Source organism: Achromobacter sp. HZ01 (assembly GCF_003267925.1).
Lineage (GTDB): Bacteria > Pseudomonadota > Gammaproteobacteria > Burkholderiales > Burkholderiaceae_B > Achromobacter > Achromobacter pulmonis_A.
In genome coordinates this window covers 438,606-668,203 of record NZ_LWKV01000002.1, presented here as the reverse complement: position 1 = coordinate 668,203, position 229,598 = coordinate 438,606, and the positions used below count along the sequence as shown (strand labels likewise).

The window sequence follows — 229,598 nt, the reverse complement described above, 5'->3', positions numbered from 1 at the left end:
ATCGAAGCCATCCATGATCACGTACATCATCACGCCGAACAGGATGATGACGGCCCATACCAGTGCAAGGTCGATGCCCATGGTCTCAGACTCCCGAATGCGAGTGTTGCGCGGGCTCGACGCCCGCCAGGGTGGAGGCGGCCGACAGCGGCCGCGACGGCTGGCGCGGCTCGCCCGGGCCGCCGGACAGCGGCGCGTGCCCGGGGGCGGGGCCGGGGCCCATGCGGATCAGCCGGAGCATGTACGAGACGCCGGCGCCGAACACCAGCAGGTACACCGCCACGAACAGCGCCAGGGTCAGCGTCAGCTCGCCCAGCCCGTGCGGCGTGGCCGCGTCGGCGGTGCGCATCACGCCGTACACCACCCAGGGCTGGCGGCCGATCTCGGTTACGTACCAGCCGGCCAGGATGGCGATCAGCCCGGACGGTCCCATCCACAGCGCGAAGCGCTGCAGCCCGCGCGATTCGTAGAGGCGGCCGCGCCAGCGCGACCACAGCGCCCAGCCGGCCAGCGCGATCATCAGCATGCCCAGCCCCGCCATGACGCGGAACGACCAGAACACGGCCGTGGCGTTGGGCCGGTCCTCGGGCGGATACGACTTCAGGCCGGGGAACTGGCCGTCCCAGCTATGCGTGAGGATCAGGCTGCCCAGGCGCGGGACGTTCAGCGCGTAGCGGGTTTCCTCGCGCGCCATGTCGGGAATGCCGAACAGCGTCAGCGGCACGCCGGCGCCCGGCTCGTTCTCCCAATGGCCCTCGATCGCGGCGATCTTGGCCGGCTGGTGTTCCAGCGTGTTCAGTCCGTGCAGGTCGCCCACCACGGCCTGCAGCGGCGCCACCAGCAGCAGCATGCCCATCGCCATCGCGTACATCTTCTTCACGGCCGGGCTGCGGTCGCCGCGCAGCAGGTGCCAGGCGCCGGAGGCGCCCACCATGAGCGCGGTGGCCAGGAAAGCCGCGATGCCCATGTGCGCCAGGCGGTAGGGAAACGAGGGGTTGAAAATCACCGCCAGCCAGTCCGTGGGCACCACGCGCCCATCCAGGATTTCGTAGCCGGCGGGCGTCTGCATCCAGCTGTTGGAGGCCAGAATCCAGGTGGCCGAGACCAGCGTGCCCAGCGCCACCATGACGGTCGAGAAGAAATGCAGCCCCGGTCCCACGCGCGACCACCCGAACAGCATCACGCCCAGGAAGCCGGCCTCCAGGAAGAAGGCGGTCAGCACCTCATAGGCCAGCAGCGGGCCGGTCACGCTGCCGGCGAAGTCGGAGAAAAAGCTCCAGTTGGTGCCGAACTGGTAGGCCATCACCAGGCCGGAGACCACGCCCATGCCGAAGTTGACGGCGAAGATCTTGGTCCAGAAGTGGTAGAGGTCACGGTAGACCGTGTTGCGCGTGCGCAGCCACAGCCCTTCCAGCACCGCGAGGTAGCTGGCCAGCCCGATGGTGATGGCGGGGAAGATGATGTGAAACGAGATGGTGAAGCCGAACTGTATTCGGGCTAGCAATAGCGCGTCGCTGTCCATGGCGGTGTTCCTGACGGGTGTTTCCTACGCCAGAACAGTAGATCCCGCAGCAAAATCAGTACAGATTCAATATCTATTAAAAAAAGCGTATCAGTTTAATGGGATGAGCGGGTTTTCCGCAGTCTTCATAGGGAAAACCGGCTTGGACGCAAATATGTCCTGCGCTTCCAAGTTACAAAAAAAGCAGCACAGCAGGCCGGCCTGCGCCGCCTGCTGCGCGCGTCGGCGGCGCACACTTTTCGCACGTTCATCCGGCCCCGCTTCTTGACGCCAAGGGCGTCATAGTGTCCTATCCAGACTGGACCGGTTGCAGCCGGTGACAATTAATGCGGCGGGGCGATATGCCTACTTCGGGAATGACTGACGGCGCACCGTCCTGGCGCTATCTGCCGGTGGCGCTGGCCCTGGTGGTCCCCCTCCTGGTCTGCGTCGGATGGACCTGGCTGTACGCGAACAGTACGCAACGCCAGGACGCGGCGACCGCGGCGCGCATCGTGCGCGTGCAGGTCGAGCGCATTCTGGCCCAGTCGCGCGAGATGCTGGACCGCGTGGCGGAGCTGGCGACCGGGCCGTGTCCCGAACGGCTGGCCGAGCTGCAGCGCTGGGGCACGCTCAATCCGTATTTCCGTTCGCTGGCGCTGGTGCGCGACGGCCTGGTTTACTGTTCGTCGGCGCTGGGCGAGGTCGACGCCTCGGTCGACGATTTCAGCCGATGGCCCGTGCTGGAGTCGTCCGAAGGCAGGCCGCATACGGTCGCCGGCACGCCGCTGGCGCCCGAGCGTTCCGCGGTCCTGTTCAGCAAGGTCCGGCCGGACGGCTATGGCGGCATCGTCGAGGTGGACGGGCGCTATCTGCAGGACCTGCTCAATGCCGTGGCCAGCGCCGACGACCTGCAACTCAAGCTCGTCATCGGCAGCGGCGATCCGATAAGCAGCGATTCCTGGGCGCGTGTGGCGAGTTCGGCCATGCCGCTGTACCGCGAAACCGTCAGCGCGCCCAGCGGCGCGTCGATCGGCATCAGCGTCAGGGTGCCGCCCGACGCGTTGGCGCGGGCATGGACGCAATGCATGCTGACCTACCTGCCGGTGGCGTTGCTGGCCAGCGTGCTGCTCGGGCTGGGCGCCTACCGGCTGCAGGCCAGCCGGCGCTCGTTCAGGGAGCAGCTGCGCCGCGCCATGCGGGCCGGCGAGTTCCACGTGTACTACCAGCCGGTGTACGGCCAGGCCAGCGACCGCTGCGAAGGCGTGGAGGCGTTGATGCGCTGGGACTGCCCCGGGGTCGGACCGGTGCGTCCGGACATTTTCATCGCGGCGGCCGAGGCCGAGGGCATGATCGTCGAACTGACCCGGCATCTGCTGACGCTGGTCGAGCGCGACGTGGGCGCCTGGAGCATGCCGCCGGGCTTTCACGTCGGCGTGAACCTCGCGGCCGAGCACGTGTCCAGCGACCAGCTGCTGTCCGACATCCGGGCCTTCGTCGCCAGCATCGCGGCGGGCCGTCCGCAGGTCGTGCTGGAGATCACGGAGCGCAGCCTGATCGCGGACGACAACGGCCAGGCGCGGCGCAACATCGACGCCTTGCGCGCCGAGGGCGTGCTGGTCGCCATCGACGATTTCGGCACGGGGCACTGTTCGTTTTCGTACCTGCAGCGATTTCCGGTCGATTACCTGAAGATCGACAAGGGCTTCGTGCAGGCCATCGGGCCGGCCGGCGAAGAGGCGCCGATCCTGGACGCGATCATCGCGCTGGCCCACCGGCTGGGGCTGGCGGTCGTGGCCGAAGGCGTGGAGACCCAGCTGCAGTTCGATTACCTGAAGGCGCGCGGGGTCACGTTCCTGCAGGGGTATTTTCTGGCGCGTCCCATGTCGGCGACGGAGTTCGCGCGCTGGTACGCCGGCCAGCAGGCGTGACCCTGCCGGGCCTCAGGCCGGCTTGGCGCCGGGCGCGGCCTTGGCGAAGAACAGGTCGGTGATGGCCTGGCTGTCCAGCGGCTCGCCGCTGATGGCGCGCGTCAGCAGTTCCGCGCCCAGCAGCTGCACCGAGAACACCAGGTCGGGCTGCACGCGGCGGATCTTCTCCAGGTGCTTGCTGGTGTTGACCAGCGCCACCGTCTTGGCGCCCGAGTCGCCGGTGGCTTCTTTCGCGGCCAGCACGATGAACGCGTTCTCCGCGTCGTCGTCGCGCAGCGCCAGCACGTAGCGCGCCCGCGCCACGCCCGCGCTGCGCAGTACTTCCACGCTGGAGGGATCGCCTTCGATCAGGTCGGTGGCGGCCGGGTATTCCTGCGCCACGCCGGTCGGCACGATGACGGTGACTTCGTCGCCGCGGCGGCGCAGGCCGTCGTAGACGCTGAGCGCCAGGGGCGTCGCGCCCGCGATGATGATGTGGTTCTTGCGCATGGCGGTGGAAAACCTGCCTTTGACCAGCCGTTTCAGATTGCCGCCGATCACCGGCCCGGCGATCGCGCTGATGGAGGTGGCGAAAATGGTGATGCCCAGGATGATAATCGACGCGGTGAACAGCCGCGCGGTGCCGGTGTGCGGCGTAATGTCGCCATAGCCCACCGTGGACATGGACACGATGGAGAAATAGAAGGCCGTTCCGGTGTCCTCGATCGGCGGATTGAATTCCTGGCCCAGGTAGAGCGCGCCGAAGACCGCGTAGATCAGCAGCGACAGCATGCTGACCGCCGCGAACAGCGAGCCCGCCGTGACGCTGGCGCGGTCGAAGCGCCGCCAGTAGACGATCAGCGCGATGACCAGCACCAGCGTGTAGACGCCCAGCGCGGCGCGGCCGTGATCGCCCAGTATGGCGAAGGTGCCGGTGCCGACCAGCAGCACCAGCGAAAACGCCCAGGCGATGCGGGCCTTGAGGATCAGCCCCAGCGCGATGACCTGCAGTCCCACCCCCAGCACCAGGCGCGGGATTTCCAGCAGGCCGACGACCTTCATCATGTCCTGCCAGTTGTCCAGGGCCAGCCAGAACGAGTAGTCGCGGGCGCGCACTTCGCGCAGCACCGGATGCATGAAGGCGTAGCCGTCCAGCGCCACCAGGATGGCCAGGCACCAGTTGGGGGGAAACAGCGCCAGCACCTTGCGGACGCGGTGCTTGAGAGAAGAGGGCATGATGGGCATGGAGGAATCCTTAGTCGGCATTTTAGGGCGGCCGCCGGCGTCTGGCCGTCCATGCCGGCGCTATATCAAATAAGTATTGAACGCTATCAACAAAGAATTACTGGAAACGGGCGCAAGGTCCTAAACTCGCTTGCATCTCGTGGCGGCCGCAACGCGGCTCGCGCGGGGACTAGAGACCCCGCAAGAGTCCACGGCCCAGGCCGTGCATGAGGTGTGTTTGAGGCACGAATGTTGGAATCGCGTGTGCCGGGTAGTAGACATCAGTGCCGGCTGATGACTCCAGGTTCACGTGTTGTTTTAGCGCGGCGTCTTGGCTCTTCGGGGCCGCGCCGCGTTTTTTTCGCCCCGGCCCTATACGCAGGCGTTTTCCGTCGCGTCGCGCCAGTCTCCCGCCGCCGTCTCCGGCCGGCCCGCTTCCCCGGCGTTGTCTCCCGAATCCGAATCGAACCGGATGTTCGCCGCGAACATATAGCCCCAGCCGTGCACGGTGCGAATCGGCAGCACCATTTGCCGGGCGGCCGCCTTGCGGCGCAGCCGGCTGATCATCACGTCCACGAAACGGCGCCGCGCCATGCCGGCGCCGGCCTCGTCCGGTTCGTCGGCCAGGAAGGCGTCGCGGCTGACCTTGCGGTCGGGCGCGTGCACCAGCCGCGAGAGAAAGTCGCGCTCGCCGGTGGTCAGGCCCAGCAGCTGCCCGGCCGGGCTGATCAGGGTCCAGCCCTTGTTGGCCAGGCGCCAGGTTTCCTGGCCTGGCTCGGGCGGCTGCGCGGCGGGCGCGGCGCCGGCGTTTTCGTGGGCGCTGTAGCGGCGCACCAGCGCCTGCAGCGCCGCCGCCAGTTCCAGCCCGCTGACGTCGGCCGGCAGGCAGGCGTCGGCGCCGCACAGCAGGGTGCGGATGCGGCTTTCGGCATCGGGAAATGCGGAAATGGCGACGATGCCCAGGCCGCTGTCGGCCGCGCGCAGCCGCACGGCGGCGTTCTGGATGTCGGGCAGCGGCGCTTCCAGCACGATGAGGGGGCTGGGGCGGTCGAAGTACCGCCTGTAGACCTCTGCCAGGTCGTGGCAGCGGCAGACGCTGAAACCCAGGTGGCTCAGGGCCTCGGCGAGTCTGGCATGTCTGGCGTCGTTATGGCCGAGAAAAATGACATCCAGCGTGTTGTTCATCAATGCTTCCAGGACGCCGCCGTCCGGCGTTGTTGTTTGAAGGGGCGCGCGGCTCCGCCACGTCCGTGTTTCATTTGAACACGAGCGTGTTTTTTTGTGAAGATAAGTTTCTATGGTTTCCGGGAGTAACCTGACGCCGATCCGCGCCTGGCCGGAAACGCTTGAAATACTGTTTGTTTTGAAAATCCGGCCGCCGGCATATTAAGTATTGCCGATACATTATTTTCTATTTTTGATACATCGCCGGCCTAAACTGGCGCGCCGACGCATGCCGGCATGGTCCTGCGCCGGCGCGTCCGTCTCGAACTAAGTCGATGATGGGTATGGTTTTTTTGCCGGACGGGGAGGCCCGCCGACGCCGGGAGCGGAGCCTGGCCGCGGGCCATCGGCGCGGCGCCGCGATTTGCGGATTAGCCCCGGAATTGGTGCGCAATCCGGTTATTTGCTGCCGGTATCCGGGTGCTTTAATCGAAAATATAAATTCATATTAATAATGGCCCAGGTCGATCGATTGGACACGTTTAGCCATCGTCTGCGCAACGCGAGAATGCTCCAGGGGTGGACACAAAAGGACTTGGCGGCCGCCAGCAAGCTGTCGCAAAGCGCCATCGGCAACTATGAAAGCGGGCATCGCCTGCAGCCGTCGAGCGACGCGCTCATCAAGCTGACCCGCGCGCTGCGCGTCAATCCCATGTGGCTGAGCGCCGGAGAGGGGCCGATGCTGAGTCCGGAGCCGGGCGAGGCGGCGCCCGCCGCCTGGCCCTTCGAGACCGTGTCATACGCTTCCTACAACCGCCTGAGCCCGCAGGAAAAGCGCCAGATCGAGCTGGTGCTGGCGGCCTACATCAAGGCGCGCGGCGAATAGAACCCAACGGCCGGGCCGCCGCGGGGCGCCGCCGCGCGTCCGCGGCCGGCGCCGGCGCGTCGGGCTCGCCGGCATTGGTCCGCAGGCGGTTGCGCAGGCGTTCGACCGGATCGGCGATCAGCGCGTTGAGCAGCGCCGAGAACGCGATGCAGCTGGTGATGACCACGATCGCGAACAGCATGGGCTGGTGCACGTCGATCTCGTCGAACAGCCAGTCCAGGATCATGATCACCAGCGCATGGCAGATGTAGACCGGATAGCTCAGTTCGCCGATCGCCCGGTCCAGCCGGTAGCGCGACTGGAACAGGAACGCCGCCGGCAGCAGCGCGGCGAACAGCAGCACCGCCAGGCCGTCGCGCACGGTCGGATTGACGCCGATGGAAAAGTGCAGCAGACAGTACGCGAACAGTACCGCCGTGCCCAGCTCGGGCAGGCGCGCGGCCTTCACGGTCCAGGCCTTGTAGCGCGGCAGCAGCACCTGGTGCGACAGCGAGCCGATGAGAAACAGCGCCAGTTCGGTGGGAAAGAAGCGGTAGGTCCAGGGGTCGCCCAGGCCGATGCCGGTGGCGATCAGCACGCCGCGCAGCGCCAGCGAGGCCGCCAGCAGCGTCAGCAGGCGGCGCGGCGACGCCAGTATGAAGGGCGCGACCAGGTAGAAGCTCATTTCCACGCCCAGGGTCCAGGCCTGCGGCACCAGCAGCCCCTGGTACAGCGGCACCTCGCTGTTGGCGAAGCTGCCGGTGAAGGCCAGCGCCGAGTCCTTGATGCCGAAGAACATCAGCCAGTCCTGGCCCAGGATGAAAATATTGGAAAGCACCAGGAACAGTTCCGCGCTCGAAGGCAGGGCTTCATAGAACTGGAAAAACTCGCCGCCGCTCAGCGCATGGGCCGCCAGCGTCATGGCGGCCACGCCCAGGTAGATCGGAAACAGCCGCAGGAAGCGATTGGCGTAGAACTTGCCGACGGCGCCCTGGTAGTGGTCGGTGGCCGTCAGCACGTAGGAAATCAGAAAGCCCGAGATCACGTAGAACAGCTGCACCGCCAGCCGGCCGCCGACCAGATGGTCGGCCTTGCCGCCGCCCAGGTGGTCCAGCACCACGGATAATGCCAACAAGGTTCTCAAGAAGCCCATCGCCGTGTCCCCTGGAATGTTGTCTGGCCCTGCGGCCCGTTCCGCACAGCCTGGAGCTGCCAGGCCCCGCCGGAGGGAGACCCTTTACGGATTCTGCGCGCGCGCCACCCGCCCCGCCATGCGGCATACGATGCATCCGGCCGCGCCATCGGAGCGATGGCCGCAAGACGGGCGATGGTGCATTCGGCTTCGGCTGTTGGGCGGATGGGGCGGCGGGCGGTTACAGTTAGGGGTAGTCAATTTCTGGGAGCCCAGTTCATGTCTATCTTGATGTCTACGCGTAGCCGGCTGCTGTATCTGGGCCTGGTTGCGGCATTGGCGGGCTGCGCCGGCAACACCGGCGGCGCGCGGCCGCAGGGCGCGGCCGCGGCCAACGCCGCCAGCAGCGCCGATTCGCTGGCGCAGACCAGCTGGGAACTGGTGCGCTGGACCGAGCGGGGCGGCGCGCTGCGCGACATCCCGCACGGCGACAACGGCGAACCCGTGCGCCTGACCTTCCTGGCGCAGGGCAAGCAGTACCGCGTCAACGGCTTTTCGGGCTGCAACCGCTACATGGGCACGTACAAGCTGCAGGGCGGCAAGCTCTACATCGACGCGCCCGCCAGCACCCGCATGGCCTGCCTCACGCCCGAGCGCGCGCGCCTGGAGGCCGATTACCTGCGCGGCCTGGGCGCCATCGACACCTTCACCCTGGACAGCGGCGGCGCGCCGCGCCACCTGACCTTCAACCTGCGCGGCGGCGACGTGCTGGAGTTCGCGCGGCGCCAGGACCCGCCCACGCCGTAAGAGAACCGCATGCCGTATTCCGTTTCCCTGCGCCGGCTGGCGCCCTGCCTGCTGCTGGCGGGCCTCGCGGCCTGCTCGTCGACGCCCGAGCGCGCCGTCGGCGGGCAGGACCCGCGCTTCCAGCCGGCCGCGGCTTCCGACATGCTGGCGCAGACCGGCTGGGAGCTGGCGCGCTGGACCCGTCCGGGCGGCGCGCTGCGCCCGGTGCCGCATGCGTCCACGCGTTCGCGGCCGCTGACGGTCAGCTTCTTCCATGAGCGCGGCGCGCCGCGCATGGCGGGCTACGCCGGCTGCAACCAGTACAGCGCTTCCTACACGGTCGCCAACGGCCTGCTGATCGTGCGCGACCGGCCCGTGGCCACCGAGATGGCCTGCGCGCCCGACAGCATGAAGCTGGAGCAGGATTTCCTGGCGGGCATGACGCGCATCACCGCCAGCTCGCTGGACAACGTCAACAATCCGCAGCGCATGACCTGGGTGCTGAGCTCCGGCGACACGCTGGACTTCGGCCGCCGCACCGATCCCATCGCCGGCGGCCAGCAGGGGCCGACCAAGCTGGTCTACGTGAACTCGCAGCGCGTGCCATGCAGCGCCGGCGCGGGCCGCGCCATGTGCTACCAGGTGCGCGACAGCGCCGCGCAGCCCTGGCAGCTCTGGTATGGCGACATCACCGGCTTTCGCTTCCAGCCGGGCATCCGCTACCGCCTGCGCGTGGTCGAGGTGCGCGACCCGAATCCGCCGGCCGATGCGTCGTCGGTGCGCTGGGTGCTGGACGCCGTGGTCGAGCAGGAGATCGTGCCGCGCTGAAGCGGGCCGGCGGCCAGCGATTACTATTACGGGTTTCGCCGACCGCCTTTGCCCGCTTTTCCATGACTTCCGTCGTCAATATCGCCGCCTACAAGTTCGTCACCCTCGACCGCCTGCCCGAGCTGCGCCAGCGCCTGCTGGACGCCGCCGTCCAGGCGCAGCTCAAGGGCACGATCCTGCTGGCCGAAGAGGGCATCAACCTGTTTCTGGCCGGCTCGGCCGACGGCATCGACGGATTCCTGCGCCTCTTGCGGGCCGACGCAAGCTTCGCCGACCTGGAAGTGAAGTTCAGCCGCAGCGCCTCGGTGCCGTTTCGCAAGATGCTGGTGAAGATCAAGCGCGAGATCATCCGCATGAACCATCCGGCCATCCGCCCCGAGGCGGGGCGCGCGCCCGGCGTGGACGCGCATACGCTGGCGCGCTGGCTGGAGCAGGGGGTGGACGATGCGGGGCGGCCGGTGGTCATGCTCGACACCCGCAATGCCTTCGAGGTGGATGAAGGCACGTTCAAAAACGCCATCGACTGGCGCATCGAGCGGTTCACGCAGTTTCCCGCCGCCGTGCAGGCGCATCGCGCCGAGCTCGAAGGCAAGACCGTGGTCAGCTTCTGCACCGGCGGCATCCGCTGCGAAAAAGCGGCCATCTACATGGCCGAGGCCGGCATCGAGCACGTCTATCAGCTCGACGGCGGCATTCTGAAGTATTTCGAGGAAACCGGCGGCCCGGGCTACCAGGGCAATTGCTTCGTCTTCGACGAACGCATCGCCCTGGACCCGGCGCTCGCGCCCTCGGCTTAGCGCACCCGCATGCCCGGCTTGGCGCCGGGGAACGGTTCCAGCACGTAGATGCCGGCGTCGACCGACTCGTCGGCGTGGCTGGCGGCCAGCACCATGCCTTCCGAGACGCCGAATTTCATCTTGCGCGGGGCCAGGTTGGCCACCATGACGGTCAGCTTGCCGATCAGGTCCTCGGGCTGGTAGGCCGACTTGATGCCGGAGAACACGTTGCGGTGGCGGCCTTCGCCCACGTCCAGCGTCAGGCGCAGCAGCTTGGTCGAGCCTTCCACGTGCTCGCAGTTGACGATCTGCGCGATGCGCAGGTCGACGCGGGCGAAATCGTCGATGGAGATGGTCTCGGCGATGGGCTCGCCGCCAGGTACCACGGCGGGGGCGGCGGGCGGCTCGAACAGGTCTTCCAGCATCTGCGGCTCGACGCGCTGCATCAGGTGCTTGAACGGCGCCACGCGCTGCGGCAGCACCGAGGCGTCGGCCCAGGTGAACGGGGCCTGCGCGCCGAACAGCTCCAGCGCCACGCGCTCGGCCAGGGCCGGCAGCACCGGCGCCAGCATCACCGACAGGGCCTTGAAGCCCGCCAGCGAGCGCGAGCAGATGTCCTGCAGCGCGGCCTTGCGTTCGTCGTCGGCGGTGGCGATGCCCTTGGCCAGCACCCAGGGCTGCGCGGTGTCGAACGCCTGGTTGATGCGGTCGGCGTAGGCCATGATCTCGCGGATCGCGCGGTTGTATTCGCGGGCCTCGAACGCGGCGCGGATGGATTCCGCCTGCTCGGCGTACTCCGCGGCCAGCGCCGCGGTGTCGCCGCTGTAGGCCAGCACGCCGTCGAAGTGCTTGGTGATGAAGCTGGCGGCGCGGCTGGCGATGTTGACGTACTTGCCGACCAGGTCGCTGTTGACGCGCGCGATGAAGTCGTCGGGGTTGAAGTCCACGTCTTCGACGCGCGCGTTGAGCTTGGCGGCGATGTAGTAGCGCATCCACTCGGCGTTCATGCCGAGTTCGAGGTAGCGCAGCGGCGAGATGCCGGTGCCGCGGCTCTTGGACATTTTTTCGCCGCTGACGGTGATGAAGCCGTGCACGTTGACCGCGTCCGGCGTCTTGCGGCCGGCGAACTTGAGCATCGCGGGCCAGAACAGCGCGTGGAAGTAGACGATGTCCTTGCCGATGAAGTGGACCTGCTCGGTGTTGCCCGCCGGATCGAGCAGGGCGTCGAAGTCCAGGCCCTTGAGCGCGCAGTACGACTTCAGCGAGGCCAGGTAGCCCACCGGCGCGTCCAGCCAGACGTAGAAGTACTTGCCCGGCGCGTCCGGGATCTCGATGCCGAAGTACGGCGCGTCGCGCGAGATGTCCCAGTCGCCCAGCTTGGCCTCGCCGTCGTCGGCGCCCAGCCATTCGCGCGTCTTGGCCAGCATTTCGGGCTGCAGGTGCTTGCCGCCGGCGGCGTTCGAGCCGGTGGTCCATTCCTGCAGGAACTCGACGCAGCGCGGATCGGACAGCTTGAAGAAGAAGTGGTCGGAAGACTTCAGCACCGGCGTGGCGCCGGTCAGCGCCGAGTACGGCGCGATCAGGTCGGTGGGCGCGTAGACCGCGCCGCAGACCTCGCAGGAGTCGCCGTACTGGTCCTTGGCGTGGCACTTGGGGCATTCGCCCTTGATGTAGCGGTCGGCCAGGAACATGCCCTTGACCGGATCGTAGAACTGCTCGATGGAGCGGGTCTCGATCAGGTCCTGGGCCTTGAGCGCGCGGTAGATGTCGTGCGAGAGCGCGACGTTCTCGGCCGAGTCGGTGGAATGCCAGTGGTCGAAACGGATGTGAAAGCCGTTCAGGTACTGGGGGCGTTCGGCGGCGTAGCGGGCCACCAGCGCCTGCGGCGTGATGCCTTCCTTTTCCGCCTTCAGCATGATGGGCGCGCCGTGCGCGTCATCCGCACCCACGAAGTGCACCGTGTGGCCCGCCATTCGCATCGAACGAACCCAGATATCGGCCTGGATGTACTCCATGATGTGGCCGATGTGGAAAGATCCGTTGGCGTAGGGCAGCGCAGTGGTGACGAAAAGGGTGCGAGACATGGTTGTCGATAGAGGTTGAGGGGAAAAAGGGGTTGGCCGGCCATTTTAGGGCAACGGCGCAGACTTGCCCCGGACGGGCGGCCCAATGGCGCGATCCGCCCGCCGCGCAAGGCGGTCCGGGCGGACATCGGGTGTCGGGGGGAGGTAAGGCCGGCGCTACGGGCGCGGCGTTACGAAAACACAACATGCCCGCGCGCGGTTTGCGCCGCGGGCATCGGGAACCGCGCCGTCAGCGGATCTCGCGGGCTTCGACGTCGATCACGTCGCCGCGCGGCTGCGTGGCGAACGGGGCGGCGGCCGACTGGAACGGGCCGGGGCGGGCGCCCTGGCGCTGGCTCCAGTAGGCGCGCACGCCGAACGGCTTGCCACGCACCTTGGCGACCACGTACAGGATCGCCACGGCGATCGCCGTGGAAAGCATGAAGACCAGCGCCATCGCCATGCCGATCAAGGCCAGGGCGGCGAACAGTACGGCACGAAAGAAGCGGATAAGTGTGTTGGTCATGAAGTTCGGACGGAAAACGCAGCGAAAGGTTCCCGGGTATCCGCTATCCTTTAGGGGATGGCGGCCCGCACAAGCCGTGCTGTCTACGGAACCACAGTGATATGAGTATAACGATAGAACACATCCGCGCCGCGCTGCGCGCCGCGCAAGACCCGAATACCGGTCTGGATCTGGGCGTTTCTGTAAAAGATCGTGACATTCAACTGGACGGCGGGCGTGTCGCCGTGGCGCTGGAACTGGGCTATCCCGCCGACGCCGCCACCCTCGAACAGGTGCGCGGCATTGCGCAAGCCGCGCTGGCCGGCGCCGGCGCGCCCGACGCCCAGGTCTCGGTGACCTGGAAGGTCGCGGCGCACGCGGTGCAGAAGACGCTCAAGCCCCTGCCCAACGTACGCAACATTATTGCGGTGGCCTCAGGCAAGGGCGGCGTGGGCAAGAGCACCACGGCGGTGAACCTGGCGCTGGCCCTGGCCGCCGAAGGCGCCAAGGTCGGGCTGCTGGACGCCGATATCTACGGCCCCAGCGTGCCGACCATGCTGGGCGTCTCGGGACGCCCCGAGAGCCGCGACAACAAGACCATGGAGCCGCTGGTCAGCCACGGCGTGCAGGCCAACTCCATCGGCTTCCTGATCGACGCCGATTCGCCCGCCATCTGGCGCGGCCCGATGGTGACGCAGGCGCTCGAACAACTGTTGCGCCAGACCAACTGGCGCGATCTGGACTACCTGATCGTGGACATGCCGCCGGGCACGGGCGACGTGGCCCTGACGCTGGCGCAGAAGGTGCCGGTGGTGGGCGCCGTCATCGTCACCACGCCGCAGGACGTGGCGCTGGCCGACGCGCGCAAGGGCCTGCGCATGTTCCAGAAGGTCGACGTGCCCATCTTGGGCGTGGTCGAGAACATGGCCATCCACATCTGCTCGCAGTGCGGGCACGCCGAGCACATCTTCGGCGCGGGCGGCGGCCAGCGCATGGCCGAGCAGTTCGAGACGCCGTGGCTGGGCAGCCTGCCGCTGACCCTGGCGATCCGCGAGCAGACCGACGCCGGCACGCCCACCGTGGTGTCCGACGCAGACAGCGAAGCCGCGGGGCTGTACCGCGCCATCGCCAGGAAGCTGGCGGCCGGCGTGGCCGCGCTTCCCCGCGATATGGCCGGCAAGTTCCCGTCCATCGTCGTGCAGCAACCGACCTGAAGCATGCGGTGGGCAGCGCGCGCCTTCTTGGCAGGATGTTGTGTGATGGCGGGCGAGGCGCTGGCCAAGCGCCCGGAGATCATCGTGGACCCGGGCGGCGTGCCGCCGGCCGCGCTGCAGGCCATCACCGAGGCGGTCGACGCCATCGCGCGCCTGGCCGAAGACCAGGACGGCGGTGAAATCAACCGGCTGCGCCGGCGCGCGCGCGACGCGACGCTGGCGGCGCTGGCCACCCAGGGCTATTTCTCGCCCACGGTGACGCTGGAAGCGGGCACCGATATCGGCGGCGAAACCTGGGACATCGGCATCGTCTCGGGCAAGCGCACGACCGTCGGTTCCGTGGACCTGAAATTCACCGGCCGCATCACGCGTCCGGAGTACGCCGACCGCGTGCGCAAGCTGCGCGACGACTGGCAGCTGAAGGTCGGCCAGCCGTTCATCAACAGCGACTGGAACAAGGCCAAGGCCACGCTGCTGGATTCGGTGTCCACGCGCGATTTCCTGCTGGCGCGCATGACCGCCTCCGAGGCCGAGATCCAGGCCGACGAGGCCACGGCGGCGCTGCGGGTCACGATAGACAGCGGGCCGCAGGTGCGCATGGGCGAACTCACCGTCCTGGGCTTGAAGCGCGTGCCGGAAAAACTGATCGACCGCTACGTGCGTTACTCGGAAGGCTCGGCCTACGACCAGGACCGGCTCGACCAATGGCAGCAGGACCTGCAGTCCACCGCGTTTTTTCGCGGCGCCTTCGTGTCGTTGCAGCAGCCTGGCGACGAGAGCGCCCAGCCCACCGATCCCGTCTCGGACCGGGCCCGCGCGCCGGGGGCGGCCGACGCCGCGACCTCGGCGCCGGCGGGCGACCCGACCGTGTCCGGCGCCGTGCCGCCGCCGCCCGCCAAGTACGATTCCGACGGCGACGTGACCCTGCCGGTGCAGGTGCGCGTGGTCGAGGCGCCGCCCAAGCGGCTGTCGGTCTCGGTGGGCGTGGACGATACGGCCGGCGCCAGGCTGGAGAGCCTGTACCGCCAGAACGTGGTGTTCGGCCAGCCGGTCACCATGGAGACCGGCTTCGGCGTGGACCGCCTGCGCCAGCGCGCCTACCTGGACATCTTCATGCCGCCCACCGAGCGCGGCTACAAGGACTCCATCGGCCTGCTGGCCGACCACTCCGACATCGAGGGCCTGGACGTGACGCGCTACGCGCTGGGCGCGACGCGCACGCAGCTGCGCAAGGGTGCCGGCGACAGCCGGGTCGAATACGAAACCCGCTGGGGCATGCTGCTGGCGCACGACCGCGTCAAGATCGACGGCGGCGACGAATACACGCTGCCCACGCTGACCGGCACGGCCGAGTGGCTGCGCCGCGACGTGGACAACAAATACGATCCGCGCGAAGGCAACCTGATCGCGGTGGGCGGCGGCGTCGGCGTCACGCTCGACACCGGCGAGCCCTACACCCGCCTGCGGCTGCGGGCGCAGAAGTGGTGGCCGATAGGCAAGCGCGACGTGCTCACGGTGCGCGGCGAGGTCGGCCGCCTGTGGGCCAAGAGCGACGTGCAGGTGCCCGACGACTTCGGTTTCCGCACCGGCGGCGCGCGCTCGATCCGCGGCTACAAGTACCAGAGCATCGGCGTGAAGCGCGACGACGCGATCGTGGGCGCGCCCACGCTGCTGGTCGGCAGCATCGAGTACGACCACTACTTCAATGAGCGCTGGGGCATGGGCGTGTTCGTGGACGCGGGCGACGCCGCCGAATCCTTCGGCGACATGTCGCTGGCGCTGGGCTACGGGGTCGGCGCGCGCGTGCGCACGCCGGCCGGCCCCTTGTTCCTGGACGTCGCCTACGGCCAGCGCGAGCGCGACCTGCGCCTGCATTTTTCCCTGGGGATTGCGTTTTGAAGCGCTTGCGCAAGTTTCTGCGGCATGTGCTGGTGTGGTGGCTGCCGGGCCTGGCGATGCTGGCCGTGCTGGCCGGCGGCTTCGTATTCTGGCTGGCCGGCTCGCAGAACGGCACGCGGCTGCTGCTGACCACGGCCGCGCAGCAATTGAACGGCCAGGCGCTGGACGTGAACGGTTCGCTGCTGCGGGGCCTGACGGTGGGCCGGCTGGAGCTGGATTTCGACGGCACGCACATCGGCATCGATGGCCTGAGCCTGAACGTGCATTGGCGCGCGCTGGGCGACCGGCGGCTGCACGTGCGCGAGATCGCGGCCGAATCGGTGCAGGTGGCGCTGACCTCCACGCCCGAAACGCCCGCGGAGGCCGGCGACGACGCGCCGTTCACGCTGCCCGAACTGCCGGTGGACATCGCCGTCGACCGGGTGGCGCTGGGCGCCTTCGAACTGCGGCAGGACGGCGAGCCGCTGCCGGTGACGCTGGGCGGCCTGGAAGCCACGTTCGCCGCCGGGCGCACCGGCGGCGCGCAGCTGCGCATCGCGAGCCTGCAAGTCGGCCACGAGGTTGGCACGGCCGACCTGAGCGGCCAGGCCGATCTCCAGGCGCTGGCCGACCCCTGGCCGTTCACCGCGCGGCTGGACGTCACGGCGCACGGCGCCGGCCCCGATTCTCCGCTGTGCGAGCCGGAAAGGCTGCGCGACCGGTATCAACCCAAAAAGCCCCCCGTGTCCGCCAGGCAGGCCCGGGAACAGGCCGCGATCCGCGCCGCGACCCAGGCCCCGGGGGCGCCGCCGCCGGCGCTGGGCGAGGGCGCGCCGTCCTGTCAGGTCTTGCTGCGCGCGGATGCCGCCGGTTCTCTGGACGGCATCCAGGCCAAGCTCGACGGTTCGGGCTCCGGCCTGGTGCTGGACGTGGTCGCCGACCTGGCGCCGCGCACGGCCCTGGTGCTGCGCAGCGCCCGTGCCAACATGGCGCTGCCGGACAAGTCCGCGCTGGCCGCGCAGTTCGACCTGCAGCCGGGGCAGGGGCGCGACCGCCTGACCGGTTCGCTCAGCGCCCAGCGCCTGGACCTGACGCCGTGGCTGGGCGAGGCCATTCCCCCGGCGCTGCTGAGCCTGCGCGCCGACGTGCAGGCCGAGATCGAAAACCTGAGCCAGCTGCGCCACGCCGGCGTGGACCTGCGCTTCGAGGAAGGCAGCCGCTGGAACCGCCAGGCCCTGGCCGGCGCGCTCAAGGCCCAGGTGGACGTGACCGGCTCCGGCGCGCCCGCCGAGGCCTCCGGCGCCGCGGCCGATCCCCTGGCCGGCCTGCGCATCCACGGCCTGGACGTGGACCTGAAGCTGGGGCGCAACCGCGTGCGCGCCAGCGGCGAGCTGGGCGCGGCCGACAGCGCGCTGGCGCTGGACGTCCAGGCGCCGCAGCTCGATGCTTTCTGGCCGGACGTGCCCGGCGGCGCGGAGCTCAAAGGCAAGCTGAGCGGAACGGCGGCCGCGCACCGCGGCGATCTCACCGCCAGCTACACGCCCGCCAAGCCGCGCCCCAAGCAGCTGGGCGCGTCCAAGGCCCAGGCCAGCGTCACGTTCACGGGCGGCTGGGGGCTGGGGCGCCAGGGCGAGGCCGACGCCGCCCTGACCGGCTGGCGCGGCGAGTTCTCGCGCCTGAGCGCCGATACCGCCGGCTTCACGGTGACGGTGGACCGGCCGGTCGCCGTCGCCTATCTGCCGGCGGCCGTTGCGCCGCAGTGGCAATGGCGGGTCGGCCAGACCGCGCTCAGCCTGACCCTGCCGGGCAAGGAACGCCTGACGCTGGCGCACAAGGGCTCGCGCGGCGGCGGCAAGCGCTGGGAGACGGCCGGGCAGGCCGACAATCTGGTCATCACCGCCGCCATGGCGCGCCAGGTGGCCGCCGCGCTCGATCCCGAGGCCGCGGCGCGGCTGGGCAAGCGCCCGGGGCGCGTGAACGCCATGATTCCCGAGGGCCAGCGCCGCATCGCGCTGGACGCGTTGTGGGACCTGAAGTTCGACGGCCGGCTGGCCGGCGCCGCGCGGCTGTCGCGCCGCGAAGGCGACCTGCTGATCCCGGGCGATCCGCCCACGCCGCTGGGCCTGCGCACGCTGGTGCTGGACCTGAACGCCACGCCCATCTCGGCCAACGCCAGCCGGCTGGACGCCAAGCTCAACGTGGTCACGGAGAAGATGGGCGTGGTCAGCGGCACCGGCAGCGCGGTGCTGCTGGTCGACGCCAAGGGCGGCATGGCGCTGGACGCGCGCCAGCCGCTGCGCGCCAAGCTCGACGCCGACATCGCCGACCTGGGCTGGCTCGGCCTGTTCGTGGGCGACACGATGGAAGTCGGCGGCACGCTCAAGGCCAACCTGGAGGCGCAGGGCACGCTGGCCGGCAAATGGAGCGCCAGCGGCAATATCCGCGGCGACAAGCTGCGGGTGGTGCGGATCGACGACGGCGTGCGCCTGATCGACGGCACGCTGGCCGCGCGCGTGAACGGCGACACGCTGGTGCTCGACAGCCTGCGCTTTCCGGCCTCGCTGCGGGTCATGCCGGCGGAATGGCGGACCAAGGAATGGATCACCACCAACCCCGGCGCCAAGGATGGCTACGCCGAGGCCAAGGGGCAATGGAACTTCATCGACGGCGGCGGCAACGTGCGCCTGACCCTGTACCGGTTCCCGGCGCTGCAGCGCTCGGACCGCTACGCCATGGTGTCGGGCACCATCGACCTGAAGGCGGCCATGCCGCGCCTGGAGATCGTGGGCGACCTGAAGGCCGACGCCGGCTGGTTCAGCCTGGAGATCCTGCAGGGCGTGCCGTCGCTGGACGATGACGTCAAGGTGCGCCGCGCCGGCGACGACCCCAACACGGTGTCCACCCCGCTGCAGACCAGCATGGACCTCAAGTTCGACATGGGGCCGCGCTTCTACATCACCGGCATGGGGCTGGACGCCGGCCTGCTGGGCGCCATCCAGATCCGGCTCAACGAGGGCCGGCTGACCGGCTGGGGCCAGCTGCGCACGCGCGGCGGCGGCATCGAGGCCTATGGCCAGAAGCTGCGCCTGAGCCGCGGCACGCTCACGTTCCAGGGGCGGCTGGACAATCCGCTGCTGGATATCGAGGCCCTGCGCACCGGCGAGCAGGTCGAGGCCGGCGTGAAGGTGGTGGGCACCGCCCAGCGCCCGCGCATCGATCTGGTGTCCTATCCGGACGTCAGCGACGTCGAGAAGCTGTCCTGGCTGCTGCTGGGCCGCGGCCCCGACGAAAGCGGCGGCGACGCCGCGCTGCTGATGTCGGTGGGCACGGCGCTGCTGGGCGGCGGGCAGCCGTTCTACAAGCAGTTCGGGCTGGACGACGTCAGCATCCGCACCGGCAACATCGGCAGTTCGGGCAGCCTGCTGCCCGACCGCACCGTGGCCGGCGAAGTCAACCGCGACAGCGACAGCCAGCTGGCCACGCAATTCCTGGTGGCCAGCAAGTCCTTCGCCAACGGCATCACGCTCAGCGTCGAGCAGGCGCTGGCCGGCAGCGACACCGTCGGGCGGGCCAGCTACCGCCTGGCGCGCGGCCTGTCGCTGGACCTGAAAGGCGGCTCGGTCAACGGCATCGAACTGGTGTACCGGACCTTCTTCGGCAACTGAGGGGGACGGCGCCGTTCCCCCGCCTCGGGCGGGGGCCGTCCGCTCGGGATAAAATGACGGCCATTCCATCCCCTAGCACCATTGCCACCATGAGCATCAAAAGCGACCGCTGGATCCGCCGCCAGGCCGAAGCCGGCATGATCGAACCCTTCGAGCCGGGGCAGGTCCGCACGGCCAATGGCGGGCGCATCGTCAGCTACGGCACCAGCAGCTACGGCTACGACGTGCGTTGCGCCGACGAGTTCAAGATCTTCACCAACATCAATTCCACCATCGTCGATCCCAAGAATTTCGACGAAGGCTCGTTCGTGGATTTCAAGGGCGATGTCTGCATCATCCCGCCCAATTCGTTCGCGCTGGCGCGCACCGTCGAGTACTTCCGCATCCCGCGCAGCGTCCTGACGGTCTGCCTGGGCAAGAGCACCTATGCGCGCTGCGGCATCATCGTCAACGTCACGCCGCTGGAACCCGAATGGGAAGGCCACGTGACGCTGGAGTTCTCCAACACCACGCCGCTGCCGGCCAAGATCTACGCCGGCGAAGGCTGCGCGCAGATGCTGTTCCTGGAAAGCGACGAGATCTGCGAAACCTCGTACCGCGACCGCGGCGGCAAGTACCAGGGCCAGCGCGGCGTGACGCTGCCGCGCACCTGATGCCTCAGCCGGCCGGCGCGGGCGCCGGCCGCAGGTAATCGATATCCCATTCGCCTTCGCCGGTCTGGACGAATCCATGCCGGCGGTAGAAGCGGTTCGAGTCGCTGCCGCGCAGCGCGCCCACGCGCACCGGCAGCCCGAGGCGGTCGGCCTCGTCCAGTATCCGCCGCAGCACCTGGCCGCCCAGGCCCTGGCCCGAGGCGTCGGGCCGCAGGTACAGATGGTCCAGGCGCAGGCCGTCGCCGTCCGGGCGCAGCGCATAAAACCCCACCCGTTGCCCGTCCAGCTCGATGGACCAGGTATGTTCCGGCCGGAACGTGGCGCGCAGGCGCGAGCGCGCGCGCTGCGGGTCGAAGCGCCCCAGGCGCTCCAGGCTGGGCCGCATGGCCTCGATGCGCAGCGCCAGCAGGGCTTCGAAATCGGCTTCGCCGACCGGCTCGTAGCGCAGCGCCGGCCGCGCCAGCGCGTCATAGCCCTGTCCCAGGAACTGCAGGATGCAGATGCCGTGCCCGTACGGATCGCTCAGGTGCGCGATGCGGCCCCAGTCATGCGACACCGCGGGGTCTTCCAGCCGCGCGCCGGCCGCGACGGCGCGCTCGACCGCGAGATCGGCGTCGTCCACCACCACGTCCAGATGCACCGGCGTCCAGTGCCGCGCATAGTCGCGCGGCTGGCGCGTGGCGCCCGCGGCGGGCGTGCCGGCGGCTTTTTCGAGCAGGTAGATGGGCGCTTCGGCGCCGCGCATTTCGGCCACCTTGGAGCCCAGCCTGCGTTGCAGCCGCAGCCCGAAGGCGCGGCGGTAGAAATCGATGGCGGGTTCCAGCTCGGGCACGTCGATATTGACGAGGATACGCATGGGAGTCGCTTCTGTGGTTGTCGGGGGCGCTCAGCGGGCCGGCAGCGCCAGCGTCATCAGGGTTTCGTCGTAGTAGCGGCCGTCCACGCACAGGGCCTCGCGCTCGCGCCCGTATTCGACGAAGCCCAGGCCGAGATACAACGCGGCCGCGGCGGCGTTGTTGGAGGTCACGCTCAATTGCACGTGGCGGATGCCGCGCATGGTCGCGGCGTGCGCGATGGCGGCCTGCATCAGCAGCCGCGCCAGGCCGCGGCCGCGGCGCTCGGGCGCGACGTAGACGCTCCAGATGTGCGCTTTGTGGCGCATCTTCAGCTTGCCCTGCCGCGACACCCCCACGATGCCCGCCAGCGCCGGTCCGTCGAACGCGCCGAACATCGCGCCGTCGTTGGCCGGCGCGATCCAGGCGCGTATGTCTTCCAGTGTCAGGGTGTGTTCCTCTTCGTAACTCGATCCGAACGATTCGGGCGTTTCGACCAGCGCGTCCAGGCGCAATTGGCGCAGGGCCGCGGCATCGGCGGGAACCAGGCGACGGACCAGGGGAGGGGACATAGAGAGTGTTGGGAATAGGTAACGTTTTGAGGGCGTTTGGGGCAGTATAGAGGGTCGGGTTGCCTATAATGGGTTCAATGCCGCTTGCGGTTTTCACAAAGGAGCCATCGATGTTCGGTTTCCTCAAGATAAACCAGGACGCCAAGCGCAACGAAGTCCAGGAAGAATTCGTAGCGCGCGTGGCGGATGCCGCGCAGGACTTTGTCCAAGCCGCCGGCCAGACCGGCGCAGTGCTGGACTACTCACCATCCAGCGTGCACGCGCTCGATGAAGCGCTGGAGGCCGCCCACCTGGGCAACCTGCCTCTTACCCCCATGCAGACCGTCGGCGCCGCCGCCTACCTCTACGAGGTCGGACGCCGCGCGCACGGCGGCCTGTACGAAGTGTGCGACGACGAGGACCCGGTGGTGCTGGTCTGCGGCGAACCCGGAACCGAAGTCTGCTTCGGCGCGATCGCCAAGGTCGAACGCCGCATCCGCTACGGCGCCGCCGAAGCGATTCCGCCTTATTTCGAGCAATTCATGGCGGCGCTGCAGGCGGGCGAGGCCCGCACCATCCGTTAGCAGCCGGCGGGCGGCGCATTGACAGCGCCGCCGGTTTTCCAGACACTGGATCGGCCCACGCCTGGCCTCAGCTCCTACCAGGTCGCCTGCATCGCTGCCCGAACGCGATGCGCCACCAGGAGACTGACATGCCCCCACCGCCCGCCCGCATCCTCGTCACCGGCGCCGCCGGCCATCTCGGCCGCAAGGCCCTGGCCATCCTGGCGCGCCAGCCCTGGTGCGCGCAGCTGACCGGCATCGACGTGCAGGTCGACGCCGGCGCGTTCGATCCGGCGCTGCGCGAGCGCCTGACGCTGGTCGCGGCCGACCTGGAGCGTCCCGACCCGGCCTGGACCCGCCATTTCGCCGACGTGGACGCCGTGGTGCACCTGGCGGCCCGCCACTCCACGCCCGACGCCAGCTGGGAAGAGGCGCTGGCGTCCTACGGCATGACCCTGAACGTGCTGACGGCCGCCGCCACGCACGGCGCGCGGCGGCTGTTTTTCTCCTCGTCCAACCACGTCATGGGCGGCTACAAGGACGAGCCGCTGGCCGCCTCGATGGGGCCGGGCAGGCTCACGGTGCGCTGCGAACCGGCGCCGGGCACGCGCTGGTTCGACGGCGAACGCGAAGTGCATGCGCTGGCCTACGCCACCTCGAAGGAGATGGGCGAGCGCCTGTGCCGCGCGTGCTCGGCCATGACCGGCGGCCGCCTGTCCACCGTGGCCGCGCGCATCGGCTGGATCCTGCCGGGCGACAACGATCCGCGCGACATGACGTATTCCGGCGTGGCCCACCGGCGCGCGCCCGACCCGCAGGCGCTGGACGAGCCCGCCCGCCGCGCCCTGGCGTGGTTCCACGACATGTGGCTGTCCAACGGCGATTTCGAACGCCTGCTGGTCGCCGCCCTGACCGCGGACGCCTCGGGCTGGCCCGACGGCAGCGTCATCGTCAACGGGGTGTCGGCCAACCAGGGCAGCGCCTGGGACGTGGAGGACGGGCGCGCGACCATCGGCTACGCGCCGCGCGACGACGTGCGGCGGCGCCTGCGGGGCTGAGCAGGGGCGTTCGGGCCGGCGCGGCCGGGGCGGGTTTTAGCGTGATCACAACGGCGTTCGGGGTATTTCGGGATTTCCCTTAGGTCTGCAGGAAAAACCGCCCTACAATTCGCCCATTCCCGCCGCCCCGGCGGGTGCTCGCGCCGTCTGTCATCAGGCGGATTTTTACCAGCTGTACATTCGTGTCGCCGTACGCGACCGATTCCGCCTTGCCCCCAGGAGCGCCCGCATGAAATTCCGCTTCCCCATCTTCATCATCGACGAGGACTACCGTTCCGAGAACGCGTCCGGCCTGGGCATCCGCGCCCTTTCCGCCGCGATCGAGGCCGAGGGCGTCGAGGTGATCGGGGTGACCAGTTATGGCGATCTGAGTTCCTTTGCCCAGCAGCAGAGCCGCGCCAGCGCCTTCATCCTGTCGATCGACGACGAGGAATTCGACGAGGACTCGCCCGAGGACGTGGCCAGCGCGATCAAGAACCTGCGCGCCTTCATCGGCGAGCTGCGCTTCCGCAACGCCGACATCCCCATCTACCTGTACGGCGAGACCCGCACCTCGGAGCACATTCCGAACGACATCCTGCGCGAGCTGCACGGCTTCATCCACATGTTCGAGGACACCCCCGAATTCGTGGCGCGCCACATCATCCGCGAAGCGCGCAGCTACGTCGACGGCCTGCCGCCGCCGTTCTTCCGCGAACTGGTCAAGTACGCGCAGGACGGCTCGTACTCGTGGCACTGCCCCGGCCACTCCGGCGGCGTGGCCTTCCTGAAAAGCCCGGTCGGCCAGATGTTCCACCAGTTCTTCGGCGAGAACATGCTGCGCGCCGACGTCTGCAACGCGGTCGACGAACTGGGCCAGCTGCTGGACCACACCGGTCCCGTGGCCGAATCCGAACTGAACGCGGCGCGCATCTTCCACGCCGACCACTGCTTCTTCGTGACCAACGGCACCTCCACCTCCAACAAGGTGGTGTGGCACGCCAACGTCGCCGCCGGCGACGTGGTGGTGGTGGACCGCAACTGCCACAAGTCCATCCTGCACGCCATCACGATGACGGGCGCGATCCCGGTGTTCCTGCGCCCCACGCGCAACCACCTGGGCATCATCGGCCCGATCCCGCTGGAAGAATTCCACCCGGACAACATCCGCAAGAAGATCGAGGCCAACCCCTTCGCGCGCGAGGCGGTGAACAAGAACCCGCGCATCCTGACGCTGACGCAGAGCACCTACGACGGCGTCATCTACAACGTCGAAATGATCAAGAAGCAGCTCGGCAGCTACGTCGACACGCTGCACTTCGACGAGGCCTGGCTGCCGCATGCGTCCTTCCACGAGTTCTACCAGGACATGCACGCCATCGGCCAGGACCGCCCGCGCAGCCAGGACGCGATGGTGTTCGCCACGCACTCCACGCACAAGCTGCTGGCCGGCATCTCGCAGGCCTCTCAGATCATCGTGCAGGAATCCGAGACCCGCAAGCTGGACCGCAACGTCTTCAACGAAGCCTACCTGATGCACACGTCCACCTCGCCGCAGTACGCGATCATCGCGTCCTGCGACGTGGCCGCGGCCATGATGGAGCCGCCGGGCGGCACCGCGCTGGTCGAGGAAAGCATCCGCGAGGCCATGGACTTCCGCCGCGCCATGCGCAAGGTGGAATCCGAGTTCGGCAAGAACGACTGGTGGTTCAAGGTCTGGGGCCCGAACCGCCTGGTGTCCGAAGGCATCGGCAACCGCGACGAATGGATCCTGGAGTCCAACGACCACTGGCACGGCTTCGGCGACCTGGCCGAAGGCTTCAACATGCTGGACCCGATCAAGGCCACGGTCATCACCCCGGGCCTGGACATGTCCGGCAGCTTCGGCGAAACCGGCATCCCGGCCGCCCTGGTCTCCAAGTACCTGACCGAGCACGGCGTGGTGGTCGAGAAGACCGGCCTGTATTCGTTCTTCATCCTGTTCACCATCGGCATCACCAAGGGCCGCTGGAACACGCTGCTGACCGCCCTGCAGCAGTTCAAGGACGACTACGACCGCAATCAGCCGCTGTGGCGCATCCTGCCGGAATTCTGCCGCGACCATCGCCGCTACGAGCGCATGGGCCTGCGCGACCTGTGCCAGCAGATCCACGAGGCCTACCGCGAGCGCGACGTGGCCCGCCTGACCACCGAGATGTACCTGAGCGATATGGTTCCGGCGCTCAAGCCCTCGGACGCGTTCGCCCGCATGGCGCACCGCGAGGTCGAGCGCGTCGAGATCGACAAGCTGGAAGGCCGCGTCACCGGCGTGCTGCTGACGCCGTACCCGCCGGGCATCCCGCTGCTGATCCCGGGCGAGCGCTTCAACCGCACCATCGTCCAGTACCTGCAGTTCGCGCGCGAGTTCAACGAACGCTTCCCCGGCTTCGAGACCTACATCCACGGCCTGGCCGACGAAGTGGGCGAGGACGGCGAGAAGCGCTACTACGTCGACTGCCTGAAGGAAGAGTGACGGGTCGCGCGTGTCGATGTTCGATGTAGCCGTGATCGGCGCCGGCGCCGCCGGCATGATGTGCGCAGCGGTGGCCGGCCAGCGCGGCCTGCGCGTGGTGCTGGTCGACCACGCGCAGCGCCTGGCCGAAAAAATCCGCATCTCCGGCGGCGGACGCTGCAACTTCACCAACATCGGCGCCGGGCCGGCCAACTTCCTGTCCGAGAACCCGCATTTCTGCCGCTCGGCCCTGGCGGGCTACACGCCGCAGGACTTCCTGGCGCTGCTCAAGCGTCACCGCATCGCCTGGCACGAGAAGCACCGCGGCCAGCTGTTCTGCGACGATTCCAGCGAATCCATCATCGACATGCTGCGCGCCGAATGCGACGCCGGCTCGGTGCAGTGGCGCATGAACTGTCCGGTGGCCGAGATCGGCCACGGCGAACAGGGCTACACGCTGCACACCGGCCAGGGAACGATCCGCGCGGCCAAGCTGGTGGTGGCCACCGGCGGCATGGCGATTCCGCAGCTGGGCGCCACCGACTTCGGCCTGAAGATCGCGCGCCAGTTCGGCCTGAAAGTGGTCGAGCCGCGGCCCGCCCTGGTGCCGCTGACCTTCGATGCCGCGCAATGGCAGCCGCTGTCGGAGTTGTCCGGCGTGGCGCTGGAAGTCGGCCTGCACACGGGGCAGGGCAAGGCGCGCGGCGAATTCCTGGAAGACCTGCTGTTCACCCATCGCGGCCTGTCGGGGCCGGCCATCCTGCAGATATCCAGTTTCTGGAAGCCGGGCGAACCCATCGTGGTGGACCTGGCGCCGGGCCGCGACCTGGCCGCGGAGCTGCTGGCCTCGAAGTCCGGCAACCGCCAGCAGCTGCACACCGTGCTGGGCGGGCTGTGGCCCAAGCGCCTGGCCGACCGCTGGCTGCACCTGGCCGAGCAGGCCGGCAAGCCCGGGCTGGCGGCGCTGCGCCTGGCCGACGCGCCCGACAAGACCCTGCGCGCGCTGGCCCAGGACATCCACCAATGGACGCTGGTGCCCAGCGGCACGGCCGGCTACAAGAAGGCCGAAGTCATGCGCGGCGGCGTGGACACGCGCGGCCTGGACCAGAAATCCATGCAGGCCAAGGCCGTGCCCGGCCTTTATTTCATCGGCGAAACCGTGGACGTCACGGGCTGGCTGGGCGGCTACAACTTCCAGTGGGCCTGGGCCTCGGGCGTGGCCTGCGGGCGCGCGCTGTAGGGCGGCGGCGCCGATAGCGCGCGGCTATGGCCGGGATGGAAATATCGGCGTTGCGACGTTAAATAAAAATAAATATCATTTGTATTTCAAGGATTGAGTTCGCCCGTCCTATTTTGGGCGCGGCACCCACGGAGATACACATGGCCTACACACTGCCCCCCTTGCCGTACGCCTACGACGCGCTGGAGCCGCACATCGACGCGATGACGATGGAGATCCACTACAGCAAGCATCACCAGACCTACGTCAACAGCCTGAACGCCGCGCTGGAAGGGGCGGGCATCGCCGCCGACGAGCCGGTCGAAGCGCTGGTGGCGCGCCTGGAGCAGCTGCCCGAGGCCGTGCGCGGCGCGGTGCGCAACCACGGCGGCGGCCACGCCAACCACAGCCTGTTCTGGGCCGTGATGTCGCCGGCCGGCGGCGGCGCGCCCGACGGCGCGCTGGCCGCCGCCATCGCGTCCGAGCTGGGCGGCATGGACGCGTTCCGCGAGGCGTTCACCAAGGCCGCGCTGACCCGTTTCGGCAGCGGCTGGGCCTGGCTCTCGGTCACGCCCGAGGGCCGGCTGACGGTCGAGAGCAGCGCCAACCAGGACAGCCCGCTGATGCACGGCAATACGCCCATCCTGGGGCTGGACGTCTGGGAGCATGCCTATTACCTGAAGTACCAGAACCGCAGGCCGGAATACATCGCGGCCTTCTACAATGTCGTCAACTGGCCTGAAGTGGCGCGCCGCTACGCCGCGGCGCAGCGCTGAACGCGACTCTCTGAAGGAGGGCAGCGCCGTATGAATACCTTCAGCCGCCATCGTGTGCGGCCCGCCGCCACCAGCATCAGCGTCTGGACGCTGGCCGTGCTGGTTTCCTGCCTGGCCCTGCACCAGTTGTGGGCGTACCTGGACGTGCGCGCGCCGCACGTGGCCGACGCCCTGCTGGGCGGGCTGGTGGCGGCCGCCGCGACGGCGCTAGGCACCGTGCCCATCCTGTTCGCCCGCAGCATCCCGCAGAAACTGCAGGACAGCATGTTCGGCTTCGGCGCCGGCGTGATGCTGGCGGCCAGCGCCTTCTCGCTGGTGGCGCCCGGCATCGCCGCGGCGCGCGGGCTGGGCTACGGCCCCTGGGGGGCGGGGCTTACGGTGGCGGGCGCCGTGCTGCTGGGGGCCGCGGTGCTGCTGCTCATGGACCGCACGCTGCCGCACGAGCATTTCATCAAGGGACGCGAAGGCATCGAGGCGCACCGGCTGCGCCGCACCTGGCTGTTCGTGTTCGCCATCACGCTGCACAACCTGCCCGAAGGCCTGGCCATCGGCGTGGGCTACGCCGGCAACGATCCCTTGCGCGGCACCGCGCTGGCCACCGGCATCGCGATCCAGGACATCCCCGAGGGGCTGGTGGTGGCCGTGGCGCTGCTGGCCGCGGGCTATCCGCGGGCCTTCGCGGCGGCGCTGGGCATGCTGTCGGGCATGGTCGAGCCCCTGGGCGCGGTGCTGGGCGCGGCCGTGGTCGGCTGGTCGGCGCCGATGCTGCCCTGGGGCCTGGGCTTCGCCGCCGGCGCCATGCTGTTCGTCATCAGCCACGAGATCATCCCCGAGTCGCACCGCAAGGGGCACGAGGTCTACGCCACCTGCGGGCTGATGCTGGGCTTCGTGCTGATGATGCTGCTGGATACCGCGTTGGGTTAGCACGGGCCGCGGTTCCCATTCCCTGCCGATGGCTTTCGTTGTATGCTTTCGCCGCTGTCACGCATGTTGCGGGAGAGAGCGGCCTGTCCATCCGGCCGCCGCCGAAGGCGCAATTCGCCCGGAATCGCTCAGGTAACCCATACCGCCCATGCTTGCCCCGTCCCGGTTTATCACCGCGTGGACACGGCAAAACAGTACTCTGGAGAGACCTGGCGCCGCCCCTGAAACAAGGGACATGTCGAGCAGCCCAGGCGCCGAAGGTGCAAACCCGCCTAGCGGGGCAACTCTCAGGCAAAAGGACAGAGGGGCGGAAGATTCAGCCGTAGTGCAGGGCGCAGCCCGCCTGGCACCACCGGCATTCCGTAACCCTGGCAACCAAGCCGCCCCGGAGTTTCCGCGCATGTCCGCAACCCTCAAACGCACCCCGCTAGCCGAAGAACACGTCGCCGCCGGCGCCCGAATGGTCGATTTCGGCGGCTGGGACATGCCGCTGGCCTACGGCTCGCAACTGGAAGAGCACCACGCCGTGCGCCAGGACGCGGGCATGTTCGACGTCTCGCACATGCTGAACGTGGACATCGCCGGCCCGGACGCGTTCGCCTTCCTGCAGCGCCTGGTCGCCAACGACGTGGCCAAGCTGACCGTGCCCGGCAAGGCGCTGTACAGCTGCATGCTGAACCCGCAGGGCGGCGTGATCGACGATCTCATCATCTATTTCTTCGCTGCCGACGAATGGCGTGTGGTGGTCAACGCCGGCACCGCCGACAAGGACATCGCCTGGATGCAGCGCGTCAAGCAGGCCGGCGGTTTCGACGTGGCCATCACGGCCCGCCGCGACCTCGCCATGGTGGCCGTGCAGGGCCCCAACGCCCGCGCCAAGGTGTGGGCCGCGCGCCCGGCCTGGCAGGCCGCCACCGAGCCGCTGACCCCGTTCGTGGCCGCCGTGGTCGGCGACGACACGCTGGTGGCCCGCACCGGCTACACCGGCGAGGACGGCTTCGAAATCGTGCTGCCCGCCACCGAAGTGGTGCAGCTGTGGCGCGACCTGGCCGCCCAGGGCGTGCGTCCCTGCGGCCTGGGCGCGCGCGATACGCTGCGCCTGGAAGCCGGCATGAACCTCTACGGCCAGGACATGGACGAACTGATCCAGCCGAACCAGGCCGGCCTGACCTGGACGGTGTCGCTGAAGGACGCCGAGCGCCGCTTCATCGGCCGCGAGGCGCTGGAACAGTTCGCCACCCCGGCCGCCTTCCTCGGCCTGAAGCTGCAGGAACGCGGTGTCATGCGCGCGCACATGGCCGTGCGCACCAAGGACGGCATGGGCGAGCTGACCAGCGGCACCATGTCGCCCACGCTGGGCGTGTCCATCGGTTTCGCCCGCCTGCCGCAGAGCGTCAAGCCCGGCGACACGGTCGAGGTCGATATCCGCGGCAAATGGGTGCCCGCCCTGGCCTGCAAATTGCCCTTCGTGCGTAACGGCAAGGCCGTCGAACACTCGTAAACTCGAAGCTTCGCGCGGGACGCCATGGCCGCCCGCGCGAGGCGCGCAACACCATTCATCTACCCGTATTCCCAGGAGCTCCCATGAGTCTGCCCACCGATCGCAAGTACACCGAGTCCCATGAATGGGTCAAAGCCGAGGGCGACGTGTTCGTCGTCGGCATCACCGATACCGCCCAGGACCAGCTGGGCGACCTGGTTTTCGTCGGCGACGTGAAGGTCGGCGCCCAGCTGAAGGCCGGCGAGACCGCCGGCGTGGTCGAGTCGGTCAAGGCCGCCTCCGACATCTACGCGCCCGTGGCCGGCGAAATCGTCGCGTTCAACGAAGAACTCGAAAACAACCCCAACCTGATCAACGAATCCGCCTTCACCGCCTGGATCTTCAAGATCAAGCCGGTCAACGCCGCCGACGCCGACAAGCTGCTGGACGCCGCCGGCTACGAAGCCGTCGCCAACGGCTAAGCCGGTTCTTGCGCGGGAGGTCCGTCCGCCCGCGCAAGCCGCCATCGCGTCCGTCCCCGCCATCCCGAGATCTCCCCCCATGTCGCGCGCCCTAGACACCCATACCGACTTCATTCCCCGCCACATCGGCCCTTCCGACGCCGACCAGGCCGCCATGCTCGCCGTCATCGGCAGCCCCAGCCTGGACGCCCTGATCGACGAAGTCGTGCCGCCCAAGATCCGCAGCCAGGCCCCGCTGGCGCTGCCGCAGTCGCGCAGCGAAACCGACGTGCTGGCCGAGCTCAAGCAGATCGCCGGCCGCAACCAGGTCTACCGCAGCTACATCGGCCAGGGGTACTACGGCACCCATACGCCCAACGTGGTGCTGCGCAACATCCTCGAGAATCCCGCCTGGTACACGGCCTACACGCCGTACCAGCCCGAAATCTCGCAGGGCCGCCTCGAAGCCCTGCTGAACTACCAGACCATGGTCGCCGACCTGACCGGGCTGGACATCTCCAACGCCTCGCTGCTGGACGAAGGCACGGCCGCGGCCGAAGCCATGACCCTGGCGCGCCGCAGCGCCAAGTCCAAGAGCCAGGTGTTCTTCGTCTCGCGCCATGTGCACCCCCAGACCCTCGAAGTCGTGCGCACGCGCGCCGAGGGCCTGGACATCGAACTGGCCGTGGGCGACGAGGCCGAAGGCCTGCCCGAGTGCTTCGGCGTGCTGCTGCAGTACCCGCACAGCACCGGCTCGGTGGCCGACTACCGCAAACTGGCCGAGGCCGCGCACGCGCAGGGCGCGATCGTGGCCGTGGCCACCGACCTGCTGGCGCTGGCCCTGCTGGTCGCGCCGGGCGAGTGGGGCGCGGACATCGCCATCGGTTCGGCCCAGCGCTTCGGCGTGCCGTTCGGCTTCGGCGGCCCGCATGCCGGCTTCATGGCCTGCAAGGACGCCTTCAAGCGCAACATGGCCGGCCGCCTGGTCGGCGTGTCCAAGGACGCGCAGGGCAACCCGGCGATGCGCCTGGCGCTGCAGACGCGCGAACAGCACATTCGCCGCGAGAAAGCCACTTCCAACATCTGCACCGCGCAGGTGCTGCTGGCCGTGATGGCCGGCATGTACGCCGTCTGGCACGGCCCGGCCGGCATCCGCCGCATCGCCGAGCGCGTGCAGCGCAGCACCGCCATCCTGCGCGCCGAGCTCGTCAAGCTGGGCGTGAAGGTCGCCAACGATACCTTCTTCGACACGCTGCTGCTCGAAACCGGCGCGGCCACGCCCGCCATCGTGACGGCGGCCGACTGCGCCCGCATCAACCTGCGCCGCGTCGACGGCGCGCGCCTGGCCGTGTCGCTGGATGAAACCGTGACCGCCGCCGACCTGCAGGCGCTGGTCAACGTCTTCGCCGCCGGCCTGCAGCGCGACGACGTCGAACTCGACCTCGACGCGCTGGACGCGGCCGCCGCCGGCGGCATCCCGACCGGCCTGGCGCGCGAAAGCGCGATCCTGGCGCATCCGGTGTTCTCCAGCGTGCAGTCCGAGACCGACATGCTGCGCTATCTGCGCAAGCTGGCCGACAAGGACCTGGCCCTGGACCGCACCATGATCCCGCTGGGTTCGTGCACCATGAAGCTCAACGCCACGGCCGAGATGATCCCCATCACCTGGCCCGAATTCGCGCTGATCCATCCATTCGCGCCGGCCGAGCAGAGCAAGGGTTACGTCGACCTGATCGACCGCCTGTCGGCCGCGCTGTGCGAAATCACCGGCTACGACAACATCAGCCTGCAGCCGAACTCCGGCGCGCAGGGCGAATACGCCGGCCTGCTGGCGATCCGCGGCTACCACCAGGCCAACGGCCAGCACCAGCGCAACATCTGCCTGATCCCGGCCTCGGCGCACGGCACCAACCCCGCCTCGGCCCAGCTGGCCGGCATGGATGTGGTGGTGGTGGCCTCGGACGCCAACGGCAACGTGGACCTGGCCGACCTGCGCGCCAAGATCGCCCAGGTGGGCGACAAGCTGGCCGCGCTGATGATCACCTATCCGTCGACCCACGGCGTGTTCGAGGAAGCCGTCACCGAAATCTGCGACCTGGTGCACCAGGCCGGCGGCCAGGTCTACCTGGACGGCGCCAACATGAACGCCATGGTCGGCGTGGCCAAGCCGGGCAAGTTCGGTTCCGACGTGTCGCACCTGAACCTGCACAAGACCTTCTGCATCCCGCACGGCGGCGGCGGCCCGGGCGTGGGTCCGGTGGCGGTGCGCGCGCACCTGGCGCCGTACCTGCCGGGCGTGGTCAACGAGCAGGGCAAGCTGTCGGGCGACGCCAAGGTCGGCCCGGTCTCGGCCGCGCCCTTCGGCTCGGCCGGCATTCTGCCCATCCCCTACGTGTACATCGCGCTGATGGGCGCCGACGGCCTGCGCCGCGCCACCGAAGTGGCCATCCTGAACGCCAACTACATCGCCACGCGCCTGCGCGACCACTACCCGGTGCTGTACGCGGGCCGCGACGGCCGCGTCGCGCACGAGTGCATCCTGGACGTGCGTCCGCTCAAGGAAACCAGCGGCATCAGCGCCGAGGACATCGCCAAGCGCCTGATGGACTACGGCTTCCATGCGCCGACCATGAGCTTCCCGGTCGCCGGCACGCTGATGGTCGAGCCGACCGAATCGGAAGGCCGCGCCGAGCTGGACCGCTTCATCGACGCCATGATCTCGATCCGCGAGGAAATCGCCCAGATCGAGCGCGGCGAACGCGACCGCGAGGACAACGTCCTGAAGAACGCGCCGCACACCGCGCAGATGCTGCTGGCCGAAGAATGGCTGCACGACTACCCGCGCCAGCAGGCCGCCTATCCGGTGGCGTCGCTGCGCGAGGCGAAGTACTGGCCGCCGGTGGCGCGCGTGGACAACGCCTACGGCGACCGTAATCTGGTGTGCGCCTGCTTGCCGGTCGAGGCCTACGCGTAACCCGCCCGCCGGCGCACGCCGGCAAAAAAAATCCCCCATCGCAAAACGATGGGGGATTTTCTGTTCTTGACGCGCTGGCTTAGCGCGCCGGCGTCGCCTCGATGGTGGCGGAGAAATCCTCCACGATGCTGAAGTAGGTGTTCAGCATGATCTGCAGGTTCTCCTTGCCGATGCCGCCTTCGGCGTTCATGTCCATCTGCAGCACGGCCTGGTTCTTGTCGTCCAGGTAGGCGCGGGTCCAGCGGTATTGCTGGTTCCAGGCGTTGATGGCCTTGAGCGAGACCGGCTTCTTGCTGCGGAAGGTCGCGGTGGCGACCAGGTCCTGGCACTGTTCGGTGAAGTCGTTGCACAGAAGCTGCATGCGCAGGTCGCTGGCGCCCGTCTGGGCCGGGTCGATGATCAGCACCGGGCCTTCTTCGCCGTCTTCCTTGCGGGTCGAGTACGCCATGTCGGTCAGCATGGCGTTGACGGTGTCGAGGTCGAAGTCCTGCATCAGCTCGGCCGGGCTGGCCGTCGCGGCGGGCTCCAGCTCGCCGCCCAGCGTCGGGTCTTCTGGCTCGCCTTCCTCGTCCATGCCATTCATGCCGGCGGCGCCCAGCAGGCCGGCGAACAGTTCCTCGGCCGGGATCTTGGTGCCGTTGAGGTCGCCCATGCCGTCGGCGAAGGTGAACTTGCCGATGATGTTGTCGCCGTCGTTCTTGCCGACGTTGAGCATTTCGGCCATGCCGGACACCGAGCGCATCTGCTCGTCGGCCTGGCCGCCGGCGGCGACTTCGTCCAGCCCTTCCTGCTTGATGGCGTACTGCACCATCAGGTCGCGCACCATGGGCTTGGAGATGACCAGCGTGGCGTCGATCTTCTTGATGGCCTGGACCGCGATTTCCTGCGGCGTCAGGTTCTTCACGTCCTTCGGGTTGGCCAGGTCCAGCGCGAAGGTCAGCTTGCTTTCGCCCTTGGCGGTCTTCCAGCTGATCGGGTCGATGCTGAAGGAGGGGTTGCCGCTGAGCAGCTTGCCGGCGTTGTCCAGCAGCACGTCGAACTGCTCGTCCTGCAGGCCCTCGTCGCTGGCGCCCATCATGACCTGGCGCAGGATCTGGTTATAGGTGTCCGACAGCTGCTTGACGGCCGGGCCGTCCAGCTTGGCCAGCCGGATGACGGCCTGGCCATTGCCCAGCGCCACGTCGTTGAGCACGATGTCGCCGGTCTGGTAGGTGGCCTCGGCGCTCAGGGTCTTGTCGTCCTCGGCCAGCTTGACGCCGTAGCCCAGGTTGTCGAGCGAGACCTTGACGTCTTCGTCGGGCCTGGCGATGTCGAGGCGCTTGACCTTGAGGCTGGAGTCGCCGATGGACAGGCCGAACTTGCCCATGCGGCTGTCGATGTCCATGGTCAGGCCGGCGACCGTCATCTTGATCGGATCGTCGGACTTCTCGCCGTCGACCGACAGCTTTTCCATCAGCGCATGGGCGGTGACGGCCTGCAGCTTGCGGTCGAAGGTGCCGTTGATGGTCATGCCGCTGAACTCGGCCTTGGTGCCTTCGTGCTCGACCTGCACCGGCGCGATCCGGGCGCTGGAGGTGGCCTGGCCGCCGAAGCTGATGATGGCGTCGCCGGCCACCGGCGTCACGTTCTTGGTCAGCTCGAACAGTTCCTTGAGGTTGTCCGTCTTGGCCACTTCGGTGCGCACGAAGGCCAGCTTGGGCGCGATCGCGCCCTGCGCCACGGCGCTCTTGGGGAAGGGGCCGTGCTCGATGGCGGTGTCGAATTCGACCATGCCTTCGGGCATGTCGGAATCCTTGTCGCTCTTGACGAAGGACAGGCCGTAGCGCGCCTGGGTCGAGAACAGGCCGCGCTCGTACTTCAGTTGGTCGATGCGCAGGCCGAACAGCGGCGTGATCTTGGCCAGCTTTTCATTGGCCTCGGCCAGATGACGCTGCGAGCTTTCTTCGATGCGCTTGCCGGTGTACCACGTGGCGCCTACCCAGCTTCCCGCTCCCACTATGACCACGCCGAGGGTGATCGCTACGCTCTTTTTCATCGTTCTGCTTATATCGTTGATTATCTAGTTGTATTCATCGGCCTGTCAGGCCCGCGGCGAGTATACCGAGGCGGCAGGGCGGCCGAGCGCGCGTGCAGTTACAGAAGATTTCAAAATGAAAGCCGGCGCTGGGCGCCGGCCTTTCAAGCGCGAGCTCGGGGGGCTACAGCGGGTCCAGCGGATAGATCGGACGGCGCACGTTCTTGAATTCGAGTTCGCCGTAATCCGAGGTCGTGACGCCCACGCCGGTGCATTCGATGACGGCCGTGGCCATGTCGGAGAAGCCCGCGCGCCAGTGCACGCGGCTCTTGAGCACCACGTAGCGCTTTTGCAGCGGGTCGATGCCGGCCGACAGCAGGCAGTTGACGTCGAAGGGTTCCTGGTGGCGCGACACCACCACGATCTCGACGCGGCCGGTGTCGATCACCACGGTCAGGCCGGTGTCGTTGCGCACGCCGCGGTACATGGGGCCGCGGTTCAGATAGACGCCGTCGAACACCAGCTTGACCCGGCCGGTGACCGCCAGCGGTTCGCTGGGCTGCTTGATGGCGGGCATGGCCATCTTGCCGCCCAGTTGCAGCGTGACGTTGCTGCCGACGCCGGCGGCGGCCGCCTGCTGCGCGGCCTGCGGATCGCAGATCGCGTAGAAGACGACGTTGTCCAGCTCCTGGCGCAGCACTTCGGCCAGCACCGCGGTGGTGTCCATGGTGCCGCCCGAGCCGGTGTTGTCGTAATGGTCCAGCAGCACCACCGGGCCTTGTTCGATGGCCTTGGCGCGGGCGATGGTGGGCGCCAGCGGCTCGGGATGGAACACCCAGTCGGCGCGCCCGGCCCAGGCGCGTTCGAGCAGCTCGTCGCGGTGGCGTTCGGCTTCGTCCAGCTTGCCGTCGGTACAGACCACGGCGCTCAGGCCGGCCTGCGCGATGTCGGCGTGCGGAAAGCCGACGAAGACCGAGGCGGCCAGCACGCCGGCGGCTTCCAGCTCCTTGCAGCGCGCCTGCAGCGGCTGGTTGGGCGCGGCATGGGTGCCCTGGCGCATGATGTGCGGCAGCATGGGCTTGTTGGCCCAGGCCATGACGGGCTTGATCTCGCCTTTCAGGGTGCGCGCGATCACGTCGGCGGCGCGCACGCCGGCCTCGCGGATGTCCACGTGCGGATAGGTATGGAAGCCGCTGACGACCGTGGCGTTGCGCACGATGTCGTCATAGATGTTGGCATGCATGTCCAGCGTGACGCCCACCGGCGTGACCGGATCGATCTCGCGCAGCCGGCGCAGCAGGTCGCCCTCGGCGTCCTCCACGCCCTGCGCGACCATGGCGCCGTGCAGGTCCAGCAGGATCGCGTCGAAACCGCCGCGCGCCACTTCGTCCAGCACCAGCCGGCACAGCTGCTCGTGCGTCTGCGCGCTGGCCGGGCCGCTGGGCCAGGATTCCGCCGCCACCGGCACCACGATTTCGGCGCCTTCGCGGCGCGCCACTTCGATATAGCCGCCCAGGCCGCTGTCGGTGTTCTCGTAGGCCTTGATGGCGCGCTCGCCGGCCAGGATTTCGGGATTGCCGCGGAAGAAGCGTTCAAGCGGGGTGGGCACGGGCGAGAACGTGTTCGTCTCGTGCTTGATCATTGCCAAAAGCCAGCGCATGGGGATTCCTGTCGGGTTGGGGGGAAAGAATCAGGCCTCGGGCGGCTGCGGCCAGGGGTGCTGCGCCGGGCGCATCCGTTCCCAGGCGCGCGCCATGCGCAGCACGCCCAGGTCGTCGAAGCGCGGGCCGGCGATCTGCAGGCCGATGGGCAGGCCGGCGCGGGTGTAGCCGCAATTGACCGAGGCCGCGGGCTGTTCGCTCATGTTGTAGGGCAGGGTGAAGCCGATGTGATGCATGGTGGTGGCGACCTCGTTGGTGGGCGAGGGCCATTCGGCGTTGTAGGCCACCACCGGCGCCACGGGCGAGATCACGTAGTCGTACGGCGCGCAGGCCGCGACGGTGCGCGCGCGCACGTTGAGGGTCTCGTAGTAGCTGCGGAACACGGCTTCGCCGGACTGGCCGCCGCCGCTTTCGGCCCAGGCGCGGATGAAAGGCAGGATGCGGGCGCGGCGTTCCTCGGGCAGCGCCGCCAGGTCCAGCGCCGAACGGGTGCGCCAGAAGCGGTCCACGCCGTCCAGCATGTCTGGGGTCATCCAGGGCTGCATGGGCGTGACGATGGCGCCGGCGGCCTCGAAGGCGTGCGCCGCGGCCTGCACCGCGTCGAGGATTTCGGGGTCCACCGGCAGGCCGCAGCCCGCATCCAGCAGCAGGCCGATGCGCAGGCCGCGCAGGTCGCGCTCCAGGTCGAGCCAGTCGAAGGCCTGGTAGGGCAGGCTCATGTGGTCGCGCGCGTCGGGCTGCGACAGCACGCCCATCATGAGCGCGGCGTCGGCGACCGTGCGGGTCATGGGGCCGGCGCAGCGGCCCATGAACGGCGGGTCGATGGGAATGCGGCCCAGGCTGGGCTTGAGCGTGGCGACGCCGCACCATGCCGCCGGCAGCCGCACCGAGCCGCCGATGTCGGTGCCGACGTGCAGCGGGCCATAGCCGGCCGCCGCCGCCGCGCCCGCGCCGGCGCTGGAGCCGCCCGGGTTCTTGGACAGGTCCCAGGGGTTGCGCGTCAGTTCGTGGAAGCTGGACAGCCCCGAGGACAGCATGCCGTAGTCGGGCATGGTGGTCTTGCCCAGCAGCACGGCGCCGGCCTCGCGCATGCGCGCGGCCGGCGGCGCGTCGGCGGCCGCCGGCGTCAGGTCGGTGGCCGCCGTGCCCAGCGGCACCGGCACGCCGCGGGTGGCGATGTTTTCCTTGATCGTGGACGGCACGCCGTCCAGCGAGTAGCCGCCGGCCGACAGCGGCTGGCCCTTCATCCAGCGGGCTTCGGACGCGCGCGCCGCCTCCAGCGCGGCGTCGGGGTCCAGCGCATAGGTGGCTTTCAGGCGCGGCTCCCAGCGCCCGATGTGCTCGAGCACGGAGCGCGTGGCCTCGACGGGCGACAGGGTCTTGTCGCGATAGGCCTGGATAAGCTCGACGGCGGACAGTTCATGCGGTTGCGGCATTTCGGTTCCTGTAGCGTATCAATGCGTCATGGCGCGGGCGCCATGCCGGCCGACAGCGGCCGGAAATTGCGGAAGTCCCAGTCTCGTCCGGGCGCCGCGTCGATCAGGGCGCGGGTGTATTCGTGGCGCGGTTCGGTCAGCACGGTTTCGGCCGTGCCGGTCTCCACCACCTTGCCGCGCTGCATCACCATGATGGTGTCGCAGATCTGCGCGGCCACGCGCAGGTCGTGGGTGATGAACAGCACGCCCACGCCGGTGCGCTGGCGCACCTGCTCCAGCAGCTCCAGCACCTGGGCCTGCACCGACACGTCCAGCGCCGACACGGCCTCGTCGGCCACCAGGATTTCCGGGTCCATGACCAGCGCGCGCGCGATGCAGATGCGCTGGCGCTGCCCGCCCGAGAACTGGTGCGGATAGCGCCGCATCGCGTCCGGGCTCAGGCCCACCACGGCCAGGGTCTCGCCGGCGCGCTTGAGGGCCTGTTCGCGCGGCACGCCGAAATTGAGCAGGCCCTCGATGATGGACTCGCCGATGGTGCGGCGCGGGTTGAGCGAACGGTAGGGGTCCTGGAACACGATCTGGATGCGGCGGCGCACCGGTCGCAGCGCCGCGCCCGACAGGGTGCTGAGGTCTTCGCCGCCCATCATCATGTGGCCGGCGCTGGGCTCGATCAGGCGCACGATGCAGCGCGCCACCGTGGACTTGCCCGAGCCGGATTCGCCCACGATGCCCAGGATCTCGCCCTTGCGCAGCGTCAGGTTGACGTCGGCGGCGGCGACGATGTCGCGCGCGGACTTGCGCGACAGCAGCGCGCGCTTGCCGCCGTAGGTGCGGCCCAGGCCCTTGACGTGCAGCACCGGCATGCCGGAGGGGGCCTCGCGGCGCGCCGGCACCAGGCTGGGCACCGACGACACCAGGCGCCGCGTGTAGGACTGCTTGGGCTCGGCCAGGATCTCGTGGCGCGTGCCGCTTTCGACCAGGTCGCCGCGGTTCATGACGACGATGCGGTCGGAGATCTCGGCCACCACGCCGAAGTCGTGGGTGATGAACAGCACGGCCGTGCGGTGCTTGACCTGCAGCTCCTTGATGAGCGCCAGGATCTGCTTCTGGGTGGTGACGTCCAGCGCGGTGGTGGGCTCGTCGGCGATCAGCAGCTTGGGCTCCAGGATCAGCGCCATGGCGATGACGATGCGCTGGCGCTGGCCGCCCGACAGCTGGTGCGGATAGGAGTCGTAGATGCGCTCCACGTCCGGCAGGTGCACCGACTGGAACATCTCCAGCACCTTGGCGCGGCGCTCGGCGGCCGACATGTTCTTGCGGTGCAGGCGCAGCACCTCGTCGACCTGCTTGCCGACCGTGTGCACCGGGTTGAGCGCGGTCATGGGTTCCTGGAACACCATGGCCATGCGGGTGGCGCGCATTTCGCGCAGGCGGCGCTGGGTGGCGCCGACCACGTCTTCGCCCTCGACCCGGATCGAACCGGCGCTGACGGCCAGCACGCCCGGCGGCAGCAGGCCCATGACGGCCAGCGACGTGACCGATTTGCCGGAGCCGGATTCGCCGACGACGCACACCGTTTCGCCGGCGTGCACGTCCAGGCTGAGGTTGCGCACCACGCGGTTGCCGGCGCCGGCGACTTCCACCGACAGGTTGCGGATGGCCAGCACGGCGGACGAGGTGTCGCCCGCGGGGGGAGTGGGGGTATAGGTCATCGGCATCAGATCCTGCGCACCATTTTCGGGTCCAGCGCGTCGCGCAAGGCGTCTCCCAGGATGTTCACGCTGAGCACGGTCAGCGACAGGAACAGCCCGGGAAACAGAATCAGCCCGGGCAGCATGCGGAAATACATGCGGCCTTCGGACATGATGTTGCCCCACGAGGCGATCTCCGGCGGGATGCCCGCGCCCAGGAAGCTGAGGATGGCCTCGGTCAGCATCGCGGAGGCGAAGACGTAGGTGCCCTGCACGGTCAGCGGCGCGATGGTGCTGGGCACCATGTGGCGCCACAGCAGCAGCGGCAGCGGCGTGCCCAGGGCCAGCGCGGCCTCGACGTAGGGCTCGCCGCGCACCGTCAGGATCTGGCCGCGCACCAGCCGCACCACGCGCGGGATTTCCGGGATGGTGATGGCCACCAGCACGGTGGCCAGGCTGGCGCCCGTGACCGACACCAGGGCGATCGCCAGCAGGATGCCGGGGATGGCCATGATGGCGTCCATGGTGCGCATGATGATCCCGTCGAGCGAGCGGAACCAGCCGGCGATCACGCCGATGACCAGCCCGATCGCGACGCTGACCACCGCCGCGCCCAGGCCCGCGATGAGCGAGACGCGCGCGCCGTAGGCCACGCGCGACCAGACGTCGCGGCCGAAGGCGTCGGTGCCGAACAGGTAGTCGGTGAAGGGCTGCTTCAGGCGCGCGCCCGGATTGATCAGCGTGGGATCGACCGTGCCCAGCAGCGGGGCGAACAGCGCGATGACGACGATGGCGGCCAGCACCGCCAGCGCCAGCATGACGGGCCAGCTTCTGAGGCCCTGGCGGATCTGCCGCCAGGCCGTGGTCTGAGGATTGCCGCCGCCGGGCAGGTCGGCGACGTCGGTTGGCGTTTGCATGGTTCGGACCCCTACCTAGTATCTGATGCGCGGGTCGAACACCGTGTAGGCGCAATCGACAACCAGATTGATGAACACGTAGACGAACGCGAAGAACAGCGTCAGGCCCTGGATGACCGGATAGTCGCGCGCGAGCACGGCCTCCACCACCAGCCGGCCCAGGCCGGGGATGTTGAACACCGATTCGGTCACGACCACGCCGCTGATCAGCAGCGCGATGCCCAGGCCCACCACCGTGGCGATGGGCACGGCCGCGTTGCGCAGCGCGTGTCCCAGCAGCACGCCGGTCTCGCCCAGGCCCTTGGAGCGGGCCGTGCGGATGAAGTCCTCGCCCATCACTTCGATCACGCTGGTGCGCGTGATGCGCGCGATCAGCGCCACGTAGACCGTGGACAGCGCCAGCGACGGCAGGATCAGCCGGTGCAGGTACGGCCAGAAGCCCTTGGCCAGCGGCGTATAGCCCTGCACGTTGAACCAGCCCAGCTTGATGGCGAACAGCCAGATCAGCAGGTAGCCGGTGACGAACACCGGTACGGAAAAGCCCAGCACCGAGAAGCCCATCACCGCGCGGTCCAGCAGCCGGCCCTGGCGCCAGGCCGCGAGTATGCCCAGCGGAATGGCGACGATCAGCGTGAAGACGAGGGTCAGCACCGCCAGGCTGAGCGAAGGCTCCAGGCGCTGGCCGATGAGCTTGGTGACCGGCACGCCGGACATGAGCGAGGTGCCCAGGTCGCCCTGCAGCAGCCTGCCGCCCCAGAGAAAGAACTGTTTTGCGACCGGCTGGTCCAGGCCCATCGTCTGCCGTATCTGCTCGATACGTTCAGGCGTGGCGCCGTCGCCGGCCATGATGATGGCCGGGTCCCCCGGGCTGAAGCGCAATATCGCGAAGACCACCACCGCGACCATCACCAGAACGGGGATGGTCGCGAGGAGCCGGCGCGAGACGAATGCCAGCATGTAATACCCCTTCAACAACGCTGCCCGTCAAGGGGCTTTCTTGACGTTCCAGAACGCGAACACCGGCGCGTGCACCAGGCCCGAGAGCTTGGCCGAATACACCGTGGGCACGGACATCTGGCCCAGCGGCACGTACAGGCCCTCGTCGATGCCGATGCGCTGCACTTCGTCGGCGATCTTCTTCTGCTCGGCCGGATCGGAGGTCAGCGCCATCTTGGTGCGCAGTTCCTCGATCTTGGGGAAGTCGGGCCAGCCGAACCAGGCGTTGTCGCCGTTGGCGGCGGCCGGGGCCGAGCGCACCGGGTCCATTACGTCGGTGGCGTACCAGTTGGTGTTGTGGATGTTCCAGCCGCCTTCGGCGGGCGCGGCCTTGGAGGCGCGGCGCGTGGCCACGCTCTGCCAGTCCATCGCCGCCAGGTTGACGTTGAAGCCGGCCTTGCGCAGAGCCTGGGCCATCACCACGGGCTGGGCCGACAGCGTGCCCACGTCGGTGGCGTGCATCAGCAGCACCGGCGTGTTGTCGTAGCCCGCTTCCTTCAGCAGGGCCTTGGCCTTCTCGATGTTGGACGGCACCACCATGTCCTTGCCGATGTCGCTTTCCAGCGGCGTGCCGCAGCCCCACAGCGAAGCGCAGGTCTTCCAGTACTTGGGATTGCCCACCAGCGCCTTCATCACGTCTTCCTGGCCGATGGCGTACATGGCGGCCTGGCGGATCTTCTTGTTGTTGAACGGCGGGTACTTGAAGTTGAAGCGGTACATCGTGAAGTAGCCGACCGGGCTGAGGGATTCTTCCTTCAGGTCGGGGTTGCCTTCGATCATCGGCAGCAGGTCGTAGGGGAACTGCTCGACGAAATCGATTTCACCGCCCAGCAGCGCGTTGGCGGTGGTCAGGGCGTCGGGCATGACGTCCCATTCGACCTTGTCGACGTTGACCACCTTGCCGCCGGCCAGGCCGCTGGCGGGTTCCTTGCGCGGCACGTAGTCGGTGTTCTTGGCGTAGACGGTCTTCACGCCCGGCTTGAACTCGACGACCTTGAACGGACCCGAGCCGGTCATGTCGGTGATGGGCTGGCCGATGGCCAGGTCGGCGATGCGCTTGGGCATCATGAAGGGCGCGGTGCCGGTGGGCTTGGACAGGGCGCGCAGCGCCAGGTCGGTGGGCTCCTTCATGACGATGCGGAAGGTCTTGTCGTCGACCACCTCGATCTTGTCGGTGAACTTCATCAGCGTGCGGCCCATGCCGTCGCCGGCGGCCCAGCGCTTGATCGAGGCCACGCAGTCCTCGGAGGTCACGGGCTTGCCGTCATGCCATTTCTGGCCGTCGCGCAGCGTCATGGTGTAGGTCTTGCCGTCGGGCGAGACCTCCCATTTTTCGAGCATCTGGGGCTGGATCTTGTTGTCGGCGTCGGTCGCCAGCAGGGTGTCGTAGATCATGTAGCCATGCCACGTCGTGATGTACGCGGTGGTGGCGTGCGGATCGGTCAGGCGCAGCGGCGAGTGCATTACCGTTTTGATCACGGTCTCGGCATAGGCGCCGTGAGCCGCCATGAGGGTTGCGCCGGCCAGCGCGGCGGCTCGGACGAACTTCAGCATGAATCTTCCCCTTGATGCGTCAATGAGCGGCGCTCTCGCGCCGCTGCGTCGTTGATCCGCCCCGCGAGAGGCGGCGTGCGAGGTTCAGGCGGTAGCGGGCCGGCCCGCGAAGACCGGTCCGCAAGGCGCCATTCTGATGCCCGGACGCAACCGTGTCCACGGTTGTTTCGCGGCGTCCATCAGCATGGAGCCGGGCGCTGCGCACACCAGTATCGTCTGCGCGATGGAAGTGAAATCCGCGCGGAAGTGCGCGGAGCTCTTGACCACCAGGATCGCCGCACGCCGCGGTTCCACGCCCGCGAAACGGAACATTTCCTGGTCCGCCATCTGCACCTTGTTGGAGGCGACGACGATGCGTACGCCGCCGATGCGCAGACAGGCGCTGGGGCCCAGGTCCATGTGGAATCCGCGGTAGAACGCGCCGTGCGTATCGAAGCGCCCATCCGAAGTTTTCTCGACTATGAATTCGGTGTCCAGCGGTTCGTCCTCGGGTATTCCCGAGTGTCCACCCAATGCAATCCGGATCTTCTTCCCGACGCCCGCGCGGTGCGCGGCCAGCGCGGCGGCCGGATCGACGATCAGGCCGATGGCGGCGTCGCGCGCGTCGTGCCGGATCAGCGCGCGCAGCAGCCCGGTGGTGTCCGAGCTGCCGCCGGCGCCGGGGTTGTCCTGCGCGTCGGCGATGACCACCGGTTTGGCGGCCTCGCGCGCGATGCGCATGGCTTCCTGCACGGCTTCGTCCGGCGTGTAGAGGCGCCCGCCGAAATCGCGTTCCGCGTTGAGCACGGCGCGCGTCATCTCGTCGGCCGCGGCGTCGGCCTCGGCCTGGGTCTGGCCATAGGCCCACACCGTCGGCGCGCATTCGGGAAAGTCGGCCGCCGGAAAGCCGGTGGCGAACGAAAGGCTGAGCGCGCCGCGCGCCTCGATCTCGCCCACCAGCTGGTACAGGCTGCGCGAGGGCTCGATGTCGGTCGATTGCCAGCACAGCGAAATCAGGTAGGGCAGCGAGCGCAGCGCCGCGCAGGGCCGCGGCTCGCCGGCCAGGCGGCGCGCCAGCAACTGCGCGGCGCGCTGCCCGGTCTCGGCCATGTCGACGTGGGGATAAGTGCGATAGCACACCAGCGCGTCCGCGTGGCGCACCATGGCGCGCGTCACGTTGGCGTGCAGGTCCAGGCTGGCCACCACCGGCACGTCCGGTCCCACCAGCTCGCGCACGCGCCTGAGCAGCTCGCCTTCGCCGTCGTCCAGGTGCTCGGTGACCATCGCGCCGTGCAGGTCCAGATAGACCCCGTCCAGCGGCCCCGCCTGCGACAGCCCCTGCAGGATCATGGCGCTGATGCGCTCGAACGCATCCTTGGTGACCGGCCCCGACGGACTGGCCGCCGCCCAGGTCGTCGGCACCAGCACATGCCCGCCCATCGCCTCGATGAACCCGGCCACCGGTATGTTGGCCCCCGCCACCGCCTGGAACATCGCCGCCCCGCTGACCAGCTTCGGCCAGCCGCCGCCCTTCTCGGCAAAGTCCTCCCACGCCGCGCGCGAAGGCGCGAACGTATTCGTCTCATGCTGAAAACCGCCGATCCCGATACGCATCAAAATCCCCCAGTCTCCAAACGCAGGAAGGCGCGGGAATTACCCGCGCCTCCCTGCGAACCCCTACACAAAAAGCAAACCGCCCCAAACCACCAGGCCCTCCCCAAGCCGGGTCGCGCGGATCCGGCTCCGCCGGTCCGCAGCGACGCCCCCCCGGGGGGGAAGCGCGTAAGCGCTTCGGGGGGGGGGACCATCACTTGGCTACAGGCATCGTGAATTCAGCGCCCTTGGAAATACTGTCCGGCCAGCGCTGCATCACGCTCTTGTAGCGCGTATAGAAGCGGATGCCTTCCTCGCCGTAGGCGTGGTGGTCGCCGAACAGCGAGCGCTTCCAGCCGCCGAAGGAATGCCAGGCCATGGGCACCGGGATCGGCACGTTGATGCCGACCATGCCGACCTTGATCTGGCGGGCGAAGGCGCGCGCCACGCCGCCGTCGGACGTGAAGCAGGCCACGCCGTTGCCGAACTCGTGGGCGTTGATCAGGTCCACCGCGGTGGCGAAGTCCGGCACGCGCACGATGCACAGCACCGGCCCGAAGATCTCTTCGCGGTAGATGTTCATGGCGGGCTTGACGTTGTCGAACAGCGTGCCGCCCAGGAAAAAGCCCTTCTCGTTGCCGGCCACCTTCAGGTCGCGGCCGTCGACCACCAGGTCGGCGCCGGCGGCGATGCCGTCCTCGATATAGCCCAGCACCTTGCCGCGGTGCTGCGCCGTCACCAGCGGGCCCATTTCGGCGTCGGCCTGCATGCCGTCCTTGACCACCAGCGCCTTGACGCGCGGCGTCAGGCGTTCGACCAGCTCGTCGGCCACGTCGCCCACGGCCACCGCCACCGAGATGGCCATGCAGCGTTCGCCGGCCGAGCCGTAGGCCGCGCCCATCAGCGCGTCGGTGACCTGGTCGAGGTCGGCGTCGGGCATGACCACGAGGTGGTTCTTGGCCCCGCCCAGCGCCTGCACGCGCTTGCCGCGGCGCGTGCCTTCGGCGTAGATGTATTCGGCGATGGGCGTGGAGCCGACGAAGGACAGGGCCTCGACGTCGGGGTGCGCGATGAGCGCGTCCACCGCCTGCTTGTCGCCCTGCACCACGTTGAACACGCCGGGAGGCAGGCCGGCCTCGGTCAGCAGTTCGGCCAGGCGCAGCGAGGCCGACGGGTCGCGTTCGGAAGGCTTGAGCACGAAGGTGTTGCCGCAGGCGATGGCCACCGGGAACATCCAGCACGGCACCATCATGGGAAAGTTGAACGGCGTGATGCCGGCCACCACGCCGAGCGACTGGCGCATGCTCCAGTTGTCGATGCCGCCGCCGATCTGGTCGGTGTACTGGCCCTTGAGCAGCTGCGGAATGCCGCAGGCGAACTCCACGATCTCGATGCCGCGGGTGACTTCGCCCTTGGCGTCGGAGAACACCTTGCCGTGCTCGCGCGTGATGAGTTCGGCCAGTTCGTCCTGGTGCTGGTCGAGCAGCGCCTTGAAATTGAACAGGATGCGGGCGCGCTTGAGCGCCGGGGTTTCGGACCAGGCCGGGAAGGCCGCGCGGGCGGCGGCCACGGCCAGCGCCACGTCCTCGTTGGAGGCCAGCGGGATGGAAGAAGTGACCTCGCCGGTGGCGGGGTTGAAGCCGTCGGCGTAGCGGCTGCTGCTGCCGTCGTAACGCTGGCCGTTGATGAAATGGGGAATCGTCTTCATGGGTGCAAAGCTCAAGGCGGGAAACGGATGAAAAGCGGGGCGGCCGTCCGCCCCGCGCGGCTTAGGCCACTTCCTTCAGGACCTTGCCGATCTGCTCGAAGATCTGGCCGATCTGGGCCTCGTCGATGATCAGCGGGGGCGAGACGGCGATGATGTCGCCGGTGTAGCGCACCATCAGGCCGCTGTCGAAGCAGCGCTGGAACACTTCGGCGGCGCGGGCGCCCGGGGCGCCGTCGCGCGGCGCCAGCTCGACCCCGGCCACCAGGCCCAGGTTGCGCACGTCGATCACGTGGGGCGCGCCCTTGAGCGAATGCGCGGCCTCCTGGAAGGCGCCGGACAGCTTGCGCGCGCGGGCGAACAGGTCCTCGCGGCGGTACACGTCCAGGGTGGCCAGGATGGCGGCGGCGGCCAACGGGTGCGCCGAATACGTATAGCCGTGGAAGAACTCGATGCCGCCGGCCGGGCCGTTGACGATGGCGTCATGCACCTCGCGCTTGACGGCGACGGCGCCGGCGGGCACCGAGGCGTTGCTCACGCCCTTGGCCATGGCGATGAGGTCGGGTTTCACGCCGAAGTACTCGGAGGCGGTGGCTGCACCCAGGCGGCCGTAGGCGGTGATGACCTCGTCGAAAATCAGCAGGATGCCGTGCTTGGCGGTGATTTCGCGCAGCTTTTCCAGGTAGCCCTTGGGCGGGATCAGCACGCCGGTCGAGCCTGCCATGGGTTCGACGATCACGGCGGCGATGGTGGAGGCGTCGTGCAGCGCGATGATGCGCTCCAGCTCGTCGGCCAGGTGGGCGCCCCAGGCGGGCTGGCCCTGGGAGTAGGCGTTCTGCTCCAGGTTGTGGGTGTGGGGCAGGTGGTCCACGGCCGGCAGCAGCGCGCCGGAGAAGGTCTTGCGGTTGGCCGAGATGCCGCCGACCGAGATGCCGCCGAAGCCCACGCCGTGGTAGCCGCGCTCGCGGCCGATCAAACGGGTGCGCTGGCCGTCGCCGCGGGCGCGGTGGTAGGCCAGCGCGATCTTCAGGCAGGTGTCGACCGATTCCGAGCCCGAGTTGGTGAAGAACACGCGGTCCAGGCCCTCGGGCATCAGGCCGGCGACGGCGGTGGCGGCTTCGAAGGCCAGCGGGTGGCCGAGCTGGAAGCCCGGCGCGTAGTCCATCGTGGCAGCCTGGCTGGCGATGGCCGCGACGATTTCCTCGCGGCCGTGGCCGGCGTTCACGCACCACAGGCCGGCGGTGCCGTCCAGCACCTGGCGCCCGTCGGCCGAGGTGTAGTACATGCCCTTGGCCTTGGCCAGCAGGCGCGGCTGCGCCTTGAACTGTTTGTTGGCGGTGAAGGGCATCCAGAGATGGGACAGGTCGGGCAGGGCGGGGGCGTTCATGGCGGCTCCTGAAATAGGTGGACGCCGGGCCGGCGCGGCGATCGCGCAGCCAGCGGCATGCAGACGATTCTGGTGCGTACGCCGGGGAATGCAAATATACGATCCGCGCAATTGCCGCTAACTGTATAGTTATAAACGGCACAACTGTACAGTTATCTCCGTGATCGATTTCCAGCCCATCCGCGCCCGCGGCCAGGCCCCGAGCCTGGTCGAACAATTGGCGGCCGCCATCCTGCAAGGCATCGAGGCGCAGACGCTGCGCCCGGGCATGGCGCTGCCTTCGGTGCGCGAGTGCGCGCGCCAGTACGGCGTCAGCACGTTCACCGTGGCCAGCGCCTACAGCCGGCTGGTGTCGCAGGGCTGGCTGGCGGCCCGCCCGGGCGCCGGCTACCGCGTCGCCACGCCCGACGCGCCGGCCCGTCCGGCCCGGGCCCCGGCATGGGAGCCGCCGCGGCTGAACGCAGCCTGGCTGCTGTCGGACATCTTCGCCGACCACTCCATCCCCATCAAATCCGGCTGCGGCTGGCTGCCCGGCGAATGGCTGAACGAGGAAGGGCTGCACCTGGCCCTGCGCCACATGGGCCGGGTGCCGGCCATGCGCATCGCGAACTACGGCCACCCCTACGGCTACGCGCCGCTGCGCGACACCATCGCCGCCAGCCTGGGCGCGCAGGGCATGGAGGTCGAGGCCTCGCAGGTGGTGCTGACCCAGGGCGTGACCCACGGGCTGGACATGGTGATACGCACGCTGCTGCGTCCGGGCGACACCGTGCTGGTGGAGCAGCCGGCCTACGCCAACCTGCTGCAGATGCTGCGGCTGGCGGGGCTGCGCGCGGTGGCCGTGCCGCGCACGCTGGACGGCCTGGACTGCGAGGCGCTGGACGCCGCCGTGGCGCGCCACCGGCCGCGCGCGCTGTTCATCAATACCGTGCTGCAGAATCCGTCGGGCGCCAGCATCGGCATGGCCAACGCCTTCCGCATCCTGCAGGCGGCCGAGCGCCACGGGCTATGGGTGATCGAGGACGACATCTCGCGCGAACTGGCGCCCGGCGTGACGCCCATGCTGGCCGCGCTGGACGGGGCGCGCCGGGTGGTCTACCTGGGCGGCTATTCCAAGGTCATCAGCCCGTCGGTGCGGGTGGGCTACGTGGTCGCGCACCGCGACCTGGCGCGCGACATCGCGCGCACCAAGATGGCGGTGGGACTGACCTCGCCGGAAATCATGGAACGCATCGTGCACCAGGTCATCCGCGAAGGGCGCTACCGCGCCCACATCGCCCGCACCCGCGAACGCCTGGCCGAGGCCCACGCAAGCGTGGCGCAGCTGATGGCGCAGCACGGCTTCGAGGTCTACGGACGGCCGCAGGGCGGCCTGTTCCTGTGGGCGCGGCCGGGCGGGCAATGGCGCGAACGCGGCGCCAGCGGCCTGGCCGAACTGGCGCTCAAGGACGGCATCTGGCTGGCGCCGGGGTCCTACTTCGAGGTGGACGAGGCCGATACCCCGTGGATACGGTTCAACGTGGCGTATTCGGACGCGCCCGAGTTGTGGCGGTTCATGCGGAATACGGGGGCGTGGGACGGGTGACCCTAAGCGGCGCGCTCGTACGTGACGAAATCGTATTCGTAGCCGTTTTCGGCCGGCTGCGGGGCGCGCGCGGTTTCCTTCCACTGGAAGGCCGGCAGCAGCGGGAAGAAGGCGTCGCCCTCGACCTGGGCGTGGACTTCGGTGGCCAGCACGCGCTGCGCCAGCGGCAGGGCCTGCGCGTAGATCTGGGCGCCGCCGATGACGTAGGCCTGCGCCGCGTCGCCGCAGGCTTCGATGGCGGCCTGCAGCGTGGCGACCACGATGGCGCCCTCGGCGCGCAGGTCGGGATTGCGGCTGATCACGATGTTGCTGCGGCCGGGCAGGGGGCGGCCCAGCGAGTCCCAGGTCTTGCGGCCCATGATGATGGGATGGCCCAGGGTGCTGCGCTTGAAGTGCGCCAGGTCGCCCGGCAGTTTCCAGGGCAGGGCGTTGTCGCGGCCGATGGCGCGATTGGTGGAATAGGCGACGATCAGGGTGAGGCTGGCGGACATGGGAAGACGGGTTCGGATGGATGCCCTAGCGTAGCAAATTCCACTAGTCGGCGGCGTGCTCCAGGAAATCCTCGGCCGGCATGGGCTTGCCCAGCAGAAAGCCTTGCAGCGAATCGCAGCCCAGCCCGGTCAGGAAGTTCTGCTGCGCGGCCGTTTCCACGCCCTCGGCCACGATGCGCAGGTTGAGCTGCTGGGCCAGGGCGACGATGGCCGACACGATGGCCGCGTCCTCGTCGTCGTTCTCCAGCTGGTTGACGAAGCCGCGGTCGATCTTCAGTTCGGTCGCCGGCAGCCGCTTCAGGTAGAGCAGGCTGGAATAGCCCGTGCCGAAATCGTCGATGGAAATCGCCACGCCCAGCGCCGACAGGCGTTTGAGCACGGCCAGGCTGGCCTCGGCGTCGCGCATGGCGGTGGATTCGGTCACTTCCAGCGTCAGGCAGGCCGGCGGCACGCCGTGCCGCTGCAGAGCCGCGCGCACCGTCTCGACCAGGCCGGCATGGGCGAACTGCAGGGCCGAGATGTTGACGGCGATGCTCCAGTGGCGCTGGCCGGCGTCGATCCAGGCGCGCATCTGGCGGCAGGCCTCGTCGATGACCCATTCGCCGATGGGCAGGATCAGGCCGGTCTTTTCCGCGATGGGGATGAACTGGTCCGGACCGACCAGCCCGCGCGTGGGGTGGTTCCAGCGCAGCAGCGCCTCGGCGCCGACCAGCGGACCGGACGGGGCCTGGTACTTGGGCTGGTAGTGCAGCACGAACTGGTTGCGCTCCAGGGCCATGCGCAGGTCGTGCAGCAGTTCGATCTGCTGGTGGGCGTCGGCGTTCATGGACGGCTCGAAGAAGCTGTAGCCGGTGCCGCCCAGGCGCTTGGCGTGGTACATCGCGGCGTCGGCGTTGGTCAGGAGCGCGTGGATGTCCTCGCCGTCGTTCGGATAGATGGCGATGCCGACGCTGGAGGTCACCAGCACTTCGTGCCCGTAGACCGTGACCGGGCGCGCGATGGCGTCGATCAGGCGGTCGGCCACGTTGGCGGCGTCGGTGGGTTCGACCACTTCGCTGAGCACGATGAATTCGTCGCCGCCCAGCCGCGCCACGGTGTCCTGCGTGCGCAGCGTCTGGCGGATGCGCTGGGCCAGGTCGATCAGCAGCGCGTCGCCCGTGTGGTGGCCATAGGCGTCGTTGACCGCCTTGAAGCCGTCCAGGTCGAAGAACAGCACCGCGAAATAGCCCTTGCGCCGGCTGGCGCTTTCCATGGCCTGCTCCAGTCGGTCTTCCAGCAGGATGCGGTTGGGCAGCTTGGTCAGCGTGTCGTGCAGCGCCAGCTGCACCAGTTCCTCGTTGGCCTCGGCCAGCGACGAGGCCAGCGCCGAGGTGCGCTCTTCCATCCGGTTGTCCAGCACCGCGACCAGCAGCGCGATGACCAGCACGCTCAGGGTCACCGCGGTCACGGCGATGGCCAGCCAGCCGGCCGAGATGCCGCTGTTGGCGGCCATGCAGATGCTGCCTTCGGGAAAACCGGCGGCGGCCATGCCGGTGTAGTGCATGCCCACGATGGCGATGCCCATGACCACGGCCGCCAGCGGGCGCGACCACAGCATCCGCGGCCCGCCGTGGCGCAGCCGGTACGTGATCCACAGCGCGGCGCCGGAGGCGCCCACCGCGATCAGGATGGACAGCGCGAACCATTTCGCGTCGTAGATAATGCCCGGCGTCATGCGCATCGCGGCCATGCCGAGGTAGTGCATCGCCGCGATGCCGGCGCCCATCAGCAGCGCGCCGGCCGCCAGCCGGCGGCCGGGCAGCTCGTCGCGGCTCACGGTGCGCAGCGCGAACGCCGAGCAGCCGATCGCGATGGCCAGCGACAGCAGCGTCAGCGGCAGGTCGTAGCCCATCGGGATCGGCAGGCTGAACGCCAGCATGCCGATGAAATGCATGGACCAGATACCCACGCCCATCGCGAAGGCCCCGCCCGCCAGCCAGTAGCGGGCCGCCGGCTGGCCGCAGGCGGCCCGCACCCGGTTGGCCATTCCCAACGCCGTATACGAAGCCAGGATGGCGACTCCCAGGGATACGAGGACGAGCGAAGGGTTATACGTTCCAACGAGCATGTGTGGGTCCTGTCCTTAGCGCATACAGCGGCCGCGCGGGCTTCAACTCAAATCAATTGGTAGTCAATGGTTGCAATTCGATCGCAGGCTGGCCCTGGCTGCCGTTCGGGCGCTGCGCGTGTTCTCAGGTCGGGATAGGGAAGACGGCCGGGCCAGGCCGGCGGCAGGCGCCGCCGGGCGGCGGGTCAGGGCTGGTCAGGGTTGGACGCGCAAGGGCGCTGGCGCGCGTCCATGGCCAAGGGTTGGGTTATACCGAAATCGCGCTGCCAGATGCTCACCAATCCTCACCTGCGCCCGGCGCGGCGACGGGCTACACGGCCATGGCCGCGGTTAGGGGAGCATGGTGGCGGTAGCCGGCCAGGGAAAAGTCGCCCGGCTCCACTTTTTCCAGCCATTCGGGTTCGTAGCGCCCGGTGACCGCGAAGTCGGGGATGCGGTCCGACAGCACCAGCCGCGGCGCTTCGTAAGGCTCGCGCGTGAGCTGCTCGCGCAGCATGGGCAGGTGGTTTTCGTAGATGTGGGCGTCGCCGATGAAGTACGAGAACCAGCGCGGCGTGTAGCCGGTCAGCCGGCCGACCAGGTGCAGCAGGGCCGCGCCTTCGGTCAGGTTGAACGGCGTGCCCAGGCCCACGTCGTTGGACCGGATGTACAGGCACAGCGAGATCTCGCGGGTGGTCGCGTTCGGCAGGAACTGGTAGAGCAGGTGGCAGGGCGGCAGCGCCATTTCCTCGATCTGCGCCCAGTTCCAGCCGTGGAACAGGATGCGGCGGTCGCCCGGGCGCTCGTGGATGGTGTCCAGGCATTGCCGCAGCTGGTCCACCGCCTTGTACAGCAGCACCTTGGGCCGGCCGTCCTCGTTCAGGTCGGCCACCTTGGCGTAGCCGCGCGCCAGCGCGTCGGCGATCTGGCTGTCCCGGGCTGCGTCCAGCACCTTGTAGGCGGGCCACTGGCGCCATTGCACGCCGTACACCGGGCCCAGGTCGTCGGGGCCTTCGCGGTACGGGTTGGCCAGCCACTGGCTGTTTTCGTTGGCGTTCTGGTCCCAGACCTTGCAGCCCAGCTCGCGGAATTCGGCGGCGCTGCGCGAGGCGCGCAGGAAGCCCACCATTTCGCCGATGGCGGACTTGAACGCCAGTTTCTTGGTGGTGACCGCCGGAAAGCCCTGCTGCAGGTCGAAGCGCAGCGCGGCGCCCGGCATGCTGAGGGTGCGGATTCCGGTGCGGTTTTCCTGCCACGCGCCGGTGTCCAGGATGGTTTGAACGAGGTCCAGGTATTGTTTCATGGCGGGACGCAGACTGGCCGCCGCGATCGGATCGCGGCGGCGAGGATGAAGATGGGCAATATCGGGATTACACCACGGGGGCGTGGTTCAGGCGGCGGCGGGGGCTTCGTGGGTGTCGACGATGTCGACCGAGAAGGTCAGGGCGGCCGTTTTTTCCAGCATGGCCGAGGCCGAGCAGTATTTCTCGTGCGACAGCTGCACCGCGCGCTCGACGGCCGCGCGCGGCAGGTTGCGGCCGGTGACCGTGAAGGCGAAGTGGATGCGCGTGAACACCTTGGGATCGGCGTCGGCGCGCTCGGCCTGCAGCTTGACGCTGCAGCCGGTGACGGCATGACGGCCGCGCTTGAGGATCAGCACCACGTCGTAGGCGGTGCAGCCGCCGGTGCCGGCCAGCAGCATTTCCATCGGGCGGGGCGCCAGGTTGTGGCCGCCGCCGTCCACCGCGCCGTCCATCACGGTCACGTGGCCGCTGCCGGTGCTGGCGGTAAAGAGCATGCCGTTGGGGCCGCCCCAGTCGATCGTGCATTCCATGTTGTCGAGTCCTTGAGCTTGAGCGCAGTCAATGGTCGATGATACCTGTTGCGTACAATTTGAGGCATGAGAGCCCCGCCCCGCATCAGGGGCAGGGGCGCCTGCCTTGCCTAGGAGTCGCCTATGTCCACCGCCCTGTCCAGAACCGGCCCTGCCTTCCTGCGCCGCACCAACCCGCTGGACGCCTTCCTGGCCGAAGCCGACCGCGCGCTGCGGGTGCTGAGCGGCAGCGCCACCGCCGGGCGGTCCTATCCCGCCACCGCCGAGGAAGCGCCGCAGGCCCTGTCGGCCCAGGAAAAACGCCATGCGGCCGGGCTGATGCGGGTGAACCACGTGGGCGAGGTGTGCGCCCAGGCGCTGTACCGCGGCCAGGCCTCGGTGTGCCGCGAGCCGGCGCCGCGCGAGCTGCTGCTCAACGCCGCCGCCGAGGAGGTGGACCACCTGGTCTGGTGCAACCAGCGCCTGACCGAGCTGGGCAGCCGTCCCAGCCTGCTCAATCCGTTCTGGTACGCCGGCTCGTTCGCGCTCGGCGTGCTGGCCAGCTATGCCGGCGTGCCGCGCAACCTGGGTTTCATGGCCGAGACCGAGAAACAGGTCGAGGCGCATCTCGACGGCCATCTGCGCACCTTGCCGGTGCAGGACGAGCGCTCGCGCCAGATTGTCCAGAAGATGAAGGACGACGAGGCGCAGCACCGCGCCAGCGCCGAACAGGCCGGGGGCGTGCCCCTGCCGCTGCCCGCGCGGGCCGCCATGAAAGCCATGTCCAAGGTGATGACCAGCACGGCCTACTGGATCTGAAGCGAGGGCGCTTCGGCGCCTGCTGCGAAATGTTGCGATGCGCAAAAAAGCAATAAAACAGTGCGCGACGCACTATTCCGGTGCAAAAGCTAGGGCGGGATTACCCGATGCGATCTAGGGTTAATCCGAAACGGGTTTACCCATTCAGCAAAAACCCTTTTTCCGGTAAGATCATTGTCTGGCGCGGCTTTCCAGGGGGAGGGCCGAGGCCATGAGGCAAAAACGCAACGAAAAAAAGATTCGTGGCGGCAGATCAAAAAAAATCTTGCATCGCACAAAAAGCTTCGGTACTATTCATACATCGGATGTTGAAACGCAGTCGGCGCGGTGCAAAACCCCGACAGCGCAGCGAGCGGAAAGCCAGCTCCCAACATGCCAAGGTTGTCTCCTCCACCCTCCTCCTTTGGTGGATTTAGCCCGAGATCTCACGATCTCGGGCTTTTTTTTTGCCTGCGCAAGCTCCGTCCCCAGTTTATTCACCCAACCGCCGGGGCTTCGCGTTTTCCCTTGGATATTTCGGGTACACGCGGGCGGAAAGTTCTACAATCATCTGCATGAAATCCGTATTTTGGCGCGTCCGGGCGCTGGGCGTTACGTTCTGTGCCGGGGAATTGCACTTCCTTATTCCTCCCATATATGGGCGTTACACCTGCCTCCGATAATGGCGGGCCTGTCTCGATAGACCAACCAAAGGTGATGCTTTGACCTGGCTGTACATTTGCGTGGTCGCATTCATGGTGGGGGGACTCATCGTGGCGTCGGAGCGCTGGCATGGCGCTTTTACTGGCGACAGCGACCTCAACAAGCCTCAGGCCAACCATTCGCGGGCCACGCCCCGCGTGGGCGGCCTCGCGGTGCTGGCCGGCACGCTGGCCGGACTGCTGGTGCTCGGCCCCAGCAACATGACGCTGACCTGGCTGTGGCCCGCGCTGTTCGTCGCGGCGCTGCCGGTTTTCGTGGCCGGGCTGCTCGAGGACATCACCAAGGACATCGGCGCCAGCAAGCGCCTGCTGGCCGCGTTCCTGTCGGCCGCGATTGCGTGGTGGCTGCTGGGCGGCGTCAGCCGCGTGGGCATGGCCCCGGTGGATTACGTGCTCTCGTTCTGGCCGGTGTCGCTGCTGTTCACCATGTTCGCGGTGGGCGGCTGTACCCATGCGCTGAATATCGTCGACGGCATGAACGGCCTGGCCGGCATGGTCGCCACGCTGATGGCGGTTTCCATCAGCCTGGTGGCGCTGCAGGTCGGCGACGTGCCCATCTTCCTGGTGGCCGCGGCCCTGGCTTCGGCCACGCTGGGCTTCCTGGTCTGGAATTTCCCGTTCGGGCGCGTGTTCCTGGGCGACGGCGGCGCGTACTTCCTGGGCTTCATGCTGGCCGAGCTGGCCGTGCTGCTGGTGGTGCGCAACCCGTCGGTGTCGCCGTTCTACGCCCTGGCCGTGCTGTTCTACCCCGTATTCGAAACCGGCTTCTCGATCTGGCGCCGCCGCTTCAAGCGCGGCGTGCCGGTGGACCAGCCGGACGCGCTGCACCTGCACCAGCTGGTGTTCCGCCGCCTGGTCCGCGTGACGTTCAGCCGCGGCCGCCGCCATGCCGTGCCGGCGCTGTGCAACGCGCTGGCGTCGCCCTACATGTGGGTGCTGGCCCTGATCGGCCTGGTGCCGGCCACCATCTGGTGGGACAACGCCTGGGCGCTCGGCGCCAGCCTGGTGGTGTTCGCCAGCGTCTATATCTGGCTCTACGCGCGCCTCGTGTCCTGGCGCCGCCCCGGCTGGCTGCTGCTGCCGTCGGTCCTGCGGACCACCGATTAGCGTGGAGCGCCCCGGCGGCGGCCGCCGCCGGGCCAGGTTTATCTATCACCCGACCATATTTAAGATGCCGTAATCGTTCTACGGTGAAGGGAGAGTTATGTTGCAAATCCAGGATGTGAAGCTCGCGGTCGTCGGCCTGGGCTATGTGGGCCTGCCGCTGGCGGTGGAGTTCGGCAAGAAGCGCCCGGTCATCGGCTTCGATATCAATGCGCGCCGCATCGACGCGCTGAAGGCCGGCCACGACCATACGCTGGAAGTCAGCGACGCCGAACTGGCCGAAGCGGCCCAGCTGAGCTATACCGCCGACCGCGCGGAACTGGGCAAGGCCAACGTGTTCATCGTGACCGTGCCGACTCCCATCGACGAATACAAGCAGCCCGACCTGACGCCGCTGGTCAAGGCCAGCGAGACCATCGGCGCGGTGCTCAAGCGCGGCGACATCGTCATCTACGAATCCACCGTCTATCCGGGCGCCACCGAAGAAGACTGCGTGCCGGTGCTGGAGCGCGTCTCGGGCCTGAAGTTCAACGTCGATTTCTACGCCGGCTACAGCCCCGAGCGCATCAACCCGGGCGACAAGGAACACCGCGTCAACACGATCAAGAAGGTCACCTCCGGCTCCACGCCCGAAGTGGCCGAGCTGGTCGACCAGCTGTACCGCGAGATCATCACCGCCGGCACGCATAAGGCTTCCAGCATCCGCGTGGCCGAGGCCGCCAAGGTCATCGAGAACACGCAGCGCGACGTGAACATCGCGCTGATCAACGAGCTGGCCCTGATCTTCAACAAGATGGGCATCGACACCGAAGCCGTGCTGCAGGCCGCCGGCACCAAGTGGAACTTCCTGCCGTTCCGTCCGGGCCTGGTGGGCGGCCACTGCATCGGCGTGGACCCGTACTACCTGACCCACAAGGCGCAGTCCATCGGCTACCACCCCGAGATCATCCTGGCGGGCCGCCGCCTGAACGACTCGATGGGCAGCTATGTGGTGTCGCAGCTGGTCAAGGCCATGACCAAGCGCCGCATCCACGTGCAGGGCGCGCGCGTGCTGGTGATGGGCCTGGCCTTCAAGGAAAACTGCCCCGACCTGCGCAACACCCGCGTGGTCGACATCGTCAAGGAACTGGGCGACTACAACGTGGACGTGGACGTCTACGATCCCTGGGTCGACCCCGAAGAGGCGGTGCACGAATATGGCCTGACGCCGGTGGCGCAGCCCGAGCAAGGCAAGTACGACGCCGTGATCCTGGCGGTGGCGCACAACCAGTTCAAGGCGCTGGGCGCCGAGGGCATCCGCAAGCTGGGCAAGCCGCAGCACATCCTGTACGACCTGAAGTACGTGCTGTCGCCCGCCGACTCCGACCTGCGTCTCTGAGGATTGCCCATGACCACCCGTTTCGACACCATCAAGCAAGAACTGGCGGCCGCGCCGCGCAAGTGGCTGGTGACCGGCTGCGCCGGCTTCATCGGCTCGAACCTGCTGGAAACCCTGCTGAAGCTGGACCAGACCGTGACCGGCCTGGACAACTTCGCCACCGGCCACCAGCGCAACCTGGACGAGGTGCGCGCCTCGGTCAGCCCCGAGCAATGGGCGCGCTTCACCTTCATCGAAGGCGACATCCGCGACCTGGAAGCCTGCCGCCGCGCCGCGCAGGGCGTGGACTTCGTGCTGCACCAGGCGGCGCTGGGCTCGGTGCCGCGCTCGCTGAAGGACCCGATCACCACCAACGAGGTGAACATCGGCGGCTTCCTGAACATGCTGGTCGCGGCGCGCGACGCCGAGGTCAAGTCCTTCGTGTACGCGGCCTCCAGCTCCACCTACGGAGACCATCCCGCGCTGCCCAAGGTCGAGGAGAACATCGGCAATCCGCTGTCGCCGTACGCCGTGACCAAGTACGTCAACGAGCTGTACGCCGACGTGTTCGCCCGCTCCTACGGCTTCGAGAGCGTGGGCCTGCGCTACTTCAACGTGTTCGGCAAGCGCCAGGACCCGGACGGCGCCTACGCCGCGGTGATCCCCAAGTGGACCGCCGCCATGATCAAGGGCGACGACGTCACCATCAACGGCGACGGCGAGACCAGCCGCGACTTCTGCTTCGTGGACAACGCGGTGCAGGCCAACATCCTGGCGGCGATGGCGCCGGCCGAAGGCCGCAACCAGGTCTACAACGTGGCCGTCAGCGGCCGCAGCACCCTGAACCAGCTGTTCGGCTTCCTGGCGCAGGCGCTGGGCAAGCAGGGCGTGGACTACGCCAAGCAGCCGGTGTATGCGGATTTCCGCGCCGGCGACGTGCGCCATTCGCAGGCCGACGTCAGCAAGGCCGGCCGCCTGCTGGGCTACGCGCCCACGCACACGGTGCTGCAGGGCCTGGAAGTGGCCATGCCCTGGTACACGCAATTCCTGCGTTGATTTGAAAGCACTAGCCAGAAAACTCGGCAACATCCACCCGGACCACCTGCGCATATTCAAGGGCGCGTTCCGGGTGGCGGTGTTTCTGCTGTTGGGCAAGGCCGCCGGCGCCGTCAAGGAGATGGCGGTGGCGTACCGCTACGGCGTCAGCGACGCCGTGGACGCCTATCAATTCACCATGACGATGGCCACCTGGCTGCCCGTGACCATCGTGGGCGTGCTGTCGGTGGTGCTGATCCCGGTGCTGGTGCGGCTGCGCCGCGCCGAGGAAACCGAAAGACGCCTGTTCATCGGCGAGCTGCAAGGCTGGGTCGCCGCGGCCGGCGTGGCGCTGGCGCTGCTGACCTGGTTCGCCTGGCCGCAGGTGCTGGGCATGCTGGGCCAGGGCCTGTCGGCCCAGGTCCGCGAGATGACCGGCGAGCTGCTGGCGGCCTTCGCCCCGGTGGCGGCGCTGTTGCTCGTCGCCGGCATCAGCGCCGCCCGTCTGCGCGCGCAGGAGCGCCACGTCAACACTTTGCTCGACAGCGTGCCTGCCGTGGCCACCCTGGCCTGGGTCATGCTGGCGGCCAGCGCCGACGGCGTGGGGCCGCTGCTGTGGGGCACGCTGGTGGGCTACGCCATCCAGACCGTCTGGCTGGCCTGGCTGGCCGCGCGCGCCGACGGCGGTTTCTGGGGCGCGCCGCGCCTGTCGCTGCGTTCGCCGCACTGGCCGGAGCTGATGAGCGCGGCCGGCGTGATGCTGATCGGCCAGGTGGCCATGAGCTTCGTCGGCCCGCTGGACCAGTACGCCGCCGCCAACCTCGGCGCCAACGCCAACGCCACGCTGGGCTACGCCAGCCGGCTGCTGTCGCTGCTCCTGGGCATAGGCGCGGTATCGGTGGGACGCGCGGCGCTGCCCGTGCTGGCCGACGTGCAGGCGCGCGGCGATACCGGCCGCGCGCGCGTCATGGCCCTGAAATGGTCCGTGCTGATGGTGGCCGCCGGCGGCGGCGCGGTAGTGCTGGGCTGGGTGCTGGCGCCGTGGGGCGTGTCGGTGCTGTTCGAGCGCGGCGCCTTCACGGCCGAGAACACCCAGGCCGTGGCGCACGTGCTGCGCTGGGGGCTCCTGCAACTGCCGTTCTATTTCGGCGTGCTGATCCTGGTGCAGTTGCTGGCCAGCCAGAACCGCTACCGCATCATGTCGGCCATCGCCGTGGGCAACTTCCTGCTCAAGGCGGCGCTGAATCCGTTGCTGGCGGCCCGCATGGGCGCGGCCGGCATCATGCTGGCCACCAGCCTCATGTACCTGCTGTCCTTCGCCTGCTACCTGCTGGTGGCGCTGCGCAAGGCCGAAACCAAGGAGGCCGATTGAATGTCCGAGACTGATTCCGGCCGGCCCCTGCGCGTCCTGCTGTTCATCCATTCGCTGGGCGGCGGCGGGGCCGAGCGGGTCGCCGCCGACCTGAGCGCGCACTGGGCCGAGATGGGCCGCGAGGTCATGGTGGTGACCCAGGCCGGCGCCGCGGGCGACGTCTATGCGCTGCATCCCAAGGTGCGCCGCGAGGTGCTGGACACCGCGGGCGAGGGCGGCGGACTGCGTGGGATCTGGAGCAACGTGCAGCGCGTGCGCGCGCTGCGCCGCGTGGTCCGGTCGTTTCGGCCCGACATCGTGCTGGGCATGATGACCACGGCCTCGGTGCTGTCGGTGCTGGCCTGCGCCGGCCTGTCGTGCCGGGTGATCGCGACCGAGCACACGCATCCGCCGTCGCAGACCCTGTCGGGCTTCTGGCAGCGCCTGCGGCGCCTGACCTATCCGCGCGCCGCGCGCGTGGTGGCGCTGACCCGCGGCACCGCGGACTGGCTGGACCGGCATGTGCCGGGCTGCCGGCTGGCCGTCATCCCCAATCCGGTGCATTTCCCGCTGCCGCGCGCGGAACCCGTGCTGGCGCCGGTTGCCGGCGCGGGCCGCAAGCGCCTGCTGGCCGTGGGCCGGCTGCATGCCGACAAGGGTTTCGACCTGCTGATCCAGGCCTATGCCCGGCTGGCGTCCTCGCATCCCGGATGGGATCTGGTTATCCTGGGCGAGGGCGACGAGCGGCGCGCGCTGGAGGCGCAGGTGCGCGAAGCCGGATTACAGGAGCGCGTCTTCATGCCGGGACGCGCGGGCAATGTGGGCGACTGGTACGAAAGCGCCGACCTGTACGTGCTGACCTCGCGCTTCGAGGGCCTGTCCAACACCCTGCTCGAATCCATGGCCAGCGGCCTGGCCGCCGTCGCCTTCGATTGCGACACCGGCCCGCGCGAAATCGTGCGCGACGGGGTGGACGGCGTGCTGGTGCGGCCCAACGGCGACGTGCCCGCGCTGGTGGCGGCGCTGGATGCGCTCATGCGCGACGACGCCGGGCGCGCCCGCATGGCGCAGGCGGCGATCGATGTGCGCGAGCGGTTTTCGGCCGCGCGCGTGCTGCAGAAATGGCAAGAACTTTTTGACGGCGTGCGTGCGCCGGGCCGCTAGGGTCCGGGCGCGTCATGCCGTTGCTACGGTGACCACGAGAACAACATCATGTGTGGAATAGTCGGTATCTGGGGCCCCATCGGGAACAAGGCGCAAGTGCTGGCGGAAAGCTGCCGCCGCATCCGCCACCGCGGGCCCGACAGCAATGGCTTCTGGGAAGATCCCGAGGCCGAGCTGGCGCTGGCGCACGTGCGCCTGGCGATCCTGGACCTGACCGAAGCGGGCCACCAGCCCATGACCTCGGCCTGCGGCCGCTACGTCATGGTGTTCAACGGCGAGATCTACAACCACCTGGACATCCGCAAGCAGCTGGAGCAATCGGCGCTGGCGCCGTCCTGGCGCGGCCATTCCGACACCGAGACCCTGCTGGCGGGCTTCACCGCGCTGGGCATCGAGGCCACCTTGCAGGCCGCGGTGGGCATGTTCGCCATTGCGCTGTGGGACCGCGCCTCGCGCAAGCTGGTGCTGGCGCGCGACCGCATGGGCGAAAAGCCCCTGTACTACGGCTATTCGGGCGCGGAACTGGTGTTCGCCTCCGAACTCAAGGGCCTGATGCCGATCCCCGGCTTCGGCGGCGAACTGAACCGCAATGCCCTGGCCTCGTTCATGCGCCACAACTACATCCCGGCGCCGCAATCGATCTTCCAGGGCATCGCCAAGCTGCCGCCGGGCACCTGGGTCGAATTCACCGCCGACGACACCCGCAGCCGCCGCATGCCGCAGCCGCGCGTGTACTGGTCGGCGCGCGAGGCGGCCGACGTCGCCGCGCAGTCGCCACTGTCGTTCGACAACGACGCGCAGGCCGCGCAGGCGCTCGAAGGCGTGCTGTCCAAGGCGGTGGGCGGCCAGATGCTGGCCGACGTGAGCCTGGGCGCGTTCCTGTCGGGCGGCATCGATTCGTCCACCATCGTCGCGCTGATGCAGGCGCAGAGCTCGCAGCCGGTGCGCACCTTCGCCATCGGCTTTCATGAGAAAGGCTACGACGAGGCGCAGCACGCCAAGGCCGTGGCCGCGCACCTCGGCACCGACCACACCGAGCTGTACGTGACGGCGGAGGACGCGCTGGCCGTGGTGCCCACGCTGGCCGACATGTACGACGAACCGTTCGCGGATTCCTCGCAGATCCCGACGTCGCTGGTCACGCGCATGGCGCGCCAGCACGTCACGGTGGCGCTGTCGGGCGATGGCGGCGACGAGCTGTTCGGCGGCTATTCGCGTTATTTCCGCGTGAACAACTGGTGGCAGAAGTGCGAGCGCGTGCCCGCGGTGCTGCGCAAGCCCGCCGGCGCGCTGCTGAGCGCCTCGGCGCTGCTGCCCGGGCGCGGCGCCTGGCGCGGCAAGGTCGGCAAGCTGGGCGAGCTGCTGCGCGCCGACACGCGCGGCGAGTTCTACCGCCATTTCGTTTCGTACTGGGCCGACCCGTCCAGCGTGGTCAAGGGCGGCGTGGAGCCGGTGTCGGAATTCGCGCGCGCCATGCAGGGCTCGACCTTCGAATCCATGATGAAGCTGGACACGGTCACCTACCTGCCCGACGACATCCTGGTCAAGGTGGACCGCGCCGCGATGGCCGTCAGCCTGGAGACGCGCGTGCCGCTGATCGACCATCGCGTCTACGAATTCGCCTGGAGCCTGCCGCACCACTACAAGGTGCGCGGCGCCACCGGCAAATGGCTGCTGCGCCAGGTCCTGTACCGCCACGTTCCGCAGGCGCTGGTCGACCGGCCCAAGCGCGGCTTCGCCGTGCCGCTGGCCGCGTGGCTGCGCGGCCCCTTGCGCGAATGGGCCGACACGCTGCTGGACCCGGCGCGCCTGCGCCAGGAAGGCTGGTTCGAGCCCGAGCCCATTCTGCGCAAGTGGCGCGAACACACCTCGGGCCATCGCAACTGGGACAGCCATCTGTGGGGCGTGCTGATGATGCAGGCCTGGCTGGACCGCTATCGCAACGGCAGGAACCAGGGAGGATCGGTTGGGAGTCTTTGACGCATGAAAATACTGATGCTGGTCAGCTCCATGCACGCCGGCGGCGCCGAGCGCGTCGCCGCGACGCTGGTCAACGCCTGGGCCGAGCGGGGCGACAGCGTCACGCTGACGCCGACCTTCTCCTCCAAGGGCAGCTGCTTCTATCCGCTGTCGGACAAGGTGAAACTGGCCTGGCTGGCGGACCTGGCGGGCACGCGCGCCGGGGGCGCCAAGGCCGCGTTCGCGCGCCTGCTGGCGCTGCGCCGGCATATCCGCGACACCCGGCCGGACGTCGTGGTTTCATTCCTGACCAACGTCAACGTGGCCGCCATCCTGGCCACGCGCGGCCTGGGTGTGCCGCTCATCGTCTGCGAGCGCACCAATCCCGTGGCCGAAACCACCACCGGCAAGGTGTGGCGCAGGCTGCGCCGCCTGCTGTATCCGCGCGCCGACATGGTGACGGTGCAGGCCGAAGACACCGCGGGTCCGTTCGCGCGCCAGGTGCCCGGCATCAAGCGCCTGGCGGTCATTCCCAATCCCTTGCCCGCGCCGCTGCTGGACGCGCCGCTGGTGCGCCAGCGCGAAGCCGGCCCGCGCGAACTGCTGGCGATGGGACGGCTGGTGAGCGACAAGCAGTTCGACCTGCTGATCGACGTCTATGCGCAGCTGGCGCCCGATTTCCCGGACTGGAACCTGCGCATCTGGGGCGAGGGGCCGGAGCGCGGCGCCTTGGAAGAACGCGTCGCCCGCCTGGGCCTGCAGTCGCGCGTCAGCCTGCCCGGCCGCACCGAGGCGCCGTGGGAGGAACTGGCGCGCGGACAGGCCTTCGTGCTGAGTTCGCTGGTCGAGGGCTTTCCCAACGTGCTGCTGGAAGCCATGTCGCTGGGCCTGCCCTGCGTGGCGTTCGACTGCCCCAGCGGTCCGCGCGAAATGACGCGCGACGGCCAGGACGCGCTGCTGGTGCCGGCCGGCGACCGCGATGCGCTGCGTGAAGCGCTGCGCCGGATCATGAGCGATGCCGGGCTGCGCGAGCAGCTGGGCCTGCGCGCCTCGGCCGCGGTGCGCCAGCGCTACGCGCTCGCCAACGTGCTGGCGCATTGGGACGAGCTGTTCGACGCGGTCAGGGAGGGGCGATGAGCGCCCGCAAGCTGCGCGTCATGCACGTGATCACCGGCCTGGGGCAGGGCGGCGCGGAGTCCGTGCTGCTGCGCCTGGCCACCTGTCCGGAGGCGGCGGTGGAGCACACCGTGGTCTCGCTCACCGATGAAGGCATATACGGCGAGCGCCTGCGCGCCGCCGGCGTGGCCGTGCATGCGCTGGGCATGAAGCGCGGGCGGGTCAGCCTGGGCGGTTTTCTCGCCCTGCGCGCGCTGATCGCGCGCACGCGTCCGGACGCGGTGCAGACCTGGATGTACCACGCCGACCTGATCGGCGGCCTGGCCGCGCGCCTGGCCGGCGTGCGCGCCATCGCCTGGGGCATCCGCAACTCGGGCGAGCACCTGGAGCGCAGCAGCCGCTCGGCGCGGCTGGTGCTGCGCGCCTGCGCGCTGCTGTCGGGCTGGGTGCCCCGGGCCATCGTGTGCGCCGCCCAGAAAGCGGCCGAGCGCCACGCCGACAAAGGCTACCGGCGCGACCGGCTGGTGGTCGTCTCCAACGGCTACGACCTGTCGCGTTATACGCCCGACGAGGCCGCGCGCGCCCGCGTGCGCGCGCAATGGGGGCTGGCCGACGACGCGCCGGTGATCGGCTGCGTGGCGCGCTGGGACCCGCTCAAGGATCACGCCAACCTGCTGCGCGCCATCGCCGCGCTGGTGCGCGACGGCCGCGACGGCGGCCTGCGCTGCGTGCTGATCGGCCGTGGCATGGCGGCCGACAACCCCGAGCTGGGCGCTTTGATAGACCGGCTCGGGCTGCGCGAGCGGCTGGTGCTGGCCGGCCCCAGCGACGACGTGCCCGCGGCCATGAACGGTCTGGATCTGCACGTGCTGTCGAGCTGCGCCGAAGGATTTCCCAACGTGGTCGCCGAGGCCATGGCCTGCGGCGTCTATTGCGTGGTGACCGACGTCGGCGACGCGGCCTATATCGTCGGCGACACCGGCGTGGTGGTGCCGCCCGAGCAGCCCGAGGCGCTGGCGCGCGGCATCGAGACCGCGCTGCGCGAGGTGGCCGCGCGCGGCCGCGAGCGCGCCGGCCAGCCGGCCCGCGCCCGGGTGCTGGAACGGTTCGATCTCGCCCGCATGGTGCAAAGCTACATCGCCGTATGGCGCCGCATTTCTGGAGTGCAAGAATGAGCGCGCCGCGCCGCCTGCTGTTCGTCGTCAACAATCCGGCCTTCTTCATGTCGCATCGCGTGCCGGTGGCGCTGGCGGCGCAGCGCGCCGGCTACGAGATCCACGTCGCCACCATGGACGGCCCGGCCGTGGCCGAGATCGAGGCGCTGGGCATGACGCACCACGCCATTCCCATGACGCGCAGCGGCAAGCACCCCTTGCAGGAGCTGGGCACGCTGCTGGCGCTGGTGCGCCTGTTCCGCCGCCTGCGTCCGGACATCGTGCACCTGGTCACCATCAAGCCGGTGCTCTACGGCGGCATCGCCGCGCGCCTGACCCGCGTGCCGGGCATGGTCGCGGCGATCTCGGGGCTGGGCTTCGTGTTCCTGTCCAATTCGCTCAAGATGCGGCTGGTGCGCGCCGTGGTGGCGCGCCTGTACCGGCTGGCGCTGGGCCATCCGAACAGCCGCGTGATCTTCCAGAACGCCAGCGACCGCGACCTGCTCAAGTCGCTGGGCGCGGTGCGCGACGGCCAGGTGGTGCTGATCCGCGGCGCGGGCGTGGACCTGCAGGCCTACCGCGCCGTGCCCGAGCCGCCGGCCCCGCCCGTGGTCGTGACGATGGTGGCGCGCCTGCTGCGCGACAAGGGCGTGCAGGAATTCGTGCAGGCGGCGCGGCTGCTGCGCGAGCGCGGCGTGCCGGTGACGATGCAGCTGGTGGGGGGCGTGGACGCCGGCAATCCGACGTCCGCCACCCCCGAAGAGGTGCAGGCCTGGGAGCGCGAAGGCTGCGTGCGCGCGCTGGGCGAACGCAGCGACGTGGCCGGGCTGTACGCGGCCTCGCACATCGCCGTGCTGCCCTCGTACCGCGAGGGGCTGCCCAAGTCCCTGCTGGAAGCCGCGGCCTGCGGGCGCGCGGTGGTGACCACCGACGTGCCGGGCTGCCGCGACGCCATCGAGCCGGGCGAGACCGGCGTGCTGGTGCCGGTGCGCGACGCCCGGGGGCTGGCCGACGCCATTGCCCGCCTGGCCGGCGACGCGGCGCTGCGCCAGTCCATGGGCGCGGCGGGCAGGGCGCTGGCCGAACGCGAATTCGATATCGAGCGGGTCGCCCGCATCCACGTCGGCATCTACGACGCGCTGGGCGGCTGAGGCCTTTGCCGCCTCAGTGGCGGCGCGCGATGGCGTCGATCCAGTAGCGGGTGGAAGGGTCCTGCTCGATCGCCTGCGGCGCGTCCAGCTCGTGCATGATGCCCTTGGCCAGGACCTTGCCGAACTCGACCCCCCACTGATCGAAGGGATTGATGCCCCAGATCACGCCCTGCGTGAACACCTTGTGCTCGTACAGGGCCAGCAGCGCGCCCAGCGTGTAGGCCTCCAGGCGCGGCAGCACGATGAGCGACGACGGGCGCCCGCCCGGATGCACGCGATGGCGCGCCAGGCGCCGCGCGCGCGCCGGGTCGCGCTCGGTCGCCGGGGTTTCGGCCAGCGCTTCCTCGTAGGTCTTGCCGCGCAGCAGCGCCGAGCGCTGCGCCAGGCAGTTGGCGATCAGCAGTTCGTGATGCCGCGCATAGGCGTGGGCGGGCTGCTCGCACAGGATGAAATCGACCGGCGCGCCGGCGGTGTCCTGGTGCAGCCATTGGAAGAACGTGTGCTGGCAGTCGGTGCCCGGCATGCCCCACACGGCCGGGCCGGTGGGCACGCCGGCGGGGCTGCCGTCGGCGGTGGCGACCTTGCCCAGCGATTCCATTTCCAGCTGCTGGGCCCAGGGCACCAGGTGGTAGAGGCGCGAGTCGTACGGCGCGATCACCAGCGAGTCGTAGCCCAGCACGCTGCGATTGACCACGCCGGCCAACGCCAGCTGCACCGGCGCGTTTTCCTCGATGGGCGCGTTGCGGAAATGCTCGTCCATGGCGGCCGCGCCGGCCAGCAACTGTTCGAACACATCGTTGCCCAGCGCCAGCGCTATCGGCAGGCCGATGGCCGACCACAGCGAATAGCGTCCGCCCACCCAGTCCCAGATCTGGAAGATGTGGTCGGGCAGGATGCCGAGGTTGAGCGCGGCCTCGACGTTGGCCGTGATGGCCACGACCTGCCGGATGGGATCGGCCACGCCGGCGTCGCGCAGCCAGTTCATCGCCACTTCGGCGTTGGCCAGCGGTTCGGTGGTGGTGAACGACTTGGACGCGACGATGACCAGGGTGTCATGCGGGTCCAGGTGGCTCATGGCTTCGGCGACCGAATGCGAGTCCACGTTGGAGGCGAAGCGCACCTCGCGGCGCACCCCGCCGTGGCGCAAGGCCCGCGTCACCATGCGGGGGCCCCAGTCGCTGCCGCCTATGCCCAGGTGCAGCACACAGCCGTAGCGGTCGGCGGCGTCGGCCTTGCGCACGAATTCGCGCATGCGTTCGCGCTCGGCCAGCACGGCCTTGGCCACCATGGCCGGCGGCTCGGCGGCGCGCAGCGCGGTATGCCAGGCGGCGCGTTCTTCGGTCCAGTTGGCGTTGCCGCCGTCGAACAGGCGCGCGCGCGCGGCCTCGAAGCCCTGCTGCGCCAGCAGCGCGGCCTCGGCCTGCTGCAGCGCCGGCGAATAGGCCTGCGCGCTGAGGTCCAGGCGCAGCCCCGGGGCGCTGAACACCCGCAGCTGTTCCCCCCTTTTCGGGGCGGCACGGGTTGCGGCGATGAACTGTTGCCACGCAGGGCTGTGGGATAACGACATAAGCAGTCTAGAAAGGCAGATGGGCTTGCGGCGCGAGCTTGCTCAATTCGCGGCGGAAGTCGGCTTGGATGCGTTGCAGCGCCTCGGCCGTCTGCGCTTCGAACCGCAGCACGACGACCGGCGTGGTGTTCGACGGACGCGCCAGGCCGAAACCGTCCGGATACTCGGCGCGCACGCCGTCGATGGTGATGACGCGCTTGGCGCCCGGGAACTGGCCCTGGTCCTGCAGCGCCTGGACCAGTGCGAAAGGCTGTCCTTCTTCCATTTCGAGCTTGAGCTCGGGCGTGGAGACGTCCTGGGGCAGGGCTTCCAGCATGGCGCAGGGATCGGCGGCGCGCGACACGATCTCCAGCAGGCGCGCGCCGGTGTAGAGCCCGTCGTCGAAGCCGTACCAGCGTTCCTTGAAGAAGATGTGGCCGCTCATTTCGCCGGCCAGCGGCGCGCCGGTTTCGGCCAGCTTGGCCTTGACCAGCGAATGGCCGGTCTTCCACATGAGCGGCACGCCGCCGGCCGCCTCGACCGACAGGCCGACGTGGCGGCTGCACTTCACGTCGTAGATGATGGTGGCGCCGGGATTGCGTTCCAGCACGTCGCGCGCGAACAGCACCAGCTGGCGGTCGGGCCAGACGATCTGGCCGGACTTGGTGACCACGCCCAGGCGGTCGCCGTCGCCGTCGAAGGCCAGGCCCAGTTCACAGTCGGTCTCGGCCACGCACTTGATCAGGTCCTGCAGGTTCTTGGGTTCGGCCGGGTCGGGGTGGTGGTTGGGGAAGTTGCCGTCGACCTCGCAGAACAGCTCGGTGACCTCGCAGCCCAGCGCGCGGAACAGCGCCGGCGCGACCGCGCCGGCCACGCCGTTGCCGCAGTCGATGGCGATCTTCATGGGGCGGGCGAGCTTGACGCCCGAGGCCACGCGCGCGACGTAGGCGGCCACCAGGTCGAGCTGGCGGCGCGTGCCGGGGCGCGCGGCGGGCGCGGCCGCGCCGGCGTTCATGCTGGCCGCCAGCGCCTGCACGTCTTCGCCGTACAGGGCGCGTCCGCCCATCATCATCTTGAAGCCGTTGTACTTGGGCGGATTGTGGCTGCCGGTGATGGCCACGCCCGAGCCGGTCTGCATGACGTTGGCGGCGAAATACACCAGCGGCGTGGGCACCATGCCGATATCCAGCGTATCCACGCCGCCTTCCAGCATGCCTTCCTGCAGCGCCACCGACAGCATTTCGCTGCTCAGGCGGCCGTCGCGGCCGACGACCAGGGTCTGCACGCCTTGCTCGCGGGCGCGCGCGGCCAGCGCCGCGCCCAGCGCGCGGGCGAAGCCGGCGTCGATCAGGTCCGGCACGGTGCCGCGGATGTCATAGGCTTTGAAGACGGCGGCGGGAAATTGCGTGTTGTTGCCCACGGCGATTCCTTTCATAGGGTTACAGCGCAAAGTCTCAATGGGTTAATGGTAAACCCGTATAGCAAGATGCGCTTGGCGACTGGCCAGGGCGAATTATCCCCCATTGGAGGTCGGCCTTCATCGGACGAATGCCGTAGGGCGTTTGCCCCCGGTTCGTCCGGGGCGGAAATTGCCGGACGCCCGAAGGTGATACGCTTGCTATGCAAGCAGAAAGACCGGGAGGGGCCATGGCTGCCAAAGTTTCTACTGTCATGTCATCGGGAGGCGCCAGCAGCCGGCGGGGCCCTCCCACGGATCAGGCCGGGCCGGCCCCCGGCCGCGAGCGCCGCCTCGACGTCCACGTCTACATCGCCGATTCGGGTGCCCTGGCCACGGGCCGCGCCTGGGAGCGCTGCGTCTGGCGCGAGGCCCGCGTCCTGATCGCCGAGTGCCCCGCGCCGCACCTGCCCGTGTCGGTCGAGAACGCCTTGCGCGCGGTCGCCGCCGACGTGGCGCGCGACCGCGGCTGGCAGGGCATGGGCACGGTGGCTTTCGCGCTGGACGACCGCAGCGGCGTGTTCCGCGTGATCGACGCCGAAGCCCGGGCGCATGCCGGCGCGGCGGTCGCGGACTGCGAGCCGGTCGCCGCCCACGCGCTGGAAGTGCGCATCGACGGCTGCGTCGACCGGCGCCTTCCGTGCACGCGGCTGCTGGTCTGCGGGGCGACCCGCGGCGAGGCCCTGCGCCGCGCCTACCGCGCCCTGTCCGAGATGCCCGGCCCCGCGGGCGTGGACCGCGCCTTTCTGATGAACCGCATCGCCTCGCGCGCCTTCTGCTCCGGTCTCACGGGCACGCGGCTGGACCAGGCGGTAGGCTAGGTCGCGCGGCGCGTCAGCCCCTACAATAGTTCGCAGATTTCCGTATCCCGCGACCGGCGGACCGTGCCGGCGCATTCCATTCATGCGGCGCGTATGACTTTGCTAAGCGATCTACAGTCCCTGCTGGGCCCTGCCCACGTCCTGACCGGCGCCGACGCCGATTCCTACGTGCTGGACTGGCGCCGCCGCTACAAGGGCGCGGCGCTGGCGGTGATCCGCCCGGGTTCCACCGGGGAAGTGGCGGCGGCGGTGAAGCTGTGCGCCAGGCATGGCGTGCCGCTGGTGCCGCAGGGCGGCAATACCGGGCTGTGCGGCGGCGCCACGCCCGACGCCTCCGGCACGGGCATCGTCCTTTCCACCGCCCGCCTGACCGCCGTGCGCGCGCTGGACACCGACAACGACACCATCACCGTGGAGGCCGGCTGCGTGCTGCAGGCCGTGCAAGAGGCCGCGGCCGCGGCCGACCGGCTGTTTCCGCTGAGCCTGGCCGCCGAAGGCAGCTGCACCATCGGGGGCAATCTCGCCACCAACGCCGGCGGCACGCAGGTGCTGCGCTACGGCAACACGCGCGAGCTCACGCTGGGCCTGGAAGTCGTGACGCCGGACGGCGAGATCTGGAACGGCCTGCGCGGCCTGCGCAAGGACAACACCGGCTACGACCTGCGCGACCTGTACATCGGCAGCGAGGGCACGCTGGGCATCATCACCGCGGCCACGCTCAAGCTGTATCCCCGGCCGGTGGCCTCGTGCACCGCGCTGCTGACGCTGGACACCCTAGACGGCGCCGTGGAGCTGCTGTCGCGCGCCCGCGCCGGCTTCGGCGCCGCGCTGACCGGCTTCGAGCTCATGAGCGGCGCCTGCCTGCAGGCGGTGGTGCGCCTGTTCCCGCAGCAGCGCCTGCCGTTCGAGGGCGATTCCGCGGCCTCGCCGTGGTTCGCCCTGCTCGAACTGTCCGACAGCGAAAGCGAGGCGCATGCGCGCGAACGCTTCGAAGCGGTGCTGGGCGCGGCCATCGAGGACGGGCTGGTCAAGGACGCGGCCATTGCCGCCAACGTGGCGCAGAGCAGGGCGCTGTGGCACCTGCGCGAAAGCATTCCGCTGGCCGAGGCCGAACTGGGCAAGTCGGTCAAGCACGACGTGTCCATCCCCATCTCCGCCATCGCCGGCTTCGTGCACAAGACCAACGGCCTGCTGCAGGCGCGCTTTCCCGGCGTGCGCCATGTGGTCTTCGGCCACCTGGGCGACGGCAACCTGCACTACAACGTGGCCCATGCGCCGGGCCAGACCGAAGCCGAACTGCTGGCCCTGCAGGGCGAGATCTACGAGGTGGTGCACGACAGCGTGCACGCCCACCACGGTTCGATCAGCGCCGAGCACGGCGTGGGCCAGCTCAAGCGCGACGAGCTGCCCCGCTACAAGAGCCCGGTGGAGCTGGCCCTGATGCGCAGGATCAAGCAGGCGCTGGACCCGCAGGGCCTCATGAATCCAGGCAAGGTCCTGCAGGCCTAGAAGAGAACCCCGACCATGGCAGCCAGTCCCGCAGCGGGCGCGAATTGCAGAGTCCTGATCGTCGAGGACGACCCCGTCATCGCCGGCAATCTGTACACCTTCCTGGAAGCCCGAGGCTTTCTGCCGGACACGGCCTATTCCGGGCCGGCGGCGCTGCAGCGGCTGGCGGAACAGCGTTTCGACGCGCTGATCCTGGACATCGGCCTGCCCGGCATGGACGGCAACGCCGTGCTGCACACGCTGCGCAACGAGCGGCGCCTGGCCCTGCCGGTGCTGATGCTGACCGCGCGCGACAGCCTGGAAGACAAGCTGGCCGGCTTCTCGCACGGCGCCGACGACTACCTCACCAAGCCCTTCGCGCTGCTGGAGGTCGAGGCGCGCCTGCTTGCGCTGATCCAGCGCGCCCAGGGCTCGACCGTGGATTCGGTGCGCACCTTCGGCCCGCTGCAATACGACACCCGCAGCCGCGAGGTGTCGGTCCATGGCCAGCCGGTGCATCTGACGCGCAAGGCTGGCCTCATCATCGAAGCATTGCTGCGCGATCCGGGCAGGGTGGTCTCGCGCGAGGAACTGGAATCGGTGCTGTGGGGCAACGAGCCGCCGTCCTCCGACGCGCTGCGCAGCCAGGTGCACCTGCTGCGCCGGGCGCTGGCCGACGCGGGCTTCGACGGCATCGAGACCATACACGGCACCGGCTGGCGCCTGTCGCTGGACAACGGGGCGGCGCCATGACGCCGGCCGCCGGCGGCACCCTGACCCAGCGGGTGGTATGGGCGCTGACCGGCACGGTGGCGCTGTTCGTGACCGCGCTGGCGCTGCTGGCCTACCTGACCTTCGACCAGATGGAAGACGATCTGGTCAACGACATCCTCAACACCGAAATGGACCGGCTGGTCCAGCATGCGCGGGTCAGCGACGGCTTTCTGCCGCGCACGGGCGTGCGCGAGCTGGGCGGCGCCATGCGCGCCTGGATGAGCGTGGACGGCAACCGCCCCGAAGGCATTCCCGAGGAAATCCTGGCGCTGGACAGCGGCCTGCACCTGATCGAGCCCGGCCCCTACACCTGGCACGTCATGGTGGCCGACACCGGCCGCGGCAAGGTCTACCTGCTGTACGACGCCACCGACAACGAAGAGCGGGTCCACGACTTCGGCCTGATCGTGCTGGGGGTGGGCGCCATCTGCGTGGTGGGCGCCTATGCGCTGTCGCGGCGCGTGGCCGCGGTCGCGGTCAGCCCGCTGCTGGACCTGACCGACCGGCTGGCGACCTGGGCGCCGGGCGCGCCCGACATGGCCGTCACGCGCGACGACGAGGCCGGCCGCCTGATCGAGGCCTTCAACCGGGTGCAGAACCAGGTCGACCGCTCCATCGCCCGCGAGCGCGAATTCGCCGGCAACCTGAGCCACGAAGTGCGCACGCCGCTGGCCGCGATCCGCTCGGACAGCGAGCTGATGCTGCTGACCCAGACGCTGACCCCGGACCAGCGCGAGCGCCTGGCGCGCGTGGTGAACAACGTGGACGACGTCATCGTCAGCCTGGAAAGCGCCCGCGCGATGGCGCGCGACCAGCTGCGCGAGCCGGAGCCCGTGGACCTGGCCGCCTGCATGGAGGACGCCTGGCGCGGCTACGAGGCCCAGGCGGCGCAGGCCGGGCTGCGGTTCGACAACCGGATCGCGGCCGGGCACGTCCGCACGCTGGACCGCTACGCGCTGCTGACGGTGCTGCGCAACCTGGTGCGCAACGCGATGGAGCATGCCGCGCCGGCCACGCTGACCGCGCGCCTGGCCGACGACGGCGGGCTGGAATTGGCCGACGACGGCAAGGGCATCGCCGCCGACGACCTGCCGTTCCTGTTCCGCCGCTACTACAGCGGCCGCATGCGGGATGCGGGCGGGGGCGCGGCCGAGGAGACGGCGCGCGGGCTGGGCCTGGCGATCGCCAAGCGCGTCTGTGACATGCAGGGCTGGTCGCTCGGCGTCGAGTCCGCCCGCGAGGGCCAGGCGCGCGGCACCCGCTTCATGTTGCGCTTCGAGGACACCGGCGAGGGCGAGGGGGCCGCGCAGCCCCGAATTTGACGAAATTTCGACTTTCGGCGGCTTACGCTTTTCGTTTGCCCGAAGCTCCTTCCGTCCTCGACCATGCCGCCCCTGACGTTGCCCGCGCTGCGCGCGCCGACGGCCGCCTCATACCTGTTTACCCACGTCATCGCCGTGACGCTGGCGCTGGCCGGCCTGGCCTGGTGGGCCAACGCCTCGGGGCTGGACCTGCGCATCGCCGCCGCGCTGTTCGATCCGGCGCTGGACGACTTCCCGCTGCGCGCCAACCGCTGGCTGGAACTGATCGGGCACCGCATGGTGCTGGCGCTGCCGATCGGCGTGGCGCTGGCCGCGGTGGCGGTCGCGGCGGCCAGCTACCGTATCCCCGCATGGCGGCGCTGGCGCGCGCCGGCGCTGGCCGTGGCCGCCACCTGCCTGGCGGGGCAGATGCTGGTGCAGGCGCTCAAGCACCACACCACGCTGCCGCGTCCCTACGACCTGGACACGCTGGGCGGCTACACCCCCTATCCGCAGCACTGGTGGACCTGGGCCCGCGCCAAGGCCGGCGGCGCGCTGCCCAGCGGCCATGCGGGCGCGGGCTATTCGATGCTGGTGCTGTATTTCGCCGGCTGGTCGCTGGGCCGGCCGGCCCTGCGCTGGTGGGGGCTGGCCGTCGGCATCGCCGCCGGGCTGGGGTTTTCCGCGGTGCGCATCCTGCAGGGCGCCCATTTCCTGAGCCAGACGCTCTGGTCGGCGGCGCTGCTGTGGCTGCTGGCGGCGCTGTTCTTCTATCCGCTGATCGTGGGCGGCCGTGGCGGCGGCCAGGCTTGACCTCGGTTGTCGTACAACTATTTCCCCGACCGTATAATCGACAGGCGCGGTTTTTTCAGCGCCTCGCGTTGCGCAACCGCTTCCGGATTCCTCTGATGAACGCTCCCGTCGAACCTCCCGTCCTGCCGCGGCGCCGCCCGCGCAACCTGGCCCAGGGCCTGGTCGAAAGCATCGGGCAGCGCATCCGCGGCGGCCAGATCCGGCCGGGCGACAAGCTGCCGACCGAAGCCGAAATCATGCGCGAATTCGGCGTCAGCCGCACCGTGGTGCGCGAAGCTCTGTCGCGGCTCCAGGCCTCGGGCCTGGTCGAGACCCATCATGGCGTGGGCACATACGCGCTGGAGCCCAGCGGCGGCGGCGATTTCCGGGTGGACCCGGCCGACATCGCCACCGTGCGCGACGTGCTGGTGCTGCTGGAATTGCGCATCTGCCTGGAAAGCGAGGCCGCCAGCCTGGCCGCGCTGCGGCGCAGCGACGCCCAGCTGCAGGAGATGCGGCGCGCGCTCGATGCGTTCAAGGGCGCGCTCGACGGCGGCGGCGACACGGTCACGCCGGATTTCCAGTTCCACCTGCTGATCGCGCAGGCCACCGACAACCGCTACTTCGCCGACCTCATGTCCCACCTGGGGGCGGCCATCATCCCGCGCACCCGCATCAATTCGGCGAAATTCGCGCACGAGGACCGGGCTGCCTACCTGGCGCGGGTGAACCTCGAGCACGAGGACATCTACAACGCCGTCCTGCGCCAGGACGCCGAAGGCGCGCGCGCGGCGATGCGCACGCACCTGAGCAACAGCCGCGAACGGTTGCGGCGCGCGCAGTAGGGCGGCGCCAAACCGCGTTAATCTTGCCCGTCTTCTTTTTTCGACCACGAGGCCGCATGGTGCTGCTCGGCATATCAATCAAGTTCGTTTTCATCGGGCAGGCTCTCCAGGGCCGGGAGGCGGTTGCATGCGCCGCCTGACGCTACGTTTCATCATTGCCATCCTGGCGCTGCTGACGCTGTCGCGCCTGGGCCTGGCCTTCTGGATGTGGGACCGGGTGCAGGCCGCCGGCGGACTCGGTCCCCTGCTGCTGGGCGGCCTGCGCATCGACGTGTGCCTGATGTCCATGGTGATCGCGCTGCCCGCGGTGCTGTCGCCCTGGTTCGGGCACCGGCCGCTGGCCGCGCGCATCACGGCCTGGTGGTTCCGCGTCTGGTGGATGCTGTATGTGCTGCTGGAAGTCTCCACGCCGCAGTTCATCGCCGAATACGACACGCGGCCGAACCGGCTGTACTTCATCTACCTGCTCAACCCGAAGGAAGTCGGGTCCATGCTTTGGCAGGGCTACAAGGGCGTGCTGTTCACCGCGCTGGTGGTGCTGGTGCTGGCCGCGTGGATCGCGGTCAGGCTGTTCCCGACCCGCGCCCGCGATCCTTTCATGGCGTGGTGGAAGCGGCCGCTGGCTTCGTTCGTGATCCTGGCGCTGGTGTTCCTGGGCGCGCGCGGCACGCTGGAGCACCGGCCGATCAACCCCGCCAAGGTCGCGTTCAGCTCCGACGCGATGGTCAACGCGCTGGCGCTGAATTCGCTTTACAGCGTGTTCGACGCCGCCTACCGCATGCGCGACGAACGCTCGTCGGCCGCCATGTATCCCAGGATGCCGGTCGACGAAATGAACGCCATCGTGCGCGAGAAGGCCGGCATGGCCGGCGCGCCGCTGGACCCGCGCTATCCCAGCCTGCACGAACAAAAGGCCACGGTGCGCCGCGACAAGCCCCTGAACGTGGTCATCATCCTGCAGGAAAGCCTGGGCGCGCAGTACGTGGGCAGCCTGGGCGGGCGCGACCTGACGCCGAACCTCGACCGGCTGGGCAAGGAGGGCTGGATGTTCCACCGCGCCTACGCCACCGGCACGCGCTCGGTGCGCGGGATCGAGGCGGTGACCACGGGCTTTCCGCCCAGCGTGGCCGACGCGGTGGTGAAGCTGCCGCGTTCGCAGACCGGCTTCTTCACGCTGGCGCAGCTGCTGGGCAAGCACGGCTACCGCTCGCGCTTCGTGTACGGCGGCGAATCGCACTTCGACAACATGCGCGCCTTCTTCCTGGGCAACGGCTTCGATGAAATCGTGGACCGCTCCAAGTTCGTGGACCCGGTGTTCGAAGGCTCGTGGGGCGCGTCCGACGAAGACATGTTCAACCAGGTCGACCGCCTGCTGCGCGCCGACGGCGACAAGCCGGTGTTCACGCTGGCGTTCTCGGTCACCAACCACTCGCCCTGGGAATACCCCGCCGGGCGCATCACGCCGGTGGGCGATCCCGCCACGGTGGACAACACGGTGCGCTACGCGGACTGGGCGCTGGGGCAGTTCTTCGACAAGGCCAGGCAGGCGCCGTACTGGAACAACACCGTGTTTCTGGTGATCGCCGATCACGATTCGCGCGTCTATGGCTCGATTCCGGTGCCGGTGCGGCATTTCCAGATCCCGGCGCTGATCCTGGGGGCGGGCATCGCGCCGCGCCAGGACCAGCGCCTGGTCAGCCAGATCGACATGGCGCCCACGCTGCTCTCGCTGATCGGGCTGGACAACGTCAACCCGATGCTGGGGGCGGACCTGACGCAGCGCGATCCGAACCGGGCCATCATGCAGTACGCGGACAACTTCGGTTACCTCCAGGGCGACAAGCTGCTGGTGCTGGAGCCGTCCAAGTCGCCCAAGGAATTCCGCTACGAGGCCGCGCCGGTGGGCCGCGACGAGGTCTACGAGCCGGTGCTGCCGGCGGACCCGCAGCTCACGCGGGAAGCCCTGGCGCACGCGCTGTGGGCCAGCTGGGCCTATCGCGAAGAGAAATACCGTCTGCCCTGAGGCCAGGCCGGCCGGGACGGGGCGCTGCCCCATGCCGGCCGGCTTGATCGCGCGCAAGCCGTTTTTCGCGCGCCGGCCGCACACTGGCGTCCATGCATATTCCAGACCATTCCTCAGCGGACCGCTCCGCGGACCCGGCCCGCGCGGCCGATCTCGCCGACGCGCTGCCGCGGCGCACGTCCCGGCGCCGTCCCTTGCCCGTGCCGCGCGGCCGGCTGGCCTGGCTGACCGGCGTGGTCAGCGTGGCGCTGCTGGCCGCCAGCACGCTGTTCTGGTGCCTGCTGCTGTTTCCGGTGGCGCTGCTCAAGCTGCTGCTGCCGTTCGCCGCGGTCAGGCGGCTGGTCGATCCGGTGCTCAACGCCATCGCCACCGCCTGGGTGTCGTGCAACGCGGGCTGGCTGGCCTGGATACAGCACGCGCCCTGGGACGTGCGCGGCAACGCCGGGCTGCGCTACGCCGACTGGTACTTGGTCAATTGCAACCACCAGTCCTGGGTCGACATCTTCGTCCTGCAGCGCACGCTGAACCGGCGCATTCCGCTTCTGAAGTTCTTTCTCAAGCAGCAGCTGATCTACGTGCCGGTGATCGGGCTGGCGTGGTGGGCGCTGGATTTTCCGTTCATGAAGCGCCACGGCAAGGCCGAACTACGCCGCAATCCGGCGCTGGGGCGCGAGGACCAGGAAGCCGCGAGGCGCGCCTGCGCCAAGTTTTCGCTGGTGCCGACCAGCGTGATGGTATTTGCCGAAGGCACGCGCTTCAGCGAAGCCAAGCGCGTCGCGCAGTCCTCGCCGTACCGCCATCTGCTCAAGCCCAAGGCGGGCGGGCTGGCGGTGGCGCTGAACGCCATGGGCGCGCGCTTCCGCTCGATGATAGACGCCACCATCGTTTATCCCGAGGGCATACCCAGCTTCTGGGATTTCGCCTGCGGCCGCGCGGGCCCCGTGGCCGTGCGCATGAGGCAGCTGCCGGTGCCGCCGGCCTTCTGCGAGGCCGACTATTCCCGCGACAAGGCCTTTCGCGCCACCTTCCACCATTGGCTGGGGGAGCAGTGGCAGGCCAAGGACGACGAGATCGAGCGGCTGATGGCGCGCCGCCCCGACTGAGCGCGCGCGCCGCCGCCTTCGATTACATGCGCGCCGGCAGCACGGTGCCCGAGCTTTCGCCAAAGCCGATGCGCGGATAGCCCGCCTTCACGCATTCGGCGCGGATGATGATCTGGTCGCCGTCCTGCAGGAAGGTGCGCTTTTCGCCCCAGGGCAGCTCGATCGGCGTCTTGCCGCCGTTGCTCAGCTCCAGCAGCGAACCGGCCTCGGACGGCTGCGGACCCGACAGGGTGCCCGTGCCCAGCAGGTCGCCCGGCTGCAGGTTGCAGCCGTTGACCGTGTGGTGCGTGACCAGCTGCGCCACGTTCCAGTAGGCGTCGCGGAAGTTGCTGCTCGACAGTTCGGCGGGCGGCAGTTGTTCGGCGCGCGACTTGTCGGTGGCCATCAGCACGTGCATCTGCACGTCGAAAGCGCCCTTGGCGCGGTTGGCGTCGGACGACAGGTAGGGCAGCGGCTGCGGTTCGGACGGGCCGCGCACCCATTGGGTGCGGAACGGCTCCAGCGCTTCCATGGTGACGACCCAGGGCGAAATCGTGGAGGCGAAATTCTTGGACAGGAAGGGCCCCAGCGGCTGGTATTCCCAGGCCTGGATGTCGCGCGCCGACCAGTCGTTCAGGATGCACAGGCCGAACACGTGCGATTCGGCGTCGGCCAGGCCGATACGCTCGCCCTGGGGATTGCCGGTGCCCACGAAGATGCCCAGCTCCAGCTCGTAGTCCAGGCGGGCGCAGGGGCCGAACTGCGGCGTTTCGCCTTCGTTGGCCGGGCGGGTCTGGCCGACCGGGCGCGGGAACTTCTGGTCCACGCCGATGCTGGAGGCGCGGCCGTGGTAGCCGATGGGCACCCACTTGTAGTTCGGCAGCAGGGGATTGTCGGGGCGGAACTGCTTGCCCACCGCGGTGGCGTGGTGCACCGAGATGTAGAAGTCGGTGTAGTCGCCGATGCGCGCCGGCGTGGCGTATTCCGCGTCGGCCTGGGCCACCAGCAGCGGCTCGACGGTGGCGCGCAGCGCCGCGCCTTCGCGCAGCGCGCGCGACAGCGCCAGGCGCAGCGCGCTCCAGTGGGCCTGGCCCAGCGCCATCAGCCCGTTCAGGCTGTCGCAGGCGCAGGCGGCCAGCGCTTGCGCGGCCTGGCCTTCGAAGGGCTGCTTGGCGGCCAGCGCCGACAGGTCCAGGATCTGGTCGCCGATGGCGACGCCCACGCGGAACGGCTCGGCCGAGCCCTTGCGGCGGAACGACGCGTAGGGCAGGTTCTGCACCGGGAAATCCGAGACGCCCGTGTTGGCGCTGGCGACCCAGCTCTTCAAGGACGGGTCGTGGGTTTCATTGATGGGGGTAGTCATGGCTGCGTGTCTCTCTGTGTAGTGATGGGGTGGCCGTGGCCGGACAAATGCCAAACGGCGATGCGCTTGCGCGCATCGCCGCATACGGGGAAAACCGGAGCTTTCCCGTCACGCCTTGCTGGGGTCGAAGTGCTTGGCCAGGCCCTGCCAGCAGCGGTAATAGTCGCCCTGCAATTCTACCGAGGCCAGCGCCTGTTCCGTCGGGCGGATCACGCGGCGCGTCTCGAACATGAACGCCATCGTGTCGCGGATGTAGTGCGCCTTGCCGGTGTCGGCGTGCGAGGCCTTCTCGAAGGTTTCCGCGTCCGGCCCGTGGCCGCTCATGCAATTGTGCAGGCTGGCGCCGCCGGGGGCGAAGCCGTCGGCCTTGGCGTCGTAGACGCCCTGGATCAGGCCCATGAATTCGCTGGCGACGTTGCGGTGGAACCAGGGCGGACGGAAGGTGTTCTCCATGGCCAGGATGCGCGGCGGGAAGATCGCGAAGTCCATGTTGGCCGTGCCCGGGGTGTCCGAGGGCGCGGTCAGCACCGTGAAGATCGACGGGTCCGGATGGTCGTAGCTGATCGAGCCGATGGTGTTGAAGTTGCGCAGGTCGTACTTGTACGGCGCATGCGTGCCGTGCCAGGCCACCACGTTCAGGGGCGAATGGTCGATGGCGGCGCGCCAGAAGCCGCCGGTGAACTTGGCGATCAGCTCGAAATCGCCTTCCACGTCCTCGTACCAGGCCACCGGCGTCTTGAAGTCGCGCGAATTGGCCAGGCAGTTCGAACCGATGGGGCCCAGTTCGGGCAGGCGCAGCGCCGCGCCGAAGTTCTCCAGCATGTAGCCGCGCGCCGAGCCGTCCAGCAGTTCGACGCGGAAGCGCACGCCGCGCGGGATGACCGCGATTTCCAGCGGCTCCAGGTCGATCAGGCCGAGTTCCGTGGCCAGGCGCAGGCGGCCCTGCTGCGGCACCAGCAGCAGCTCGCCGTCGGCGTCGTAGAAATAGCGGCCCTGCATAGAGCGGTTGGCCGCGTACAGGTGAATGCCCACGCCGCCCTTTTCGTCGGGGCCGCCGTTGCCGCCCCAGGTCTTGATGCCTTCCAGGAAGTCGGTGGGGGCTTCGGGAATGGGCATCGGGCTCCAGCGCAGCTGGTTCGGCGTCACCGGACCGTGGCCGAAGGCGCTGAGCCAGCCCGCGGCGCCGGCGTAGGGCTCGAAGGGTTTGTGCTGCGCGCCAGGACGGATGCGGTAGAGCCAGGAGCGGCGGTTCTCGCTGCGCGGCGCGGTGAAGGCGGTGCCCGACAGCTGCTCGGCGTACAGGCCGTAAGGGCATTGCTGGGGCGAATTGCGGCCCAGCGGCAGCGCGCCGGGCAGGGCCTCGGTGGCGCAATCGTTGCCGAAGCCGGTCTGGTATTGCAGTTCCATTGAATCCTCCTGGGCGGCGGCGCGGTGCATGGCCGCGCGGCCTGTTTCAGAGACAAGCCCCGCGGCGCGGCCGAGGGGCGATACCTTATTGTCGGAAAAAAACCCTCTTGCGGCTACGGGAATGTAAAAATAGAGACTATAAATTTTGTGAATAACAGGAACCCTCATGGCCGAGCTGCGCGACGTCGATCTGAACCTGCTGCTGCTGTTCCAGCACCTGCTGGAGGACCGCAACCTGTCGGCCGTGGCGCGCCGCATGGACCTGTCGCAGCCGGCGGTCAGCAACGGCCTGCGGCGCCTGCGCGAAGCCTTTGGCGACGATCTGTTCGTGCGCACCGGACAGGGCATGCTGCCCACGCCGCGCGCGCAGCGCCTGGCCGGGCCGGTCAGCGAGGCGCTGACCGTGCTGTCGCAGGCGCTGCGCGACCAGGAAGTGTTCGACGCCGCCACCAGCACGCGCCGCTTCCGGGTCGCGATGACGGACGTGGGCGAGATCCATTTCATGCCCAGGCTGATGGAGGTCTGCGTGCAGGTCGCGCCGCACGTGCGCATCGATTCGGTGCGCGTGCAGGGCCCGGACCTGCCGCGCGAAATGGAATCCGGCCGCGTCGACCTGGCCATCGGCGCCTTCGACGAAATGGGCGCCGGCACGCTGCAGCGCATGCTGTTTCGCCAGGGCTACGCCACGCTGTTCCGCCAGGCGCACCCGACCGCGCACGCCGGCATGGGCATCAAGGCGTTCCGCGCCGAGCGCCACCTGATCGTCTCGCGCGCCGCGCCCTATGGGCAGGTCAACCAGTCCATGGAGCGCGCGGGCGTGGACCTGGCCGAGCATTTCAGCGTCCCGCACTTCTCCGCGGTGCCGTACATCGTCAGCGCCACCGACCTGCTGGCCACCGTGCCCGAAAAACTCGCCGCCAGCGCCGCGCCGCCTTTCGGGTTGCGCTTCATGACGCCGCCGATAAAAGTGCCCGCGCTGCAGACCAATATGTACTGGCAGCGCAGGGTGGACCGGGACAGCGGGAACCAGTGGCTGAGGGGGGTGATCGTGGATACGTTCGCGGTGGGGCGGTGAGGGGGGTGTCTCTTGCCACGAAAGGCGGCGGCTGGCGCCGCCTGATGGGTTTCGCGCGTTCGATGATTGGGTTCTTGGCTATGGATTCTCGCGCTGCACCCATCCTACGGGGCGACGGATGCGCGGGCGTGTTGTAGCGCTTCGCGCAGCACGGCCATGTCGCCCAGGTGGTTGGCCAGCAGCAGGATCAGCGCGGCGTTCAGTTCCTGGCTTTGCTCGTTGCTGAGGTCGCGGTGCGTGTCGATCAGCGCTTCGTAGAAGTCGTCCGGCGCGGGCAGGTTGGTTTCGGTAATCAGCATGATGTGTGGCCCCAGGAGTTCAGGCGCGGCCGGTGGCGCGGTTGACGGCCGCGGCGATGGCGGCGGCATCGAAGGCGCGCCAGCGCGCCGCGATGTGCTGGTCGGGTCGGATCAGGTAGGCGGTGCCGGGCTGCGCGTCGTAGCGCTGGCCCAGGCAACCCTCGCGGTCGATCACCGCCGGCAGCTCGCCGGGCAGCGCCGACAGGTCGCATTGCGGGCCGGCCACCAGCACGGCCTTGACCGGCACCGGCGCCAGGCGCAGCGCCTGCAGGGCCTGCAGCGTGTCGCGGCCGGGCAGGGCGTCGCCGCAGAAGAGCGCCAGCACGAACTCGCCGTCCAGTTGTCCCAGCCACCAGTCCGGCGCGCCGCGCGACTCGATCGGCGCGTCCAGCGCCACCGCGCCCGGCACCATGCGGCCGGAGAAGGCGTCGGCGTCCGGCGTGTTCAGCGGCGAGCCGGCGTACGTGGCCGGCAGCGACAGGCGGCCGCTGTTGACCAGCGAGCGCGCGAAGGGATGGGTCTTGGCCAGGTTCAGCACCGCGTTGCGGAAGCTGCGGCTGACGTCGCTCTTGGGCGTGATGAAATCGGTGGCGCGCGAGGAGTTCAGGATGTTCTCGTCGGCGGCGTATTCGCGTTCGACGGCGTAGCTGTCGATCAGCGTTTCGGGCGCCCGGCCGGCCAGCACCAGCTTCAGCTTCCACGCCAGGTTTTCCGCGTCCTGCACGCCGCTGTTGGCGCCGCGCGCGCCGAACGGCGAAACGCGGTGCGCCGAGTCGCCGGCGAACACGATGCGGCCGTGGCGGAACTTGTCCATGCGCTCACAGGCGAAGGTGTAGACGCTGACCCATTCCAGCTCGAAACCCGTGTCCGGGCCGAGCAGGGCGCGGATGCGCGGCAGCACGTTCTCCGGCTTGACGGCCTCGACCGGGTCGGCGTTCCAGCCCAGCTGGAAGTCGATGCGCCAGACGTTGTCGGGCTGGCGGTGCAGCAGCACGGACTGGTTGGGATGGAAGGGCGGGTCGAACCAGAACCAGCGTTCGGTCGGGAAGTCGGCCTGCATCTTGACGTCGGCGATCAGGAAGCGGTCGCGGAAGATGCGGCCGTGGCTTTCCTGGCCGATCAGCTTGCGCACCGGCGAACGCGCGCCGTCGCAGGCCACCAGCCAGTCCGCGTGCAGCCGGTAGGCGCCGTCGGGCGTCTCCACGCTCAGCGTCACGCCGTCCTCGCCGTGCTCCACGGCCACGACCTTGTTTTTCCAGCGCAGCTCGATGTTCGGTTCCTGGCTCGCCTGCTCGTACAGATAGCCTTCGGCGTAATACTGCTGCAGGTTGATGAAGGCCGGGCGGCGGTGGCCGGGTTCGGGCAGCAGGTCGAAGCGCCAGACTTCCTGCTCGCGGAAGAAGACCTTGCCCACGTTCCACGACACGCCTTTGTCCATCATGCGCTGGCCCACGCCCAGGCGGTCCCAGATCTCCAGCGTGCGCTTGGAAAAACAGATGGCGCGCGAGCCGGTGGACAGGCGGTAGTCGTCGTCCAGCAGCACCACGCGCACGCCCTGGCGGGCCAGGTCCAGCGCCGTGGTCAGCCCGACCGGGCCGGCGCCCACGATGACGACCCGGTGCCGCGCCAATTCGCTGGCTTCCTGGTCGGCGTGCTTTTCATAGGCGAACTCCATCGCCTGGAAATCGATGTCTCCCACGGTTGTCTCCTGTGTGGGTCGTTTTGCTTTTATGCGCGGCATCGGCGCGCCGCGCTGCGGCGCGCTGTACCGGTTCCTGCGATGGCGGGGCCGCGGCTCGCGGCCCGCGGGCTCAGCCCTCCAGCTGCGCCCACATCTCCAGGTCGCGCTTGTCGGTCCAGATGCGCGGATCGTTGTAGCCGGTGGCCTCGTCGTAGGCGCGCGACACGTCGAACGGCATGCAGTGGTCGAAGATCACCCAGTCGCTGTAGCGCGGCTTCATGAAGTCGTAGACCTCGCGGTAGATCGTCTTCAGGTCCTTGCCCTCGGCCACGCCGCGGTTGACCGCGCCGTACAGGTCGGTCAGGAAGGCGCGCGTGCCGGCCAGGCCCTGGCGGACCTCGGTGGCGTTCTTCAGCGCCGGGCCGCGGCCGGGCACCATCTTTTCGGCCTCGAAGCCGGCCAGCGTGTCCAGCGTGGTCGGCCAGTCGCGGAAATAGGCGTCGCCGCAGTAGGGCGTGGACTGGTATTCGACCAGGTCGCCGGCGAACAGGATCTTCTGCTCGGGCAGCCAGGCAATGGTGTCGCCCTTGGTGTGGCCGCGGCCCACCTGCAGCAGCTTGACTTCCAGATTGCCCAGGTTGACGGTCATTTCGCCCTTGAACGTCATGGTCGGCCAGACCAGGCCGGGCGGAATCGATTCGGCGTTGCGGAACAGGCGCGGGAAGCGGCCGATCTCGCTGGCCTTGTCCTGCTCGCCGCGCTCGGCGATCAGGTCGTAGGTGTCGCGGCTGGCCAGGATTTCCTGGGCGTTGTAGGCCGACGCGCCGAACACGCGCACCGCGTGGTAGTGCGACAGCAGGATGTACTTGATGGGCTTGTCGGTGACTTCGCGGATGCGGCGGATCACGTCCTGGGCCATGACCGGCGTGGCCTGGGTGTCGACCACCATGACGGCCTCGTCGCCGATGATCACGCCCGTGTTGGGGTCGCCTTCGGCGGTGTAGGCATAGGCGTTGTCGGACAGTTTTTCGAACGAGACGACCTTGTCTGCCAGGTCGGCGTGCGAGGCGAATTGCTTGCTCATGGAGGCTCCTTCCGCTTTTATAGGAATAGGGGTGTGGAAGGAATATAGCCCGGCGTTAGTGTTTGTGCAATACGTTTGCTATAAACAAATATCCCTGTTTTTACAGGGATTTCCCGTGGATTGCGTGGCGGCGCCGGCTCAGTTTCTCTGGCATTTCGGACAGTAGTACGTGGCGCGCTGGCCCTGCACGAAGCGCCGGATCGGCGTGGCGCAGACCCGGCACGGCTGGCCCTCGCGTTCGTAGACCGCGGCGTGGATCTGGAAGTAGGCGCCCGGCTCGCCGGTGGCCCCGACATAGTCGCGCAGCGTGCTGCCGCCCGAGGTCAGGGCGTCGGCCAGGGTGGCGCGCACCATGTCGGCCAGCCGCTCGCAGCGGGCCGCCGACAGCTTGTTGGCCGGCGTCTTGGGGTTGATGCGGGCGCGGAACAGGCTTTCCGACGCATAGATATTGCCCACGCCCACCACCGCCATGCCGGCCAGCAGCACCTGCTTGACGGCCGCGCCGTGGTTCTTGAAGTGGCGGTGCAGCCAGGCGCCGTCGAAACGCGGATCGAAGGGTTCGATGCCCAGCTTGGCCAGCAGCGGATGGGCTTCGATGGGGCCGTCGGCCTGCGGATGCCACAGCACCGCGCCGAAGCGCCGCGGATCGTGCAGCCGCAGCACCGCCTGGTCGAAAACCCACTCGACGTGGTCGTGCTTGCGCAGGAATTCCCCCGGGGGCACGCTGCGCAGCGACCCCGACATGCCCAGATGCACTATCTGGGTGCCATGCTCGAAGCGCAGCAGCAGATACTTGCCGCGGCGCGCGCATTCCAGCACCGCGCGCCCGCCGACCAGCGCCGGCAAATCGGGCGGTATCGGCCAGCGCATGCGGGATTCATGGATGACCAGCCGCTGCAGGGTGCGGCCGGTGATGACGGCGTCGATTCCCCGACGCGTGGTTTCGACTTCAGGCAGTTCCGGCATGAGCCAGTGTAAGATCATCAATTGCGTGTACGAAGATTGTGCCATCAACCGGACGGGCCGCGTGAAGTCGTCTTTCAAACCAATGAACCTCGGGATTGCCGCGCTGGCCGTTGCGCTGGCAGCAATACTGACCCCGCCGGCGCAGGCCGCCGACAGCCGGACCCGCGATGCGACCGGCCCCCGCATGGCGCCCCAGAGCCGTCAGCCTGAAACCGAGGTGATCCGCCTGCGTCCAGGCCAGTTACCCTATGTATCGCTGACCGCCGACATCTTTTATCGCGTGCTGGCCTCCGAGATCGCCGCGCAGCGCGGCATGTACGGTTCGGCGGCCGCCACCATGCTGTCCCTGGCCCGAGACACCAGTGATCCGCGCCTGGCGCGCCGCGCCCTGGAGTTCCAGCTCGCCGGCGGCAACCTGCCCGGCGCGCTTGAAGCCGCGCGGGTCTGGGCGCGCCTGTCGCCCAACGACGTGGAGGCCAGTTCGACCGAGCTGGCGCTGGCCGCGGCCAACGGCCAGACCAAAGGCCTGTCGCAGGCGCTGCGCAACCGCATCGACGCCTCGCGCGACAAGACCGCCGCCATCGGGCAGGCCCTGGCCGTGCTCAGCCGCCTCAACGACCGCCGCCTGGCCCTGCGCATCCTCGACGAATCCTTCAGCGACAGCGTGCGCAAGCTGCCCGCCGCGCACCTGGCGCTGGCCGACGTGGCCTCCGCCGCCGGCGACTACCCGCGCGCCGCCCAGGAGGCGCGCGCCGCGCTGGCCGGCGAGCCCCGCTCCGAGGCGGCCGCGCTGCGCGTGCTGGAATACGGCGCCAAGATCGATCCGCAGCGCGCGCAGGCCGAGGCCCGCGCCTACATCGCCCGCAATCCCAACGCCCGCAAGGTGCGCCTGATGCTGGCCGGCCAACTGGCCGACGGCGGCGACTACAACGGCGCGCTGGCCGAACTGCAGGCCATGTCGCGCCGCGCCCCGGAAGATTTCGACCTGCTCTTCATGCAGGCCCAGCTCGCCTACAAGGCCGGCCAGCTGCCGCAGGCCAAATCGCTGCTGCAGCAGTACCTGGACGTGCAGAACCAGCGCCAGCGCGCCACCGTGCCGGGCGCCACCGACGCCGGCGCGGCCGCCGCCGACGCCCACGTGCTGCTGGCCCGCATCGCCGAGGACCAGGGCCAGTACGACGACGCCATCGCCGAACTCGGCCGCATCGACGATCCGACCCTGCGCTATTCCGTGCGCATGCGCCAGGCGGTGCTGCGCGCCAAGAGCGGCAACGTCGACGGCGCGCTCTCCATGATCGACGCCGCCGGCCCCCAGGACGACGAGGAACGCACGCTGGGCGTGCTGACCAAGGCCCAGATCCTGCGCGACGCCGATCGCGTATCGCAGGCCGTCTCGGTGCTCGAAGAGGCCGACCAGGCCATGCCGGACACGGTCGAGATCAAATACGAACTGGCCATGCTCTACGAGCGCCAGAACCGCCTCGCCGACCTGGAGCGCATGCTGCGCCAGGTCATCGCGCTGGACCCCGACCACGCGCACGCCTACAACGCGCTGGGCTACACGCTGGCCGACCACAACCAGCGCCTGTCCGAGGCCCTGGACCTGATCACCCAGGCGCTGGAGCTGGCGCCCAACGATCCTTTCATCCTGGACAGCATGGGCTGGGTCAAGTACCGGATGGGCGACTCCACCGCCGCCGCCGACTACCTGCGCCGCGCCTACAGCGTGCGTCCCGAGGCCGATATCGCGGCCCACCTGGCCGAAGTGCTCTGGAGCCAGGGCAAGCGCGACCAGGCCGTGGAACTGCTGCGCGCCGCCAAGCAGAAGGACCCGAAGAACAAGACCGTCCAGGACGTGATCAAGCGCCTGGGGGTCGGGTTGTGACGCCGGCGATCCTGCATGCGCGCCGGGCCGCGGCGCTGTTGCGCTGGGCCTTGATGGCGCTGCTGGCGGCCCTGCTTGCCGCCTGCACCACGCCCAAGCCCATCGAAGGCGCCGGCGCCGACGCGTTTTCCCGCGTCGGCCGTTTCGCGCTCACGGTCAACGAGGCCGGCGGCCAGCAGAACGCGGTGCAGGGCGGTTTCTCGTGGTCCGACGACGGCCGCCGCTACGTGCTCGACCTGACCAATCCGCTGGGCTCCACCGAAGCCCGCGTCGAAGGCCGCCCCGGCGCGGCCACACTCACCAAGGCCGACGGCACGCGCTACGTGGCCGACAATCCCGACGGCCTGGCCGCGGAAGTCCTGGGCAGCAGCGTGCCGGTGTCGGGCCTGCGCGATTGGCTGCGCGGCAAGCTGGCCGCGCAACCGCAGGCCTCCGACGTCACCAGCGACGAGCTGGGCCGCCCCGTGGCCTTCGAACAGGGCGGCTGGCGCGCGCGCCTGTCGCGCTACGACGCGCTCGGCCCGCAACTGCTGGTCCTGGAACGCCAGGAGCCGGGCCGCCGCATCATGCTGCGGCTGGTCGTCAACCAATCCTCGTAGGGGCCGACGGCCCCGTTTCGCCGTGACGCTTTACGACGTACCCGCACCCGCCAAGCTCAATCTGTTCCTGCATGTCGTGGGCCGGCGGGCCGACGGCTATCACCTGCTGCAGACCGTCTTCCGCTTCATCGACCTGTGCGATACGCTGCATTTCGACGTGCGCGCAGACGGCGTCATCAGCCGCGCCGCGGACCTGCCCGGCGTGCCGCCGGAACAGGACCTGACCCTGCGCGCCGCGCATGCGCTGCAACGGGCGACCGGCACCCGCATGGGCGCGCAGATCGCGCTGGAGAAGCGCATACCGCAAGGCGGCGGCCTGGGCGGCGGTTCGAGCGACGCCGCCAGCGTGCTGATCGCGCTGAACCGCCTGTGGAACACGGGCCTGTCGCGCGAGGAACTGATGAAGCTGGCCTTGCCGCTGGGCGCCGACGTGCCGGTCTTCGTGTTCGGCCAGTCCGCGTTCGCGCAGGGCGTGGGCGACGAACTCAGCGCCGTCGAACTGCCGGAACGCGCCTATCTGGTGGCGCAGCCGGACGCCAGCGTGCCGACCGCTGAAATTTTTTCCGCACCGGATTTGACAAGAGATTCTTCTTACATCACAATAGCGGACTTTCTTGCTTCGCCAACGTTCTGCTTCGGCAGGAACGATTTGGAGCAGGTGGTCTACCGCCTTTACCCAGAAGTGCTTGGGGCGTCGCGGTGGCTTGCTGAACAGCTGAAGCCTCAGGGCATCGCGGTTCGCATGTCGGGATCTGGCGCGTGTTTATACGCCGAGTTTTCCGAACTACCGCAGGCCGTTTTGGCGAAAACAGAAATTACCGCTATAATGCGCGGCGCTGATAAAAAAATCAGTCAAACGCATCCACGGTTTCGGTTAGTGCAGGCATGTACTGGATTAGCTGAACATCCGTTGCGGAATTGGATTGCAAGATAGTTGGGGAGTCGCCAAGCTGGTTAAGGCACCGGATTTTGATTCCGGCATGCGAAGGTTCGAATCCTTCCTCCCCAGCCAACCGAATACATAACAAAGCTGTTGAACAAGCCCGTAAGACACTGGCCCTGGTTCAGCAGCTTTTTTATTTTCCGGATCGGCTGGTGTTCCATATCACCCCGCATCACTCGTCAGTGTCTTAAACGACCATCGCATCATCCATCATGGCAAACGATAGCTTCATGATTTTCACGGGCACCGCCAATACGCGGCTGGCCGTGGACGTAGTCAACCATCTCGATATGTCCCTGGGCAAGATGACCGTCGGTCGCTTCTCGGACGGCGAGGTGATGGTCGAGATCAACGAGAACGTGCGCGGCAAGGACGTCTTCGTCCTGCAGCCCACCTGTGCCCCTACCAATGACAACCTGATGGAAATCATGGTGATGGTCGATGCGCTGCGCCGCGCTTCCGCCGGCCGCATCACCGCCGCGATTCCCTATTTCGGCTATGCCCGCCAGGACCGCCGCCCGCGCTCGGCGCGCGTGGCCATCTCGGCCAAGGTCGTGGCCAACATGCTGCAAGTGGCCGGCGTCGACCGCGTGCTGACCATGGACCTGCACGCCGACCAGATCCAGGGCTTCTTCGACATCCCCGTGGACAACATCTACGCGGGCCCGATCCTGCTGGGCGACATCTGGCGCCGCAACTTCTCGAACCTGGTCGTCGTGTCCCCGGACATCGGCGGCGTGGTGCGGGCCCGCGCGCTGGCCAAGCAGCTCGAAGCCGACCTGGCCATCATCGACAAGCGCCGTCCGCGCGCCAACGTGTCCGAAGTGATGAACATCATCGGTGAAGTCGACGGCCGCACCTGCATCATCATGGACGACATGGTCGACACCGCCGGCACGCTGTGCAAGGCGGCCCAGGCCCTGAAGGACCGCGGCGCCGGCGCCGTCTACGCCTATTGCACGCACCCCGTGCTGTCGGGCGGCGCCATCGACCGCATCGAAGCGTCGGAACTGGACGAACTGGTCGTCACCGACACCATCCCGCTGTCCGAACAAGGCCAGGCCAGCGGCAAGATCCGCCAGCTGTCGTGCGCCGCGCTGCTGGGCGAGACCATCCTGCGCATTTCCAACGCGGAATCGGTCAGCTCGCTGTTCGTCGACTAAGCACCCCTTTTTTGCGTCTTGCTGGTCGCGGCAAGACGCAATCGACACGGCGCGCGTTTTGCGCGCCGTGAATTTAACGGCGAAGCCTCTTCGCCATTTATTGTTTTTGGAGTTTTCCATGAAATTCAATGCCACTGCGCGTAGCGTCCAGGGTTCGAGTGCGAGCCGCCGCCTGCGCCGCGCGGGCCGCGTTCCCGCCATCGTTTATGGCGGTACGGCTGCCCCGCTGAACATCGAACTCGACCACAACGAGATCTACCACGCCCTGCGCAAGGAAGAATTCCACGCGTCGATCCTGCAAATGGCGCTGGAAGGCGCGGCCAAGGAAGAACAAGTCCTGCTGCGTTCGGTTCAATGGCACGCCTACAAGCCGCAAGTCCTGCACGTGGACTTCCAGCGCGTGGACGCCAACCAGGCCCTGCACACCAAGGTCCCGTTCCACTTCATCAACGCTGAAGTCTCGCCGGCCGTGAAGCTGGGCGGCGCCATCGTCAGCCACGTCCTGACCGAACTGGAAGTGACCTGCCTGCCGGCCGCGCTGCCCCAGTTCATCGAAGTCGACCTGAAGGACCTGCTGCCCGGCGCGTCGGTCCACCTGGCCGACATCAAGCTGCCCAAGGGCGTGACCTACGTCGCCCACGGCGGCGACGCCAACCCGCTGATCGCCTCGGCCGTGGTCAAGGCCGGCGGCGCTGCCGCTGCCGAAGAAGGCGGCGAAGCCGAAGCCCCGGCCGCCTAAGCCCGCCGCGGGCCCACAGGCCCGCAGCCGGTTTGCGTGCGAAACCCTGCGTGTGCATTTGCATGCGCAGGGTTTTTTGGTTTAAACACCCCCATCATGTCTACTCCCATACGCCTCATCGTGGGATTGGGTAATCCCGGTCCCGAATACGAAACCACCCGGCACAACGCCGGCTTCTGGCTCGCCGACCATCTGGCGGACGATCTGCGCGCGAGCTTCGCGCTGGAGAAGTCCTTCTTCGGCATGGTGGCCAAGGCCAGGCTGGGCGCCGACAACGTGCTGCTGCTCAAGCCCAACACCTACATGAACCGCTCCGGCCAGGCCGTGGGCGCGCTGGCCCGCTTCTACAAGCTGACGCCGGAACAGGTGCTGGTGCTGCACGACGAACTCGACCTCATGCCCGGCCAGGTGAAACTGAAGCAGGGAGGCGGCCACGCCGGCCACAACGGCCTGAAAGACATCCAGGCCGCGCTGGGCAGCCCCAATTTCTGGCGCCTGCGCATCGGCATCGGCCATCCGCGCACGCTCGGCCTGGCGCAGCAGGTCGCGGACTTCGTCCTGCATCCTCCGCGCCGCGAAGAACAGACACAGATCGAAGCCGTCATCGACCGCTGCCGCGCCGTGGTGCCGGCCATGCTGGCCGGCGACTTCCCGCTGGCCACGCGCCAGCTTCACAGCGGCAACGACGCCTGATGGCCCGCTCTGGCGCGCTGCGCGCAAAAAGCATGCGCTTTCGCAGCGAAGTCGCGGACTTCTGGCGCTTCCTGCGCCATCCGCAGCCGGTGTCGCGCCTGCCCGGGCGCGCGGCGGCCAGCGGGCTGGCGGCGGACTGGCTGCCTGGCATCACGCCCGGCAGGCTGCTGGCCTGGGCCGCGCTGCTGTGGGCCGTGAACCTCTTCGCGCTGGGGCCGCTGGCCGTCACGGCGGCCGGCCTGGGCGGCGTGACCCATCGCCTCGACCCGGCCAACATCCCCTGGCTCACCGCCATCCTGTGGGCGCCGCTGGTCGAGGAAATGCTGTTCCGCTACGGCCTGCGCCGCCCGAAACAGGCCTTGTGGCTGGTTCCCGCCATGCTGCCCGTCGTGCTGTGGGGCCCCAAGGTCTGGACCGGCCTCTTGTGCGCCGCCTTCCTGATCCTGGCGGCCTGGAGCCTGCGGCGCCGGCCCGGGCTGATCGCGGGCTGGGACACCACCTGGCGGCGCTACTACCTGAAGCACTTCGGCCTGGTGTTCCACCTGGTCGCGCTGAGCTTCGCGGCCGTGCACCTGACCAACTTCGTCTACGCCAAGACGCCGTACTGGCTGCTGCCCCTGCTGGTGCTGCCGCAATGGCTGACCGGCCTGGTGCTGGGCTGGATGCGCGTGCGCCGCGGCATCGGCGCGGCCATCCTGCTGCACTCGGTCTTCAATGCCGGCCCCATTTTGATGATCTGGCTCATCATGCGCTGGCTCCCGGCGGCGGCAAGCTGACGGGGTAAACTAGAACGTTAACGATCAATACCGTACTCACACAGGATTCCCATGGCTCTGCAATGCGGCATCGTCGGCCTGCCCAACGTCGGCAAATCGACACTCTTCAACGCTCTGACCCGCGCCGGCATCGCCGCCGAGAACTACCCGTTCTGCACCATCGAGCCCAACGTCGGCGTGGTGGAAGTGCCGGATCCGCGCCTGCAGAAGCTGGCTGAAATCGTCAAGCCCGAGCGCATCCTGTCGGCCACCGTCGAATTCGTCGACATCGCCGGCCTGGTCGCCGGCGCCAGCAAGGGCGAAGGCCTGGGCAACCAGTTCCTCTCGCACATCCGCGAAACCGACGCCATCGTCAATGTCGTGCGCTGCTTCGAAGATCCCAACGTGATCCACGTCGCCGGCAAGGTCGACCCCATCGCCGACATCGAAGTCATCGAAACCGAACTGGCCCTGGCCGACCTGCAGACCGCCGAAAAGGCCCTGCAGCGCCACCAGAAGACCGCCCGCTCCGGCGACAAGGAATCGCAGCGCATCGTCGCCGTGCTGGAAAAGTGCGTGGCCCAGCTGAACGAAGCCAAGCCCATCCGCGCGCTCGACCTGTCCACCGAAGAAAAGGCCGACATCGCCCAGCTCTGCTTCATCACCGCCAAGCGCGCCATGTACGTGGGCAACGTCGCCGACGACGGCTTCGAGAACAATCCGCTGCTCGACCGCCTTACCGAATTCGCCGCCGCGCGCAACGCGCCCGTGGTCGCCATCTGCGCCGCCATCGAGTCCGAAATCGTCGACCTCGACGACGCCGATCGCCAGGCCTTCCTGTCCGACATGGGCATGGAAGAACCGGGCCTGAACCGCCTCATCCGCGCCGCCTTCAAGCTGCTGGGCCTGCAAACCTACTTCACCGCCGGCGTGAAGGAAGTGCGCGCCTGGACCGTGCCGATCGGCGCCACCGCGCCCCAGGCCGCCGGCGTCATCCACACGGACTTCGAACGCGGCTTCATCCGCGCCCAGACGATTTCGTATGAGGATTACATCGCCTACAAGGGCGAGCAGGGCGCCAAGGAAGCGGGCAAGATGCGCGCGGAAGGCAAGGAATACATCGTCCAGGATGGGGATGTGATGAATTTCTTGTTTAACGTCTGACCGAATCCCCAACGCAGACGTTGCGGGCCAGGACCTCAACGGAAACCACCGTTTCCCTACCCCCCATCCGAAGCCCGCAACTCTTCAAACAACCAATCCTTGAATCGCACGATCTTCTCCGAACGGCGCTCGTTGATCCGTTGCGAGAAAAAATGCGTTTCACGCAGAATCCGCTCGAACTCGTTGCGGCCGGCCTCGACCAGTTCGCCGCGGGCCAGTTCGCGTTCGGCGAAGCGGGTCGTCTCCAGGATGACGCCCATGCCGTCCACCGCCGCGGATACCGACAATGCGCCGCGGTCGAAGGACGGCCGGTTGCGCTGCGGCAGGTTCAGTCCGTTCAGTGAAAACCAGTCGTGCCAGCTGACCTGGCTCAAGGATGAATCGATGAGCGGCAGTTCGGTCATGAGCTGCCGCCAGTTGCGCCTGCGGCCCTTGAGCGAGGGCGCGCACATCGGCACGATGGTCTCGCATCCCAGGGGCGTGATTTCGATGCCGGGACGCTGCAGCGCCACGCCATAAGAGATTGCGATATCCAGCTCGCGGGCCTGCGTCAGGTCCATGGGTTCGGCGCCGCTGGACAGGCGGATCGTGATGTCGGGGTTGTCGGTCATGAAGCCCGGCAGGCGCGGCCCCAGCCATTTCACCGCGAGGCTGGGGGCGCAATAGACGGAAAGAACCTGGCCGCTGGGCGCCAGGCTGACCTCCGCGCAACAGGCTTCCAGAGCGTCCATGATGCGCGTCAGGCTCTGAAGCAGGCGATGCCCTTCGGGCGTCGGTTCGACGCGCCGGTGGCTGCGCCTGAACAGGGATGTGCCGAAGTTTTCTTCCAGCTCACGTATCTGGTGGCTGATTGCCGAGGGCGTCAGATGCAGTTCGTGCGCCGCGAGGGTGAAGCTCTCCAGCCGGGCGGCGGCTTCGAACGCGCGCAGCAGGACGAAGTTCGGGATTTTTCTCATAGGGCCTTTGGCGGCAGCCGGATTTTCATGTGAATGCCATTCATCCAAACGTGAACATCTATCGGTTGTCATCATGTTAGCGCTGATCGAACATTCTGAGGTCCGGCGACGGATGGGCGCGCCCATCTTGTGCGCCGCATCGGGTTTACTTCAGAAGAGGATTCATCATGTCAGCCATACCAGACCGCGCCATGCCGCCTCGATCCAGCCAGCCGCTGCTGGCCGATGGCCGTGTTTCGATTTACCAGCCCGAGCAGCAGGGGCTGATCTACCCTGAGCTGCCCTCGTTCTCCAGCGCGGCCGAAGAGCGGCTGCATCTCAAGCAGCGGCTGGTGGCGGCGTGCCGCGCGTTCGCGCTGGAGGGCTTCGATTACGGTTTCGCCGGCCACCTGACGGTGCGCGATCCCGAGCATCCGGAGCTGTACTGGACCAATCCCATGTGCGTGCATTTCAGCCAGGTGAAGGTGTCGAACCTGATCCTGGCCGACCACAAGGGCAAGGTCGTGGAGGGCAGGCACGCCATCAACCGGGCCGGCTTCGTGCTGCATGCCGCCGTGCACGAGGCGCATCCGGACATCGTGGCGATGTGCCACGCGCATACCGTATATGGAACCGCCTTCGCGGCGCTGGGCCGGCCGCTGGAACCCATATCCCAGGATGCCGCGGCGTTCTTCGAGGACCACGTGGTCATCAAGAGCGAGGCGGGCCAGGTTGCGGTGGAAGAGCGCGCCGGACTGGCGGTCTGCGACTGGTTCAAGGGCGTGAAAGCGGCCATCCATCAGAACCACGGCTTGTTGACGGCCAGCCGGCACAGCATCGAATCGGCCGCGTTCTGGTTCATTGCGCTGGAGCGGTGCTGCCGCCAGCAGCTGTTGGTCGAGGCGACGGGCATCAAGCCGGCGCTGGTCAGCGCAGAACGTTCGCGCTACAGCCGGGAGCACGTGGGCTCCGAATACATCGGCTGGCTGCACTTCCAGCCGATTTACGACCATCTGGCGCTATCCCAGCCCGACATGTTCGACTGAGCAAGGCCGCGGTCGGACGCCGGCGCGGCGCTCGTTCGCGCCGGTTCAAAAAGAATACTTGGAGACAACCTATGTACAGCGATATCGCTGGGCCCAGCCTCGCCCGTACCGATGACGAAGGCGCGACCTATTCCAAGGTTGCGTGGCGGCTGCTTCCGTTTCTGTTCCTATGCTATGTCTGCGCGTATCTCGATCGAATCAACGTCAGCTTCGCCAAGCTGCAGATGTCGAGCGATCTGGGTTTCAGCGACGCCGTCTATGGATTGGGCGCGGGGATTTTTTTCGTCGGCTATCTGCTGTTCGAGGTGCCGAGCAACATCATCCTGTTGAAGGTCGGCGCGCGGCGCTGGATCGCGCGCATCATGGTCACGTGGGGCATTATTTCCGCCGGGATGATGTTCGTGTCGGGGCCGGTCAGCTTTTATATCCTGCGCTTCCTGCTGGGCGTGGCGGAGGCGGGTTTCATTCCCGCGATCCTGCTGTACCTGACCTACTGGTTCCCGAACAAGCGCCGCAGCAAGGTGACGGCCCTGTTCCTTACCGGTATTCCGATGTCCGGCGTCATCGGCGGGCCGTTGTCGGGATGGATCATGCACCGGTTCGATGGCGCGGCCGGCTGGGCCGGCTGGCAGTGGCTGTTCCTGCTGGAAGGATTGCCCACGCTGCTGGTCGGGGCGATGGCGTGGTTCTATCTGGACGACAAGGTCGCCGATGCGAAGTGGCTCACCGAGGCCGAGAAGGCGCGCATCCAGCGCGACCTGGCGGCCGAACAGCAGGGCCAGCATCTGCATTCGATCCGCGACGGGCTGACCAATCCCAAGGTGCTGCTGCTGAGCTGTCTCTACTTTTTCTTCACGATGGGGCTGTACGGCATCAGCTTCTGGCTGCCCAGCCTGGTGAAGGCCAGCGGCGTGACGGACAACTTCGACGTCGGACTGCTGTCGGCCGTGCCTTATCTGGCGGCCACGATAGGCATGATTCTGTTCAGCCGGAGTTCCGATGCGACGGGCGAGCGGCGCTGGCATTTGTTTGCGGCGGGCGGGCTTGCCGCGATCGGCCTGTACGGCAGCGTGGTGTACGCCCATAACACGACCTTCGCGCTGATCGCCCTGACGATAGGCACGGTCGGCGTGATGGCCTCGATTTCGCAGTTCTGGGTGTTGCCGCCGGCCATCCTGAGCGGCGGGGCGGCCGCGGCCGGCATCGCGCTGGTCAATTCGGTGGGCAGCGTCTCGGGTGTGGTCAGCCCTTACCTGATCGGCTGGGCGCAGACCGCGACCGCCAGCACCGGCGCGGGCGTGCTTGCCCTGGTGGCCTGCCTGGTGTTCGGCAGCCTGCTGGTGTTCGCGGTGCCGGCCAAGCTGGTGAACGTGCGCCGCTCAGCGTAGCGGCGACAGGCCTGGGCGGGCTCGCGCTTCCGGTTCCGGACTTTGCGCAAAGAGCTCGTCCAGTTTGGCGAGCAGGTTGGAGCGGGCGAGTTCGATATGCCGGTCGCTGAGCTGGACTGCGCGCGCCGCGTCGCCCTGGCCGATGGCCTGCGCGATCGCGGCATGTTCGTCCCAGATCGTGTCGCGGTGCGGCGATACCCGGTGCACGGCGCCCATGACGCGGCGCAGATGCACCCAGTAGTGGTCGGCGCTTTGCGCGATCAGCGGGTTGCCGGAGGCGGCATAAATGGCGGAGTGAAACGCCAGGTCCGTGTCGATGATGGCTTTCAGGTCCTGTTTCAGGACCGCGCGGCGGCCGGCCTCGATCAGTTCGGGATCCAGTTGCCAGCGGGCCTCGGCGGCCAGCCGGACCGCCAGGGCGTCCAGGGCGCCGCGGACCTGGTAGAGGTGGCCGACCCATTCGGGCTTCAGTTGCGCGACTTGCACGCCCCGGCCCGGCGCGTCTTCGATGAAGCCGTCTTTCTTGAGCAGCAGCAGCGCCTGCAGCACGGGCGAGCGCGACACATGGAGCTGGTCGGCGATTTCTTCCTGGGTGATCCGCTGGCCCGGGCCGATGGAGCCGTCCGTGATGGCGTCGAGCAGCACACGGTAGACGGTATCGACGAAATCGGTTCGCGACGGGATTTTCTCGAGGGGCAGGCGCATGGGGGCGATTCTACCTTGCAAGGGGTGGCTGAAACGGCAGTGGGCCGGGCGCGGACGCGGCCGCCGGTTTACATCCGGACACCGCGGCGCAGGGAAAACCCTGGATCTGCCATACCGCAATTTACTATATTCTTCGAATACCGAACTCTGAATACAGAGTTCAGAGTTCAAAAATAATGCGCATTTCCGCGCTTTTCCAGAGAGACATCAAATGAGCCCCAAGATCCAGGAACAGTTTGGCCGCGACCCTCACACCAGCGCGGGCGGGACGACAGAGAAGAAGCTGGTCCCTTTCGGCGGGTACTACACCAACAGGATCCCGGGGCATGATCCGGAGCTGACCGAAGTGGGGCCGGGCACGCCGGCCGGCGAGTACCTGCGCCGCTTCTGGCATCCGATCTGCATGTCGATGGAGCTGACCGACACGCCGCGCTTCCTGAAGATCATGGGCGAGGAACTGGTGGCGTTCCGCGACGGCAGCGGCCGCATCGGGGTGCTGCATGCGCATTGCGTGCATCGCGGCGCTTCGCTGGAATACGGCAAGATCGAACAGCACGGCATTTCCTGCTGCTATCACGGCATGGTCTTCGACGTGGACGGAACCTGTCTGCGCGTGCCGTTCCCGGAAGGCGAGGAGGAAGAGGGCGAGCGCTATCGCTGCTCGATCAGGCAGGGCGCCTACAAGGCCTTCGAGCGCAATGGCCTGGTCTTCGCCTACATGGGCCCGCCCGAACAGGAACCGCCGTTTCCGCAGTGGGAAGGCGACTTCACCGTCGCCGAGGGCGACGAACTGGTGCCCTACAGCAATTTCCAGCACTGCAACTGGCTGCAGGTCCAGGACAACGCGGCCGACAACTATCACACCATGGCGCTGCACGCGAAACGTCAGGTCACCGGCGAACACTATCAGGGCACCACGTTCGACGAAGTGGGCGCGGCGACGATGGAAGTGCCGCCCGACATGCAGTTCGTGCCCGTGCACGGCGGCCGCGGCCTGGCCTGCGCGGGCGCGCGCCGGGCCGACGACGGCCATATGCACATCCGCGTGCAGCACCAGGTGCTGCCCAACTTCAGCCTGCACGCCTACACCTCGGAAGACGGCAAGAAGAAAAAGCTGTTCAGCCGCTTCCACATGATCCGCTGGACCGTTCCCGTCGACGACCACAACAGCAAGATGATCGGCTGGCGCGTGATGGGGCCGGGTATCGACACGCGCGGCATCGGCGACAAGAGCCTGGTCGGCTACGAGACGATCGACTTTCTGGAAGGGCAGGTGGCGATGCGCCGCCCCGAGCGGTTCGGCAAATACAAGCTGGAGGACATGCCGCCCATTCCCTCGGATCACCGCGCCCGGGAAAACTACAAGGACGCCCAGTACGCGCCGGGCGACTACGAGGCGATCATCAGCCAGCGGCCCATCGCGATCCACGCGCTGGAGAACCCCACGAAGTTCGATGCGGGCCTGTATGTGTTCCGCAAGCTGCTGCGCGATGCGATCCGGGGATCCAACCCCAATGCCGGTCCCGAGCAATTCGCCCAATGGCTGCGCGAGTGCGCGGGGCATCCCAACAGCTATTGCTCGGGCAATGTGTTCGACCTGCCCGTGGGACGCACGACGCAGGAGGAAGTGACGCTGCGCCGCCACCTGGCCCGCCAGGTGGTGCAGATCCTGACCGAAGCCGACGGCATGAAGGGCGATGAACGGGCCGGCTTCGTCATGCAGAAAATGGAGGCATTGCAGCAGGACGTACTCGCGCGGAGGCAGGCGTGAACGCGCCGCTGCCGCAAGGCGTGGTGATGGACGGCCGCGCCGGGACGGAGCTGCTGCAATTGCGGGTCCGCGGAATACGGATGCAGGCCGAAGGCATCCACGCCTTCGAGCTGGTCCACCCCGAAGGCCTGCCGCTGCCGGCGGTGGAGGCGGGCGCGCACGTCGACGTGCACCTGGCCGGGGGACTGATGCGTTCCTATTCCCTGGCCGGCGATCCGCAGGACAGGTCGCGCTGGATTCTGGGCGTGCTGCGCGAACCCAAAGGGCGCGGCGGGTCGCGGGCCATGCATGAATCGCTGCGGGTCGGGGACCTGCTGCCCGTGGGAATGCCGCGCAATGCGTTTGCGCTGGCGCCGGATTCCGGTCACGCCATCCTGCTGGCCGGCGGGATAGGCGTGACGCCGCTCAAGGCCATGGCGCACGTGCTGGCCCGGGCCGGGCGGTCGTTCGAGTTCCACTATTGCGCGCGCACCGCGCAGCACGCGGCCTTCGTCGACGAGCTGCGCCAACTGGTTCCCGAGCGCGCGCTGCACCTGCATTTCGATGGCGGCGACTTCACGCGCGGATTGGACATCAAGGCCCTGCTGGCGCATCCCGGCGCAGGCCACCACGTCTATTACTGCGGCCCCGGCGGTTTCATGCAGGCATGCGCCGACGCGACGCAGCATTGGCCGCCCGGCACGGTGCATAGCGAACACTTCAAGGCGCCCGAGCGTCCCGCGTCCGAGGCGCCGCCCAGCGGCGGCTTCGAAGTCAGGCTGGCCAGGGCCGGCATTTCCGTGATGGTCGAGCCGGACCAGACGATCGTGCGCGCCATCGAACTGGCCGGCCACCGCGTGCCGACTTCATGCCTGTCCGGCTTGTGCGGCGCCTGCAAGGTCGAGTACCTGGAAGGGGAAGTCGACCACAGGGACTACATCCTGAGCGACGAGGAAAAAAGCCACTGCCTCACCGTCTGCTGCTCGCGCGCGACGAGTTCGCGCCTGGTGCTGGACCTGTAGCGGGATCGGCGCAGCAGCCCGGCGCGTGGCCGTCACTCGATGGCGCTTCTGTGCCGGGCCGCGATCTTGATCGCCTTGTTCGCATCCGCGGCCACCTTTTCGTAGTACGCGCGGGTCGGCGAAAAAACGGGCAGCACTTTGCGTTCGTCGAAGTTCTTGACCGAATCGTTGACCAGCTTGATCTGCACGTACCTGGCCTTGGCGTTCTGCACTTCCAGAGTGGCCCAGTTGCGGCAATCCATGAAGCCGGCGGAAAAGTTCGCGGTCCTGGTGGAGCCGGCCGGCACGCCGCCCTTGGATTGGTAGTAGCCATGGACGCGGCAATGCCGGTCCGAGGTCTGTTCGTCGTTGATGAACAGCCACGCGTCCCAGTCGGCCGATGCGATGTTGTAGCGGCTGGCGTTGGCCACTTCGTAGCTGAAGTTGACTTCGGAGAAGAGCGACCGGTCGGTTTTCAGGTCCAGGGCTTTGGCGGTGACTTTCGCGAGCTCGGCTTCGGCCTGCTGCACCAGTTTTTCTTCCTTGGCGAACCTGTCGGCGTTGTGCGTGATGGCGGCCTGGGCGTTGGCCGCCTCCTGGGTCTTGCCGCGGATGTATTCCTCGCTTTCGCCGACGATGACGGAACGCGGCGTGAGGCCGGGATATTTTTCGGCGAGCTGTTCCAGGCTGAAGCCGTTGGCCACCCAGCTGCCGACGGCCCAGTTGTACGCGTCCTGCTGCGCAGCCGTCATGTCGGGCCAGGCCTTGTCCAGCGATGCGCGGTAGGCCTGCGCGTTCTGCGTGGACAGCCGCAGGTCCACGCCTTTGTCGCATCCGGCAAGTGACGCGACGATTCCGAGCAACAGCAGTCCGCGGCAGGCTTTCAACATGTTTCTATTCTCGATTATTCGTAACGGGCGTTAATGTACCCCCAATCCTAGTAATCTGGGACGGCCTGCGAATCGAATAAGAGGAGACTGCAATGAGTCATGTATACGTCGTCGGCGTGGGCATGGTCCCTTTCGCCAAGCCCGGCCGGCATGCGCCTTACCACGAGATGGCGGCGCAGGCGGCGCGCGCCGCGCTGACGGATGCGGGGCTTGCCTATGAGCAGGTGCAGCAGGCCTATGTGGGCTACGTCTATGGCGATTCCACGGCGGGGCAGCGGGCCTTGTACGAAGTCGGCATGAGCGGCATCCCGGTCTTCAACGTGAACAACAACTGCTCCACCGGCTCCACGGCGCTGTTCCTGGCGCGCCAGGCGGTGGCCGGCGGCGCGGCGGACTGCGCGCTGGCCCTGGGTTTCGAGCATATGAATCCCGGCGCGCTGGGCACGGTGTTCCAGGACAGGCCGAGTCCGTTCGAGCGCTTCGACGCGGCCACCCAGGAACTGGTCGGCCAGGACGGGATTCCGTTCGCCTTGCGTTATTTCGGCGGCGCGGGCAAGGCGCACATGGACCAGTACGGCACCAGCATGTCGACTTTCGCGAAAATCCGCGCCAAGGCCAGCCGGCACGCCGCCAATAATCCGATGGCCTTGTTCCGCACCGTCGTGACGGAGGAAGAGGTGATGGCAGCGCCTGTCTTGTGGCCTGGCGTGATGACGAGGCTGATGGCGTGCCCGCCGACCTGCGGCGCGGCCGCCGCCGTCGTGTGCTCCGGGGAATACGCGCGGCGGCACGGGCTGGACCGCAGCGTGCGCATCCGGGCGCAGGCCATGACCACCGACCGGGCCGTCACCTTCGAGGCCCGCGACATGCGCGAGGTGGTGGGCTTCAGCATGGCGAAAGAGGCGGCGGACCGCGTGTACGAAGCCGCCGGCGTCGGCCCGCAGGATATCGACGTGGTCGAGCTGCACGACTGTTTCGCGCACAACGAGCTGGTGAGCTACGAGGCGCTGGGCCTGTGCGGCCTGGGCGAGGCCGAGAAGTTCGTCGTGGACGGCGACAACACCTATGGCGGCAGGGTCGTCACGAATCCCTCGGGCGGCCTGCTGTCGAAGGGGCATCCGCTGGGGGCGACGGGCCTGGCGCAATGCGCCGAGCTGGTCCAGCAACTGCGCCAGACCGCCGACGCCCGCCAGGCGCCCGACGCGCGGCTGGCGCTGCAGCACAACCTGGGGCTGGGCGGGGCCTGCGTGGTGACCTTGTACGAGAGGGCCTGAATTGCGGACCAGGCGTTGCCGCTGCGGCGAATCTGTCCATAATCACCGCATGAACAGCGGCGATTTTCCGCATATCTGGCAAGCCCCCGACTGGCTGTCGTGGCGCTACGACCTGGCCACCCCCCCATACCCGCCCGGCTTCAAGTCATAACTGACCCAGTCCGTCGCCCGCGCCACGCCGTCGTAAAGCCGCCGGGCGTCGTGGTTGTCGCGCGCGGTGATCCAGCGCAGCAGCGGCCAGCCGCGGGCGTGCGCGATGGACGCCACCGCGGCGATCAGGCCTCGGCCGATGCCCAGGCCACGGTGCCCGGCGGCGACGTACAAGTCGTCCAGGTACCCCGCGTCGCGCCCCAGCAGCGGCTTGGGGAAGGGGCGGTAGTGCGCAAGCCCCACCAGTTCGCCGCTGGCGGTTTCGGCGACGACGCCTTCCTCGGGATGTTCGGGGCGCATCAGCCATGACCAGGTGCGCCGCAGCGCCGCGTCGTCGATGTCCACTTCGTAGAACGCGGCGTAGCGGCGGTAGAGCGCCGCCCATTGGGCCTCGTCGCCCGGGTCGAGATTCCGGATAGTGATTGCGTCGGCATTCATGTCGATATCCTTGTGTTCACCACGCGGCCGGCAGCGGCGCCGGCCCGGGGTGCGAGGGGAAATGCGGCAGCACGTCCTCGGCCAGTTCCTGGATGACTTCGGCCGCGGGCCGTTGCGAGAACTGGATGCCGAGCGCGGCATGGTTGACGCCCGCGGCCTGCCAGGCGTGCAGCAGGTCGATGAGGCCTTTGCGTCCGGTGCGCAGCACGTAGCCGCCCTGCAGCGGCGTGCGCGGGTGGTCGGGGTCGTCGGCCAGGTCCAGCCATTCGTTGGTCATGTGCGGCCGGAAGCCGCCGTCGGCGATGCGCTGGCGCCAGGCGCGGATCTTGTTGGCCAGGCGCTGCGGGCCTTCGGGGGTGTGGGTGGCGTCGGGGTAGGTCAGCCAGCCGTCCGCATGTTCGGCGATCCAGGCCGGCGATTGGCCGCTGGCGCCGGTGACGATCAGGGGGATCGCGCCGGCGGCGGGCTGCGGCAGCAGCGCGGCGCGCTGGAACCGGCCCAGCGGCGAATCCACCGCCAGCAGGCCGGGCCGCATGAGCTGGCGGAAGTAGGCCACCGCCTGCGCGAAGCGCTCGGCGCGTTCGCCATGTTCCAGCCCATACGCGGGAAACTCGATGGGACGGTCGCCCGAAGCGATGCCCAGCACCAGGCGGCCGCCCGACAGCCGGTCGAGCGAGGCCGCGGCCTTGGCCAGGTCGATGGGATGGCGCAGCGTGAAGATGGCGCTGCCCGTGGCCAGCGCGATGCTGCGGGTGCGCGCCGCCAGAAAGCCCAGGTAGGTGAAGGGATCGAAGAGTTGGCCGGCGTCGCCGAAGGCGGGGTCGAACAGCGGCACGTCGCGCACCCAGACGGCGGCGAAGCCGCGCCGGTCGATCTCGGCCACCAGGTCGGCCTGCCCGGCCAAGGCCTGCATGTCGCCGGCATAGAAGCGCAGCGGCAGGAACACGCCCAGCGTGAGCCGTTCGGGCGCGAACATGCGGCGGTAGCCGGGATGCGACTGGAACGCGGCGTGCGAGGCGCCCGCCGCGGATAGCGGATTATCCATGTGGCGTCCGCTCCTTCAGGCGTCGGTCGCCGGCGCCGGCAGCGTGATGCCGCGGGCTACGGCGGGCCGGGCCGCGATGCGTTCGTGCCAGGCGCTCAGGTGGCGGTGGCGGCTGAAGTCGAACTCGATGATGCGGGCGATGTGGCTCCAGCCGAAGTGGGCGATGTCGGCGATGGAGTAGTCGTCGCCGGCGAGGTAGGGATGCTCGGCTAGCCGGCGGTCGAGCACGCCGAATACGTCTTCCGTCAGCCGCCGGTAGCGTTCGATGGCGGCGGGGATGGGGGCGTCGGCGAAGCGCTCGAAATGCACGCGCTGGCCGATGATGGGGCCGACGCTGGACGCATGGAATTGCAGCCACTTGATGGCTTCCCAGCGCGCGGCGGCGGACGCGGGCAGCAGGCGGCCGGCCTTTTCGGCCAGGTAGAGCAGGATCGCGGCGGACTCGAACAGGGTGACGCCGGTTTCGTCGTCGGTGATGACCGGGATGCGGCCATGCGGGTTGAGCGCCAGGAACTCGGGGCTGCGGTGCTCGCCGGCCCCGATGCGGACGTGGTGCAGGCGGTAGGGCAGCGCCAGTTCCTCGAGGGCGATCGTGGCCTTGAAGCCGTTGGGGGAGCTATCGGTGTAGAGATCGATCATGGCGGGTCCGTTCAGGGGCCGAGGGTTCTTTCTGCAAGAAGCTCGGCTAAACTCGGAGGCATTTCCTGGTGGAAATTCTGAACGTGGAATGCCGGGAAATAAAACGATTTGATCTGCATGCTGTATTTAGCTAGGCTAAATCATGAATCCTGTTTTTCCGCTTCTGGCGCTGCGCGCTTTCACCGAGGTCGGCCGCCACGGCAGCATCAAGCGGGCCGCCGCCGCGCTGGGGGTGACGTCGGGCGCCGTCAGCCAGCAGGTCCGGCTGCTGGAAGAGCGGGTCGGGTTGCCCCTGTTCACGCGCGGCCGGCAAAGCATGGCCTTGACCGAGGCCGGGGCGCGCGTGCATCCCGGCCTGCTGACGGCGTTCGACCAGATCGAATCGGCGCTGCGCACGCTGGAGGCCGCTCGCGCGCGCAAGACGCTTACCGTCAGCACCATGGCCTCGTTCGCCGCGTCGTGGCTGGTGCCGCGGCTGGGGCGCTTCACCAGCCGGCATCCGGATATCGAGGTCCGCGTGGAGGCCGTGGCCGATCTGGTCGATCTGCATCGGGACCGGGTCGACATCGCGATCCGCCACGGCCTGGGCAGCTATCCCGGCCTGCAGTCGCGGCCGCTGATGGCGCCGGTGCTGCTGCCGGTGGCCAGTCCGGCGCTGCTGGCCGACGGGCCGCCGATACGCGAGCCGGCCGACTGCCTGGCCTATCCGCTATTGCAGGACGGCTGCCGCGCGGACTGGGGCTTGTGGCTGGCCGCGCACGGCGTGGCCGCGGACCCGCGCGCCGAGCGCGGCACGGCGTTCGGCGAGGACTATCTGCTGATCCGCGCGGCGGCGGCAGGCCAGGGGCTGGCGCTGGTGCCGCAGGCATATGCGCGCGAGGAGATCGCCGCCGGGCGGCTGGCGCTGGCGCTGGACCGGCCGTGGCCGGCGCGCTTCGCGTATTACGTGGTGATGCTGCCGGATGTCGCGCGGCGTCCGGAAGCGGCGGCGTTCGCGGCCTGGCTTGAGGAAGAGGCGCAGCAGCCGGCCTGAGCCGCGATGCCTGTTCAGCGCTGCGCGGGCTTGTCGGCCGCGGCGCGCAGGAAGTTCTGTTCCAGCTGGCTCAGGACGCGGTTGAGCGCGTCGATGTCGGCCGTGGACAGGCCCTTGAGGGATTCTTCGAAGAAGGCCGCGCGCTTGGGCAGGGCGGCGTCCACCACCGCCTGGCCCGCCGCGGTGAGGCTGGCGTTGGTCAGGCGGTTGTCCTGCGGGTCCACGGCGCGCGAGATCCAGCCCAGCTTCTGCATGGCCTGCAGTTGGCGCGTGAGCGAGGCGGGGTCCAGGCGGCAGCGTTCGGCCAGGTGCTTCTGCGAGCACGGGCCGCGTTCGTGCAGGGCCAGGAGGATGCGCCAGCGCGGCAGGGCGTGGCCGACCCGGCCGCTGAAGGCGCTTTGCATGACGCGGTAGGTTTGCCCCATGTGCTGGATGACCTGCAGGCCTTGTTGCTGTTTGGACAAAAGCTAATCTCCGACGCTGGCCGGTTCCGCCTTGGCGGGGCGGACCAATTGAACCGGGGGCACGCGCCGCACGCACCATAGCGCGAAGACGGCGACGACCAGGGCGATGAGCTGCCCTTCATGGATGGCGCCGACGAGCGCGACGCGCGCGATCTCGATCAGCGAGGTTCCGTCCTGCCCCTGGTGCGCCAATTGTGCCAGGAACTGCGTCTGCGCTTCGGGGTTGACCAGCATCTGGGGATCGCGCAGCTGGGGCAGCCATTGCGCGGACGATCCGCGCAGCGTGGACTCGACGCCGTTGAAATAGCGGTGGCTGACCATGGTGCCGACGATGGCCGTGCCCAGCATGCCGCCCACCATGCGCAGCGATTGCAGCAGGGCGGTGGCGATGCCGAGGTGGCTGCGGCCGGCGGTCTGCTGCGCGAAGACGGTGAGGTTGGGCATGATGAAGCCCATGCCCACGCCGGCCAGCATCATGTAGGCGGCGATGAGCGCGTGCGAGGTGTAGTTATGGGTGGTGACGATGCCCAGGCACGAGAGCGCCATCAGCAGGAAACCCGAATACAGCATGAAGTTGGGATTGCGCATGCGCACGATGACGCGGCCGTTGACGATGCTGCCCACGGTGATGAAGACCACCATCGGCGTGATCAGCAGGCCGGCCAGCTGCGGCGACAGGCCGAAGCCGCCCTGCAGCAGCAGCGGCGCGTAGAACATCAGCGAATACATGGTCACGCCTACCAGCAGGGACAGCGTGAACAGCATGGCCAGGCCCTGGTTGCGGAACATGTCCAGCGGCAGCAGGGGATGCGGGCAGCGCTTTTCCCACCAGTACAGCAGCGCGAAGGCGGCGAGGCTGACCGCGCCCAGCAGCAGCAGGCCGGCGCTCAGGCCCTGCTGCGGCAGCAGTTCGACCAGCAGCTGCAGCGAGCCCAGCGCCAGCGCGATGAGCAGCGCGCCCTGCCAGTCCAGCCGCACCGGGCCGTCGGTGTGGCTGCGCAGGCGCGGCAGGTAGCGTGTGACGAACCACAGCCCCAGCACGCCGATGGGCAGGTTGACGTAGAAGACCGAACGCCAGCCGTAGTGTTCGGTCAGCATGCCGCCCAGCGACGGACCCACGGCGTTGGCGATGCCGAAGGCCGCGCTGACCATGACCTGCCAGCGCAGCCGCACGTGCGGATCGGGGAACAGGTCGGGAATCGAGGCGAACGCGGTGCCCACCAGCATGCCGCCGCCTATGCCTTGCAGCGCGCGGGCCAGCACCAGGGCGAACATGCTGTCGGCCGCGCCGCACAGCGCCGAGGCCAGCGTGAACAGCACGATCGCGGTCACGACGAAGGGCTTGCGTCCGTAGTAGTCGCCCAGGCGGCCGAAGATGGGAATGGTGATAACCGAGGTCAGCAGGTAAGACGTCGCTACCCATGCATACAGTTCGAATCCCTTCAGTTCGGCCACAATGGTCGGCAACGCCGTGCCCACCACGGTCTGGTCGATGGCGACCATCATCATGACGAAGCACATGCCGAGCATGGCGAGCAGGGTCTGCCGGAAGGGCAGTACCTGGCCGGGCGAATGCGGGGGGGATGAGGCGGGGGCGGGCATTACTGGATGGATCAATGATTGATATATCAAACATTCTAGCCCTACAATCCGCCAGACAGGAAGCCGTCAGCTTTGGGCGGCCGGCGGTCCGATTTGTTACGATAGCGATATCTGTACGCTGGCCTGGCCAGCGTCTTCACCTCTCGACAGGCCTGCGGCGCGACTTGCCGGCAGGCCTTTTCCACCGGTAAAGCACCATCCCCGCGTTGCGGCGCGGCGGGCGGCATTCGAAGATTTCCAGTCGAGGTACCGACGGGGCAGCAATGAAAACGTGGTTCAAGCGCATTTTGATAGGCCTGGTTGTGTTGGTTGTCGTGGCCGTCGTTGGCCTGGCCATCTTTTTGCTGACATTCGACCCCAACGCGTACAAGTACAAGCTCGAAGAGCTTGTCCAGCAACGCTACCAGCGCACGCTGACGATAGACGGCGAGATCGAGCTGTCGCTCTTTCCCCGCATCGGCCTGTCGGTGCAGGGCGTGTCGCTGTCCGAGCCCAATAGCTCCGAGATCTTCGCCTCCATCGACAGCACGCGGCTGGCGGTTGCCGTCTGGCCGCTGCTGTCGAACAGCTTCGTGGTGGACCACGTGGCCATCAGCGGCCTGAAGGCCCGCGTGATCCGGGGCAAGGACGGCCAATTCAATTTCAGCAATCTGGTGGGCGGCACGGCGCCGGTCACCGAAGTGCCGGCCAACCCGGCCGAGGCGCTGGTGGGCGCGGCCGAGACCGCGGCGCAGGCCATCACCAACGGCAGCCTGCCGCCGCGGCGCAGCAATATGCAGATCGACATCGCCGGCCTGGACCTGAAGGATGGCTCCGTGCAGCTGCAGGACGCGATCAGCGGCATGGCCGTGGCCGTCACCAAGATCAACGCCAACACCGGCCGCGTCACGTTCAACCAGCCTTTCGACGTGCGCCTGACCGCGCGGGTGGAAGGCGGCAACCCGCGGGTCGACGCCAACCTGACCGGCCAGGCCCTGCTGACGCTGGACCCCTCGGCCAAGCGCTACGCGGCGCAGAAGCTGGACCTGCGCATGGACGGCAAGCTGCCGGGCGCGGAAGCCAAGAGCCTGGCCATGCGCGGCAACCTGGCGTTCGACGGCCGCAAGTCGGCGCTGGACGTGGCCGGCCTGGAAGTCGTGTTCCAGGGCGACGTGACCGATCCGGCCGCCGCCGCGACCAACGTGGACGCCAGCGTGGCCATGCCCAAGCTGTCCATCGATCCGCACAAGCGCCAGCTGCAGATCGAGAAGCTCGCCATTCGCGCCAAGGGCGGCGTGGCCGACGGCCCGTTCGAGTTCGCCGTGGACGCGCCTGCGCTCAATATCTCGCCCGCCTCGGCCACCGGCGAGGCCCTGACCGGCCGCGTGCGGGTCAGCGGCCTGGACGCCAGCTTCGGCCTGAATGGCATCAGCGGCAACGCCGGCGAACTCGACATCAAGGAAGCCAAGCTGGATAGCACGTCCAAGAGCGGCGAACGGGTGGTCAAGCTGAACTTCGCCTCGCCGCTGTCGCTGAATCTGCTGATGCGCAGCGGCGCGCTGTCGGCGCTGCGCGGCGACGTGAACATCACCGATCCGGGCCTGCCCAAGGGCAGCCTGCAGATTCCGGTGATCGGCAGCGTCACCGCCGACCTGCTGAAGGACCAGGCCACCAGCAAGATCAACGCGGTGCTGGAGGGCGGCAAGTTCGATCTCAGCGCCGACATCACCCGCCTGAGCGACGCGCCGCGCGTCAATTTCGCGCTGGTGGTGGACACCCTGGACCTGGACAAGCTGGTGCCGCCCGTGACGCCGCCGGCGGCCAAGCCGGCCGAAGGCAAGAAGGACGAAAGCAAGCCGGCGCAGCCCGCGCCGGCGCCTGCGCCCGTCGACGATACGATCGACCTGTCGGCGCTGGTCGGCCCCAGCGTCAACGGCACGCTGAAGGTCGGCAAGCTGGTGGTGCGCGGCCTGAAGGCCGACGAAGTCGGCGCCACGGTGAAACTGGACAAGGGCAAGCTGGAAATCACCAGCCTGACGGCCGGCCTGTACGGCGGCAAGCTGGCCGGCGCCGTGACGGTCGACGCCGCGCAGGGCAACCAGCTGGCCAGCAAGATGTCGCTGGCGGGCATCGCGATCGAACCCTTCCTGATGGACCTGGCCAAGCGCAACGTGCTCAGCGGCACGGGCAGCCTGGCGCTGGACCTGAAGACGGCCGGCGCCAACGCCTACGCCATGAAGGCGGGCCTGGGCGGCACCATGCAGCTGCGCCTGCGCGACGGCGCGGTCAAGGGCATCAACCTGACGCAGACGCTGCGCGAACTGAAGGCGGCCTTCAAGCCGGAGTCGCAGGACGAGACCGTGCCGGCCGACACCAGCAAGCAGACCGAATTCTCCGAAATGGAAGCGGACCTGGCGTTCGCCAAGGGCGTGGCCAGCGTGAAGCGCCTGAACGTCGTGTCGCCGCTGCTGCGCGTGACGCAGGGCGAGCCGGCCACCATAGACTTCGTCAAGAGCGAGCTGGACCTGGTGGCGCGCGCGCGCGTGGTCAATCCGGCCGCCGATCCCGAAGGCAAGGAATTGATCGACCTGAAGGACGTGACCATTCCAGTGCGCATCCAGGGGCCGTTCGACAAGCCGAGCTATACGCTGCTGTGGAAGGACGCCGTCGGCGCCATCCTCAAGCGCAGCCTTGAAAACAAGCTGCGCGATGCGGTCAGCGGCAAGGGCAAGAACGGCGAAAGCATCGACAAGGCACTGAAGGGGCTGCTGGGCAAATGAGCGCGGAATCATTCCAACCCATCGCCGAATGCGGCGTCACGGCGCAGCCTGAGGCCGCCGGCTACCATCGCCAATGGCTGGTCGCCAACGATTCCGGGCAGTGGCTCAACCGCGAGCTGTGCCCGCGCCTGGCTGAAGTCGCCGTCGAGCTGCGCATGGACTACCTGGCGCTGAAGGCGCCCGGCATGCTGCGCTTGGACATTCCGCTGGACGTGATCGAGGACGACGACAGCGTGCGCTACAGCATGCGGGTCGGCGAGCAGGTCGTGGACGTGGTCGACGAAGGCGAGCTGGCCGCGGCCTGGATCTCGAATTTCGTGCAGGTGCCCTGCCGCATCATGAAGGTGCACCCCGACACGCCGGTGGCGGTCTGGCCGGCCTGAGCGTTTTCTACGACGCGGAGGCGCGGCGGTATTCGAACGCCGCGTGCGCCGCGAGGCCGGCCACCAGGCCCCAGAAGGCCGATCCGATACCCCAGAAACTGAAGCCCGACGCCGTGGCCAGCAGCGTGATGAGCGCCGCTTCGCGGCGTTGCGGATTGGCCATGGCCGCGGCCATGCCGCCCATGATGGTGCCCAGCAGCGCCAGGCCGGCCAGGGCCGCCAGCAGGGCCGGCGGCAGGGCCTGGAAGAACACCGCGACGGCGCCGGCCACCACGCTCAGCGCGACATAGCCCAGGCCGTAGGTGGCGGCGGCGATATAGCGTTTGCCAGCGTCAGGATGGGCTTCGGGGCCCGTGCAGATGGCCGCGCTGATCGCGCCCATGGTGACGCTGTGGGCGCCGAAGGGCGCGGCCAGCAGGCCCAGCAGGCCGGTGGCCGCCACCAGGCGGGACGCGGGCGGGCGGTAGCCGGCGGCCTGCAGAATGGCCAGGCCCGGCAGGTTCTGCGAAGCCATGGCCACCACGAACAGCGGAATGCCCAGGCTGACCGCCGCCTGCGCGCTGAAGGCGGGCGTGGTCCAGACGAATTCCGTGAGGCGCCAGTCCAGCAGATCGAGCTGCATCAGGTCCAGCGCGTAGGCGATGGCGATGGCCACCAGCATCACCACCAGCACCGCGTAGCGCGGCGCCAGGCGCCGGCACACCAGGTAGGCGGCGCACATCGCCAGCACCAGCGCGGGCTGCTGGTTGATGCTGCTGAAGACGCCCATGCCGAAATTGAGCAGCACGCCGGCCAGCATGGCCGCGGCGATTTCGCCGGGGATGCGGCGCAGGATGGGATCGATCCAGCCGAACAGGCCGCAGGCCAACGTCAGCGCCGCCGCCAGCACGAAGGCCCCGATGGCCTGGTCGAACGGCACGCCGGCCAGCGCGGTCACCAGCAGGGCGGCCCCGGGCGTGGACCAGGCCATGACGATGGGCAGGCCGGTGCGCAGGCTGTAGAGCGCGCCGCCCAGGCCGAACGCCAGGCTCAGCGAGCCGATCCAGGAACCGATGCGGGCCGCGTCCAGGCCAGCGGTGTGGCCGGCCTGCACCATCAGCACGGCGGTGCCGCCGAAGCTGACCAGCACGGCGACCAGGCCTGCCGCGACGGCGGAGGCGGAAAGGTCGCGGCGGGCGCGGTGGCGGGGCGGGGGCAGGTCTATGCTGGACTGGGCTGCATTGCTCATGCTGCACCGGTCAGGCGACGGTACTTGGCCATGAGCTGTTCCTGGCCCTCATGCCATTGCGGATGCAGTTCGATGCATTCCACGGGGCACACCACCTTGCATTGCGGTTCGTCGTGATGGCCGACGCATTCGGTGCAGCGGTCGGGGTCGATCACGTAATAGTCTTCGCCCATGGAAATTGCTTCGTTCGGGCACTGGGGCTCGCAAACGTCGCAATTGATGCATTCTTCGGTGATGGTCAGGGCCATGGCGGGCTACGGTAAGAGCGGTGGGGCGACCGTCATTGTACCGCCGCCGCCCGGATGGGCGGCGCGACGCAGGGGCGCCGTGGACGCCCCTGCGGTAAAGAAATCGGACCGGCGGTTCAGCCCGGCCAGGACTGTTCGCGGCGTTCCTTGGCCTTTTCCTGCAGCCAGCGCTCGACCGACGGGAACACGAACTTGCTCACGTCGCCGCCCAGCTGGGCGATCTCGCGCACGATGGTGCCCGAAATGAACTGATACTGGTCCGAGGGCGTCATGAACAGGGTCTCGACGTCGGGCAGCAGGTGGCGGTTCATGCCGGCCATCTGGAATTCGTACTCGAAGTCGGACACCGCGCGCAGGCCGCGCACGATCACGCGTCCGCCCTGGTCGCGCACGAAGTCCTTGAGCAGGCCGCCGAAGCTTTGCACTTCCACGTTGGGATAGTGCCCCAGCACCTCGCGCGCGATTTCCACGCGCTCGTCGATGTTGAAGAAAGGCTTCTTGTTGCGGCTAATGGCGATCCCGACCACGACTCTGTCGAAAAGCGTGGCGGCACGGCGGACCAGGTCTTCATGGCCTCGGGTCAGCGGGTCGAAAGTGCCGGGATATACAGCGGTGATCATGCGAGCTCCGTACCGTTATTAGTGGTGTACACCATCCTCCGAATCCCGGATTATTGATCTATTTGCGCAATGCAGCAAATTCCAGCAGGTGATAGTGGACGGCGCCGGCTTTGTCCTGCCGCAAAATCGTGAATCCTTCGGGCGCTTCGATGGGGTTTTCCGCTTCCACGTAGACCAGTCCGCGCTCGGTCAGGATGCCCGGCAGCAGCGGCCACAGGCGCGGCAGCCAACCCTGGCCGAAAGGCGGATCCAACAGGATGAGGTCGAACCGCGACGCATCCATTCTTTCGGTGACCTGCATGGCATCGCCCACGTGGATGCGTATCATGTCGGCTTTGAGTTTATCGCGCAGCGTCCGCAGGGCGGCCGCTGCGGTCCGATCGCGCTCGACCATCTGCACGTGCGCCACGCCGCGCGAGGCCGCCTCGAAGCCCAGCGCGCCGCTGCCGGCGAACAGGTCCAGCACCTGCTTGTCGGCGAATTCGCCGCCCCACAGGTGATTGAGCCAGTTGAACAGCGTTTCGCGCACCCGGTCGGGCGTGGGACGCAAGGTTTCCACGTCGGGCACGGCGATGGGGGTGCGCCGGTATTGGCCCCCTACGATACGAATATACTTGTTACCCATGTTCAGCCGCTTCTTCAAGAAAAAATCCCCTCCGCCCGCCGCGCCGGCCCAGCCCGCGCCGCCGCCGGAGGTTGCAGATCCCGTTCCCGCGCCGGCCGAGCCGGCCGCGCCCGCGCCATCGGCGCCGCAATCCGCGCCCGCGCCGGTCGCCCCGCCGGCTCCCGCGCCGGCCGTCGAACCGGCTGCCGCGCCCGAGGTCGAGCCGATCCCGGCGCCGCCCGCAGCGCCGGTCGAGCCGGTCGCCGCGGCGCCCGTGCCGGAACCCGCGCCGGTCGCCGCGCCCGCGCCCCAGCCTGACCCCGAGCCTGTCGCCGAGCCCGTGGCCGAGCCCGCGCCGGCCGCCGAAGCGCCCAAGAAGGCGTCCTGGCTGGCCCGGCTCAAGCAGGGCCTGTCGCGCACCGGCCAAAGCATTGGCGGCATTTTCGTCGGCGTCAAGGTCGACGAAAACCTGTTCGAGGAACTCGAATCGGCGCTCATTATGGCCGATGCGGGCCTGGAGGCCACCGAGAAGCTGCTGACCGCGCTGCGCGCGCGCGTCAAGAAAGAACGCATCGAGGACCCCGCCAAGGTCAAGGCGGCCCTGCGCCAGCTGCTGGCCGACCACCTGCGTCCGCTGGAGCGGGCGTTCGACCTCAAGCGCACCCAGCCGCTGGTCGTCATGATCGCCGGCGTCAACGGCGCGGGCAAGACCACTTCCATCGGCAAGCTGGCGCACACCTTCCAGCGCCAGGGCGCCAGCGTGCTGCTGGCGGCGGGCGACACCTTCCGCGCCGCCGCCCGCGAACAGCTGATCGAATGGGGCAGCCGCAACAACGTCACGGTGATTTCCCAGGACGGCGGCGATCCGGCGGCGGTGGCGTTCGACGCCGTCAACGCGGGCCGCGCGCGCGGCATGGGCGTGGTGATGGTGGATACCGCCGGCCGCCTGCCGACGCAGCTGCACCTGATGGAAGAGCTGAAGAAGATCCGCCGCGTGATCGGCAAGGCCGACGCCGCCGCGCCGCACGAGGTGCTGCTGGTGGTCGACGGCAATACCGGCCAGAACGCGCTGGCGCAGATCCGCGCCTTCGACGCGGCCATCAACCTGACGGGGCTGGTCGTGACCAAGCTGGACGGCACCGCCAAGGGCGGCACGCTGGCGGCGGTGGCCGCGGGCAGCCAGGGCGTGCGCCCGATTCCGGTGTACTGGATCGGCGTGGGCGAAGCCCTGGAAGACCTGCAGCCCTTCGTCGCGGACGAGTTCGCCGGCGCCTTGCTGGCGGAGTGATTCCGGCCCCGCGGCCCCGCTACTTCCAGAACGGCTTGCTGGCGGCCAGGTCGTCGAACGCGCGCTGCGCGTCCTCGGCCAGCTCCTGCAGCCGGGCGCTGATCCAGCCCAGCGCGAACCACGCCTGTGGATGGGTGGCGGTGCACGACTCGTAGTAGTCCTTGGCGACCGCCAGGTCGTTGATTTCCCCAAGAATGTCCTGGACCCGCGACAGCAGCTTGCGATAGCCGCGCAGCCTGGCCGCGGGCAGCAGCGATTCGGCGAAGGCCAGGCTGTAGCGCAGGCGCTTGCCGCGTTTGCGCAATTCGTGGCGGGCGGGAATGTCCAGCGCCGCGAACTGCGTGCCCTGGTCGGCCACCTTGCTGTGCCAGCGATGCAGGCGCCGCGCCAATTGCTTGCGCAGGCGCTGCGGATCGGGCTCGGGCGCGAGCATGGGGATGATGGTGGGGCGTACGCTGGGACCGGCCACGCCGCCTTCGAGGCGGATGGCGGGTTCGGGCGCGGCGTCGCTGGGCGTGCCGTTGGCGACGGGCTGCCCGTCCGAGGCGGGCGGCGCGGCCGGCACGTCCAGGCTCCATTCCAGCAGATCCAGCAGCCAGCCCTGGAAGGCCTTGCCGCCGGCGATGCTGCGCGCGTCCTGCTCGGGCGGCGCGGCTTCCATGGGGATCACCGGCATGCCCGCGCGCATCAGCGCCGGCGCCACGGTTTCGTTCAGCACGTCCTGGTCGCGGTTGGCGCCGAAGGCGCCGAAATGCGTGCGCACGCCTTCCAGCAGGGAGGCCGGGATCGGCGCGATCCAGCCGTCGAAAAGTTTCCATGCCGAACGCAGCCGGCGCACGCCCACGCGCAGCTGGTGCACGTGTTCGGAATTGCCGGCGCGGTAGACGTCCTCGGTGTCCACCTCGGCCAGGACCGAGGCGTTGCGCGCGATCTGGTCCAGGCATTCGGCGGCGATGCGGGCCATGGCCTGCGGGGCCGTCATGTCCTCGCGCAGCTTGACCGCGGCCGCGCCGCGCGGCGCCCAGAACTGGGCGATGGCCTGCGCGCGGCGTGTCTCCAGGTCATCGCCCGGGATGGCGTCGGCGTCGGCCAGCCGCTGCGCCAGCTGGGCCAGCGCGTCGCCGCGTTCGGACTTGCTGCGCGGGTCCAGCACCAGCGCGTGGCGCTGCTGCCAGCCGCGCGCGGCCGCGAAGATGGCCGCGGGGCGGCCCGAAACCAGTTCGAATTCCAGTTCGGAGATCGGCAGTTCCAGCGCGCCGGCGCGCAGGATGCCGGTGTCGTAGGCCAGCTCGACCGTGCCGTAGCGCGTGCGCACCTTGCGCAGCAGGCGCTGCACGTCGGTTTCGTAGCGCAGGCCCAGTTCGCCCTTGACCGCGACCAGCGCGGCCTCGACCTCTGTGCCCGCGTACACCGACAGGTCCAGCACCGGGCCGGGGCGCGGATGGTTGAGTTCGATCCGGGTGATGGCGTTGATGCCGGGCATCTTCAGGGTCTGGACCCAGTCGCGGCCTTCCTGGCGCAGCCGGATCGCGATGCGGGCCCGCGCGAGTTCGCGCTCGGGCGTGTCGAAATACATCGCATGCAGGCGGATGCGGGTCGCCTCGCGTTGCTTGATCTCTCGCAATACGGCCGGGCGGGACGCCGCGGGCACGTGCAGTTTCAGTTCCTGTTCCGACATGGCGGCGGCTGTCCAACGGCAAAAGCCGAGATCTTAATTAAACGGGGGCGTTGATTTGATGACCGGTCATATTTATTTCACACGGAGCATAGACGTGTTTGCGGCGCATCAACAACCGGCGCGAGCCGCAACCGGGAGGGCAAACGGCCGCGTAACGCGGACCCGGCAATTACCCAGTTTCAGTGATATGCAATGTTACGAATAGCTTTTCTAATTGTAATAAGCCGGCCGGACGACCCCGCGCGCGGCGCCGATCATCTCCGCGTCTTCCGGCTCCGCGCCCGGAGGCCGCGCTACAAATTAGAAGAGCCCCATGAACCGTACGTTTCGTATCGTTTTCAACCGCAGTGCAGGCGTGTGGCAGGTGGCGAGCGAACATGCCCGAGGGCGGGGCAAGGGCGGTGCGCGGCCCTTGCTGCTGGTTGCCGCGCTTGCCGTGGCGGCAGGCTTGCTGGCTGGCGAATCGCGAGCGGCGTGGATCCGCTTCGGTGATGTCTTCCCGAACGATCCGCTCGCCTGGAACGATCCCGCCGTCGCTCTGATCGTGGGCAATACCCGCGCCGGCACCTTGTCCATCACCGACGGCTCGGGCATGGAGAATGCACAGGGCGTCATCGGCAACGCACCCGGCAGCTTCGGCATGGTGACCGTTCAGGACCCGGGTTCTAACTGGCTGTTGCACGGCGGCCTGTCCATCGGTGCGGGCGGCGCCGGCACGCTGAGCCTCGTCAATGGCGGGTATGTCGAGGTAGGCGGCGGTACGGGAACCGTCATGCTGGCGCCCGTCGCGGGCGGGATGGGCACGATCAATATCGGCGGGCTGCTCGGCTTCGCGGCCGAGACCGGCGGCGCCCTGCTTGCGAACGAAATCCGCTTCGGCGGCGGCGACGCCACACTGAACTTCAATCACACCGAGACGCTCCACCCGTTTTCCGCGGGCCTGAAGAGCACCGGCTCGGGCGTCCACCGCTTGAACCAGATCGCGGGTACGACGGTCCTGACGGGCGCCAACGGCGGGTTCAATGGCAAGACCACGGTGTCGGGCGGCAAGCTGCTGGTGCTGGGATCGCTCGGCGGCTCGGCCGAAGTGACCGGCGGGACTTTGCAGTACGGCGACGGCGTGTCCGGCGCGGCAAGCCGCCTCAGCGGCGATCTGAAAGTGTCGGGGGCCGGCAGCACGCTGTCGGTGCAAGGCCCCGCGACGCTGGCGGTGGGCGGCGACATCGGCCTGGGCGACGGCGCCGTCCTGGACGTGATGGCCGGCGCAGGCGGCCCCGTCTTGTGGGCCGATTCCGTGACCCTGGGCCAGGGCGTGGCGTTCAAGCTCAGCGGCATCGCCGACGAGAGCCAGCTCAATGCGCTGCTGATCGACACTGCCAGCGGCATCAGCGGCGATTTCGCCACGGTGAATGTAGGTGGGTTTTCGGGGCCGGTGGATTATCTCACCGTCAATACCGGCAAGTCGGCGGACAATCGGCAGTACCGCGCCACCTACGACCTGAGCTGGACGGCCGGCAACAACCTGGCCCACGGCACGTTCACGCTGGAGAATGCGCAGGATTTCTTCGCCCTGGGCCTGGGGCTTTCCGACCAGGCGTCCAATCCTGCCAAGGGCTGGAACGGCAGGACGCTGACCAAGGCGGGCGAAGGCACGCTGACCCTGGACGGCAACAACAGCTATACCGGCGGCACCGTGCTCGCGGGGGGCATGCTGCAGGTCAGCCGCGACGCGAACCTGGGCGACGCCAACGGCAAGGTGGTGTTCGACGGCGGCGCGCTGCGGGCGCTGGAGTCCTTTACGAGTTCGCGCGCCATCACGTTGCTGCAGACCGGCAGTGTCGACGTGGAGCAAAGCCGGACGCTGGACCTGACCGGCGAGATATCGGGCGGCGGCGACCTCGTCAAGACCGGCCGGGGCATGCTGAGCCTGAGCAATCCCGGCAACACCTATGGCAATACCTGGATCAAGTCGGGCGCGCTGCTCGGCAACGCGAGTTCGATCCGCGGCAACGTCGACAATGGCGGCATCCTGGTGTTCGAGCAGGTCGCCGACGGGGTTTTCGGCGGTTCCATCACCGGATTCGGAACAATGGTCAAGACCGGCGCCGGCACGCTGAGCCTGACCGGCAACCACGCCGCGTATGCCGGCAGCACCGTGGCGTCGGAGGGCCGGCTGCTGGTGCTGGGGGCGCTGGGCGGCTCGGCCGTAGTCAACGGCGGCGTATTGCAGTTCGGCAATGGCGCGAGCGGCGCGGCCAGCAAGCTGACCGGCAATTTGCCGGTCTACAGCGGCTCGCTGTCGGTGCAGGGCCCCGCGACCCTGACGGTGGACGGCGACATCGGCATGGCCGATCGCACTACCCTGGATATCGGGGCGGGCGCGGGCGGACCCGCCATCACGGCCGGCAGCGTCACGCTGGGCGCGGACGTGGCGCTTGCCATCAACGGCATCGACGGCGCGGGGCCGGCCGAGCAAGTGCTGATCGACACCCGCTCGGGCATCAGTGGCGACTTCGGCCGGGTGAGCGTGGGCGGCAACGGCGGCGGCGTGGATTATCTGGGCGTCAATGCCGGCAAGTCCGAGGACGGCCGGCGTTATCTGGCGTCTTACGGCCTGAGATGGATGGCCAACAATAGTCTGGCGCACGGTACGTTCACGCTGAGCGGCGCGGCCGACAGGTTCGAGGTGAACGCGGCGCTGGCCGACCAGGCGGCCAACGCCGCCTTGGGCTGGAACGGCAGGACGCTGACCAAGCGCGGCGCCGGCACGCTGGTGCTGAGCGGCGACAACCGCTACACCGGCGGCACGGTGCTGGACGGCGGCACGGTGCAGGTGGACCGCGATGCGAATCTGGGCGCGCCAATGGGCGGGCTGACATTCAATGGCGGCACCCTGGCGGCCACGGGTTCCTTCGACACCTCGCGCGCCGTCCTGATGGATACTGGCGGCAGCATCGACGTGGCGGCCGGCTCCACACTGGGGCTGGACGGTCCGCTGCTGGGCGCCGGCCCGTTTTTCAAGAACGGCGCCGGCACCCTGGCCCTGCGCGGCGTCAACAGCTACGCCGGCTTGCTGGTGCTTACCGGTGGCACGCTGCGAATCGATCCGGACGCCAACCTCGGCACGGGAGCCGGCTCCCTGCTGCTCGGCGGCGGCGCGCTGGCGACCACGTCGACCTTCGACATCTCGCGCAGGGTCGTCCTCGATGCGACAGCGATGGCGGGCTTCGATGTGGCTGGCGGTACGACGCTGGGCCTGAACGGCCAGATCTCGGGCGCAGGTATGCTGGTCAAGGCCGGCGCCGGCACGCTGGCGCTGCGCGGCGACAATTACTATGGCGGCGGCACGACGATTCTGGACGGCGTCCTGCAAGTCGATCACGACCGGAATCTGGGCTATCCGTCCGGCGCACTGAAACTCGACGGCGGCGCGCTGGCCGCGACGGGCAGGTTCGACACCTCGCGCGCCGTCACGCTGGCCCAGGCAGGGCGTTTCGACGTGGCCGCGGGCGTCACGCTGGGGCTGGGCGGCATCGTTTCGGGCAGCGGCGATCTGATCAAGTCCGGCGCCGGCACGCTGCGCCTGAGCCATACCGGCAACGCCTACGGCAATACCTCGATCCTGGCGGGCACGCTGGCGGGCAATGCGAATTCGATCTCGGGCAATGTCGACAACGCCGGCACGCTGGAATTCGAACAGAGTCCGAGCGCCATCTTCGGCGGCGCCATATCCGGCGCCGGCAGGGTGGTCAAGAGCGGCTGGGGCACGCTGGAGCTGACGGGAACCAATACCTTCGGCGGCGGCATGACGGTCACAGACGGCACGCTGCGGGTCACGCGCGACGCCAATCTGGGTGCGGCGGCCGGCGGCCTGACCCTGGACCGCGGCACGCTGGCGACCGCCGGCGCCTTCGACACCTCGCGCACGGTCCGGCTGGAGCAATTCGGCATCATCGACGTCCAGGGCGGCACGACGCTGGGCCTGAACGGCAGGGTGTCGGGCAACGGCGTGCTGCTCAAGCAAGGCGGCGGCACGCTGGCCTTGAGCGGCGCCAACGACTACGGCGGCACCTATATCGACAACGGCGTCCTGCGCATCGGCCGCGACGCCAACCTGGGCTCGGGCGAGCTGGTGTTCTTCGGCGGAGCGCTGGCGACCACGGCCACGTTCGATATGTCGCGCGCTGTCATCCTGATGCAGACGGCCGGCATCGACGTGGCCGCGGATACCGCGCTGGGCCTGAGTGGCACAGTGTCATACGAGGGCGGGCTGGTCAAGAACGGCGCGGGCACGCTGGTGCTTGCCGGCAGCAACAGTTACGAGGGCGGCACGACGCTGGCCGGCGGCACGCTGCAGGTCGCGCGCGACGCGAACCTGGGCGACGCCATTGGCGGCCTGAGCTTCGACGGCGGCACGCTGGCCACCACCGGCACGTTCGACACCGCACGCGGCGTGACGCTGGCGCAGGCCGGGCGTTTCGACGTGGCCGCGGCCACGGCGCTGGGCCTGAACGGCACGGTGTCCGGAAGCGGCGCCTTCATCAAGGACGGGGCCGGCACGCTCGCGCTTGCCGGCAGCAACACGTATGGCGGCGGCACGCGCATCGAGGGCGGGGTCTTGCAGGTCTCGCGCGACACCAACCTGGGCGATGCGGCGGGCGGCTTGAGTTTCAACGACGGTACGCTCGCGACGACGGGAACGTTCTCCACGTCGCGCGCGGTGGCGCTGGCGCAGTCGGGCCGCTTCGACGTGGCGACCGGCACCACGCTGGGCCTGAACGGCGCGGTGTCCGGAACCGGCGCCTTCGTCAAGGACGGGGGCGGCACGCTGGCGCTTGCCGGCGGCAACACGTATGGCGGCGGCACGCGCATCGACGGCGGCGTCCTGCGGATCGAACGCGACGCCAACCTGGGCGATATCGCGGGGGGCGTGGCGTTCGGCGGCGGTACGCTGGCCACGGCTGGCAGCTTCGATACGTCGCGCACGTTTACGCTGGCGCAGGCGGGGCGTTTCGACGTGGCGGCCGGCACTTCCCTGGGCCTGACCGGCGGTATTACGGGCAGCGGCGATCTGGTCAAGGCGGGCGCGGGCGCGCTGCGCCTGAGCAATGCCGGCAACGCCTATGGCAACACCTGGATTCAGTCGGGCACGCTGATCGGCGATGCGAATTCGATCTCGGGCAACGTCGACAATGCCGGCGCGCTCGTGTTCGAGCAGTCGGCCGATGGCGTCTTCAACGGCTCCATCTCGGGGACCGGCGACCTGTTCAAGCGCGGCGCGGGCACGCTGGATCTGAGCGGCAATCATGCCGGCTTCGCGGGCAAGGCCACGGTTTCGGAAGGCCGGCTGGTGGTGCAGGGCGTGCTGGGCGGATTGGCGGAAGTGGCTGGCGGCGTCCTGCAATACGGCAACGGCGTGGCGGGCGCGGCCAACCGCCTGGCCGGTAATCTGAAGGTGGCTGGCGGCGGCCTGTCGGTGCAAGGCCCGGCGACGCTGGACGTGGCGGGCGAGGTCGCCATGGGCGACGGGACCGCGCTGGATATCGGGGTTGGCGCGGCCGCGCCGTCGCTGACGGCCGGCAGCGTCACGCTGGGCACGGGCGTGGCGTTCAACTTGAGCGGCATCTCGGACGCCAGCCAGCTCGACCGCGTGCTGATCGGTACCCTGGGCGGCATCAACGGCGACTTCGCGTCGGTCAGCGTGGGCGGGTTCGCCGGCGCGGTCGATTACCTGTCCGTCAACACGCGCAAGGCGGCCGGCGGGCTGCAATACCTTGCCAGCTACGGACTGTCGTGGACGAGCGGCAACAACCTGGCGCACGGCAACTTTACGCTGGCCGGTGCTGCCGAGCATTTCACGATAGGGGCGGCGCTGGCCGACCAGGCCGCGAATGCCGCCACCGGCTGGGACGGCAAGACGCTGACCAAGGCCGGCGCGGGCACGCTGGTGCTGAGCGGCGAGAACCGCTACACCGGCGGCACTCAGCTCGCCGGGGGCACTTTGCAGATCGACCGCGATGCGAACCTGGGCGCGGCCGCGGGCGGCCTGAACTTCAGCGGCGGCACGCTGGCGACGACCGGCTCGTTCGACACGGCGCGCAGTGTGACGCTGGCCCAGGCCGGCCGCTTCGACGTCGCCGCCGGCACTGCGCTGGGCCTGGACGGCACGGTGGCGGGCAGCGGCGCGCTCGTCAAGCAGGGCGCGGGCACGCTGGTCCTGCGCGGCAGCAACCGCCATGGCGGCGGCACGGCCATAGAGCAAGGGACGGTGCAAATCGGCCGCGACGCGAACCTGGGCGCGGCCGCGGGCGGCCTGACCTTCAACGGCGGCGCGCTGGCCACCACCGGCACGTTCGACATCGCACGCAGCGTGACGCTGGCGCAGGCCGGGCGCTTCGACGTGGCCGCGGCCACGACGCTGGGCCTGAACGGCACGGTGTCCGGGACCGGCGCCTTCGTCAAGGAAGGGGCCGGCACGCTGGTGCTTGCCGGCAGCAACACGTATGGCGGCGGCACGCGCCTCGAAGGCGGCATCTTGCAGGTCGCGCGCGACGCGAACCTGGGCGACGCGGCGGGCGGCTTGAGTTTCAACGGCGGCACGCTCGCGACGACGGGAACGTTCTCCACGTTGCGCGCGGTGGCGCTGGCACAATCGGGCCGCTTCGACGTGGTGGCCGGCACCGCGCTGGACTTGAACGGCGCGGTGTCCGGAACCGGCGCCTTCGTCAAGGACGGGGGCGGCACGCTGGCGCTTGCCGGCGGCAACACGTATGGCGGCGGCACGCGCATCGACGGCGGCGTCCTGCGGATCGAACGCGACGCCAACCTGGGCGATATCGCGGGGGGCGTGGCGTTCGGCGGCGGTACGCTGGCCACGGCTGGCAGCTTCGATACGTCGCGCACGTTTACGCTGGCGCAGGCGGGGCGTTTCGACGTGGCGGCCGGCACTTCCCTGGGCCTGACCGGCGGTATTACGGGCAGCGGCGATCTGGTCAAGGCGGGCGCGGGCGCGCTGCGCCTGAGCAATGCCGGCAACGCCTATGGCAACACCTGGATTCAGTCGGGCACGCTGATCGGCGATGCGAATTCGATCTCGGGCAACGTCGACAATGCCGGCGCGCTCGTGTTCGAGCAGTCGGTCGACGGCCTCTTCGGCGGCTCCATCGCCGGCACCGGCGACCTGTTCAAGCGCGGCGCGGGCACGCTGGACCTGGGCGGCAATCATGCCGGCTTCGCGGGCAAGACTACGGTCGATCAAGGCCGGCTGGTGGTGCAGGGCGTGCTGGGCGGATTGGCGGAAGTGGCCGGCGGCGTCCTGCAGTACGGCAACGGCGTGGCGGGCGCGGCCAACCGCCTGGCCGGCAATCTGAAGGTGGCTGGCGGCGGCCTGTCGGTGCAAGGCCCGGCGACGCTGGACGTGGCGGGCGAGGTCGCCATGGGCGACGGGACCGCGCTGGATATCGGGGTTGGCGCGGCCGCGCCGTCGCTGACGGCCGGCAGTGTCACGCTGGGCGTGGGCGTGGCGTTCAACCTGAGCGGCATCTCGGACGCCAGCCAGCTCGACCAGGTGCTGATCGATACGCTTGGCGGCATCAGGGGCGACTTCGCATCGGTCAGCGTGGGCGGATTCGCCGGCGCGGTGGACTATTTGTCCGTCAAGACCCGCAAGTCGGCCGATGGCCGGCAATACCTTGCCAGCCACAGCCTGGCATGGAGCGCCGGCAACAATCTGGCGCATGGTACGTTCACGCTGGCCAACGCCGGCGACCGTTTCGTCGTCGCGACCGCGCTGGCCGACCAGGCACCCAACGCCGCCACCGGCTGGAACGGCAAGACGCTGACCAAGGCCGGCGCGGGCACGCTGGTGCTGAGCGGCGAGAACCGCTATACCGGCGGCACGAATATCGCCGGAGGCACCCTGCAGATCGACCGCGACGCGAACCTGGGCGCGGCGGCCGGCGCGCTGAGATTCAGCGGCGGCACGCTGGCGACGATGGGCTCGTTCGACATCGCGCGTTCGATCACGCTGGCCCAGGCCGGCCGCTTCGAGGTGGCCGGCGGCACCGAACTGGGACTGACCGGCGAGGTGACGGGCGCCGGCGATCTGGTCAAGTCCGGCGCGGGCATCCTGCGGCTGGACAACGCCGGCAACGCCTATCGCAATACGCACATCCTGGCGGGCACGCTGGTCGGCAATGCGGCCACCATCCGCGGCGACATCGACAACGCCGGGACGCTGGTGTTCGAGCAGGCGGCCGACGCGTCCTATGGCGGCGCGATGTCGGGGACCGGCTCGTTCGTCAAGAACGGCGCGGGCACGCTGGGCCTGACCGGCGACAGTTCTGGCTACCGCGGAACCACCACGGTCAACGGCGGCCGGCTGGCCATGCAGGGCCGGCTGGGCGGTTCGATCAGCATCGGCGCGGGCGGGGTGCTGGGCGGCAACGGCACCGTCGGTTCCGGCGCGGGGTCGACCATTACGGTGGCCGCCGGCGGCGTGCTGTCGCCGGGCAACTCCATCGGCGCCCTGACCATAGACGGCGATCTGGCGGTGCAGCGCGGCGCGCGCTTCGCCGTCGAAACCAACCCCGCGGGGCCCGAGGCCGACCTCGTGCACGTCACCGGCAACGCCGCGCTGGACGGCGGATCGGTGGCCCATATCGGCGCCAACGGCAATTACGGGCTGCGCTCGCGCTATACCATCCTGTCGGCGGACGGCGCGCTTTCCGGCCAGTTCGACGCGGTCACCTCCGATTTCGCTTTCCTCACGCCCAGTCTGGCCTATGACTACGACGCGCGCCGCGTGTCGCTGGAACTGGCGCGCAACGATACGCCCATGATCTCGGCCGCGGCCACGCGCAACCAGCGCGCCGCCGCCGGCGCCATCGACAGCATCGGCATGGCCGGCGGCCATCGCGTCTACGACGCGGTGGCCCAGTTGCCCGACGACGCGCCGCTGCTGCGCGGCGCCTTCGACCAGTTGTCCGGCGAGATCCATGCCTCGGCCAGGACGGTGCTGCTGCAGGACAGCCGCTACGTGCGCGACGCGGTGGCCGAGCGCCTGCGCGCGGCGGCCGGCGGCGTGGGCGCCGTGTCCGCGCCGGTGCTGGCCTCGGCCGGAGACGGCGCGCGCCTGGCGCCGGCCGATGCGCGCGGGCCGGCGACCTGGTTGCAGGCCACGGGGTCGTGGAGCCATATCGACGGCGACGGCAACGCGGCCCGCGCCAAGAGTTCCAGCGGCGGCTTCGTGATGGGCGTGGATACGCCGGTGTCGGAGGCCTGGCGCCTGGGCCTGATGGCCGGCTACAGCCGCACCGACTTCGACGTGCAGCAGCGTTCGTCCTCGGGCGACAGCGACAACTACCACCTGGGCGCCTATGGCGGCGGACAGTGGGGCAAGCTGGGCCTGCGCGGCGGACTTGCCTACAGCTGGCACGACATCACGACCCGTCGATCGGTTTCCATGTCCGGCATGTCCGAGCGCCTCAAGGCCGATTACGACGGCCGCACGGCCCAGGTCTACGCCGACCTGAGCTACCGCATCGATACGCCGGCCGCGGCGATCGAGCCTTTCGCCAACGCGGCCTACGTCAACCTCAAGACGGACGGCTATCGCGAAAGCGGCGGCGCGGCCGCGCTGCGCGGCAAGAGCCAGACCAACGAAACCACCTACACCACGCTGGGCGCGCGCGCCTCCACCGATTTCGAGCTGGGCGGCGCGCAGGCCGCGGCGCGCGGTTCGCTGGGCTGGCGCCACGCCTTCGGCGACGTGAAGCCGGTGGCCGTCCAGGCGTTCTCGGCCGGCGAGTCGTTCACCGTGGCGGGCGTGCCCATCGCGAAGAACAGCGCGGTGGTCGAGGCCGGGCTGGAAGTGCGGATCAACCGCAGGGCGTCGTTCGGCCTGTCATACCAGGGGCAGCTTGCCGGTTCGGCGCAGGACCACGGGGTGAGGGCGGGGTTGAATATCCGGTTCTGATGGGGAGATGGGGCGTAATGCATCGGGCGGCGGGAGCCGGTTGTTTTGGTTCTTGCCACGAAAAACGGCGGCTGGCGCCGCCTGATGGGTTTCGCGCGTTTGAGATATGAGTTCTTGCTCAAGGACTCTCGCGCTGCACCCATCCTACGTCCCATGCGGGCCGCAAGATCGCCCTCCAAAAAAAACCGCCCGTTGCCGGGCGGCGCAAAGGAACACGGTACGGCGCAGGCGCGGTCAGAGTATGCGTTTGCGGGCCTGGGTGATGATGATCTCGGCCAGCACCACGACGCCGAAGATGGCGGCCAAGACCAGCGATACGCGGTCCCACTGGAAGAGGTTCAGCGCGGTGTCCAGGGCCATGCCGATGCCGCCGGCGCCGACCAGGCCGAGCACGGCGGATTCGCGCACGTTGATGTCCCAGCGCAGCAGCACGATGGACCAGAACGCGGGGCGGATCTGCGGCCAGTAGGCGTACCAGATCACCGAGGCCTTGCTGGCGCCGGTGGCGGCGACGGCTTCGATGGGGCCGCGCTGCGCCTCTTCGATGGCCTCGCCCACCAGCTTGCCGACGAAGCCGATGGAGCGGAACGCGATGGCCAGCGTGCCGGCCAGGGCGCCCGGCCCGAAGATGGCGATGAACAGCAGCGCCCACACCAGCGAGTTGACCGAGCGGCTGGACACCAGGATCAGCCGGGCCAGCATGTTGACGGTCTTGCTGGGCGTGAGGTTGTTGGCCGCCAGCAGGCCCACCGGCACCGCCATCACCACCGACAGGATGGTGCCGAGGGTGGCGATGTGCAGGGTTTCGATCAGCGCGGCGTGCACGCCTTCCGGGTAGTAGGCCCAGTCGATCGGCCACATGCGGCGGAACAGATCGGCCATCTGCTCGGGCGCGTCATACAGGAACTCCGGAATGATCTCCACGCCGCGAATGGCCTGCACGATGGCGGCGACCACCAGCAGGTACAGCGCGAAGCGCAGCAGGCGCTGGCCCATGCTGTAGCGCTGCCAGACGCGCGGGGCGCCGGCCGGGTTCAGGGTGGAAGCGGTGGCGTTCATTCTTCCACCTCCGCCTTGCGCGCGACCGGGGCGCGGGTCGAGCCCACGCCGCGGGCGCCGGCCATGCGGCCCTGCAGGATGCGCTCGAAGCCCAGATTGTCCAGGAACACGGCGCGCACGAAGCCGGCCAGGATTTCACCCAGCATGATGATGGCGATCAGGGTCAGCAGGATGGCGCTGACGAAGTCGTAGTCGAAGCGCTGGAACGCCGAGAACAGCGTGCCGCCCACGCCGCCCGCGCCCACGATCCCCACCATGGTGGAGTTGCGCAGGTTGGAGTCGAACTGGTAGGTGGCGAAGCCGATGAAGCGCGCGAACACCTGCGGCAGCACGCCGAAGATGATGACGTTGGCGAACGAGGCGCCCGAGGCCCTGACGGCTTCCACCTGCTTGAGCGAGATCTCCTCGATGGCCTCGGTGAAGAGCTTGCCGATGAAGCCGATGGACGCCACCGTCAGCGCCAGGATGCCGGCCAGCGCGCCGAAGCCCACCGCCTTGACGAACAGAATGGCGACGATGACCGGGTGCAGGGCGCGGCACAGCGCCACGACGGCGCGCGCCGGCCACGAGACCCAGGCCGGCATCATGTTGCGCGCGCCCAGCAGGCCGATGGGCAGCGCGATCAGCACGCCCAGCATGGAGGCCAGCACCGCGATCTCCAGGCTTTCCGCGATGCCTTTCCACAAGGTGTCCGGCTTTTCGAAATTGGGCGGAAACATGCGCGAAAGAAAAGTGGACGCGTGTCCCATGCCGCTTTCGAAGCGCGCCCAGCTGAAATCCAGCTGCGCGCCGGCGTAGATTGTGTAGGCCAGCAGCAACAGCACGCCGGCCTTGGCGCGCCCGGACATGGCGAACGGCCGGGTGCGGCCGCCGGGGGGAATCATTCCAGCCAAGACTCGCCTCCGTAAATCGTCTTGAGCATGGCGGCGTCCAGGCCCTGCCCGTCGCCGTCGTAGACCACGTGCCCGCCGGACATGCCGACGATGCGGCTGGCGTAGCGGCGCGCCAGATCCACGTCATGGATGTTCACGATCACCGGTATGCCGGTGGCGCTGCCCTGCGCCGACAGCAGTTCCATGATCTCGACCGAGGTCTTGGGGTCCAGCGACGAAGTGGGCTCGTCGGCCAGCAGCAGCTGCGGGCGCTGCATCAGCGCGCGGGCGATGCCCACGCGCTGGCGCTGGCCGCCCGACAGCGCGTCGGCGCGCTGGTCGGCATATCCCGCCAGGCCGACGGTGTCGAGCAGCTTGTAGGCATGCTCGATGTCCTCGGCCTCGAAGCGCCGCATCCAGGCCTTGACGGCCGAGGTATAGCCCAGCCGTCCGGTCAGCAGGTTTTCCATCACGGTCAGGCGTTCGACCAGGTTGTATTCCTGGAACACCATGCCGATGCGGCGGCGCGCGCGGCGCAGCGACGCGCCGCGCACCCGCGCCAGGTCCACCGAACCGTCTTGCGACTGCAGCACGATCTCGCCGCGGGTGGGTTCTATCAGCCGGTTGATGCAGCGCAGCAGCGTGCTCTTGCCGGTGCCCGAGGGGCCGATGATGGCGGTCAGCCCCTGTCCCGCGATCTGCAGGTCGATGCCATTGAGTACAGGCTGGCCGGCCCGGTATTCCTTCACCAGGCCGGAAATGCGTAGCGACGTCGTCATACTGGACTTACTTCTTGCTCTTGGCGGTTTCGCGGTCGTAGGCGGCGCGGTTGAAGCTTTCGCCGCCGGATTCGGCGACCTGGCGGACGATGGCCCAGTCCTTCTGGTAGGTCACCGGATAGAAGCGGTCGGCGCCGTCGAAGGCCTTGGACATTTCCGCCGGGAAGCGGTAGTCGTAGAAGCACTTCAGCATCTGGTCGCGGAACTTCGGCTCCAGGTCGTGGGCGTAGGCGAACGACGAGGTCGGGAACTTCTCGCTGCGGTAGATCACGCGGAAGTCGGATTCCTTGATCTGGCCGCGTTCGGCCATGCGCTTGAAGACGTCCGAGGCCACGGCGGCGGCGTCGTAGTCGCCGGAGTTCACGCCCATCACGGACTGGTCGTGCTTGCCCGAGAAGATGACCTTGTAGTCCTTGTCCGGCGTCAGGCCTTCCTTGGGGAACAGCGCCACCGGCGCCATGTGGCCGGAGTTCGACGAGGGCGCGGTGTGCGCCAGCTTCTTGCCCTTCAGGTCGGTCAGCTTCTGGTAGGGGCTGTCCTTTTTGACGATGACGATCAGGTTGTAGCCCTGGAAGCCGTCGGCGTAGCCCTTGACCGCGAACGGCACGGCGCCGGCGATGTTCACCGCGAAGGCGGTGGGACCGGTGGAGAAGCCGCCCACGTGCAGGCGGCCCGAGCGCATCGCCTCGATTTCGGCGGCGTTGCTCTGCACCTGGTAGAACACCACGCGCTTGCCGGTGCACTCGGACAGGTGCTTGGTGAAGGGTTTGAAGATGTCTTCGTAGACCGCCGGATCTTCCACCGGGGTATAGGTGAACACCAGCGTGGACGGGGTCTTGAGCTTGGACGCGTCGGCGGGCGTGTCCGCCACCAGGTCCTTGTTGGCGTCGCAGTACATCTGGTCCAGGTCGCCCCGGTTCGAACAGCTGTCTGCGGCCTGGGCGGAAGCCCCCCCGAATGCGAATGCGGCAACGGCGGCCGCTTGCAGTAGACGCAAGGCGCGCATCGTATGTCTCCTCTTGTAGGTCTGAATATGACTAGTAACTGAATTCAAACATACAAGCGCGGGAGGCACACCTCGGGAAAGTCCCTGTCTTTTTTTTCGCCTTTTGTTCGAAATGTTCGCTTTGTGTTCGTTTTTGCGCGATCGCCTAGGCGCGGTATCCCAGCTTGCGGGAGATTTCTTGCGCGCATGCCAGCAGCGGACGCGCGATCGCGCCGTCCCAGGACACGTCGAACAGGCCCGTGGGGCCCAGGCTGGTCAGGGCCAGCACGATATTGCCGGTGTTGTCGAACACCGGCACCGACAGCGCGTCCACGCCGGGCAGCGGGTTGCCCAGCGCCCGCGCCATGCCATGCACGCGGATGTCGGCCAGCTGGGCCTCGATGTGCGCGCGCGTGGCCTTGCGCGCCGGCGGCTTGCCGGGCACCACGGCCGTGTCGCCTTCTTCGCGCTCGATGTAGTGCTCGCTGACCTTGGGCGGCAGCCAGGCGGCGAACACCAGGCCGGTGGCCGTGTGCAGCATGGACATCACCGTGCCCTTGCGCATGTTGACGTGCACCGGGTAGCTCGCCTCGGTCATGTGGATCATGGTGGGGCCGTGCGAACCGAGCACGGCGATGCCCAGGGTATGGCCGATTTCCGACTGCAGCCGGGCGATCTCCGGCATGGCGATGCGCACCGGGTCCAGCCGCTGCAGGCTGACCAGCCCCATCTGCAGGGCGAAGGGGCCGAGTTCGTACTGGCCGGTGATGGCGTCCTGCTGCACCAGGCCGACGCGGATGAAGCTGACCAGGTAGGGGTGGGCCTTGGCCGAGGTCATGCCGGCGCCCGCGGCCAGGTCGCGCAGGGTCAGGGGCTTGGCGGCGTCGACCAGGGCGGCCAGGAGCGGCACGCCCACTTCGATGGACTGGATGCTGCGGCGGCCGTCGTTGGCGGCGGCGGAGGCGGGGGTCTTGGACGTGGCCACGGCGGGGCTCCTCAGGGCTGGCGCGCGGCCAGCAGCCGCTCGGCCATTTCCACGAAGCCCGCGCCGCCGTGGAAGGCGGCCACATAGGCCGGACGGTGCGTCAGGCGGTGCAGCTGGGCCTGGATGTTGGCCACGCCGACCGAGACCGGGAAGTACGCGAACATGGGCTCGTCGTTGGGCGAGTCGCCGATGAACAGCGTGCTGTCCAGCGCGCCGGCCACGTCCGCGCCGAACTCGCGTTCGAACATGGTGCGGGTCATGGTGAGCTTGTCGTAGTCGCCGAACCAGCCGTTGACGTGGATGGAGCTGACCTTGGCCTGGGCGCCGGCCGCTTCGAAGATCGAGACGATGCGGCTGACGGCCGAGTCGGGCAGGGCGGGCACGTCCTCGCAGAAATCGATGGCCAGGTCGGCCACGCGGTAGTCCTGGTCGCTGGCCACCGCCGCGCCCGGCACTTCGGCCAGCACGCGGTCGCGGATCGCGTCGAGCTTGCGGCGGCTGGCCTGGCGCGAGGCGGCGTCGGTCCAGTAATGCGTCCGCATGCGGCGGGCCTGGCGGTCGTAGGCATAATAGAACGCGCCGTTCTCGCCGACCACGGCGCGCACCGGCCACATGCGGGCGATGTGGTCGCACCAGCCGGCCGGGCGGCCGGTGATGGGCACCACCTGGATGCCGGCCTGTTCCAGGCGTTCCAGCGCCGCGTAGGCGTCGGCCGGCAGGCGGCCCTCGGTGGTCAGCGTGTCGTCGATATCGGTCAGCACGACGCGGACGGCAGCCGCGACGCTCGGGGGCATGGCCGCAAGGGCTTGCATGGGGGCTTTTCCTCGTTTCCAGGGGGAGTTTTTGGCGGGAAGTTTAACCGGACGGCCCCCTTTTGGCGGGGCCGGGCGGCCCGGATAGGGATTCGGACGCCAGGGGCGGTAAAATCCGGGCTTTCCTGCCTGGTTTGCGTGTCCGCCATGTCCGTCCAGTTGTCCTCCCTGCCCGGCTCCGAGCCGGAATCCTTCGGTATCGCTTCGGTCTCCGAGATCATCGCCGAGCTGCGCGCCGGCCGTATCGTCATCCTGGTCGACGAAGAAGACCGTGAAAACGAAGGCGACCTGGTCATGGCGGCCGAATTCGTCACGCCCGAGGCCATCAACTTCATGGTCACGCACGGCCGCGGCCTGGTGTGCCTGACGCTGACCGAGGACCGCTGCCGCCAGCTCGACCTGCCCCTGATGGCGGCGCGCAACGGCACGCGCTACGGCACCAACTTCACCCAGTCCATCGAGGCCGCCGAAGGCGTCGAAACCGGCATCTCGGCCGCCGACCGCGCCCGCACCATCCAGGTGGCGGTGGCGCGCGACGCCAAGCCCTCCGACCTGGTCCAGCCCGGCCACATCTTCCCGGTGCGCGCGGTGCCCGGCGGCGTGCTGGTGCGCGCCGGCCACACCGAGGCCGGCTGCGACCTGACCGCCATGGCCGGGCTGACGCCGGCCGCGGTGATCTGCGAGATCCTCAAGCCCGACGGCACCATGGCGCGCCTGCCCGACCTGGTGGAATTCGCCCGCCAGCACGGCCTGAAGATCGGCACCATCGCCGACCTCATCCAGTACCGCAGCGAACACGAATCCATCGTCAAGCGCGTCGGCAAGCGCACCATGCAGACCGCCTGGGGCGAGTTCGAGGCCGTGGCCTACGAAGACGCCGCCACCGGCTCGGCCCACCTGGCGCTGGTGCATGGCGACGTGCGGCCCGACGCCGAAACGCTGGTGCGCGTGCACGAGCCGGCCTCGGTGCTGGACGTGCTCGATACCGGCGCCAGCCCGCACAGCTGGGGCGTGGCGCAGGCGCTCGCGGCCATCGCGGCCGCCCCGGCCGGCGTGCTGGTGCTGATGAACTGCCAGTCCTCCACCGAGCATCTGTTCGGCCAGATCGCCGCCTGGTCCGATCCGAAAACCCCCGCCAATCCCGCCAACGCCGACCGCTTCGGGCTGCGTACCTACGGGATCGGCGCCCAGATCCTGCGCGACCTGAACGTGGGCCAGATGAAGTTGCTGGCCCGTCCGCGCAAGATGCCCAGCATGGCGGGCTTCTCGCTCACCATTACGGGTTACGATTGCGACCCTCCGAACACTCCCGCAACACACTGAAGGCCGACAAATGAACCCTTATATCCTTACCCCCGACCTGAACGGCGAAGGGCTGCACATCGGCATCGTACGCGCCCGCTTCAATGAGGAAATCGGCCAGGCCGAGCTCGAAGCGTGCCTGAAGGAACTGGCCGAACTGGGCGTGGACGAGCGCGACGTGATGGTCGCCACCGTGCCCGGCGCCCTGGAACTGGGCGTGGCCCTGTCCCACATGGCCGAAACGTTCGAATTCGACGCACTGATCGCGCTGGGCGCCGTCATCCGCGGCGAAACCTATCACTTTGAAGTGGTCAGCAATGAAATGGCCACGGCAATCACCCGTATTTCCCTGGAAACCGGCATCCCCGTCGCCAACGGCGTGCTGACCGTGGACACCGACGAGCAGGCCCAGGCCCGCGCCGCCGGCAAGGGCCGCGACTGCGCCCAGGTGGCCGTTGAAATGGCCAACCTGGTGGCGGCGCTGGAACCCGAGGAAGACGACGAAGACGACGAGGACGAAGATTTTGACGACGAAGAAGACGACGACCAGCGCTGATAGCGCGGCGCAGGCCCGCGCCAACGCGCGCAGCGCGCGGCGCCGTGCACGCGAATTCGCGTTGCAGGGCGTGTACGCGTGGCTGCTGCGCGGCGGCGAAGGCACGCAGGACGCCGGCGAGATCGACGCCCATCTGCGCGACACCGAGGATTTCTCCGAGGCCGACGCGCAATGGTTCAAGACCTTGCTGCATGGCGTGCTGCGCGAAGCGCCCGCGTTGCGTGAGCGTTTCACGCCCTACATCGACCGCCCGCTGGCCGAGCTGTCGCCCGTCGAGCATGGCATCCTGCTGATCGGCAGCTTCGAACTGATCCATCACGTCGAAGTGCCGTACAAGGTCGCCATCAACGAGGCCGTCGAACTCGCCAAGTCGTTTGGCGGCACGGACGGCTTCAAGTTCGTCAACGGCGTGCTCGACAAGCTGGCCGCGGACGTGCGTCCGCACGAAATGCGGAAGTAGGCTCCCCCCCGAAGCGCCTTTGGCGCTTCCCCCCCGGGGGGCGCCGCTACGGACCGGCGGAGCCGGATCCGTGCGGCCCGGATTGGGGGGCACCCGTTATGTGCGGGCAGCTGTTTCCTGTTTCTTACGCTTGTTCTTGCCGGATTGCGGAGTTGCGTTGGCGTCCGAATTTGATTTGATCGCGCGCTATTTCAATCGCGCTGCGCCGGCAGGGCTGCTGGGCGTGGGCGACGATTGCGCGTTGTTTCCGGTGCCGCCCGGCGAGCAGGTGGCCACCAGCACGGATCTGCTGCTGGAAGGGCGCCATTTCTTTCCCGATGTGGACCCCAGGGCGCTGGGGCACAAGGCCCTGGCGGTGAATCTGTCGGACTTGGCCGCGATGGGCGCGCGCCCGATCGGCTGCGTGTTGGGCCTCGCCTTGCCGCGGCTGGACGAGGCGTGGCTGGCCGCTTTCGCCGAGGGCTTCCACGATCTGGCGGCCGTCCACGGCTGCCCGTTGATCGGCGGCGACACCACGCGCAGCGCGCACGACCTGGCCATCAGCGTTACGGTGTTCGGCGCGGTCGCGCCGGGGCAGGCCCTGCGCCGCGACGGCGCCCGGCCGGGCGACGACGTCTGGGTATCGGGCGAGCTGGGCGCGGCCGACGTGGCCTACCGGCTGCTCGACGGCCAGTATCCGGCCGACCCCGCGCTGCTGTCCGCGACCCGCGAGGCCCTGGAATGGCCGCGGCCCCAGGTGGCGCTCGGCCTGGCGCTGCGCGGCGTGGCCCATGCCGCCATCGACGTCTCCGACGGCCTGTTGCAGGACCTGGGCCATATCCTGGCCGCCAGCGGCGTGGGCGCCGATCTGCATTACCCGCAAATGCCCGTGGCCGCCGCGCTGGCCGGCCTGGACCCGGCGCGGCGCCGCCGCGCCGTGCTGGGCGGGGGCGACGTCTACCAGCTGTGTTTCACCGCCCCGGCGTCCCGCCGCGAAGCCGTGCTGGCCGCCGCCGGCGAGGCCGGCGCGCGCGCCACCCGCATCGGCCGGATCCGCGAGCGTACCGGCCTGGACGTGCTGGACGCGCAGGGCCGGCCGCTGGACGCGCTGCCCGCCGGCTTCGACCACTTTCCCGCGGCCTGAGCGCCGCGTTTTTGCCTCATCCTCCTGGACGCCATGCCTCCCGCCGACACCCGCTCCCCTTCCATGCGCGACCGCAGCCGGGCTGCCTATCCCGCCCTGTCCTGGGTGTGCCGCGATCCCGGCCGGCTGATCGCCTTCGGATTCGGCAGCGGGCTGATCCGGCCGGCCTCCGGCACCTGGGGCACGCTGCTGGCCTGGGCGATCTGGGTCGCCGCCGCGCCGGCCGCCACGGATCTGGCCATCGGCGTGTTCCTGGCGCTGGCGTTCCTGTACGGCTGCTGGGCCTGTCATCGCGTCGGGCGCGAACTCCAGCAACCCGATCATGTCGGAATGGTCTGGGACGAGATGGTGGCGTTCTGGCTGGTGCTGTGGCTCACGCCGTCGGGCTGGCTGGCGCAGGCGCTGGCGTTCGTGCTGTTTCGCACCTTCGACATCGTCAAGCCGCCTCCCATCAAGTTCTTCGACGCCCACATCAAGGGCGGTTTCGGCGTAATGTGGGACGATATCGTGGCGGCCGGATACGCCTTGCTGGTCATGGCGCTGGTCGTGCGCACAGGAGTCTTGGGATGAGCGAAGCACAACGCAATATCGGGTCCGGCACGGAAGCGCTGGCCGCAACGCTGGGCGAGGCCCTGCGCCGCAAGGGCTGGATGCTGGGCACGGCCGAATCGTGCACCGGCGGCCTGCTGGCCGGCGCGATCACGGCGGTGGCGGGGTCCAGCGAGTGGTTCGAGCGCGGCTTCGTCACCTACAGCAACGACGCCAAGGTGGCCGAGCTGGACGTCTCGCCCGACGCCTTGCACCACTTCGGCGCGGTAAGCGAGCCGGTCGCGCTGGAAATGGCCAACGGCGTGCTGCTGGCCTCCGGCGCCGCGCGGGTGGCGGCGTCCACCACCGGCATCGCCGGCCCGGGCGGGGCCACGCCCGGCAAGCCGGTGGGGATGGTGTGCTTCGGTTTCGCCATGCGCACCGGCGACGGCATCACCAGCCGCGCGATGACGCACGTGTTCCCCGGCGACCGGACGCAGGTGCGTCAGGCCGCGGTGGAATTCGCGCTGCGGGGATTGCTGGAATTCGTGGGCGCGCCCGCCGGCCGGGGCTGAACCCCGGCGCGGCGTTCAGCGCACCGCGTTGATCGCGTCGCGCAGGCCCTCGGCCGCGGCGCCGGCGGCCTCGCGCCAGTCGTCGCCGCCGCTGGCGTAGATGATGGCGCGCGAGGAATTGATCATCATGCCGCTGCGCGCCGCGTTGGCGCCGGCGTTGACGGTGGCGGTGATGTCGCCGCCCTGGGCGCCGATGCCCGGCACCAGCAGGGGCAGGGCGTCGCCGATGCGCTGGCGCACGGCGGCCAGCTCGTTGGGGAAGGTGGCGCCCACCACCAGGCCGCACTGGCCGTCGGCGTTCCACTTGTCGGCCACCAGGCCCGCGACATGCAGGTACAGCGGCTCGCCGTTATCCATCTTCAGGAATTGCAGGTCCGAACCGCCCGGGTTCGAGGTGCGGCACAGCACGATCACGCCGCGGTCGCGCCAGGCCAGGTAGGGCTCGACCGAGTCCAGGCCCATGTAGGGGCTGACGGTCAGCGCATGCGCCTGGTAGCGCTCATAGGCTTCGCGCGCGTAGTTCTCGGCGGTCGAGCCGATGTCGCCGCGCTTGGCGTCCAGCACGATGGGCAGGTCGGGATGCTTGTCGCGGATGTGCTGGCACAGCGCTTCGAGCTGGTCCTCGGCGCGGTGGGCGGCGAAGTAGGCGATCTGCGGCTTGAAGCTGCATGCGTACGGCGCGGTCGCGTCGACGATGTCGCGGCAGAACTGGAAGATGGCGTCCGGCTTGCCCTGCAATTCGCGCGGAAAGCGCTGCGGGTCGGGGTCCAGCCCGACTTGCAGGAGCGAGTTGCTGGCGGTCCAGGCGTGTTCGAGTTTTTGGATGAAGTTCATGGGATTCAGTGCAGTTTGACCCGTGGACGCGTGCGCCGCATGAGCAGGCGGGCGAGGGCCAGGGAGGCGGTGCGCGAGATGCCCAGCACGGCTTTGTGGTGCATCAGGTGCAGGCTCATGTACATCAGGCGCGCCAGTGTACCGCTTACGAACAGGCCGCGTCCGGCCAGCTTGCCCATCAGGCTGCCCACGCCGGCGTCCTGGCCCAGCGAGACCAGCGAGCCGTGGTCCTGGTAGACATAGGGTTCGGCGGGCTCGGCCGCGTGGCGCAGGCGGGCGGTGAGCTTCCTGGCCAGGTAGTCGGCCTGCTGGTGGGCGGCCTGGGCGCGGGCGGGCACGGTGCGGCCCTCGCGCCACGGCGCGGCGCAGCAGTCGCCCAGCGCCAGGATGTGCGGGTCCGGGGTTTCCAGCCTGTCGTTGACCTCCAGTTGCCCCAGCTTGTTCAGCGGCAGCCCCAGGTCGGCCAGCAGGGCGGGACCCTGGATGCCGGCGGCCCACATGCAGAGCTGGGCGGGGATTTCGCGGCCGTCCGCGGTGCGCACGGTGCTGTCGGTGACTTCGGATACCCGGCACGAGGTTTCCACGCGGATGCCCAGTTCGGTGAGCCGCCGGGTGGCCGCCACCGAAATCTTCTCGGGCAGCGCCGACAGGATGCGCGGCGCGCCTTCGACCAGCGTGATCGCCAGGTCGCGTTCGGCGCGGAAGTTCGGCAGGCCGTAGGCGCTGACCACGTGGCTGGCCTCGACCAGCTCCACCGCCAGTTCGACGCCGGTGGCGCCGCCGCCCACGATCACCAGATCCAGTCGCGCCGAAGGATTGCGCACCTTGGCCAGGTCCACCTGCGCCATGGCCTTGAGCATGGTCAGGCGGAACTGTTCCGCGTTTTCGGTGGTGTCCAGCGTGACGGCGTGTTCGGCCGCGCCGGGGGTGTTGAAGAAGTTGGACGTGCTGCCCAGGGCCAGCACCAGCGTGTCGTAGGCCAGTTCGCGGCGCGGCAGCACTTCCATGCCCTGCGCGTCGCTGACCGCGTCCAGCGTGATGCTGCGGTGCTCGCGGTCGACCTGTTCGAGGCGGCCCTGCGCGAACGAAAACCCGTTCAGGTGCGCCAGCATCAGGTATGAAAGGCCTTCCTGGTGGATGTCCAGCGTGCCGGCCGCGGCCTCGTGCAGCGAGGGCTTCCAGATGTGGAAAGGGCGGCTGTCGACCAGCGTGATGTGCTGGCGTCCGTGGATCCGGCCCAGCTTGGAAGCCAGTTCCAGGCCGCCGGCGCCGCCGCCGACGATGACGATGCGCTGCGAGGGGTCCGACGTCGATCTAGGCATCATGGCTCCCAGTATAAATAGCCGCGCCGGGGCGGCGGCATGACCAGCCGTGTCAATGCATGACGAAACGGCTGATGGCCACGCCCACCCACACCGTGCCGGCGAAGATCAGCAACAGCATCACCGCCGCGCTGCCGAGGTCCTTGGCCCGTCCCAGCAGCGGATGCGATTCGACCGACAGCGCGTCGGCCAGCGCCTCGATGGCGGAATTCAGCAGCTCCGCGGCCAGCACCATGATCACCGTGCCCACCAGGAAGAACACCTCCACCGTGGTGCGGCCCAGGAAGAACGCGGCCGGAATCATCAGCACGGCCAGCGCCAGTTCCTGGCGGAAGGCCGCCTCGTACTTGATCGCGGCCTGCAGGCCCTGCAGCGAGTAGCGCAGCGCGTTCAGGATGCGACGCAGGCCGCCGGTGCTCTTGTAGGGCGAGTGGTGCGGATTCGGGGACATGGGCGTGAATAGTGGACCGGGTGGCGGCTTTTTAACAGATATGGGCTACCCGCGGCGGGCAAACCCTAATTGTGACTCATCCGGGGCGGGCGCAAGATTCCGGTCAATTGGTAAGGCCACTTTACCTTCTGGCCCGAATTTCCCCGGCACTTCCTCCAGCTACGCAGTCCATGCCCATCCAGACCATCGAACCCCGCCGCCTGTACCGCCAGATCGCCGACCAGCTCCGGCTGCTGATCGAGGCGGGCGAGTTCCCGGTCGGCGCGCGCCTGCCGCCCGAGCGCGACCTGGCGCTCAAGCTGGGCGTGTCGCGCCCCTCGGTGCGCGAGGCGCTGATCGCGCTGGAGGTCGAAGGCTGGGTCGAGGTCCGCATGGGCTCCGGCGTCTACGTGCAAAGCCTGACCGGCGCGCCGCGCGCCAGCCTCACGGCGGAAAGCCCGCTGGAAACCATACGCGCGCGCCAGGTGATCGAAGGCGAACTGGCCGCGCAGGCCGCGCTGCGCAACGCGCCCGCGCTGGTCGACGGCCTGGTCGAAGCGGTGGCAACCATGGAAGACGAGGCGCTCGCCGGCCACGTGCCCATCCGCGGCGACCGCCTGTTCCACACGCGCATCGCCGAAATGGCGAACAACGCGGTGCTGGTGCGCGTGGTCAGCGAACTCTTCGACGAGCGCCACAACCCCCTGTCCGTGAAGCTGGGCGACTACTTCGAGAATCCCGCCAGCTGGGCCTCGGCCATCGCCGAGCACCGCAAGGTGATCGACGCCATCCGCGCCGGCGACGACCGCGGCGCGCGCGCCGCCATGCACCATCATCTGGCCTGCTCGCACGACCGCCTCACCGCAAGCTGGCCCGGCGCCGACGCGCCCGGCCAGCATGCCGAGGCCGCGCCGGCCGCCAACCGGGAGCAGACCGAACCATGACGCTGGCCTGCCGCATCCACGGCGCGCGCGACCTGCGCCTCGAACCCGACGAAACCGCGCCGCTGGCGCCGCACGAAGTCGAACTCAGGCTGGGCGCCGCCGGAATCTGCGGTTCCGACCTGCATTATTTCCAGCATGGCCGCGTCGGCGCCTTCGTCATCCGCGAACCCCTCATACCCGGCCACGAGGCCTCCGGCGTGGTGCTGCGCACCGGCGTGGCCGTGGCCTCGGTGGCGCCCGGCATGAAGGTCGCCATCAATCCCTCGCATCCCTGCGGCAGGTGCGACTACTGCCGCGCCGGCCGCGCCAATCTGTGCCGCAACATGCGCTTTCTGGGCAGCGCCAGCGTGTATCCGCACGTGCAGGGCATGTTCCGCGAACGCTTCGTCATGGCCGAGCGCCAGCTCACGCCGGTGCCCGAAGAAGACGTCTCGCTGGGCGAGATCGCCTGCGCCGAGCCGCTGTCCATCGGCCTGCACGGCGTGAACCGCGCCGGCCCCCTGATGGGCCGTACCGTGCTCGTGACGGGCGGCGGCACCATCGGCTGCATGACGGTGCTGGCCGCCAGGCTGGCCGGCGCGGCGCGCGTGATCGTCGCCGACGTCGCCGACCGCCCGCTGCAAATGGCGCTGGCCGTCGGCGCCGACGAAACCGTGCGCGGCGACCGGGCCGCGCCCGCCGACCTGGCCGACATCGCCGACGTCAGCATCGAGGCGGCCGGCAGCCCGGCCGCGCTGGCCACCTGCCTGGCGGCCACGCGCCGCGGCGGGCGCATCGTGCAAGTGGGAACGCTGCCGGCCGAAGGCATCGCGTTTCCGGCCAACAACATCATGGCGCGGGAGCTCGACTACGTCGGCGCGTTCCGCGCGGACGTGGAGTTCGATTGGGCCGTTTCCTACCTGCGCACGCGCAAGGTGGACGTGCGGCCCCTGATGAGCGCGCAACTGCCGTTGTCGCGCGCATTCGAGGCCTTCGAACTGGCAGCGGATCGCAGTCGCAGTACCAAGGTGCAACTTGTAGTCGAAGCATGACCTCCGGGCGGCACAGCAGGGCCGCCAGGCGGATCATTCAAAACAACGAGGAGACGACATGAACCCAGGCAACGCCCTCAAGGCGCTGATCGCCGCCCTGGCGCTGGCCGCCAGCAGCAGCGCGCTGGCGCAGACCAAGCTCAAGTGGGCCCACGTATACGAGACGTCCGAACCCTTCCATACCGCATCCGTCTGGGCGGCGCAGGAAATCGGCAAGCGCACCAACGGCCGCTACCAGATCGACGTGTATCCGGCCTCGCAGCTGGGCAAGGAAAACGACATCAACCAGGGCCTGACGCTGGGCACGGTGGACATCATCATCTCCGGCTCCAGCTTCGCCGCGAAAACCTTCCCGCGCATCGGCGTCACCTATTACCCCTACATTTTCCGCAACCCCGAGCACCTGATCGCCTACACCAAGAGCGACATCTACAAAGAGCTCACCCGCGGCTACGACGAGAAAAGCGGCAACCACATCGTCGCCACCACTTACTACGGCACGCGCCAGACCACCTCCAACCGCCCCTTCACCAAGTGCGCCGAAATGAAGGGCCTGAAGATCCGCGTGCCGGACGTGGCGGCCTACCTGGCCATGCCGCGCGCCTGCGGCGCCAATACCGCGCCGATCGCCTTCGCCGAGGTCTACCTGGCCTTGCAGAACGGCACCGTCGAGGCGCAGGAGAACCCGCTCACCACCATCGAGGCCAAGAAGTTCTATGAGGTCCAGAAGAACATCATCCTCACCGGCCACATCGTCGACCACCTGAACACGGTGATCTCGGGCAAGCTCTGGAAGAGCCTGTCCGACGAGGACAAGAAGATCTTCACCGAGGTCGCGCAGCAGGCGGCCGAGAAGGCCTCGGGCGAAGTCGCCGAGAGCGAAAAGAAAATGGTCGAGGTGTTCCGCAAGCGCGGCCTGAACGTGGCGGAGGTCAACGTCCAGGACTTCCGCGACACCGTGCTGGAGAAAGTGCCGTTCAAGCAGTACGGCTACGAAAAATCGGATTGGGAACGGATCCAGGCCGTGAAGTGAACGCGCCCGCGGGGCCGCCGCCGGCGGTCCCGACCCTCCCGACTTCGCACTAGGGGAACGCCATGCATTCCGATGCCAAGGCCGCCGTCATGGCGGCGGCCAGCCACGACCCTGTCCGGCCCGGCACGCAGCCGCCGCCGCTGGCCACCGCCGAAGAAATCGTCCACAGCTTCGAAGAGGCCGACCACCATGAGGTCAGCCTGGCGGGCTACCAGCCCGAAGACTGGATCTGCCTGGCCATATTCTGGATCATGGCGCTGCTGGTTTTCCTGCAGTTCTTTTCGCGCTACGTGCTCAACGATTCCTATGCCTGGACCGAGGAGCTCGCCGTCTATTGCCTGATCGGCGTGGTGTTCCTGGGCTCGGCCATGTGCGTGCGGGCCTGCCGCCACATCCAGGTGGATTTTCTATACCGCTACCTGCCGCGCCCCGCGGGCCGCGTGCTGGCCACCGTCATCGACCTGCTGCGCACCGTGTTCTTCGGCTACGCCGTATGGCTCACCTACCGCTACATCACGCTGGTGGGCGACGAGCCCATGACCACGCTGTTCTGGAACAAGGCCTATGTCTACTGGGTGGCGCTGGCCGGCTTCGCCCTGATGTTCCTGCGCTCGGCGCAGGTGTCCGTCGCCAACTGGCGCCAGGGCTATTCCATCCTCGAAAACCCCGAGGCCTACACGTCGCTGGACTGATCCGACAACCACAACCGGAAACGAGACATGGGCATACTGATCGGAACCTTTCTGCTGTTGATGATCTTCGGCCTGCCGGTGGCGGTGGCCATGGCGGGCGCGTCGCTGCTGTTCGTGCTGATCTCGGGCAGCGTGCCCGACGTGGTGGTGGCGCAGCGCATGATCGCGGGCGTGGAATCCTTCCCGCTGCTGGCCGTGCCGTTCTTCATCCTGGCCGGCAACCTGATGAACATCGCCGGCATCACCGGGCGCATCTACAACTTCGCCGTGGCGCTGGTGGGCTGGATGCGCGGCGGGCTGGGGCAGGTGAACATCATCGGCTCGGTGGTGTTCGCCGGCATGTCGGGCACCGCCATCGCCGACGCCGCGGGCCTGGGCACCATCGAGATCAAGGCCATGAAGGACCACGGCTACGGCACCGAGTTCGCGGTGGGCGTGACCGCCGCCTCGGCCACGCTCGGCCCCATCATCCCGCCGTCGCTGCCCTTCGTCATCTACGGCATGATGGCCAACGTGTCCATCGGCTCGCTGTTCCTGGCCGGCCTGGTCCCCGGCGCCGTGCTGATCGTGCTGATGATGCTGACCGTGGCCTATTTCGCGCGGCGCAACAACTGGGGCGGCGACGTGTCGTTCGACTGGAAGCGGCTGGGCGGCGCCACGCTGGAAGTGGCCGTGGTGCTGGCCTTTCCGCTGGCGATCTGGGCCATGACCGAGGCCGGCCTGTCGTCCAACATGGCCACCGGCATCGCCTTCGCGGCCTTGCTGCTGCTGGACTGGCGCTACAACTTCTCGGCGGTGATGGCGCTGATGGCGCCCGTCATCCTGATCGGCGGCATGACCCTGGGATGGTTCACGCCCACCGAGGCCGCCGTGGCCGCCGTGATCTGGGCGCTGTTCCTGGGGCTGGTGCGCTACCGCTCCATGACGTTGCGCACGCTGGCCAAGGCCACTTTCGACACCATCGAGACCACGGCTTCGGTGCTGTTCATCGTCACCGCCGCGTCGGTGTTCGCGTGGCTGCTGACCACCTCGCAGGCCGCGCAGGCGCTGACCGACGGCATCCTCAGCGTGACGCAGAACAAGTGGGTGTTCCTGCTGATGGCCAACGTGCTGATCCTGATCGTGGGCTGCTTCATCGACACCATCGCCGCCATCACCATCCTCGTGCCCATCCTGCTGCCCATCGTGCTCAAGCTCGGCATCGACCCCATCCACTTCGGGCTCATCATGACGCTGAACCTGATGATAGGCCTGCTGCATCCGCCACTGGGCATGGTGCTGTTCGTGCTGGCGCGCGTGTCCAAGCTGTCGGTCGAACGCACCACGATGGCCATCCTGCCGTGGCTGGCCCCGCTCTTCGTGGCGCTGATCGCCATCACCTACATCCCGCAGATCACGCTCTGGCTGCCCACCTTCCTGGGCATGGCCAAATAAGGAGACCCCCGCAATGACCGGAAGACTGCAAGGCAAGACCGCCATCGTCACCGCCGCCGGGCAGGGCATAGGCCGCGCCGTGGCCGAGGCCTATGCGCGCGAAGGCGCCGACGTGCTGGCCGTGGACATCAACGGCGCGGCGCTGGAAACGCTGGCCGGGTGCCGGCGCCGCACGCTGGACCTGACCGGCGCCTCGGCCGCGGCCGAACTGGCCGCCGAGGCCGGGCCGGTGGACGTGCTCTTTAATGGCGCGGGCTTCGTGCACGCCGGCACTATCCTGGACTGCGACGAACAGGCCTGGGATTTCTCGTTCGAGCTGAACGTGAAAACCATGTACCGCATGATCCGGGCCTGCCTGCCGGGCATGCTGGCGCGCGGCGGCGGCTCCATCGTCAACATGGCCTCGGTGGCCTCCAGCATCAAGGGCGCGCCCAACCGCTGCGTCTACGGCGCCACCAAGGCGGCGGTGATCGGCCTGACCAAGTCCGTGGCCGCCGACTACATCGGCCAGGGCATACGCTGCAACGCCATCTGCCCGGGCACGGTGGAATCGCCTTCGCTGCGCCAGCGCATCGAGGCCCAGGCCGCCGCGAGCGGCCAGACGCTGGCCGCCGTCGAGGCCGCCTTCGTCGCCCGCCAGCCCATGGGCCGCATCGGCACCACCGCCGAAATCGCGGCGCTGGCGCTGTACCTGGCCAGCGACGAATCCGCCTTTACCACCGGCACCGCCCAGGTCATCGACGGCGGCTGGTCCAACTGAACCTACACACACCTCCCAAGGAAACCAAGATGAAACTGGTGCGCTATGGCGCGAAAGGCGCGGAAAAACCCGGCATGATCGACGCCCGCGGACAGCTGCGGGACCTGTCCGCGGCGCTGCCCGACATCACCGCTGCCACGCTCACGCAGGCCGGGCTGGCGAAACTGCGCGCGCTGGACCCCGACAGCCTGCCGCGGGTCGACCGCCCGGGCCGGATGGCCCCGCCCTGGAGCGGCATGGGCAAATTCATCTGCATCGGCCTGAACTACGCCGACCACGCGGCCGAGTCCGGGCTGCCGGTGCCGGCCGAGCCGGTGATCTTCATGAAGCCGACCTCGGCCGTGGTCGGCTGCAACGATCCGGTGGTGCTGCCCCGGGAATCCGTCAAGACCGACTGGGAAGTCGAGCTGGGCGTGGTGATCGGCGAGCGCGCCCGCTACGTCAGCGAAGCCGACGCCATGAAGCACGTGGCCGGCTACTGCGTGGTCAACGACGTGTCCGAGCGCGAATACCAGATCGAGCGCGGCGGCACCTGGGACAAGGGCAAGGGTTGCGACACCTTCGGCCCGGTCGGCCCCTGGCTGGTGACGGCCGACGAAATCGCCGACCCGCAGGCGCTGGACATGTGGCTGGAAGTCAACGGCAAGCGCTACCAGAACGGCAGCACCCGCACCATGGTGTTCGGCGTGGCGCAGCTGGTGTCCTACGTCAGCCGCTTCATGACCCTGTACCCGGGCGACCTGATCAGCACCGGCACGCCGCCGGGCGTGGGCATGGGCCAGAAGCCGGCGCCCGTGTACCTGAAGGCGGGAGACCGGATGCGCCTGGGCATCGCCGGCCTGGGCGAGCAGCAACAGTCCGTCCATGCCTGGGACCCCGAGCTGATCGACGCCTAGGGCCTAGTCGCGCCCGCCAGGAGCCATTCATGCCTGAGACCGATACCGCGTTCATACGCATCCACCCGGCCGACAACGTGGTGATCGCCCGCCGCCAGCTGGCCGGCGGCACGCCGTTGGCCGGCGAGAACATCGTCGTGCGCGGACTGGTGCCGCCCGGCCACAAGATCGCCACGCGTGCCATCGCCGCCGGCGAGCCGGTGCGGCGCTACAACCAGATCATCGGCGTGGCGCGCTGCGACATCGCCGCCGGCGCGCACGTGCACACGCAGAACCTGGAGTTCTCCGACTTCGAGCGCGACTACGCGGTGGGCGCCGACGCGCGGCCCACCGACTACGTGGACGCGCCGGCGCAGTTCGACGGCATCGTGCGCGCCGACGGCCGCGTCGCCACCCGCAACTACATCGGCATCCTCACCAGCGTGAACTGCTCGGCCACGGCGGCCCGCGCCATCGCCGACCATTTCCGCCGCGACATCCACCCCGAAGCGCTGGCCGCCTATCCCAACGTGGACGGCGTGGTGGCGCTGACGCATGGCGCGGGCTGCGCCACCGGCAGCGAAGGCGAGCCGCTGCGCCTGCTGCGCCGCACGCTGGGCGGCTACGCCAGGCATCCCAACTTCGCCGGCCTGCTGGTGCTGGGGCTGGGCTGCGAGACCAACCAGATCGGCGGCCTGATGGAGCAGGAAGGCCTGCGCGAAAGCGGGCTGCTGCACACCTTCAACATCCAGGAAACCGGCGGCACGCGCAAGACGGTGGCGCACGGCATCGAGCTGGTGCGCGCCATGCTGGCGCAGGCCGACCGCGTGCGCCGCCAGCCCGTGCCGGCCAGCCATCTCACCGTGGGCCTGCAGTGCGGCGGCTCCGACGGCTATTCCGGCATCAGCGCCAATCCCGCGCTGGGCGCGGCGGTGGACCTGCTGGTGCGCCACGGCGGCACCGCCATTCTGTCGGAGACGCCCGAGATCTACGGCGGCGAGCACCTGCTGACGCGGCGCGCGGCCACGCCCGAGGTCGCGGCCAAGCTGCTGGCGCGGCTGCGCTGGTGGGAGGACTACTGCGCCCGCAACGACGCCGAGATGGACAACAACCCCTCGGCCGGCAACAAGGCCGGCGGGCTCACCACCATCCTGGAGAAGTCCCTGGGCGCCATCGCCAAGAGCGGCACCACGCGCCTGGCCGACGTGTACGAATACGCCGAGACCGTGCGCGAGCGCGGGCTGGTGTTCATGGACACGCCGGGCTACGACCCGGTGTCGGCCACCGGCCAGGTCGCGGGCGGCGCCAACCTCATCTGTTTCACCACGGGCCGCGGCTCGGCCTACGGCTGTGCGCCCGCGCCCTCGCTGAAGCTGTCGACCAACACGGCGCTATGGCAGCGGCAGTCCGACGACATCGACATCAATTGCGGCGAAGTGGTCGACGGCGCGCAAAGCGTGGCCCAGATGGGCGAGCGCATCTTCGCCCTGATGCTGGAGACGGCGTCGGGACGGCGCACGCGCAGCGAGGAGCATGGCTACGGCCAGAACGAATTCGTTCCCTGGCAGCTGGGCGCGGTGATGTAGGCGCCCGGCCGCGGCCAGGGTTTTCCGGCATTCCACAGGACCATCCATGAAGATCACCCAAGCGCGCGTTATCGTCTGCAGCCCCGGCCGCAACTTCGTCACCCTCAAGATCGAAACCGACGAGGGTCTGCACGGCATCGGCGACGCCACGCTCAACGGCCGCGAGCTGGCCGTGGCCGCCTACCTGACCGAGCACGTCATTCCCTGCCTGATCGGCCGCGACCCGCATCAGATCGAGGACATCTGGCAATACCTGTATCGCGGCGCGTACTGGCGCCGCGGGCCGGTCACCATGGCGGCCATCGCCGCCGTGGACACGGCGCTGTGGGACATCAAGGCCAAGGCCGCCGGCATGCCGCTGTACCAGCTGCTGGGCGGCAAGAGCCGCACGGGCGTCCTGGTCTACGGCCACGCCAACGGCCGCGACATCGATGAAACCGTGGACGAGGTGCTGCGCTACCGCGAAATGGGCTACCGGGCGATCCGCGCGCAAAGCGGGGTGCCGGGCCTGAACGCGGTGTACGGCGTGGGCCGCGGCCGCATGTTCTACGAACCGGCCGACGCTTCGCTGCCGTCGGAGCACGACTGGTCCACCGAAAAATACCTGGACCATGCCCCGCGCCTGTTCCAGCGCGTGCGCGACGCCGTGGGCTGGGAGACCCACCTGCTGCATGACGTGCATCACCGGCTCACGCCGATCGAGGCCGGCCGGCTGGGCAAGGCGCTGGAGCCGTTCCGGCTGTTCTGGATGGAGGACGCCACTCCGGCCGAAAACCAGGAGGCGTTCCGCCTGATCCGCCAGCACACGGTCACGCCGCTGGCCGTGGGCGAGATCTTCAACACCGTCTGGGATTGCAAGGACCTGATCGAACACCAGCTGATCGACTACATCCGCGCCACCGTGGTCCATGCCGGCGGCATCACGCACCTGCGCCGCATCGCCGACCTGGCCGCGCTCTACCAGGTGCGTACCGGCTGCCACGGCGCCACCGACCTGTCGCCGGTGTGCATGGGCGCGGCCCTGCATTTCGACCTGTGGGTGCCGAACTTCGGCATCCAGGAATACATGCGGCACACCGACGAGACCGACGCGGTGTTCCCCCACGCCTACACCTTCGACCAGGGCATGCTGTATCCCGGCGACGCGCCGGGCCACGGCGTGGACATAGACGAAGACCTGGCCGCCCGCTATCCCTACCAGCGCGCCTACCTGCCGGTCAACCGGCAGGCGCATGACGGCACGCTCTGGCACTGGTGAGCCATGCGCGCGCGCCTGAACCCGCAATCCCTGCCGCGCCTGCCCGACGCGGTGGCGCGGCCCGCCTATGAGCGCGGCCGCGTCACGCCCGGCATCGTGCACCTGGGCATAGGCGCGTTCCACCGCGCCCACCAGGCGGCGGTGACGGACCTGGCCATGGCCGTAAGCGGGGACCTGAGCTGGGGCATCGTCGGCGTCTCGCTGCGCAGCCCCGACACGCGCGACGCGCTGGCGCCGCAGCACGGCCTGTACACACTGGCGCTGCGCGACGCCGGCGCCGACGGGCAGCCGCGCGAGCAGCTGCGGGTGATAGGTTCGCTGCTGGAAGTGCTGGTGGCCCCGGAAAACCCGGGCGCGGTGCTGGAGCGCATCGCCCATCCGCAGATCCGCATCGTCAGCCTGACCGTCACCGAAAAAGGCTACAGCCTGGAACCGGCCACCGGCCAGCTGCGCTGGGACGATCCCGACATCAGGCACGACCTCGCGCATCCGGCGCGTCCGCGCAGCGCCATAGGCATGCTGGCGCGCGGGCTGGCCCTGCGGCGCGAGCGCGGCCTGGGGCCGCTCACGCTGCTGTCCTGCGACAACCTGCACGCCAACGGCGACACGCTGCGCCGCCTGGTGCTGGCCTACGCGCTGCTGCAGGACGCCGGCCTGGCCGCCTGGATAGACGGCAACTGCACCTTCCCGAATTCCATGGTGGACCGCATCGTGCCGCGCACCCGCGAAGAGGATTGCGCGCGCGTGTCCGAGCGGCTGGGCGTGGACGACGCCTGGCCGGTGGTGGGCGAGTCCTACCTGAACTGGGTCATCGAGGACCGCTTCGCGGCCGGCCGGCCCGCGTGGGACGCCGCCGCCGGCGTCAGCTTCGTGCGCCGCGCCGCGCCGTACGAGCGCCTCAAGCTGCGCATGGTCAACGGCCCGCATTCCGCCTTTGCGTACCTGGGCGCGATGCTGGGCCTGCGCACCAACAGCGAGGCCGCCGCCACGCCGGCGCTGCGCGGCTACGTCGACGACATGCTGCGGCTGGAAGTCGCGCCCACGCTGCGCGGTGTGCCGCAAGCGACGCTGGACGAGTATCGCCAGCGCTTCCTGGCGCGCGTGGCCAATCCGGCGCTGCCGCATCTGACGCAGCAGATCGCCATGGACGGCTCGCAGAAAGTGCCGCAGCGCCTGCTCGCCGTCATACGCGACCGGCTGCGGCGCGGCGAGGATTTCAGCCGGCTGGCCCTGGCCGTGGCCGCCTGGCTGCATTACCTGCGCGGCCGCGACGAGCAAGGCCAGGCCTACGCCATCCAGGACCCGCTGGCCGGCGCCCTGGAAGAACTGCTGGCGCGCGCCGACGCGGCCGCCGCGTCGGCTTCTCCGGGCCGGGCGGCGCACCGGCGCGCCCTGGTGCTGGCCGGTTACAAGCCCGTGTTCGGGAACCTGGCCGGCCAGCCCGCCTTCGTCGACGCGCTGGCCGAGCACCTGGAACGGCTGCGCACGCTGGGCGTGCTGGGGACGCTGGCGGCACTGGAGCGGGACGCGGCGGAACAGCCCGCGCCCGCGGACTGAACCCGGCGGCGCGCCGCCACGACAGATGAGGAGCGCAGCATGGCAAGTTGGCAAACCGTGGACGCGGCGCAGTGGCGGCAATGGGGCGAAGCCTGCCTGCAAGCCCTGGAATTCAGCCAGGCCGATGCCCGCTGCGTGGCAGCGAGCCTGGCCCAGACCAGCCTGTGGGGCATCGATTCCCACGGCATCGCCCGGCTGCCGCACTACCTGAACCGCGTAGCCCACGGCTCCATCCTGGCGCGTCCGGACATCCGTATCGAACGCAGCGGACCGGCCACCGCGCAGGTGCACGGCGGGCGCGGCCACGGCATCGTGGTGGCGCATTGCGCCAACGCGGTGGCCATGGAACTGGCGCGCGAGGCCGGCGTGGGCGCCGTGGGCGTCAGCGATTCCTCGCACTGCGGCGCGATCGGCCTGTACACGCGCGCGGCCGCCGACGCGGGACTGATCGGCATCGCGTTCACGCATTCCGACGCGATCGCCGCGCCCTTCGGCGGGCGCCGGCCGTTCTTCGGCACCAACCCGCTATCCTTCGCCTTTCCGCGGCAGGGCGGGGCGCCGCTATGCCTGGACATGGCGACCACGGCCATCCCGTGGAACCGGGTCATGAACGCGCGGCGCGACGGCGCGGCGCTACCCGGGGGCGTGGCGCTGGACGCCGACGGCCGCGGCGAAACCGACGCCGCGCGCGTGCGGGCATTGGCCCCGCTGGGCGGCGAATACGGACACAAGGGCTACGGCCTGGCGATGATGGTCGAACTGCTGTGCGGGCCGCTCAACGGCAATCCCTACGGCCCGCACATCGGCCCCATGTACGAAGAACTGGGCCGCGCGCGCGAGCTGGGCGCCTTCTTCATCGTCATCGATCCCGCGCGGTTCGCCGGCGGGGCGGCGCTGGCCGCGGTGGCCGCGGCCATGGCGGCCGAACTGGCGGCGCAGCCGGGTTCGCCGCGCGCGCCGGGCGATCCGGAACTGGCCGCCCAGGCCGAACGCGAGGCCGGCGGCGTCCCGGTGCCGCCGGCGCTGAAGGCCGAGATGGCCGAATGGAGCGGCAGGCTGGGCCTGTTCCTGCCGCCGTTCAGGACGCGCCAGGAAGCGGTGTAGGCGGGATGTGCCCCCGCCGCGTTCAGCGGTCCAGGCCGAAGAACGTCATGGTGTTGCGCGCCAGGATCTTGCGCTGCACCTCGGGCGACAGCCCGGCGTGGGTCACCAGCCGGCCCACTTCCTGCTCACCCAGCGGGTACGGGTAGTCCGAGCCCAGCAGCACGCGGTCCTCGCCCATCACGTCGATCAGCAGGCGCAGCGCGGCCGGATCGAACACCGCGCTGTCGGTATAGAAGCGGTCGGTGTAGGAAGAGGGCAGCTGCGGGCAGTCCTGGCGGATGATGTCGCGGTGCCGCCAGGCGTTGTCCACCCGTCCCAGCAGATAGGCGAAGCTGCCGCCGCCATGCGCGAAGCACAGCTTCAGGCTGCGCGGAATGCGCTCGAACGCGCCCGACAGGATCAGTGACAGGATGCCGAGCTGGGTCTCGGCCGGCATGGACACCAGCCACGGCAGCATCCAGCGCTTCATGCGGCCGTCGGTCATCATGTCCCACGGATGCACCAGCACCGGTATGTCGTTCCCGGCGCAATGGATCAGGAACTGCACCAGCGTTTCGTCATCCAGGTCGCGCTCGCCGACGTGGTTGCCGATCTGCACGCCCAGGTGGCCGGCGGCGCGGGCGCGCGACGCCTCGCGGCAGGCCAGCTCCAGGTCCTGCAGCGGCACCTGCGCCAGCGCCTTCAGGCGCGCCGGCGCATGGGCGCAATGCTCCAGCGCGAGGTCGTTCATGCGCGCCGCCCAGTCGGCCGCGGCGCGCGCCGGATAGCTGTAGCCGAACATGATCGGGGTGGCGCACAGGATCTGCACGTCCACGCCGTGGCGGTCCATCTGCCGCAGGCGCAGCGCCGGGTCCCAGAGCGTGGCGTCCACCGGGCGGAACGGCCGGTCGCCGGCCATGATCTGGCCGGTGGAGCCGTCGCCTTCGGGCCGCAGCCAGGGCGCGTTGACGGGGTCTAGCGCTGCCGCTTCCTCCCGCGTGATCGGCGGGAAGAAGTGCGCGTGCATATCGATTTTCTGGATCATCTTCAGGGAGCTTGTCGGGGATGCTAGGCGGGGGCGGTCGCGGGCACGGGGTCCTTGCCCGGATGGATCGCGCCGCAGCTCGGACAGCGGCGCTTTTCCGGGCTGGAATAGAAGGCCTGGAACAGCGGCGGCAGGTCGGTGACGATGCTTTGCAACTGGACCTCGGCGCGGTGCACCAGGTGATGGCATTGCGGGCAATACCATTCGAAGCCGTCGAGCAGCCCGACCGGGCGCTGGCGTTCGATCACCAGGCAGACGCTGCCGGCTTCGGGGCGCTGCGGCGAGTGGCGCACGTGCGGGGGCATCAGGAAGACGTCGCCCTCCTTGAGGTCGACGCGCTCGGGCTTGCCGTCTATCCACAGCGACAGCCAGGCGTTGCCGCGCAACTGGTAGAAGAACTCTTCGAGCGGATCGTCGTGGTAGTCGGTGCGCACATTGGGGCCGCCGACCACGGTGACGATGAAATCCGCGTCCTGCCAGATCTGCTTGTTGCCCACCGGCGGCTTGAGCAGGTGGGCGTTGTCGTCGATCCAGCGCTGGAAATTGAAGGGGGGGCCGTAGGCCAGCATGGAGACCTCCAGGATTTGGGGGAACTGCGCTCTCCCCAGGAGTCTAGGCGGCTCGGGCAGGGACTGCACAATAGAAATTGTGCGGCCGGCCATACCGTCCATCTATCGCGGGATAACCCTGGGGGCGCTATCGCGCCGTTTCGCGCTGTGCCGCGCTGCGCTTCAGATACTCCACCAGGCGCTGGCAGGCCGGCGTCAGCGGCCGGTCGGCGCGCACCGAATAGCCCACGTCGCCGAACGCGCCGAAGGCGTCGGTGGGCAGGCGCGCCAGCAGGCCCATGGACAGGAATTGCGCCGCCGCGTCGTAGGGCATCAGCGCCAGCGCCTCGCTGTGCATGAGCACGCCGATATTGGTCAACAGCGATAGCGATTCCATGTGGCGCATGGGCAGGCGCAGGCCGGCGTCGAAGAAGATGCGCTCGATCGAGGCGCGCAAGGGCGAGGACGGCGCGGGCAGGATCCAGATGCAGTCGGTCAGGTCGGCCAGCGCCACCTGGCGCTCGCCGGCCAGCGGATGGCCGGCGCGGGCCACCAGGCACAGCTCCTCGCGGTACAGCTTGTGGTGGTCCACCGCCACCCCGGAAATCGAGGCCATGTCGGTGCCGGGCAGGCGGCCGACCACGATGTCCAGGTCGCCCGTGGCCAGGGCCGGCAGCAGCTGGGCGGTGGGGCCCTCGCGCACCGTGACCTGGATGCCGGGGTGTTCGCTCATCAGCCGGGCGATGGCCTCGGGCAGCAGCTTGGCCGAGGCGGCGATCAGCGTGCCCACCACCACGTGGCCGCTCGCGCCGCCCAGCACCGCGTCGATGTCGTCGGCCATGTAGCGGATCTCGGCCATCATGGCGTGCACGCGCCGGCCCAGCACCAGGGCCAGCTCGGTCGGCGCCACGCCCCGGTTGGAGCGGTCGAACAGCGTGGCGCCGAAAAAGGCCTCCAGGTCGTGGATGGCGCGGGTGACGGTGGGCTGGGTCAGGTGCAGTTCGCTGGCCGCGCGCGACAGCGAACGGCGCGCCAGCACGCGCTCGAAAATCTGCAGCTGGTGCAGCTTCAGCTTGTGGCTGAGCGCGTGCGGCGTGATGCGGAAGTTCGCCATGCCCTAGCGCGCCAGCGGCTTGTAGGCGACGGCCTTGATCTCGATCAGCAGCTGGGGGTGCGGCAACTGGTGCACCGCGACCGTGGTGCGGGCCGGGCCGTCGGCGTCGAAGAATTCGCCGTAGACCTGGTTGTAGCCGCCGAAATCGTTCATGTTCACGAGAAACGTGCTGATCTCGACCACGTCGGCCAGCGTGGCGCCGGCGGTGGCCAGGATGTCGCGGATGTTCTCGATGACCGCGCGCGTCTGCACCCGGATGTCCAGCGTCGCGGTGCCCATGGCGTCGACCTCGGCGCCCGCGATGCGGTTGTCGGGCAGGCGCGAGCTGGTGCCGGAGACGAACAGCAGGTCTCCGGCGCGCTTGATGTGCGGATACTTGCCGCGGGGCGTGGCCTTGCCGGCCACCACGGTGGCGCCGGTGGTTGCGGACTGGCCTGTCTGGGTAGGGTTCATCTTGGGCTCCTGGTGCGGGAAATCAGAGTTTGACGCAAACATTGGTCGGTTCGGTATAAAAATGCAGCGAATGGCGGCCGCCTTCGCGGCCGATGCCCGACAGGCCGCTGCCGCCGAAGGGCGTGCGCAGGTCGCGCAGGAACCAGCAATTGACCCAGGCCAGCCCGGCCTTCATGGCCTGCGCCACCCGGTGGCCGCGGCTGAGGTTCTGGGTCCACACGGCCGCCGCCAGGCCGTAGCGCGTGTCGTTGGCCAGCCGGATCGCTTCTTCCTCGGTGTCGAAGGGCGCCACGTGGCACACCGGCCCGAACACCTCCTCCTTGATGCAGCGCGCGTGCTCGGGCAGGCCGGTCCAGATGGTGGGCTGCACATAGGCCCCCTGGTCGCGCGCGTCGCCGAATTCCGGCACGCCGCCGCCGGCCACCACGGTCGCGCCTTCCTGGCGCGCCAGCTCGAAATAGGACAGCACCTTCTCGCGATGTTCGCGCGACACCAGCGGCCCCATTTCGGTGTCCGGCTCCAGCGGCCAGCCGATGCGCAGGCTGCGCGCGCGTTCGGCCAGCGCCTGCACGAAGCGTTCATAGATGGGGCGCTCGACGTACACGCGCTCGGTGCACAGGCAGACCTGCCCGCAATTGGCGAAGACCGAGAGCGTCACGCCGTCGACCGCGGCCTCGAAGTCCGCGTCCGCGAACACCAGCGCCGCGTTCTTGCCGCCCAGCTCGAACGACACCGGCTTCACCCCCGGCGCCACCGCCCGCATGATGGCCGCGCCCGTGGCCGACTCGCCGGTGAAGGTGATGCCGTCTATGTCCGGATGGGTGGTGATGAGCTCGCCCGCCGAGCCCGGCCCGAACCCGTGGACCAGGTTCAGCACGCCGGCCGGCAGCCCGGCCTCGCCCGCCACCTCTGCCAGCAGCGTGGCCGTCGAGGGGGTGACCTCGGAAGGCTTCATGATGACGGTATTGCCGAAGGCCAGCGCCGGCGCCACCTTCCAGGTCAGCAGCAGCAGCGGCAGGTTCCAGGGCGAGATCACGCCCACCACGCCCAGCGGCTTGCGGTAGGCGTAGTTCAGCGCCTGCCCGCCGTCCGGCGTATCGGTCATGTAGCTTTCCATGTCCAGCGTGCGCGCCAGTTCGGCGAAGGTCCGGAAATTGGCCGCGCCGCGCGGGATGTCGATTTTGCCGGCCCAGCCGACCGGCTTGCCGGTGTCGCCGATCTCGGCCTGCAGGAAGTCGTCGAAGCGCCGCTCGATGCCGTCGGCCAGCGCCAGCAGGTAGTCGGTGCGCTCGGCCACCGGCAGCGCGGCCCAGGCCGGCAGCGCCCGCTGCGCCGCCCGCAGGGCGCGCTCGACCTGATCGCGGCCGGCCTCGTGGACCTGGGCCACCCGGCGCCCGTCCACCGGGCTGTGCTTGTCGAAAGTCGATGCGCCATCCTCGAAACGGCCGTCGATGTAATTGCGTAGCTGGCGGATCGTCATGTCCCTGTCTCCGGTAGTCGCCAATGAATAATCGCCGATAAATAAATACGTATACGTACTATATTGGCGCATCATAGGCAGCCGCACGCGCCAAGTCAATGCAGGCCTACAATCGCCAGGCCGACTTCATGGAAGCCCGATGACCGCCAAAGCCAGACCTGCCCGCGCCAGCCAGGCCAAGCTGCGCGCCCTGGAGGAATTCGACCTGAGCCAGGTCGCCTCGCACCTGTTGCGCCGCGCCCACTTCCGGGCCGAGGCCCTGTTCGCCCAGGCCTTTCCCGACGAGGACCTGACGCCGCGCCAGAAGGCCCTGCTGATCACCGTCTACCAGAACCCGGGCGCCACCCAGAACCGCATCGCCGAGCTGATCGCGCTGGACCGCAATTCATTCGCCGAAATGATCGCGCGCATGACCCGCAAGGGCTACGTGCGGCGCACGCGCTCGGCCGCGGACGGCCGCGCCTATGCCTTGGAAATCACGGAAGAGGGCGTCGCGGTCCTGGCGCGCATCCTGCCCGGCGACGCCGAGGTGGAGGCGCAGGTGCTGGCCCCGATACCCGAGGACCTGCGGCCGGTGTTCCTGAAATGCCTGCGCCTGATGGCCGGGCTGGAGAAGGAAGCGGCCTGAGCCGCGCCGGGCTCAGGTATCGGATTCGGCGGGGGCGTCAGCCGCCTGCTCGCGTCCGAAGCGCAGGGCGAACTGGCGCGTGAACACGGCGCCGAAAAAGAAGATCTGCGCCGAATAGTAGATCCACAGCAGCAGCGCGATCAGCGAGCCGGCGGCGCCATAGGCCGACACCGCCGCGCCGCGGCTCAGGTACAGCCCGATGCCCCACTTGCCCACCAGGAACAGCGCCGCCGTCACGATGGCGCCGGGAATCACGTCCGGCCAGGAAATCCTGGCGCTGGGCAGCAGCTTGAAAATCACCGCGAACAGCGCCGCCACCACCGAAAACGAAAACAGGCTGGAAATCCACTCGGCCACCAGCGCGAACGACGAGGCCGTCCACAGTTCGCCGTAATAGCCGCGGGCCGCGCCCAGCGCCGCGTTCACCGTCAGCGAAATCAGCAGGAACAGCGCCAGCACCAGCACCAGCCCGAACGACAGCATGCGGCTGCGCACCATGCCGTGCAGCCCGCCCTTGTTGGCCGACACTTCCCACAGATCGTCCAGGCTGGCCTTCAGCTCCGCGAAGGCCGTGGTGGCGCTGAAAATCAGCACGAATATCGAAATCAGCGCCGCGATCCAGCCGCCGCCGGACTCGTGCGCGCTGGCCAGCACCGTCTGTATCACCTCGGCGCCGCGTTCGCCGGTCAGGTCGGTCAGCTGCGAAAACAGCTCCGAACGCACCGCCTCCTCGCCGAAAAAAGCGCCCGCCACCGCGATCACCAGGATCAGCATGGGCGCCAGCGAAAACACCATGTACAGCGCCAGCGCCGCGCCCTTGCTCGAGGCGCGGTGGGTGGACCATTGCTTGGCCGAATCGACCAGCAGTCCGTAGATCTCGGACGGGCGCAGGGCTCGCAGCAGGGTCTTCGTGAAACGCATGGGCAGGGCTCTTTCTGGGGAACCCTTATTGTAGGGACGCATGCGCGACGGGCAAACCGCCAGACTGTTGGCAAACGTGTCCGCGCCAGGGGGGGCGCGCAAAAAAGAAAAACCCCCGGGGCGAAGGACCGGGGGTTTTTCGGGGTACTGCAATCCCCGGCCGAAGCCGGGGAGGCCGGATGGCGGGACTTAGAAGTCCATGCCGCCCATGCCGCCCATGCCGCCGGGCATGGCCGGAGCAGCGGGCTTGTCTTCGGCCAGTTCGACCACGGCGGCTTCGGCCGTCAGCAGCAGGCTGGCGACGGAGGCGGCGTTCTGCAGGGCGGTGCGGGTCACCTTGGTGGGATCCAGCACGCCTTGCTCGACCAGGTCGGTGTACTCGCCGGTCGCGGCGTTGTAGCCGTAGTTGCCCTTGCCGTTGAGCACGGTGTTGACCACCACGCTGGCTTCTTCGCCGGCGTTGGTGACGATCGTGCGCAGCGGCTCTTCGACGGCGCGCAGGATCAGCTTGATGCCGGCGTTCTGGTCAGCGGTGTCGCCCTTCAGGTCGGCGATGGCCTGCTTGGCGCGCAGCAGCGCAACGCCGCCGCCAGCCACCACGCCTTCTTCCACTGCAGCGCGGGTGGCGTGCAGGGCGTCTTCGACGCGGGCCTTCTTTTCCTTCATTTCGACTTCGGTGGCAGCGCCAACGCGAATCACGGCAACGCCGCCGGCCAGCTTGGCCACGCGTTCCTGCAGCTTTTCACGGTCGTAGTCGGACGTGGCTTCTTCGATCTGGACGCGGATCTGCTTGACGCGAGCTTCGATCGACTTGCTGTCGCCAGCGCCGTCGATGATGGTCGTGTTTTCCTTGCCCACTTCGATGCGCTTGGCCTGGCCCAGCTCGGCCAGCGTGGCCTTTTCCAGCGACATGCCGGTTTCTTCGGAGATCACCGTGCCGCCCGTCAGGATGGCGATGTCTTCCAGCATGGCCTTGCGGCGGTCGCCGAAGCCCGGCGCCTTGACGGCGGTGGTCTTCAGGATGCCACGGATGTTGTTCACGACCAGGGTGGCCAGGGCTTCGCCTTCGACGTCTTCGGCGATGATCAGCAGCGGACGGCTCGACTTGGCGACTTGTTCCAGCACCGGCAGCAGGTCACGGATGTTGCTGATCTTCTTGTCGAAAATCAGAACGAACGGATCTTCCAGAGCGGCGACTTGCTTGTCCGGGTTGTTGATGAAGTAGGGCGACAGGTAGCCGCGGTCGAATTGCATGCCTTCGACGACGTCCAGCTCGTTTTCCAGCGACTTGCCGTCTTCGACGGTGATGACGCCTTCCTTGCCGACCTTGTCCATCGCGTCAGCGATGATCTGGCCGATGGAGGTGTCGCTGTTGGCCGAGATCGAGCCGACCTGGGCGATTTCCTTGCTGGTCGTGACCGGCTTGGATTGCTTCTTCAGCTCGGCGACGGCGGCGGCGACGGCCTTGTCGATGCCGCGCTTCAGGTCGATCGGGTTGAAACCGGCGGCAACGTACTTCAGGCCTTCCTGAACGATGGCCTGGGCCAGCACGGTGGCGGTGGTGGTGCCGTCACCGGCGTTGTCGGAGGTCTTCGAGGCGACGTCCTTGACCAGCTGGGCGCCGATGTTCTCGAACTTGTCCTTCAGTTCGATTTCCTTGGCCACGGACACGCCGTCCTTGGTCACCGTCGGGGCGCCGAACGAGCGCTCCAGCACGACGTTGCGACCCTTGGGGCCCAGGGTGGTTTTAACAGCGTTGGCGAGAACATTCACGCCGCGGACGATGCGCACGCGGGCGTCGTCACCGAACAATACTTGCTTGGCAGCCATTTCTTAGCTTCCTTCGAAAATTCGTTTGAGGCAGGGTTTACTGGACCACGGCGAGGATTTCGTCCTCGCGGATGACGAGCAGCTCTTCGCCGTCAACCTTCACGGACTGGCCGGCGTACTTGCCGAACAGAACCTTGTCGCCAGCCTTCAGGTCGACGGGCAGGATCTTGCCGTCTTCGGTCTTCTTGCCGGGGCCGACGGCCACGACTTCACCTTGGTCAGGCTTTTCGGCGGCGCTGTCGGGGATGACGATGCCCGAGGCAGTCTTGCGCTCGTTTTCGAGGCGTTTGACGATCACGCGATCGCCCAGGGGACGCAAGGCCATGTGGAACTCCTGTTACAAAAAGAAGAAGAGAATGTTCAGTTGAGCCCGGGAATGTTGTTAGCACTCACCGGTGTCGAGTGCTAATTATAGGGATGATGTCCGGGGCTTCAAGGGGGGCGGGGGCGGTTGTTACATTTTGGGCGAAGGGGGCGGGCGCCGCTGTTGTCGAATTTCATTGAGTTTGGAATTCTCTAAGGGCTGAGAGTCAATACTTGCCTGTGTCGGCCCCAGCAGTGGGTCCTATGGAAAAGTGTCGTCTTTCCTTCGGCTCAAAAGTTTCGCGGCCAAGTAAGTGCGTCCCCAATAGCTGATGGTGTGCCTAGCGCACAGTCTGGGTCGGCTTCAGGGGGGAGGATGTCGGTTCTCTCGACTAGGACGTCGAAACCCTGAGATGGGGTCGGGCGGCGGGGATGTGTGGCTAGATGACGCTCTAAAAACTGCGTTGTTCTGTGCAAGAACAATGGTTGAACGGGCACGTCCCGGTGCTCGCGCGGGCCACATCGCAAGAGAATCGGTTTCTAAGTCGCGCATGCGCGTGTGCGACCTTTCCGGCACGGCATGGCTGCTATTGGAGCCATGCCAGGCATTGCACGCCCTCCATACTGGGCGGCATCGAGGCGCTTCATCCCGCGTTGCAGCCATCACGATGTACTTGAGCGAACGTACATTTGAGTCAATTCGGGTGGCAACAAGGACAGCTCTTCGCGAGCATCGGATCTCGTTAACGGCAGGTCTTTTGTCGCCGCCCAAAGTTGAGAACGCCGAACGGCAGCTATCGATCCGCTTTTGCCGTTCGATCTTCGTCAGTTAATGGCAGCTGCGCAGCGATTGCGGTCGTTAGCAACTTAGGTGCTCACGCTGCAAAGTAAGAAGCAGTCATACATTTCGACGCAGCGACACCGTGTCCACAATTTCGTATCGCCCGACCGCCAATAGCGATATTGCCTACCAGGGCCGGGAGTCGCAGTGCCAGATACAAGAGGCCTCCGCTGGGGATGGATATCGTCGCTGACGCATTTACTGCCGGTAGCGGATACGGTCTTCGATCTTCTTGATCGCGACGAGCGCCTCATGACCTAGCCCCTCGTCGTCGCAAAGACTGCGCAAATTTTGAAGGTCATCGGCGTTCCCAAACTGCCCAATCACTTGAATAGAAAAGGACGCGATGCGCGCCAGATCATCCATGGACCCGTGTTCTTGGTACGTCTTCTGTGACTCGCGATTGTTCAGTGCATCGCGACAGACGACCAGGGCCGTGTTCGGATAGCTCTTTGCAACGTGAGTTCTTGTACCATCCGAAGACAACATTCGAGATGTTGAAGACCACAGTGCTCCGGCACTTGCCGAAGCGGAGTGAGCCAGTAACGTAGTTCGCGCACTAAGAGTCTGGGGCGATGATTCGAGTTCGGAATCGCTTAACCGGCAAGCCCAGTAAGCTAATTCCCCGCAGGCCCGCATAGTTTCATCAACATCGACCGGCGATGCCGGAGCAGCAGGAAGTGGAAGGCTCAAATGTCCCATCGCTTCGTGCGCTGCGAAAAATGCCTCGACCGCATCTTGTGGCATGACCGACCGTTTGGATGGCAACCGAAGCCATGGCTCAATAGCTTCAGAAACTGCTGGATCACCGAAGTCTGTGAGCTGACGAATCAGAATGCCGATAAACGAAACATACTCGGTGCCCGCTCCTTTTAGTGCCTTGAAGAGGAACTGCCTCTTTTGATCGCCATCGAGGTTGTCGACCTCCTCCCAATAGATGCGGTCATACGGGTGGTCGAATTGTCGCGAGAAGACATTCCATGCTTCCGTATCGGCCTGCGGTCCCGATTCGGACAACACGCTTTCGATTTCATCTAAGACCACCGTTCTGAAGTTTTCTTCTTCGGCGTCTAGTCCGCCCAAAGCCTTCAGCGCATCGAAGATCATGGAATTCATAAGCACGCCCAGTTCGTCCATGGCATCCTCAAGCGCCGCGATCATCTTTGCCTTGACGGCATCATCCACATCTCTCAAGTAGACACAAAAGTCCAGCGTGGCTAGCTGTAGGTGATAGGGTAGGCTCTTCAATCGCTCAAGAAGATTTAAGACACATGGCGCTGCCCAAGAGGCTTGCTCCGTGAGTCTGGTGATTCCAAGTAGCACGTAGAACTCGCTATGCGTGCTCGCTTCGTTCCATGCTTTTCTAAGAGCTGCACAAAAATTCTGCTCCGGATTGTGGCGTAAGTTAAGACCGCCACTGTGAATAAAGTACACAAGCTGTGACAGCGCGATCTTGCGATTAAATACATACGCTTGGCTAAAGAGCTCATGCCGAAGCGGCACCTTTTTGACCCTTGCTTCTTCATAGAGATCAAGATTGGCTTCGACAATCCTCTCTTCCATCGCGCGACATGCCGTCATGATTTGATCGAAGTGAAGTCCCTGCTTTAGAAGCCAGCCAATGGCAGGAAGAAAAGCGCGAAACGTTGAGAGGATTGGTCGAGATGAACTGGTCTTGATCGAGCTGCTATGCCACCCCTCGCCATTCAGAACGAAATGCAGTTCAGAAGGTTCTGCGACCATTTGTTCGAAGAGCACATCGAGCTTCGCTCTTACAAAACGTCCAGCTGACTCTCCACACTCCCCCTGGATGCAAGACACTAGAATGCGCTGGTCAGTAGTCTTATCCAGAATCTCCCTTAGCATTGAATCGTCCTCGATCGCTCCGAGGATGAATAGCTTGGCGCCATGGAATCGGGGGGATCGCAGCACAGCTTGCACCCGCTCCGAATCTGTACGCGCTGCGCGAATCGTGGATTCTGCTGTGAAGGCGAAGAAAAACATTTCGTGAGAGAAGCTGAGTCTGTCGCCGCGCTGTGATACAAGTTGCGATTCAAGGACCGCGCGCCGTGTCACGTCTGTCACGCCTGCAGCATCGCAAAACCTGTCGAATTCTCGAACGGACAAACTAAACGCAGTTTGGGAGATCAGTTCTTCTGCGAACCCGGAAAGCGCCCGAATTCCCGCCGCAGCGGAATCACCGAGACGCATCCGGGCGACCGTGTCGAATAGAACGAACTTACTTGCCCCGGCGGGCAGAGATGCGGCAGCCTGCCCAATAAGTTCCGCTTCGAGTCCTGAGCGCGCTATCTCAAGCAGGGCTTGGCAGTTCGTGAAATTTTCATCTTCCTGGCTAAGTTTTGCGAGCAGTGACTTCAGCGCGGATCGCGGCGGACTGACAAGAACCTCTTCGACTGACAGAAGCTCTTGCCTAGCTAGGGTGCCTTGTGAGGTGATAACAATGCCCGCACCATAGCGCAGTGCGAACGCTTGGAGACTTCGCGTCAAAGCAGTTCGCAAAGGCTCCGGACACTCGTTGTAGCCGTCGAGAAACAGAACAATATGCCTCATCAGGAGGCGGCTCGCTCTTAGGAAATCGCGCGCGGAAGTGCCGAGTAGTCCAAGCTCGACGTCAATGATCCTCTGCAGTTTGCCCTCGAAGTCTTTGGCTTGGATGTGGATGGGTACAACACCGGCCTGGATACATTCCGTGGCGATGCGCGCACTCAGCAAGGACTTCCCACATCCTGACGGCCCCCTAATCAGAAGCGCAGATCGCGACGACAAAGCCATCTCCAGAACCTTAGGCGCCGAAATCAGTTTTTCATCAAGGTAGTATTGATCCTCCGCCAGTCGCTTACCGATTGGCCCGTGAAACTCCAAGAAGGAAGACTCATAGCCCGACAGTGTTCGCTCTGATATGAGTACGGTTTCGCAAATTGCCGCAGCTCTTCCTGATACGCGTTCGAGGCCCAAATGAGCTGCTAGCGCTTGGCATCGCTCTTCACTCAGCAAGGCCCCTGACATTGCGCTGAGCGCAACCTCGATCGCATCGTGCCCACCAATAGACACTTTGAAATCACTCGGTGGCAAGGAGGATCCGGCCGGAATCGTCGGCACAATGGCGAGCAAGGCGTTGGGATAGCCGGAAAGAGTGCCGAATAGTCCGGCCATAGCATCACGCAACGCATTCTTGGCGTCTAGGGCCTGGGTGTACCCGTTGCGTAGCTTTCGACTGCCATAAGGTCCAAGCTGAATCCAACTGCCGTTCACACCGCCCTTGACAGGCTGCGTGTACCCCTTGGCTTCAATGACAAGCGTAGTTGTGGCGGAGAAGACCGCGACATCAACCTGACGCCCGCAAACGTTGAAGTTGGCGAATATGTAGGCCCATTCGCTGCCCCTCTCTAGAGCGTCGCAAACGGTAACCAGGACCTCGCGGTCCGAGGCGTGTTCGATGCGCTCGCCGATAAAGAGATGAATGCCGTTCCCGCCGTAACGTGCTGCGCTCATCAGTTTGAATCACCCGCACGACGCGCCAAGTACCGGCATAGCTGCCGCCTGGAAAACGAATCCATAGTCCCCCCGTGAACGGAACATATTGCCTTATCACATTCTCCGTCAAGTTGTCCGGCCGCTAAATCCGGTTGCCAAATGCTTTCGCCTGGTCCGGCAGGTAGTTATGTGGGTCATAGACCTGCCAAGCCCCGAACAGCTTGCGCCCAAGTATGATTTTCGCGATGTGCTCCTCGGTGGGCGTTGAGATGTTCGCTCTGGCAGTCTTGTGCCGATCGTGGATCGACCAAAGCTCTCTCTCCATCTGTTCGTATCGACCAGCCATTGCATGATGTCGTAAAGGAGTGTGAGCGGCGCACGCGTCCCCACGGGCTCGTCACCGCCAGTTCGTGGAGATGTACTTGCTGGGTAGCCGCCGATCGCAGACCTTGTGCACCATGTCAGGATATCTGGGGCACGCGGAGGGTGATCTGCTGTCGAAATCCCAGACAGAATTAAATGTTAGTGTTTTAGGGCAAGTTTCCCAGCGAGAGTGGGAGGTGTGCCATGAAACGCAAGCAATATTCGGTCGAGCAGATCGTCGCGGCGCTCAAGCAGGCAGAGCTGGGCATGCCGGTCGCGGATCTGGTGCGTCAGCTCGGCGTATCCGAGCAGACGTACTACCGGTGGAAGCGCCTGTACGCGGGCCTGGAGTCGAACCAGGTCCGCGAACTCAAACAGCTGCAAGATGAGAATGCGCGGCTCAAGAAGTTGGTCGCCGAGCTCAGCCTGGACAAGGTGATTTTGCAGGAGATTGCCGTAAAAAAATGGCCGCGCCCGCGCTGAAGAGGCAAGCAGTGACCTACATCCAGGATCACTACGGCCTTTGCACGCAGCGGGCGTGTGGGTTGGTCAGGCAAGCGCGCAGCACGCATTACTATCGCAGCGTCAAGGATCCGCAGACGGCGCTGCGTCAGCGCATGCGCGAGATCGCGCAAACCCGGATCAGTTATGGTTATCGGCGTATCCATGTGCTGCTGCGCCGCGAAGGCTGGCAGGTCAGCCGCAACCGGGTCTATCGGCTCTATGCCGACGAGCAATTGCAGTTGCGTAGCAAGTTGCCCCGACGGCGAAAAATGGTGGTCTCGCGCCGTGAGCGCTGCGTGCCTACTCGTCCGAATGAAGTGTGGAGCCTGGACTTTGTCGCCGATCAACTGGCCAACGGCGCGCGCTTGCGCGTGCTGACCGTCGTCGACGTGTTCACTCGAGAGGCCCTGGCGACAGAAGTCGGACAGCGCTTGCGCGCCGAAGACGTCGTGGCGGTACTTAACCGGTTGGTTGCTCAGCGACAAGCGCCGCGCTTCCTCTTTGCCGACAACGGCAGCGAGTTCTCTGGACGGCTGTTGGATATGTGGGCCTACCACTACAAAGTGCAGATCGACTTCAGCCGGCCGGGCAAACCAACCGACAACAGCTTCATCGAAACCTTCAATGGATCATTCAGGGACGAATGCCTGAATCTGCATTGGTTCGAATCCTTACCCGAAGCCAGACGAGAGATCGAGGCTTGGCGCCAGGACTACAATGAAACCCGGCCTCACATGGCCCTGAACGACTTAACACCGGGCGAATTTGCCCGGAAATACAGCCTCCGACAGCAAGCCGGAGGCTCATGATGGCCCGATCACTAACATCGATCGCTGTCCATGAAACCCAAGCGGATCACAGTTTGTCCGGCCTTTTGTCCAAGGCAACAAGAACGATTTTGCCGATGCGCAAGCGATTTGCGAGGCGGCGTGCTGTCCAAACATGCGGTTCGTGAGCCCACGCAATGAGGCTCAGCAGACCGTGTCGATGCTGCACCGGGTGCGAGGGAGCCTGCTACGGAACAGAGCTGGCACCATTAACCAGATTTGACCCTAACCCCGAATGGGCCCGGATCAGAAGTAGAGATTCCCGACTGAGTATGGGTGTGGCTTTCCTAACCGAGCATGGGGCATAAAGATGAACCCTATCTGCGAGGACTATCGTCATTCACCTTGTCCGGCTTGAAGACCATGCCGAGATATATCTGAAGCCAGAATAGGTCCTGATAATTCTTCCTGCATGCGGACTCTAGGTCCGTAATGGAGGCTCGCAGCTCGTTAGGGACTGAGTCCAAGGGGACTGAAGAGCATTCGGGTCGTCGTTGAAGCGCGGGACTGAGCAAGGGATTCGTTGAGAGCATGGCCACGGCGGCACGGCTCAACTGCACGGTTGCTTCATCGGAGAATGGGACGGGAGAGAATTTTCTCGTCATGTCAGTAGCCCATTTTCGCAATTCTGCATTCTCAGAAGAAGCAGGCTCTTTGAGTAAACCTATTGCTAACTGGACATAGTCTTTCTGTGTTGCTGTTTCTGTTATAGACTTCTGCGTCCACCATCCAATCAAGCCGACTACAATCGGCATTGCCAGCAGCGCGATAATTTGCGCCATCTTATAAACTCGATCTAGCTTAGTCTCTGCGCTCAATTTTTCCCTCACGGAAGGTTGTGCGGTAATTGTCCGCTTGATTGTGTGCTGATTGGGCTGACCATGAAGCACTAGGCAATCCTTGCTTGCTCCAGCGGGGTGCTTGCACCACGAACTTACTATCCTCGCGTTTTGAGGCGGGTTTGCTTTAGATTGATCATTTCAGCAAGGTTGGCCGAAGATGGACCTCTATGGCCGGCTTTTTTATCGGATTCACACGATAACCAACCTTGTTGTCGCATGGATAAAATACCTTGTTTGCAGCGATGATAGTGGACATACGAGCGATGGCTTTTTAGGAAAACGTAAAAGGTTCAAGTTTGTAGTCTATGCCTGACTTAGCTGCCTTGACCACAAGGACTCCGATGAACGATCAAGCTGAGGGCGTCGTTCGCTCGCTTGCTCCCGACTATTTTCCGCGGGGGCTCGTAATCAGCGAGGCAGACTTGCGCGACAGCGTCGACGAAGCCGGACTGCTCGCTCTGGTCGGCAACAAGATCGTGCTAGGTGAGCCGGGCATGGGCAAGAGCGAACTCATGCGCGAACTTGGACGGCGGCTTGGGGTTGATTTAGTTACCGCAATTCGCTTCATCAATTCCAAGAACCCAGGCAAGTTGGTGTCTGCGGGCAAGCCTTTGCTAATCGACGGTCTTGATGAGGCTATGTCGAGACGCGAGGGCGACGCAGTCGATGCGATCTTGGCCCAGCTCGAAGAGGCGGACTTACCGCCTTTCATCCTCTCGTGTCGATCGCGAGAATGGCAAGCGCGTAGCGTGACGAATTTGCGTCGGCTCTACGGTGCTGAGCCTCGAGTCTTGACGCTCGAACCTTTCGATCGTAGTGACGCGCGGGCGGTTCTGTTTGCACAGAGCCCGAGCTTGGATGTTGATCATGTGCTCGATCACCTCGAGGCCTACAGCCTCCAAGATCTTTACCGTAACCCGCTGACGCTTGGCTTGATCCGACGTGTCGCGGAGACTGACACGCAATTGCCGGCGACGCGCGCGACATTGTTCGAGCGCGTCTGCACCCTTATCTGGCCAGAACATGATGGAGATCGGCAGGATGAGGGGCTGGCCCAGCTGACGCAAGACGAAGCGCTTGACGCCGCCGGTGCGATCGCCGCCGCACTGCTATTTAGTGGTGCCGAAGCCGCCAGCGCGGCAGGCGCTGCGCAGGTGCTGCAGGGCGATGTGCGACTCGCCGATCTCGAGGCCCTGCCGAAGGGCGAGGCCTCACGCGCGATTTTTTCGTCGAAGCTGTTTCTCAGTGTCGGGCCGTTGCGCGCGAAGCCGATTCATAGAGTCATCGCCGAGTATCTCGGTGCACGCTGGCTTGCACGTCAAGCGGCGACGCCGCGCGCGCAGCGGCGCTTGCTCGCCCAATTGCATGGCAGTGGCGGCGTTCCGGCAAGTCTACGTGGACTCCATGCCTGGCTCGCCTATCACAGCCCGGCGATGGCTGAGCGCATCATCACCGCAGACCCGTATGGCGTGCTGCGTTACGGCGAGGACACCTTGTTAACGCCGCATCTTGCGGACTGTCTATTCGAGGCACTGAGCGAGCTCGCTGAGGACGATCCTTATTTCCGGGCAGCAGACTGGGACCGCAAGACTGCTGCTGGACTGATGATTACTCCGCTCAAGCACAAGATTCAGAAAATCATCTCCTCGGCAGCCAGTAGCGCGCACTTGCGCGCGCTGCTGATAGAAGGACTCAAGGCAACAGCGCTCGCAATTGAGCTTGCAGATACTTTGGAGGCGATTGTCCTCTCCCGTGAACGCTTTTATCGCGAGCGCGAAGATGCCGCAGAGGCCTTGCTGCCACACCGCGACCGGGCATGGTGGCGCACGACGATTGCAGCGCTGATCGACCAGGGTGGAGAGGATGCGCCGAGACTTGCGCTTCGACTGATCCAGCTGATAGATGCCGACGTATCAGATGAGCTTCTGGTCGCAACGCTTTTCGCCGAAATGGGGATGAGCCGTTCTCCGCTACGCCGCTCGAAACCGCAGCGCGTCCACACCATTCGCAGCTATGAGGAACTATTTGCCGTGATTTCGTCGGTGCGGCTCGTCGGGATACTCGACTTGATAGTCGATTATGCCCAGCTGTTGCACGATGACGATTGGCGAAGCGCCGGCGAGGTGGCCGATATCGTCACCAATCTCATTGTTCGCGGTATTGATGAGGGTGCTATCGGTGTCGTCGAGGCGCCGTCGTTGTGGCGCTGGCTAGAAGCACTCGAGCACGAGCATTACTATGACCGCCACGCTCGGCAGAGGCTCGCGGCGCAACTGTCGTCGCAGGACGCCTTGCGTCGTGCAATTCAGGCGCATGTGCTGGCTCACGATCGCCGTCGGGATAGTCTATGGGCCACCGCCATCTTTTTGCAGCGTCGCCTTCTACGGCAGGATTGGCGGCAAGACGACATCATTATCTTGTTCGACCGGCTAGCCCAAGGTAACAACAAAGATCCCGCGGCGCGCCAAGACTGGCAAGATTTGGTACAGGTCGCGTGGCGACATGATGGACTCGAACCGGTCGTGCGCGAAGCTGCAGAGCGATTCCGTCGAGGCGACAAAGCGCTCGGTGATTTTCTGAGTAAGCTTGAGAACCCCAAAAAGCCAGCGTGGGAGGTCCGTCAGGAGAAGGAGCGGGCAAAGCGGGAGCGCAAACGCAAGGTGGCGATTGAGGAGGCGCGTCGCTCATTTGGCATGGCACGCGATGATCTGCGCGCTGGCGAGCTGGGCGCGATTCTGCGGCCGGCTCAGGCCTATTTGGGTCTGTTCCGCGACCTTCCCAGCGAATTGCCCCCAGTTGAGCGGCTGTCGAGCTGGATCGGGCCGGACCTATGCAGCGATGCGCTGATCGGATTTGAGGCCGTATTGCACCGCTCGGACCTACCCGCGCCGGTTGAGTTTTCCAACGGTTTTGCTAGCCGTTCGATTTACAATTTCGGCTTCCCTATCATGGCTGGGCTATACGAGCGCATGCGACTTGGCAAGAGCTTTGCCGAACTATCCACACAGCTTAAGCAATCGGCGTTACTGCTCAGTTATGAAGGTCATGGTTGGGGCCTCGACGAGGAAAAGGACGCGCTGCGGGCGGCGCTGGAAGTCGAAGTCATTTCCTGCCTGAACACTCGACAGGCGTTCGCAAGGCTTTGGATCGAGCCTGCGCTCGATATAGGCAAAGAGCATGTTGCAGGGCTCAGAAAACTCGCCCACGATCCAGAATGGCAGGCGACAGGGGCGGCGCTTGGTGCCGAATGGCTAACGAGGTTTCCCAACGTACCGGCTTCGGTTGAAGCAGAATTAGTCGACTGCCTAACCTATGGCGGTGCGCTAGCTGCGCTTCGGGATGTTGCCAAAGCCCGCGCCGAGATGGTGTTCCGCAATGTGGACCATCTGCTGTCGTGGCTAGCGATCGATGTTGTAGTCCGTTTCGATGCTGTGCGACCCGATCTGGCCAAGATAGGTACGTACCATCCTGACTTTATCTGGTTCCTACGGAACCGCCTACAGTTCGAACGGAGAGACGAGAAGCTGCCGCTGACAGTTTCCCAGGCAGAATGGATCATCACCGAGTTCCGCGAGCATTGGCCATATACGGAGCTTAGGGGAACAGGATCGGGCAACACGAACGGCTATGACGCGACCGATTTTCTCCGCTCGCTAATCAGTCGGATCGCTGACGATACGAGCATTGAGGCTGCTGAGGCGATCGCGAGGCTTGTAACCGGCCCCAGGGACAGCTATGCGGAGTTGATTCGTCACATGGCTGCCGAGCAGCGGCAGAAGCGTGTCGAGGAGGATTTTTCAGCGCTTTCGCCGGCCGATCTAACTTCGCTTCTCGACGATGGCCCTCCCACCAATATTGATGATTTGAAGGCGCTAGTGTGCGAAGAGATGTCCGTCGCGCAGCTTAAGCTCATCGGCGACGATCTCGATTCGGTCGTAGATTTCTGGACCGATGATGGCATGCCTCGCGACGAGAATCGATGCCGCGACCGTCTCGCCGGAATGATTGGCCCTGAGGTCGACCGCTACGATATTCAGCGGATTACCGAGGCGGACATGCCTCAGACCAAGCGCGCGGACCTGGCTTTTGCGCGTGGGTCGATGCAGTTGCCGGTTGAGGTCAAAGGCCAGTGGCATAGCGAGGTTTGGGATGCCGCGAACGGCCAGCTCGACATGCAGTATATGATCGACTGGAGTTGCGGGCAACGCGGTATCTACTGCGTTTTGTGGTTCGGTGATTTACCGCCGTCGACGAGGCGGCGGTTGAAGGCGCACCCCGATGGGCTTCCTGCACCGACGACAGCGGAAGCCATGCGTACGATGCTAATCGATCGGATTCCCGAGGCGCGCCGCACGCTGATCGACGTCGTTGTGATCGATCTATCGGCCGGCAAGCCCAAACGCGTTCTTTCTCATGCAGCGTCGGATGGCTAGCGATTCATGATCGCGCCGGTGAAGCAGCGACACTCAACCACTGATTGCAGTTACAGGTTGCGCGCTTAGCAGGGCTCCTTTGCAAAATTTCAGACTAAATGAAATTTCGTACGAAAAATTCCAAGTTGGATGACTCGGCGGTACCAATCTTAATGACGAAATTTCTCTAGGTCATTGATATTTTTGGATTTTGAATTCCAAATCGGTTGAGCTTCGACATATGGGCCGGGCGCCGCAGCCCGTTCAACTCGAGACCGTTCCAAGCCGGTCAAATGCAGCGTAAGCGAAAGCTGTGGCCGGATGTCTCCTCCGGGCCGCAGGCGCATTCAAGCGCGTATGTACACCCATCCCGCCACTTGCATTCTTGCGATCTCAAGAACAGCCGGGCCACCCAGGACTTGCAGTGGTTCCCTGTTGCCCCTGCCCAGTCGTTCCAGACTGACGGGGCAGATCCACGTCGAGGCATCCAGGCGCTCATGCGCCACGTCCAACGCGGCTTCGACAGCCTGCGCATTGGCGATGATGCGCACTTCGGCGGCAGGCATGCCATTTCTCAAGTTCAGTGCGTTGTTTCGTGCCCGTTGAAGGGCAGCCGGCGAGGGGGCGTGCAGGATGACTTTCAGTTCCGGTTCCATGTGGGTCTCGCTATTGGTCTATTTGTCAGCAGGTCAACGAGGCCCCAGTACTTCGTTCAACTGATCGCCCTGGGGCATGCCCCTGAACTTTTTCACGGTGCCGTCTTCCTCGCGTACGACGATTCCCGGTGTTCCCCGGAAGCCCGTCGACACCATCAGCATCTGGTTGCGCGCCAGCACTTCCAGTACGTCATCAGGAACTTCGGAGGCGGGTTCGATGCCGCCCTGGTCGAAGCGCTGCTCATTCTTCTGCAGGGCGGCCGAGGGGTCCGGAGCCCGCAATATCGCTGCCGCCTTGGCGGGGCTGTCGTCGCGGATGACCCCCACGAGTATGTGCCGGAGCTGCACTTTGCCGGCCTCAACCCAGGGGCGCGACGCTTCCCAGAACTGATGGCAATAGGGGCAGTTGGCGTCCGAAAACGTGTAGACGATGCGCGGCGCTTCGGAGCGGCCGTCCAGCACCCAAGAGGATTCGCTCAGCTGCGACCAGACTTTCTTTCCCATTGGCTTGGCCACCAGGTCTTGGAGCGTGGCTGCGTCAATGGGGCGGCCTTCCACGTCCACTCGCGTGCCGACGATCGCCGTGCCATCCGGGGTGACATAAATGGCGACGGGGCGTTCCTGGATGGCGCCGGCGAAACCGCGCAGTCCGTCCGCCACGTTGAATTCCTGAATAACGGTAAGTCCCTGGGTTTCCAAGGCCTTGAGCACGGGCGGCCGGGCCGGTTCCCCGGCATGGACCGGCGCGGCCAGCAGTGCGGCACAGGCCGCGACGACGAGCGGACGCGCCAAAGGCTTGGTGCGCATATCAGTCCTCCTTTCTGTTGATGAAGTCATGGCGGGATAGCTTGTCTCTGAGCGTCGCGGATGTCAGTTCGCCGACGTGCGAGTCCACCATCCTTCCCTCGGGATCGAAGAACAAGGTGGTGGGAAGGCCGCGGGCGCTCATGGTTCGCGTGATTGTCGAGAACGGGTCCAAGAGGACGTGGTCCAGCGTCAGGCCGTTATGTTCGATGAACGCTTTCACCTGTTGCTGGGACTCGCCCTGGTTGACGGCGACGAAGGCAATGTCGGGGTAGGTCTTTTGCGCCATCTCGAAAACGGGCATTTCGCGCCTGCACGGAGGACACCAGCTGGCCCACAGGTTGAGAACGACAGGCCGGCCTGTATACGCCTTCAGAGAAATGGGTTCGTTTGCCATCGTCATCAGCGAGGAATCGGGCAGGGGCGGGGCGTGGCGATACATCGAATCCACCGCGCCCATCGCAGCCAGCCAGATGGCTATCCCGGCCAGCATGCCGCCAAATGCCGGCTTGCGCAGCGCGGGCGCCGAACGGGTTTTCAACCACAGGGCAATCGCCGCGGCGAACAAGCCAACCCACCAGGTGAATCCGCCGTCCCCGATGGCCAGAACCGCCTTGGGCGTCGTTGCGTAGTCCTCCCAGTTTCGGACGATGTATCCGAATCGCGCCGCGAGCAGCCCCCAGAAAAACGCATCCAGCAGCGCCCAGCCTGCCGATGCGGACGGGCGCTGCGCAAGCCTGCGCGCCAGGGCGCTTGCTACCCCCAGGGAAACGATCGCGCCAATGGCGATCGCCACCAGGTGAATCGAAAACGGTCCCAGGCCGATCATGGCGCGCCCGCCCGGTCCAAGTGGGCCAGGAACCGATCCGCGTCGATCTCGCCGATCATGCGCAGTTCCCGACGCTCGTTGCCGTCGGGCCCTATGAGAATGAGCGTGGGCGGCCCCAGCACTTTCCAATGCTTGAGCAATGCCTGGTCGGTTGCGTCGTTATGCGTGACGTCTGGGCGTACGACCTGCATGCGCCCGAGCCTGGCCGCCACGGTCGGGTCGCCGAAGACGTTGCGCTCGATCACGTGGCAACTGATGCACCAGTCGGCATAGAAGTCGATCAAGGTCCATTTGCCTTGCTCGCCGGCCTGGGCCAACAGCCTGTCCACATCGGCGACCGACTTGGCGGCAACGTATGCTGGCCTGGAATTTCCGGCGGCGGAATTCTCCGGCAGGCCGCGCAAATGATTCAGCGGCTGAAGGGTTGAGGTTCCGCCGGACGCGCCGCCGACCAGCATGAGAATCGACCACAGGCCGGATACCGCCGCCGTGGTCCGGAGGGTCCACAGCAGGCGGTGCCGGGCCGCCACGGCGTTCGCCCACGCCAATAGACCGAGGGTGACGGACAGCCCCCAAATTGCCCAGATCACGAGACCGATGGTGGCCGGCACGAAGCGGTCCAGCATCAGCGCGGCCATTCCCAGCATGACATAGCCGAATGCCACTTTGACGCGGTCCATCCATGCTCCGGGCTTGGGGAGCACGCGGGCGCCGAACACCGCGATCGCCAACAGGGGCAGGCCCATGCCCATTCCCAGGGCAAACAAGGCGATTCCTCCCTGCAGCGCGCTGCCTGTCTGTCCGATGTACAGCAGCGCCCCGGCCAATGGCGCCGTCATGCAAGGCCCGACGAGCAGCGCCGACAGGAATCCCAGGGCTGCGGCCCCGGGCAGGCTGCCGCCGCCGCTTTTTCTGCCTGCGGACTCGACGCGGCTGACCAGCGCTGAAGGCAGGCGCAGTTCGAACATGCCGAACAAGGAACTGGCGAGAACGAGGAACAGGACGGCAAATGCCCCAAGCAGCAAGGGGGACTGCAGCGTGGCCTGCACATTGGCGCCGGCGAGCCCGGCCGCCACGCCGACGACGGCGTACGTTGCGGCCATCGCCAGGACATACGACACGGACAGGGCGAAGGCGCGCCTCGACTTCGCCTGGCTGCCTACGACGATAGAGGAAACGATCGGGATCATGGGGAGCGTGCAGGGCGTGAACGCCAATAGCAGGCCAAATCCAAAAAACAGCACGGGTCCCCAAATCGGTCCGAGGTCCGCCAGGCGCTGGGCGGCGCTCTGGTCCTGCGCGGCGGAAGTGCCTGCCGCTGCCGGCGATCCGCCCTTTGCCGTGGCATCGGCGCTGGCGGCCGGCAAGCTCAGCGCCACCGTTTGGGGAGGGTAGCAAATGCCCGCCTCGGCACAACCTTGCCAGTGCAGCGTGGCCTGCGCGCCGGCGCCCTGCCAGCGCAGGCGCAGGGCGTCTCCGGTGTAGACCTCTGTTTCGCCGAAAAATTCGTCGTGCTTGGTGACGCCTTCAGGTAGGGTGACGGCGGCTTCGCTGCCATCGCCGCCGACGATCTTCAGCGACTGCCGATAGACGTAGTAGCCTTTCGCGATGTGGCCTTGAACCGACAGGAAGTCCCCTTCCCGATAAACCGGCTCGACCTTGAAGACCTCGTCCGGCTCCAGGAATTCCACGTCTTCCGACGATGAAAGCCAGCCGCTGTCCGCCCGTGCGCCACCGATGGCGAACCAGCACACCAGGAACACTGCAATGAGCCGCCCAAACCGAATCAAATCCCGCTCCTTCAACCGCTATTCCGCCATGTTGCAACATCCCGATTAAGCGAGACTAAAGGGCGCGCGAGGCGGCTGGCGGGTTGCAGCCATGCGCCATGTGTGTCGGGAAACTCGCCTAACATATTCCCTGTTGTTTACAGGAATCGAGACTGCTGTGCGGGTACTTTTGGTCGAGGACGATGATCTGATCGGTAAAGGAATTGTGGCCGGCCTCAGGCCGCACGGCATTACCGCGCATCACGTATGCACGGCCGCCGAAGCGGAGGCCGCGCAGGCCGAGGCCGCCTACCATGCCCTGATACTGGACCTGGGCCTTCCCGATCGCGACGGCATGGAGTTGCTGTCTATTGCCAGGGCCGTGGATCCAAACATGCCCGTCCTGGTTCTGACGGCGCGAGACGCCATGGAGCATCGGCTTGCGGGCCTGCATGGCGGGGCGGACGATTACATGACGAAGCCCTTCGACCTGCGTGAGCTGGCCGCCCGCCTGCATGCGCTCGTGCGGCGCACGCAGGGCCGGACGACCCAGGTCATCAACGCCGGCCCGTTGCGGCTTGAGCCGGATAGCGGGCTTGCGTGGTTCGACGGCGCTCCGATTCTGCTTTCGCGCCGGGAAGTCGATCTGCTGACGCACCTGGCGGCTGCAGACGGCCGATGGGTGATGCCGGATGTCCTCAACGAAAGACTGTACGGAGGGTGCGAGGAGATCAACAGCAACGCCTTGAACGTGCATATTCACAACATACGGCGCAAGCTGGGAGCCGCTGCGATAGAGACGGCTCGCGGCCTGGGATATCGGTTGGGCTGGAGATCGGAATCATGAGCTTGAGGTTTCGCGCGGTCCTGATCGCCGGGATTTCCATCGCGGTGCTTTGGGCCGCGGCGGCCGCCTGGATGATGCAGGGCGTGCGCGCCGATCTCGATCGAACGCTCGATGGCCGCCTCGCGATGTCCGCCCGGATGGTCGCCGGGCTGCTGGAGCGCGGCGCCCTGGAGCCCGCGAAGCCGGACGGCGACCTGGCCGAGGCGGTGCGCGTAGATGGCGGAGTAGGAATCAGCTGCCTGATCCGAGGGCTGCATGGAGAGGTGCTGGCGCGGACCAACGACAGCCCGACAGGCATAGACAGTGTCGCCACCGGATACAGCGTGCACGAGGAGCGCGGGCAGAAATGGCGTGTCTACGTGCTGAACGCTAACGGTTACCAGATCACCACCGCCGACCGCATCGATCAACGGAATCTGTTGATCGAGGATCTCTTGCGGGCCGCTGGCATCCCGTTTCTCATCGCGGTGCTTGGCGGGCTCGGCGCGCTATGGATAGGCATCGGCAGGGGGCTCGCTCCGCTAAAGAACTTGCGGCATCAACTCAGGGCGAGGCAGACCGAGGACACGTCTCCGATTGCGGTCCATCGCTCGCCTTCTGAGCTGCGGCCGGTGCTCGACGCCATGAACGGGCTGCTGGGGCGGCTTGCGTCCGCGCTCTCCAGTCAGCGGGCATTTACGGACGCGGCCGCGCACGAACTGCGAACGCCGCTGACCGTGATCGACACGCACCTGCAGGTGATTCGGATCACCGACCGCGAAGACGCGGAGTTTTCACTTCGGAGCGCAGAGGAGGGCGTGCGGCGCTTGCGGCGAACGCTGGACCAGATGATGATCCTGGCCCGCACCGAGGCGGACGTCACCCAAGTCGAAGGAAACTGCACTTCCATCGTATCAGCGGTCCAAACCGCACTGGGCCGCCTTGGCGACGGCGCGTGCGATCGCGTGGACCTGACCATAGAGGGCGACGACCGGCGGGCGGCGATGCCGAAATCGATGCTGGAAACGGCCGTGCGCAACCTCGCCGAGAATGCCGTTCTCTATTCTCCGCGGGAACGGCGCGTCGATGTCGCCGTCGTCTTCGACCAGGAAGCCGCCCGTTGCCGGATTACCGTGGCCGATCGCGGCCCTGGGTTGGGCCAGGAGCAGATCGCCCAGGTCGGACGACGGTTCTGGCGCGGTGACCAGGGCCGCAAGCAGGGCGATGGATCGGGACTCGGCATTTCAATCGTGCGTGCGATTTCCGACCGGTTCGGCGCCCGACTGAAACTGGGCCCACGGCCGGGCGGCGGGCTCATCGCCGAAATCTCGGTCCCGCTATGCGTCGACGACTCGCGGGAAAAACCGCGTTAAGACCGTAGGGGCGCGCGTTCTGCGCGCGGTGCCGGCTTCCCGCAAGTCGCCATCGAATCCAGCGCCATTCTGACCATCGTCTCGCCGAACGCGCGGCGCGAGGCGGCGACCGTGGTGCGGGCCGACGCCGGTCCATAAAAATCGCTCCAGGGCTGGATTTTTTCGAGGCCGCGGACGCGCAAATAGTGAAAACCCCTATTTGCATACGTATGCATTGCTCGAACAGTATGGCATGCGGCTCTCGTTGAACCGGGCCTTGGCGAGGAAGGCCCGGATATCGTCGCCCATTTATGCATTCGAATGCACCAGTGACGGCGGCCATGATTCGGCACGCCGCGAGAGGAGACAAGCATGAGAAGAAGACAGTTCCTGGCGGCTGCGGCCGCCTGCTCCGGCTGGAGCGCCATGCCGTCCTGGGCGCAAGGCGCGCCGGGCCTGAAGCCGGGCAAGCCGTATGCGGGCACCCGGCTGGCGATCATGTTGCCGCCGTCGTCGCAGTTCCGGGCGCAGGAAAAGCGCCTGGGCGAGTTCGAGGCGGCCACGGGCATCAAGGTCGCCTACCAGTACGTGCCTTACGGCCAGCTGCTGGAAAAGCTGACCACCGAAGCGGTCGGCGGTGGCAATGCCTATGATCTGATGGCCTACCAGGACAGCTGGCTGGCTTCGCTGTCGGGCTACCTCAGCCCGCTGGACGCGCACCTGGCGGATGGCGCGGTGGATCTGGGGCGTTATCCCGAGGTCTACCGCAAGGCCTGCCAGTACGGCGGCGCCACCTATGGCTTGCCGGTGCGGGCGCATCCCCAATTGCTGTTCTATCGGCGCGACCTGTACGAACAGGCCGGCGTGGCGCCGCCGCAGACGTGGGACCAGATGCTGGCCGCGGCGACGGCCGTGCAGGCCGCCAGCGGCGTGCCGGGCGTGGTGATGGACTACGTCAAGGGCAGCGGGTTCCAGAATCTGTGGATATGGCTGAACTGCCTGTGGGGCCACGGCGCCGACGTGCTCGACGCAGACGGAAAGCCGTCCTTTCAGCTGCCGGCGGGCGTGCAGGCCACGCAGGCCTATGTGGACGTGCTGCTCAAGCACCGCATCGCCAATCCCGGGTCCAGCCAGTTCAACGAGTACGACATGGTCAACGCCATGGCGCAGGGCAACGGCGCGACCATGATGGTGTGGTGGTGGACCTACTCCGTGCTGACCGGGGAGCGTTCGCGGCTGAAGCCCGAGCAGGTGGGTTTCGCTCCCATGCTGCGGGTCGGCTCGCCGCAGTCGCCGACCGTGGCAATTGTCATGCCGTTCGGCATCGCCAAGCAGTCGCGCCAGAAGGATGCGGCCTGGGAATTCCTGAAGTGGGTGTCCGACCCGGCGCTGGAGAAAGCCATCGTCTGCGACAAAAGCGACCCCCAGAGCGCAGATATCGTCGCGACCCACACGGCGACCTACCTGGACGACGAGGTCAACCGGATCAACCATGGCCTGCATCGCGCCGCGCTGACGAGCCTGCAAGGCGCCCGCACCGTGCCGCAACTGGCGAACTGGCCGCAGATCGCCACCGCGCTGGAATCGGCGGTGTCCGAGATCGTCTCCAGCGGCAAGCCGGTACAGGCGGCGCTGGACGACGCGGCCGCGCAGGTGGCCCGAATGAATCGCCGCGCCCGCGCGCGAGGGTAGGGACATGAAAGACCGTACCCTGAAGTATGCGTTGCTGGCGCCGGCCCTGGTCATTTGTGCGGCGACCCTGCTGTATCCGCTGTGCCAGTCGCTGTGGTATTCGCTGCACGACTGGAACCTGGGGCGTTCGCCTTCGCCCGAGGGCTACGTGGGCTGGCTGAACTACGCCGACCTGCTCTGGCACGATCCTGTCTTCCTGGACAGCGCCTGGGTCACGCTGGTGTTCACCGTGCCTTCGGTGGCGCTGACGATGGCGGTGGCGCTGGGCCTGGCCATGCTGCTGGCGGGCGACGGCCGGCTGCAGGTCAATGCGCGCACGCTGCTGGTGATCCCGTTCGCCATGTCGCCGGCCCTGATCGGGATTTCCTGGCGCTTCATGCTGAATCCGGAATTCGGCGCGGTCGACGCGCTGCTCAAGGCGTTGCTGCCGGGATGGAGCGGCGCGCCCGTGCTGGCGGACCCGGCGCTGGCCATGACGGCCCTGGTCCTGGTCGACGTGTGGCATTGGGCGCCGTACTTCATGCTGACCTTCATCGGCGCACTGGCCGCGTTGCCGCAGGACACGCTGGACGCCGCCCAGGTCGACGGGGCCGGGCGCGGCCGCATCTTCTTCGAAATCGTGCTGCCGCAGCTGCGGCCGGTGCTGACCATCGCCATCCTGCTCAAGACCATCTTCTCGCTCAAGGCGCTGGACCAGGTCGTGACGATGACGGCCGGCGGGCCGGGCGCGGCCACCGATACGTTGCCGCACGCAATCTACAGCACCGCCTTCCGCTTCTACGACATCGGCTACGCCTCGGCCATGGCCTGGCTGCTGGCTGTCGTGATGATGGGGCTGGCGCTCGTCTATTCCCGTTTTGCCATGGGACGCTCATCATGACCCAGACCGCCGTTCTCAATCCCGCCACCGCCACTCGCCGCCGGGCCCGCCGCGGCCTGGCGCGGCGCGTGGCCATCTGTCTGGTCACGCTGGCCTGGTTCGCGCCCGTCGTCTGGATCGTCGCCACGGCCTTCAAGCCCAGGCTCGACGTCTACAGCCTGGCGCTATGGTTTCGCCCCACGCTCGACAGCATCGTCGCGGCCTTCGGTTCGCCCTACCTGCTGGGCCAGCGCCTGTTCAACAGCGTGTTCGTCACCGCGGGCACTCTGCTGATGGCGATTCCGGTGGCCACGATGGCGGCCTATGCGTTTTCGCGCTTTCGCTTCCCGGGCGGACAGTTGGGGCCGCTGCTGCTTCTGGCCACGCAGTTCCTGCCGCCCGTCATCATCGTGATCCCGCTGTTCGTGGTGTTCCGCAACCTGGATCTGCTGGACACGCCATGGGCGTTGATGGTGGCCAATCTGTCGTTCGTCGTGCCTTACGCGACCTGGATGATCAAGGCGTTCTTCGACGCCTTGCCGCCCGACATGGAAGAGGCCGCCCAGATCGACGGCGCCTCGCGATTGCGCGCGTTGTGGGAAGTGGTGGTGCCCGTGGCGCTGCCTGGCATCGCCACCGCGGCCATCTTCTCGTTCGTGGTGTCGTGGAATGAATTCTTCTACGCGCTGGTGCTCACGCGCGAGCAGGCGGTGACGTTGCCGGTGGCGCTGATGAGCGCGCGCACGGAACAGGGAGACGCCTGGGAAATCATGGCCAGCATGGGCCTGTTCATCATCGCGCCCATGCTGCTCATTTCGCGCTTCGTCCAACGGTATTTCGTCAAGGGCCTGGTCGCAGGCGCGATTCGCTGAGGAAAACAATGGCTTCCGTAAAACTGATCGATATCGAGAAACGCTGGGGCGGCGTGGTCGGGGTGGCCCGCCAGTCGCTGGAGATCGCCGACGGCGAATTCGTCGTCTTCCTGGGGCCATCGGGCTGCGGCAAGACCACCACCATGCGCATGGTGGCGGGACTGGAGGCCCCCAGCGCCGGCGAGATCTGGATCGGCGGGCAGGACGTTACCGACGCGCTGCCCAAGGACCGCGACGTGGCGATGGTGTTCCAGAACTACGGCCTGTACCCGCACATGACGGTGGGTGAGAACATCGCTTATCCGCTCAAGGTGCGCGGCGTGGCGGCGTCGGAGCGGCGGGAGCGGGCTCGCGCGGTGGCCGAGAAGGTGGAGCTGGCCCACCTGCTGGACCGTCGTCCGCGCGACCTGTCCGGCGGGCAGCGCCAGCGCGTGGCTCTGGCTCGCGCCATCGTGCGTCGCCCGCAAGTCTTCCTGATGGACGAGCCGCTGTCCAACCTGGATGCCAAGCTGCGCGTCAGCATGCGCGCGGAAATCCGCCGTCTGCAATGCGAGCTGGGCGTGACCACGATCTACGTCACCCATGACCAGATCGAGGCCATGACGCTGGCCGACCGCGTGGTGGTCATGCGCGGCGGCCTGATCCAGCAGGTCGGCACGCCCGCCGACGTCTACAACCGGCCCGCCAATCTGTTCGTTGCAGGCTTCGTGGGATCGCCGTCGATGAACCTGCTGCCGGCGCGGGCGCTGGAGGGCGGCCTGGAGGTCGAAGGCGTACGCCTGGCCGGCTTTGCCGGCCCGCCGGACAAGGCCCTGGTGCTGGGCGTGCGGCCCGAAGACGTGGTGCTGACGGCGGCGGGCGCAGCAGACCTGGACGGCGTGGTCTACATGTTCGAGCTGACGGGCGACGCGGTGCTCGTCACGCTGGACGTGGGGGCTTCGCGGGTTTGCGTGCGGGGCGACCGCCACCTGCGCTACGCCATCGGCGAGCGCGTCGGGCTGCGTCTGCCGCGGGAACATTGCCACCTGTTCGACGCCGCCACCGAGGCGCGGCTGTCCGCCTGAATCATGGCCGTCCGCTCAAACCGGCCATACCGCCGAGCCGCGCATGATGATTTCGCCCGGCAGGCGTTCGCGGCGCGCGCGCCGGTCGGGCGCCGCGCGGCGCTGGCGCAGCAGTTCCACGGCGTGGCGCGCCATGGCGTCGATGGGCTGGCGCACGGTGGTCAGCCCGTAGGGGGCGCGCGCGCCTTCCGGCACGTCGTCGAAGCCGGCCACCATCACGTGGTCGGGAATCCGCCAGCCCAGCACGTGGCGGCACGCATCGATGACGCCCATGGCCATCTGGTCGTTGGCGCAGAACACCGCGTCCGGCCGGGCGCCCTGGGCGACCGCATCCAGAAAGGCCGCGTGCGCCTGATCGTAGGAAAAGCCGCCGTCGAGCACCGCGGCCTCGGGCAGGCCGGCGGCGCGCAGGCCGGCCTGGAAGCCGTCGATCCGCCGCCGGCCGACCGGCGCGGCCGCCGGACCGCCCAGGCAAAGAAAGCGTCGACGGCCCGCGGCCAGCATGCCGTCGGCCAGCGCCCGCGCGCCGGCTTCATGATCGGTGGACACCGCATCCGCGCCGGTCTTGCCGGGGCTGCGGTTGAAAAACAGCACGGGCACGCCTTGGGCCGTGAACGGCTGCACATCGGTCGGGTCCAGCGCGGCGCAGGCGATCAGGCCGTCCAGCGGGTAACCCCGCAGGCGCAGCAGCACCGGCCTGGCGGAGGCGTCGTCATCGACCGCCAGCAGGATCATGTGCTGGCCGGCGCACGCCAGGGCATCGCCCAGCGAGTAGAGCAGGGCGGGCGCGCTGCGCAGGGTATAGCGGGTGATCAGCACGCCGACCGCATGCGAACGACGCGTGATCAGCGAGCGCGCCAGGGCGTTGGGCGCATAGCCCAGCCGGGCGGCGACGGCCAGTACGTGTTCGCGCGTTTCCTCCGAAATATGGCTGCCCGGCTGGAAGCAGCGCGACACGGTCGATTGGGCGACGCCGGCCGCCTGGGCCACGTCGTACGAGGTGGCGCGGGCGGTGCGCGGGCGGGAGTTCGTTGGCATGGGCATGGGACCGATTTTTTCGACCGATTATGCATTCGAATGCCTGCGCTTCAAAGCGTGGATTGCCTTTTCGCATTTTCCCTTTCCGGCGCCATCGCGCCGCCACAGGAGTCAAGCAATGAATGAAATCGTTCTGGATCACGCCAGTGCCCAGGCTCGCGCCATCGCCCGTGAGGACATGGTGGCTTGCCGGCTGGCGTTCATCGATTGCAAGCTGCCCGGGTCCGACCTGAAGGAGAACTACTCTATGATCGGTCCGGGCGTGACGCAATCCGACGAACAAGTGGTGAACCTGCGCGAACCCCACGGATTCAATATCGGCGCCGCAGCCATGCCGGGAGGCGTTACCAACAACCTGCACCTGCACTTCAGCGCCGAAGTGTTCTTCATTCACTCGGGTCTATGGAAATTCCGCTGGGGCTCGGACGAGCTTGCCGGCGAACTGCAAGCCGGGCCAGGCGACGTGCTCAGCATCCCGACCTGGATCTTCCGCGGTTTCTCCAACGTCGGCGATGAGCACGGCTGGATCTTCACCGCCCTGGGCGGCGACGACACGGGCGGCATCATCTGGCATCCCGACGTACTGAGCGCGGCGGCCGGGCATGGGCTGTTCCTGGGGCGCGACAACACCCTGGTGCATGGCGCGCCGGGCCAGCCGCCCGCGGGTGAACTCATCGAGCCCTTGAATCCCGCCGACATGGCCGCGCTGCCGCGCTACGCGCCGGCGCAGATGCGCCGGCGCGTAGTCGCAGCGCAGGAGCGCGACTGGTCGGCTGGCGCGCTGTTGGGCGCCCGCGCATGCGAACTGGCCCCGGTCATCGGCCATGGCATGAGTGAAGACCGGGCGCAGGCCGCGCCGATCTCCAATCCGCACGGCTTCTCGGTCGACTGGCTCCGGCTCGCGCCTGGCGGCGCCACCGGCCGGATGCGACTGCGGGAAAAGCAGGTGTTGATCGTGATGCAGGGCGAAGCCGACCTGGTGCTCAACGGCCCGGGCCGGGAAGTGGTGCTGCGGTTGCGCGAACAAGCCGTCTATTCGGTGCCGGCCGGAGTCTGGCGCGAATTGCGCCAGGCCGGGGGCGAACCGGCCACGGTGATCTCGGTGTGCGCGGGCGACCAGCGCAAGCGCATCGAATGGCCGGCCGACACGCTGGCGCAGGCCGCCGCGCGTGACGTGGCCTTGGATCCGGACGGCTATCTGGCGCGCCGCAGTCTGCTGCCTGACACCGCTCTCGGTGTCGGCGAAGCGCGCTTCTGACGATGGCGCCCGCCTTGCTGCTGATCGGCGGAACGCTGTGCGACGACGCTCTGTGGGCGCCGCTGCTGGACGTGGCGCCGCCATTGGCTGAATGCATACATGTGGCGGATTACCGCCGCTACGAATCGGCCCGCGAGGCGGCCGCCGATCTGCTTGAACGGTATCCGGGCCGCCTGGTGCCGGTAGGCTTTTCCCTGGGCGGCTTCGTCGCCCAGGAAATGGCCGCGCTGGCGCCCGAGCGCCTGTCCGGGCTGGTATTGGTGGCAACCAACGCCCGCGCAGATGCGCCGGGCGGCGCGCAGGCGCGCCAGCGCATGATGGATCTGGCGGACACGCTGGGGCTGGGCGCGGCCATCCGCCAGCAGCTATGGCCGGCCTACGTGGCGCCGGGCAGGCTGTCGGACGACCCACTGCAGGACGCCATCGTCGCGATGGCCGAGCGGCTCGGCCCGGAGGTATTCCGGCGGCAGGCCGCGATTGCGGCCACGCGCGCCGATGGGCTGGCGCGCCTGTCGGCGTGGCGTGGTCCTGCACTGGTGGTAAGCGGCGGGCAGGATGCGTTGAATCCGGAGGACCGCCAGTTGGAGATGCGCGTCCGGATGCGGCAGGGGCGATGGGTCAGCCTGCAGAACGTGGGCCACTTCGTGCCGCTGGAAGCACCCGCAGGGTTGCATTGCATACTGCGCGAATGGCTGCGGGACTATGTTTTCCCGCGCCCGGCATCATCACGGCACCGCATGACGCTGGAACCGGCGACGCAAGATGAGCGCAACCCTGCAAGTCACGGAAGAACCCCTGGCCGATGAAGACATCCTGCTGCTGCGGCGCAGCCGCGGCGGCGTGCTGGTCCTGTTGGGCGCCGTCGCGATGGCGGGTTTCGCGGTCTTTCGAGTATGTGGACGGGCGGGGATCATGGGGCCGAGGCCCTTGTTCTTCCGGATCGAGGACCAGCCGGCCATGACGCTCTGAGCACGCGGCGCGCGGCCGGCCTATGCCAGGCGCAGGCCGGTCATGCCGGCCGTGATGACCATGGTCACCAGGCTGCCCACGCCAATGACGCCCCAGGCCGCCGCGGCCGACCGTGATTCGGATGCGCCATGGCCGCGCATGACGACCCGCAGCCCGCAGGCGAGATGGACGATGAGCAGCCAGACTGCGATCGAATAGTGCGGCAGCAGCCGGATGTTCCAGGCGTCTCCGACCAGCCCGACGGGCTCGCCGATGGCCCATGCGTAGTTGGTGTCGGTGCCGAAGTAGCGCGCCAGGACGAATACCGAGTTGATGTGCGAAGCAATGAAGAACGCCAGGTAGATGCCCGAGGCGGTCTGCAGGGAATCCAGCATGTCGGCGCGCCGCGCGGTTTTCGGCTTGAGCAGCACCAGCCCGCTGAGAATCTGCAGGAAGAACAGCGTGATGAGGACGGGCTCGACGGCGCCGTGGCGGTAGACGGCCCGCAACACGTCCATGACCGCCATATGCACGTCGTTGCCCAAGACGCCCAGCATGTGGTTGAAAAGGTGCGGCGCAAGAAAGGCGAGCAGAAGCGCCAGCGATGCGATGCCGTGGCCGACTCTCAGCCTGGAATAGACAGCGGGGTCGTCAAGCACGGCCGGACGCGGCAACGTGGTGCGCATCGTCATGGCCGACAGGGCCGCCAGCGCGATCCACAGCCCGGTCCATACGGCGATATCGTGACCGTTGATTTTCATCAGGTAGAGCAGCACGCCCAGCAAGGTATAGGCGGGCGGCGCGGCGACAGCCAAATGGGCCAACCGTCTTGCCAGCACCAGGCGATCGGTCGGCGCCGCCTGCCGTCCCAAGGCGTACAGGGCGAGGAATCCCGCCAGCGGCGCCAGGTAGGCGGTCGACAGGCTGAGCAGGGGCGCGACGCCCGAGCCGTCCCGGGCCACGAATCCCGCATGGGCCCACCGTAGCGCCCAGGGGTAATAGAGCGCCGCGGCGAACGGCAGCAGCCATAGCCATTCAAGCCTGGCCGTGGACGCCTGGGCGCGCCCGGCGGGCAGCGGCGCCCGGGCCGGCAGCGGAGGGGTGATGATTTCCTGCATGGTGAACCTCGATGGAATGCGGTACCGCATGTTGGCGCACCGGGCTGCCTGGCGGAAGCTGCCATCGGGTTATTACCGCGCTGTCCATCGGATCACGCCGGCGTCGCGCCGCCCAGCGCCGTTTGCAGGTAATCGATGAACAGCCTGATCCGCAACGGCATTTGCCTGCGGTTGCGATAGCACGCGTAATGCCCGCGCCCATCGGCCACGAGGTCGGCCAGAAGGGGGATCAAGCGTCCGCTGGCAATATGCGAATCGGCCTGGTAGTTGGCGAGCTGGGCCAGGCCGTTGCCTGCCAGCGCCGCTTGCGCCACCAGTTCCGGGTCATTGAAGACCTGGTGCCCGGGCAGCGCCAGTTTGACCAGCTTGCCGTCGACCTTGAACTCCCATTCGTGCGGCTTGCCGGAGTCCTTCAGCCGGAAGGCGATGATCCGGTGCGATTTCAGGTCGTCGATGGCGGCAGGCGCGCCGGCCTGCTCCAGGTAGCCGGGCGCCGCGCATACGATCAGCCGCATCGGCGCGATTTTCTTCGCGACGATGTCCGCCTCCTGGATGCGCCCGTTGCGTATGGCCACGTCCACCTGGTCGCCGGCGAAATTCGTGTGGCGATCGTCCAGGTCGAACTCGAGGCGGATCCGGGGGTACCGCTGGCAGAAGGCCGGCAACAGCGGCGCCACGCACTTGCGTCCGAATCCTACGGTTGCGCTGACGCGCAGCAGCCCCGCCGGCACGTCGCCGGCGTCCTTCATGTTTTCCACCGCGCGCGTCAGGTGGTCGACGCTGGGCAGGCATTCTTCGAAGAACTGCAGCCCCTCGGGCGTCAGTGAAACGTGATGCGTGGAGCGATCCAGCAGGCGCACGTTGAGGCGGGACTCAAGCCGGGCCACGCTACGGCTGACCGCCGGCGCCGAAATGCCCAGCTCGCGGGCCGCCGCGTTGAAACCGCCATGGGTGGCGACCTTCATGAACGCAATGATTCCAGCGAAATTCTTCCCAGCGGACATGCAGATTCGATCTGAAGAGAGTTGGAAGGCCGGCGGCGCCAGCGCGGGACACCAGCTTACATCTGCTTTTATGATGCAAGTAGTCCTTCTTCCAGTGGTGGCACTCATGATCCGATTGATCCGCGCGCCAGACTTGCTCCTCGGCCAGCATTGGGCCAACCTGTTGCAGCAGGCGGGCATCGCCTGCCACGTGAGCGGCCGCTACCTGCAGGGGGCGGCGGGGGAGATCCCGGTCGACCAGTGCGGCCCCGACCTGTGGATCGAGAGCGAGGACGATCGCGCCGCCGCCATGCGTCTCATCGAGGGGTACGGCGCCGCGGCGCGCGACCTGCCGCACTGGTACTGCGATGCCTGCGGCGAATGGCTGGAGCCGCAGTTCTCTACCTGCTGGCAGTGCGGGGCCGCGCGTCCCGCCAAGGCGTCCGGCGGCTAGCCGTCGAGCGCGGCCTCGTCACGGCGGTCGGAGTCCGTTCCGCTCGATTCCGTCTTTCGGCGGGCCGCCGCCTTTCGTGGCGAGTCGTTCTCCAGCATATCGAGCAAACCGATGATCAGGGCCTGCATGCCTTGATCGAGTTCCGTTTCCATCTCTGATTCTTCAGCCGCGCGCGCGGCCTCCACGGCAGGTTCCCGGCCGGCGACGGAATATACGGTATCGGCCACCGCCATGCCGTGGAAGGCCACGGTCGCCAGCAGAATCCGGGACTGTTCCATCGAAATTCCGTACGCGCCGGCGATATGGCGCTGGTGTCCCTCGATTTTCGCGACCATGGCCGGCGTCGCCGCCAATCTGCGGATCACGTAGGGCGTCACGCCCGGGTGGGACTTCACGAACTCCCGCACCGACGCGGCGAACAGGGTCAGGTATTGCTTCAGCTCGCCGACGTCGTTGCTACAGGCTTGCGGGATCTGCCAGCGGCGGAAGATCTCGTCGGCCACCAGGCGCTTGAGCTCCTCGAGACCGGCCACGTGCTTGTAGAGCGCCATGTGGCTCACGCCCATGGCCGCCGCCAGGCCGACGAAGGTGATGTTGGGCAGGCCCAGCGCGATGCCGGCATCGGCGATCCGCTCGCGGGTGATGGTGGGAGGGCGTCCCCGCGTGGCGCGGCGCGCTGGCTGCTGCATGTCTGTTCCCGGTTCGTGATGTCGCGTACCCGGCACTTTAACCTGCCTGGCGAATATTTAGTTTGTAGTCATGAAACTAATTAGAAAATTTAGTTTATAGTAATGCAAATAATTATCACCAACGTCTTGGTATTTCGTTCATGAGTCCTTCCGGAGCCGCGCCGGCCACCCCTCGCCATGCCGGCCCGCTCAGTCTGGTGTTGACCCCCATCCGCGGGCAACTCATCGTCGCGTGCATGCTGGCCGCGGCGGGCGCCATGCTTACGCTGGCGCCACTGGCGGCCATCGCGCACATCGCGCGCATCGTTCTTGCCAGCGCCGGCAGCGCGGCCGACGCCTGGCCCGAGATCTGGCGGACCCTCGTCGTCGGCATCGCCGCCATGTTCGCCGGCATGCTGTTGATTTCCGCCGGTGAATTGACGGTCCACCTGGCCGACAACCGCATCACCCATCGCCTGCGGCTGGCCGGCGCGCGGCGGCTGGCGCTGGCGCCGCTGGGCTGGTTCACGGGCAAGGCGTCCGGCGAGGTGAAGCAGGCGCTGCAGGACGATATGGGAACCCTGCACAGTCTGACGGCGCACTTCTTCACGGCGGTGGCGCGCGCGGCCGGCGTCATCGGGGTCTCCGCCATCTACCTGTTCTGGCAGGACTGGCGCCTCGCCCTCGTGGTGCTGGCGCCGTTCTCCGGCTTCTTCCTGTTCCTGCGCCGGGCGATGAAGGCCAGCGGAACGAATATGCAGGCCTTCGTCGCCCAGCTTGGGCGCCTCAATGGCGCGACGGTCGAGTTCGTCAACGGGATCGCCGTGGCCAAGGCGTTCGGCGACCCCGGCCGGGCGCATCGCGGCTACCGCGAGGCGGTCGACGGATTCGCCGAGGCTTTCGCCGAGTTCACGCGTCCGCTGGTCGCGGCCATGGCCCATGCCCACGCAATGATTTCGCCGGTCACCGTGCTGGGCGTGGTGCTGGGGTTCGGCGCGCTGTTCGTGGGCCTGGAATGGATGGCGCCGGTGGACGTGCTGGCATTCGCCCTGGTGGCCCCGGGCATTTGCGGCCCGCTGCTGCTGCTGCATACGCTGGTGCACGACCTGGGCAGCGCCACGGGAGCCGCGCAGCGCGTGCTGGCGTTGCTGGAAACCCCGGTGCTGGAAGCGCCGGCGCCTGGACGCCAGCAGACGCCCGCGGGGCATGAAGTCCGATTCGAGAACGTGAGCTACTCCTACGACGCCGGGCGCGCGGCCCTGTCGAATATCAGTTTCACCCTGGAGCCCGGCACCGTTACCGCCATCGTCGGCCCGTCCGGCGCGGGAAAATCCACGCTGGCGCGGCTGCTGCTCAGATTCTTCGATCCGGACGAGGGCCGCATCACGCTCGGCGGCGCCGACTTGCGCCAGATCGAAAGCGCGCAGCTCTACCGGCGGGTGGGCTTCGTACTGCAGGAGGTGCGCCTGATCCATGCCAGCGTGCGCGACAACATCGCGCTGGGCCGGCCCGGCGCAAGCCAGCATGAGATCGAGGCCGCCGCGCGCGCGGCCAACATCCATGAGCGCATCCTGGCCTTGCCGCGCGGCTATGACTCGGTGATCGGCGAGGACGCGCAGCTGTCCGGCGGCGAGCGGCAGCGCCTGAGCATCGCGCGCGCCGTGCTGCTGGACCCGCCCGTGCTGGTGCTGGACGAAGCCACGGCATCGGCCGACGCCGGCAACGAGGCGGCGATCCAGGCCGCGTTGTCGCGCTTCGCCCAGGGACGCACGCTGATGGTGATCGCGCACCGGCTGGACACGGTGATGCACGCCGACCGCATCCTCGTCCTGGACGATGGCGTCATCTCCGAGCAAGGCCGGCATGAGCATCTGCTGGCGCAGGGCGGCAGCTACGCGCGGCTTTGGAAGCTGGGCGGCCATGAAAACGCCGTGGCGCAGGAGGAGCCGTCATGCTGAAGTCCTTGATATCGTTGCTGGGCGGGAACGCCGCTGTCCTGCGCCGCTACGCCTGGCTGGCCGTCGCCTATGGCGTGCTGTGCGGCCTGACGATCGCCTGCGTCGCGCCGGCGCTCACCCACCTGCTGGGGGGAAATGCAGGGGCGGCCGCTCCGTGGCTGGCCGCGCTGCTGGCCGGGACGGGGCTGTGCTGGGCGCTGCGAGGCCGCGTCGAGCGCGCCGGCGTGCGCGTGGGCGTGGCCCTTCTGCAAGGCGGCCGCCACCGGCTCGGCGACCATGTGGCGCGCCTGCCCGTGGGCTGGTTCACGCCGCGGAACACGGCCCGCCTCGGGCATATCGTCACGCAGGGCATGATGTCCGTGGCCCAGCTTCCCGCGCACGTGTTCACGCCCGTCATCGCCGGCGTCACGACGCCCGTGGCGCTGGCGTTCGCCTTGTTCGCGCAGCATTGGGTTCTGGGCGCCATCGCCCTGGCGGCGCTGCCGCTGCTGGCGGGCGTCCTGCTGCTTACGGCGCGGCTGGCGCGGCGCGCCGACAACGCTTTTCACCAACACTTTGCCGACGCCAGCCAGCGGGTGGTGGAGTTCGCCCAGGCGCAATCGGTGCTGCGCGCCTTCAGCGCGGAGGGCGGCGCGATGCGCCACTTCGAGCAGGCCGTCGAACGGCAGCGCCGCTCGGGCGCGCGGCTGATCTGGCTGTCGGCGGGCGCAGCCGTCGTGAACGTCTGGGCCGTCCAGGCCGCCTTCGCCGCGTTGCTGATCGCGGCGGCCTGGTGGATCAACGCGTTGCTGGGCGGCGGCGCGGGGGCCGCGGAACTGGTGGCGGCCGTCGTCGCGATGCTGCTGGCAAGCCGTTACGTCGACGCGCTGCTGGAGGTGGCGGGCTATGGCGAGGTCCTGCGCGGCGCGCGCGCCCAGCTCGATGCGATAGCGGCATTGCTTGCGGTCGCTCCCCTGCCGGAGCCGGATGCGCCGCAGGCGCCCCGCGATGCGTCGGTCGAACTGCGCGATGTCCGTTTCCGTTATGCCCCGGACGAACCCTATGTGCTGGATGGCGTGAACCTGCGCGTCGAACCGGGCAGCATGATCGCCCTGATCGGCGAATCGGGCTCCGGCAAGACCACGCTGGCGCGGCTGATCGCGCGCTTTTTCGATGCGGACGAAGGCAGCGTGCGGGTCGGCGGCGTGGACGTGCGGCAGATCTCCAGCGCGCGGCTGGTCGGTCAGATCAGCCAGATTTTCCAGGACAACTATCTGTTCACCGGGACCATCGCCGACAACATCCGCGCCGGCAAACCCGCTTGCACCGAAGCCGAACTCCTGCAGGCCGCGCGCCAGGCTGGCTTGGCCGAAATCGCCTCGCGCCTGCCGCAGGGCCTCGAAACGCCCGTGGGCGAGGGCGGCGCAAGCCTGTCCGGCGGCGAGCGGCAGCGCGTCGCCATCGCGCGGGCGCTGCTCAGCGATGCGCCCATCCTGCTGGTGGACGAGGCCACCGCGGCCCTGGACGCGGAGAACCAGGCCGTCATCGCCGATACGTTGGCGCGCCTGCGCGGCAGGCGCACGCTGGTGGTGATCGCGCACCAGCTTTCCACGGTGGCGATGGCCGATCGCATCGCGGTGATGGAGCGCGGCCGGATCGTGGAAGAGGGCGCGCCCGCGGCGCTGCGCGAGAGCCAGGGACGGTATGCGCGCTTCCTCAGCCAGCGTCAGGCCGCCAAGGGCTGGCGCATCGCCGGGGAGCGCGTTTGATGCGTGCGGGGCTGTCGGCGCTGTTCGTCGCGCTCTGCGGCATATCGCTGCTGGTCGGCGCCCGGCAGATGGCCTGGTCGCATCTGTTCTCGCTGTCCGGCGACGCGTGGCTGACGCTGACCGCGAGCCGGCTGCCGCGGCTGGCGGCGCTGGTGCTCACCGGCATCGGGCTGTCGGTCTGCGGCGTGATCCTGCAGCACATCGTCCGCAACAAATTCGTCGAACCGGCCACGTCGGGCGGGCTGGACGCCGCCAAGCTCGGCATCCTGGCGGCGATGACGCTGGCGCCGTCCACCGGAACGCCGGGGCGGATGCTGTTCGCCCTGGGCTTCTGCTTCGCGGCCAGCCTGGGCTTCGTGGCGATCGTGCGCCGCGTGAGATTCAAGAACACGATTCTCATCCCCGTCATCGGCCTGATGTACGGCGGCGTGCTGAGCGCGCTGGCGGAATTCCACGCCTATCGCCACAACATCCTGCAGAGCATGCAGGGCTGGCTGCTGGGCGACTTCTCCAGGATCGTGCAGGGCAACTACGAAGTCATCTACCTGATTCTGCCGGTCGTCGCGCTGGCCTATCTGTATGCCCACCGCTTCACCGTGGCGGGCATGGGCGAGGGCATGGCGTCCAGCCTGGGACTGAACTATGCGGCCACCGTCGCGCTGGGCTTGATGCTGGTGGCGGTCACCGTGTCGGTCACCGTCATCACCGTGGGGGCGATTCCGTTCGTCGGGCTGGTCGTTCCCAATCTGGTCGCGCTCCATTATGGCGACAACCTCGGCCGGACCTTGCCCGTCGTGGCCCTGGCGGGGGCGTCGCTGCTGCTCTTGTGCGACATCCTCGGCCGCGTGTTGATGCACCCGTTCGAAGTGCCCATCGGCCTGACGGCCGGCGGCATCGGCGGCGCCCTGTTTCTCGGGCTCATCTTGTGGAAGCGCAGATGATGCGCGCCGTTTCCCTGAAAATGATCTGGCCCGCGGTCCTCGCGCTGGCGGCGGCTTTTCTGTTCTTCCGCTCCGGCCTGGACTTCGATTACGTCATCCCGAAGCGGCTCGGCCGGCTGGCGGCGATGATCATCGGCGGCGTCTGCATCGCGTGGTCGTCGATCGTGTTCCAGACGCTTACCGGCAATCGGATCCTCACGCCGGCCATCATGGGCTATGAGGCGGTCTACCTGTTCCTGCAGTCCCTGATGGTCCTGACCATGGGAACGCAGAGCCTGGTGGCGCTGGGCGCGAACGGCAATTTTTTCCTGTCCGTGCTGCTGATGCTGGGCTACTCGTGGGCTCTCCATCGCTGGCTGTTCCGCCGCGGCGGCCAGAATGTGTACTTCCTGCTGCTGGTGGGGCTCGTGCTGACGATGGTGATCGGCACGTTCACGCAGTTCGTGCAGCTTAAAACCAGCCCCGGCGAGTTCTCGATTCTGCTCGGGTTCACCCAGGCGTCGTTCGGCCGGGCGCAGCCCGGGCTGCTGCTCGTGTCCGCCGCCGTCGTCGCGGCGGTGTGCCTGGCGGGCCAAAGACACCTGCCGACGCTGGACGTGATTTCGCTGGGGCGCGACCAGGCAATTTCGCTCGGGGTGGACCACTACCGCAGCGTCCGCCTGCATCTCGCATTGATCGCCGTGCTGGTCGCTGTCTCGACCAGCCTGCTCGGGCCCACCGCCTTCATGGGAATCTTCGTCGCCAATACCGCTTATGCGCTGGCGCGCACGCGCAGGCACCGGATCACCCTGCCCACGGGCTGCGCCATCGCCGTGGGCATCTTCATCCTGGCCCAGCTCGCGGTCGAGCATCTCTTCAACTACAAGACCACCGTCGGCATCCTGGTCAACCTGGTATGCGGCGGATGGTTTCTCGCGCTGATGGCGCGCACGCGGGGCACGGCATGATCACCACCCGACACCTCTCGAAAACCTACGGCGCGAAGTCCGTCCTGCGCGATGTGAGCCTGCAGTTTCCCGCGGGCGCGCTGACTTCGCTTATCGGTCCGAACGGCGCGGGCAAGACCACGTTGCTGATGATGATCGCCCGGTTGCTGGAGCCGACCGGCGGCGACATCCTGCTGGATGGCGCCAGCGTCGCGGGCATGAGCAACGCGGAATACGCCAGGCGTGTCGCCACCTTGCGCCAGGCCCCGGAATTCAATCTGCGCCTAACGGTGGAAGAACTCGTTGCCTTCGGCCGCTTTCCCTACAGCCGCGGGGCACTGACGCCACTCGATCTGCGGGAGATCGACGAGGCCATCGCGTTTCTCTCGCTGGATCGCCTGCGAGGCTCGTATCTCGACGAGCTGAGCGGCGGCCAGCGCCAGATGGCCTTCCTGGCCATGACCATCGCGCAGCAGACGGATTGCCTGCTGCTCGACGAACCGCTGAACAACCTCGACATCAGGCACGCCGTTCAGATCATGCGAGCGCTGCGCCGGCTGTGCGATGAGGAGGGCCGCACCGTGATTCTCGTGGTGCATGACATCAATTTCGCTGCCAGCTACTCCGATCACATCGTGGCGATGAAGCATGGCGCGGTGCATTGCGCCGGCCCGGTCCCCGAGGTGGTGACCGAGGACCGCCTGCGCGAGCTGTATGGACTGGATTTCGAGATCGCGCAGGGCGAACGGGGACGCCTGTGCAACTACTTCAATCCACCGGGAGAATTGACATGATCCTCACGCAAAGGCCGCGGGCGCTGGCCGTATCGCTCGCGCTATCGATGAGCGCGATGGCCGCGCTGCAGGGTTGCGGCCAGGAGGCCTCGGGGTCGACCCAGGCGCAGCCGCCGGCCGCCGCCGGCCAGCCGGCGTCCCCGGCCTACGCAAGCATCACGGTCCAGCACAAGCTGGGCACGACCGTCATCGAAAAGCTGCCGCAGCGCGTGGTCGCCCTGGATATGAACGAGGTCGACTTTCTGGACGAACTGGGCGTGCCGGTCGCCGGCATGCCGAAGGACTTCGTGCCGCACTTTCTTGCCCGCTACAAGAATGCGCAGGTGCAGGACATGGGCGCGATCGTCCAGCCCAACCTGGAGCGCGTGCATGCGGCCAAGCCGGACCTGATCCTGATCACGTCATTGCAGGCGAACCACTACAAAGAGCTGAGCAAGATCGCGCCGACCATCCATTTCGACGTGGATTATCGTGACAGCCAGGCCGATCACATCGAGATCGTCAAGAATCACCTCGTGACTCTGGGTCGGATCTTCCAGAAGGAAGGCCTCGCGCGCCAGCGGGCCGCCGAACTCGACGCCAAGGTCGAGCAGGCGAGAAACCTCATCCGCGGCCGGCCGGAGACGGCGCTCATCGTGCTGCACAACAACGGCGCGTTCAGTTCGTTCGGGACGCAGTCGCGCTATGGCTTCATCTTCAAGGCGCTGGGCGTCAAGCCCGCCAGCCCGTCGGCCGAGGCCGGCCTGCATGGCCAGCCGATATCCAGCGAATTCATCCAGCAGGCGAACCCCGGCATCGTCTATGTGGTCGATCGCAGCGCCGTGATGGAGCGCCGTCCGGTCATGGACGCCGAGACGCTGGGCAACCCGCTGCTGCGCCACACCGCCGCGTGGCGCAACGGCCGCGTGGTCTTTGCGGACGCGCAGGCGTGGTACGTCACGGCCGCCAGCGTGAAATCGCTCGAACTCATGATCGACGACGTGATGCAGGCCTACCGGAACTGATTCGTTCGACGCCGCGCGCGTCTTTGCCGGTCCAGATGTAAATGATTCCCAGTCGCCTGATGTTTCCAGGCGATCCAAGCTCAACCGAACGGAGCATTCCATGAGCAAACGTCGCCATAGCGGCCGCGTCGCACTGCCTTCGCCGCAAGCACGGCGGGCAGACCCCGTACTTTTCTTCAACCGTCTCACCGCGGCCCTGTCCGGCCTGATGCTGGGCGCCGTCGCGCCGGCGACGCTGGCCCAGGAGGCCGCCGAGACGGGGGTGAAGACGCTTCCGGCGGTGACGGTCTCGGGGCAGGCCGAGGCGTCGGCGACGCCATACGCGGGCGGACAGGTCACGTATGGCGGCCGCGTGGGCTTTCTCGGCGACAAGGATTTCATGGAGACGCCGTTTTCCGTCATCAGCTATACGGAAAAATACATCGAGGACCTGCAGGCCAGGGACATCACCGACGTAATCGCCAGGACCGATCCGTCGGTTTTCACCAATGGCGTGGCGGGCGCATGGAGCGAGGCCTACTCGATACGCGGCTTCAACGCCAGCACGACGGATACGTCGTTCAATGGGCTGTTCGGCATGGCCCCGTACTACCGGACCATGCCCGACATGTTCGAACGCATCGAGGTCCTGAAGGGGCCGTCCGCCCTGCTGAACGGCATGCCTCCCGGGGGCTCGGTGGGCGGGACCGTCAACCTGGTGCCCAAGCGCGCCGGCGCGGAGCCGCTGACGCGCCTGAGCGCGACCTATATGTCGGACGCGCAGTTCGGCGGACACGTGGACCTGGGCCGGCGCTTCGGCGAGAACCAGCAGTTCGGCCTGCGCTTTAACGGCGTGTACCGGAATGGAGACGGCCCCATCGACCATCAAAAGAGACGCGCGCAGTTGGCGGCGCTGGGGCTGGACTGGCGCGGCGAGCGCGTGCGCGTTTCCGCCGACCTGTACGACAGCGATGAGCGCATAGACGGCGTGACGCGCGGCATCAACCTGGCGCCCGGCATCGGCGTGCCCAGGCCGCCCAAGGCCGACACCCTGCTGAATCCAAACTGGGGTTACGCGAAGAACCAGGACAGGGGGGCCATGATCCGCGGCGAGTTCGACGTCGGCGACAACCTGATGGCCTACGCGGCGATCGGCACCAGCAGAACGGAGTACACCTACAGCGGCGCCATGTCGGCGCAGGTGTTCAACGACGCGGGCGACTTGCGCACTTCGATGGGCCAGTTGAACATGAACCTGAAAAAGACGTCGGGCGAAGCCGGGTTGCGCGGCAAGCTGCAGACCGGCGCGATCGGGCACCAGTGGGTTCTAAACGCCACGTACTACTCTGACGACCAGCGGGACTATGGCCGCCGCTCGGTGCCCGGGGCGGATTGGGTCACCAATATCTATGACCCGGACTGGGGGCCGGCTCCCGCCGGCTTCTGGCCGCCGATATTGCGCAGCAAGACGCGCCTGGTCAGCTACGGCCTGGCCGACACCCTGTCCTTCGCCGAAGACCGCGTGCAGCTCACCCTGGGCGTGCGTCGGCAGGAAGTCCGCAGCGATACCCTGAATCCGACGACCGGGGCGTTGACCGGCCGCTATGACGCGGGCGCCAACTCGCCGGCCGCCGCGCTGCTGATCAGGGCGACGGACAATGTCTCCTTCTACGCGAACTATATCGAGGGCCTGAGCAAGGGCCAGACCGCGCCGATAACCGCCGCCAATGCGGGGCAGCTCTTTCCGCCGTACAAGACCAAGCAGAAGGAAGTCGGCCTCAAGGTCGACCTGGGCGACTTCACCCATACGCTGGCGCTGTTCGAGATAAACAGGCCGAACAGCTATGTGGATCCCGTCACCAACGTATTTTCGTTCGGCGGCAAACAACGCAATCAAGGCGTGGAATGGGGCTTCTTCGGCGAGCCGATGCCGGGCGTGCGCCTCATGGGCGGCGTCGCGTACATCGACGCCAAGGTCACGAAAGCCGCTATTGCCGCCAACGAAGGCAGGCAGGCCACAGGCATTCCCAGGCTTCAGGGCAAGCTGGGCGTGGAGTGGGACGTGCCGGCGGTGCAGGGCCTGACATTGACGGCCAATGCGACGTCCGTGTCCAAGCAATACATCAGCGCCGACAATTCCCTGTCGGTCGCCGGGCACACGACCTACGACGTGGGCGCGCGTTACGCGACCAGGGTGGCCGACCATCCCGTCACGCTGCGAGCCAGCATTACCAATCTGACGAACAAGACCTATTGGGCGATGCCTCAGCTGTCGAGCCTGGCGCTCGGCGCGCCGCGCACGTTCATGCTGTCTGCTTCAATGGACTTTTAAAGCCGGTCGCGCCTGAGCGGGCCCGGAACGCGTTTGTGTCCTCCTGCGCTTCGTCCACCAGCGCCAGAAACTGCCTCAGCTCGCGGCTATCGTCATTCGACTTCGTGTTGAACGCGCTGGACCAGGGCAAGGACCCTCAGGCCGTGCATCGTCTCCGGGCATCGGCGGCGTGAACGCCGGCGGGAGTCACAGCCCGCCGCGCACGTCCATCAGGCAGCCCGTGACTGCCCATGGGAATGGAGGAGGAGAGCGACGTCAATACCACGCAGGGTTGCGTGCGCGACCCCGGCGCAAAAGTAGCGGGCAGTCGTGTCGGCTGCCGCCTGAGCTTAAACTGTCCCCGAAAAGCCTGGAAACGGATGCGCGGCGCGATGGCGCGCGGCCGGGCCTATTGAAGAGGACTGTCCAGTTGAAGAACATTCGGGGCTATTGGTTTGGCATCGCGGTTTCCTTGCTCCTGGCGGGCCTGGTGGCCTTCCTGGGCGTGGTGGCCGTGTCCAGCGACAACCTGGGCTGGGGCATGGCGGCGTTGCTCAGCTATGGCGTGTTGTTCGGCGGTCCCCTGGCGCTGGTGCTGGCGCTGACCTGGATCGTGTACATGGTGCGCGGCCGGGGCGATGTGCCCGGGCGCGTGCACGCGCTGCTTTTCCTGCCGACGCTGCTGGCGCTCCTGATCGTGCCGGTCGGCGACGCCATCGAGCAGGGCCGGCGCGACCGCTTCAGCGAGGCGCATCCCGCGATCGCCGAGACGCACGTGAATCTGAGCGGGGACACGGTCTGGCTGGATATGCGCCAGGCTTCCACGTCGATGGGCGCGTCGCCGTACCTGGAGCCGGCCTCGGCCGGGAACCGGGCGTTTTCCAGTTTCCGCCGTTATCCGGGGCCGTCCTCCGGCGCGGCGTTTCCGTATGAGGGTTCGCGCCTGAAGCAGACAGTCGAGCGCTACCAATACGCCGACGCGGACGGCAAGCGCGGCGCCTCGCTGCCGCTGCGCCGCCTGCCGTATCCGCAACTGGACAAGCTGCTGCCCGCGTACGGATACGGCGAGGCCGGGCTGCTGGTGTACCAGTACTACCACTATGCCGACCATGTCGAGGTGGCGCCGACCCTGGCGCGCTTTTCGGGCATGACCGAGGACCGGATGGCGGCGGCTCGCATTCCGGGCCTGGCGATCGTCGGGATGGAGAACTACACGCCGGAGACCATCGCCCGGGTGGAGATCAATGGCCTGGCCTACGACATGGGGCCGTATGCCGCGGGCAGCCTGTTGTCGCAGCCATGCGACCCGGGGCGCGGCGGCAGCCCGGTGCTGCTCGACCTGGAGCAGCCGCTGCGCGTGCGCTGGCAGACCCAGGAAGCGCCGCAGGCCTGGCGCGAGGCGGCGGTGTCGGTGCCGGCCTTCGGCGCCGCCGGCAGGAACGATCCGGACGGCGGCCTGACCCGCGTGCTTCTTTACTTCCTGCCCGACGGGGCCGTGGCCGCCGAGCGCTACAAGGAAATCCGCGCCGGCGGCAAAGACCTGGCGATCCGCGCCACGGGCATGCCCGCGGCGGTGCAGCCGTATTCGGCTTGCGGGGGCGCGTATGCCGGCTACAACCCGCAGACGGTGAGGCTGCTGGCCAATTGAGTGGGCAGCGGCCGGCCCAAAGGCAGCGCAAGGGCAGGCGTAGCCCGACGCTGCGCCTGCCTTTGCCGAACCGCTTCAAAACGCCCACGACACCGACACGTCCGCCCCGACGTCCTGCTGGCCCGGGCTGAACAGCCGGGTCGCCACGCTGGCGCGCACCGCGACGTTGGGCTGCGGCGCGAAATCCAGGCCGGCGCGCAGGCCCATGGCGTCCGGCGCGCCGACGGCGATCCGCTGCCCGAAGGCGATGCCGGGCGAGGCCGCGAAGCGGGCCTGTTGCGTGGCGTAGCGGGAGAGCCATTCATGCTCCCAGGTGACGGCCATGTAGCCTTGCAGGCGCCGGGCGTTTTTCAGCTGCCAATCGCTGCGCGCCATGAGGCCCAGGCTGCTTTGCAGGCTGTCGGCCTTGAGCGAGGACAGGTTCAGCCTGCTGGCCGCGGGACCCGATTCGTCCACGCCCGGGCGATAGGCGTGCACGTAGTCCAGGCCCAGCACGGGACCGACGGAAACGGCCCGGTTCAGCGGCCAGGCGTAGGCGGTGGCCAGGCCGGCGTTGAAGCTGGCGCCGTTCCAGTCGCTATCGTGGCTGGCCTGGTAGTCGGAGAAGCCGACGCCGCGTTTCATCCTGCCCTGTTCGGCGCCCGCCCTGGCGTAGGCGGCGAAATGCAGGCGCGGATCTTGCGCGGCCTGGTAGCGCGTGTGCACGCCCAGCTGGAAGGCCGTGCTGGAACCCTTGCCGTTGTGGGGCGAGCGGCTGGTGCTGTCGAGTTCGGAGATGCTGAGGTTCAGGCCGTAGGTCCAGTCCTGGCGCGTGTTGCGTTCGAGCCCGACGAGCACGCCGGTTTCGCTGGTGCGATGGCTGGCCAGACCCTCGCGGCGGTCCTGCGTGGCGTGGTATCCGTAGGGCTGCACGAAGGCCTGCCAGCCGGACGGGCGCGTGGCCGGCAAGGCGGTGAACAGGCCGCGCGTGCCCAGCAGCGCGCCCACGCGGTGGTCGCGCTGGATGGCGTCGGCCGTCAGCGCGCCATAGGCGCCGGGGCCGAGCTGTTCCAGCGCGGTGGCGACGTCGGCGCCGTCCATGCGGGAGAAGTCCAGCGAGCGGTACAGGTCGCGCAGGGGCAGCTGTTGTCCGGAGGAGGCCTGGCCCAGGGCCCGGCCCAGCGCCGCGCCGTTGCCGGAGCGGGCGAATTGCGAGTAGGCGTCGCTGCTGCGCATGACTGACCAGGCGTAGCCTTGCGGCGAGCCGGCGTCGTCGCGGGTGTCGACCAGCAGCGTGGGCGACGCGATGCTGGCGACCAGCACGTCGAAATCGCCTTCCTGGCGCGCGGGCTGGAACAGCTCGGCGGAGCGCACCGTCCAGCCGTCGGCGTACCAGTCGGGCTGCAAGGCCACGTGCAGTTCGCCCGCGACGGAGGCCAGGCCGCTGACGGTAAGCGTGTCGCGCCCGCCGCTGGCGTTGGTTTCCAGCACCAGCCGGCCGGTGGATTCCTGCACGTAGTTGCCGGCGATGGCGATGCTGCCGAACGAGTTGCCGGGGCTGAGCGTGCCGCGGTTGCGGAACGCGCCGGCGTCGTTCATGGTGTAGCGGCTGTTGCCGGACAGCGTGGCGCCCGGCGCGATGTCCAGCGAATAAAGCCGGTGTTCGCCGTTCAGGGAAGTCTGGCCGCCCGCGAGCCCGACGCGCAGGTTGCGGATGCCCTGGATATTGCCGTCGTAGCGGAACGTAAAGCCGGCGTCCGGCGCGTCCAGCGCGCGGCCCTGCGCATCGGCCAGCCTGCCGAAGTTGAGCGAGGTCAGGCGTTGTCGGCCCTGTTCGTCGACGCGCCCGTACAGGGAAACGATGTCGCCTTGGATGGAGGCGCCGCGCAGCACGTTGATTTCGCCGACCAGGGCGTTGTCGGACATGTAGATGGCGGCGCGGCGGCCGGCGACCGATCCGCTGATGTCGACCCGCCTGGCCAGCGGGCCTTCCAGTTCGGGCAGCAGGGGCAGCGGCCCGTCCTCGGTTTCGCGGATGTAGGAGCCGCGGTATTCCGACGCCGAGCCCATGCTGTTGTTGCCGAAGTCGAAGGCCAGCGCGATGCCGTCGCGGCCCAGCGCCTGCACGTCGCCGCGCTGGATCAGCACCTGGTCCCTGCCGTAGCTGAACATGATGCCGCGCCCGTTCCAGCCGTTGCCGTGCACGCGGACGCCGGGCGCGATGGCCAGCGTGTTGGCGCTGCCGTCCACGCGGATGCCGGCGCCGCCGTCGCCGGCGCTGAGCAGGTCGGCCGACTGGGTCACGCGGTTGCGTTCGCCGTAGATGTGCAGGCCCAGGCCGAGCGTGGCGGTGTTGTACGCGCCGGGAACGTACGCGGTGCCGGCCGCGTTGCGGGCGGCGTACGGGTTGCGGTTGTCCAGCGTCAGGCCGTCGCCGTAGATCGAGAACCCGAAGAAGTTGCGGCGGTCCAGCTGCAGCCCCATGTCCTGCATGGCGGCCAGTTCGGCCTCCATGAAGTTCGTGTAGTTGCGGTAGTCCTGGTGGCTCATCAGGCTGTTGCGCAGCTCGATGTGGCTCATGTAGTCCTCGTCCAGTACGCCGGCCGACAGCATGCGCACCGGCAGGCCCGGCATGGCGCCGGCCAGCACGTCGTCGACGTGCCGGCCCGAGAAATAGCCCTGGTCCTTGCGCACGTCGAAGGCATCGGCGCTATAGGGGTGGTCGCACTGGCTGCACATGATGGCCTGGCCCGCGCGCGCCGGGTTGCCGTTGTCGTCGCGCAGGTGCTCGGACCATTGGTTCAGGCGCTCGCCGAAACGCGGCGTGGGCGAGCCTTCGAGGTCGTCCTGCACGCCGCTGTGGATGCCCAGGGCATGCCCGAGCTCATGGAACATGACGCCGGAGAAATCGAGCCGGGACGGGTCGCGCGGCAGCTGCGAAGGCACGTGTTCCAGCTCGTCGAAGTCGAGGCGGCCCACGGCGATGTTGGCATGGCCGTTGGGTTCGGGGCCGCCGTCGCGCGCCATGGCGGCAAGCAGCCTGGTCGTGAGCGTATCGCGGCCGGCGACCGGCGCGTCGGGGCTCATGGCGCCGGCGTTGGCTTCGTCGTAGGTGCCGATGTGCAGGACCGGCGGCACGTGGCCGGGCCGCAGCGTGACGATCTCGGCCCACAACTCCAGGCCGGAGACGATCTTGCGTTTCTGTTCGGGCGACAGCGTGAAGGTGGAGTATTCGCCCGGGCCTTCGTCGAATACGGCGAAGGGGCCGTCGCCCGGCCCGAAGAAGCGGGCTTCGAAGGCAGTCTGCCCGTTCTTGTTCTTGATGGGCACGATGTCGAGCGCGTGGCCGGACAGCGGCAGGGCGGCGATCGAGGCGGCAAGCAGGGGGCGGGTGAATCTGGATGTGCGGGACATAAGCGGAATCGGACAGGAAGGCGAAAGCCGGGCGTCGCCGGCGCGTAGGTCGAGCAGGCGGGACGAGTCTAGGCCGGATGAAAAGCGGGCCGTTAGCACGTCCATCCCAATCGACGGCCGGGTTGTTGTCCCGGCGTCCCAAAATGCCATGCGGGCGCAACCCTGCGTGCTACATTCCGTCTGATACAAAATGAAACGGAGGAGCGTGGTGGGCATTCCTCAGCGGCATTTTCAGACCTCGGCACTGCCCGTAGAGGCCAGGTTCGAGATCTGGCGCGATCGCATGGGCGCGATGTTCGACATCGATACGATCGACGGCCGGCGGGATCTCCGCGTCGACGTCCGCAGCTTCAATCTGGGCGGCATGATCTTCAGCAACATGGAGGTGGACCCCTTCGTGTTCGAGCGTTCCGCCCGCAAGGTCCGGGCCGACATGCTGGACCACGTGATGCTGCGGTTCGATGCGCCCGCGCACGCCGGCCAGAAGCCCCGGATGCTGACCATGGACCTGGGCCAGCCGCTGGAACGCGCGCCCATCTCCACGCGCAATCTATCGGTCATCCTGCCGCGCGCCACGATGGCCGGGCTGGTCCGCCAGCCCGAACGGCTGCATGGCCAGTTCGTGGAGGGCGGCAGCATCACGCTGCTGTACGAATACCTGCGCGCGCTGTCCACTTCCATTGGCTCGATCGACGCCGGCCAGGTGAGCGGCATCCTGTCGGCGACCGAGGGCCTGATCGCGGCCTGCGTGGGCGGCCTGCAAGGCGGCCCGGCCAAGGCCCGCGCGGGGGGCAAGGCCACGGCCTTGATGCGGGCGCGGCGCCATGTCGAGGCGCATCTGGCCGACCCGGCGCTGAATCCCGAAGGGATCGCGGGGGCGTGCTCGATCTCGCGTTCCAGCCTGTACCGGCTTTTCGCCGACCACGGCGGCGTGGCCGGATATGTGCAGGAAAGGCGGCTGGTGCGCGCGTTCGCCATGCTGTCGAACCCGTCGAACACCTCGACCATCGCCATGACGGCCCATCGCTGCGGCTTCTCCAGCGACGCCTATTTCAGCCGCGCGTTCAAGCAGCGCTTCGGCTGCTCGCCCAGCGAGCTGCGGGCCGACGCGCTGTCCGGCGCCCGCGCGCATCGCCTGGGCGAGCGCAACCAGGCCATGGCCGACAACGTGTTCAAGGCCTGGGTCTCGGGCCTGTCGGGCTGACGGGCCCGCCAGGCCGCCGCTAGGCGCGCGGCGTGTCGTCCTCGGGTTCGGCGCGGGCCTCCAGTTCGTTGCCCAGCACCTCGGCCGCGTCCCCGCCCGGGGTTTCCGGTTCCAGGCGGCGGCGCGTGTGGCCGGCGGCGCGGGCGTTGTCGCCCTCGTCGGGGCGTTCGGTCTGCATGAACACGTTGGCCGGGGGCGCGTAGCCGCGCTTGTCCTGGCCGAAGTACACCACGGTGTGCGGGTAGGGCAGCTCGATGCCGGCGGCGTCGAAATGCTTTTTCAGCAGCCGGTTGTAGCCGCGCTGCACCGCCCATTGCATGCCCGGAGTGGTCTTGATCAGGATGCGGATGGTCACGCCCTTTTCGTTCACGGCGGTGACGCCGGCCACGGTCATTTCCTCCAGGATTTCCGGCCCCAGCACGGTGTCGGTCATCAGTTCGGCGAAGGCCGCGCGCAGATGCTCGATGGCGTCGTCCACGCTTTCGCGGTGGGCGATGGTGTATTCGCCCAGGTGGTAGGAGAAGTCGCGCATGTGGTTGGCCACCACGTCCACCGAGGAGAACGGCACCAGGTGGTAGCCGCCGTCCAGCGTGCGGATGCCGACCGAGCGTATGGTCATTTTCTCGACCGTGCCGAACACGCCGGCCACCTGCACCACGTCGTTCTCGTTCATGCCGTTTTCAAGCTGGATGAAAACCCCGGTGATGATGTCCTGCACCAGCTTCTGCGCGCCGAAGCCGATGGCCAGGCCCACCACGCCGGCGCCGGCGATCAGCGGCCCCACGTCGATGCCGATCTGCGACAGCAGCACCATCAGCGTCATGGCCACGATCACGATCAGCGCGGCGTTGCGAAACAGCGCCAGCAGCGTGCGCTCGCGCGCGCTGGGCATGCCGCGCCCCTCGCGCTGGCTGAGACGGTGCTCGATGATGCTGGCGATCACGGTCCAGGCCAGCGCCGCGATCAGCAGAACGATGACGATGTTGAGCACCACCTTGATGGCGGCGGCGCCGGCGTCCGAGGCCAGCCAGCGCGACAGGTCGAATGCGTGCCACGCGTCCAGGATCAGCAGCAGGATCACGATGCGGATGATCCAGCCCAGCAGTTTCAGGGCCGCCGGCACGTAGGCGTTGACCCGCGCCTCCAGCAGCGGCAGGCGCCGGCGCAGGTCGTCGGCCAGCCGGATGGGCTTGGCCAGCATGGTGTTCAGCAGCAGGATCAGCAGGCTGCCCACGCCGATGACCAGCAGGGTCTGGGCGGTGGCGTGCGCCATGAAGGGGAGGGCGTTGATCGGGTCGATCTGGCTGACCACCAGCAGGATGGTGAAGTAGCCGATGCCCAGCACGTGCCACACGCGCGCCAGGATGCGCAGGCGCGAGCCCATGAAGGTGGCGGCGTTGGCGGCGCGGCGTTCCAGGCGTTCGCGCACCGGCTGGCGGTTCTGCCAGATCACGCGCACCGCGTAGACGTACACGGCCAGCATGATGACCATGCTGGCCAGCCGGCCCAGCGCGGGCGACAGCGCGGCCGACATCACCGGGTCGATCAGCAGCGTGCCGTAGCCGGCTGCCGTGACGATGCGCTGCAGCCACGCGGCCCAGTACCGGGCCAGCTCGTCGGTCATGGGCAGCAGGCGCAGGTGCGGATGGCGCACCGCGAACACCGTGCGCACCAGCACCTTGACGATCTCCACGTAGACGAAGGCCTGCAGGAACACGGTCGCCAGCGGGTCCAGCGTGCCGCGGCCGGGCGTGCTCCACAGGGCGGCGGCCGCGCCGGCCATCGCCGCCAGCAGCACCACCGCCGCGTCTATGGCCACCGCGCCCACGATGGCGCCGGCGCGCCGCGACAGCACGCGCATGGTCAGCGGCGCGCCCGGCTTGCGCGAGGCCTCGGCCTCGCAGCCGTGTTCGGCCACCCAGCGGTCGATGCGCGTGTAGACGAGCATGGCGATCGCGCGCAGCAGCAGAAAGGCGATGATCGTGGCCGCGGCGGCCAGCGCCAGCGGCAGCAGCGCGCTGCTGGCCGCGTCGCCGTCCATGCGCAGGCTGCGCCCCGAGGCCAGGCTGCGCATGTCGTCCACGCCCTGTCCCATATCGGCGGCCAGGCCGGTCAGGAAGCGCTGCACCCCGTCGGCCATGCGTTCCCGCAGGCCGGGCTCCGCCGGCGCCTCGGCGGCGGCGGGCGCGGCGGGCTTGGCGCCGGACGCCTGCGCGCGCAACTGGTCCACCAGGGCTTTGCGTGCCTCGGCGTTTTCCAGCAGGTCGGCCAGGGCGGCCGGGGTCAGTTCGGTGGAGGCGGCGGCCGGTTGCTGCGGCAGCAGCGGGCTGGCGGCCTGGGCCGCGGATTGCCAGGCCAGCGACAGCCAGCACAGCATCGCCGCCAGCAGCCAGTGCGTCAGGCGCCGCCAGGGATGGGCGGCTGGTTTGCGGGGCAGGGGGGCGATGGGTGCTGTCGTCGCGGATCGAACCACTAGTCAATCTCCTTTGCGGGCAAAGGGGGCGAAAGCAACGAACGCGGGGTTTAAGAAGCGCCGTTTTTTCGCCGTTAATACGGAACGTTCAACTTTAGCCTGGAGTTTTCATGGCCTCCAAATTCGTGTTGCCGGCGCTGGGGCTGCTGTGCGCGGGCGGATTGGGGCTGGCCGCGCAGCAGGCGCAGTCCTCGCCGGTCGCGCCCATGAGCGTGCGCTTCACCGTTCCCAGCGTCTGCTCCGTTACCGGCGCCTCGGGCCGTCCGTCCGTGCGCTGCGCGCACCAGACGCCCTGGCACATGCGACGCGTGGCTGGCCAGGCGTACTGGACGGTCGAGTTCTGATCCTCAGAACTCGACGGTGGCCGTCACCACGTCGCTGTACTGGCCCGGAAGCGGCGCCGTCTGGGCGGGGACCCTGCCATAGACCCGAACCTGCTGGACATTGCCGGTGCCCGTGCCGGTGACGAACGCCGTGCCTGCGGTGCCGTCGCCCCACGGCACCGTGCGCGCCGCGGTTGTATGCAACTCGTAACGCACCAGCTGGTTTCCGGTGCTGGAACGCATGTACCGCTGGCTTACTGTGCCGTTCTGGCCACCGTTCAGACGTATCCGGTAGGCGTCGTTGTTGGTGCAGCGCACCGCCAGGGCCGTGTCGGCCGAATGCGCCACGCTGAAATCGGACACCGCGCCGAAATTGAGCGGCGTGGCCGAAATCGTGCAGTTGTTGGTTACGTTGGCGTTCACCGTGAAGTTGAAGCTGGTGCGAGAGCTCAGACTTGCGCACGAAGGGCGCGCCACCATATAGAACCCGTAGTCGACCGTCGCGACCCCGGCAAAGGTTTCGGAGTAGGTGGTGGTGGCGTTGTTGGCCGTGGGCACGGTGTACTGGCCGGCCAGGATCTGGCCGGTGATGGGCTGGTTGAACGTGACCTGGCCGCCCAGCAGGGGCCGCGAGAACTGAATGGAAATGGGCGTGGTGCCGTTGGCGGTCGAACCCCACAGGGGCGACATGGACGAATTCGGCGAAAGGCGGTATTGCAGTCGGTTGGCGCCGTTGGCCATTTGCCGGGGATCCGCGGCGGTCGACCCGCTGCCTATGCCCAGGTTCACGCAGACGAGGGCATAGGCCGACGTGAGCAAGCCCCAGTTGCAGGTCACTGTCAGCGTGCCCGACTGCGTGATCGCCGAGCCGAGCAGCGGGTTCACGTTGGGAAACGTCATCGGGCTTATGGAGCCGCTGCAGGTCTGCGCTTGCGCACTGTTTCCGGCCAGGCAGCAGGCCGCCAGGAGCAGCGCCGCGATGATGGCTTTCATGGCGTTCTCGCACAGGTTACCGGCCCGAGGCGGGGCAGGCTGCCGTCGTCCGGCTGTTGGAATGGGAACTGCGCGGTGCAGGCCAGGTCTCGCCCGCGCACGTCCAGATGATTGAGCGGCCCGAGCCCGCGCACGAAGGTCTGGCTGCCGTAGCCCACCACGCCCTCCGTGCCGCTTTCGCGGTGCACCACTCGCGCGCCCACCGGCAGCGGTTTGCCGTTATCGTCGCGCAGGTCCACCGTGGCCGCGGCCTCCCGGGTGATGCCGAATTTCGCCAGCACGCCGGATTGCGCCTGGGGCACCACGTCCTGCGAGTAGGACGTCACCTGCGCATTGGGCGGCAGGTTCAGGCCGTCGATTTCCAGCGTATTGGCCTGATAGCTGTTCAGGTCCGGCACCACCAGGTGGCCGCTGGCGCCGGTATGGCCGATGACGCGGTTCTGGTGCAGGATGGGCAGGTCGGGCTCGCCGGCGGAAACCAGCGCGAAGCCATCGTCGATGCGCCGCGAGGGCTGCGCCACGCCGTCCATGAACACCAGGGCGCCGTTCAGGTCGAGTTCGCCGACGGTGCGTCCGTCATAGCGCTGCGCGCCGACGGTGATTTCGCCGGCGTCGCCCAGGTAGCGGACCCAGCCCTGCTCGTAGCGGCCGGCGGCGTAGGTGCCGGCCTGCACGCCCCAGCCGAATCCGCCGCCGTAGTCGGGGCTGCGGATCGCGCTGACGTTGGTATAGGCGTCGCCGTCCTGCCGCCCCGCCGTGGCGTTGACGGACAGGTCGTCCATCGCGATGCCCAGGCTCAGGAAGGCGCCGCGGCCGTTGCTGTCGTTGAAGTCCTGGTAGGCGCTGATGGACAGGGTGGCGCGGCTGCCCAGGCGCGTGCTGTAGGAAAGAGAACCGATATGGGCGGCTTTGACGCCGGGATAGCGCTGTCCGATATAGCTGAGCGATACGGTCTGGCCGCCGTTCAACGGAACGGCCAGCGTGGCGCGGTCGCTGACGCGGGCCGTCGGGATGCCGTCGTTGGCCGCCAGGTCGGCGTAGTCCGAGACTGCGCGCAGGGTCTGCAGATCGATGGAATAGCGCTGGTCCACGTACTGGTAGCCCAGGCCGACCTGCAGACCGCTGTCGTGTCCGGTGCTGGCGGCCAGCGAGGCGTTGACCACGCCCGCCGTGCCCAGCTTCGCCAGCATGCCGGCGCCGGCGTTGTACAGCCCCGGCGTGGTCTCGCCGTGGGCCTCGACCGTGAGGGCGTTGGATACGCCGTATTGCCAGGTCGCGCTGAGCGCGGGGTCGTCCTTGTAGTCGAACGATTTCCACCCGTAGGCGCGGCGCAGAAAGCCCGCCTCCACCGAATAGCTCGACATGCCCCGCGCCAGCAGCCGCGTATCGATGTAGATGGGCAGCGATTGCGATACCGGTCTGCCCAGGGCGTCGCGGGTGACGACGTTGGCCTGTCCGAAACCCGTGATGCCGGCCACGTTGTCCACCACGAACGGCCCGCTGGGCACGTCGCCGGAATAGCGGCGGATGTTGTTGATGTAGACGTCGACGGAGGACGGCACCACGGCGCTGCCGGCGAAATCCGGCATGGGGAAGGTCACCAGGTCGGGCCGCAGCGCAAAATTGCGCCGCCATTGCAGGCCGGCCATGCGGATGGAGCGCGACCATGTCAGCGAGCCGGAAATCGTGTCGCCGATCTGGCTGGCGGTCAGTGTGGCGGGGTCGGAGTGCGTCCAGCTCGTGTCGTACCGGACATAGCGCCGCAGATCGCGGTAAAGATAGGCGGAGCCGGTATTGCTGAAGACGCCGTTCCTGTCGAAATAGCGTTGTTCGCTCCAGACCGCGAGCGGACTGGCGCTCTCGGTGCGGGCATACAGGTCGTAGTTGACGAGAAAGCCGCGGTCGGCGGTGGCGGCGCCGGGCGGCGTCAACCCGCGGGCGTCGATACGGTTCGGGATGCGCAGACGCTCCGGCATATCAAGATCCACTGTTTGCGCGGCCGCGTCGTAGCGATACTTCAGGCCGGCGATGCGGTCCAGCGGGATCTGTTCGTCGTCGGCCACGCCCAGCGCAGTGGTGTCGATACCCATGTTGCGCAGGTCGATGCCGCGCGCCGACAGGTGGCCGCGCGTTTCCTGGAATCGGGCGATGTAGCGGCTGGGCTGGCCGTCGAAACTGACATTCAGATAGACCTCGAAGGTCGCTTCTTCGTGTGTGGCGGCGGCTTGCGCCCGCGCCGCCCAGGGGACGGCCGCGGCCGCGATCATCAAGGTCAACGGGATGGCGCGGGCGCAATACTTCACTTCCCTGTGCCGGATTGCACCGCAGCCTGACCCGGAACGCTATTGATCCGCGCGGACACCGAAATGGGGCCGCCCAATTCTGGCCGGAACGGCAGGCGCCACTGCCGCACGCTGTTTCCCAGCACGTATCCCAGCAGCCCGTCGCGCACGCGATGCTTCCGGCCGCCGACGACCAGGGTCACGTCGCTGAGCTGGGCGCGATGCGCGCCGCTATTGCTTACCTGCAAGGCCCAGTCCGGACCCTCGCGCACCAGCGACCATGTCAGTTGCCGCTCCACTGGAGCCTGCGGGGCGGCGCCTACGAATACCGGCACCGAATAACGCAGCCGGACCTGGACGCCGGTTGCGCTCATGGAGTCGGACGGCGCGATTTCATCGATGATCAGGCGATACGGTGTTTCGCCGGAGCGGGCCGCGGGTTCATGCTGCAACAGGCGGATCACCTGGGTTCCTCCTGGGGCGATCTGGATCATGGGCGGACTGGCCACCAGCGCCTCGGTTTCCCGAAGCACGTCTTCGGTGGGGGTCTGGCTCCATGCATACACGCGCACCTGGCCGTAGATGGGCGCGGCGCCCTCATTGCGCAGCGTCATGGTCGCCGCGCGCTCGGCGCCGTCCAGATTCAGCAGGACCGGCGAGATCTGCAGATTGGCGGCGTGCGCATGCGAGGCCACGCCGATCAGGCAGACTGCCGCCGCCTGGCGCATCAATCCGGGCATCGTCATGTTCAGAAATAAACGGTGGCCGTGACGGTGGACTGGTAGGTGTCCGGCTTGGGCGCGTTCTGGGCCGGCACCTGCCCGTAGACAGTGAGCGTCTGGACCGCGCCGGTGCCGGTGCCGCCCACGGTGTCGGTGCCCTGGGTGTTGCCCCAGACCGTCGTGCGGCCGGCGTTCTGATAGAGCTGATAGCCGACGGTGGTGCCGGTGTTGCCCGCCGCCGTGCCTGCAAGCCGCCGGTTGGCGACCGTCGAGCCCGTCACCGAGCCGGCATCCAGGCCGACGTTATAGGGCGTGGTATTGGTGCAGGTGACATTGAGCCTGGTTTCCTGGTTCACCGGCGCGCTTAGCAGGCCGGTCGAGGGAAACACGAGCGGGTCGGCCTTGATCGTGCAATTCGCCTGCACGGTCAGGGAAACCGTGAAAGTCGACGTGGCCGTCCCGTTTTGATAAGTCTGGGCCTGGGTTGCGATTGGCAGGGCCGCGCCCAGGGTTGCAGACAGCACCGCGACAAAACCAATGGTTTTCATTGCTTCTTTCTCCTCTGGGCGTGGGTAGCGACCACCTTAGTAGGGATGGGGCGGTCGATTTATTACGGATAATTTCTTTGAGATTCGATTGCTGACCATTGGGGATATGCAGGGAAATTCCAGCAAATACAGGCGGTAAGGCAAAGATGGATGACGTTCTCAAACCACCTATAAGGCGGTATTGAAATTAAATGACACAAATCTATAGGGGTTATACGTAAGGAATCGTCAATTTCCCAGGGCATCGGAGGTGGCTGTGCCATGGGCACGCCACTTGCTGCTGCAGCCCCCATGACATCCACACCGAATCACTCCGACGGCATCGTGGCGGCCTATCCGCGGCGCCTGCAGGCGTCCGAGCACGAAGCGGCCTCCCAGGAAGCGCTGGCCCTGCGCCTGGCAGCGCTGCTCGGCCTGACGTATGTGCCGGATTACCGGCCCAGCCGCCATCGCGGCAGCCCCGCGCCGTATTACGTGCCGGATCGCACCATCACCGGCATGGCGCGCGCCGCCGTGCTCGGCATCAGCAGGGCGGCGGACTTGTACGGCGGCGTGGTGCCCCATGCCTTCGTGGCGACGAAATCCATCAGCCACCAGCTCGCCGGGCCGCAGGCCCGCGCGCCGGCGGGCTGGGTCGCGTCCCTGCCGGCCGCGCTGCGCGCGGTGGTGCTGTCGGGCTATACGGCTTTCTGCCGCGAAGACGCGCTGGTCGCGGGCCGGCTGCTGCTGGCCCGCGGTCCGCTGCGGCTGAAGCCGGCGGACGGAACCGGCGGGCGCGGGCAGCAGGTGGTGCGCGACCTGGATGCGCTGCGCGCCGCGCTGGCCGCGCAGTCGCCGGCGGCGATGGCGCACCTGGGCCTGGTGCTGGAGGAAGACCTGGAAGACGTCGAGACCTACAGCGTGGGCTGGTCGAAGGTGGGCAAGCTGGAGATCTCCTATGTCGGCACCCAGTCGCTGACCCCGTCCAACGACGGCAGCCAGGTGTATGGCGGCTCCGAACTGCGCGTGGTGCGCGGTGGCTTCGACGCCTTGCGCGCGCTGCGCCTGGGCGCGAAAGAGCGCCATGCCATCGACATGGCCTGCCATTACGACACGGCGATTTCCACGGCATATCCGGACCTGATCGCCTCGCGTCGCAATTACGACGTGGCGTTCGGGCGCGGGGCCGACGGGGGCGCGCGCGCCGGCGTGCTGGAACAGTCGTGGCGCGCCGGCGGCGCCAGCATCGCCGAGCTTGCCGCCATGCAGGCGTTCGCACTGTCGCCCGCGCTGTGCGAGGTGCGCGCCGAGACGCGCGAGCGCTACGGCGCCGACGAGCCGGTGCCGATCGCGCAACGGCTGGTGTTCCACGGGCACGACCGGGCGGTCGGCCCGATCAGCAAATCGGGAGGAATCGTGGAGGCGGACGATGGCGACGCATAGCAAACCGTTTGCGCTGGAAGTGGACGACGTCTCGCTGGACGCGACCTTTCTTACCCCGGAGGACAAAGTGCCTGGCGTACTTTTCATCCACGGTTGGGGCGGCAGCCAGGAGTTCGACCTGTCGCGCGCCAAGGGCATCGCCGCGCTGGGCTGCGTCTGCCTGACGTTCGACCTGCGCGGCCATGCCGCCACCCTGCAACGGCAGCGCGAGGTGACGCGCGAAGACAATCTGCGCGACGTGGTGGCGGCCTATGACAGGCTGGCCGCCCATCCCTCCCTGGATTCCGGCTCGGTCGCGGTGGTGGGCAGCAGCTACGGCGGCTATCTGGCGGCCTTGCTGTGCACGCTGCGGCCGGTGCGCTGGCTGGCGCTGCACGTGCCGGCGCTGTACCGCGACGACGAGTGGCTGGTGCCCAAGAATCAGCTCAACCGCGACACGCTGCGCGCCTACCGCAGCGCCTATGTGCCGCCCGAGGAGAACCGCGCGCTGCAGGCGTGCACCGACTTCGCCGGCGACGTGCTGCTGGTGGAGGCCGAGCACGATATCTACATCCCGCATTCCACCATCATGAGCTACCGGGGGGCGTTTCGACGCTCGCATTCCCTGACGCACCGCATCATCGACGGCGCCGACCACGCCCTGACCGAGAAGCCGGCGCAGCGCGCCTACACCTCGATCCTGGTGAACTGGGTGACCGAAATGGTCATGGGCGCGCGCATGGGAGTCGGGCGGGCAGGGTTATGAGCGCGCGCGCAGGACAGGAAGAAGTCATGCCGAGCACCAGCATACCGGCGCGGCGTCCGCGCCCGAAGCGATCGCCGTCCAAGGAACAGGCCGAGCGCGGCGGCGCGCTGTTCAGGGCCTTCGACCGTTTCGCCACGCGCGTGAAGCGATGGACCGCAACGCCGGTGACGTTCGGCCTGGCGCTGATGGCGGTGCTCGCATGGGCGCTGACCGGCCCGGTGTTCGGTTACTCCGAAACCTGGCAACTGGTGATCAATACCGGCACCACCATCGTGACCTTTCTCATGGTGTTCCTGATCCAGCAAAGCCAGAACAAGGACAGCGAGGCGCTGCACCTGAAGCTCGATGAACTGCTGATCGCGCTCAAGGGCGCCGACGAAGGCCTGGTCGACGCCGAGAGCCTGGACGAGGACAAGCTGCTGGCGCTGGCGGCGGCCTGCACGGCGCGCGCCAGGAAGCAACACCGCCAGCGCGCACGCAGCCGGAGGCGGCAATGAACCATCCCAAACCCACCGTGCGCAAGGGACAGTATCCCGGCGCGCTGGCGCGCGAGGCGTTCCGTGAACGCTTCATGCAGCGCTTCTACGATCCGGCTTTCCAGGCCGAAAACGACGCCCTGGAGCGGCTGGAGACCATCGCCTGGCAGGCCTACGAAGCGGGCCGCAAATCGCCCGTGACCGTCAAGGCTGGCCCCGAGTTCGCCGATCCCGATTACGAGCTGGCGGCCGAGTGGAAGCAGACGCGCGACCGGCTGGCCGTCGCCGAAAAAGTGCAGCGCGATCCGGGCACGCCCTCGCGCGTGCTGGTGATCGCCGGCGCGTCGCGCAACGACGGCACCTGTCCGGGCGAAGTCTCCAAGACCTGGCGGCTGGCGCGCATCGTGCTGGACGAGCTGCGCGCCGGCGGCGTGCAGACCGACATGCTGGACCTCAGCCGCCTGGCCTCCGAATACCAGTACCAGATCCATCCGTGCAAGGGCTGTGTTTCGACCGCCATGCCCTTGTGCCACTGGCCCTGCAGCTGTTATCCGAACCATGCGCTGGGGCAGGTCAACGACGCCATGGCCGGCATCTACGAACAATGGGTCGCGGCCCACGCCGTGATCCTGGTGGCGCCCACCTACTGGTATCAATCGCCTTGCCCGCTGAAGCTGATGATCGACCGGCTGGTGTGCGCCGACGGCGGCAACCCCGATCCGACGCTGACCGGCGGCAAGGACCCGCTCAAGGCCAAGGAGGTTGAGCTTGCCGGCTGGCCGTATCCCAAGCACCTGGCCGGCCGCGCCTATGGGCTGGTGGTGCATGGCGACGTGGCCGGCATCGAGGCGCAGCGGCGCGCGCTGAGCGACTGGCTGGACTGGATGGGCCTGATCGACGCCGGCGCGGCCTCGCGGCTGGACCGCTACATCGGCTATTACCGCCCCTATGCCACCAGCCACGACGAGCTGGACCGCGACACGGCCGTGCAGCAGGAGGTGCGCAACGTGGCGCGGGCCGTGCTCAATGTGCTGCCGCGGCTGCGGCGCGGCGAGATGGCCGGGCTGGACCGGGGGATCGAGCAGCCGCGGCCGAAGTGAGCGTCGGCGAGGGCCGGTCCCGGATCGACGGCCGGCACGTCCCAGTCCGGATTCCACGGGTTTTCCCTGATTTGCATACGTATGCAAGCGCTTGAAAGTGGCTGCACTTCATCGACTCACCTACGTTTGCAGGGCAGGAAAAACCATGATCCGGTATCTGAAGCGCGGCCGCACGGCCGCCGTTAAAACCGACCACGACGCCAAGGTGCGCGCCACCGTCGAAGACATCATCCGCGACATCGAGACGCGCGGCGACGCGGCGGTGCGCGACTACAGCCGCAAGTTCGACAACTGGGACCCGCAGGACTTCCGGCTGTCGCGCGCGGAGATCGAAGCCGCCCGCAAGCAGCTGTCGGCGCGCGAGATCGAGGACATCGCGTTCGCGCAGAGCCAGGTGCGCAATTTCGCGCAGATCCAGCGCGATTCCATGCGCGAGGTCGAGGTGGAAACCTATCCCGGCGTGGTGCTGGGCCACCGCCACGTGCCCATGAACGCGGTGGGCTGCTATATCCCGGGCGGCAAGTATCCGCTGCTGGCCTCGGCGCACATGAGCGTGCTGACGGCCAAGGTGGCGGGCGTCAAGCGCATCGTGTCGACGGCGCCGCCTTATCAGGGCAAGCCGCATCCGGCCATCGTGACCGCGATGGACATGGCCGGCGCCGACGAGATCCTGGTGCTGGGCGGCGTGCAGGCGGTGGTGGCGATGGCCGTGGGCACGCCCAGCGTGGCGCCCGTGGACATGCTGGTGGGCCCGGGCAATATGTACGTGGCCGAAGCCAAGCGGCAACTGTACGGCCGGGTCGGCATCGACCTGTTCGCCGGTCCCACGGAAACCCTGGTGATCGCCGACGACAGCGTGGACGGCGAACTGTGCGCCGTCGATCTGCTGGGCCAGGCCGAGCACGGCCCGACCTCGCCCGCGGTGCTGCTGACCAATAGCGAACAGTTGGCGCGCGACACGCTGGCCGAGGTCGAGCGCCAGCTCGCCATCCTGCCGACCGCCGCCATCGCGGCCCAGGCCTGGGCCGATTGCGGCGAGGTCATCGTCTGCGACAGCCTGGAGGAAATGCTGCAGGTGGCCGACGAACTGGCGTTCGAGCACGTGCAGGTCATGACCCGCGATCCCGACTACTTTCTGAACAACATGACGAACTACGGCGCGCTGTTCCTGGGGCCGCGCACCAACGTCAGCTTCGGCGACAAAGTGATCGGCACCAACCACACGCTGCCGACCAACCGCAATGCGCGCTACACGGGCGGGCTGTGGGTGGGCAAGTTCCTCAAGACCTGCACCTACCAGCGCGTGCTGACCGACGCCGCCAGCGCGACCATGGGCGAATATTGCTCGCGCCTGTGCCACATGGAGAACTTCGCCGGCCACGGCGAGCAGGCCAATATCCGCGTGCGCCGCTACGGCGGCCGGCCCGAACTGCCCTGGTACCAGCCGGTGGAGGCCCGGTCATGATCGCGCTGCCCAAGGGACCGGATTTTCGGCTGGACGGGCGCCGCGCGCTGGTGACCGGCGGCTCCGGCGGCATCGGGCTGGCGGCGGCGACGGCGCTGGGCCGCGCCGGCGCGCACGTGACGCTGGCCGCGCGCCGCGCGCCCGAACTGGAACAGGCCTGCGAGGCCTTGCGGGCCGAGGGCGTGCAGTGCGCGGCGCTGGTGCTGGACGTGACGGACTCGGCCGCGGTCGACGCCGCGCTGGCGCAAGGCGCGCCCTTCGACATTCTGGTGAACAACGCCGGGATGAACCGCCCCAAGCCGCTGGTGGAGCAGTCCGACGAGGACATCGACGCGGTGATGGACCTGAACGTGAAGGCGGCTTTCTACGTCTGCCGCGCGGTCGCGCGCCGGCTGCTGCAGGCCGGGCAGGGCGGGTCCATCATCAACGTGTCGTCGCAGATGGGCCACGTGGGCGGCCTGCGCCGCACCCTGTACTGCGCCAGCAAGCATGCGCTCGAAGGCATGACCAAGGCGCTGGCCTGGGAGCTGGGCGCGGCCGGCATCCGCGTCAATACGGTGTGCCCCACCTTCATCGAAACGCCCATGACGGCCGGCATGCTGGCCGACCCGGAATTCCGCGCCTGGGTCTGCGCGCGCAACGCGCTGGGCCGGGTCGGGCAGGTCGAGGAGGTCATGGGCGCCATCGTGTTCCTGGCCAGCGACGCCTCCAGCCTTGTGACCGGCAGCGCGCTGATGCTGGACGCGGGATGGACCGCCGCATGAGGACCACGCCGCGCGCCCAGGACGTGGCGGATCTGGCGGAGGTCTCGCAGTCCGCCGTCAGCCGCACCTTCACGCCCGGCGCCAGCGTGTCGGAGCAGACCCGGCGCAAGGTGCTGGCCGCGGCGCAGAAGCTGGGCTATCGGCCCAACGCGCTGGCCCGCAGCCTGATCACCCGCCGCAGCCGCATCGTGGCGCTGGTGATGAGCTATCTGGAAAACCAGTTCTATCCGCTGGTGATAGAGCGGCTGTCGCAGAAGCTGCAGAAAGAGGGCTACCACGTGCTGATGTTCATCGCCGAGGTGGACGAGGCGGCCGACGGCGTGCTGGCCGAGATCCTGCAATACCAGGTGGACGGCATCGTCATGGCCTCGGCCATGCTGTCGTCCAACGTGGCGCGCAGCTGCGCCGAAGTGGGCGTGCCGGTGGTGCAGTTCAACCGCGTGTCCATCCTGGGCGGGCTGGCGCGCCATGCCAGCAGCTCGGTCACTTCCGACAATTACGAGGGCGGCCGGCTGGTGGCGCAGTTGCTGGCGCAGCGCGGCTACCGGCGCTTCGGCTATCTGGCGGGCCTGGAGGATTCGTCCACCAGCATCGAGCGCGAACGCGGCTACCGCGACGCGCTGGGCGAGCTGGGCCACGCGCTGCACAGCCGCGCGGTGGGCCATTACAACTTCGACCAGGCCCAGGAGGCGGTGCGGCGGATGTTCGAACGCGACGCGCCGGATGCGCTGTTCGCCGGCAACGACCATATGGCGATCGCGGCGCTGGACGTGCTGCGCCTGGAGCTGGGCCTGCGCGTGCCGCAGGACGTGGCCGTGGTGGGCTTCGACGACGTGCCGCAGGCCGCCTGGGGCGCCTACCGCCTGACCACGGTGCGCCAGCAGGTCGAGCCCATGGTCGAGGCCACCGTGAGCCTGCTGCGCGAACAGATGCATTCCGAACTGCGGCCGCGCGACATCGTCGTGCCCTGCACCCTGGTCGAGCGCGGCACCGTCCGCGCCGGCCCCTGAATTTCTTTCATACCGGCAACTCAGCAAGGCGGACGCAGATTCCGTCCAGACATCATCGACAGGAGACTTTCGAATGCGCAGCACCTTCATACGCACCCTGGCCGCCGCCGCGGCGTTCGGTTTGACGGCCACGCTGGCCCACGCCCAGCAGGCCACGGCCGACTGGCCGGCCAAGACCATCCGCTACATCGTGCCGTTCTCGCCGGGCGGGGTGTCCGACGGCGTGGCGCGCCTGATGGCCGAGCAGTTGTCGGCCCGCCTGGGCCAGCCCGTCGTGGTCGAGAACAAGCCGGGCGTCTCCGGCATCATCGGCACCCAGCAGGTGGCGCGCGCCGAGCCGGACGGCTATACGGTGGTCGGCGGCACCATCACCACGCACGCCGTCAACCCGTTCTTCATCAAGTCGCTGGGCTACGACCCGGTCAAGGATTTCACGCCGGTGGCGCTGGTGGGCATGGTCAGCAACGCCCTGGTGGTGCGCGCCGACAGCCCGTTCGACACGGTGCAGCAGGTGATAGACGCGGCGCGCGCGCAGCCGGACGGCCTGACCTACGGCACCGCCGGCGCGGGCACCTCGCAGCATCTGTCGGGCCAGCTGTTCCAATCGATCTCCGGCACGCGGCTGCGCCAGATTGTCTACAAGGGCGGTTCGCAGTCCATGGTGGACCTGATCGGCGGACAGATCGACATGGTGTTCGAAACCGTGGCCGCGGCGCGCCCGATGATCGATTCGAAGCGGGTCAAGGTGCTGGGCGTGACGTCGGCCGCGCCGCTGGCCGACCTGCCGCAGGCCAGGCCGCTGGCCGAGCTGGGGCTGCCGGGATTCCAGATGCAGTCGTGGCAGGGCATCTTCGCGCCGGCCGGCACGCCGGCGCCGGTGGTGGACCGGCTGGCGCGCGAGATCGCGGCCGTGGTCGAAACGCCGGAGGTCCGCGCCAAGCTGCTGATGCTGGGTGTGGCGCCGGACGGCCGCGGCTCGGCCGCGTTCGCGCAGTTCCAGCGCAGCGAAATCGAAAAATGGGGCAAAGTGATCAAGGACGCCGGCATCCAGGCCGATTGATTCCCCAACCGCATCCAGGAGACTGACATGAACGAACCCCGATACCCTCTGGATGGCCGCCTGCCGGCCATGCTGCGCAGCGGCAAGCCCTTGCGCGGCCTGTTCAACGGCCTGCCCAGCCCGGCCATCGTCGAAATGTGCGCGTATGCGGGATTCGATTTCATCATCCTGGACAACGAGCACGGCAGCGCCGATTTCGGGACCACCGAGCACATGCTGCGCGCGGCGCGGGCCGCCGGCATCGTGCCGGTGGTGCGCTGCTTCGAACACGACCTGCCGCGCGTGCTCGACATGGGCGCCAGCGCGGTGCAGGTGCCCATGGTGGAAAGCGCCGCGCAGGCGCGCCGCCTGGCGGACCTGATCCACTATCCGCCGCTGGGCCGGCGCGGCAGCGCCTTCAGCACGCGCGCGGCCGGCTACGGCGCGTTCGGCGGCGCCGGGCATACGCAGCGCAGCAACGAGGGCATAGCCTTCATCGCCATGATCGAAACTCCCGAGGCGATCGCCGCGGCGGCGGAGATCGCGGCGGTCGACGGCGTGGACGCTGTGTTCATCGGCCCCAACGACCTGGCGCACGCGATGGGCCACGGCAGCGACTGGAACGCCGAGCCGGTGCAGCGCGCCATCGAGCAGGGGCTGCGGGCCATCGCGGCGGCCGGCAAGTGCGCCGGCATCATCGCGCTGACGCCGGCCGACGAGGAAAAATACGGGGCGCTCGGCGCGCGCTATTTCGCCAATGTGTCGACCAGCATCATCACGCGCGCGCTGGCGCAGGCCGCCAGCGCCGGGCGCGACGCGGCGTTGCGGTATTGAAGCATTCCGAGTCGTATCGGCCGTCCTTGATGACGCGCAAATCCACGCGATAAAAACATTGTGAAATATTTCACAAAACTTAGACTGGGGTTTTCCCTTGGTTCAACCTTGGAACCCCATGACTGTTTTTCGCATCAATTTCGGCAATCTCTCCATCGGCGCCCGCCTGGCCCTGGGCTTTGGCGCGGTGCTCGCCCTGCTGCTGGCCCTGGCCGGCACGGCGCAGTACAAGCTCGCGCAGATCGAGCGCATCAATCAGGCGATCATCCAGCAGACCTGGGCGGGCGCCAGCGCGGTATCGGTCATCGACGTCACGACGCGCGCCAACGCGCGCGCCAATCTGGAATTGATCGTCGACGCCGATCCGGCCGCTTCTGAAAAGCGCTTTGTCCAGATCGACCAGAACCGCCGCACCATAGACCAGGCGCTGGCCGCGTTGCGGCCCTTGTACGCGTCGGCGCAGGACAGCGCGCGGCTGCGCGCGCTGGAAGAGGTGCGCGGGCGCTACGTGCGGTCGTTCCAGGCGGTGGGCGCGCAATTGAAGAATGGCGAGCGCGATGCGGCCCGGCAGCGGTTGCTGGAAGAAACGCTGCCCCTGCTCGACAGCCTGCAGAACCACATCGTCGAACTGTCGCGGCTGCAGGCCGCCGAGATGCGGCAGGCCGGCGAGGCCAGCCAGGAGATCACGCGGCAGGCGGAGCGGCTGAACCTGGCCCTGGCGGGCATCGCGCTGGCGTTGGGCGCGCTTTTCGCATGGCGGGTCGCGCGGTCCGTCACGCGGCCGCTGGCGCGCGCCGTCAAGGCGGCCGAGTCGGTGGCGGGCGGCGACCTGAGCCAGCGCATCGAAGCGGGCGCGGGCGACGAAACCGGACGCCTGCTGCACGCGCTGCAGGACATGCAGGACAGACTGGCCGGCGCCGTGCGCGCCATCCGCGGCGGGGCGGAAACCATCTCCAGCGCCTCGGGCCAGATCGCGGCGGGCAATGCCGACCTGTCCAGCCGCACCGAGGAGCAGGCGGCTTCGCTGGAAGAGACCGCCGCATCGATGGAGGAGCTGGCCTCGACCGTCAAGCAGAACGCCGACAACGCCAGCCAGGCCGACCGCCTCGCGGCCGGCGCCTGCGCCATCGCCGAGCGCGGCGGCAGCGCCGTGTCGGCGGTGGTCGGCACCATGCAAGAGATTTCCGCCAGTTCGCGCAAGATCTCCGAGATCGTGTCGGTGATCGACGCGATCGCGTTCCAGACCAACATCCTGGCGCTCAACGCCGCGGTCGAGGCCGCGCGCGCGGGCGAGCAGGGCAAGGGCTTCGCGGTGGTGGCGGGCGAGGTGCGTTCGCTGGCGCAGCGCAGCGCGCAGGCCGCGCGCGAAGTCAAGGCGCTGATCGAGGATTCCGCCGGCAAGGTCGCCGACGGCTCGCGCCAGGCGCAGGAGGCCGGCGCCACGATGCAGGAAGTGGTGGCTTCGGTGCAGCGCGTGACCGACATCATGGGAGAGATCGCGGCGGCTTCGCGCGAACAGGCCAGCGGCATCGAGCAGGTGAACCGCGCCGTCGCGCAGATGGACGAAGTCACGCAGCAGAACGCCGCGCTGGTCGAGCAGGCCGCGGCGGCGGCCGGGTCGATGCAGGACCAGGCGCGCGAACTGGTGGGCGCGGTGGGCGTGTTCCGGCTGACGGACGACGCCGGCCGCGGCCAGGAAGACGCGCCGGCGCGGCTGCGAGCCAGGTTGTTGCCGGCCTAGGCGGGCGGCCGCGGGCGCGCTAGAAACGCGGATTCTTGCCGAACGGGACCTCGTCGTCCGTCGGTTTTTCGAAGGTGGCGGTATCGCCGTTGAGGTCGGCGACGTGGATCTGCGCGAGCCGCGTCGCCTCTTCGATCGCGATCTGCGCGGACGGAAAGCGCTCGTCGATGGCGATCCGCTCTTCGGCGGCCGCGCCGGGCGGCGGAATCAGCATGTAGCCTATGCTCCAGGCGCCGTCCTGGTTGACCGGATGTTCGATCTGGAAATCCCACTTTGCTTGTTCCATGGTGCCTCCTGTCGACGTTTTTCATGCTACTGCGGTCGATGTGGCCCTTAAAAGCAGCAAGGCCGGCGCCACGGCGCCGGCCTTGCGGATGATCGCGCCGTGGCCTAGCCGCGTCTTGCGGTCAGCCACTGCTGCGAGGGCAGCGGCTCGGCGGCGATGCGGATTTCACCGATGCTGCCGAAGAAGCCGTCGCAGCGTTCGCCGTCCCAGGAGCCGGCGCCCACCACCCACGGCATGGCGGCCGACACCGGGGCCAGGCCGGTGGCGTTGCCGGAGTTGCGCAGCGCCGGCGCGCCTTCGATGTACATGATGCTTTCCTTCGCGGCCGGGTCGGCCACCACGGCGATGTGCACCCAGCTGTCGGCCATGATCTCGCCGGACCAGCTGGCCTGCGGGGCGCGCACGCCCGCCTGCGGCGTGACCACTTCCCACTGGATTTCGCGCAGGCTGGAGACCGCGAACAGCAGCGGCGGCGATTCGCCATCGCCGCCGGAGAAGCCCGGCACCGCGTCGCGCCGGCCGTCGCGGGTCATGATGTTCATCCATGCGTGCAGGTCGGAACGCCAGTTCTTGTCGATCTTCACGAACGCTTCGACCGTGTAGCCGGTGGCGGCGAAGTCCATGGCGTTGAGCGGCGCGGCGGCGTCGGTCAGGAAGTAGCTCAGGCGCTGGGCGTTCTTGTCGGTGTTGGCGAATTGCACCGAGCCGGGGGCGGCGGACAGGAAGTGCTTGTCGTCGCTCCAGCGCACGTCTTCGAGCTGCGCCGTGCGCACGCCGGGTTCGGCGTTCAGGGCCGCGCGCCGCAGCGGGTTCTGGCCGGCGCGGTCCTCGATGACCTGGCCGGCCGCCACGGCCTGTCCGGCCGCGCCGCCGGTGAAGCGCCAGTGCGCCACGGTGCTGGCCACCTTGGGATAGTCCTCGGGATCGGCCGGGGCGCGGGCGACCTCGACCTCGGGCTCGGTGTAGCCGGCCAGTATCATCGCGCTGGCGGCCTCCACCAGCGAGCCGCGCAGCTGCGCGCCGGGCTTGAACTGCTTGTTGAATCCGGAGAAGCGGGCGGCGAAGTCCATCTCGATGGTGAACTGCTCGTTGGCCGTCTTCAGCACGGCCTGGTCGAACTGCGTCAGGGTGTCGCGCGGCTTCTGCACCACCCACGGCGAGAACGACAGCACGTGGATTTGGTTGTGGGTCAGGTCGAATTCATACAGGCGCATCAGGCCGTTGCCGCCCTGGTAGGCCATCTGGTAGTCGACCACCATGATTTCGACTTTGTTGCCGAAATCGTTGACGCGGGTCTGGTGCGCCGCGCCGTGATGGTGGCCGTTGAGCGTCATGAAGATCTGGTCGTTGTCGCGGATCAGGCGCTCCCACAGCATGTTGCCGTAGGCCGTCTCCAGCGGGCTGACGCCGTCGCGGTCGATGTTCAGCAACTGATGGTTGACCAGGATGACGGGCAGGCCGGGATTTTCCTGGATGACGCGGCGCGCCCACGCGATGCCGTCGTCCGAGATGCGCCACGACAGCGACAGCACCATGAACTGCTGCCCCTCGGCTTCGAACACGTGGTATTCGTGGAAGCCGCTGGCGTCGCGGCCGCGGAAGGTGCTCATGCGCTTGGCGCGGGCGGGGTTGAACCATTGCAGATAGGGCTCGTCGGCCAGCACGCGCTGGGCTTCGGTGCCGCTGGCCTGGCTGGAGGCGTCCACGTATTCCAGCGAACGGAGCACGTCGTGGTTGCCGGCCAGCACCGAGTACGGAACCTTGGCCGTTTCCAGCACCCGCATGGCCTGGTCGGCCACTTTCCACTGGTCGGGCTTGCCGGCCTGGTCCACCACGTCGCCCAGATGGGTCACGAAGGGAATGTTCAGCGCGGCCGCGTTGGCGGCGATCCAGTAGGTCTGCGCCATGTAGGGTTCGCTGCCGAACTTGCGGCTGTACTGGCTGCTTTCCGCCAGCGTGGCGTAGCGGGCGTAGAACTGGGTGTCGGGCAGCACCGCCAGCGCGAAGCGCGAACCCTGGGTGGCGTCGGGGCCGGGTTCGGGCTGGGGCTGCGGCGTTTCGCCGCCGCTCTCGCCGCCGCCGGCGGCGGAATCGTCATCGTCGTCGTCGCCGCCGCAAGCGGTCAGCAGTCCCGCGCCGGGGATCAGCGCCGCGGCCAGGCCGCCGCGGAGGAAGTTGCGGCGCGTGGGCGCCGGCAGGCCGGTTTCGTCATCGAAGGTGGACATCGCAAATCCTGAGTGCACGTGAAAGGCCGCATTTATATTCGTGCGGAGTGACGCGCCAATGACAGGATTTGTCCTAGATAACGATGAGGCTCCGGCTTCAGCCCAGGTGCTCGACGTTGCCGCAGACCGATATGCTCTGGCCGCTGATCATCGCGCCTTCGTCCGAGCACAGAAAGGCCACCTGGTTCGCGATGTCCTCGGGACGGGTCATGCGCCGCAGCGATACGCCGGACAGCAGCTGCGCGCGCATCTCGTCGTTGCTGACGCCGCCGGCGGCGGCGCGCGCGGCGATGATGCGTTCGACCCGTTCGCCCGCCACCACGCCGGGCAGCACCGAATTGACGCGGATGTTGGACGGGCCGAGCTCCATGGCCCAGGTCTGGGTCAGGCCGGCCAGCCCGAACTTGCTGGCGCTGTAGGGCGTGCGCAGCGAAAATCCAAGACGGCCGGCCACCGAAGAGATGTTGACGATGGAGCCGCCGCCGGCCGCGCGCAGCATCGGCACCGCGCTGCGCGCGCACAGGAAGGTGCCGGTCAGATTCACGTCCAGCGTGTTGCGCCAGGCCTCCAGCGTGGTGTCTTCGAGCCGGCTGGTGGGGCCGGAGACGCCGGCGTTGTTGACCAGCACGTCGAGCCCGTCCCACTTGTCCTTCAGCACGCCGAACAGGGCCTGGACCTGCGCTTCGGAAGACACGTCCGTCACGCTCATGCCCAGCCCAGGATGGCCGTCGGCGGCGGCGCGGCAGGCGGCCTCGTCCACGTCGCAGGCGTGCACCTCGGCGCCGGCCTGCAGGAACCGGCGCGCGATCGCCAGCCCGATGCCGTTCGCGCCTGCGGTGACCAGGACGCGCTTGCCCTTGAGCGATGCATTCATGGTGGGGGTCTCCGTCATGCCGCGAACTCGGGCCGCACGCCGCCGGCGCGCGGCAGTCCCATGATCTCCCGCGCTTCGGCGGGCGTGGCCGGCTCCATGTCGAGTTCGCGGATGATGCGCACGATTCTCTCGGTCAGCTGTACGTTGGTGGCCAGCTCGCCGTGGCGGTAGTACAGGTTGTCTTCCAGCCCGACCCGCGCATGGCCGCCCAGCAGCAGCGCGCTGATGTTGGCCTCCAGCTGCGAGGGGCCGATGCCGCTGACGCAGAACACGCTGTTTTTGGGCAGCAGGTCCACCATCATCTGCAGGTGGCGCGGCGAGAACGGCATGGCGTTCTGGAAGTTGCGGTGCACGTTCATGACCAGGTTGATGAAAGGCGGGCCGTCGTCCAGGCCTTCGCCGATCAGCGTGGCGGCGTCCTGGATGATGTGCGTGGGGCTGAAAACCTCCCATTCCGGCTTGATGCCGCGCGCCTTCATGCCGGCGGCCAGTTCGCGCGCACGGCTCAGCGGCGTGTTCATCAGGTACTCGCGGCCGTCGAAGGCCAGGTTCAGCGTGGTGGCGTCCAGCGTGCACATTTCCGCGCCCGCGTCCATGCCCTTGAGCCGCTCCTCCCAGAGGATCTCCCAGGTGCCGGGCGTGGTCTCCCTGACCATGTCGCCGTGCACGCCGCCGCCGGTGGAGTTGTTCAGCACGATATCGCAGCGGTCGCGGATGAGCCGGTTCATCTCGCGGTAGATCGAGGCGTCGCAGGTGGCCTGGTCGTCGGGCCGGCGGGCGTGCAGGGCCGCCACGCTGGCGCCGGCGTTGTAGCAGCGGTAGACGTCCTCGGCGATTTCGCGGGGCTGGGTGGGAAGATGGGGATTCTGGCTCTTGAACGCCATGCCGCCGGTCGGGGCGATGGTCACGATCACTTTGCGTTTTGCCATGGCGTGCTCGCTATTTCCACAGGGCGCAGCGGCTTTCCGACTGCTTGGTGAAGGCTTCGTTGCCGTCGATGGTGCGGACGACCTTGAAATAGTCCCAGGGTTCCTTGGACTGTTCCGGCGTCTTGACCTGCAACAGATACATGTCGTGCACGACACGGCCGTCGGGCCGCACCACGCCGTTCTTGATATACATGTCGTTCAGCTTGTTCGCGCGCAGGTGGGCAAGCACCTTGTCCGCGTCGTCGGTGCCGGTGGCCTTGACCGCGCGCAGGTACTGCAGCGCGGCCGAGTAGTCGGCCGCCTGCAGCGAGGAGGGCATGGCCTGCTGGCGCTTGTAGAACTCCCGGCCCCAGGCGCGGGCGTCGTCCGAGGCGTTCCAGTACCAGCTGTCGGTCAGGTACATGCCCTGGGCGGTGGGCAGGCCCATGGCGTGGACGTCGTTGATGAACATCATCATGCCGGCGAGTTTCATCGTCTGGGTGACGCCGAATTCGTTGGCCGCCTTGATCGCGTTGATGGTGTCGGCGCCGGCGTTGGCCAGGGCCAGGATTTCGGCCTTGCTGCTTTGCGCCTGCAGCAGGAACGAGGAGAAGTCGGCCGACGACAGCGGATGCTTGACCGCGCCCAGTACGGTGCCGCCGCCGGCCTCGATCACGGTGGTGGTATCGGCCTGCAGCGCGTGGCCGAAGGCGTAGTCCGCAGTCAGGAAGTACCAGGACTTGCCGCCGGCCTTGACCACCGCGCCGCCGGTGCCGCGCGCCTGGGCGACCGTGTCGTAGGCGTAGTTCAGGGTGTAGGGCGTGCACTGCTCGTTGGTCAGCGCGGGCGAGCCCGCTCCCACCACGATGATGGGCTTTTTCTTGTCGGCGGCGACCTTGGACATGGCCAGCGCCGTGCTGGAATTCGTGCCGCCTATCAGCATGTCCAGGCCGCGCTGGTCGAACCATTCGCGCGCCTTGGCCGAGGCGATGTCGGGCTTGTTCTGGTGGTCGGCCACCAGCAGCTCTATTTTCTTGCCGTCGATCGCGCCGCCCATTTCCTCTATGGCCATCCTGATGGCCTGGGCGCCGCCGGGGCCGTCCGGGCCCGAATACACGCCGGAAAGATCGGTGATGAAGCCGATGCGGATGACGTCATCCGAGAACTGCGCCTGCGCGCCGCCGGGCGCGGCCAGCAGGAGGGCGCCGCAGGCGGCTGCGGCGGACATCGCGTGCGACATTGACAACATTCATGTCTCCTCTTATGTTTTTTGGCCGATGAGCATTCTTATTCTGTGGTCGGACCCGCCGCGCGGACAGTCACCATGGTGACAAAGAAGCCTAGGGTTTACCTGGGCGGGCGCCACAGCCTGATGAGGAAACAATGGGCATGGCGTCTGCGGACAAGAGGG

The 229,598-nt window shown here is 67.8% G+C and carries 188 protein-coding genes, 1 tRNA gene, 1 pseudogene and 2 riboswitches (2 of these 192 cut by a window edge); of the genes and pseudogenes, 109 read left to right on the top strand and 81 right to left on the bottom strand.

Going from position 1 to position 229,598, the window contains the following annotated elements; all coding sequences use genetic code 11:
• Positions 1 to 81: the beginning of a cytochrome d ubiquinol oxidase subunit II gene (gene cydB, locus A6B37_RS12165; protein WP_111825869.1), read on the bottom strand. Its footprint begins 927 nt before the window's first position; only the first 81 of its 1,008 coding nucleotides appear in the window; the start codon lies at positions 79 to 81; the stop codon falls past the left edge of the window.
• Between the two features lie 4 nt (positions 82 to 85).
• On the bottom strand, positions 86 to 1,522 hold the full coding sequence (locus A6B37_RS12160) for a cytochrome ubiquinol oxidase subunit I (protein ID WP_102774054.1): 1,437 nt from the start codon (positions 1,520 to 1,522) through the stop codon (positions 86 to 88).
• Positions 1,523 to 1,878: 356 nt separating this feature from the next.
• On the opposite strand from A6B37_RS12160, the gene A6B37_RS12155 reads away from it, so the two are divergent.
• Positions 1,879 to 3,432 carry an EAL domain-containing protein gene (locus A6B37_RS12155; RefSeq protein ID WP_102774053.1) on the top strand — a complete coding sequence of 518 codons (1,554 nt, stop codon included), beginning with the start codon at positions 1,879 to 1,881 and terminating at the stop codon, positions 3,430 to 3,432.
• A gap of 12 nt (positions 3,433 to 3,444) precedes the next feature.
• Here A6B37_RS12155 and kch read toward each other — a convergent pair whose 3' ends face one another.
• Both kch and A6B37_RS12145 read right to left on the bottom strand, forming a co-directional pair.
• A complete protein-coding gene (gene kch, locus A6B37_RS12150; protein WP_102774052.1) occupies positions 3,445 to 4,656 on the bottom strand; it encodes a voltage-gated potassium channel protein in 1,212 nt (403 codons plus the stop codon).
• Positions 4,657 to 5,007: 351 nt separating this feature from the next.
• Positions 5,008 to 5,820, bottom strand: coding sequence for a winged helix-turn-helix domain-containing protein (locus A6B37_RS12145; protein ID WP_102774051.1), 813 nt, complete (start codon positions 5,818 to 5,820; stop codon positions 5,008 to 5,010).
• 493 nt (positions 5,821 to 6,313) lie between these two features.
• On the opposite strand from A6B37_RS12145, the gene A6B37_RS12140 reads away from it, so the two are divergent.
• Complete coding sequence (locus A6B37_RS12140; protein WP_111825868.1) at positions 6,314 to 6,685, top strand: helix-turn-helix transcriptional regulator; 372 nt, start codon at positions 6,314 to 6,316, stop codon at positions 6,683 to 6,685.
• Here A6B37_RS12140 and A6B37_RS12135 read toward each other — a convergent pair.
• On the bottom strand, positions 6,666 to 7,799 hold the full coding sequence (locus A6B37_RS12135; RefSeq protein WP_348639089.1) for an acyltransferase: 1,134 nt from the start codon (positions 7,797 to 7,799) through the stop codon (positions 6,666 to 6,668). The two genes, A6B37_RS12140 and A6B37_RS12135, sit on opposite strands and share 20 nt — an antisense overlap.
• 276 nt (positions 7,800 to 8,075) lie before the next feature.
• Here A6B37_RS12135 and A6B37_RS12130 point away from each other — a divergent pair, with 276 nt between their 5' ends.
• The 3 genes from A6B37_RS12130 to A6B37_RS12120 all read left to right on the top strand — a co-directional run bounded on the left by A6B37_RS12130 (position 8,076) and on the right by A6B37_RS12120 (position 10,207).
• Positions 8,076 to 8,603, top strand: a complete 528-nt coding sequence (locus A6B37_RS12130) for an META domain-containing protein (RefSeq protein ID WP_102774048.1) — start codon at positions 8,076 to 8,078, stop codon at positions 8,601 to 8,603.
• 9 nt (positions 8,604 to 8,612) lie between these two features.
• The gene (locus A6B37_RS12125; RefSeq protein ID WP_111825866.1) at positions 8,613 to 9,410 is read left to right on the top strand and encodes an META and DUF4377 domain-containing protein; all 798 of its coding nucleotides are present in this window, start codon (positions 8,613 to 8,615) and stop codon (positions 9,408 to 9,410) included.
• Positions 9,411 to 9,472: 62 nt separating this feature from the next.
• Positions 9,473 to 10,207, top strand: coding sequence for a sulfurtransferase (locus A6B37_RS12120; RefSeq protein ID WP_102774046.1), 735 nt, complete (start codon positions 9,473 to 9,475; stop codon positions 10,205 to 10,207).
• Here A6B37_RS12120 and metG read toward each other — a convergent pair.
• A complete protein-coding gene (gene metG / locus A6B37_RS12115; protein WP_102774045.1) occupies positions 10,204 to 12,270 on the bottom strand; it encodes a methionine--tRNA ligase in 2,067 nt (688 codons plus the stop codon). The two genes, A6B37_RS12120 and metG, sit on opposite strands and share 4 nt — an antisense overlap.
• 229 nt (positions 12,271 to 12,499) lie before the next feature.
• Complete coding sequence (locus A6B37_RS12110) at positions 12,500 to 12,775, bottom strand: hypothetical protein (protein ID WP_102774044.1); 276 nt, start codon at positions 12,773 to 12,775, stop codon at positions 12,500 to 12,502.
• A 101-nt stretch (positions 12,776 to 12,876) separates the two neighbouring features.
• Here A6B37_RS12110 and apbC point away from each other — a divergent pair, with 101 nt between their 5' ends.
• The 4 genes from apbC to dcd all read left to right on the top strand — a co-directional run bounded on the left by apbC (position 12,877) and on the right by dcd (position 20,164).
• The gene (gene apbC / locus A6B37_RS12105; protein ID WP_111825865.1) at positions 12,877 to 13,968 is read left to right on the top strand and encodes an iron-sulfur cluster carrier protein ApbC; all 1,092 of its coding nucleotides are present in this window, start codon (positions 12,877 to 12,879) and stop codon (positions 13,966 to 13,968) included.
• 45 nt (positions 13,969 to 14,013) lie between these two features.
• Positions 14,014 to 15,867 (top strand): BamA/TamA family outer membrane protein, encoded by a 1,854-nt coding sequence (locus A6B37_RS12100; RefSeq protein ID WP_246842486.1) that lies wholly within the window; start codon positions 14,014 to 14,016, stop codon positions 15,865 to 15,867.
• A gap of 56 nt (positions 15,868 to 15,923) precedes the next feature.
• Positions 15,924 to 19,511, top strand: coding sequence for a translocation/assembly module TamB domain-containing protein (locus tag A6B37_RS12095; RefSeq protein WP_168202213.1), 3,588 nt, complete (start codon positions 15,924 to 15,926; stop codon positions 19,509 to 19,511).
• 89 nt (positions 19,512 to 19,600) lie between these two features.
• Positions 19,601 to 20,164, top strand: a complete 564-nt coding sequence (gene dcd, locus A6B37_RS12090) for a dCTP deaminase (protein ID WP_043546327.1) — start codon at positions 19,601 to 19,603, stop codon at positions 20,162 to 20,164.
• Positions 20,165 to 20,168: 4 nt separating this feature from the next.
• Here dcd and A6B37_RS12085 read toward each other — a convergent pair whose 3' ends face one another.
• Together A6B37_RS12085 and A6B37_RS12080 are read right to left on the bottom strand one after the other, a co-directional pair.
• The gene (locus A6B37_RS12085) at positions 20,169 to 21,020 is read right to left on the bottom strand and encodes a GNAT family N-acetyltransferase (RefSeq protein ID WP_102774041.1); all 852 of its coding nucleotides are present in this window, start codon (positions 21,018 to 21,020) and stop codon (positions 20,169 to 20,171) included.
• Positions 21,021 to 21,050: 30 nt separating this feature from the next.
• Positions 21,051 to 21,569, bottom strand: a complete 519-nt coding sequence (locus A6B37_RS12080; protein ID WP_111825863.1) for a GNAT family N-acetyltransferase — start codon at positions 21,567 to 21,569, stop codon at positions 21,051 to 21,053.
• Positions 21,570 to 21,679: 110 nt separating this feature from the next.
• Here A6B37_RS12080 and A6B37_RS12075 point away from each other — a divergent pair, with 110 nt between their 5' ends.
• The 9 genes from A6B37_RS12075 to gcvP all read left to right on the top strand — a co-directional run bounded on the left by A6B37_RS12075 (position 21,680) and on the right by gcvP (position 33,473).
• A complete protein-coding gene (locus A6B37_RS12075) occupies positions 21,680 to 22,132 on the top strand; it encodes a hypothetical protein (RefSeq protein WP_102774039.1) in 453 nt (150 codons plus the stop codon).
• A gap of 128 nt (positions 22,133 to 22,260) precedes the next feature.
• Positions 22,261 to 23,169, top strand: coding sequence for an NAD(P)-dependent oxidoreductase (locus A6B37_RS12070; protein ID WP_102774038.1), 909 nt, complete (start codon positions 22,261 to 22,263; stop codon positions 23,167 to 23,169).
• Positions 23,170 to 23,398: 229 nt separating this feature from the next.
• Entirely contained in the window at positions 23,399 to 25,660 is a 2,262-nt protein-coding gene (locus A6B37_RS12065) for an arginine/lysine/ornithine decarboxylase (RefSeq protein ID WP_102774037.1), read from the top strand.
• 16 nt (positions 25,661 to 25,676) lie between these two features.
• A complete protein-coding gene (locus A6B37_RS12060; RefSeq protein ID WP_111825862.1) occupies positions 25,677 to 26,879 on the top strand; it encodes an NAD(P)/FAD-dependent oxidoreductase in 1,203 nt (400 codons plus the stop codon).
• Positions 26,880 to 27,019: 140 nt separating this feature from the next.
• The gene (locus tag A6B37_RS12055) at positions 27,020 to 27,634 is read left to right on the top strand and encodes a superoxide dismutase (RefSeq protein ID WP_111825861.1); all 615 of its coding nucleotides are present in this window, start codon (positions 27,020 to 27,022) and stop codon (positions 27,632 to 27,634) included.
• A gap of 30 nt (positions 27,635 to 27,664) precedes the next feature.
• Positions 27,665 to 28,558 (top strand): ZIP family metal transporter, encoded by an 894-nt coding sequence (locus A6B37_RS12050; RefSeq protein ID WP_102774034.1) that lies wholly within the window; start codon positions 27,665 to 27,667, stop codon positions 28,556 to 28,558.
• Between the two features lie 59 nt (positions 28,559 to 28,617).
• Positions 28,618 to 28,713: riboswitch (glycine riboswitch) on the top strand.
• Positions 28,714 to 28,747: 34 nt separating this feature from the next.
• Positions 28,748 to 28,871, top strand: a riboswitch (glycine riboswitch).
• An 87-nt stretch (positions 28,872 to 28,958) separates the two neighbouring features.
• Positions 28,959 to 30,059 carry a glycine cleavage system aminomethyltransferase GcvT gene (gene gcvT, locus A6B37_RS12045; protein WP_111825860.1) on the top strand — a complete coding sequence of 367 codons (1,101 nt, stop codon included), beginning with the start codon at positions 28,959 to 28,961 and terminating at the stop codon, positions 30,057 to 30,059.
• Between the two features lie 83 nt (positions 30,060 to 30,142).
• Positions 30,143 to 30,520 carry a glycine cleavage system protein GcvH gene (gcvH, locus tag A6B37_RS12040; RefSeq protein WP_102774032.1) on the top strand — a complete coding sequence of 126 codons (378 nt, stop codon included), beginning with the start codon at positions 30,143 to 30,145 and terminating at the stop codon, positions 30,518 to 30,520.
• A gap of 79 nt (positions 30,521 to 30,599) precedes the next feature.
• Complete coding sequence (gene gcvP, locus A6B37_RS12035; RefSeq protein ID WP_111825859.1) at positions 30,600 to 33,473, top strand: aminomethyl-transferring glycine dehydrogenase; 2,874 nt, start codon at positions 30,600 to 30,602, stop codon at positions 33,471 to 33,473.
• 79 nt (positions 33,474 to 33,552) lie between these two features.
• On the opposite strand, the gene A6B37_RS12030 is transcribed toward gcvP, so the two are convergent.
• The 10 genes from A6B37_RS12030 to A6B37_RS11985 form a co-directional block, all read right to left on the bottom strand.
• Positions 33,553 to 35,508, bottom strand: a complete 1,956-nt coding sequence (locus A6B37_RS12030) for a DUF945 family protein (RefSeq protein WP_111825858.1) — start codon at positions 35,506 to 35,508, stop codon at positions 33,553 to 33,555.
• Between the two features lie 163 nt (positions 35,509 to 35,671).
• A complete protein-coding gene (locus tag A6B37_RS12025; RefSeq protein WP_102774029.1) occupies positions 35,672 to 37,147 on the bottom strand; it encodes a M81 family metallopeptidase in 1,476 nt (491 codons plus the stop codon).
• A gap of 30 nt (positions 37,148 to 37,177) precedes the next feature.
• Positions 37,178 to 38,584: an amidase gene (locus tag A6B37_RS12020; RefSeq protein WP_111825857.1), complete on the bottom strand. Its 1,407-nt coding sequence runs from the start codon at positions 38,582 to 38,584 to the stop codon at positions 37,178 to 37,180.
• Between the two features lie 26 nt (positions 38,585 to 38,610).
• Positions 38,611 to 40,296 carry an ABC transporter ATP-binding protein gene (locus A6B37_RS12015; RefSeq protein WP_102774027.1) on the bottom strand — a complete coding sequence of 562 codons (1,686 nt, stop codon included), beginning with the start codon at positions 40,294 to 40,296 and terminating at the stop codon, positions 38,611 to 38,613.
• A gap of 5 nt (positions 40,297 to 40,301) precedes the next feature.
• Positions 40,302 to 41,192: an ABC transporter permease gene (locus A6B37_RS12010; protein WP_102774026.1), complete on the bottom strand. Its 891-nt coding sequence runs from the start codon at positions 41,190 to 41,192 to the stop codon at positions 40,302 to 40,304.
• A 15-nt stretch (positions 41,193 to 41,207) separates the two neighbouring features.
• Positions 41,208 to 42,149 (bottom strand): ABC transporter permease, encoded by a 942-nt coding sequence (locus tag A6B37_RS12005; RefSeq protein WP_111826330.1) that lies wholly within the window; start codon positions 42,147 to 42,149, stop codon positions 41,208 to 41,210.
• A gap of 27 nt (positions 42,150 to 42,176) precedes the next feature.
• Positions 42,177 to 43,742, bottom strand: coding sequence for an ABC transporter substrate-binding protein (locus tag A6B37_RS12000; RefSeq protein ID WP_102774024.1), 1,566 nt, complete (start codon positions 43,740 to 43,742; stop codon positions 42,177 to 42,179).
• Between the two features lie 84 nt (positions 43,743 to 43,826).
• Positions 43,827 to 45,335 carry a M81 family metallopeptidase gene (locus A6B37_RS11995; RefSeq protein ID WP_111825856.1) on the bottom strand — a complete coding sequence of 503 codons (1,509 nt, stop codon included), beginning with the start codon at positions 45,333 to 45,335 and terminating at the stop codon, positions 43,827 to 43,829.
• A gap of 193 nt (positions 45,336 to 45,528) precedes the next feature.
• A complete protein-coding gene (locus tag A6B37_RS11990) occupies positions 45,529 to 47,022 on the bottom strand; it encodes a CoA-acylating methylmalonate-semialdehyde dehydrogenase (RefSeq protein WP_102774022.1) in 1,494 nt (497 codons plus the stop codon).
• Positions 47,023 to 47,083: 61 nt separating this feature from the next.
• Positions 47,084 to 48,406: an aspartate aminotransferase family protein gene (locus A6B37_RS11985; protein ID WP_168202184.1), complete on the bottom strand. Its 1,323-nt coding sequence runs from the start codon at positions 48,404 to 48,406 to the stop codon at positions 47,084 to 47,086.
• Positions 48,407 to 48,566: 160 nt separating this feature from the next.
• Here A6B37_RS11985 and A6B37_RS11980 point away from each other — a divergent pair, with 160 nt between their 5' ends.
• A complete protein-coding gene (locus A6B37_RS11980; protein WP_102774021.1) occupies positions 48,567 to 49,991 on the top strand; it encodes a PLP-dependent aminotransferase family protein in 1,425 nt (474 codons plus the stop codon).
• A 2-nt stretch (positions 49,992 to 49,993) separates the two neighbouring features.
• On the opposite strand, the gene A6B37_RS11975 is transcribed toward A6B37_RS11980, so the two are convergent.
• The 4 genes from A6B37_RS11975 to A6B37_RS11960 form a co-directional block, all read right to left on the bottom strand.
• Positions 49,994 to 50,482, bottom strand: coding sequence for a dihydrofolate reductase (locus tag A6B37_RS11975; protein ID WP_102774020.1), 489 nt, complete (start codon positions 50,480 to 50,482; stop codon positions 49,994 to 49,996).
• A 43-nt stretch (positions 50,483 to 50,525) separates the two neighbouring features.
• Positions 50,526 to 52,589: an EAL domain-containing protein gene (locus A6B37_RS11970; RefSeq protein ID WP_102774019.1), complete on the bottom strand. Its 2,064-nt coding sequence runs from the start codon at positions 52,587 to 52,589 to the stop codon at positions 50,526 to 50,528.
• A gap of 310 nt (positions 52,590 to 52,899) precedes the next feature.
• Positions 52,900 to 53,871 (bottom strand): thymidylate synthase, encoded by a 972-nt coding sequence (locus tag A6B37_RS11965; RefSeq protein WP_102774018.1) that lies wholly within the window; start codon positions 53,869 to 53,871, stop codon positions 52,900 to 52,902.
• 87 nt (positions 53,872 to 53,958) lie between these two features.
• Positions 53,959 to 54,402 carry an OsmC family protein gene (locus tag A6B37_RS11960; RefSeq protein ID WP_111825855.1) on the bottom strand — a complete coding sequence of 148 codons (444 nt, stop codon included), beginning with the start codon at positions 54,400 to 54,402 and terminating at the stop codon, positions 53,959 to 53,961.
• Between the two features lie 123 nt (positions 54,403 to 54,525).
• Between A6B37_RS11960 and coq7 the strand changes: the two genes are divergently transcribed.
• The 10 genes from coq7 (at position 54,526) to A6B37_RS11910 (ending at position 67,292) form a co-directional block, all read left to right on the top strand.
• Positions 54,526 to 55,200: a 2-polyprenyl-3-methyl-6-methoxy-1,4-benzoquinone monooxygenase gene (coq7, locus tag A6B37_RS11955; RefSeq protein ID WP_111825854.1), complete on the top strand. Its 675-nt coding sequence runs from the start codon at positions 54,526 to 54,528 to the stop codon at positions 55,198 to 55,200.
• Between the two features lie 701 nt (positions 55,201 to 55,901).
• Positions 55,902 to 57,008: a glycosyltransferase gene (locus A6B37_RS11950; protein WP_043546295.1), complete on the top strand. Its 1,107-nt coding sequence runs from the start codon at positions 55,902 to 55,904 to the stop codon at positions 57,006 to 57,008.
• A gap of 97 nt (positions 57,009 to 57,105) precedes the next feature.
• The gene (tviB, locus tag A6B37_RS11945; protein ID WP_102774015.1) at positions 57,106 to 58,383 is read left to right on the top strand and encodes a Vi polysaccharide biosynthesis UDP-N-acetylglucosamine C-6 dehydrogenase TviB; all 1,278 of its coding nucleotides are present in this window, start codon (positions 57,106 to 57,108) and stop codon (positions 58,381 to 58,383) included.
• Between the two features lie 9 nt (positions 58,384 to 58,392).
• The gene (locus tag A6B37_RS11940) at positions 58,393 to 59,418 is read left to right on the top strand and encodes an SDR family oxidoreductase (protein ID WP_102774014.1); all 1,026 of its coding nucleotides are present in this window, start codon (positions 58,393 to 58,395) and stop codon (positions 59,416 to 59,418) included.
• A 1-nt stretch (position 59,419) separates the two neighbouring features.
• Positions 59,420 to 60,769, top strand: a complete 1,350-nt coding sequence (locus A6B37_RS11935; RefSeq protein ID WP_102774013.1) for a lipid II flippase MurJ — start codon at positions 59,420 to 59,422, stop codon at positions 60,767 to 60,769.
• Positions 60,770 to 61,912, top strand: a complete 1,143-nt coding sequence (locus A6B37_RS11930; RefSeq protein ID WP_111825853.1) for a glycosyltransferase family 4 protein — start codon at positions 60,770 to 60,772, stop codon at positions 61,910 to 61,912.
• Between the two features lie 48 nt (positions 61,913 to 61,960).
• Entirely contained in the window at positions 61,961 to 63,892 is a 1,932-nt protein-coding gene (asnB, locus tag A6B37_RS11925; protein ID WP_111825852.1) for an asparagine synthase (glutamine-hydrolyzing), read from the top strand.
• Positions 63,893 to 63,895: 3 nt separating this feature from the next.
• A complete protein-coding gene (locus A6B37_RS11920; RefSeq protein ID WP_111825851.1) occupies positions 63,896 to 65,008 on the top strand; it encodes a glycosyltransferase family 4 protein in 1,113 nt (370 codons plus the stop codon).
• Positions 65,005 to 66,162: a glycosyltransferase gene (locus A6B37_RS11915; protein ID WP_168202183.1), complete on the top strand. Its 1,158-nt coding sequence runs from the start codon at positions 65,005 to 65,007 to the stop codon at positions 66,160 to 66,162. The genes A6B37_RS11920 and A6B37_RS11915 overlap by 4 nt, the downstream gene beginning before the upstream one ends.
• Entirely contained in the window at positions 66,159 to 67,292 is a 1,134-nt protein-coding gene (locus A6B37_RS11910; RefSeq protein WP_111825850.1) for a glycosyltransferase family 4 protein, read from the top strand. Before A6B37_RS11915 ends, A6B37_RS11910 begins: the two co-directional genes overlap by 4 nt.
• A gap of 13 nt (positions 67,293 to 67,305) precedes the next feature.
• On the opposite strand, the gene pgi is transcribed toward A6B37_RS11910, so the two are convergent.
• Positions 67,306 to 68,859, bottom strand: a complete 1,554-nt coding sequence (gene pgi / locus A6B37_RS11905) for a glucose-6-phosphate isomerase (RefSeq protein WP_111825849.1) — start codon at positions 68,857 to 68,859, stop codon at positions 67,306 to 67,308.
• A gap of 7 nt (positions 68,860 to 68,866) precedes the next feature.
• On the bottom strand, positions 68,867 to 70,273 hold the full coding sequence (locus tag A6B37_RS11900; RefSeq protein ID WP_102774008.1) for a phosphomannomutase/phosphoglucomutase: 1,407 nt from the start codon (positions 70,271 to 70,273) through the stop codon (positions 68,867 to 68,869).
• Between the two features lie 212 nt (positions 70,274 to 70,485).
• Here A6B37_RS11900 and A6B37_RS11895 point away from each other — a divergent pair, with 212 nt between their 5' ends.
• From A6B37_RS11895 to A6B37_RS11860, 8 genes are all read left to right on the top strand, one after another.
• Positions 70,486 to 71,115, top strand: coding sequence for a hypothetical protein (locus A6B37_RS11895; RefSeq protein WP_102774007.1), 630 nt, complete (start codon positions 70,486 to 70,488; stop codon positions 71,113 to 71,115).
• 93 nt (positions 71,116 to 71,208) lie between these two features.
• On the top strand, positions 71,209 to 72,624 hold the full coding sequence (locus A6B37_RS11890; RefSeq protein ID WP_111825848.1) for an FAD-binding oxidoreductase: 1,416 nt from the start codon (positions 71,209 to 71,211) through the stop codon (positions 72,622 to 72,624).
• 15 nt (positions 72,625 to 72,639) lie between these two features.
• Complete coding sequence (locus A6B37_RS11885) at positions 72,640 to 73,356, top strand: response regulator transcription factor (RefSeq protein ID WP_102774006.1); 717 nt, start codon at positions 72,640 to 72,642, stop codon at positions 73,354 to 73,356.
• On the top strand, positions 73,353 to 74,699 hold the full coding sequence (locus tag A6B37_RS11880; protein ID WP_111825847.1) for a HAMP domain-containing sensor histidine kinase: 1,347 nt from the start codon (positions 73,353 to 73,355) through the stop codon (positions 74,697 to 74,699). Before A6B37_RS11885 ends, A6B37_RS11880 begins: the two co-directional genes overlap by 4 nt.
• 63 nt (positions 74,700 to 74,762) lie before the next feature.
• Positions 74,763 to 75,491: a phosphatase PAP2 family protein gene (locus tag A6B37_RS11875; protein ID WP_111825846.1), complete on the top strand. Its 729-nt coding sequence runs from the start codon at positions 74,763 to 74,765 to the stop codon at positions 75,489 to 75,491.
• A 95-nt stretch (positions 75,492 to 75,586) separates the two neighbouring features.
• Positions 75,587 to 76,315 carry a FadR/GntR family transcriptional regulator gene (locus A6B37_RS11870; protein ID WP_102774003.1) on the top strand — a complete coding sequence of 243 codons (729 nt, stop codon included), beginning with the start codon at positions 75,587 to 75,589 and terminating at the stop codon, positions 76,313 to 76,315.
• A 127-nt stretch (positions 76,316 to 76,442) separates the two neighbouring features.
• A complete protein-coding gene (locus A6B37_RS11865; protein ID WP_111825845.1) occupies positions 76,443 to 78,338 on the top strand; it encodes an LTA synthase family protein in 1,896 nt (631 codons plus the stop codon).
• A 92-nt stretch (positions 78,339 to 78,430) separates the two neighbouring features.
• Positions 78,431 to 79,441 carry an acyltransferase gene (locus A6B37_RS11860; protein ID WP_181390981.1) on the top strand — a complete coding sequence of 337 codons (1,011 nt, stop codon included), beginning with the start codon at positions 78,431 to 78,433 and terminating at the stop codon, positions 79,439 to 79,441.
• A 22-nt stretch (positions 79,442 to 79,463) separates the two neighbouring features.
• Here the strand turns inward: A6B37_RS11860 and fahA are convergent, their stop codons facing one another.
• The gene (gene fahA / locus A6B37_RS11855) at positions 79,464 to 80,783 is read right to left on the bottom strand and encodes a fumarylacetoacetase (protein WP_102774001.1); all 1,320 of its coding nucleotides are present in this window, start codon (positions 80,781 to 80,783) and stop codon (positions 79,464 to 79,466) included.
• 108 nt (positions 80,784 to 80,891) lie between these two features.
• On the bottom strand, positions 80,892 to 82,190 hold the full coding sequence (hmgA, locus tag A6B37_RS11850; protein ID WP_111826328.1) for a homogentisate 1,2-dioxygenase: 1,299 nt from the start codon (positions 82,188 to 82,190) through the stop codon (positions 80,892 to 80,894).
• 166 nt (positions 82,191 to 82,356) lie between these two features.
• Here hmgA and A6B37_RS11845 point away from each other — a divergent pair, with 166 nt between their 5' ends.
• On the top strand, positions 82,357 to 83,265 hold the full coding sequence (locus A6B37_RS11845; protein WP_102774000.1) for a LysR family transcriptional regulator: 909 nt from the start codon (positions 82,357 to 82,359) through the stop codon (positions 83,263 to 83,265).
• 104 nt (positions 83,266 to 83,369) lie between these two features.
• On the opposite strand, the gene A6B37_RS11840 is transcribed toward A6B37_RS11845, so the two are convergent.
• The 4 genes from A6B37_RS11840 to mutM all read right to left on the bottom strand — a co-directional run bounded on the left by A6B37_RS11840 (position 83,370) and on the right by mutM (position 87,295).
• Entirely contained in the window at positions 83,370 to 83,567 is a 198-nt protein-coding gene (locus tag A6B37_RS11840; protein ID WP_102774178.1) for a DUF2783 domain-containing protein, read from the bottom strand.
• Between the two features lie 16 nt (positions 83,568 to 83,583).
• Positions 83,584 to 85,263: an FAD-dependent oxidoreductase gene (locus tag A6B37_RS11835; RefSeq protein ID WP_111825844.1), complete on the bottom strand. Its 1,680-nt coding sequence runs from the start codon at positions 85,261 to 85,263 to the stop codon at positions 83,584 to 83,586.
• 112 nt (positions 85,264 to 85,375) lie between these two features.
• On the bottom strand, positions 85,376 to 86,329 hold the full coding sequence (locus tag A6B37_RS11830; protein ID WP_102773998.1) for an MBL fold metallo-hydrolase: 954 nt from the start codon (positions 86,327 to 86,329) through the stop codon (positions 85,376 to 85,378).
• Positions 86,330 to 86,467: 138 nt separating this feature from the next.
• Entirely contained in the window at positions 86,468 to 87,295 is an 828-nt protein-coding gene (mutM, locus tag A6B37_RS11825) for a bifunctional DNA-formamidopyrimidine glycosylase/DNA-(apurinic or apyrimidinic site) lyase (RefSeq protein WP_102773997.1), read from the bottom strand.
• Between mutM and A6B37_RS11820 the strand changes: the two genes are divergently transcribed.
• The 9 genes from A6B37_RS11820 to ychF all read left to right on the top strand — a co-directional run bounded on the left by A6B37_RS11820 (position 87,294) and on the right by ychF (position 95,236).
• Positions 87,294 to 89,180 carry a tetratricopeptide repeat protein gene (locus A6B37_RS11820; RefSeq protein WP_102773996.1) on the top strand — a complete coding sequence of 629 codons (1,887 nt, stop codon included), beginning with the start codon at positions 87,294 to 87,296 and terminating at the stop codon, positions 89,178 to 89,180. The genes mutM and A6B37_RS11820 overlap by 2 nt on opposite strands.
• A gap of 53 nt (positions 89,181 to 89,233) precedes the next feature.
• Entirely contained in the window at positions 89,234 to 89,779 is a 546-nt protein-coding gene (lolB, locus tag A6B37_RS11815; protein WP_111826327.1) for a lipoprotein insertase outer membrane protein LolB, read from the top strand.
• Between the two features lie 22 nt (positions 89,780 to 89,801).
• Positions 89,802 to 90,713 (top strand): 4-(cytidine 5'-diphospho)-2-C-methyl-D-erythritol kinase, encoded by a 912-nt coding sequence (ispE, locus tag A6B37_RS11810; protein WP_111825843.1) that lies wholly within the window; start codon positions 89,802 to 89,804, stop codon positions 90,711 to 90,713.
• A gap of 1 nt (position 90,714) precedes the next feature.
• Positions 90,715 to 90,791: transfer RNA gene (locus A6B37_RS11805), tRNA-Gln, on the top strand.
• 143 nt (positions 90,792 to 90,934) lie between these two features.
• On the top strand, positions 90,935 to 91,885 hold the full coding sequence (locus A6B37_RS11800) for a ribose-phosphate pyrophosphokinase (RefSeq protein WP_006227587.1): 951 nt from the start codon (positions 90,935 to 90,937) through the stop codon (positions 91,883 to 91,885).
• A 118-nt stretch (positions 91,886 to 92,003) separates the two neighbouring features.
• Complete coding sequence (locus tag A6B37_RS11795; protein WP_102773994.1) at positions 92,004 to 92,624, top strand: 50S ribosomal protein L25/general stress protein Ctc; 621 nt, start codon at positions 92,004 to 92,006, stop codon at positions 92,622 to 92,624.
• Between the two features lie 96 nt (positions 92,625 to 92,720).
• Complete coding sequence (gene pth, locus A6B37_RS11790) at positions 92,721 to 93,317, top strand: aminoacyl-tRNA hydrolase (protein WP_102773993.1); 597 nt, start codon at positions 92,721 to 92,723, stop codon at positions 93,315 to 93,317.
• Positions 93,317 to 94,093: a CPBP family glutamic-type intramembrane protease gene (locus A6B37_RS11785; RefSeq protein WP_111825842.1), complete on the top strand. Its 777-nt coding sequence runs from the start codon at positions 93,317 to 93,319 to the stop codon at positions 94,091 to 94,093. The genes pth and A6B37_RS11785 overlap by 1 nt, the downstream gene beginning before the upstream one ends.
• Positions 94,094 to 94,144: 51 nt before the next feature.
• Positions 94,145 to 95,236, top strand: coding sequence for a redox-regulated ATPase YchF (gene ychF, locus A6B37_RS11780; RefSeq protein ID WP_102773991.1), 1,092 nt, complete (start codon positions 94,145 to 94,147; stop codon positions 95,234 to 95,236).
• Between the two features lie 56 nt (positions 95,237 to 95,292).
• On the opposite strand, the gene A6B37_RS11775 is transcribed toward ychF, so the two are convergent.
• On the bottom strand, positions 95,293 to 96,192 hold the full coding sequence (locus A6B37_RS11775) for a LysR substrate-binding domain-containing protein (RefSeq protein WP_111825841.1): 900 nt from the start codon (positions 96,190 to 96,192) through the stop codon (positions 95,293 to 95,295).
• A gap of 167 nt (positions 96,193 to 96,359) precedes the next feature.
• On the opposite strand from A6B37_RS11775, the gene A6B37_RS11770 reads away from it, so the two are divergent.
• On the top strand, positions 96,360 to 97,217 hold the full coding sequence (locus A6B37_RS11770) for a class II aldolase/adducin family protein (protein WP_111825840.1): 858 nt from the start codon (positions 96,360 to 96,362) through the stop codon (positions 97,215 to 97,217).
• A gap of 71 nt (positions 97,218 to 97,288) precedes the next feature.
• Positions 97,289 to 98,605 carry an MFS transporter gene (locus A6B37_RS11765; protein WP_102773977.1) on the top strand — a complete coding sequence of 439 codons (1,317 nt, stop codon included), beginning with the start codon at positions 97,289 to 97,291 and terminating at the stop codon, positions 98,603 to 98,605.
• Here A6B37_RS11765 and A6B37_RS11760 read toward each other — a convergent pair.
• Positions 98,597 to 99,310 carry a GntR family transcriptional regulator gene (locus tag A6B37_RS11760; protein ID WP_111825839.1) on the bottom strand — a complete coding sequence of 238 codons (714 nt, stop codon included), beginning with the start codon at positions 99,308 to 99,310 and terminating at the stop codon, positions 98,597 to 98,599. The two genes, A6B37_RS11765 and A6B37_RS11760, sit on opposite strands and share 9 nt — an antisense overlap.
• Before the next feature lie 211 nt (positions 99,311 to 99,521).
• On the opposite strand from A6B37_RS11760, the gene A6B37_RS11755 reads away from it, so the two are divergent.
• A complete protein-coding gene (locus tag A6B37_RS11755) occupies positions 99,522 to 101,081 on the top strand; it encodes a Rieske 2Fe-2S domain-containing protein (RefSeq protein WP_111825838.1) in 1,560 nt (519 codons plus the stop codon).
• Between the two features lie 26 nt (positions 101,082 to 101,107).
• The gene (locus tag A6B37_RS11750) at positions 101,108 to 102,082 is read left to right on the top strand and encodes a PDR/VanB family oxidoreductase (protein WP_111826326.1); all 975 of its coding nucleotides are present in this window, start codon (positions 101,108 to 101,110) and stop codon (positions 102,080 to 102,082) included.
• A 32-nt stretch (positions 102,083 to 102,114) separates the two neighbouring features.
• Here the strand turns inward: A6B37_RS11750 and A6B37_RS11745 are convergent, their stop codons facing one another.
• Positions 102,115 to 102,951 (bottom strand): hypothetical protein, encoded by an 837-nt coding sequence (locus A6B37_RS11745; RefSeq protein WP_146748004.1) that lies wholly within the window; start codon positions 102,949 to 102,951, stop codon positions 102,115 to 102,117.
• 92 nt (positions 102,952 to 103,043) lie between these two features.
• Between A6B37_RS11745 and A6B37_RS11740 the strand changes: the two genes are divergently transcribed.
• The gene (locus A6B37_RS11740; RefSeq protein ID WP_102773973.1) at positions 103,044 to 104,225 is read left to right on the top strand and encodes a lipid-transfer protein; all 1,182 of its coding nucleotides are present in this window, start codon (positions 103,044 to 103,046) and stop codon (positions 104,223 to 104,225) included.
• 105 nt (positions 104,226 to 104,330) lie between these two features.
• Here A6B37_RS11740 and A6B37_RS11735 read toward each other — a convergent pair whose 3' ends face one another.
• Genes A6B37_RS11735 through A6B37_RS11725 form a run of 3 tightly spaced genes read right to left on the bottom strand, consistent with a single transcriptional unit; the run spans position 104,331 to position 106,497 of the window.
• Positions 104,331 to 104,813, bottom strand: coding sequence for a GNAT family N-acetyltransferase (locus A6B37_RS11735; protein WP_102773972.1), 483 nt, complete (start codon positions 104,811 to 104,813; stop codon positions 104,331 to 104,333).
• A 16-nt stretch (positions 104,814 to 104,829) separates the two neighbouring features.
• Positions 104,830 to 105,858, bottom strand: coding sequence for an LLM class oxidoreductase (locus A6B37_RS11730; protein ID WP_111825836.1), 1,029 nt, complete (start codon positions 105,856 to 105,858; stop codon positions 104,830 to 104,832).
• A gap of 15 nt (positions 105,859 to 105,873) precedes the next feature.
• A complete protein-coding gene (locus A6B37_RS11725) occupies positions 105,874 to 106,497 on the bottom strand; it encodes a glutathione S-transferase N-terminal domain-containing protein (protein ID WP_102773971.1) in 624 nt (207 codons plus the stop codon).
• Positions 106,498 to 106,639: 142 nt separating this feature from the next.
• Here A6B37_RS11725 and A6B37_RS11720 point away from each other — a divergent pair, with 142 nt between their 5' ends.
• Positions 106,640 to 107,530 carry a LysR substrate-binding domain-containing protein gene (locus A6B37_RS11720; RefSeq protein WP_111825835.1) on the top strand — a complete coding sequence of 297 codons (891 nt, stop codon included), beginning with the start codon at positions 106,640 to 106,642 and terminating at the stop codon, positions 107,528 to 107,530.
• Between the two features lie 14 nt (positions 107,531 to 107,544).
• Here the strand turns inward: A6B37_RS11720 and A6B37_RS11715 are convergent, their stop codons facing one another.
• Positions 107,545 to 107,994, bottom strand: coding sequence for a MarR family transcriptional regulator (locus A6B37_RS11715; RefSeq protein ID WP_102773969.1), 450 nt, complete (start codon positions 107,992 to 107,994; stop codon positions 107,545 to 107,547).
• 3 nt (positions 107,995 to 107,997) lie between these two features.
• A complete protein-coding gene (locus tag A6B37_RS11710; RefSeq protein ID WP_111825834.1) occupies positions 107,998 to 109,596 on the bottom strand; it encodes an MDR family MFS transporter in 1,599 nt (532 codons plus the stop codon).
• Between the two features lie 263 nt (positions 109,597 to 109,859).
• Between A6B37_RS11710 and A6B37_RS11705 the strand changes: the two genes are divergently transcribed.
• Positions 109,860 to 112,355, top strand: coding sequence for an AsmA family protein (locus A6B37_RS11705; RefSeq protein WP_111825833.1), 2,496 nt, complete (start codon positions 109,860 to 109,862; stop codon positions 112,353 to 112,355).
• Positions 112,352 to 112,738 carry an MOSC N-terminal beta barrel domain-containing protein gene (locus A6B37_RS11700; protein WP_111825832.1) on the top strand — a complete coding sequence of 129 codons (387 nt, stop codon included), beginning with the start codon at positions 112,352 to 112,354 and terminating at the stop codon, positions 112,736 to 112,738. Before A6B37_RS11705 ends, A6B37_RS11700 begins: the two co-directional genes overlap by 4 nt.
• Before the next feature lie 7 nt (positions 112,739 to 112,745).
• On the opposite strand, the gene A6B37_RS11695 is transcribed toward A6B37_RS11700, so the two are convergent.
• From A6B37_RS11695 to rsmD, 4 genes are all read right to left on the bottom strand, one after another.
• Entirely contained in the window at positions 112,746 to 113,966 is a 1,221-nt protein-coding gene (locus A6B37_RS11695; RefSeq protein ID WP_168202181.1) for a benzoate/H(+) symporter BenE family transporter, read from the bottom strand.
• Positions 113,963 to 114,214, bottom strand: coding sequence for a YfhL family 4Fe-4S dicluster ferredoxin (locus tag A6B37_RS11690; protein ID WP_043547072.1), 252 nt, complete (start codon positions 114,212 to 114,214; stop codon positions 113,963 to 113,965). The genes A6B37_RS11695 and A6B37_RS11690 overlap by 4 nt, the downstream gene beginning before the upstream one ends.
• A 116-nt stretch (positions 114,215 to 114,330) precedes the next feature.
• On the bottom strand, positions 114,331 to 114,834 hold the full coding sequence (gene coaD / locus A6B37_RS11685) for a pantetheine-phosphate adenylyltransferase (RefSeq protein ID WP_102773965.1): 504 nt from the start codon (positions 114,832 to 114,834) through the stop codon (positions 114,331 to 114,333).
• A gap of 58 nt (positions 114,835 to 114,892) precedes the next feature.
• A complete protein-coding gene (gene rsmD / locus A6B37_RS11680; RefSeq protein ID WP_111825831.1) occupies positions 114,893 to 115,459 on the bottom strand; it encodes a 16S rRNA (guanine(966)-N(2))-methyltransferase RsmD in 567 nt (188 codons plus the stop codon).
• Between rsmD and ftsY the strand changes: the two genes are divergently transcribed.
• On the top strand, positions 115,458 to 116,726 hold the full coding sequence (gene ftsY / locus A6B37_RS11675) for a signal recognition particle-docking protein FtsY (RefSeq protein WP_168202180.1): 1,269 nt from the start codon (positions 115,458 to 115,460) through the stop codon (positions 116,724 to 116,726). The genes rsmD and ftsY overlap by 2 nt on opposite strands.
• A gap of 19 nt (positions 116,727 to 116,745) precedes the next feature.
• On the opposite strand, the gene A6B37_RS11670 is transcribed toward ftsY, so the two are convergent.
• Positions 116,746 to 118,404, bottom strand: coding sequence for a CYTH and CHAD domain-containing protein (locus tag A6B37_RS11670; RefSeq protein WP_102773964.1), 1,659 nt, complete (start codon positions 118,402 to 118,404; stop codon positions 116,746 to 116,748).
• Between the two features lie 313 nt (positions 118,405 to 118,717).
• On the opposite strand from A6B37_RS11670, the gene A6B37_RS11665 reads away from it, so the two are divergent.
• Positions 118,718 to 128,380, top strand: a complete 9,663-nt coding sequence (locus tag A6B37_RS11665) for an autotransporter-associated beta strand repeat-containing protein (RefSeq protein ID WP_111825830.1) — start codon at positions 118,718 to 118,720, stop codon at positions 128,378 to 128,380.
• Between the two features lie 234 nt (positions 128,381 to 128,614).
• Here A6B37_RS11665 and phnE (A6B37_RS11660) read toward each other — a convergent pair whose 3' ends face one another.
• The 6 genes from phnE (A6B37_RS11660) to A6B37_RS11635 all read right to left on the bottom strand — a co-directional run bounded on the left by phnE (A6B37_RS11660) (position 128,615) and on the right by A6B37_RS11635 (position 133,872).
• Positions 128,615 to 129,439, bottom strand: a complete 825-nt coding sequence (gene phnE, locus A6B37_RS11660) for a phosphonate ABC transporter, permease protein PhnE (protein ID WP_111825829.1) — start codon at positions 129,437 to 129,439, stop codon at positions 128,615 to 128,617.
• Positions 129,436 to 130,323 (bottom strand): phosphonate ABC transporter, permease protein PhnE, encoded by an 888-nt coding sequence (gene phnE / locus A6B37_RS11655; protein WP_102773963.1) that lies wholly within the window; start codon positions 130,321 to 130,323, stop codon positions 129,436 to 129,438. Before phnE (A6B37_RS11655) ends, phnE (A6B37_RS11660) begins: the two co-directional genes overlap by 4 nt.
• Positions 130,320 to 131,090 carry a phosphonate ABC transporter ATP-binding protein gene (gene phnC / locus A6B37_RS11650; protein WP_102773962.1) on the bottom strand — a complete coding sequence of 257 codons (771 nt, stop codon included), beginning with the start codon at positions 131,088 to 131,090 and terminating at the stop codon, positions 130,320 to 130,322. The genes phnE (A6B37_RS11655) and phnC overlap by 4 nt, the downstream gene beginning before the upstream one ends.
• A 7-nt stretch (positions 131,091 to 131,097) precedes the next feature.
• Positions 131,098 to 132,096: a phosphate/phosphite/phosphonate ABC transporter substrate-binding protein gene (gene phnD / locus A6B37_RS11645; protein WP_111825828.1), complete on the bottom strand. Its 999-nt coding sequence runs from the start codon at positions 132,094 to 132,096 to the stop codon at positions 131,098 to 131,100.
• Between the two features lie 145 nt (positions 132,097 to 132,241).
• Complete coding sequence (locus A6B37_RS11640) at positions 132,242 to 133,060, bottom strand: IclR family transcriptional regulator (protein ID WP_168202179.1); 819 nt, start codon at positions 133,058 to 133,060, stop codon at positions 132,242 to 132,244.
• 11 nt (positions 133,061 to 133,071) lie between these two features.
• Positions 133,072 to 133,872: an HAD-IIB family hydrolase gene (locus tag A6B37_RS11635; RefSeq protein ID WP_111825827.1), complete on the bottom strand. Its 801-nt coding sequence runs from the start codon at positions 133,870 to 133,872 to the stop codon at positions 133,072 to 133,074.
• A gap of 147 nt (positions 133,873 to 134,019) precedes the next feature.
• Between A6B37_RS11635 and ribBA the strand changes: the two genes are divergently transcribed.
• From ribBA to A6B37_RS11605, 6 genes are all read left to right on the top strand, one after another.
• Positions 134,020 to 135,195 (top strand): bifunctional 3,4-dihydroxy-2-butanone-4-phosphate synthase/GTP cyclohydrolase II, encoded by a 1,176-nt coding sequence (gene ribBA / locus A6B37_RS11630; RefSeq protein ID WP_102773959.1) that lies wholly within the window; start codon positions 134,020 to 134,022, stop codon positions 135,193 to 135,195.
• Positions 135,196 to 135,205: 10 nt separating this feature from the next.
• Complete coding sequence (ribH, locus tag A6B37_RS11625) at positions 135,206 to 135,730, top strand: 6,7-dimethyl-8-ribityllumazine synthase (RefSeq protein WP_102773958.1); 525 nt, start codon at positions 135,206 to 135,208, stop codon at positions 135,728 to 135,730.
• On the top strand, positions 135,699 to 136,190 hold the full coding sequence (gene nusB, locus A6B37_RS11620; protein WP_102773957.1) for a transcription antitermination factor NusB: 492 nt from the start codon (positions 135,699 to 135,701) through the stop codon (positions 136,188 to 136,190). Before ribH ends, nusB begins: the two co-directional genes overlap by 32 nt.
• Positions 136,191 to 136,347: 157 nt before the next feature.
• Complete coding sequence (gene thiL, locus A6B37_RS11615) at positions 136,348 to 137,313, top strand: thiamine-phosphate kinase (RefSeq protein ID WP_111825826.1); 966 nt, start codon at positions 136,348 to 136,350, stop codon at positions 137,311 to 137,313.
• Between the two features lie 63 nt (positions 137,314 to 137,376).
• Complete coding sequence (locus A6B37_RS11610; protein WP_102774169.1) at positions 137,377 to 137,883, top strand: phosphatidylglycerophosphatase A; 507 nt, start codon at positions 137,377 to 137,379, stop codon at positions 137,881 to 137,883.
• On the top strand, positions 137,880 to 138,416 hold the full coding sequence (locus A6B37_RS11605; protein ID WP_246842456.1) for a CinA family protein: 537 nt from the start codon (positions 137,880 to 137,882) through the stop codon (positions 138,414 to 138,416). Before A6B37_RS11610 ends, A6B37_RS11605 begins: the two co-directional genes overlap by 4 nt.
• Positions 138,417 to 138,431: 15 nt before the next feature.
• Here the strand turns inward: A6B37_RS11605 and pyrF are convergent, their stop codons facing one another.
• The 3 genes from pyrF to A6B37_RS11590 are packed head-to-tail and all read right to left on the bottom strand — an operon-like array spanning position 138,432 to position 141,023.
• Positions 138,432 to 139,250 (bottom strand): orotidine-5'-phosphate decarboxylase, encoded by an 819-nt coding sequence (gene pyrF, locus A6B37_RS11600; protein WP_111825825.1) that lies wholly within the window; start codon positions 139,248 to 139,250, stop codon positions 138,432 to 138,434.
• A gap of 5 nt (positions 139,251 to 139,255) precedes the next feature.
• Positions 139,256 to 140,575: an NAD(P)/FAD-dependent oxidoreductase gene (locus tag A6B37_RS11595; RefSeq protein WP_102773954.1), complete on the bottom strand. Its 1,320-nt coding sequence runs from the start codon at positions 140,573 to 140,575 to the stop codon at positions 139,256 to 139,258.
• Positions 140,576 to 140,624: 49 nt separating this feature from the next.
• The gene (locus tag A6B37_RS11590) at positions 140,625 to 141,023 is read right to left on the bottom strand and encodes a diacylglycerol kinase (RefSeq protein ID WP_063960534.1); all 399 of its coding nucleotides are present in this window, start codon (positions 141,021 to 141,023) and stop codon (positions 140,625 to 140,627) included.
• 170 nt (positions 141,024 to 141,193) lie between these two features.
• On the opposite strand from A6B37_RS11590, the gene A6B37_RS11585 reads away from it, so the two are divergent.
• The 11 genes from A6B37_RS11585 (at position 141,194) to A6B37_RS11535 (ending at position 153,276) form a co-directional block, all read left to right on the top strand.
• Positions 141,194 to 141,946 carry a FadR/GntR family transcriptional regulator gene (locus A6B37_RS11585; RefSeq protein WP_111825824.1) on the top strand — a complete coding sequence of 251 codons (753 nt, stop codon included), beginning with the start codon at positions 141,194 to 141,196 and terminating at the stop codon, positions 141,944 to 141,946.
• Positions 141,943 to 142,977: an L-idonate 5-dehydrogenase gene (locus A6B37_RS11580; RefSeq protein WP_111825823.1), complete on the top strand. Its 1,035-nt coding sequence runs from the start codon at positions 141,943 to 141,945 to the stop codon at positions 142,975 to 142,977. Before A6B37_RS11585 ends, A6B37_RS11580 begins: the two co-directional genes overlap by 4 nt.
• 58 nt (positions 142,978 to 143,035) lie before the next feature.
• Positions 143,036 to 144,010, top strand: a complete 975-nt coding sequence (locus tag A6B37_RS11575; protein ID WP_102773951.1) for a sialic acid TRAP transporter substrate-binding protein SiaP — start codon at positions 143,036 to 143,038, stop codon at positions 144,008 to 144,010.
• Positions 144,011 to 144,072: 62 nt separating this feature from the next.
• Positions 144,073 to 144,702 (top strand): TRAP transporter small permease, encoded by a 630-nt coding sequence (locus A6B37_RS11570; RefSeq protein WP_111825822.1) that lies wholly within the window; start codon positions 144,073 to 144,075, stop codon positions 144,700 to 144,702.
• A 27-nt stretch (positions 144,703 to 144,729) separates the two neighbouring features.
• Positions 144,730 to 146,136, top strand: coding sequence for a TRAP transporter large permease (locus tag A6B37_RS11565; RefSeq protein ID WP_102773949.1), 1,407 nt, complete (start codon positions 144,730 to 144,732; stop codon positions 146,134 to 146,136).
• Positions 146,137 to 146,149: 13 nt separating this feature from the next.
• On the top strand, positions 146,150 to 146,896 hold the full coding sequence (locus A6B37_RS11560; RefSeq protein WP_111825821.1) for an SDR family oxidoreductase: 747 nt from the start codon (positions 146,150 to 146,152) through the stop codon (positions 146,894 to 146,896).
• Positions 146,897 to 146,925: 29 nt separating this feature from the next.
• Complete coding sequence (locus A6B37_RS11555) at positions 146,926 to 147,792, top strand: fumarylacetoacetate hydrolase family protein (RefSeq protein WP_111825820.1); 867 nt, start codon at positions 146,926 to 146,928, stop codon at positions 147,790 to 147,792.
• Between the two features lie 29 nt (positions 147,793 to 147,821).
• Positions 147,822 to 149,357, top strand: a complete 1,536-nt coding sequence (locus tag A6B37_RS11550; protein ID WP_102773946.1) for an altronate dehydratase family protein — start codon at positions 147,822 to 147,824, stop codon at positions 149,355 to 149,357.
• Positions 149,358 to 149,403: 46 nt separating this feature from the next.
• Positions 149,404 to 150,615, top strand: coding sequence for a D-mannonate dehydratase ManD (gene manD, locus A6B37_RS11545; RefSeq protein ID WP_111825819.1), 1,212 nt, complete (start codon positions 149,404 to 149,406; stop codon positions 150,613 to 150,615).
• Positions 150,616 to 150,618: 3 nt separating this feature from the next.
• Entirely contained in the window at positions 150,619 to 152,172 is a 1,554-nt protein-coding gene (locus A6B37_RS11540; RefSeq protein ID WP_111825818.1) for a mannitol dehydrogenase family protein, read from the top strand.
• A 39-nt stretch (positions 152,173 to 152,211) separates the two neighbouring features.
• Complete coding sequence (locus A6B37_RS11535) at positions 152,212 to 153,276, top strand: Ldh family oxidoreductase (RefSeq protein ID WP_111825817.1); 1,065 nt, start codon at positions 152,212 to 152,214, stop codon at positions 153,274 to 153,276.
• Between the two features lie 22 nt (positions 153,277 to 153,298).
• Here A6B37_RS11535 and A6B37_RS11530 read toward each other — a convergent pair whose 3' ends face one another.
• The 5 genes from A6B37_RS11530 to A6B37_RS11510 form a co-directional block, all read right to left on the bottom strand.
• Entirely contained in the window at positions 153,299 to 154,300 is a 1,002-nt protein-coding gene (locus A6B37_RS11530; RefSeq protein ID WP_111825816.1) for an amidohydrolase family protein, read from the bottom strand.
• A 23-nt stretch (positions 154,301 to 154,323) separates the two neighbouring features.
• On the bottom strand, positions 154,324 to 154,869 hold the full coding sequence (locus A6B37_RS11525) for a 3-hydroxyanthranilate 3,4-dioxygenase (protein WP_102773941.1): 546 nt from the start codon (positions 154,867 to 154,869) through the stop codon (positions 154,324 to 154,326).
• A gap of 127 nt (positions 154,870 to 154,996) precedes the next feature.
• A complete protein-coding gene (locus A6B37_RS11520; protein WP_111825815.1) occupies positions 154,997 to 155,962 on the bottom strand; it encodes a LysR substrate-binding domain-containing protein in 966 nt (321 codons plus the stop codon).
• A 3-nt stretch (positions 155,963 to 155,965) separates the two neighbouring features.
• On the bottom strand, positions 155,966 to 156,415 hold the full coding sequence (locus A6B37_RS11515; protein ID WP_102773939.1) for a RidA family protein: 450 nt from the start codon (positions 156,413 to 156,415) through the stop codon (positions 155,966 to 155,968).
• A gap of 22 nt (positions 156,416 to 156,437) precedes the next feature.
• A complete protein-coding gene (locus tag A6B37_RS11510; protein ID WP_111825814.1) occupies positions 156,438 to 157,895 on the bottom strand; it encodes a 2-hydroxymuconic semialdehyde dehydrogenase in 1,458 nt (485 codons plus the stop codon).
• A gap of 139 nt (positions 157,896 to 158,034) precedes the next feature.
• On the opposite strand from A6B37_RS11510, the gene A6B37_RS11505 reads away from it, so the two are divergent.
• The gene (locus tag A6B37_RS11505; RefSeq protein WP_111825813.1) at positions 158,035 to 158,523 is read left to right on the top strand and encodes a MarR family transcriptional regulator; all 489 of its coding nucleotides are present in this window, start codon (positions 158,035 to 158,037) and stop codon (positions 158,521 to 158,523) included.
• 12 nt (positions 158,524 to 158,535) lie between these two features.
• Here A6B37_RS11505 and A6B37_RS11500 read toward each other — a convergent pair whose 3' ends face one another.
• The 4 genes from A6B37_RS11500 to A6B37_RS11485 all read right to left on the bottom strand — a co-directional run bounded on the left by A6B37_RS11500 (position 158,536) and on the right by A6B37_RS11485 (position 165,931).
• Positions 158,536 to 159,444 carry a YihY/virulence factor BrkB family protein gene (locus A6B37_RS11500; RefSeq protein ID WP_111825812.1) on the bottom strand — a complete coding sequence of 303 codons (909 nt, stop codon included), beginning with the start codon at positions 159,442 to 159,444 and terminating at the stop codon, positions 158,536 to 158,538.
• A 189-nt stretch (positions 159,445 to 159,633) separates the two neighbouring features.
• Entirely contained in the window at positions 159,634 to 161,274 is a 1,641-nt protein-coding gene (gene groL / locus A6B37_RS11495) for a chaperonin GroEL (RefSeq protein ID WP_102773935.1), read from the bottom strand.
• Positions 161,275 to 161,311: 37 nt separating this feature from the next.
• The gene (gene groES, locus A6B37_RS11490; protein ID WP_006221616.1) at positions 161,312 to 161,599 is read right to left on the bottom strand and encodes a co-chaperone GroES; all 288 of its coding nucleotides are present in this window, start codon (positions 161,597 to 161,599) and stop codon (positions 161,312 to 161,314) included.
• Positions 161,600 to 162,616: 1,017 nt separating this feature from the next.
• Positions 162,617 to 165,931, bottom strand: coding sequence for an NERD domain-containing protein (locus A6B37_RS11485; RefSeq protein ID WP_111825811.1), 3,315 nt, complete (start codon positions 165,929 to 165,931; stop codon positions 162,617 to 162,619).
• Between the two features lie 549 nt (positions 165,932 to 166,480).
• Here A6B37_RS11485 and A6B37_RS11475 point away from each other — a divergent pair.
• From A6B37_RS11475 to A6B37_RS11465, 3 genes and pseudogenes are all read left to right on the top strand, one after another.
• Positions 166,481 to 167,589, top strand: a protein-coding gene (locus A6B37_RS11475; protein WP_111825809.1) for an IS3 family transposase whose coding sequence is annotated in 2 segments (ribosomal slippage) — positions 166,481 to 166,733 and positions 166,733 to 167,589 — 1,110 coding nt in all. Because the reading frame shifts where the segments join, the coding sequence is not laid out codon by codon here.
• 49 nt (positions 167,590 to 167,638) lie between these two features.
• A pseudogene (locus tag A6B37_RS11470) lies at positions 167,639 to 167,827 on the top strand (IS110 family transposase); the annotation flags it as partial.
• A 963-nt stretch (positions 167,828 to 168,790) separates the two neighbouring features.
• Positions 168,791 to 172,882: a hypothetical protein gene (locus A6B37_RS11465; RefSeq protein ID WP_210405794.1), complete on the top strand. Its 4,092-nt coding sequence runs from the start codon at positions 168,791 to 168,793 to the stop codon at positions 172,880 to 172,882.
• Positions 172,883 to 173,208: 326 nt separating this feature from the next.
• Here the strand turns inward: A6B37_RS11465 and A6B37_RS11460 are convergent, their stop codons facing one another.
• Genes A6B37_RS11460 through dsbD form a run of 4 tightly spaced genes read right to left on the bottom strand, consistent with a single transcriptional unit; the run spans position 173,209 to position 176,955 of the window.
• Positions 173,209 to 173,517: a hypothetical protein gene (locus A6B37_RS11460; RefSeq protein ID WP_111825808.1), complete on the bottom strand. Its 309-nt coding sequence runs from the start codon at positions 173,515 to 173,517 to the stop codon at positions 173,209 to 173,211.
• Between the two features lie 33 nt (positions 173,518 to 173,550).
• The gene (dsbG, locus tag A6B37_RS11455; protein WP_111825807.1) at positions 173,551 to 174,324 is read right to left on the bottom strand and encodes a thiol:disulfide interchange protein DsbG; all 774 of its coding nucleotides are present in this window, start codon (positions 174,322 to 174,324) and stop codon (positions 173,551 to 173,553) included.
• A 1-nt stretch (position 174,325) separates the two neighbouring features.
• Positions 174,326 to 175,150, bottom strand: coding sequence for a TlpA disulfide reductase family protein (locus A6B37_RS11450; RefSeq protein ID WP_111825806.1), 825 nt, complete (start codon positions 175,148 to 175,150; stop codon positions 174,326 to 174,328).
• Positions 175,147 to 176,955 carry a protein-disulfide reductase DsbD gene (gene dsbD, locus A6B37_RS11445; RefSeq protein WP_246842455.1) on the bottom strand — a complete coding sequence of 603 codons (1,809 nt, stop codon included), beginning with the start codon at positions 176,953 to 176,955 and terminating at the stop codon, positions 175,147 to 175,149. The genes A6B37_RS11450 and dsbD overlap by 4 nt, the downstream gene beginning before the upstream one ends.
• Positions 176,956 to 177,097: 142 nt before the next feature.
• On the opposite strand from dsbD, the gene A6B37_RS11440 reads away from it, so the two are divergent.
• From A6B37_RS11440 to ugpC, 6 genes are all read left to right on the top strand, one after another.
• Positions 177,098 to 177,766 (top strand): response regulator, encoded by a 669-nt coding sequence (locus A6B37_RS11440; RefSeq protein ID WP_102773922.1) that lies wholly within the window; start codon positions 177,098 to 177,100, stop codon positions 177,764 to 177,766.
• On the top strand, positions 177,763 to 179,118 hold the full coding sequence (locus tag A6B37_RS11435) for an ATP-binding protein (protein WP_111825805.1): 1,356 nt from the start codon (positions 177,763 to 177,765) through the stop codon (positions 179,116 to 179,118). Before A6B37_RS11440 ends, A6B37_RS11435 begins: the two co-directional genes overlap by 4 nt.
• Positions 179,119 to 179,469: 351 nt before the next feature.
• A complete protein-coding gene (locus tag A6B37_RS11430) occupies positions 179,470 to 180,789 on the top strand; it encodes a sugar ABC transporter substrate-binding protein (protein ID WP_246842454.1) in 1,320 nt (439 codons plus the stop codon).
• Between the two features lie 4 nt (positions 180,790 to 180,793).
• Entirely contained in the window at positions 180,794 to 181,669 is an 876-nt protein-coding gene (locus A6B37_RS11425) for a sugar ABC transporter permease (protein ID WP_111825803.1), read from the top strand.
• Positions 181,666 to 182,520 carry a carbohydrate ABC transporter permease gene (locus tag A6B37_RS11420; RefSeq protein ID WP_111825802.1) on the top strand — a complete coding sequence of 285 codons (855 nt, stop codon included), beginning with the start codon at positions 181,666 to 181,668 and terminating at the stop codon, positions 182,518 to 182,520. The genes A6B37_RS11425 and A6B37_RS11420 overlap by 4 nt, the downstream gene beginning before the upstream one ends.
• An 8-nt stretch (positions 182,521 to 182,528) precedes the next feature.
• Positions 182,529 to 183,584, top strand: coding sequence for a sn-glycerol-3-phosphate ABC transporter ATP-binding protein UgpC (gene ugpC / locus A6B37_RS11415; RefSeq protein ID WP_111825801.1), 1,056 nt, complete (start codon positions 182,529 to 182,531; stop codon positions 183,582 to 183,584).
• A 15-nt stretch (positions 183,585 to 183,599) separates the two neighbouring features.
• Here the strand turns inward: ugpC and A6B37_RS11410 are convergent, their stop codons facing one another.
• Positions 183,600 to 184,622, bottom strand: a complete 1,023-nt coding sequence (locus A6B37_RS11410) for a LacI family DNA-binding transcriptional regulator (RefSeq protein WP_111826322.1) — start codon at positions 184,620 to 184,622, stop codon at positions 183,600 to 183,602.
• Here A6B37_RS11410 and A6B37_RS11405 point away from each other — a divergent pair.
• From A6B37_RS11405 to A6B37_RS11395, 3 genes are read left to right on the top strand one after another with little or no spacing between them, the layout of a single operon-like run.
• Positions 184,621 to 185,880 carry a hypothetical protein gene (locus A6B37_RS11405; protein WP_246842453.1) on the top strand — a complete coding sequence of 420 codons (1,260 nt, stop codon included), beginning with the start codon at positions 184,621 to 184,623 and terminating at the stop codon, positions 185,878 to 185,880. The genes A6B37_RS11410 and A6B37_RS11405 overlap by 2 nt on opposite strands.
• 14 nt (positions 185,881 to 185,894) lie before the next feature.
• Entirely contained in the window at positions 185,895 to 186,686 is a 792-nt protein-coding gene (locus A6B37_RS11400) for an alpha/beta hydrolase (protein WP_111826321.1), read from the top strand.
• Positions 186,643 to 186,849 (top strand): hypothetical protein, encoded by a 207-nt coding sequence (locus tag A6B37_RS11395; protein ID WP_111825799.1) that lies wholly within the window; start codon positions 186,643 to 186,645, stop codon positions 186,847 to 186,849. The genes A6B37_RS11400 and A6B37_RS11395 overlap by 44 nt, the downstream gene beginning before the upstream one ends.
• Before the next feature lie 20 nt (positions 186,850 to 186,869).
• Here the strand turns inward: A6B37_RS11395 and A6B37_RS11390 are convergent, their stop codons facing one another.
• Positions 186,870 to 187,976 (bottom strand): hypothetical protein, encoded by a 1,107-nt coding sequence (locus A6B37_RS11390; protein ID WP_210405793.1) that lies wholly within the window; start codon positions 187,974 to 187,976, stop codon positions 186,870 to 186,872.
• A gap of 62 nt (positions 187,977 to 188,038) precedes the next feature.
• The gene (locus tag A6B37_RS11385) at positions 188,039 to 188,911 is read right to left on the bottom strand and encodes a LysR family transcriptional regulator (protein WP_210405792.1); all 873 of its coding nucleotides are present in this window, start codon (positions 188,909 to 188,911) and stop codon (positions 188,039 to 188,041) included.
• A gap of 145 nt (positions 188,912 to 189,056) precedes the next feature.
• Here A6B37_RS11385 and A6B37_RS11380 point away from each other — a divergent pair, with 145 nt between their 5' ends.
• Positions 189,057 to 189,383 carry a DUF2007 domain-containing protein gene (locus A6B37_RS11380; RefSeq protein ID WP_111826319.1) on the top strand — a complete coding sequence of 109 codons (327 nt, stop codon included), beginning with the start codon at positions 189,057 to 189,059 and terminating at the stop codon, positions 189,381 to 189,383.
• On the opposite strand, the gene A6B37_RS11375 is transcribed toward A6B37_RS11380, so the two are convergent.
• Entirely contained in the window at positions 189,380 to 190,072 is a 693-nt protein-coding gene (locus A6B37_RS11375; protein WP_111825797.1) for a TetR/AcrR family transcriptional regulator, read from the bottom strand. The two genes, A6B37_RS11380 and A6B37_RS11375, sit on opposite strands and share 4 nt — an antisense overlap.
• Positions 190,073 to 190,212: 140 nt before the next feature.
• Between A6B37_RS11375 and A6B37_RS11370 the strand changes: the two genes are divergently transcribed.
• From A6B37_RS11370 to A6B37_RS11335, 8 genes are all read left to right on the top strand, one after another.
• Entirely contained in the window at positions 190,213 to 192,009 is a 1,797-nt protein-coding gene (locus A6B37_RS11370; RefSeq protein WP_111825796.1) for an ABC transporter ATP-binding protein, read from the top strand.
• On the top strand, positions 192,003 to 193,757 hold the full coding sequence (locus A6B37_RS11365) for an ABC transporter ATP-binding protein (protein WP_111825795.1): 1,755 nt from the start codon (positions 192,003 to 192,005) through the stop codon (positions 193,755 to 193,757). Before A6B37_RS11370 ends, A6B37_RS11365 begins: the two co-directional genes overlap by 7 nt.
• Positions 193,757 to 194,698, top strand: a complete 942-nt coding sequence (locus A6B37_RS11360) for an iron chelate uptake ABC transporter family permease subunit (RefSeq protein WP_111825794.1) — start codon at positions 193,757 to 193,759, stop codon at positions 194,696 to 194,698. Before A6B37_RS11365 ends, A6B37_RS11360 begins: the two co-directional genes overlap by 1 nt.
• The gene (locus A6B37_RS11355) at positions 194,698 to 195,645 is read left to right on the top strand and encodes an iron chelate uptake ABC transporter family permease subunit (RefSeq protein ID WP_111826318.1); all 948 of its coding nucleotides are present in this window, start codon (positions 194,698 to 194,700) and stop codon (positions 195,643 to 195,645) included. Before A6B37_RS11360 ends, A6B37_RS11355 begins: the two co-directional genes overlap by 1 nt.
• Positions 195,642 to 196,418: an ATP-binding cassette domain-containing protein gene (locus A6B37_RS11350; RefSeq protein ID WP_111825793.1), complete on the top strand. Its 777-nt coding sequence runs from the start codon at positions 195,642 to 195,644 to the stop codon at positions 196,416 to 196,418. The genes A6B37_RS11355 and A6B37_RS11350 overlap by 4 nt, the downstream gene beginning before the upstream one ends.
• Positions 196,415 to 197,422, top strand: a complete 1,008-nt coding sequence (locus tag A6B37_RS11345; protein ID WP_111825792.1) for a siderophore ABC transporter substrate-binding protein — start codon at positions 196,415 to 196,417, stop codon at positions 197,420 to 197,422. The genes A6B37_RS11350 and A6B37_RS11345 overlap by 4 nt, the downstream gene beginning before the upstream one ends.
• Before the next feature lie 100 nt (positions 197,423 to 197,522).
• Positions 197,523 to 199,733: a TonB-dependent siderophore receptor gene (locus tag A6B37_RS11340; RefSeq protein WP_111825791.1), complete on the top strand. Its 2,211-nt coding sequence runs from the start codon at positions 197,523 to 197,525 to the stop codon at positions 199,731 to 199,733.
• Positions 199,734 to 200,142: 409 nt separating this feature from the next.
• Positions 200,143 to 201,360, top strand: coding sequence for a hypothetical protein (locus A6B37_RS11335; RefSeq protein WP_111825790.1), 1,218 nt, complete (start codon positions 200,143 to 200,145; stop codon positions 201,358 to 201,360).
• Between the two features lie 75 nt (positions 201,361 to 201,435).
• Here the strand turns inward: A6B37_RS11335 and A6B37_RS11330 are convergent, their stop codons facing one another.
• Positions 201,436 to 204,753 carry an autotransporter outer membrane beta-barrel domain-containing protein gene (locus A6B37_RS11330; protein ID WP_168202178.1) on the bottom strand — a complete coding sequence of 1,106 codons (3,318 nt, stop codon included), beginning with the start codon at positions 204,751 to 204,753 and terminating at the stop codon, positions 201,436 to 201,438.
• A 190-nt stretch (positions 204,754 to 204,943) separates the two neighbouring features.
• Here A6B37_RS11330 and A6B37_RS11325 point away from each other — a divergent pair, with 190 nt between their 5' ends.
• A complete protein-coding gene (locus tag A6B37_RS11325; protein ID WP_111826317.1) occupies positions 204,944 to 205,957 on the top strand; it encodes a helix-turn-helix domain-containing protein in 1,014 nt (337 codons plus the stop codon).
• 19 nt (positions 205,958 to 205,976) lie between these two features.
• Here A6B37_RS11325 and A6B37_RS11320 read toward each other — a convergent pair whose 3' ends face one another.
• Complete coding sequence (locus tag A6B37_RS11320; RefSeq protein WP_102773901.1) at positions 205,977 to 208,334, bottom strand: mechanosensitive ion channel domain-containing protein; 2,358 nt, start codon at positions 208,332 to 208,334, stop codon at positions 205,977 to 205,979.
• Between the two features lie 206 nt (positions 208,335 to 208,540).
• Between A6B37_RS11320 and A6B37_RS11315 the strand changes: the two genes are divergently transcribed.
• Entirely contained in the window at positions 208,541 to 208,774 is a 234-nt protein-coding gene (locus A6B37_RS11315) for a hypothetical protein (protein ID WP_111825788.1), read from the top strand.
• A 3-nt stretch (positions 208,775 to 208,777) separates the two neighbouring features.
• Here A6B37_RS11315 and A6B37_RS11310 read toward each other — a convergent pair whose 3' ends face one another.
• From A6B37_RS11310 to A6B37_RS11295, 4 genes are read right to left on the bottom strand one after another with little or no spacing between them, the layout of a single operon-like run.
• On the bottom strand, positions 208,778 to 209,746 hold the full coding sequence (locus tag A6B37_RS11310; protein WP_111825787.1) for a spore coat U domain-containing protein: 969 nt from the start codon (positions 209,744 to 209,746) through the stop codon (positions 208,778 to 208,780).
• Positions 209,743 to 212,049 (bottom strand): fimbria/pilus outer membrane usher protein, encoded by a 2,307-nt coding sequence (locus tag A6B37_RS11305; protein ID WP_246842452.1) that lies wholly within the window; start codon positions 212,047 to 212,049, stop codon positions 209,743 to 209,745. Before A6B37_RS11305 ends, A6B37_RS11310 begins: the two co-directional genes overlap by 4 nt.
• Positions 212,046 to 212,768 carry a molecular chaperone gene (locus A6B37_RS11300; RefSeq protein WP_168202177.1) on the bottom strand — a complete coding sequence of 241 codons (723 nt, stop codon included), beginning with the start codon at positions 212,766 to 212,768 and terminating at the stop codon, positions 212,046 to 212,048. Before A6B37_RS11300 ends, A6B37_RS11305 begins: the two co-directional genes overlap by 4 nt.
• A gap of 8 nt (positions 212,769 to 212,776) precedes the next feature.
• Entirely contained in the window at positions 212,777 to 213,298 is a 522-nt protein-coding gene (locus A6B37_RS11295; protein ID WP_111825785.1) for a spore coat U domain-containing protein, read from the bottom strand.
• Between the two features lie 291 nt (positions 213,299 to 213,589).
• Between A6B37_RS11295 and A6B37_RS11290 the strand changes: the two genes are divergently transcribed.
• From A6B37_RS11290 to A6B37_RS11245, 10 genes are all read left to right on the top strand, one after another.
• On the top strand, positions 213,590 to 214,720 hold the full coding sequence (locus tag A6B37_RS11290; RefSeq protein ID WP_111825784.1) for a DUF3182 family protein: 1,131 nt from the start codon (positions 213,590 to 213,592) through the stop codon (positions 214,718 to 214,720).
• Positions 214,707 to 215,465 (top strand): alpha/beta hydrolase, encoded by a 759-nt coding sequence (locus tag A6B37_RS11285; protein WP_111825783.1) that lies wholly within the window; start codon positions 214,707 to 214,709, stop codon positions 215,463 to 215,465. The genes A6B37_RS11290 and A6B37_RS11285 overlap by 14 nt, the downstream gene beginning before the upstream one ends.
• A gap of 26 nt (positions 215,466 to 215,491) precedes the next feature.
• Positions 215,492 to 215,962: a low affinity iron permease family protein gene (locus tag A6B37_RS11280; RefSeq protein WP_102773899.1), complete on the top strand. Its 471-nt coding sequence runs from the start codon at positions 215,492 to 215,494 to the stop codon at positions 215,960 to 215,962.
• On the top strand, positions 215,959 to 217,041 hold the full coding sequence (locus tag A6B37_RS11275) for a flavodoxin family protein (protein ID WP_111825782.1): 1,083 nt from the start codon (positions 215,959 to 215,961) through the stop codon (positions 217,039 to 217,041). Before A6B37_RS11280 ends, A6B37_RS11275 begins: the two co-directional genes overlap by 4 nt.
• 145 nt (positions 217,042 to 217,186) lie before the next feature.
• Positions 217,187 to 218,506 carry a histidinol dehydrogenase gene (hisD, locus tag A6B37_RS11270; protein ID WP_111825781.1) on the top strand — a complete coding sequence of 440 codons (1,320 nt, stop codon included), beginning with the start codon at positions 217,187 to 217,189 and terminating at the stop codon, positions 218,504 to 218,506.
• Positions 218,503 to 219,270, top strand: a complete 768-nt coding sequence (locus tag A6B37_RS11265; RefSeq protein WP_111825780.1) for an SDR family oxidoreductase — start codon at positions 218,503 to 218,505, stop codon at positions 219,268 to 219,270. Before hisD ends, A6B37_RS11265 begins: the two co-directional genes overlap by 4 nt.
• Positions 219,267 to 220,280, top strand: a complete 1,014-nt coding sequence (locus A6B37_RS11260; RefSeq protein WP_102774163.1) for a LacI family DNA-binding transcriptional regulator — start codon at positions 219,267 to 219,269, stop codon at positions 220,278 to 220,280. Before A6B37_RS11265 ends, A6B37_RS11260 begins: the two co-directional genes overlap by 4 nt.
• A 73-nt stretch (positions 220,281 to 220,353) precedes the next feature.
• Positions 220,354 to 221,340, top strand: a complete 987-nt coding sequence (locus tag A6B37_RS11255; protein WP_111825779.1) for a tripartite tricarboxylate transporter substrate binding protein — start codon at positions 220,354 to 220,356, stop codon at positions 221,338 to 221,340.
• Between the two features lie 27 nt (positions 221,341 to 221,367).
• A complete protein-coding gene (locus A6B37_RS11250) occupies positions 221,368 to 222,153 on the top strand; it encodes an aldolase/citrate lyase family protein (protein ID WP_102773894.1) in 786 nt (261 codons plus the stop codon).
• 118 nt (positions 222,154 to 222,271) lie between these two features.
• Entirely contained in the window at positions 222,272 to 223,894 is a 1,623-nt protein-coding gene (locus tag A6B37_RS11245) for a methyl-accepting chemotaxis protein (RefSeq protein ID WP_111825778.1), read from the top strand.
• A 19-nt stretch (positions 223,895 to 223,913) separates the two neighbouring features.
• Here A6B37_RS11245 and A6B37_RS11240 read toward each other — a convergent pair whose 3' ends face one another.
• The 5 genes from A6B37_RS11240 to A6B37_RS11220 form a co-directional block, all read right to left on the bottom strand.
• The gene (locus A6B37_RS11240; RefSeq protein ID WP_102773892.1) at positions 223,914 to 224,180 is read right to left on the bottom strand and encodes a hypothetical protein; all 267 of its coding nucleotides are present in this window, start codon (positions 224,178 to 224,180) and stop codon (positions 223,914 to 223,916) included.
• 104 nt (positions 224,181 to 224,284) lie between these two features.
• The gene (locus A6B37_RS11235) at positions 224,285 to 226,405 is read right to left on the bottom strand and encodes a LamG-like jellyroll fold domain-containing protein (RefSeq protein WP_111825777.1); all 2,121 of its coding nucleotides are present in this window, start codon (positions 226,403 to 226,405) and stop codon (positions 224,285 to 224,287) included.
• Between the two features lie 97 nt (positions 226,406 to 226,502).
• Positions 226,503 to 227,279: an SDR family oxidoreductase gene (locus A6B37_RS11230; RefSeq protein WP_102773890.1), complete on the bottom strand. Its 777-nt coding sequence runs from the start codon at positions 227,277 to 227,279 to the stop codon at positions 226,503 to 226,505.
• Positions 227,280 to 227,293: 14 nt separating this feature from the next.
• Positions 227,294 to 228,208, bottom strand: a complete 915-nt coding sequence (locus A6B37_RS11225; protein WP_102773889.1) for a 3-keto-5-aminohexanoate cleavage protein — start codon at positions 228,206 to 228,208, stop codon at positions 227,294 to 227,296.
• Between the two features lie 10 nt (positions 228,209 to 228,218).
• Positions 228,219 to 229,415 carry an ABC transporter substrate-binding protein gene (locus tag A6B37_RS11220; protein ID WP_246842484.1) on the bottom strand — a complete coding sequence of 399 codons (1,197 nt, stop codon included), beginning with the start codon at positions 229,413 to 229,415 and terminating at the stop codon, positions 228,219 to 228,221.
• 161 nt (positions 229,416 to 229,576) lie between these two features.
• Between A6B37_RS11220 and A6B37_RS11215 the strand changes: the two genes are divergently transcribed.
• Positions 229,577 to 229,598, top strand: the start of a protein-coding gene (locus A6B37_RS11215) for a Crp/Fnr family transcriptional regulator (protein ID WP_246842451.1). 740 nt of this gene lie beyond the right edge of the window; only the first 22 of its 762 coding nucleotides appear in the window; it begins with the start codon at positions 229,577 to 229,579; its stop codon lies beyond the right edge, outside the window.

Excerpts from the sequence above, each read along its gene's own strand:
- A6B37_RS12160 (WP_102774054.1), bottom strand. The coding sequence starts at position 1,522 with ATGGACAGCGACGCGCTATTGCTAGCCCGAATACAGTTCGGCTTCACC.
- A6B37_RS12155 (WP_102774053.1), top strand. The coding sequence starts at position 1,879 with ATGACTGACGGCGCACCGTCCTGGCGCTATCTGCCGGTGGCGCTGGCC.
- kch (WP_102774052.1), bottom strand. The coding sequence starts at position 4,656 with ATGCCCATCATGCCCTCTTCTCTCAAGCACCGCGTCCGCAAGGTGCTG.
- A6B37_RS12145 (WP_102774051.1), bottom strand. The coding sequence starts at position 5,820 with ATGAACAACACGCTGGATGTCATTTTTCTCGGCCATAACGACGCCAGA.
- A6B37_RS12140 (WP_111825868.1), top strand. The coding sequence starts at position 6,314 with ATGGCCCAGGTCGATCGATTGGACACGTTTAGCCATCGTCTGCGCAAC.
- A6B37_RS12130 (WP_102774048.1), top strand. The coding sequence starts at position 8,076 with ATGTCTATCTTGATGTCTACGCGTAGCCGGCTGCTGTATCTGGGCCTG.
- A6B37_RS12125 (WP_111825866.1), top strand. The coding sequence starts at position 8,613 with ATGCCGTATTCCGTTTCCCTGCGCCGGCTGGCGCCCTGCCTGCTGCTG.
- A6B37_RS12120 (WP_102774046.1), top strand. The coding sequence starts at position 9,473 with ATGACTTCCGTCGTCAATATCGCCGCCTACAAGTTCGTCACCCTCGAC.
- metG (WP_102774045.1), bottom strand. The coding sequence starts at position 12,270 with ATGTCTCGCACCCTTTTCGTCACCACTGCGCTGCCCTACGCCAACGGA.
- A6B37_RS12110 (WP_102774044.1), bottom strand. The coding sequence starts at position 12,775 with ATGACCAACACACTTATCCGCTTCTTTCGTGCCGTACTGTTCGCCGCC.
- apbC (WP_111825865.1), top strand. The coding sequence starts at position 12,877 with ATGAGTATAACGATAGAACACATCCGCGCCGCGCTGCGCGCCGCGCAA.
- A6B37_RS12100 (WP_246842486.1), top strand. The coding sequence starts at position 14,014 with ATGGCGGGCGAGGCGCTGGCCAAGCGCCCGGAGATCATCGTGGACCCG.
- A6B37_RS12095 (WP_168202213.1), top strand. The coding sequence starts at position 15,924 with ATGCTGGCCGTGCTGGCCGGCGGCTTCGTATTCTGGCTGGCCGGCTCG.
- dcd (WP_043546327.1), top strand. The coding sequence starts at position 19,601 with ATGAGCATCAAAAGCGACCGCTGGATCCGCCGCCAGGCCGAAGCCGGC.
- A6B37_RS12085 (WP_102774041.1), bottom strand. The coding sequence starts at position 21,020 with ATGCGTATCCTCGTCAATATCGACGTGCCCGAGCTGGAACCCGCCATC.
- A6B37_RS12080 (WP_111825863.1), bottom strand. The coding sequence starts at position 21,569 with ATGTCCCCTCCCCTGGTCCGTCGCCTGGTTCCCGCCGATGCCGCGGCC.
- A6B37_RS12075 (WP_102774039.1), top strand. The coding sequence starts at position 21,680 with ATGTTCGGTTTCCTCAAGATAAACCAGGACGCCAAGCGCAACGAAGTC.
- A6B37_RS12070 (WP_102774038.1), top strand. The coding sequence starts at position 22,261 with ATGCCCCCACCGCCCGCCCGCATCCTCGTCACCGGCGCCGCCGGCCAT.
- A6B37_RS12065 (WP_102774037.1), top strand. The coding sequence starts at position 23,399 with ATGAAATTCCGCTTCCCCATCTTCATCATCGACGAGGACTACCGTTCC.
- A6B37_RS12060 (WP_111825862.1), top strand. The coding sequence starts at position 25,677 with ATGTTCGATGTAGCCGTGATCGGCGCCGGCGCCGCCGGCATGATGTGC.
- A6B37_RS12055 (WP_111825861.1), top strand. The coding sequence starts at position 27,020 with ATGGCCTACACACTGCCCCCCTTGCCGTACGCCTACGACGCGCTGGAG.
- A6B37_RS12050 (WP_102774034.1), top strand. The coding sequence starts at position 27,665 with ATGAATACCTTCAGCCGCCATCGTGTGCGGCCCGCCGCCACCAGCATC.
- gcvT (WP_111825860.1), top strand. The coding sequence starts at position 28,959 with ATGTCCGCAACCCTCAAACGCACCCCGCTAGCCGAAGAACACGTCGCC.
- gcvH (WP_102774032.1), top strand. The coding sequence starts at position 30,143 with ATGAGTCTGCCCACCGATCGCAAGTACACCGAGTCCCATGAATGGGTC.
- gcvP (WP_111825859.1), top strand. The coding sequence starts at position 30,600 with ATGTCGCGCGCCCTAGACACCCATACCGACTTCATTCCCCGCCACATC.
- A6B37_RS12030 (WP_111825858.1), bottom strand. The coding sequence starts at position 35,508 with ATGAAAAAGAGCGTAGCGATCACCCTCGGCGTGGTCATAGTGGGAGCG.
- A6B37_RS12025 (WP_102774029.1), bottom strand. The coding sequence starts at position 37,147 with ATGCGCTGGCTTTTGGCAATGATCAAGCACGAGACGAACACGTTCTCG.
- A6B37_RS12020 (WP_111825857.1), bottom strand. The coding sequence starts at position 38,584 with ATGCCGCAACCGCATGAACTGTCCGCCGTCGAGCTTATCCAGGCCTAT.
- A6B37_RS12015 (WP_102774027.1), bottom strand. The coding sequence starts at position 40,296 with ATGACCTATACCCCCACTCCCCCCGCGGGCGACACCTCGTCCGCCGTG.
- A6B37_RS12010 (WP_102774026.1), bottom strand. The coding sequence starts at position 41,192 with ATGCAAACGCCAACCGACGTCGCCGACCTGCCCGGCGGCGGCAATCCT.
- A6B37_RS12005 (WP_111826330.1), bottom strand. The coding sequence starts at position 42,149 with ATGCTGGCATTCGTCTCGCGCCGGCTCCTCGCGACCATCCCCGTTCTG.
- A6B37_RS12000 (WP_102774024.1), bottom strand. The coding sequence starts at position 43,742 with ATGCTGAAGTTCGTCCGAGCCGCCGCGCTGGCCGGCGCAACCCTCATG.
- A6B37_RS11995 (WP_111825856.1), bottom strand. The coding sequence starts at position 45,335 with ATGCGTATCGGGATCGGCGGTTTTCAGCATGAGACGAATACGTTCGCG.
- A6B37_RS11990 (WP_102774022.1), bottom strand. The coding sequence starts at position 47,022 with ATGAAGACGATTCCCCATTTCATCAACGGCCAGCGTTACGACGGCAGC.
- A6B37_RS11985 (WP_168202184.1), bottom strand. The coding sequence starts at position 48,406 with ATGAACGCCCCCGCCCTGCCCGACCTGTCCCATCTCTGGATGCCCTTC.
- A6B37_RS11975 (WP_102774020.1), bottom strand. The coding sequence starts at position 50,482 with ATGTCCGCCAGCCTCACCCTGATCGTCGCCTATTCCACCAATCGCGCC.
- A6B37_RS11970 (WP_102774019.1), bottom strand. The coding sequence starts at position 52,589 with ATGCTCGTTGGAACGTATAACCCTTCGCTCGTCCTCGTATCCCTGGGA.
- A6B37_RS11965 (WP_102774018.1), bottom strand. The coding sequence starts at position 53,871 with ATGAAACAATACCTGGACCTCGTTCAAACCATCCTGGACACCGGCGCG.
- A6B37_RS11960 (WP_111825855.1), bottom strand. The coding sequence starts at position 54,402 with ATGGAATGCACGATCGACTGGGGCGGCCCCAACGGCATGCTCTTTACC.
- coq7 (WP_111825854.1), top strand. The coding sequence starts at position 54,526 with ATGTCCACCGCCCTGTCCAGAACCGGCCCTGCCTTCCTGCGCCGCACC.
- tviB (WP_102774015.1), top strand. The coding sequence starts at position 57,106 with ATGTTGCAAATCCAGGATGTGAAGCTCGCGGTCGTCGGCCTGGGCTAT.
- A6B37_RS11940 (WP_102774014.1), top strand. The coding sequence starts at position 58,393 with ATGACCACCCGTTTCGACACCATCAAGCAAGAACTGGCGGCCGCGCCG.
- A6B37_RS11930 (WP_111825853.1), top strand. The coding sequence starts at position 60,770 with ATGTCCGAGACTGATTCCGGCCGGCCCCTGCGCGTCCTGCTGTTCATC.
- asnB (WP_111825852.1), top strand. The coding sequence starts at position 61,961 with ATGTGTGGAATAGTCGGTATCTGGGGCCCCATCGGGAACAAGGCGCAA.
- A6B37_RS11920 (WP_111825851.1), top strand. The coding sequence starts at position 63,896 with ATGAAAATACTGATGCTGGTCAGCTCCATGCACGCCGGCGGCGCCGAG.
- A6B37_RS11915 (WP_168202183.1), top strand. The coding sequence starts at position 65,005 with ATGAGCGCCCGCAAGCTGCGCGTCATGCACGTGATCACCGGCCTGGGG.
- A6B37_RS11910 (WP_111825850.1), top strand. The coding sequence starts at position 66,159 with ATGAGCGCGCCGCGCCGCCTGCTGTTCGTCGTCAACAATCCGGCCTTC.
- pgi (WP_111825849.1), bottom strand. The coding sequence starts at position 68,859 with ATGTCGTTATCCCACAGCCCTGCGTGGCAACAGTTCATCGCCGCAACC.
- A6B37_RS11900 (WP_102774008.1), bottom strand. The coding sequence starts at position 70,273 with ATGAAAGGAATCGCCGTGGGCAACAACACGCAATTTCCCGCCGCCGTC.
- A6B37_RS11895 (WP_102774007.1), top strand. The coding sequence starts at position 70,486 with ATGGCTGCCAAAGTTTCTACTGTCATGTCATCGGGAGGCGCCAGCAGC.
- A6B37_RS11890 (WP_111825848.1), top strand. The coding sequence starts at position 71,209 with ATGACTTTGCTAAGCGATCTACAGTCCCTGCTGGGCCCTGCCCACGTC.
- A6B37_RS11885 (WP_102774006.1), top strand. The coding sequence starts at position 72,640 with ATGGCAGCCAGTCCCGCAGCGGGCGCGAATTGCAGAGTCCTGATCGTC.
- A6B37_RS11880 (WP_111825847.1), top strand. The coding sequence starts at position 73,353 with ATGACGCCGGCCGCCGGCGGCACCCTGACCCAGCGGGTGGTATGGGCG.
- A6B37_RS11875 (WP_111825846.1), top strand. The coding sequence starts at position 74,763 with ATGCCGCCCCTGACGTTGCCCGCGCTGCGCGCGCCGACGGCCGCCTCA.
- A6B37_RS11870 (WP_102774003.1), top strand. The coding sequence starts at position 75,587 with ATGAACGCTCCCGTCGAACCTCCCGTCCTGCCGCGGCGCCGCCCGCGC.
- A6B37_RS11865 (WP_111825845.1), top strand. The coding sequence starts at position 76,443 with ATGCGCCGCCTGACGCTACGTTTCATCATTGCCATCCTGGCGCTGCTG.
- A6B37_RS11860 (WP_181390981.1), top strand. The coding sequence starts at position 78,431 with ATGCATATTCCAGACCATTCCTCAGCGGACCGCTCCGCGGACCCGGCC.
- fahA (WP_102774001.1), bottom strand. The coding sequence starts at position 80,783 with ATGACTACCCCCATCAATGAAACCCACGACCCGTCCTTGAAGAGCTGG.
- hmgA (WP_111826328.1), bottom strand. The coding sequence starts at position 82,190 with ATGGAACTGCAATACCAGACCGGCTTCGGCAACGATTGCGCCACCGAG.
- A6B37_RS11845 (WP_102774000.1), top strand. The coding sequence starts at position 82,357 with ATGGCCGAGCTGCGCGACGTCGATCTGAACCTGCTGCTGCTGTTCCAG.
- A6B37_RS11830 (WP_102773998.1), bottom strand. The coding sequence starts at position 86,329 with ATGAGCAAGCAATTCGCCTCGCACGCCGACCTGGCAGACAAGGTCGTC.
- A6B37_RS11820 (WP_102773996.1), top strand. The coding sequence starts at position 87,294 with ATGAGCCAGTGTAAGATCATCAATTGCGTGTACGAAGATTGTGCCATC.
- mutM (WP_102773997.1), bottom strand. The coding sequence starts at position 87,295 with ATGCCGGAACTGCCTGAAGTCGAAACCACGCGTCGGGGAATCGACGCC.
- lolB (WP_111826327.1), top strand. The coding sequence starts at position 89,234 with ATGGCGCTGCTGGCGGCCCTGCTTGCCGCCTGCACCACGCCCAAGCCC.
- A6B37_RS11800 (WP_006227587.1), top strand. The coding sequence starts at position 90,935 with ATGGCAAACGATAGCTTCATGATTTTCACGGGCACCGCCAATACGCGG.
- A6B37_RS11795 (WP_102773994.1), top strand. The coding sequence starts at position 92,004 with ATGAAATTCAATGCCACTGCGCGTAGCGTCCAGGGTTCGAGTGCGAGC.
- pth (WP_102773993.1), top strand. The coding sequence starts at position 92,721 with ATGTCTACTCCCATACGCCTCATCGTGGGATTGGGTAATCCCGGTCCC.
- A6B37_RS11785 (WP_111825842.1), top strand. The coding sequence starts at position 93,317 with ATGGCCCGCTCTGGCGCGCTGCGCGCAAAAAGCATGCGCTTTCGCAGC.
- ychF (WP_102773991.1), top strand. The coding sequence starts at position 94,145 with ATGGCTCTGCAATGCGGCATCGTCGGCCTGCCCAACGTCGGCAAATCG.
- A6B37_RS11775 (WP_111825841.1), bottom strand. The coding sequence starts at position 96,192 with ATGAGAAAAATCCCGAACTTCGTCCTGCTGCGCGCGTTCGAAGCCGCC.
- A6B37_RS11770 (WP_111825840.1), top strand. The coding sequence starts at position 96,360 with ATGTCAGCCATACCAGACCGCGCCATGCCGCCTCGATCCAGCCAGCCG.
- A6B37_RS11765 (WP_102773977.1), top strand. The coding sequence starts at position 97,289 with ATGTACAGCGATATCGCTGGGCCCAGCCTCGCCCGTACCGATGACGAA.
- A6B37_RS11760 (WP_111825839.1), bottom strand. The coding sequence starts at position 99,310 with ATGCGCCTGCCCCTCGAGAAAATCCCGTCGCGAACCGATTTCGTCGAT.
- A6B37_RS11755 (WP_111825838.1), top strand. The coding sequence starts at position 99,522 with ATGAGCCCCAAGATCCAGGAACAGTTTGGCCGCGACCCTCACACCAGC.
- A6B37_RS11750 (WP_111826326.1), top strand. The coding sequence starts at position 101,108 with ATGGACGGCCGCGCCGGGACGGAGCTGCTGCAATTGCGGGTCCGCGGA.
- A6B37_RS11745 (WP_146748004.1), bottom strand. The coding sequence starts at position 102,951 with ATGTTGAAAGCCTGCCGCGGACTGCTGTTGCTCGGAATCGTCGCGTCA.
- A6B37_RS11740 (WP_102773973.1), top strand. The coding sequence starts at position 103,044 with ATGAGTCATGTATACGTCGTCGGCGTGGGCATGGTCCCTTTCGCCAAG.
- A6B37_RS11735 (WP_102773972.1), bottom strand. The coding sequence starts at position 104,813 with ATGAATGCCGACGCAATCACTATCCGGAATCTCGACCCGGGCGACGAG.
- A6B37_RS11730 (WP_111825836.1), bottom strand. The coding sequence starts at position 105,858 with ATGGATAATCCGCTATCCGCGGCGGGCGCCTCGCACGCCGCGTTCCAG.
- A6B37_RS11725 (WP_102773971.1), bottom strand. The coding sequence starts at position 106,497 with ATGATCGATCTCTACACCGATAGCTCCCCCAACGGCTTCAAGGCCACG.
- A6B37_RS11720 (WP_111825835.1), top strand. The coding sequence starts at position 106,640 with ATGAATCCTGTTTTTCCGCTTCTGGCGCTGCGCGCTTTCACCGAGGTC.
- A6B37_RS11710 (WP_111825834.1), bottom strand. The coding sequence starts at position 109,596 with ATGCCCGCCCCCGCCTCATCCCCCCCGCATTCGCCCGGCCAGGTACTG.
- A6B37_RS11705 (WP_111825833.1), top strand. The coding sequence starts at position 109,860 with ATGAAAACGTGGTTCAAGCGCATTTTGATAGGCCTGGTTGTGTTGGTT.
- A6B37_RS11700 (WP_111825832.1), top strand. The coding sequence starts at position 112,352 with ATGAGCGCGGAATCATTCCAACCCATCGCCGAATGCGGCGTCACGGCG.
- A6B37_RS11695 (WP_168202181.1), bottom strand. The coding sequence starts at position 113,966 with ATGAGCAATGCAGCCCAGTCCAGCATAGACCTGCCCCCGCCCCGCCAC.
- A6B37_RS11690 (WP_043547072.1), bottom strand. The coding sequence starts at position 114,214 with ATGGCCCTGACCATCACCGAAGAATGCATCAATTGCGACGTTTGCGAG.
- coaD (WP_102773965.1), bottom strand. The coding sequence starts at position 114,834 with ATGATCACCGCTGTATATCCCGGCACTTTCGACCCGCTGACCCGAGGC.
- ftsY (WP_168202180.1), top strand. The coding sequence starts at position 115,458 with ATGTTCAGCCGCTTCTTCAAGAAAAAATCCCCTCCGCCCGCCGCGCCG.
- rsmD (WP_111825831.1), bottom strand. The coding sequence starts at position 115,459 with ATGGGTAACAAGTATATTCGTATCGTAGGGGGCCAATACCGGCGCACC.
- A6B37_RS11670 (WP_102773964.1), bottom strand. The coding sequence starts at position 118,404 with ATGTCGGAACAGGAACTGAAACTGCACGTGCCCGCGGCGTCCCGCCCG.
- A6B37_RS11665 (WP_111825830.1), top strand. The coding sequence starts at position 118,718 with ATGAACCGTACGTTTCGTATCGTTTTCAACCGCAGTGCAGGCGTGTGG.
- phnE (WP_111825829.1), bottom strand. The coding sequence starts at position 129,439 with ATGAACGCCACCGCTTCCACCCTGAACCCGGCCGGCGCCCCGCGCGTC.
- phnE (WP_102773963.1), bottom strand. The coding sequence starts at position 130,323 with ATGATTCCCCCCGGCGGCCGCACCCGGCCGTTCGCCATGTCCGGGCGC.
- phnC (WP_102773962.1), bottom strand. The coding sequence starts at position 131,090 with ATGACGACGTCGCTACGCATTTCCGGCCTGGTGAAGGAATACCGGGCC.
- phnD (WP_111825828.1), bottom strand. The coding sequence starts at position 132,096 with ATGCGCGCCTTGCGTCTACTGCAAGCGGCCGCCGTTGCCGCATTCGCA.
- A6B37_RS11635 (WP_111825827.1), bottom strand. The coding sequence starts at position 133,872 with ATGCAAGCCCTTGCGGCCATGCCCCCGAGCGTCGCGGCTGCCGTCCGC.
- ribBA (WP_102773959.1), top strand. The coding sequence starts at position 134,020 with ATGTCCGTCCAGTTGTCCTCCCTGCCCGGCTCCGAGCCGGAATCCTTC.
- ribH (WP_102773958.1), top strand. The coding sequence starts at position 135,206 with ATGAACCCTTATATCCTTACCCCCGACCTGAACGGCGAAGGGCTGCAC.
- A6B37_RS11610 (WP_102774169.1), top strand. The coding sequence starts at position 137,377 with ATGCGCGACCGCAGCCGGGCTGCCTATCCCGCCCTGTCCTGGGTGTGC.
- A6B37_RS11605 (WP_246842456.1), top strand. The coding sequence starts at position 137,880 with ATGAGCGAAGCACAACGCAATATCGGGTCCGGCACGGAAGCGCTGGCC.
- pyrF (WP_111825825.1), bottom strand. The coding sequence starts at position 139,250 with ATGAACTTCATCCAAAAACTCGAACACGCCTGGACCGCCAGCAACTCG.
- A6B37_RS11595 (WP_102773954.1), bottom strand. The coding sequence starts at position 140,575 with ATGATGCCTAGATCGACGTCGGACCCCTCGCAGCGCATCGTCATCGTC.
- A6B37_RS11590 (WP_063960534.1), bottom strand. The coding sequence starts at position 141,023 with ATGTCCCCGAATCCGCACCACTCGCCCTACAAGAGCACCGGCGGCCTG.
- A6B37_RS11585 (WP_111825824.1), top strand. The coding sequence starts at position 141,194 with ATGCCCATCCAGACCATCGAACCCCGCCGCCTGTACCGCCAGATCGCC.
- A6B37_RS11580 (WP_111825823.1), top strand. The coding sequence starts at position 141,943 with ATGACGCTGGCCTGCCGCATCCACGGCGCGCGCGACCTGCGCCTCGAA.
- A6B37_RS11575 (WP_102773951.1), top strand. The coding sequence starts at position 143,036 with ATGAACCCAGGCAACGCCCTCAAGGCGCTGATCGCCGCCCTGGCGCTG.
- A6B37_RS11570 (WP_111825822.1), top strand. The coding sequence starts at position 144,073 with ATGCATTCCGATGCCAAGGCCGCCGTCATGGCGGCGGCCAGCCACGAC.
- A6B37_RS11565 (WP_102773949.1), top strand. The coding sequence starts at position 144,730 with ATGGGCATACTGATCGGAACCTTTCTGCTGTTGATGATCTTCGGCCTG.
- A6B37_RS11560 (WP_111825821.1), top strand. The coding sequence starts at position 146,150 with ATGACCGGAAGACTGCAAGGCAAGACCGCCATCGTCACCGCCGCCGGG.
- A6B37_RS11555 (WP_111825820.1), top strand. The coding sequence starts at position 146,926 with ATGAAACTGGTGCGCTATGGCGCGAAAGGCGCGGAAAAACCCGGCATG.
- A6B37_RS11550 (WP_102773946.1), top strand. The coding sequence starts at position 147,822 with ATGCCTGAGACCGATACCGCGTTCATACGCATCCACCCGGCCGACAAC.
- manD (WP_111825819.1), top strand. The coding sequence starts at position 149,404 with ATGAAGATCACCCAAGCGCGCGTTATCGTCTGCAGCCCCGGCCGCAAC.
- A6B37_RS11540 (WP_111825818.1), top strand. The coding sequence starts at position 150,619 with ATGCGCGCGCGCCTGAACCCGCAATCCCTGCCGCGCCTGCCCGACGCG.
- A6B37_RS11535 (WP_111825817.1), top strand. The coding sequence starts at position 152,212 with ATGGCAAGTTGGCAAACCGTGGACGCGGCGCAGTGGCGGCAATGGGGC.
- A6B37_RS11530 (WP_111825816.1), bottom strand. The coding sequence starts at position 154,300 with ATGATCCAGAAAATCGATATGCACGCGCACTTCTTCCCGCCGATCACG.
- A6B37_RS11525 (WP_102773941.1), bottom strand. The coding sequence starts at position 154,869 with ATGCTGGCCTACGGCCCCCCCTTCAATTTCCAGCGCTGGATCGACGAC.
- A6B37_RS11520 (WP_111825815.1), bottom strand. The coding sequence starts at position 155,962 with ATGGCGAACTTCCGCATCACGCCGCACGCGCTCAGCCACAAGCTGAAG.
- A6B37_RS11515 (WP_102773939.1), bottom strand. The coding sequence starts at position 156,415 with ATGAACCCTACCCAGACAGGCCAGTCCGCAACCACCGGCGCCACCGTG.
- A6B37_RS11510 (WP_111825814.1), bottom strand. The coding sequence starts at position 157,895 with ATGACGATCCGCCAGCTACGCAATTACATCGACGGCCGTTTCGAGGAT.
- A6B37_RS11505 (WP_111825813.1), top strand. The coding sequence starts at position 158,035 with ATGACCGCCAAAGCCAGACCTGCCCGCGCCAGCCAGGCCAAGCTGCGC.
- A6B37_RS11500 (WP_111825812.1), bottom strand. The coding sequence starts at position 159,444 with ATGCGTTTCACGAAGACCCTGCTGCGAGCCCTGCGCCCGTCCGAGATC.
- groL (WP_102773935.1), bottom strand. The coding sequence starts at position 161,274 with ATGGCTGCCAAGCAAGTATTGTTCGGTGACGACGCCCGCGTGCGCATC.
- groES (WP_006221616.1), bottom strand. The coding sequence starts at position 161,599 with ATGGCCTTGCGTCCCCTGGGCGATCGCGTGATCGTCAAACGCCTCGAA.
- A6B37_RS11485 (WP_111825811.1), bottom strand. The coding sequence starts at position 165,931 with ATGAGCGCAGCACGTTACGGCGGGAACGGCATTCATCTCTTTATCGGC.
- A6B37_RS11465 (WP_210405794.1), top strand. The coding sequence starts at position 168,791 with ATGAACGATCAAGCTGAGGGCGTCGTTCGCTCGCTTGCTCCCGACTAT.
- A6B37_RS11460 (WP_111825808.1), bottom strand. The coding sequence starts at position 173,517 with ATGGAACCGGAACTGAAAGTCATCCTGCACGCCCCCTCGCCGGCTGCC.
- dsbG (WP_111825807.1), bottom strand. The coding sequence starts at position 174,324 with ATGCGCACCAAGCCTTTGGCGCGTCCGCTCGTCGTCGCGGCCTGTGCC.
- A6B37_RS11450 (WP_111825806.1), bottom strand. The coding sequence starts at position 175,150 with ATGATCGGCCTGGGACCGTTTTCGATTCACCTGGTGGCGATCGCCATT.
- A6B37_RS11435 (WP_111825805.1), top strand. The coding sequence starts at position 177,763 with ATGAGCTTGAGGTTTCGCGCGGTCCTGATCGCCGGGATTTCCATCGCG.
- A6B37_RS11430 (WP_246842454.1), top strand. The coding sequence starts at position 179,470 with ATGAGAAGAAGACAGTTCCTGGCGGCTGCGGCCGCCTGCTCCGGCTGG.
- A6B37_RS11425 (WP_111825803.1), top strand. The coding sequence starts at position 180,794 with ATGAAAGACCGTACCCTGAAGTATGCGTTGCTGGCGCCGGCCCTGGTC.
- A6B37_RS11420 (WP_111825802.1), top strand. The coding sequence starts at position 181,666 with ATGACCCAGACCGCCGTTCTCAATCCCGCCACCGCCACTCGCCGCCGG.
- ugpC (WP_111825801.1), top strand. The coding sequence starts at position 182,529 with ATGGCTTCCGTAAAACTGATCGATATCGAGAAACGCTGGGGCGGCGTG.
- A6B37_RS11405 (WP_246842453.1), top strand. The coding sequence starts at position 184,621 with ATGGGCATGGGACCGATTTTTTCGACCGATTATGCATTCGAATGCCTG.
- A6B37_RS11410 (WP_111826322.1), bottom strand. The coding sequence starts at position 184,622 with ATGCCAACGAACTCCCGCCCGCGCACCGCCCGCGCCACCTCGTACGAC.
- A6B37_RS11395 (WP_111825799.1), top strand. The coding sequence starts at position 186,643 with ATGAGCGCAACCCTGCAAGTCACGGAAGAACCCCTGGCCGATGAAGAC.
- A6B37_RS11390 (WP_210405793.1), bottom strand. The coding sequence starts at position 187,976 with ATGCGGTACCGCATTCCATCGAGGTTCACCATGCAGGAAATCATCACC.
- A6B37_RS11385 (WP_210405792.1), bottom strand. The coding sequence starts at position 188,911 with ATGAAGGTCGCCACCCATGGCGGTTTCAACGCGGCGGCCCGCGAGCTG.
- A6B37_RS11380 (WP_111826319.1), top strand. The coding sequence starts at position 189,057 with ATGATCCGATTGATCCGCGCGCCAGACTTGCTCCTCGGCCAGCATTGG.
- A6B37_RS11375 (WP_111825797.1), bottom strand. The coding sequence starts at position 190,072 with ATGCAGCAGCCAGCGCGCCGCGCCACGCGGGGACGCCCTCCCACCATC.
- A6B37_RS11370 (WP_111825796.1), top strand. The coding sequence starts at position 190,213 with ATGAGTCCTTCCGGAGCCGCGCCGGCCACCCCTCGCCATGCCGGCCCG.
- A6B37_RS11365 (WP_111825795.1), top strand. The coding sequence starts at position 192,003 with ATGCTGAAGTCCTTGATATCGTTGCTGGGCGGGAACGCCGCTGTCCTG.
- A6B37_RS11360 (WP_111825794.1), top strand. The coding sequence starts at position 193,757 with ATGCGTGCGGGGCTGTCGGCGCTGTTCGTCGCGCTCTGCGGCATATCG.
- A6B37_RS11355 (WP_111826318.1), top strand. The coding sequence starts at position 194,698 with ATGCGCGCCGTTTCCCTGAAAATGATCTGGCCCGCGGTCCTCGCGCTG.
- A6B37_RS11350 (WP_111825793.1), top strand. The coding sequence starts at position 195,642 with ATGATCACCACCCGACACCTCTCGAAAACCTACGGCGCGAAGTCCGTC.
- A6B37_RS11345 (WP_111825792.1), top strand. The coding sequence starts at position 196,415 with ATGATCCTCACGCAAAGGCCGCGGGCGCTGGCCGTATCGCTCGCGCTA.
- A6B37_RS11340 (WP_111825791.1), top strand. The coding sequence starts at position 197,523 with ATGAGCAAACGTCGCCATAGCGGCCGCGTCGCACTGCCTTCGCCGCAA.
- A6B37_RS11330 (WP_168202178.1), bottom strand. The coding sequence starts at position 204,753 with ATGTCCCGCACATCCAGATTCACCCGCCCCCTGCTTGCCGCCTCGATC.
- A6B37_RS11325 (WP_111826317.1), top strand. The coding sequence starts at position 204,944 with ATGAAACGGAGGAGCGTGGTGGGCATTCCTCAGCGGCATTTTCAGACC.
- A6B37_RS11320 (WP_102773901.1), bottom strand. The coding sequence starts at position 208,334 with ATGCTGTGCTGGCTGTCGCTGGCCTGGCAATCCGCGGCCCAGGCCGCC.
- A6B37_RS11315 (WP_111825788.1), top strand. The coding sequence starts at position 208,541 with ATGGCCTCCAAATTCGTGTTGCCGGCGCTGGGGCTGCTGTGCGCGGGC.
- A6B37_RS11310 (WP_111825787.1), bottom strand. The coding sequence starts at position 209,746 with ATGAAAGCCATCATCGCGGCGCTGCTCCTGGCGGCCTGCTGCCTGGCC.
- A6B37_RS11300 (WP_168202177.1), bottom strand. The coding sequence starts at position 212,768 with ATGCCCGGATTGATGCGCCAGGCGGCGGCAGTCTGCCTGATCGGCGTG.
- A6B37_RS11295 (WP_111825785.1), bottom strand. The coding sequence starts at position 213,298 with ATGAAAACCATTGGTTTTGTCGCGGTGCTGTCTGCAACCCTGGGCGCG.
- A6B37_RS11290 (WP_111825784.1), top strand. The coding sequence starts at position 213,590 with ATGACATCCACACCGAATCACTCCGACGGCATCGTGGCGGCCTATCCG.
- A6B37_RS11285 (WP_111825783.1), top strand. The coding sequence starts at position 214,707 with ATGGCGACGCATAGCAAACCGTTTGCGCTGGAAGTGGACGACGTCTCG.
- A6B37_RS11280 (WP_102773899.1), top strand. The coding sequence starts at position 215,492 with ATGCCGAGCACCAGCATACCGGCGCGGCGTCCGCGCCCGAAGCGATCG.
- A6B37_RS11275 (WP_111825782.1), top strand. The coding sequence starts at position 215,959 with ATGAACCATCCCAAACCCACCGTGCGCAAGGGACAGTATCCCGGCGCG.
- hisD (WP_111825781.1), top strand. The coding sequence starts at position 217,187 with ATGATCCGGTATCTGAAGCGCGGCCGCACGGCCGCCGTTAAAACCGAC.
- A6B37_RS11265 (WP_111825780.1), top strand. The coding sequence starts at position 218,503 with ATGATCGCGCTGCCCAAGGGACCGGATTTTCGGCTGGACGGGCGCCGC.
- A6B37_RS11260 (WP_102774163.1), top strand. The coding sequence starts at position 219,267 with ATGAGGACCACGCCGCGCGCCCAGGACGTGGCGGATCTGGCGGAGGTC.
- A6B37_RS11255 (WP_111825779.1), top strand. The coding sequence starts at position 220,354 with ATGCGCAGCACCTTCATACGCACCCTGGCCGCCGCCGCGGCGTTCGGT.
- A6B37_RS11250 (WP_102773894.1), top strand. The coding sequence starts at position 221,368 with ATGAACGAACCCCGATACCCTCTGGATGGCCGCCTGCCGGCCATGCTG.
- A6B37_RS11245 (WP_111825778.1), top strand. The coding sequence starts at position 222,272 with ATGACTGTTTTTCGCATCAATTTCGGCAATCTCTCCATCGGCGCCCGC.
- A6B37_RS11240 (WP_102773892.1), bottom strand. The coding sequence starts at position 224,180 with ATGGAACAAGCAAAGTGGGATTTCCAGATCGAACATCCGGTCAACCAG.
- A6B37_RS11235 (WP_111825777.1), bottom strand. The coding sequence starts at position 226,405 with ATGTCCACCTTCGATGACGAAACCGGCCTGCCGGCGCCCACGCGCCGC.
- A6B37_RS11230 (WP_102773890.1), bottom strand. The coding sequence starts at position 227,279 with ATGAATGCATCGCTCAAGGGCAAGCGCGTCCTGGTCACCGCAGGCGCG.
- A6B37_RS11225 (WP_102773889.1), bottom strand. The coding sequence starts at position 228,208 with ATGGCAAAACGCAAAGTGATCGTGACCATCGCCCCGACCGGCGGCATG.
- A6B37_RS11220 (WP_246842484.1), bottom strand. The coding sequence starts at position 229,415 with ATGTCCGCCGCAGCCGCCTGCGGCGCCCTCCTGCTGGCCGCGCCCGGC.